Source organism: Nitratidesulfovibrio sp. (assembly GCF_040373385.1).
Classification (GTDB): domain Bacteria; phylum Desulfobacterota; class Desulfovibrionia; order Desulfovibrionales; family Desulfovibrionaceae; genus Cupidesulfovibrio.
Window position 1 is genome coordinate 231,295 of sequence record NZ_JBDXXH010000004.1, and the last position, 230,686, is coordinate 461,980.

Sequence of the window (230,686 nt, forward strand, 5' to 3'; positions counted from 1 at the left end):
CTGCGAGAATACATGGCAACCGGAAAACCCGTGGTCACGACGCCCATGACGGAAGTGCTGCGTTTTCGCGACGTCATTCATGTGGCGTCCACGGTGGGCGGATTCGTGGAGGCCATAGCGGCGGAACTGGCCGCGCCCACTCCGCCCGATGCCCGTTGGGCCGTGCTGGCCGGGGAGACATGGGAGGACAAGGCGCAGGCGTTGTCGGGCTGGATGGAAGCGACGCTTGCCGAACGCCTGGCGGCGCGCAGGGAGGTGGCATGAGACGTCCGCGCGTATGCATGCTGCTGGCCACGGACATCATCGGCGGGCCAGGGAATCTGTTGGTGCAGTTTCTGCGTTGCGGCGGGCTTGAGCGGTGTGAGCCGCTGGTGGTCGGCTACGACTACGGTACGCCGGGCGAGACGGAATTTTCCAGGGCCGTCAGGGCCACGGGCGCGCGCATGGTCACCCTGCGCCAGCGCTGGATGCTCGACCCAGCGCTGGTGCCCCAGGCGTTGCGCGTGGTGCGGCACGAACGGTGCGAAGTGCTGGAGTCGCACGGGTACAAAAGCCACGCGGTGTGCGCCTGCCTGCATCTGGTGACCGGCCTGCCGTGGGTGGCCTTCGTGCATGGATGGACGGCGGAAAACATGAAGATACGCGCCTATCGGGCGCTGGAACACGCCGTGCTGCCGCTGGCCACGCGCGTCGTGGCCGTGTCGGAAGCGCTGGGGCGCAGCCTTCTGCCGCTGGCGCGGCGGCGCATGCGGGTCATCCCCAATGCCGTGGACGCCATGGGAACGGGCGGGGGCGATGCGTCCCGCGACGTGCGCGTCGAATACGGCATCTCCCCTGATGCGGTGGTGGTGGGGGTCGTTGGGCGGCTCAGCCCCGAAAAGGGGCAGGTGCATCTGCTGCGGGCCCTGGCCGTCGCCAGGAAGCGGGATTCGCGTTTGCACGCGCTGCTACTGGGCGACGGGCAGGACGGCCCAATGCTGAAGGACGAGGCTGCTCGGTTGGGGCTTGACGGGGCGGTCACCTTTACCGGGCACGTGAGCGGCACGGGGGATTTCTACCGGGCCATGGACATAGTGGCCATGCCGTCGCTTTGCGAAGGCATGCCCGTGGCCGCCCTGGAAGGCATGCTGCACGGGCTGCCCCTTGTGGCCAGTAATGTGGGGGGCGTGCCCGAAGTGGTGGTGGACGGGGAGACAGGCATTCTGGTGCCTGCGGCGGACGAGGGGCGGCTGGCCCAGGGGCTGCTGGAGCTTGCCCGCGATCCGGTGGCCAGGTCGCGCATGGGTGACGCGGGGAGCAGCCGGGTGGCCCGCCATTTCGGTCCGGAACGGCGCGGTGAGGAAATCGTGGGAATGTATCTGGAACTGCTTGGCAACTCAGAACAGGGGGATTCCGGTCATGCGCAGCTGGGCTGAATTCAAGGTGGCCATACGTCGGCGCGAAACACCGTTCCATGCATTCCTGTACGACATTGCCAAGGCGCTGTTTGGTATTTCAATGCCAGTCGTGCCGATGGTGCACTCGTTTCTGTACAACGAATGGTGCACAAGAACTTCTGTGTGGCACAACTTTTGGCGTGTCGTGTATTATGAACCAATTTTCAAGTCGCAATGTCGCAAGGTGGGGCATGGTTTCAGAATGTGGTACGCCGGAAACGGAACAACGCGCATTTTGGGAAACCTCAACATCTACATCGGAAACAACGTGGCGATATTCGACAGGGTCGGCCTTGTGGGGCTACGGCTGTTCGACAATCCGGAGCTGCACATCGGCGACAACAGCTACATAGGACCCGACGTGCGCTTCATGGTGGCCAAAAGCATCGTTGTGGGACGCTATTCGATACTTGGTTGCCAGATGATCATGGACAACTCCGGTCACCCCGTGGCGGACGCGTGCGGCCGCCTGGTGCACGGGGGCGGACACCCTTCGCGCGCAAGCGTGCGTCCGGTGCGCATAGGCGACCTGTGCCTGCTCGGCGCCGGTGTCTACGTCTACCCCGGTGCCGACGTGGGGGACGGGGTGGTCGCCAAGGTTGGCACCCACATCACGGGAACGATTCCGCCGTTCTGCCTTCTGGAGGGCAACCCCTGCCGCATCGTCGGCAAACTGCCCATTGCGGACGAACTGGCGGAGGAGTTCGGCGAGGAACGCGTGGCCGCCTGGCGCGCCGCGCAGGCAGAAGTGGTGCTGGATTCGTGAACACGGCACGGTCGTCCACCGCGACGACCCGCCTCCGGGAGCCATGATGAAAGATTCGCCCCGAACAATGATGAGAACGGCGGTGCACGCCCTGGCGCTGTTGCTGGCGCTTGCGCCCTATCTGCTGCACCGGCTGGAGTCGCTCTTCCTTGGGCGTCAGCGGTCGTTCATGGGCATGTCGCAGTTGTTGTCGCTGCTGCCCGGCGTCTACGGTTCGGTGCTGCGGGCCGGGTTCTACCGCCTGGCCCTGCGTGGTTGCCCGCAGGAATGCGTCATCGAGTTCATGACCACCTTCGTCACTCCCGAAGCCGCCGTGGGGCGCAACGTGTACATCGGCTCGCACTGCAACCTCGGGTGGGTGGAGATAGGCGACGACTGCCTGATCGGTTCGTACGTTCTCGTCACCAGCGGCAGGAACCAGCATTTCTTCGATGATATCCGCACGCCCATCAGGTTGCAGGGCGGGGCGCCCGCCCTTGTGCGCATTGGCCGCGATTGCTGGATAGGCAACGGCGTCATCGTCATGGCCGAAATTGGCGAGGGGTGCGTGGTGGCGGCGGGCAGCGTGGTGACGGAACCCCTCGCGCCGTACAGCATCGCGGTGGGCGTGCCCGCGCGTGTCATACGCCAGCGCGGTGACGGGGTGTCTGCGGGCGGTTGCGGCGTGGAACCGCAGCCCAGCGAGGGGGGCGGCGATGCAAAGGGGAATGGCCGATGACAGTACCCGATGCGCCGCGCGGCACGATGCCCCACGTCATGCAACTGCTTTTCCGGTTGGCCCCCGGTGGTGCGGAACGGCTGGCCCTGACCACGCTGGACAAGGCACGCGGCAGGGTGCGCGGTTCGGTCTGCGGGCTGTTCGGAAGCACGGGACCGCTTGTGCCCGAAATCGAGCAGATGGGCCTGCCGTGGTTCGGCCTTGACGTGATCGGGCATTCCAGGCTTCGGGGCATATGGACGCTGGCCGCGTTGCTGCGGCGGGAAAAGGTTGATGTGGTGCACGCCCAGGCCGCCTACCTGCTGCAATGGGCCGTTCCGGCGGCGTGGTTGTCCGGGGCGCGCGTCGTGTACACCGAGCATTCGCGCCACCAATTGGAGTCGCAACCCCGTGTGCGGCGTCTGCTGCGTATGGTCGGCCCGTGGTTGAGCGACATCTCGTGCGTGACCGAGGACATGCGCCGGTTTCTGAAAAACGAGGTGGGCATGGCGGTGCCTCGCATCCGGGTCATCCGCAATGGCGTGGATGTGGCGCGGTATGCTCCGGCGGAACCAGGCAACGCCGTGGCCGCATGGCCGGCGGGGTGGGGCACTCGTTCGTTCGTGTTCGGCAACGTGGCGCGGTTTTGCGAGGCGAAGGATCACCCGTCGCTGCTGCGAGCCTTCGACGCCGTGAGCCGCGTCCACCCGTACGTTCGTCTGCTGCTGGTGGGCGACGGGGAGTGCCGTCCCGAGGTGGAGGCCCTGCACGCGGACCTTGGCCTTGGCGATGCCGTGCATTTCGCGGGAACCCGGCAGGACATACCGGAACACCTGCGCGCCATGGGCGTGTTCGTGCTGTCGTCGCGCGTCGAGGGCATGCCGGTGGCGGTGCTGGAGGCCATGGCCTGTGGCGTGCCCGTGGTGACCACCGACGTGGGCGGCTTGGGAGAGCTTGTGCGCGATGGCGAAACCGCCCGCGTTGTGCCCCCCCGTGATCCCGAGGCCCTTGCCGGGGCCATGCGCTGGATGCTGGAAAACCCGCGCGAGCGCGAGGCCATGCGCCTGCGCGCTCTGGACATGGTGCGCAGCCAATGTGGCCACGACACCATGCTGCGCGGCTATCTCGACCTGTACGGCGTGAAAGAGGCCCGCGCATGATCGGATACGCCCGCATGTTGTTGCACCGCGTTCGCGGTAACCAGCGCGATGCACGGATGCGCGAGCATCTGGCGTTGCAGTGGCTGCCCATGGACGAGTTGCGGCAGCGCCAGTTCTGGCGGCTGGCCGCGCTGGTGCGGCATGCCTATGTGACGGTGCCCCGATACCGCGCGTTGCTGGACGATATGGGCATGCGGCCCGAAGACATCCGCAGTTTCGCCGACTTCGCGACGCTGCCGGAACTGCCGCGCGACATCGTGCTCACGCGGCCTTCCGACCTTGCGGCCACGGCGTTATCCGGCGGGCCGCCCATTGGAAGCGAATGCCTTTCCGCAGGGGGGAACGCCATGCGGTTTTGCCAGGATACTTCCGCGCGTGAGGAAATGTACGCCAACTGGTCGTTATGCCTTTCTTTTGCAGGGTGGCGCACCTCGGACATGGTGGTGCGGCTGCACCCCTCGCCGTCTCCTGGCCGGGGTAAGACGCCCCATGGCGTGCGGCAGTGGCTTTCCGGCTGCATGACGGTGGATGCGGGCAGTTACGGCAAGGATGAGATTGCCGGATGGCTGCGCGGCATCCGCCGGTACGGCAGGGTCTACGTGCATGGCGGGGTTTCCGTGCTGGTCGACATGGCAGAGCACGCCCTGGCCACAGGTGCGCGCATGCCCGATGTGCGCGGAATCATCGCCACGGGCGGGCGGTTGCATGAAGGGCAGCGCGCACTCATTACGCAGGCGTTCGGCTGCCGTGTGCAGCAACTGTATGGCACCGACGAGGTGCCGTGCATCGCCGTCGAGTGCGAATTCGGCAACATGCACATGCTGACGCATTCCACATACGTGGAGTTCGTGCCCGATCAGTCCGACCGGCCCGACCGATCCGACTGGCCCGATGTGCCCGATCGGCCCGACCAGGCCGGTGCGCCAGGGGTGACGGATGCGCCCGGCGTGTCGCCGCGCCTGCTGGTGACCGATCTCGACAACAGGGCCATGCCGCTGCTGCGGTATGACACGGGCGATCATGCCATTGCCGTCGATGGCGCCTGCCCCTGCGGCAGGGGCTTTCCGCTCATGCGTCTGGATACCGGGGATACGTGGTTCGTCAAGGCGGACGGGCGGCGTCTTTCCCGCGCGGGGATGGAACGGCGGCTTGCCAGGCTGAAGGGGGTCCGGGCGCTGCGGCTTGTCCAGACGGTTACCGGGCGTGTCGACATGTACGTGGTGCGCGGTGTCGGCTTCGACGCCGATGCTGACGCCCGGCTGCGCGCATCGTGCCGTTATGTCGAAGGTAATATCGTACCCGGCCTGGCCGTTGTACTGCATTACGTGGATGCCCCGCGCGAAGGCCAACTGCCCGGAAATGCGGGTGGCGGTGCCGACTGCGCCGTGCCTGGCGGAGCATCCTGATGGCGCGGCTGTCGCCGTGGCCGCTTGTGGCCCTAGGGGAGTTCCCGAACGGCTCTGGCCCACCCCAACCCGGAGAGAAACGCAGGACCCCCCTATGACGTCCGATACGACATTCGATGCCGCATTGCGGCGAAATCTCCTGCACTGGGTGCCGTTGGCCGCGCTTTTCATCGTCGTCTATCACAGCATCCTGTCGCGCATGGTGGGGGACTGGATGTTCGACCCCAACTATTCGCATGGTTTCTTCGTGCCGTGCATCTCGGCGTGGTTCGTCATGCAGCGCCTGCCCGAACTGCGCGCGGCCCAGATGCGCCCTTCCTGGTGGGGGCTGGTGCCGTTGCTGTTGGGGTTTGCAATGCTGCTGTTCGGGGCCGCCACGACGGAGTTGTTCAGTATGCGCGCTTCGCTGGTGCCCATGCTCATCGGTACGGTGCAGCTGTTATACGGCTGGCGGGTGCTACGCATCCTGCTGCTGCCGCTGCTGTTCCTGCTGTTCATGGTGCCCCTGCCCTACACGGTGTACGACGCCCTCGCCCTGCCGCTCAAGGCGCTTGTTTCGGCATCTGCCACCGGCGGCATGAAGCTGCTCGGGCTGCCGGTGCTGCGCGAAGGCAATGTTATCATCTTTCCGAACATCACCCTGGAGGTGGTCGATGCATGCAGCGGCCTGCGTTCGCTGGTCACCCTTCTGGCCCTCGGCACCGCGTTCGCCTTCCTGTTCCTGCCGCCGGGCTGGCGGAGGGGCGCGCTCATGGTCGGCACAATACCCATTGCCGTTGCCGCCAATACCTTGCGGGTATTCATGACGGGCGTGCTGGCGCGCTATGCCGGGCCTGCGGCGGCCGAAGGGTTCTTTCACGAATTCGCCGGGCTTGCCGTGTTTGCCACGGCCATGGCCCTCACGGCGTGCCTCGGCTGGGCGTTGCGCGCTACTGGCGACGCGGCGGCGACGAAAGGAGGCCCCCATGACGGCTAAGGTGCTGGTCGTTCTTCTGGTCCTGGGGCTGGCGGGCCTGTTCGTGCATACCCGGAGGGAAATGACCGTCCCCCCCGCGCGGGCGTTGCAGGACTTTCCGGTGTTGCTGCACGAGTGGCGCAGCGTGGGTCAGGTCTCGTTCGACCAGGCCACGCTTTCGGTGTTGCGTCCCTCGGACTACCTGATGCGCCAGTACGACAACGAACAGGGGCGAAGGGTGGGGTTGTATGTGGGCTATCACGGCGGAGGGCCGGGGGTGGGGCCCATACACTCGCCGCGCAACTGCCTGCCGGGCGCGGGGTGGCACCTGCTGCGCTCTAACCCCATGACGGTGGAGACGCCCGCAGGACCGGTGCACCTCGTGCGCGCCGCCTACGCCAAGGGCGATGAAGGAACGATCTACTACTACTGGTATCAGGTGCGCGGCCGGACGATGACGGGCGACATGGAGTTGAAGCTCGCCGAATTGCGCAATTCGTTCCTCGACCGGCGCAAGGACGCGGCGTTCGTGCGCGTGGACGTGCCGCTGCGGCAGGAGCAGGGCGCGGACGAGGCGGTGGCGGCGTTCATCCGCCGTGTCTACCCGATGTTGCTGACATACCTTCCGTCCTGATGGAGCTGTCATGATCGTCGTCATTCTTGCGTTCGCCTGTGTGGCGCTGGCCCTCGTGCTGGCGGCGCGCGCCGTGCTCATTCCCGGGCTGCGCGCTTCGCTGGGCGTGGTGCCCGCATTGCTGGTGACGGCGGGGCTCGTGGGAACTGACGGGTATCTTGCCGTGGCGCCCTCCTTCAACGCCGGTGTCCTGGATGGCGTGGTGGTGCTCCAGGCCGCGCTGTGCCCGGCGTGGATAGCGTTCAGCCTGTGCTACGGGCGCGAAGGCACGTGGCGCACGTGGTCGCTGCTCAACAGGGTACTCTGCGTGCTGTCGTTCTCGCCGTTGGTCATGGCCGTGGTCCTGCGGTCGTCCGAACTGTTCTATCTTGCCGATTTCAACGCGGAACGGGTGCTGTACCTGGAGCCGCGCGCGTTCTTCTTCTACCTGCAGGTCGTGCTGTGCATGCTGCTGGCCGCAGGTAATCTGGAGACGACGCTGCGCAGCAGTCGCCATAGCGAACGCTGGCGCATCAAGCTTGCGCTGGTGGGCGCGGGGGTGGTGCTGGTGTCCTTTGCCTTGCAATACGGGCAGGGCCTCATGTTTCGAGTGCACGACCTCGGATACCTGGGGTTGCGCAACTGCGGCATCACCGCCGGGCTTCTGCTGCTGCTGTTCGCCGAAACGCGGCGCGGCAGCGGCAAGGTATCCATCGCGCGGCGGCTGGCCTTTCGTTCCGTGGCAGTGGTCTTCGCCGGCGTATACCTTGTCGGGCTTGGCGTGGCCCGGGAGGGCGTGCGCCTGTTCGGCGCGGACTTCGACAAGCAGTTGGGGATGGGGCTTGTTTTCGCGGCGGGGCTCGCGGCGCTGCTGGTCCTGCTTTCCGAACGGCTGCGCCGACGGGCCAGCATCTGGCTGCACCGCACCTTCTACAACGAGAAATACGACTACCGCACTCAATGGATCGAGTTTACCGACCGCCTTTCCCGCGCGCGCGACACCCGGGAGTTTATCGATGTCATGTTGGTAGGGTTATGCGAGGTGTTCGGCTTCGTTGGGGCGGCCTTCCTGCCAGCGGACCACGAACGCGACGGCTGCGTGCAGACGGGGGTGTTTTACGAAATGAACGCCGTTGCCGAGCCGCCGTCCGGCGATGCCTTTGCGGCGTTGTTGGCACGCGACGGCGTGCCCCTGTTGGTGGCCCGGCTTGCGGGCGAGCTTCCGTCCGGAACGGTGCGCTACCTTGCCGATGCGGGGGCCACGCTGGTGTTGCCGGTGCGCGCGGGTGAAGAGGTGGAGGGGCTTGTGCTGCTCAGTTCGCCCATTGACGCCAGCGAGGAACACGATGTCGAGGACTTCGAACTGATGGAGGCCATGGGCCGTCAGATAGGGTTGTGCATACGCAGCTTCCGCCTTGGCGACGAGCTTGCCGTGGCCCGGGAGATGGAGGCGCTCGGGCGGTTTGCCGCGCTGGTCATGCATGACCTCAAGAATCAGGTCTACGCGCTGTCGCTGCTGGTGGAAAACTCGCGCGAATTCATGGGCGAGCCGGACTTTCAGCGCGACATGATGGAGACGCTGGCCAACAGCGTGGCCAACATGCGCATGCTGATCACGCAACTGACCCATTTGCCGGGCCGCGAAGGGCTGCAACTGGCGGAGGTGGACCTGATGGCCCTTGCCCGTCGCGCCTGCGGGCAGGTGCCCGGCGCAAAGCTGCGCTTCACCGGCGAAGGGGCCACCGTGCAGGCCGATGCGGAACAGATAGGCAAGGTGTTCATCAACCTGTGCCTGAACGCCGTGGAGGCGAACGGCGCCGGTCCCATCGTCGTCCATGTCGGCAACGATGGCGCGCCGTACTTCCGGGTACAGGACGAGGCAGGCGGCATCGATCCCAACCTGCTGCGCAACGGGTTGTTCAAGCCGTTCCGCAGCACCAAGAAGCGCGGCATGGGCATAGGCCTCTACCATTGCCGCAAGATCGTTGACGCGCACGGGGGCAGGATACGCGTCGAGTCCCGTGCGGGCCAGGGAACGACGTTTACCGTGGCCTTCGGCACATCGGAGCCGGGGCGCGCAGGCCACCAGAGTGTATGCGGCGGTCCATCGCCGGGGCAAGGGTAGCATCATGCCAGGATTGCTCATCGTTGAAGACAACGAGGACGTGCGGCGGCAGCTTGGATGGGGGCTGTCGAAGGAGCCGTTCGACGTTTTTCTTGCCGCCACGGTGGACGAGGCGCTTGCGGTACAGCGGGAGCACCGACCCGAGGTGGTCACGCTGGACCTCGGGCTGCCGCCGGAGCCGGAAGGGGTCACCGAGGGCTTCCGCTGCCTGGATGCATTGCTGGAGCAGGACCCGCTGGCCCAGATCATCGTGGTGACTGGCCACCACGACGTGCAGAACGCCCTGCGCGCGGTGCAGGCCGGTGCGTACGATTTCAGCCGCAAACCGGTGAACCTTGCGGAACTGAAGGTCATCATCAGGCGGGCGTTCTTTTTGCGCGGTCTGCGCGGCGTGCAGCGCGAAGCGCCAACGGGTGATGGGCAGTGCTGCGGCATCGTGGCCCGGTGCCGGGCCATGCGCGCGGTGTTCACCACCATCGAAAAGGTGGCCGCGTCCGATGCTCCCGTGCTCATCACCGGAGAATCGGGCACCGGCAAGGAACTGGTGGCCCGTGCCATCCATAACCTGAGCCGTCGCAACAAGATGTCCCTGGTTGTGGTGAACTGTGGCGCCATTCCCGACAATCTGCTGGAGGCCGAGTTCTTCGGCTACGAGAAGGGGGCCTTCACCGGGGCGACGCAACGCGTGCAAGGCAAGGTCGAGTACGCGGACAAGGGCACGCTGTTTCTCGACGAGATCGGCGAACTGCCCATCAACCTTCAGGTGAAGACGCTGCGGTTCCTGCAGGAGATGGTCATCCAGCGGGTGGGCGGGCGCAGCGACATACCCGTCAATGCCCGCATCGTGGCCGCCACCAGCCGGGACATCGCCGAAGGCATCCGGACCGGATCCTTCCGGGAGGACCTGTACTACCGCATCGGGGTGGTCACCATTGCCCTCCCCGCGCTGCGCCAGCGCGAAGACGACGTGCTGCTGCTGGCCGAACATTTTCTGGCCCGCTTCGCAAGCGAGCAGGGCGCACGTTACGTGGGCTTTGCTCCGGCGGCAGAAGCGGCCATGCGGCGCTACCCGTGGCCCGGCAATGTCCGCGAACTTGAGAACAAGGTCCGCCGGGCCGTGATCTTCAGCACCGGAAAACGCATCATGCCCGTGGACCTCGGACTTGACGCTACCGCGTCGGCAGACCCTCCTCCCCGCCGTTACGACGGCACGCTGAAAGAGGCGCGCAACGCCCTGGAGCGCGAAATGGTGCTTGCGGCGCTTGGCAAGCATGCGGGCAACATCGTGCAGGCGTCGTTGTCCATTGGCGTAAGCCGCCCGACCTTCTACGACTTGCTCAAGAAACACGGCATCGAAACATGAGGGGCCACGGAAGTGGCAGGGGAGGCATCATGATTGCGTGCCGCCACAGCGTGTTCAGGGGCAAAAGGCCAGCACACCGGGAACGGGTGCGCGAATACACCGGACCGCGCCTTGCGCCGATGATCGCCACTGCGAACCCTGCGGAGCCGGCGACAGCGTGGTTTGATGAGGGGGCACCCGGCATGCCCGGCTCCTGGTTGCCGGGAGTGCCGCCCCGGCACTCTCGTGCGGGATGGGGGAGCGTACCCCGTTCGACCGAATGCGGAATGCCCGGCGCCGGAGCGTGTTCCGACAGCCACTCGGCGGATTTGGCCCCCGCTCCTTCCACTGGAGAAATACATGCCGCACCCTGAAGGTATCCATGCCTCGCTCTGTTGGCGTGCACCACCCACGTATCAGCGGTTAACCTTTGGTTTTATACAACCTATTGGCCCTTCGGGCCTGGCAGGCCGGGCCATGCGCGTCGCGCGTGGAGCGGCAGCAGCCCTGGCCCTGCTCGCAGCGTTGCTCGTCCCTCTCGCGCAGCCCGAGGGGGCCGCGCTGGCGGCGGAAGGGGCCGTGCGCCAGCCGGGCGGGGCATGCCCGGGGACGCAACGCTTGTTCGAGCCGGGTGGGCTTGGGGGCGCGGGCGGCATGTATTGCCCCACCATTTCTCCCCACGATCCGCAACTGCTGTTTGTAGCCTCCGACATGGGCGGCGTGTTCCGTTCGGAAAATGGCGGCAAGACATGGACGATGATCCATTTCAGGGAAGGGCTGCAATTCATCCAGTTGGCTCCACCGCCCGTGTTCTTTCCGGACGGCATGGCATGGGTGACGGCCCGCAACCGCGTCACCGTCAGCCGCGACAGGGGATGCACCTGGCGTACCCGGCCCGCCGGTCCGTGGAAGGACAAGCCCATCCGGCACATCACCGCGTTGCCCGGCCAGCCCGACGTTTTGCTTGTGGCCACTGTCGACGGGGTGTGGCGGGCGGAAGGGACGGCGGGGACGGGCGAGGCCTGGCAACAGGTACTGCACGGCAAGACGGTGGAACTGCTGGCCCTTGGCGATGTCGTACGCACCTTCAGCGAAAAGGACGGGTTTGTCGTCAGTACGGACAGGGGCAGGACGTGGGTTCCGACCCCCGCGCTGCTCGGCGGCGCGCGCATGGACGGAGGCAAGGCAACAAGCATGACGGGCGGCATGGACGAAGGCGAACTTGTGCTGCTGGCCGCCATGCAGGGCGTTGGCATCATTCGCTCCGTCGATGCCGGGGCCACGTGGGCGCGGGCAACGCCGTCCTACCAGGGAGAGAACCTGCTGGTGATGGCCCCTGGGCAGACCCGCACGGCTTATGCGGCCCAGACCGGCACCGTGGAGCACAGGCAGGTGCTGCGCAGCACCGACGGGGGCCGCACATGGCAACGCACGTTTCGCATGGCCATGCCGTGGGACAGGGTTCCCATCGGCATGAACGTCGAACGGTCCTGGGTGCAGACGCAACTGGGGTGGGGGTACTACATCACCGCAAAGGGGCTGGGAGTGAACCCGGCGGGCGATGGCTTCCTGCTGGTGGCAACGCAGGGCGACCTGTACGCCAGCCGTGACGGGGGCGATTCATGGTCGCAGATCATGACCCGTGAACTGCCGCCAGCGGCGGGTGAAAAGGGACCACGGCTGCGCAGCATCGGCCTGGAGATAACCAGCACGTGGAACTACGTGTTCGACGTACACGACCCGGAACGGCACTACATCGCCTACACCGATATCGGCTTTGCCCGGTCCACGGACAGGGGCGAGACCTGGCAGTGGGGGGCCAAGGGGGCGCCATGGACCAACACCTTCTACGACGTGGCCCCCGACCCGGTCGTGCCCGGCAGGATGTACGCGGCAGCCAGCATGCGGCACGACATACCGCACTACACAGAACTGACCCCCACCGAAATGGGCTACTCCATCCACGCCAACGGCGGCGTGGTGATGACAGACGACCACGCCGCCACGTGGAAGGTGCCCTATGCATTGCGCGCGCCGGGGGCGCTGCCCAACCAGACCTGCACCACCGTGGCCCTGGACGAGCGTTCGCCCGTGGATGCCCGGGTGCTGTACGCGGGCCTTTTCGGCGAGGGCGATGACGACAAGGCGGGCGTGTACAAGTCGATGGACGGCGGGCGCACGTGGGAGCGCAAGTCCAAGGGGCTGGGGGCGCCCGGCAACCTCCACGTCTACCGGGTGCGGCTGCACCCCCGCACGAGGCATCTGTACTGCCTCATCACGGGCTTGCGCGGCCCCACCAAACCGACATTCTTCAACATACCTGGCGGGCTGTGGCGTTCGACCAACGGCGGGGAGAGCTGGCAGAACCTTACCCTTGGCTCGAACCTTGCGTGGTGGAGCACCAATTTCTCCTTCGATCCGTCCGACGACCGCGTCATCTACGTCAGCGCAGCCACGGCACCCGGTCACTGGCAGGAAGGCGGCGTGTACAAGACCACCGACGGGGGGGGCGCCTGGCGGCACATCCTGACGGACAACGACCTCCGCACTCTGGCTGGCGGCGACAACTTCGACAACACGATGGTCGTGGTGGTGCACCCGGACGACCCCAGGCTGGTGTACGTGGGCACGACCCTGCACGGCCTGATCTACAGCCGTGACGGCGGCGCCACCTGGAAGCATTACGCGGAGTTCCCCTTCGCAAGCGTGCTGAACGTCGTTTTCGATCCTGCATCGCGCAACCACATGATCGTGACCACCTTTGGCGGCGGAATATGGTCCGGTCCCCACCTTCCGCCGGACCGGTAACGGTGTGGGCGGGCAAACGACCAGAGCCGGGAGGGCGAACATGGGCAGGGTCCTGGTAACGTCGGCAAGAACGCGCGTTGCCTACAATATATGCAAAAGCCTTGCGCGGCGGGGCATAGATGTCGTTGCGGCAGACTCGGTGCCCCACGCGATGGCGTTCCACTCGCGCCATGTGACGCGCGCGGTGCGCTACACGTCACCCTTTCGCGACGAACAGCGGTTTCTGGACGACATGGAAACCATCATCAAGCGCGAACGCATCGACGTGCTGGTGCCGGTGCTGGAGGAAACCTACATGATCGCGCGCAACCGCCAACGGCTGGGGCAACGGGTGGGGCTGCTGCTGGCCGACTACTCCGCCATGCTCGCCTTGCACGACAAGGGCTTGTTGCGGCAACTGGCGGCGTCGTGCGGCGTGGCCATGCCCGCCACCCGTGATCTGGCGGACATTGCGCGGGACGAGGCCCTGGCCGAAGGACTTGCCTACCCGGTGGTCGTCAAGCCCATGCAGGGGGGGGGCGGCTGGGCCGTGGAGGAGGCGACGACGCCGCAGCGCCTTTGCGAAATCGCGCGGGAACGGACGGCTGCGGGATGCAACAGCCTTGTGCAGCAGAAGGTATGCGGAGACACCGTATGCGTGGCCATGCTGTACGACGGCGGGACGTTGCTTGCCTCGGACGCGTACCGGACGCTGGAGACATATCCGTGGCCCTACGGCCAGGCCACCCTGCGCGAGTCGACCCGGTGTCTGGAGGCGGAGCAGGGTCTGCAACGGCTGCTTGACGCCGTGGGCTGGACGGGCGTGTGCGAGGCGGACTTCATTGTCGATGCTGCAACTGGCCGGGCATACCTTATCGACGTGAACCCTCGGTTCTGGGGTTCGCTTGTGCAAAGCATGACGCGGGGAATAGATTTTCCGTACTATTACTATAAGTTGGCTGTGAAGGAGCGGGATTTTTCACCTGCCGCGGGAAAGGACGGGGTGGTGACGCGCTGGCTTGGAGGCGACGTGCTGCGCTTCGGTGCGTGCCTGAAGGGGGCACCGCGCAAGCTGGACTTTCTGCTAGATGCGATGCGTCGCCACCGCAGCGCCGCGGCACATGACGATTTCGAGCTGTCCGACCCGTTGCCGTTGCTGGCGTGGTGCGGGGGCAATCTGTTGCGCAGGTTCAGCCCGTTCGCCCGTGACGCGGACCGGTACGACGCCTTGCGCGGCGTGTGGGAATAAACGCGTGCCGCGAATCCCCGTCATGGGCGGGGGCGCCGGGCAAAGCGCGGGGCAAGGGGACGGAGGCCGACATGACACGATCCGATCCGGGCCGCAACGTAACGGTGCAGGCCATGAAGCTGCTGTTTCTGCTAGTCATCTGTTACGGGCATATCCACCAGGGCGGCGCGGACGGCGGGAGCACCCCCGGGCCGACAGCGGACCCGCTGATGCAGCTGTGGTGGGTACCCGGCGATGTGGGCCTTTTCTTTTTCGCGGCCACATCGGCCTACTTCACGTCGGTCCGCTACGCCGATCCGCAACGCATGGGCGGCTACTGGTCACGCAAGGTTCCGCGCGTTTTCGGGTTGTTCCTGTTCCTGAACCTTGTCCTGGGTGCGTTCTTTATCGTCACGGGACGGCCCGGCGTGTTCACATGGCACACGCTGGTCAATCTGGCGGGCTTGAACGGCTTCCTCAACTGGTTCGGCATCCGCAACGAAAGTCCGTTCGGCGCCGGGCAGTGGTTCTTTACGCTGCTGTTGTTGTTCTACGCCGCATACCCCCTCATGTCGCGGCGCGTGACAACGCCGCGCACGGGTCACCTGTTGCTTGCGGGAAGTATCGCCGTTGCGGCGGTCATGCAATACGTCTCTCCCTATGGGTATTCGTTGTGGTCTACGGCGGTGGGCTTCGTGGCGGGGTTCTGGCATGCCCGCTTCGTCGGAAAGGGCATGCGCGGCGGCCTTGCCGTGCTGGCGGCAGCATGCGTGTTTGCAGCCGCATACAGGGCCCTTGGGCATGCACCGGTGGCCGCCTACGCCATCATCGGCATGCTCGGCTACGCCCTTGCTGCACTCAGCCTGCACGCCACTCGTCCGCCGCAGTTGGGCTGGCTGGTGCTGGCGGTGGGCGACATACTGCTGCCGCTCTATATCATCCACAGTTATTTCCGGTTGCCGTTCACGGCGTTGCCGTATCTGGATTCGCTGCTGGTGCTGCTCATGAACGTGGCGCTGGCGAAGCTGTTCATGACGGTCTACGCGCGTCTGGTGGCCGCATGCCATCGCGTGCTTGCGAACGCGGTCAACGCAGCTGTGCACCGCGCCGCAGGAACAGGTGGCTAGATGGAACGGAACAGCGAAAATGGCCCGCAGGCCAACGGTCACCCGGCCAGGCTCCCCGATGCCATCCTGCCGCTTCGCCCTCGCATCGCATCCATCGACATCCTGCGCGGCCTTGTCATGGTGCTGATGACGCTGGATCATGTGCGCGGAAGTTTCACCATGCATGCCAATCTGTTGTGGGGGGAAGGTTCGCCTCTGCCCGGCAACCCGACGGACCTCGCGTCCGATACGACGCCCCTGCTGTTTCTGATGCGCTGGATAACCCACCTGTGCGCGCCGGTCTTCATTTTTCTGGCGGGCGTCAGCGTGTGCATGTGGCGTGACCGCAGGGGGAGCACGCACGATGTTACTCGACATGTCGCCCTGCGGGGGATGATGCTGATCGGCATCAATACGGTGCTCAACGGAAGGCATTTGCTTTCCGGGAGCGGGCATGTGGTCCTGGATGTACTGTGGCCCATCGGCGTATCCATGATGTTGCTGTCCGTGGCGGTGCACCTGTCTGGCCCGGTGCTGTGGGCGATCGGCGTTGCCATCGTGGCCGGACACAACGCGCTGGACGGGGTGACCCTGCCCGGCGGCGCGGTTGATGTGGCGTGGCGGTTGGCATTCGCAAGCTCGACGATCGAACTGCCGGGGATTGGCACAATATACGCGCTGTATCCGGTGCTGCCGTGGTTCGGGGTGATGCTGCTCGGCTACCTGTCAGGCGGGATGTTTCGCCGGGAATCCCGCAGCCGATGCCAGGCGTTGTACGCCGCAGGCGGCGGTTGCCTGGTGCTGTTCGTTCTGCTGCGCGGCTTTGGCGGGTATGGCGACCCGCATCCGTGGGCGCAGTACGACCTGGCGTGGCGGACGGCAGCATCCTTCGTGAATGTGACCAAGTATCCGCCATCGTTTCAATTTCTTTTGCTGACGCTGGGTGTCATGTCCCTTGCGCTGGCGGGCATGGAGCAGTGGGGAGTGCGTTCCATCGCACTGCGCACACTGGGCGGAACCCCGTTGGCCTACTATGTGGGGCATCTTGTGGTGGTGCGCGCACTGGCGGCGTTCCTGGGCAACGCAACCGGGGGCGGCTGGCTTGCGGGGGTGCGGGACGTGGCGTTCACGGTGCCCGGCGTGCTGGCATGCACGGTGTTGATCGGCTTTGCGCTGTACCCGCTGTGCACCATGTGGGCATGGCTGAAGAAGGAGGTGCGTTGCCTGCACGGGGGGTGCCTTGCGGACCTGATGGCTCGCCTCGCCCCGCCGCGAAAGGAGCGGAAATGAGTACCGTACTTGTTCTTTCGGCGGATACGATGCTTGCGCGTGTCATAGCAAAAAACCTGCATGGGCACGGATACGGCGTGTTGGCTGCGGATTGCGTCCAAAATCAGATATGCTCCTATTCAAAATACGTGAGCAAAACGTTCGTTCACGCCGACCACAAAACGGACGAGCAAGCATTCATCGACGACGTGATGCGGATATGCATTGATAACGGCGTGGATATCCTGATGCCCGTGCTGGGCGAAGCCGCGCCGATATCCCGCAGCCGGGGTGAACTGGAACGGCACGTGTCCATGCTGGTGGGCGATGCCGAGGCGTTGCAGGTGTTTTCGAACAAATACCATACGTACGAACTTGCGCGAGGTGCGGGACTGAAGGTGCCGGAATACTGGGCCGTGGAGCGGCTGGCAGCGGAAACGTCGCTGGCCGACGAGGTGACATATCCGAGTCTTGCCAAGCCCGTGTGGGGGTGGGGCGGGTATGGCATGACCGAATTCACGAACGCTACTGCGTTGCGCACGTTCATCGCGGGCATGGAGCCGCGCCAGAGGGCCGACTATTTCGTCCAGCGCAGGATGTCGGGCGATGTGGTCTGCGTCGCCATGATTTGTGCGGGCGGAAAGGCGCACGCGTGGGATTCGTACCGCATTGTCGCCACGTACCCCAGCCGATACGGACAGTCGACAGTCCGCGAGACTGTATGTAGCGATGCGGCAGTGGACGCACTGAAGGCATTGCTCGCGTATGTGGAGTGGACAGGCGTGTGCCAGGCGGACTTTATTGTGGAGCCTGATACGGGGGATGCATATCTCATAGACGTCAATGCGCGGTACTGGAATTCTCTGGTGCAGAGCACGGCCCGAGGAATTGATTTTCCGTATTATTATTGCCTGCTGTCGCAGGGAAGGATGAATTTTACGGTGCTTCCACGCAGCTACTCCGTCACAACGGCGTGGCTCAGCCGTGCTGTGCGGGGGAGCTTGCCATTGGTGATGCGCCGTACGGCAATGGGTATGCTTTCCGGCGAACGCGAGCAGGCCATTGTGGAATGCGATGATTGGGACATCCACGATCCGCTGCCGTTTTTCGCATGGCCGATACGCAGCGTTTGCAGGAAGGTGATGCAAGCTCTTCCAGAGTCCATGCGTCGCTACACACGTTCTTTGTAGGCGAGGTGCACATGTCGTTCTTGGAAACCGTTGGCAATGCGCTGGTCGGGCTGTCGTGCAGGCGGCAGCGGCGGCAGGCGATGCCGGACGTGGCCTTGTGGGACGTCCAGGTGGACGGACGTGGTGAATTGGCCGTTGATGGCGTTTCCTGCGCGCAACTGGCCAGGGAATACGGCACGCCGCTTCTGGTGGTGCATGCCGGAGCATTGCGGCGCCGTGTGGCGGAGGTGAAGGGGGTGATGGACGAACTGTTCGGCGATGCCATGGTGGCCTACTCGTACAAGACCAACTGCATCCCCGGCATTCTCGGCATCATGCACGAAGCGGGCGTGGGGGCGGAGGCCATTTCCGGCTACGAGTACTGGGTGGCCGAGAGCCTTGGAGTGCCGGGTGGCCTGATCGTCTACAACGGGGTGGACAAGTCGCGGGGCAGCATCGCCCGTGCCATCGCCCGCGGGTCGCTGATCAACATCGACAGCCGCGATGAGGTCGATGTCATCCTTGCCGAGGCGCGGACGCAAGGGCGGCGGGCGCGGGTCGGGCTGCGGCTTGGCCTGAACGCCAGCGCGCAGTTCGGCCTGCCGCCGGACGGGGACGAGGTGCACGACATCGTCGCGCGCATCCTTGCGGACGCCGACCATGCGGACCTGTGCGGCTTGCACTTCAACATCACCAGCAATGCACGGCATAGCGGCTACCATGTGCGGTGCCTGACGCGGGCGCTGGAATTCATGCGCGAGTTGGTTCGACGGCACGGCGTTGCCGTGCGGTATCTGGATATCGGCGGCGGGTATGGCGTCGAGACCAGCAAGAACATGTCGGCCATGGAATACGGGCTGTACAGGCTGTTCGGCGTGCAGCCGGGCCGCGCGCACCTGGAGCCGTGCCAAGGCTTTCGCCAGTACATGACGGACATCGCTGTCACGTTATCGCGATTCTGCTCCGCCAACGACCTGCCCGTGCCGACACTGATCATCGAGCCGGGGCGCCTGTTGACCAGCAAGGCGGAACTGCTGCTTGCCACGGTCAAGGCCGTGAAGGAGCGGCCCGGCGGCATGCCGTTCGCCATTACCGATGCAGGCAGGCTGTCGCAGGCCTTCCCGTGTGATTTCGAATTTCACGAAACGTTTCTTGCCAGCGACATGCGTCGTCCTGCCGCCCGCGCCTATACCGTGACGGGCCGGGTCTGCACGCGGTCGGATTGGCTGTTCAGGGCCAGGGTTCTGCCGGAACTCGCCGCAGGAGACGTTCTGGCGGTGATGGATGCGGGGGCGTACTTTTCGTCGTATGCCATGAATTTCGCCTTTCCCCGCGCGGCAATAGTGGCCGTTGACGGCGGACGCGTCTCCGTGTTGCGCCGTCGGGAAAGCTTCCGCCATCTTGTGGCCATGGATGAAACGCTGCTGTTGGATGTTCCGGAACCGCCGCAATAAGGACGATGTATGCATATAGAGACATGTGGCCCGGACAGGTTTGTTGCATGGGATGCTTTCCTGGATGCGCACCAGCGCACCCCGCTTTTTCATTCCAGGCAGTGGCTGGAGTTGCTGGCACGGCACCATTCGGCAGCGCTTGAGCTGGGAATGTTCATTGACGATGCAGGGGACGTTGCCGGGCTTTTTCCCGTCTTTCATCGCAACTATGTTCTGATCAGGGTCTTTTCATCGCCGTATGTCGTGACGGATACGCCCTATCTTGGGCCGTTGATGCGAGACGATGTGCTGACCAGTGACGCATGGAACGCCATGGTGGCGTATGTGAAGACGCTCGGCATGGATTTCTTGCGGATGTTCACCACCGTCGATACCCGCCTTTCTGGCGTCACGGGGCGGCATGTGGGCATTGCCCGCAAGACGACGCATGTTCTGGACCTGACGCAAGGGCTGGATGCCGTGTGGAAGGGCATGGAGGGGCGCTGCCGCACGGCGGTGCGCAAGGCCGAAAAAGAAGGCGTCCGCGTGACGGAGGCCACGGGGCAAGGGTTCATTGATGCGTATGTGGACATGCTCGAGGCCGTGTACGCGCGCCAGGGCTTGGCATCGCCCAATTCACGGGCGTTTTACAGTGACATGTGGCGGACCTTCGGCGGCGGGCGCGTTGTGGGGCTTGCGGCCAGCCACGAGGGGCGCGACATTGCTGGCGCGTTGCTTGTCATGGACAAGCGTGATGCGTATTACATAAGTGGTGCGTCGCGTGAGGATGGATGCAATGTTTCGCCAAACAATATCCTGCAATGGGAGGCGATACGAATTGCTGCGAGGCAAGGAATAGAGCGGTATGATTTTGTGGGCTCTGATATACCGCGCCTTGCAAGGTTCAAGAAAAGTTTTGGCGGCGAGCTTATGGAGTACGGGTGCATCGAGATGGCGCCATCGTTACTGGCGCGCGTGCTGCGCAGCGTTTACCCGCGCCTGAAGCGCAGCGTCGGGCGGGTGTAGCAACCGGAGGCAATTGGCAGAAGGGCGTGGGGGCACAAGACACGCGGCATATCAAGGCGATTCGGCATCCCGTTCCTTCTGGATGCGTCAGCCGACGGAATACTGAACAGGCGGCAACGTTCGCGCAGGGGCATTCACGGGGGAGAGGCGCAAGGTTTCCCTGCCGTGGAAAACGCCGTCCTCTTGCAACGCGCCGGGGCTTCCGGACAGAATGGCCAATGCATGCCGGAACCGGTGGGGTACGGTGGCCGGGGGCGCTTAGTCCCTGGTCGAGTGGGGCGTGTCGTCCGGTGCCTTGGTGAACAAGAATGGGGGGGCGGAAGAACCCGCCCCCTGAGGAGTGAACCACGCGAAAGGAAATAACACGCAGTTCGGACTGATTGAACTGTTACCATGCCAGTGCAGAATGCCGTCTGTGCGGTGCCGCACGTGTACAGGAATAATAGTGAAGCAGATGTGCGTTCACGCAAAAAAGCAACGGGAAATTACACAGGCAAATACAACGAGGGGTATTTGCTGGTGTGGTCATTGCCTGCCGGTTGGCCTTCCCCGCGCGCACTACCCTGAACGACCAAGCCGACCACACCCGTCTCTGAGCATTCCCGATCCCGGCTCCTTCCGCCCGCCGCCTTGGCGATTCTGCTGTCCGCTTCTGCGCCTTGGCCTACCCCACGCTACAGATGACGCATCACAGTTGTGGAGTGGATCACAGCCTGCCCGCACACCTGAGTATCTGTCCACATTTCGGTGGCGCGTGGTCGGCACGGCGGTTGCGCGACACGGCTACGGATATCCCCCGTGTACCGGTGCGCGATTCTTGCCGGTTGGGCTGCGGCATGCGGTGGGGACGCACCGGGCGCATGGTCAGGCATTCTGGCTGATGGTCTTGCGGAAACGCGCCAAGGCGGCGAAGAAGAGCACGCCGCCAATGCCCAGCAGAATGAGCAATTCCGGCCACACAACGTCAAGTCCGGCACCTCGGTAGAGTATGGCCTGGCCAGCGGCGACGAAATGTGTGGTGGGGGCGGCAAGCATCACGTCCCGTACAAGCTCGGGCATGCTCTCGCGCGGGGTTGACCCGCCGGAAAGCATCTGTAGTGGCAGCAGCACCAGCACGAGCAGCATGCCGAACTGGGGCATGCTGCGCGCCAGGGTAGCCATGAAGATGCCCATGGACGTGGTTGCGAACAGGTGCACCGCCGCAACCAGCAGAAACAAGGCGACGGACCCCTGGATGGGTACGTTGAGCGCGCCTTGCACCACGAACACCAGTGCCACCAGGGCTCCAGACAGTACCACCAGCCCCATGGACCAGACCTTGCCCAGCATGATTTCGGCTGGCGTAACCGGCATGACCAGCAAATGTTCGATGGTGCCGTGCTCGCGCTCGCGGATGAGCGCCGCGCCGGTCAGGATGATGGACAGCATGGTCACGTTGTTGATGATCTCCATGAGCGACCCGAACCAGGATTTTTCAAGGTTGGGGTTGAAGCGCATGTGCAGCACCAGATCAACGGGCTGGTTCGGGCTGCTGCGGTACCGCCGTACGAAATCGTTCACCTCGCCGGAGACGATCTGTTGGATGTAGCCGCTGCCGGTAAAGGCCTGGGTCATGAGCGTAGCATCCACGTTGAGTTGGGCCACGGGGGTGCGCCCGGCCAGCACATCGCGCTGGAAGTTCGGGGGTATGTCGAGCACGAAGGTGTACTCGCCGTTGTCCATGCCCTTGTCACCCTCGGCCAAGGAGATCATTTGGGGCGTTTTGAAGCGCGGAGGATACAAGCTCGACACGATGCGCGCCGAGAGCGGCGAACCGTCTTCGTCCACAATGGCGATGGGGGCGTTGTGCAGGCTTTCGGGCATGGCCGTGGCGGCAACATAGATCGACACGGTGAAGACATAGACGATGAGCATCAGCATCATCGGGTCGCGTACCAGGCTCCACAGCTCTTTCACGCCCAGGCGGTAGATGTTGGCGAAAGAGAACCGCATGTTCAGGTCTCCTGCTTTTTGAGCAGCATGACGGCCGCCCCCATGATGACCGGCATGGCGGCCAGGAGCGGCCAGAACGTGGCAGCCAGGCCGGAGAATCCCAGCGCCTTGTTGAACACCCCCCGGCTGATGGTCAGGAAATACGTGGCCGGGTAGATGCGCCCGATGAACGCACCCAAGCCTTCCAGCGAGGTGACGGGGTTCAGCAGGCCGGAAAACTGCACGCAGGGTATCAGCGTGCCGATGATGGTCACGAAGATCGCCGCGATCTGGCTTTTGGTGAAGGTGGAGACCAGAAGGCCGAAGCCGGTGGAGCAGATGACGAAGGCCAGGGCCGCCGAAAAGAGCGTGAAGAAGCTGCCCTTGACCGGCACCCCGAACACCGAGACCGCAAGCAGCGCCATCAGCAGGAAGTTGAGCATCCCAAGACCGATGTAGGGTAACTGCTTGCCAAGCAGGAACTCTGCGCGCGTCACCGGGGTGACGTACAGGTTGAGTATCGAGCCCAACTCCTTCTCGCGCACCACCGAAAGGGCCGTCAGCATGGCCGGAATCATCATCAGGAGCATGGGGATCACCGCAGGCACCATGGCGGGCAGGCTTTTCACGTTCGGGTTGTAGCGGTAGCGGACTTCAACCCCGCTGGCAGCGCCCGGCGTCCGGCCAAGCCGGTGCATGGACATGTCCGCCAGCCACATCTGGTGCATGGCCTGCACGTATCCGGTCACGGTCTCCGCGCGCGTGGGCATGGCACCGTCGACCCACGCGCCGAGTTGTACGGTCTTGCCATGCGCTATGTCGCGCCCGAAACCGTGCGGTATCTCGATGGCCAGTGCCAGTTCGCCGCTGCGCATGCGCTGGTCGAGTTCGGCGTGCTTCAGGATGGCCCGCTTCTCGATGAAATAGCGCGACCCGGAAAGGTTCAGCGCGTAGTTTCGGCTCAGGCCGCTCTGGTCGCCGTCAAGAACTGCGTACGGAAGGTTCTCCACGTCCAGGTTGATGCCATAGCCCATGATGAACATCAGGAACGCCGTGCCCAAAAGCGCCAGCGTGGCCCGCAACGGGTCGCGCGTCAGTTCCAGCATCTCGCGCAGGGTGTAGCTCCAGGCGCGGCCATAGTCGAAACGGCGGCGGACAGGGGGCGGCGAGGCGTGAGGCCCGGTTGTCGGACCATTTGTGGGCGAAGCCTCTGCCGCAGCACCTGCCGCTGCCGCTGCCGGAACCTCTGCCGCAGGGGCGGGCGCGGGGCTTTCCGCTTCGGTGGCTGCGGTGGCTTCCTCCAGGTAGGCGATAAACGCCTCTTCAAGAGTCGCCGTGCCGCGCGTTTTCATCAGGGCTGCGGGAGAGTCCGTGACCAGAACCTTTCCCGCGTGCATTAGCGAGATACGGTCGCAGCGCTCGGCCTCGTTCATGAAATGGGTGGAGATGAAGACCGTTACCTGGTCCTTGCGCGCCAGGTCGATCATCAGTTGCCAGAACACGTCGCGCGCGATGGGGTCCACACCCGATGTGGGCTCGTCGAGGATGAGCATTTCCGGCTTGTGGACCATGGCCACGGCCAAAGACAGGCGCTGGCGGATGCCAAGGGGCATGCTTTCCGGCAGGGTACCCAGCATGTCGCCGAGGCCGAAGCGCCCGGCCATTTCGTCTACCCGCGCGTGGATGTCCGCCTCCGGCACCTGGAAGAGCCGCGCGTGCAGCACCAGGTTCTGGTGCACCGTGAGTTCACCATAGAGCGAGAACGCCTGCGACATGTATCCCACCCGGCGGCGGGTGGCGATGTTTCTGCTGTCCACCTTCTGGCCGAAGAGCCAGGCTTCGCCTTCGCTCGCGGGCAAGAGTCCGGTAAGCAGCTTCATGGTGGTCGATTTGCCGCAGCCGTTGGAACCGAGGAAGCCGAATATCTCGCCCCGCCGGATGCGAAAATCCACATGGTCCACGGCCACGAAGTCGCCGAAGCGCATGGTCAGGCCCTTGGCCTCGATGGCGCTTTCGTCGTTTTCGGCTGCCACCAGCGGCGGCACGACCACCGCCTTGTGTCCGCGTCGTTCCTCCTCGGGCAGCAGCGCGATGAATGCCGCTTCCAGCGTGTCGGTCCCGGTGCGCTCGTGCAGTTCCGCCGGTGAACCCGTGGCCAGCAGCTTGCCTGCGTCCATGGCCACCAGCCAGTCGAAACGGTCGGCCTCTTCCATGTAGGCCGTGGCCACAAGCACGCTCATGCCGTTACGTTCGATGCGGATGTGCTCTATGAGATCCCAGAACTGCCGACGGGAAAGCGGGTCCACGCCCGTGGTGGGTTCATCAAGGATGAGCAGTTCCGGGTCGTGGATGAGCGCACAGCACAGGCCGAGCTTTTGCTTCATGCCGCCGGAAAGCATCCCGGCCGGGCGGGCCAGGAAGGGCCTCAGGGCGGTGCTGGAGGTCAACGCGTCGATGCGGCGGCGGCGTTCGGCGGCATTGTGGCCAAAGAGCCGCCCGAAGAATTGCAGGTTTTCCTCCACGGAGAGCGTGGCGTAGAGGTTCCGCCCCAGGCCCTGCGGCATGTAGGCGATGCGCGGGCACACGCTGGCGCGGTGGCGGGTGCTAGTCATGTCGCCGCCAAGCACCTCCACGCTGCCCTTTTGCACCGCGCGCGCACCGGCCAAAAGCGACAGCAGGCTCGATTTGCCCACGCCGTCGGGTCCGATGAAGCCCACCATGCACCCACCGGGAATGTCCAGGTCGATGCCGTCCAGCGCCTGGGTCTTGCCGAAGCGCAAGCCCACGCCGGACAGGTGCGCCACAAGTTGGGGCCTGGCGGCGTCCCCGGTCATTGGGGAACCTTGACCGCCAGTTCCGGCGGCCACTGGGCCTGCTCGTCGAGCTTGAGCCAGGCCACGCCCGGCAGCCCGGTCTTGATGAGTTTGGGGTGCTTCTGCAGCAGGGCGGGGTCTATCTGCGCCTTGATGCGGAACATCATCTTCTGGCGTTCGCTGGCGGTCTCCACCGTCTTGGGCGTGAACTGGGCCGTGGCGGCCACGAAGGATACCGTGGCCGGGATGACATGGTCGGGCGCGGCGTCCAGCACCAGGCGCACCTCGCCGCCCAGGGCGATCTTTCCGGTGTCCGCCTCGGGCAGAAAGAAAGTCATGTAGACATCGTTCAGGTCCATGAGGTTGAGAACCTTGCCGCCGCCTGCCAGCACCTCTCCGGGCTGGGCCACGCGATACTGCACGCGCCCGTTGCGCGGGGACACGAGCAGGCTGTCGGTGATGTCCGCATCGACGCGGGCGATGCTGGCCTGGGCCGCGGTGACTGCCGAGCGTGCGCCCACCACCTGTGCGGCTGCGGCGGCGATGTTGGCCTGGGCCGCGTTGACCTGGGCCATGGCCGCGCCGACGGCGGCCTGGGCGCTGCGCATGCGCGCGCGGTCGTCGTCGCGCTCCTGAACCGAGGATGCCCCCTCCTGGGATAGTGCCTCGGAACGCGTGGAACGCAGTTGGGCAACGTCCCGTTCGCTTTCGCGCTGGGCCACCAGCGCCTGGGCGGCAACCTTGTCGCTCTTGCGCACGGTCACCAGCGCCTCGGCGGCAACCACGGCAGTGAGCGCCTGCTGGTGTTTGGCGCTGGCCTCGTCGCGCTGGGCATCCAGTACCTGCACCTGCATCTTGGCCAAGGGTTGGCCTGCGCGCACAAAGTCGCCCTCGTCCACCATGATGGCATCGACGCGGCCCGCCAACTTGGTTGCCACGTCCACCTCCGTGGCTTCGATGCGCCCATTGCCGTTGGCAAAACCAGGGCCGGGGCCGGTCTTGTGCAGCATGGCCCAGGCAATGAGCGCGGCGGCCACGGCGGCAAGCACAACCCCGACGAGGATCAATTTCTTGAGGGGGATTGCCCTTGCAGAGGCAAGCAGCTTTTCAGGGGAGAATGTCATTGCTTCCGCCTCTCTCTTTTGGAGAGGATTGATATGCTGTGTCGGGGACCATGGCAGAGACGTCGGTATCGCTTCCCAGCGCCGCGTAGAGGTTCACGCGGCTGGAAAGCAGCGCCCGACGCGCCTGCACCACCTGCTGCTGCACGGTCAGCAGGTCGCGCTGGGCATCCAGCACTTCCAGGAAGGCTGCCGCGCCGTTGTCGTAGCGCAGCTTGGCCAGGCGCGCTCGCTCGGCCTGCACCCCCACCGTGGCGTGCAGTATCTGCACCTGTTCGCCCAGCCACTTGCGGCCTGCAAGGGCGTCGGCAACATCGCGAAACGCGCTCTGGATGGCCTTTTCATACTGGGCCACCGCCGTGTTGCGGCGGGCCCAGCTCAGGTCAAGATTGCTGCGGTTGCGCCAGCCATCGAAAAGCGGCAGCGTGATGCTTGGGGCAAAACTCCAGGCTGCACTGCCGTTTTTGAACAACCCGTCGAGTTCGGCACTTGCCGTGCCGTAGGAACCAATGAGGGTGATGCGCGGAAAGAACGCCGCGCGGGCGGCGCCGATATTGGCGTTGGCCGCCTTCAGTTGATGCTCCGCAGCCACGATGTCCGGTCGTTCAAGCAGCAGACCGGACGGCAGGCCCGCGTGCAATTCGCCCAGCACGCCCGCATCGTCGAAATACCCGGGCACGGGGACGAGGCTTGTCGGCGCACCGACCAGAAGCGTGAGGGCGTTTGCCTGCACGGCCCGAGCCTGCTCCAGTTCTGCGCTAAGGGCCTTGGCCTGTAGCCAAAGCGCCTCCACCTGGGTCATGTCCAGGCGCGATGTGGACCCGACTTCAACGCGCCGTCGGAATATGCGCAGGGATTCCGAGCGACTGGCACTGGTTTTCCGCGCAAGGGCAAGGCGTTCATCAAGCTCGCGCAGGGCCAGGTACCTGTTGGCCACTTGCGTGATCATGCTCAAGGCCACGGCGTGCCGGGTGGAATTTGCGGCGAGATAGTTCTCCAGTGCCGCGTCCTTGAGGCTGCGCACGCGACCCCAGAAATCAAGCTCCCAGGCGGTCAGCCCCAGTCCGACCTGGAATTTGTCCGAGATCATGGGCTTTCCCGTGGCGCTCAGGTCCGCTGGCACACGCGTGCGGCTGCCCTCGGCCACTGCGCTGATGCCGGGAAACTGCTCCGCGCGCTGGATGCCATAGGTGGCGCGTGTTTCCTCCACGCGAGATACGGCGATGCGCAAATCGCGGTTGTTCTCCAATGCCTGGGCGATGAGGGCTTGCAGGCGCGGGTCGACGAAGTAGTGCCGCCAGCCTTGCGCGGCAAGGGGCTGGCCCAGGCTCGGGGGCACGGCGTCCGGATAGGTCGCCGCCACTGGCATGGGCCGTCGCTCGTCAGAAGGCGCCATGGACATGCAGCCCCCCAGGGCAAAGAGCGCCATGACGGTTAAAGCCCCGAGTGCAAGGTTGACCCGGGGCTGCTGGCGTTGTGCCGAGGGGGCGCCAGGGCGCAGGCTCATGGCGTGAGCGCGCCGTCCGCGCGAACCTGCGTGCCTGCCTCGCCTCGCAGCATGGCCTCGATCTGGTCCAGCGAGCCGATGACCGCGCGCTGCCCGGTGGCCTTGACGAAGGCACAGGCCGCCGCGACCTTTGGCCCCATGGAGCCTGCGGCGAAGCTGACGTTGCGGAAGGCGTCGGGCGAGGCGCTGTGCACGGGGCGCTGCGTGGGCAGGCCGAAATCCATGTATACTGCGGACACGTCCGTGGCGATGACAAGGCATTCCGCGTTCAGATCGCGGGCCAGAAGAGCGCTGCAGGAGTCCTTGTCGATGACGGCTTCCACTCCGTGCAGACTGTGGCCATCGGCCCCCACCGCAACGGGGATGCCACCGCCCCCAGCCGCGATGACGAGCGCCTCGTGGGCCAGAAGCCATTCCATGGGCTGAAGGCCGAACACGCTCTGCGGGGTTGGAGACGGCACCACACGGCGGAAGCCCTTTCCATCCGCCGCCATGGTCCAGCCTTCCTCTTGCGCGATGCGCTTGGCCTCGGCCCCGGTATAGACCGGGCCGATGGGCTTGCTTGGCGCGGCAAAGGCCGGGTCGTCCAGATGGACCAGAACGCGGGTCATCAGCGTGACGACCACCCTGAGGGGCAGGAGGTTGTTCAACTCCTGCTCCAGCAAATAGCCGATCATGCCGTCTGTCTGCGCCCCAAGCACATCAAGGGGATATGCCTCCACGGCGGCATACGCGGCGGATTGCAAGGCAAGCAGACCCACCTGCGGCCCGTTGCCGTGCGTAAGCACCAGTTCGTTGCCGTCGGCCACAAGGGCAAGCTGGGCCGCAGCCCGTTGAATGTTGGCGAACTGGTTCGGAGCGCTCAGGGCCTCGCCCCGCCGCAAGAGTGCATTGCCCCCCAAGGCGACAACGATTCGCATGATGATTTCCTGGGTTCGTGCATGGTGGTGTTCAGCGCAAAAGCCGATCACAGGGGCAGGCCGGAGTGCGGGTCAGCCCAGGGTCGCCACCAGGACCGCCTTGATGGTGTGCATGCGGTTTTCGGCCTGGGTGAAAACGATGGACGCCTCGGACTCGAAGACCTCATCCGTCACCTCAAGCTCGCTCGGGCCGAAGCTTTCGTGCACCATGCGGCCTACTTCGGTTTCGAGGTTATGGTACGCAGGCAGGCAGTGCATGAACTTGGTGCGCGCATTGCCCGTTGCCTGCATCAGCTGTGCATTCACCTGATATGGAAGCAACTCGTCGATGCGTTGTTTCCAAACGTCCTGGGGTTCGCCCATGGATACCCATACGTCGGTGTAGAGAAAATCCGCGTCCTTCACCGCGCTCATGGGGTTGGGCTCGATGCTGATGCGTGCGCCGGTGCGCAGGGCCAGCACCTGCATCCTGTCCAGAAGTTCCTTTGGCGGTTGCAGCGCCTTGGGCGAGCAGATGCGCACATCCATGCCCATTTGCACCCCGCCGACCAGCAGCGAACAGCCCATGTTGAAGCGGGCGTCGCCCAGGTAGCAGAACGAGAGCTTGTGCAACGGCATTTCGCCAAACTCCTCCATGGTGAGCAGATCGGCCAGAACCTGGGTCGGGTGCGCTTCGTCCGTAAGTCCGTTCCATACAGGCACATGCGAGGAACGTGCGATTTCCTCGACCACGCTTTGGTGAAACCCCCGGTATTCGATGCCATCGAACATACGCCCCAGCACCCGCGCCGTGTCCTTCAGCGATTCCTTCTTTCCCAACTGCGACCCCGCCGAGTCGAGGTAGGTTACATGCCCACCCTGGTCGTGCACTGCCACTTCAAAGGCGCAGCGCGTGCGGGTGGAAGGCTTTTCAAACACCAGGGCGATGTTCTTTCCCTTGAGCCTTGGCTGCTCATTTCCAACGTACTTGGTGCGTTTCAGTTCGGCGGCCAAGTCTATCAGGAAGCGGACGTCGCGCGGTTCAAAACTTTCAAGGTCAAGCAGGCCGCGGTTTCTGAGGTTGAAGCTCATGGGGTGCTCCTTGTGTGTACAGGGCAGGGCGGGGGGGCTCAGACGGGGTCGCGCAGGACGGGGCAGGACATGCAGTGGCTGCCGCCACGGCCACGGCCCAGTTCGCTGCTGGGAAAGGTGATGACCTCCACTCCGGCCTTGCGCAACTGGGTGTTGGTGTACACATTGCGGTCGTAAGCCAGCACCACGCCGGGCGAAAGCGCCAGGACGTTGTTGCCGTCGTCCCATTGCTCGCGCTCGGCCTCGTAGCTGTCGCCGCCGGTCTGCACCACGCGCAGGTGCTTTTCGCCCACGGCCTTGGCCATGACATCCAGGAAGGGCTGCTTCTCCAGCCGTACGTCAAGGGTGGCTTCTGTCTTGCCAGGGCGCAGGCTGTACGTCCGGATGCCGTCGACAACCTCCGGAAACACCGTGACGATATCCGTCGAGCAAAAGGTGAAGACGGTATCAAGGTGCATGGCCCCGCGTGATTTGGGCAACTGGGCGGCGATGACCCTGCTGGCGGCCCCCTGGGCAAAGAGCTTTCGGGCCAGTTGACTTACAGCCTGGGGCGAGGTGCGTTCTCCCATGCCGACCAGAAGCAGATCCTTGCCGAGGGGCATCACATCGCCGCCTTCAAGGGAGGCCAATCCGTGGCCGTGGCGTTGGTCCGGATCGCCCCACCACTCGGTTACGACGCCCCTGAACGTCGGGTGAAAGCGGTAGACTGCGGCCATGAGCAGCGTTTCATGCTGCCTTGCGGGCCAGAACATGGCCCCCAGCGCAACGCCGCCCGATATCCAGGCGCTGGAATCCCGCGTGAACAGCATGTTCGGCAGCGGCGGCAGCAGAAACTCGCCGGGGCCAAGGCACTGTGCCGAGAGGCCCATGATCTCGAAGGGCACCTCGGCGCGCAGCAGGCCGCCTATCAGAAATTCGGCCAAGCGCTCCGGGGGCAGGGTCTCAAGCCAGGGGCGCAACTGTTGCTCTGCCTCGGGCTCAATGAAGTCCACCCCAAGCTTGCGCTCCAGCAACCAGGCGCGGCCTTTGGGTTGCGCGACGACATCCGCCAGCAGGTCGTGCAGTTCCAGTACCTCGACGCCGCGTTCGATCAGTTTGTTGGTGAAAACATGGTGGTCGTCCCTGGCCTGGGAGACCCAAAGTACGTCATCAAACAGAAGGGCGTTGCAGTTGGCCGGGGTGAGCCGGGACTGCGCCAAACCGGGACGGCAGACCAGAACCTTGCGTAGCGCGCCGACTTCGGAATATGCGCCGATATCCATGGGGGGCTCCTTGTGGGACGAAGGGACGGGAACGGGGCGGGGCTGCTAGAGGTCCAGCCTGCCGGTGCTCAGCAGGAAAATTGCAAGAACCGCCAACGCCACCAGCACGATGAAAAGCGCCAGTTCAAAGCCTTGGAATACTCGCGCGCCCTGTTCCCGCTTGGCCAGACCGTAAATCAGTGCTCCTGGTGCATAGAGCAGCGAGCTCAGGAACAGGTACCTTGGTCCGGCGGCGTAAAGCAGCCAGCCGCAGTAGAGCGTGGCGAACAGGGTGACGGGCAGATCAAGGGCGCGCAGCGTGTCTGGAGTTCCCTGCCTGCGCCACGCCAGAATCAGTCCGTAAACTGCGCTGAACAGGTATGGCAGCAGAATCATGGCCGTGGAGAGGGAGATCAGCGCGAGGTAGGATGCCTTCGAGAACAGCGTGACCAAGAGGAATATCTGCACCATGCTGCTGGTGAGCCACATGGCGTTGCCCGGAACGTGCCGCGTGTTCAGCCTGGCCAGGGCCTTGGGCATCACGCCATCGCACGCGGGGGTGAACAGGGACTCGGCCGCCAGAAGCGTCCACGCCAGAAACCCGCCCCCCACAGAGACGATCAGGCCCGCATAAATAAGCACTGCCCCCCACCAGCCCACGGCCTTTTCAAGCACACCGGCCATGGAAGGGTTCTTGAGCCCTGCCAGTTCCGGTTGATTGAGCACGCCAAGCGACAATAGCGATACCGCCATGAGCAGCAGCAGGGTGATCACGAAACCGATGATGGTGGCCCGGCCCACATCCTCGCGCCGTTTCGCGCGGGCCGAATACACGCTCGCCCCCTCCACACCGATGAAGACCCACACGGTGACGAGCATGGTGCTTTTTACTTGGTCGAGCACGGTTCCCAGGCTGGTATCACCCCAGAAATTCAGGGTAACCGTACCCATGTTGAAGGCCAGGGCCACGAAGACGATGAACAGCAGCAGCGGCACAAGCTTTGCCGCAGTGACAACGGCATTGAGCACCATGGCGCCCTTGATGCCCTTGAGCACCAGCATGTGCACTACCCACAGCACAACGCTGGCGGCCATGACCGAGGTGGCGGTGTTTCCCTCTCCGAAGGATGGGAAGAAATAGCCAACTGCCGAAAACGCCGCGACAAGATAGCCCACATTGCCGACCCAGGCGCTGACCCAGTATCCCCAGGCAGAGTTGAAGCCCACATACTCGCCCGCCGAGGCCCGGGCATAGGCGTATACGCCGTTGTCCAGGTGGGGCATGCGCAGGGCGATCATCTGGTAGACCAGGGCCAGGGCCAGCATGCCCATGCCGGTAATGCCCCAGCCAATGAGAATGGCCCCCGCCCCGGCCCCCGCAGCCATGTTCTGGGGCAGGCCGAAAATACCGCTGCCGATGAGCGCCCCGACGACAAGGGCGACGAGAAGCCTCAAGCCGATTTTGGCTGGAGCCTGTTCGGACGTGACGACAGGTTGGGAAGCCTGCGGGGCGGTGGTTGTCTCCATGTTCACGGGGGGGCTCCGTTGGATTTTCAGTTGCAGGTAATGACGCAGAGCCTGAACAGGGCGCGAAACCCGTTTCATTCGTAGCGCGTGCAGCTTGTCCTCGGGAGCTCCAACGGTTGCGTGCCTGTTTGCAATGCTGGCTAGGCAAGACAATTCTTCAGCATGCATGAGACTACGTGCTGTGTGTGAAAAACGTCTGTGCGATAGTGCACGTAGAATGACTCAGCGATGTATTCATGCCGTTGCGACATGGAGCTATGCGCGCCAGCGCACCGACCCGCAGAGCAAGTTCCTTGATCATCATGGCCACGGTCGTTTTCATTTTCGGCAAGAAGGGGGGCGCCGCGCCGTGTCTCCGCACCGGGATGCGGCAAGCACAGTCCCCTTGGCCCCCATGCAAAGGATTGCGATGGTGCTTCAACTCTCTGCAATGATCATCCCCGCCTCGCGCTCCGGGCATATGCACTTTGCCCTGGCTGCGTCTGCCCCGCCGCTGTGGCAGGGCAAATGCCGTCGACATGCACTGGCCGGAATCGCCACACCGGAACGGTTCGTGCGGACGCTGCCGCTGGCAAACGCCCCACCCGGCACAGCGGGGGGGGGCATATGAATTTCGCCTACCTAGGCCATCTGCCCCACGCCGACCCCTTGTACGGGTATCTGCAGCACGAGGTACTGCCCCAACTCGGCCTGCATTCCCACGCCCCGGAAATCCGCGTCTTCCAGTCCGCCTGCTCGCGCAACGTCTACCTGTACGAGGAAAAGCACGGCGGCGTTCGGGTCATCGGCAAGTTCTACCCTGCGCATCACGACCCCTTCGGCCAGGCCCTGGATACAGGGCGTATCGAATTCAACAATCTGGATTTCTTGCGATCCATCGGTTTTGCGCACGCGCCCCACTATGTTGTGCGCCCCTTGGGGTTCAACGCGCGGCTGGGCGGCTTGCTGATGATGGAGTACCTCGACGGGGATGTTCTGGGGTCGGTCATCAACGACGCCATCTTCCTGGGGCGGCGCGGCAGGCTTTTTCGCAAGCTCACCGCCCTGGCCTGGTTTCTGGCCACCCTGCATGGCCGCACGGCCAGGGATTGGCCCGTGACCTTCTCCGACCCCTGCGACTACATGGGGCGGCTCATCACCTCCCTTTCCGTCACGCGGGGCCTGGGTCCCCAACTGGCCGGGGAGCTATATGCCCTGCGTGAGGCTTGGCGCACGGAGAGCATCATGTGGGAAGACCGCGCGGTGTTGGTGCACGGCGACGTGACCCCTTCCAACTTCCTGTTCGGTCGGGGCAAAAGCGTCATGGCCATCGACCTGGAGCGCATGCAATGGGCCGACCGGGTGTTCGATCTGGGCAGGCTTTGCGGCGAGTTGAAGCATTTCTTCTGTCAGGGCCTGGGCGACCCGGCAGCAGCGGAGCCCTTCATCGGGCACTTCCTGTGGGAGTACTGCTGTCATCAGCCCGAACGAGAACGCGCCTTTGCGGCCATCACCCGGCGCGTGCCCTTTTATCTTGGCATCACCCTGCTGCGCATCGCCCGCAATTCCTGGATTGCCCCGGACTACCGCTGGCGCCTTGTCCAAGAGGCCAAACAGGCTCTGGGGGCTTTACCATGAACATAAAGGCCATCATTTTCGATCTCAACGGCACCCTTATCAACATCCACACGGATGAAAGCTGCGAAGATATCTACCGTGGTATCAGCCACTTTTTGACGTACCAGGGCATACACATCCACCGCTGGGATCTGCGCGACGAATACTACGATCTCATGGCAGCCCAGCGCCGCTCCAGTGCAGAGGATTTTCCCGAGTTCGACGTCGTGGCCCTGTGGCGAGAGTTCTTGCAGCGCAGACCCGGAGCCTGTCGGGCCTTGCCGCAAGAGAAACTGGACGTTCTGCCCCTGGTGCTGGCAGAGATGTATCGGGGCATCTCCCGTTTCCGCCTGCGGCTTTACCCAGGGGTCAGAACCATCCTCGATGACCTTGCTGGGCGCTACAAGCTGGCCGCCCTGTCGGATGCGCAAAGCGCCTGGGCCGTGCCGGAAATGCGCGCCCTGGACATAGAGCACTATTTCAACCCCATCATCGTTTCCGGGGATTACGGATTCCGCAAGCCGGACCGGCGGATATTCCTGGCGGCCCTGGACGGCCTGGGGCTGGAGCCCTGCGATGCGCTGTTCGTCGGCAACGATATGTTCCGTGACGTTTACGGGGCCAAGCAGATAGATATGAAGACGATATACTTTTCTTCGAACCAGGGTAGAAAGAGGTCAAAAAGAGCCGAGCCGGACTATATTGTCTACAAATTTGAAGAAATTCCAAGGGCAATTGAATTTATTAAGAACCGTGAGTAGAAAAATTCCACTGCGCAACAAGGGTGGAGAACGTATGAATCGTGAGAGTTACAGACAAAGAAAGCCATGTGAAAGACGTATCTCGGCATCAGTGGGTGGCCGGTGTGCCCTTGCGGCGGTGCTTGGCACCTGTCCAATGGCCGCTTCAAATTCCGGCCGTGCAGTGCGGAGATTTGCGGGAACTGCCCGGGAACGCAACACTTGTCCATACCGCAGATGCCGACATGCGCGAGAAGCGCCTTCGCACCCAGAAAGCAGAAACCCGCAGATTCAAATCTGCGGGTTTCTGCTTTCTGGGTGATGGCTGGTGCGGTACGTAGTGATTTCGGTGTTTGTTCTGTGCAATGCTGCCCGGCCAAGGGGAAAGCGTTTCTAGCCGTCCTTCTCCATTTCCTCCATCAACCGCGCCATGGCCAGCTCCCGGCCCATGTCCTGCAACAGCCCATCGACATGTTCGAAACTGAAGTGCGAGCCAAGGTACAGGTGCATGTACCCGGCGGGCACGCGCAGCGCGGGGCCATGGCCTCGGCCAGTTCGCGGGCGCGCTGCTGGGCACGTCCGCTCCAGGGCCAGTCGGAATCGGCCAGAAAGCCGATGGCGCGCTCGGCCCGCACGTGCTCGGCCCGCATGGTCAGGCCGGTCAGCCCGATGTCCAGGTAGTGGTTGACTACGGCCAGCGGTTTCACCCCTTCGGCCAGGCTCACGTCGTCCAGCCCGTGCATGGCGGCGGTGGCAAGGATGATCTCTTCGTCCGCCCCGCGCGCGGTCAGTTCGCGCAGCACCCATGAGTGGTGGTCTTCATTGCGGGCAATGAACGTGACCAGCCCCCGAGAATTGTACCACTCATTGTGTTAGTCTGTGATGCCTGCTTGAGTCCAGATGTGGTCCCCAGAGGGAGCACCCTGCCCCGAGGGGCAGGGTGGCGACCAGCGCTGGCGGACGTTGCCCCAGCGAGCTATGCGGCCTGAACGTGTATATTCCTGCCGCCACATTTCAAGAACCACCTGTGCCTCCCGGAGCGTATAGAACAGCTCCCCGTTCAGCTTCTCATCCCGCATTTTGCCGTTGAAGCTCTCGCAGTAGCCGTTCTCCCAGGGAGAACCAGGCTCAATGAACAACGTCTTCACGCCGACCTTGCCGAGCCAGTCCCGCACGGCGTGGGCAGCGAACTCGGAGCCGTTATCTGACCGGATGAAATCCGGCGTGCCCTTTTCAACGAACAACCGTGCCAAGCAGTGCAACACATCGTCGGAGCGGAGCTGCCTGGAAACCTCAAGCGCCAGGCACTCCCGAGTGAACTCGTCGATGACCACGAGGATGCGAAACGCCCGGCCTTCGTGCGTTCGGTCCATGACGAAGTCATACGACCAGACATGGTTGGGCCAGCAAGGCCGTAGCCGGACGCATGAACCATCGTTGAGCCAGAGCCTGCTGCGCTTCGGCTGCTTTTGCGGAACCTTCAGCCCTTCCTGACGCCAGATGCGCTCAATGCGTTTGCGGTTTACCAGCCAACCTTCCCGCTCAAGCAAAGCCTGGATGCGGCGATACCCGTACCGGCCATACTCGCTGGCGAAATGGATGATGGCCGCCTTCAGCGGTTCTTCATCACTGGCTATGCTGGGGCGGTATCGCTGGGGCGCCCGAGGTTGCTCCAGCAAGCGGCACACTCGCCGCTCCGGCACATGAAGAACCGTACGCACATGAGCCACACATTTCCGGCGCCGGGAAGGGCTCAGAAGTTTCCCCTTGCCGCCTCCTGCAAGATGAGCTTGTCCAAGGTCAACTCCGCCACGGCGTTCTTCAGCCTGGCGTTTTCACGCTCCAGCGTCTTCAGCTTCTTGGCCTGGTCAACCTTCAGCCCGCCGTACTCATTGCGCCAGCGGTAGAACGTCTGTTCATAGACACCCAGCGCCCGACACGTCTCGGCAACCGTCTTGCCCTTGGCCAGCGAAACCTCTGCTTCACGCAGCTTGGCGATTATCTGCTCCGGTGCTTGCCCCTTCCTGCCCATTGCCTTCCCTCCGTTGACCAGAGACTAACAAAATCCCTGGCTCAGGTTTAGGGGGGCAGGTCATCCACTAAGCTCCACATGTGCTCGCTCCCCATTCCCTCACATTTAAGGGGGTATAGCCCTTGGTCCTCGCCTTATCTAAATAACTAGCCCATTCCACGCATCTCTCGATATCTTGTTCATAGCAGGCATCATGACGGTCCAGGTGGATGAAGTCAGGGTGTCTGTTGCCGTCTCTGCTTCGGTCACATCTTTGGAGGAGTCCTGGGTAGTCGATCCCAAGAGCGCGCTGCCAGAGTTGTTCAGCCTTCTCCATGTGGTTCCAACTGTGGCATGTGAGGTTGCCATTTAGGAGGAGCATCACGTGGTAATGTTGGTGTTTTTCTCTGGATTGTTCACGTACCCAGACGTACTGGTAGGCTATCCTCATGCGGGATAAATAGCGCGTAAAGCTGTTGAAAAAGCGCTGAATGTCGTCATTTCCACGGGATGAATAGAAGTTCCTCGGATATCGTAAGTCAAAGCGGATGAAGAGCACTCTGCTGAATCGATTCGTCATGTATCCAATGCGGTCAATGATGGCATCGAGGATATCGATTCACATGGCTTGTCGTCATATGCTTGAACTCGGTAGTATCTGTATGTGTTTTCTGTAATAAATATGGCGTACTACTTTGATTGCTATTTGATTAATGGAGGGTGTTATTTGTTGCACAAAAGAATACTACACTTGTGATGTCGGCTCTTGCTATGGATAGCTGATGATGTGCTGGTGCGCAATTTGTGTGTTAGCGTTAGTATGTAGATTGTGTTTTTATGTTGTTTTTGTGTATTTAGTAATGTTGGTATTAAATAAGATAGATATTAAATAGGATATATAATATAGTTTTATCATGTGTAATGGTTGGGAGTTGGCTGAAATATATTGTGCTTATAATTGGTATAGAATGTGTATCGGCGTGCTTTTATATCTTTGGTTTTTTGTCAGACTTGTTTTTACATACTATGTGTGGAGAGATGGTATTCGCCTGACACTGTTGCCATGCTAGGTGTGCCCCCCCGCCGGGCTGTCGATAACTATTTTTGGCTTGCCGACTTGTCCGGTATTTAAAGGGCGTTCCTTGACTTCGGACTAAGCTCTAGCTAAGTCTAAATGGACAGGGAGTATCGTATGGAGGTGGCTATGAATATCGTCCCCATGCACCAAGCCAAGAGCTCTCTGTCGCAGTTGGTAAAACGTGCGGCAGGTGGTGAAACCATTTTCATCGGCAGCTATGGTCGAGCAGAGGCCGTCCTTAAGTCGGCCGCAAGTGCTAAGCCGAAAAAGCGTCTTGGTCTTCTGAAGGGCAAACTGAAGGTTCCCGACGATTTCGACGCTCCTCTGCCGCCGGAACTTCTTGCGGCGTTTGAAGGGAGCGAGGAATGAGACTGCTGCTGGACACCAACGCGCTTCTCTGGGCGCTGACCGATTCCCCGCGCATTGCGCCTGTTCGGGAACTGCTGCTTGCTGATGAGAACGAGGTCTTTGTCAGTTCCGTGTCTTGGTGGGAGATCGCCAGCAAGACACGCATCGGCAAACTTGATGCCGAGTTGTCCGTGCTTCGTGCTGCAGCGCGGGAGAGCGGCTTCCTTGAGCTTCCCCTTCTTGGTGCGCATGCAGAGATGCTCGCGACCCTTCCGAAGCACCACAACGACCCCTTTGACCATATGCTGGTCTCCCAGGCTATGGCCGAACCCATGCGGCTGATTACCGGCGCCACGGTGCTCTCCAGTTACACGCCGCTGGTGCTCCAAATTTGAAGGCGTTAAGGGGGACGTGCCTCTCGCTGAGCGTACGGGGGGCATTCACTTGCCCCTGTCTTGCCTGTGGGGAGCCGGACAAGCAATTGGGGGGGCAAAGGATCGGAGGTGTGTAGTCCGCAGGTGATGCCATGTTGCCACGTTTGACCGACGAGTTGACGGTGTCGAGGCTTGCAGGCAGGCTTGACGAGTCGTGGGTTCTGTTGGTTGTGTCTGTAATTTCAGTGTGTTAGACGTCTTGGCAGGGCTTGGCGTTATGAGTTTGAGTGCTTCTTCTGTTTTTTTAATAAAAACAATGTGTTGGGTGTTTTTGGGTGTGTCTAGCTAGAGCCTTCCCCTTTAGGGGAAGGCTCTAGCAATTGGCAGGTAGATGCGCGGGCAAGTCGAGGAGGGGGGCTATTTGCTGAGTCTGCCCTGCAGGCTCATCGCTGCGGCCCTGACCGTGTCGGGGCTGAGGTGCGAGTAGCGCTTGGTCATCTCAAGCGTGGTATGCCCCATGAGCTCGGCGACGGTATACAGCGGTGTGCCGTCTTGCACGAGCCAACTGGCGAACGTGTGGCGCAAGGTATGGAAGACCACGCGCTGCCTGGTGTCGCTGATCCCTTCGTTGAGGCCGAGTTGCTCGACGACGCGCTCGAAGGTGTCGGATACCCAGTTGCGCTTGACTCCGTTCTGGGCCGGGAAGACGTACTCTGTGCCGTTCGGGCCCTGGGAGCGCTCCGTGAGCATCGCCCGGACCTCGTCGGTCATGTACGCATGCCTGCTGTGCTTGTTCTTGGGGTCGCGGATGTAGATGGTCCCTGCCATGAAGTTTAGGTCCGTCCAGGTGAGCGCATGGATTTTGCCTGCCCTGAGGCCGCAGAAGAGGGAGAGTAGGGCGCTGTCGTGGGTGTCCTGCGATCTTTTCTTGAGCTCCGCGAGTAGGGTGCTTGCTTCGGATTCCGTCAGGAAGCGCATCCGCCTGTTGTCCTTGCGAGGTTTCTTGATGCGCGTGCAGGGGCACTCTCCGCTCACGATTTCATGATTCCGGGCATGCCCCAGACTTGGGAGATAATGGCCAGCAGGTGGCGGATGGTGGCCGCACTTCGCCCAGCGGTCATGGCGTTGCTGGCAACCTGCTCAATGAGTGGTGGGGTAAGGGCGCTGAGTGGGGAATTGCCGAGCACCGGCTTGATCCACTTGGCGTAGTACCCGGATTCCGTCCTCATCGTCTGTGGCGTCTTGTGCAGGGTAGAGGAGGGCAGGTAGTGCCTCTCCCAGAATTCGTCCAAGGTTGTGGCCGCATGGGCTGCACGGCGCTCTTCAACAGCGGCCTGTTCGCGGGCCTCGTGCATCATCTCGCGCATTTCGGCGAGAGACTGCGGGCGTCGCCCCAGCCTGATATTCTCAGTGATCCTGGCGCGCAGCTGAGATGCCTTCTGGCTGGTCATGCCTTCGGATGCCCACCCGGCACCTTCTTCCTTCGGTTTGCCATCGGATTTGTACCGGATGAAGAAATAGCGATCAGGCTTCGAGCCGTGTTTGCGGGTCTGACTTTCGCGGTAACGAACGCCGCGGTAGCTGGTGGAGGTCGTCGTGGTCATGGGTGTCTCGCGGGGATGGGCATGTTTCACGAAGAGGGAGCCAGCCCCGCTATAGCCCCACCCTCTGCGGGGTGACAACGCGAAATCTCGGGAAGCTTCAGGGAGGTTTTGAGCTAGATATTTCTCTTCAATATTCTGTTTTTATAGTTTAAATGTGATTGCTTGGGGTGGATCGGGAAAGGTGAGGAATATCGTGGACTAATAAACTCATAACCCGAAGGTCGTCGGTTCAAATCCGGCCCCCGCAACCAGAAAGACAAGCCTTTATGGAACATTTCCATAAAGGCTTTTTCTTTTTTCTACCCCATTCCTACCTCGGAAATTTTACGTGGCTCTGTGTGAGTCGTCGCCATAGTTGAGAAATTTCGCCACGTGAGTTGAGAATGCTGGTTTCTCAAGTTGGGTGACAGGCATTATGGTTGCCGCGCGCGGGCGCGTGGGTGGGGCTTGGACAGGGCTGTTTGTCCCGTTTTTATTGATATATTCAGAGCGTAGGGAAGTGGGACATCAGAGGTACCCGATGTATACCGGGCAGTTGGAGCATTCGCCGGGCTTGCACCAACTTGACCTGACCCGCGTTCTGGAACGAAAGAGTGAATTCCGTTCTGGTGGAAGTGCAAACGAACCATCAATAGGGTACCCTGACCAAGCGTTCCCCTATGGGGTGCAACCAAAACATCACCAGGCCACACTGCAGGCTTTCTTTATTTTACGCAGGAACTCGAATGGATACAAAATAAGGCAGCATGATGGTGTTCCCGTGGGATGTCTTTTTCCGGTATCAGGCGGCAGGTGGTGCCGAGAGAAAATGCAGTTCGAGGTCAGCCGCCGATAGCCGAACCCTCATAACCGGCGCGGGGAAGCCCCGGAGCACGCTGCCTGATTGAATGTGAATACCAGGCGCGATTGCCCAACACTCAAGATTTTGTAACATTGCACGCAACAATGCCCCACCAAACACGCACCTTTGCCTTGGGCGACATCCATGGCCGCCGTGACCGGCTGGAGGCCCTGCTGCGCCGCCTGCCGCTGGACCGCGAGCGGGATACCGTGGTGTTTCTGGGTGACTACGTGAACCGGGGGCCGGACAGCAAAGGGGTCATCGACCTGTTGCTGGAGTTGCAACGCACCTGTCCGGGCGCGGTGTTTCTGCGCGGCAACCACGAGCAGACCCTGCTGGACTACGCGGATACGGGCGATGCGGACCTGTTGCCTTTGTTGCGCTTTCTGGGGGTGGAAGCCACCCTGCGCAGCTACGGTGCCGATGCGCCGCACCGTCTGGCCGGGCTGGCCTGCCTGCCGCCGCAGCACGCGGCCTTCCTGCGCGGGCTGGCTTTTGTGCACGAAACGCCCACCCACGTCTTCGTGCATGCCGATCCGGGGCTGGCCGACGACCCGCGCAGCGAACCCCAGCGGCTGGACAGCCGACGCCTGGTGCGGCGAGACATGGCCCCGCACCACCATATTGGTGGCCGCACCGTGGTCTTCGGGCACAGTTCGTTCGCCACGCCGCTGGTGGCTCCGGGCCGCATAGGCATCGATACCGGCGCGGGCGGCGGGCATATGCTCACCGCGCTGGAACTGCCCACCCTGCGTTTTCACCACGCCTGATGGCGGGGCACGTCCCCGCCGCGCGACCATTATTCAGCGTTTGGATGCACGTGCGCGGCAAGGGGCGCATCCCGCAGGTCACCCGATCTTGTTTTCCGCCGTGCCCCCGGCATGGCGTACGGCGGTGGTCATGTCCTTGTCCGGCCCTGCGGGGGCTGCATTGACGTCCAGCCGGTCTGGCCCGTCCCGCAACGCCCGCGCGTCCTTGGTGTCGTACCTGCCGGACAGGAAAGCCCGCGCAAACAGCGCCGGTGCGTCGTCATCGGCCATGGCCGCGTCCAGCAGGCGGGTGTAGCCCAGCAACCGCCCCAGCAGCACCAGCCGTTGCCGCATCACTCCGGCGGGTTCACCGGCCAGCGTGGCCGTGAGCAGGTCGTCCACCGCCGCCGTGAAGAACCCGGCCCCGGTCAGCACCTCGCGCATGAAGGCAATACGCCGCGCCCGCCGCGCACCACCGGTGCCGCCGCCCTTGAACCGGAAGTGGATGTGGTTTTCGCGCGGGTTGTCGGTACACAGCGCGTCCAGCATGGCGAAGTGGTATTCCACCCGCGCGTTGAGGTTGCAGTAGTCGCGCGAGACCAGCGCGTAGTTGAACTCCCCCACGGGCCGCTCGCCGCGCCCGTCCAGCAGCGCGCGCGACAGCAGACCGGCGGGCACGCCCCCGTCGGGCTGCCCCCAGGCCAGCCCCGGCGTGGTCAGCCCCTCGCACAGCGCCGCGAACGGCGCGGAGGCCACGTCTTCCGGAATGGTCGGCAGCGCCGTGCCCCTCGTGGTGCGCCGTGCCCCTCCGTTGGCCGCGCCGTTCCGGAAACCGCCGCCTACGTCGATGGCCAGCACGTGGAAGGGCACGCCCAGTTCCACGCGTCGCAACAGGGTTCCCGCCGTCTCCATCACTTCGTCCCCGGCCCGGAACATGGCCAGCACGGCCTTTTCGTGGACATAACGCACGATGTCGTGCAGCGAACGGCATTCGCGCTCATTGAACGTGGGGCCGTAGGCGTCGGTAAGATTCAGCGGCACGATCAACGCGCGCAGTTCCCGTTCGCCGGGCGTCTCCCTGTCCTGCGGGGTGCGCCTGCGTGCGGCCTCGCGCCGGGTGGCGGCCAGCACGCCGTCCCACAGGGCGTCGGGCACTTCCAGCACGGCGCCGCGCCCGGCATCCACCAGCACGCCCGCGCCTTCGGGCAGATTCATGGCCCCGGCCACCCCCACCAGCATGGGGATGGACCGCTCGCGGGCCACGCACGAAAGATGGTCCGCCGGGTTCCCGGCCTCCACCAGGATGGCCGCGTAGCCGTCCAGATGGGTGGCCGCGTCGGGGATGCTGTGCGGCAGCACCAGCACGGCGGGGGTATCATTGTATGGTAAGGCGTCGCTGCCGGTATGGTCTCCCCCGCCAGCGCCGCCGGTTCCCTCGTGCCCTGCCGCCGCGTTGCCGTTTGGCGGCGCGAATTCACGGGGTCTGTGCGCCAGGTGTACCCGCCCGACGGCCCTGCCCGGCGAGGCGCACGCACCGCGCAGCAGCGGCGCGCCGTCCATGCCGTCCTGATGGGCGGCGGAAGGAGGCCGGACCCCGGCCATGCGCAGGGGACGGGCCTGCAACAGATGCACTGCTCCGGTGATTTCATGCACGGCCCATTCGATGTCCTGCGGGCCGCCCTCCACCCCTTCCACCATGCGGGCCAGCCGTACCAGCGTGGCCAGTTCCGGTGGCGACAGTGTGGGGGCCTCGGCGTCTTCGGGGGGCACGGGAAGCCGGACTAGCGTGCCGTCCGGGGCCAGCGTTTCGCGCAGGGTCTTGCGGGCGATGCGGGTTTCCACGTCGCCCGCGCGTACCGCCGCCGGATCGCGCGCGGGCAGGTAGACGTCCGCCGGGGCGGCGCCGTCCACGGCCAGCGTGCCCAGGCCTGGCACGGCCACCACCAGCATGCGTTCGTCGTCGGCCTGATAGCTGCCCGGCGCACGGGCCGGATCGCGCGTGAACAGCACCCCGGCGGTGCGGGCGGGCACCATGGACTGGCACAGCACGGCCATGTCCGCCTCGCCGCGCGGCAGGCCCATGTGCCGCCGGTAGGCCAGGGCGCGCTGGCCGAAGGCGCTGGCCGCCACCTCGCGCAGGGCGTCCAGAAGCGCCTGTGGCGTGCTGATGCCCAGCACCGTGGCGTACTGCCCGGCAAAGGAATGTTCCGCCCTGTCCTCCGCCGTGCCGCTGCTGCGCGCGGCCAGCAGCAGGGGGCCGTGTTCCGGCGGCAGGCCCGCCGCCAGATCGGCCCATGCGCGGCGTACCGCATGCTCTACCTCGGCGGGCATGGGGGCGGCCAGGATGGCTTCGCGGATGCGGGCGGTGGTCACTGCAAGGCTGCCGGGATCGGCTTCGGCCACGTCCAGCAGGCGGCGCAGTTGGGCATCCAGCCCCGGTGCGGCCAGCAGGCGGGACACTGCCGTGGCGGTGACCACGAATCCCGGCGGCACCGGCAGTCCGTAGCCGCGCAACTGCGCCAGCGTGGCGGCCTTGGTGCCCGCCAGACCGGCCTGCTCCGGGGGCAGGCCGTCCAGCGAAAGGCACAGGATATCCCGCTCCGGCGTGGGGTCCGTGTCCGCGCCCAGTTGTTCCACCCGCCCCGCTATGCGCCCGTACGCGCCGAACAGGCCGGGATGCGCTCCGTCGGACAGCAGGTCCAGCCCGTCCACCAGTTCGCCGGTCAGCGAGACCAGTTCCTCCACCAGTTCGCGCCGGGCAGTGCCGGATGTGCCGTCGAAACCGGCCAGACATTCCAGCGCCCGCCCATTGTTTTCCAGCAGGATGCGGAAGGCGTGGTAGCGGGCCTTCAGCGTGTCCAGCGCCGCCGCCTGCCGCGCGGCCCTGCGTACGCGCCAGCGTTCCAGAAGGTTGTGCAGCATGGTCAGCCCCGCGTGTGCCGTTGCGCGTTTTCGCGCAGCAGGCGGAAGTTCGTAGCCGCGCGCACCATGTCGGCGTCGTCGTTCAGGGTGGTATCCACCTGCCGGGTAAAGGCCGTCAGCATGCCCAGCGCGGCCACGGCGTCGCGCAGGGCGGCATGTTCCATGGCGCGCAGCCTGCCGGTGACCATGTCGCCGCGCATGCGGGTGGCAAAGCCAAGCTCTTCCAGCACGTTGCCCACAAGGTGGGCGCGGCGCACCCGTCGGGCCGGATCGGCCATGCCCCCCGCAAAACGGAAATAGGCGTGGTTGCGGTTGGGGTTGTCGCTCAGCAGCACGTCCAGCACCGTGAAATGGTAGCCGAGGCGCAAGGTGAGGTTAAGGTAGTCGCGCCCGGCGATGGCCAGGTTGGCCCCGGTGGCGGCCCACTCCGCATCCGGTCCGGCCCCGTTCGCGGCAGTGCCGGATGCGCCGCCCATGCCGGACAGGATGTCGCCCGCCCGCAGCCGGGCAGGGCGATGGGACCACGCGCCCTCGGCGCGCAGCCCGTCCAGAAAGGCCAGCAGGGGTGCGCTGCGCACGGCGGTCAGGTCCAGCCATGCATCGCCCCCATGCATCGAGCCTGCGCCATCCGGCCTGCCGGGGGGGCCGGCCACTCCGTCACCTACGTCCAGCAGGCGCAGGTCCAGCGGCAGGTCCAGCCGTACCCTATGCACGCGCGGCGCGGCCAGTTCCGGGCGGGTGTCGCGCAGGTTGATCAGTGCCTCCACGGACATTTCGTGGCAGAAGTGCAGGATGTCGTGGTAGGTGCGGCAGCCCGCCGGAGAAAAGTCGGGCGCGTCGGGGTCCACCAGATCCAGCGGGGCCACCAGTCGCAGCAGGCGGCGCAGGGTTCGGTATTCCGGTGCGGCGGGGTGCAGGTCTTCATCCGCGTCCGTGGTGTGCAGCAGCCCTTCCACCGCGCCCCGGTAGAGCACCGTGCCGCCTGCATCCAGGGTGACGATATCGCCGGGCCTGGCCGCATCGCACACGCCGGGCATGCCGAATACGGCGGGCACGCGCAGTTCGCGCGCCACGGTGGCCAGATGCCCGGCAGTGGTGCCGAATTCGGTGACCAGCCCGGCCAGCCTGCCCAGCAGGGGGGCCAGATTTGGCGAGGCGGCGCGCGCCACGCCGATGCCGCCCAGAGGGCAGTCTTCCGGTCTGGTGGCTTCCGTCAGGCGCACCACGCCGCCTGCGGCCACGCCCATCTGCACGGTCTGCCCGCCGTTGCGCAGTACATGCATGGGGGGGGCGTCGTCCGCGTTGTCTTCCGAATCGGCTGGTTCCTCTGGCTGGTCCTGTGGGTCTGTCGCAAGTCGCACCGTGGATGGCCGCACCCCCAGCAGCACGCAGCGCCCCTCCGGGTCCATGCCCCAGCGTAGTTCCACTGGTTGCCCGGCCAGACGTTCCGCCGCCATGGCCAGACCGGCCAGCCCCTGCAGGAAGGGCGGTTCCAGCAGGGCGGACCCGCGCAGCAGGCCGCGCAATGATGCGGAGGGGGCCAGCGGCTCGCTGCCGTCGGGCAGGGGGGCGTTGGCGGCGCGTTGGGGGATTTCGCAGCACAGCAGATCGAAGGGATGCACCCGCGACAGGGCGTAGCGGTCTGTGGACACGCGGGGGGCGTGCTCCGCTCCGTCTCCGGAGGCGAAACGGGCCTCCACCAGCACGGCATGGCGCACCGGGCCCATGGGGGCGTGGCTGTGCAGCCAGCCGGAGACGGGCAGGGGGAATTCGGGCAGGATCAGGGCCACCGTGGCGTGGCCAGTGCCTGCATCGCCCGTCACCTCATCGTTCGTCACCGCTTCGCGCACCGTATCCCGCAGCATATGGGGCAGCATGTCGGGGGCCACCCCGGTGCGTTCCGTTTCGGGGCTTGTCGGACGACCTGTTTCGTCCACCGCGTTGACCCGCAGGGTGAAGGATGCTGCGCCGCCCGCCATGCGCACGGCCCGCTCGTGCAGTTCCCGCCCCGCAGCATCGGCGGTGGGACCGCCATCGCCAAGCACCGCGCATCCAACCGTGCCCACTACCAGCGCATCCGCGATGCGCGCCCCGTGGTGGCGGGCCAGCCGGGCCAGGCATGCCGCCTCGAATCCTGCCGTCGGTTCCTGCTCCCAATCCACGTCGCGCACGTCCGCGAGCATGTCGGCCACGTTCCGCGTCGTCTCCCCCGCACCCGACTGCGCAACCGCAACCCCGCCGTCCATGCCGCCCGCCAGCACACCGCCCAGCGCACCGCGCAGTTCCTCGTACCGGTCGTACAACGCCACGTACCCGTTTCCGGTCAGCGCGTTGAGGTTGTAGACCACGTGGTGCACCAGCCGGGACAGTTCGTGTACGGATGATTCCAGAAAGGCGCGGTCGAAAATGTAGGCCCCGCCGAGGGCCTGGTCCATTTCTGCCATGCGCTCCAGCGCCTGCGTGTTGCAGGCCAGGATGCGCCGGAAGTTCTGGAACAGCGCCCGGATGCGCCAGCGGGTATCTGCCGGGGGCTGCGCGCGCCCGCGCGCGGAAAACGGCCACCACATGTGCGCCCCCTACATGCCGTTGGCTTTTTCGGCTCCGCTGTCCGTTTCGGCCCCGCCGTCCGCGTCGTGCCGCTCCCCCGCCTCGCGCAGTTCCGCCTCGATGCGTCGCACGCAGTCCAGAATGTCGCCCAGCTTGAACGGCTTGGCCACGAAATCGAACGCGCCCTTGCGGAACGATTCCTTGGCCGTGTCCAGCGTGGCGAACCCGGTAATGACCACGATGCGCGCCTGCGGCTGGATCTGATGGGTACGCTCCACCACCTGCAAGCCGTCGGCCCCTTCCATCTTCAGGTCCGTGACCACCACGTCGAACGGAGCGTCCGCAATGCGTTGCAACGCGGTTGCGCTGTCGGTGCAGGTTTCCACCTCGTACCCCGCCTTCTGGAAGGCGGGTTTGAGCCGCTTGCAGACGATGGGTTCGTCATCAAGTACCAGAATGCGCAGTCGTGACGGCATGTCCGCCCCCTGTTCGTTTGGTCGGGTCGTCGTGGTGTGTCGCGACGACGTTGGAAATGGCTTCCATGAAGGCCCGCACATGGTCCGCCACCTGCTCGTCGCTGTGCATGCGGGCATCAAGCTGACGGGCATAGCCCACCAGTCCGCCCAGCATGCGCATGCGCAGGAGCATGCGCGGCTCAGACAGCTTCTTGATACGGCCTACCACGAGGTCGCCGTGGACCTCCACGCGAAAGTCGAAGCGTTCCAGCACCTCGGCCACGAAGCGCGCCCGGCGCGAGCGCCGCACCAGTTCCGTGACCCCGCCAAGGAACCGGAAGTAGATGTAGTTGTCATTGATGCTGTCGCCTATGTAGGCGTCGATGATGTTGAAATGGTAGCCCAGCCGCATGTTCACGTTCATGTACTCGCGCAGCACCACGGCCAGGTTGCGGCCCACCTCGCGCGGGCCGGCCTGCGAGGCGCTGAAGGTGCGCGTGAAGCTGGACATGAAGCTGCCAAGGTCCACCGGCACCGGGGCCGTGTCCCACATGCCCGATTCCGTCAGTCCGTCCAGAAAGGCGCGCAGGGGTACCGAGCAGACCTGCCCGGTGACCATGGCGCCTGTTTCCGGCAGGCATTCGGTGCCGCCGCCCGCGTCGATGACGGTAAGCCCCAGCGGCGGGCCGTCCAGCAGGCGGCGGGCCGGGGCATGGTGCAGCGCCTCGTGCCGCTGGCTGAGGTCCACCAGCGTTTCCACGGCCTTTTCGTGGATGTACCGGGTGATGTCGTGGTAGGTGCGGCAGGCCCTTGGCTTGAAGTCGTCGGAATGCGGGTCCATCAGGTTCAGCGGTGAAATGCGCTTCAGCAGGCGCCGCAGCAGCCGGTATTCGTACGATTCCTCGAACACGTCGGTCTCGGTGCGCTCAAAGCGGTCCAGTTCCGCAATCCGCCCCCGGTAGACCACGTTCTGGGTGGCGTCGAGGGTGATTTCCTCGCCGTCGCGCAAGAGTTCCGTGGCCACTTCCGTGTTCACCACGGCGGGCACGCGCTGTTCGCGGGCGATGGTGGACATGTGCCCGGTGGGCGAACCCACGTCGGTGATGATGCCCTGCGCCCGCCGCATGACCCGCGCATAGCGCGGCGAGGTGTACTTGGAGACCAGGATGCCGCCGTCGGGAAAGGCGTCCAGATCCGTGGCGTGGTCCACCAGCACCACCCGGCCCACGGCCACCCCGCGCTGGGCCACCATGCCCCGGCCGGACAGGATGACCTCTGCCCGGCTGGTGGCGTCCTGCACCGGCACGCACAGGCCCGCTTCCGACGTGGTGCACAGCGGGCGCGATTGCAGCACATGCAGGGCGCCCTCGGCGTCGAAGGTCCATTCCACGTCCTGCGGACGCTTGTGATACCGTTCCAGCGACATGCCCGTGCGCGCCAGCTGTTCCAGTTGGGCGTCGGTCAGGCAGGGGGCATCGCGCAGGGCGGCGGGCACGTCTTCCCAGAGCATGTCGCCCTTGGGCGCGGGCACCATGCGCCGCGCCTTGTGGGCGATTTCGCGGGTGATGATGCGGTAGGGCGGGGTGCGTTCCAACAGAAAGGTGTCGGTGGCCGTCTCGCCGCCCACAACGGCGGCCCCGCCGCCCCACGCGGCGCTGACGACCATGGCTTCGCAGTTGTCGCCCGCGTGCAGGGTGCAGGTGTACAGCACGCCGCTTACCTGGCTGTCCGCCATCAACTGGCAGCCCACGGCCATGGCCACTTCGCTTTCGTGAAAGCCCCTGTCCAGCCGGTAGCGCCATGCTTCCACGGAATAGACGCTGGCGATGACGTTCTTGTACGCCTCCACCACCCGGTCGGGCGGCACGTTCAGTTCCGTGGCGTACTGCCCGGCAAAGCTGGCGTCGCCGTCCTCGCCCCAGGCGCTGCTGCGCAGGGCCAGGCGCAGGGGCTGCTTGCGGCGCATGCCCAGCACGTCCACCATGGCGTTGATCTGGGCCACCAGCCCCCAGGGCAGCGGGGCATCGTGGATGCCGCGCTGCATGAGGTCGGAAAGTTCGCGCAGCCCCCTGTCGGTGCCGTCCCAGTCCTGCATGCCGCGCTGGGCCTGCGCCAGCAGGCCGTTGCGGGTCATGAAGGCGAAGAAGGCGGCGGTGGTGATGGCAAAGCCGTCGGGCGTGCGCAGGTGCAGGCGGTTGGACAGGTCGCCCAGCTGGGCCAGCTTGCCGCCCACTTCGTCCTCGGCATCCGGGCCGATGTCGCGGAACGGCAGCACCAGGCGCCCCCCCTCGAAGTGGTGGCGCCCGGCGATTTCCTCCTGCAACTGGTGCTGGATGCGCTCGAAGGCCAGAAAGAGTTCCACGTTCTTGCGCTGGCTCAGCACGCTCATGTCCGAGATGAGCTTGAAGACATGGTCGTCCAGTCGTTCGCAGGCGTCCACGATGTACTGGCGGTCGAACACGTATTCGCCGCCCAGCTTGTCGCCCATGTCGGCCATCAGTTCGAGGATGCGGTTGTTGCGTTCGAGGATGCTCTTGAACTTCTTGAAGAGCAGCGCGAACGGCAGCCCCCGCGAACCGCGCCAGCGGGCGAGAAGGTCGGCCATGTGCGAGAGGATTCCCACGGCTGCTCCGGATTCGGGGGGCGGCGGACCGCCCCCCGGTAGTGGCGGGGTGCCCCTTTAATGGGCACCCTTGCTCTGAAACACCAACCCCACGGCCAACCCGGCCAGGATGGCCACCAGCGTGGCCAGCACGCCGTACAGCAACCCCCGGTCGAAGGCCATGTGCGCGAGCCACGCGGGCGCGCCCACCAGTTCGGCCCGCACCGGTACGGAGGTGGAACCCACCACCTGCCCGTCGCGCAGGGCGAATACCTCTACCGTGTACGTGCCGGGCGACATGCGCGAGGGGATGGCCAGTTCGGCAGAGAAGGCCCCGTCGTCGGTGACGGTGATGCCGCCTACGCCTTCGCGGTACAGGCCGTCCTGCTGCTTCAGGCGTACCAGTTCTGCGGGCACGTCCAGCGCGTCGGCGTTTTCGGCTGTCGCGCCCCCTTCCTGCTTCACCCCGGCGCGCACGGCGTCAAGGCCAAGGCCGGTGCCGCCGATCTCCGCCAGCGGGCGCGACGAGGCCACCAGGTACACCGTAGGCACGTCGTGCAGGTACACGGTGCCCATGTTCATCCACAACAGGCCGAAGGCCTTGCCTTTCTGGCGCAGGGCCAGGTCGCCGGAAGCCCCGGTGAACCGGGCCACGATGGCGCTGCCCTTCGGCGCTTCGCCCGAGAAATGCAGGGTGGTGCCGGTGTACGCGGTGCCGATGACGATGTCGCCGGGCTTCACGGCCAGGGCCACGCCGCCGTCATCGGCACGGGCCGTGGCGGCCAGCAGGGTCAGACACAGGAGCAGGCCGGTAATGATGTGCAGCGGATGGGTACGGCGCATGGCTAGTGCCCCCCCGCGTAGGCCAACAGCACATCGGGGCGCGCCAGCAGGTCGAAGAGCATCTTGCCCATGACGGCGAGCACCAGCGTGGCCAGCAGGATCTTCAGCTGGTCGCCCTGCAGCTTCTTGCCGATGCGCGTGCCCACCTGCGCACCCACGGATGAGCCGATGAGCAGCAAGAGGGCCAGGATGAAGTCCACGGTGTGGTTTTCGATGGACTGCATGATGGTCACGTTGACGCAGGTGAACAGGATCTGGAACAGGCTGGTGCCCACCACCACGTGCATGGGCATGCGCAGCAGGTAGACCATCACCGGCACCATGATGAACCCGCCGCCCACGCCCATGATGGCGGCCAGCACGCCCACCAGCGCGCCCAGCCCCAACGGCATGAGCAGCGAAAGACGCACCCCGGAACGGGGGAAATCCGTCTGCCACGGCATGCTGCGGATGCAGCGCTCGTACATCGATTCACCGGCGGGCGCGGGCCTGGACGCAGCCTCGGCGCGCGGGGCGCGCAGCGATTGCAGGCTTTCGAAGAACATGTAGCCGCCCACCAGCCCCAGCATGAGCACGTAGGTGACGTTGATCAGGAAGTCGGCGTTGCCCATGGCGCGCAGCAACTTGATGATGCGCACGCCCACGCTGCCGCCGGCCACGCCGCCCACCAGCAGCAACAGTCCCATTTTGAAATCGACGTTGCCCAGGCGGAAATGGGCCAGCGTGCCCGAGGTGGAGGCCCCCACGATCTGGTTGGAGTCGGATGCGGCGGCAACCGTGGGCGGAATGCCCAGCATGATCAGCAGGGGGGTCATCAGAAAGCCCCCCCCCACGCCGAAGATACCCGAAAGCAGCCCCACGGCCCCGCCAAGGCCGAGGATGGCAGCGATATTCACGCTGTTTCCGGCAATTGGCAGGTACATATGCAGCGGTATGTTCATACGTCAGCCTCGTTGTGGTGCATCAGCGCACGTTATGCACGTTTGGGATTCACGATCTCGACCCGGCACGAAATCCGGTGGCGCAGCGCCTGCAACGCGGATACGGCATGGCCGGTGGCAGCATGATCGACGGGAGCCGCTTCATGAATGAGCAGCGTTATTCCATGGGTGTTCACGAATGAAACTACGGCGTCCTCGTATCCTCCTTCGGCGATGAAATATTCCACGGGAACTCCTTCGGCCTTGGCCGCGCCCACCAGCAATTCCAGGCGCTGGCGCACGGCGCCGCCGGAAGCCCCGGCCCGCGTGCCGTTCACGAACAGCACGTACAGCCGGGCCCGGATGCGCCGGGCCAGCGAACAGCCATGGGCCAGCGCCTCCCAGTGGGCGCAGCGTTCGTCGATGCCAACAAGAATGCGTTCCATGCGCGACCTCGTGCGGCGGACTAAGCAACCGCGATGCCATGCGGGGGCATATCTTTTTTGACGTGTTGTTCCGGTGTGTTGCAGAAAAAAATGGCGGAGAGGGGGTGGCCGGGCTATTCCATTTTGAACAGCCTGCGCGTAAACATCGTGAAAAATGTTTCAATATGGGAACCGGGCAGGTGTCGGCGCTCGCGGCGGGCGGGTACCCACCAGCGCCCGGCGACGGTAACTGACCAGGAATACAGCATGAACAGCCAGCAAGATTCCGCCGGGAACGATCGGTCATCTTCCATGGGCGCGCCGGGTGCACCGCCAACGTCCCCTGCCGCATCCGAGCGGGCGGAGGTCTTCAGCGTCTTCGGCTGTCCCCGGCAGTTCTTCCGTTCCATCAAGGGCAAGATCTTCATCTTGTTCGCCGTGACGTTCCTCTCCATCGGCGCGCTGGCCGCGCTGAACTACTGGAGCCTGTCCACGGTGAGCCAGCGCCTGCTGCTGGGCGAAAGCTACGACGACCTCCTGAACAACATCCTGGAGGTGCGCCGCTACGAAAAGAACTACCTGTTCTACCGCGACGCGGGCAGCCTGACCGAAAGCCTGGCCTATCTGGAGCGCATCGACACCCTGACCGCGGAACTGGCCGATGACATGGCAATGGTGGCGGGGCAGGTGGAGTTAGTGCGCTTTCGCGACCTGCTGGGTCGGTACGGCCATTCGGTGCGCACCCTGGTGCAGGGCGGCACGGCCAATCAGGAAGAGTTGCGCACCCTCGGCAAGTCGCTCATCGACATGGCCGACACCCTGCGCAAACAGAAACGCGAGCGCGCGCACAAGGCGCTGGAGCGCACGCTGGTGCTGCCGCTGGCCTTTCTGGCGGTGTTCCTGCTGCTGATGGTGCTGGTCATCAAGCTCATCTCCACCGGCCTGCTGCGCCCGCTGGGCATGGTGGCGGCCACCACGGGCCGGGTGGGGCGCGGCGACTTCAGCCCCATCGCCACCGGGGCGGAACAGTTGAGCGAGATCGCCAGCTTCATCCACGCCTTCAACCGCATGGCTCACGAACTGGCCGTGAATCAGGAGCACCTGTTGCAGGCCCGCAAGATGGCGGCGCTGGGCACCTTCACGGCGGGCATTGCCCACGAACTGAACAACCCCATCAACAACGTGCTGCTGAGTGCCGAAGGGCTGCGCGAGGACTATGGCGAGGCCATTGACGCCGACGGGCAGGAGATGATCGACGACATCATGCAGCAGGCGGAACGGGCATCCGACATCGTGCGCAACCTGCTGGACTTTTCGCGCACCGAGCATCCCACCTTCGCGGCGTTGCGCCCGGCGGACATCATCGGGTCCACGGTCAACCTGCTGAAGAATCAGGTGATGTTGTCCGGCATCAGTCTTTCCGTGCATGTGCCCGCCGACCTGCCCATGGTGCGCGGCGATCTGCGCAGCCTGCAGCAGGTGTTCATGAACCTGCTGCTCAACGGCATCCAGGCCACGCCGCGCGGTGGCAGCGTGGCCGTTGTGGCCATGGGCGTACCGCCGGGCCATGTGGCCTTTGAGGTGCGCGATTCCGGCCCCGGCATACCGGAGGCCATTCGCGAACATATCTTCGAGCCGTTCTTTTCGACCAAGGAAGTGGGCAAGGGCACAGGACTCGGCCTTGCCGTAACCTACGCCCTGGTGCACCGGCACGAGGGCCGCATAGAGGTGCACGGCGGCGAAGGCCGGGGCGCCACGTTCACGGTGTTGCTGCCCGTGGCCCGGCCCGCCGGTGGCGCGGGGGATGCAGGCATGACGGATGATGCCGCGTTCGAAGAGGGGGATATCTGATGCTGTTGTTGCGCGTCGCCATCGTTGACGACGAACCCGTGGTCTGCAAACGCCTCAGCCACGCCCTGTTCAAGGAAGGCTACGAGGTTGAGGCGTTCATGAGCGCCCGCTCGTTTCTGGAAGCCATGATCGACCGGCCCTTCGATGTCGTGTTCTCGGACATGCGCCTGCCAGACATGGACGGGCTGGAGCTGCTGCCCAAGATCAAGGCCCTGCGGCCAGAGACCGAGGTGGTCATCGTCACCGGGTACGGCAGCATCCAGACCGCCATAGAGGCCATGCGCGAGGGGGCCTTTCACTATGTGACCAAGCCGGTGAACTTCACCGAGATACGGGCCATTGCCAAGCGGGCGCAGGAAAAGATCGGCATGCGCATGGAAAACGCCCGCCTGCGCGAGGCGCTGCTGGGCAGTTCCGGCCTGTCGTCCATCGTGGGCAACAGCCCGGCCATTCAGGACCTGTTCGCACTTGTCCGCAAGGTGGCCCCGGTGGACTGCAACGTGCTGATCCAGGGCGAAAGCGGCACCGGCAAGGCGCTGGTGGCCCTGGCCCTGCACCATCTTTCCCCGCGCAAAAACCAGCCGTTCGTCACCTTCAACTGCGGCGGCTTTACCGAGGAACTCATCAGCAGCGAGTTGTTCGGGTACGAGAAGGGGGCCTTCACCGGGGCCAGCGCCAGCAAGGTGGGCCTGCTGGAAGCGGCCAGCGGGGGCACGGTGTTTCTGGACGAAGTGGGCGAAATGCCCCTGTCCATGCAGGTGCGCCTGCTGCACGTGCTGCAGGAGCGGCGCATCCTGCGGGTGGGCGGGACAAAGCCGGTGGACCTGGACATCCGGGTCATTGCCGCCACCAACCGCGACCTGAAGGCGGAAGTGGAAAAGGGCACCTTCCGCGAGGACCTGTTCTTCCGGCTCAACGTGGTCAGCACCACCCTGCCGCGCCTTGCTGACCGACGGGAGGACATCCCCCTGCTGGTGCGCCACTTCATCGACAAGTACGCCCTGGCCTTCCGCAAGTCGGTGCAGGGCATCGACGAGCAGGCCCTGGGCGCGCTGACGGGCTACAGCTTTCCCGGCAACGTGCGCGAGCTGGAAAATATCATCGAGCGCGCCGTGGCCCTTACCGACGGCCAGACCATCGGCCTGCTGGACCTGCCGGAGGATATCCGCAATCTGGAGTTCGACACGCTGGAGGGCGACGGCCTGCCTACCCTGGCCGAGGTGGAACGCCGCTACGTGATCAGGATTCTGGAAAAGACCGGCTACAACAAGCGCCTTGCCGCGCAGGTGCTGGGCGTGCCGCGCACCACCCTGTGGCGCAAGTTGAAGGAGTACGGAGTGGAATAGGCGTGGAATGGGTGAAGTAGTCCCGACGTAATCTGCTCCTGCTTCGTTCAAGGGGGCAGTGTCAGACCAAGTAGAGAGCGCTTCAAGAATTTGCCAGCCGTAACCTGAAAAATTGAGCAAGATGTCATATCAAGTCTGAACTACTACATATAACCCGAAGGTCGTCGGTTCAAATCCGGCCCCCGCAACCAGAATATCGAAACCCACAGGTTTGCGCCTGTGGGTTTTTGCGTTTGCGGGTCGGGTTCAAGCAAGAACGCCAACTCCTATCGCTCCTTCTCAACTCTTTCCAGCAGCCGCGCCATGGCCAGTTCCCTGCCCATGTCCTGCAATAGCCCATCGACGTGTTCGAAGCTGAAGCGCGAGCCAAGGTACAGGTGCATGTACCCGGCGGGCACGCCACAGTGCGGGGCCATGGCCTCGGCCAGTTCGCGGGTGCGCTGCTGGGCGCGTCCGCTCCAGGGCCAGTCGGAATCGGCCATGAAGCCGATGGCGTGTTCGGCCCGCACGTCCTCGGGCCGCATGGTCAGGCCGGTCAGGCCGATGCCCAGATAGTGGTTGACCACGGCCAGCGGTTTCACCCCTTCGGCCAGGCTCACGTCGTCCAGCCCGTGCATGGCGGCGGTGGCAAGGATGATATCTTCGTCCGCCCCGCGCGCGGTCAGTTCGCGCAGCACCCATGAGTGATGGTCTTCGTTGCGGGCGATGAACGGGTCTTCGGACTTGTGCAGGGCGTAGTCCGCATCGAAGGCGTACACGAAGCGCTTCAGGCAGTCGTGCAGCAGGATGGCGGCGTACAGCAGGCCCCGGTCCAGCGGCAGGCCGCGCGCTTCGTGCGCGTCGCCAAGGGCGCGGGCGTTGCGCAGGTCTTGCAACACGTGCACGGCCAGCCCGCCGATGTGCCCATGGTGCGCGCCCGATCCGGGCGATGCGGCAAAGCTCCACGCCTCGTAGCGTGGGTGGGCATACGGCGTCAGCGGCTCGTCCAGATCCATGAATTCTTCCACCAGCCCGCGCCATACCGGGTTGGTCACGGCGGGCACGAATTCGCGGCGGATGGCGGCCAGGGCGGGTTCGCCCTGAAAGCGGGCCAGCGTGGACAGTTCGTGCGGCGGAATGATGTCGAGTTGCGGCATGGCTGTTTCCTGATGGCGGCTCCCTGCCGGATGCTTTCTGTGCCGCCGTGTATGCATTCTCTGGCGGTTTCTGTCCCGCCCGTCGTTCCGGGCACATGCCCTGCTCCGGAGGGCATACCCCGCTCCGGGCGCTCGCCGTCGGCTCGGCATCACTCGGCACCACGGGGCGAAGCATGCGGCACCCGGCCCATCCCCGTTCAGCCCTCACCCGTCCGCCACCGTTCCGTCCGGCTCAGCTCGCGCGCTGGCATTGCGGCCACCGTCAGCCAACTCTCGCGCGGTCCCGTGCTGCTACTTGATGCCCGCCCGCATGAACGACTGCACGAACTGCCGCTGGAACAGCAGAAAGCCGATCAGCAGCGGGCCGGAGGTCATCAGCGTGGCCGCCGTGATGATCGACCAGTCCACCCCCTGCTCGGTGGACGAAAACACCTGCAACCCCACGGTGAGCGGACGCGAATTGGTGGTGTTGGTGACGATGAGCGGCCACAAAAAGTTGTTCCAGTGGTAGCTGATGGAAACCAGCGCGTAGGCCAGGTACACCGGCTTGCCCAGCGGCACGTAGACCTTCCAGAGAATTTGCAGGGTGCTGGCGCCTTCCACGGCGGCGGCCTCGTCCAGTTCCTTCGGTATGCTCTTGAAGGTCTGGCGCAGCAGAAAGATGCCGAAGGCAGAGGCCATGTACGGCAGGCCGATGGCCAGCGTGGAATCCAGCACGCCGATGGCCGCCATGGTGCGGTAGTTTTCCACCACCAGCACGTCGGGCATGATCATCAGTTGCATCAGCACCAGCGCGAACACCATGCCCTTGCCGGGAAAGTCGTACTTGGCAAAGGCATAGGCCGCCAGCGTGCACAGCACCAGTTGCCCGGCCAGCACCATGGTCACCAGCAGCACGGTGTTGACCAGGTAGCGGGCAAAGGGGGCCGCGTCCCACGCCGCGCGGAAGTTGTCCAGCGTCAGCGGCGCGGCGAGCGTGAACCGGGTGGAAAATTCCGAGGGGTGAAAGGCCGTCCACACGGCGTACAGCAGCGGCAGCGCCCACAGCACGGCCAGGGTCCACGCGGCGGCGGTATCCAGCACGCGGGCCAGGCCCCGGCTGTCGTAGATGTTGGTCTGGCTCATCTGTAGTGCACCCTGCGTTCGAGAAAGCCGAACTGGCCGATGGAGGCCAGCGCCAGAAAGCCCAGCAGCACCATGGTCAGCGCCGCGCCGTAGCCGGTATCCCAGTATTTGAAGCTGACTTCGTAGATGTAGTAGAGCAGCAGCGAACTGGCGTTGTTGGGGCCGCCCTGGGTGAGCACGAACAGGTGGTCCACCATGCGGAAGGCGTTGATGGTGGCGTTCACCAGCACGAACAGGGTGGTGGGCATCAGCAGCGGTATGACCACCCGGCGATAGTAGTACAGGCGCGATGCCCCTTCCAGCATGGCCGCCTCGGCCAGCGAAGGCGGTATCTGCTGCAACGCCGCCAGATAGAAAATCATGAAGAAACCCGCGTCCTTCCACACCGCCACGGCGATGACGCACGGCAGCGCCGTGGATTCGCTGCCCAGCCAGTTTACCCCGGAAAGGCCCAGTGCCCCGCGTATCTGCTCCAGCAGGCCGTATTCCGGCGTGTAGAAGAACAGCCAGATGTTTGCCACCGCGATCATGGGCAGCACCGTGGGCACGAAGTAGCACAGCCGCAGCACCGACTGCCCGGCCAGCCCCGCGTTGACCAGAAAGGCCATGGTCATGGCCAGCCCGATGGACAGCGGAATGGTGCCGCTGGCGAACAGCAGGTTGTTCACCAGTGCCTTGCGGAACACCTCGTCCTCCAGCAGGTACTGGTAGTGTTCCAGCCCCACGAACTGCGCGGGCGCGCCGCCCCTGCCATCCAGAAAGAAGCTGTGGATGAAGGTGTTCACCGCCGGATAGTGGGTGAACGCGGCGATGAACGCCAGGGCGGGCAACAGCAGGAGCCAGGCGTGGATGATGCGCATGCTGGCAGGGTTGCGGAAGGCTGGAAGCACGGGTGGACCTCCGGATGGACAGTGACGCCAGATGGACAGTGACGCCGGACAGGTAATAAACGGCGGACAGGCAGTGAAGACGTGGCGGCCAACGGCAAAGTCTCGTGCCGCCGCTGCGCTACGCGTTTTTCCCCGCCGGGGCGGAGCACACGGCTCCGCCCCGGCGGGGGCATTCATTCGTCAATCGGCATGCAGCCGTTCAATCGCTCGGCCAGCAGCCAGCCAGCGAGCGCGCGGGCTTACTTGCCGTAACGGCGCAGGATGCGTTCCGCTTCCTTCTGGGCGTCCTTCAGCGCGTCGGCGGGCTTCTTGGAGCCGGTCACGGCGGCCTGGATGGCGTCGTCCAGCGCCTTGGTAACGCGCTGGTTGTCGTGGGTGGACAGCTCCGGCACGGCGTGGGCCAACTGGTCGCGGGCCACGGCCGCCACGGGGAACTTGGCCACGTAGTCCTTCATGGCCGGGGTTTCCCAGGCGTCGGGGCGCACGGCCACGTAGCCGGTGTCGATGCCCCACTGGGCGGCGCGGTCCGCGCTGGTCATCCACTGCACGAAGGTGACGGCAGCCTTGCGCTCGGCGGGGGTGGCCTTCTTGAAGATGTAGAAGTTGCCGCCGCCCGTGGGCGAGCCGGGGCGGGCGCTGGCGGGCAGCATGCCCACGCCGAAGGGGAAGGGCGCGTTGGTGCGCACGTTGGTCAGGTTGCCGGTGGTGGTCCACATGATGGCAGACTTGCGCTCGAAGAAGTCACGCGGGGTGGTGGCCCAGTCGATGGTACCCTTGGGCGACACCTCGTGCTTGTAGGCCAGGTCCACCAGGAATTGCAGGGCCTCGATGGCCTTGGGCGCGTCGAAGTAGGTCTTGGTGCCTTCGGCATTCATCAGTTCCACGCCGTTCTGGATGGCCAGGGCCTGGAACATCCAGTAGGCGTACCCGGTGGAGGGAATGGCCACGCCCCACTGGGTGACCTTGCCGGAGGCATCGCGCACGGTCAGCTTCTTGCCCATTTCCACCAGTTCGTTCCAGGTGGCGGGGCCTTTTTCGGGGTCCAGCCCGGCGGCCTTGAAGGCTTCCTTGTTCCAGTACATCACGATGGTCGAGCGCTGGAAGGGAATGCCCCAGGTCTTGCCGCCGGTCTGGCTGTTGCGCATGAAGCCGGGAAAGTACGTCTTGGTGAAGCCCATTTCCTCCGGCTTCAGGATATCGTCGTAGGCCACCACCGCGTCTTCGTCGATGAGGGTGTACATGTCGGTGGACAGCAGCACCGCCACGTGCGGCGGCTCGCCCCCGCGCAGGGCGGTAAGGGCCTTGGTGAGGGTTTCGCGGTAGATGCCCGCGTACACCGGGGTGACCTGGATGTCCGGGTGTTCCTTCATGAACTGCTCGGTCATGCCTTCCACGATCTTGGTGATGGGGCCGCCGACGGATACCGGGAAGTAGAAGGTAAGATTCACCTTTTCCGCCAGTGCGCTGCCCGCGAGCAGGGTCAGCGACAGCAGGGCCGCCGCCGCCAGGGTGCACGCGTTCCTGAAACCGGTCATTGTGATGCCTCCTGCGATGTTGCGTTGGGATGTAGGGCGTAAGCCGCCGGAATCACCAATACGGGGCGAATGTGTCCGTCGTGTCGCGGGCCTGTGTCAGCGGCAGGTGCCGCGTCGCTCGCCGGTTTGTGCGTCAAAGATGTGGATGTGCTCGTCCGGGCAGTGCAGGTAGATCTCTGCCCCCACGGCGATGGTCGGCACGCCGTCCACCACAACGGAAAGTTCCTCGCCCCCCACGCGGCAGCCCAGCACCGAACTGGACCCCAGATATTCCACGCTTTCCACCACGGCGCGCCACCCGTCGGGCACGATGCGCACATGCTCCGGGCGGATGCCCAGCACGTAGTCCGCGCTGTCCACCACGCTCACCGTGCCGGACCGGCTGCCCGCCACGCACACGCTGCCGCGCGCATCGTCCAGCCGGACCAGGTTCATGGGCGGGGTGCCGATGAAGTTGCCCGCAAAGGTGGTGGCCGGGCGGGAATACAATTCGGACGGCGTGGCGTTCTGCACGATGCGTCCACCCTGCATCAGGATGATCCGGTCGGCCATGCTCATGGCCTCGGTCTGGTCGTGGGTGACGTAGACCATGGTCATGCCCAGGGTCTGCTGCAACGCGCGGATTTCGCGGCGCATTTCGTGGCGCAGCTTGGCGTCCAGGTTGGAGAGCGGCTCGTCCATCAGGCACACGGCGGCCTCGGCCACCAGGGCGCGCCCCAGGGCCACGCGCTGCTGTTGCCCGCCGGAAAGTTCGCCGGGCTTGCGGTGCAGCAGGCCACCCAGCCCCAGGATGTCCACGGCGCGGGTCAGGCGTTTTTCGCGCTCGGCCTCGGGCACCTTGCGCACGATGAGCCCGAACAGGATGTTCTCGCGCACCGTCAGGTGCGGGAACAGCGCGTAGGACTGGAAGACCATGGCCAGTTGGCGCTGGGCCGGGGGCAGGTTGGTCACGTCGCGCTCGCCGATCATGATGCGGCCAGAGGTCACGGATTCCAGCCCCGCGACAAGCCGCAGGGTGGTGGACTTGCCGCAGCCCGAAGGCCCCAGCAGCACCAGCATGGTGCCCTGTTCCACCTCGAAGGACACGTCGTCCACGGCGCGGACGTCGCCCCAGTGCCTGCTGACGTTCAGAAGTTGAATGGCGGACAATGCGACCCCCTGTCGCTTGGGGTTGGGTAGGGCATGGTGCGGACCGGCACGGCGGCTGCCGGAAATGTGCTGGCCGGTACATGCAGCCGCATGGCTGCCGGAAAAACGGCACTGTTATGGACAGGATATGGTGCACACATTTGCAGTTTTGCGTCAATATTCCGAAATTGTATGATTAATCAGTCATGCAGCTCGATTTGGTGACAAGGGACGGGCAGGGTGGGGGCTACCGGGCCCCGTCGCCGCTGCCCGGTAGCCGCTGTGCATTTCGGGCTGCCCAGGCCGCAGGAGGCGGTCTCTTCCGCCGTGCGGCGGAACGCACCGTCACCGCTACGGGCATGGCAGCACCACGGGGGCGCCATCCAGCAGCCGGATGCGCGCGAAGTCGGCCAGCAGTCCGGGTGCAAGGGCGCCCCGGTCGGCAAGCCCCAGCAGGGTCGCGGCGTTGGTGGCGGCAAGTTCGGCGCAACGGGGCAGTGGCACGCCGTGCGCGCGGTGCAGCAGGAACACGGCCTCGGCCATGCTGGCCGGTGCATAGTCGGAGGCCAGGATGTCCAGGCAGCCCGCGCGCAGCACGTCCAGTGCGGCAATGTTGCCCGAATGCGAACCGCCCAGCACGATGTTGGGCGCACCCATGACCGTGGCCATGCCGTGCCGTTTGGCTTCGCGCGCGGCCTCCAGCGTGGTGGGAAATTCGCAGATGGCGATGCCTTCCGCCGCAGCCTCGCGCACGTGATCGGCGGTGGTGTCGTCGTGCGAGGCCAGGGGGATGCCCCGTTCCCGGCAGGCGGCAATGATGGCCGCACGGTGCGGCGCGGCATGGCGTTGCTGGTTTTCACGCAGCCGCGCGAGCACCCCGGCGAATTCCCCGTCGTCCCAGCCCTCTCCCTGATACTGGCGGCGATAGGCCGACAGGTCGCGGTACTGGCGCTGGCCCGGTGTATGGTCCATGAGCGAGACCAGCCGCACCTCGGGCAGGTCGATGCAGGACCGCAAGAGGTCGAGGACCTTTGGGTCCGCCGTTTCGCAGCGCACGTGCAGCAGATGGCGCACGGCCAGCATGCCGGTGCGCGTGCCGTGCACCACCGAGGCGACAGCGTCGCCGAACAGCCTGCGGCGGGCCTCTTCGCGGGGGAAGGCTTCCGCGCATACGGAATCGAAGGCGGTGGTGATGCCTGCTGCCGACAGCAGGGCGTCCGTGCCCATGGCGGCGGGCAGCGGGGCGGGCCAGAGTACTCCGGGCCGGGGCAGGAACTGGCGCTCGATGGCGTCGGTGTGAATGTCCACGAAGCCGGGCAGCAGGTAGTCGCCGCCAAGGTCCACGGCGTGGGCGTGCGGGCAGGGCAGGGCTCCCATGTCCAGGATGCGCCTGTCGTGCCGTGGGCGCGGCACGAGCGGCGCCAGGGTGTCGGACCCTTCCGGCGGGTGCGCTGCGTCGTCCGGGCAGCGGCGTTCTTCAACGGCCAGCCAGCCGTGCACCACGGCATGGGGCGTCACCATGCGGCAATTGGTCAGTACGAGGTGCATCCATGCTCCAGAGGGGGGCTTTGGCGCGTAATCGCCGCGTCGTCCGTCACGTTGCCAAGCATACGTTACGCATTCGTAACGGAACGATGACCTTCGTCCGCTATCCGTAGCACATGAGGCATGCGGATATGGCGGACATGGCAGCTAGGGCAGCTAGGGCAGCCAGGGCGAGCGGAACGGCGCGCCTGGCCACGGCGGGCGTACCCGCTGCCCAGCGGGACGCGGGCAGCCACGCGCCCCGGAATCCCCAGCTTGTCCCGCCGTCCACTCCCCCAGTCGTTTCCCCCCCGGTTTCCCCCGCCTTTCCCCTTTCCGACGACGGTGCCCGGCAAACCCTGTGGAGCCGGGTGCACGACGTGCTGCGCCGCGAGATAGAGGCCAAATGCTGGGCACCCGGCTGCCGCCTGCCCACGGAAAAGGATCTTTGCGTGCGCTTCGCCGTCAACCGGCACACCGTGCGCCGCGCCCTGCGCGGCCTGGAGGAGGCCGGGCTGATCCGGCGTCGCCAGGGGCTCGGTACCTTTGTGCGAGAACGCGTGCTGGAATATCAGGTGGCGCGGCGTACCCGCTTCAGCGCCAACATGGACCTGAATCTGGCCCGCTCGCGCAGCCACTACCTGTATGGCGACGAGTTGCCCGCGGGAGAACTGGTGGCCCTGCGGCTGGGCGTGCCTGCGGGCAGCCGCGTGGTCTACCTGGAAACGTGGGGCGAGGCGGAGGGGAAGCCCCTGTACATCTCGTCGCAATACCTGCCGTATCCGCGTTTCGAGGGGGTGGCACGGGTCTTTGAACGAACCGGCTCGCTCACCGCGTCGTACCGTACCTTCGGGGTGAACGATTTCTTCCGCCGCGAATCGCGCATCACCACCCGCCTGCCGGAACCGGAGGAGGCCCGCGTGCTGGGCCTGGAGGACCGCCACCCCCTGCTGGTGGTGGAGTACGTCAACGTGGACGCCGATGGCCGGGCCATCGAATACGGCATTACCCGCTTCTGCGGCGACAGGCTGCAACTGCTGGTGCCCGGCGCGTAGCCGCCGCGCAGCGGCCTGTCCTTCCGTTTCGTCCCTGTTCACGTGTTCACGTGTTCACGTGCGGCGGGCTCCGTCACCGGCGTCACCCGACGTCACGCAATCTTCACCGCCGTTGCGGACAACCCGGCCCGGTTGTCCGTTGGAGCAGGCAGCGGCGGAACGTATTCCATGCCCATGCCGGAACTCCTCCGTGCCCCGCCCGCCATCCGGGGCGGTCCGGGGCGGTCCGGGGCGGAGCCGCCCCGTGCGGAGTCCCGGCGCATCGCGTCACGTGCCGCACGTACCGCACCCGCAGGCGGGGCGTGCGCCGGAGTCCATCGTAACGACAGCAGACCAGGAGTACGCCATGAAGCGCATTGTTTCCCCCGTCCCGTCTGTCCCGTCCCGCAGATTCGCCCGCCTAGTGCTGGGCGCGCTGGCCGCCCTGTGCGCGGCCATCCTGCCCGGCCTGCCGCGTGCCGCCAGCGCGGCCGAGGAAATCGTGGTCTACACCGCGCTGGAGGACGACCAGATTCCCCGCTACATCGCCTCGTTCAACGAACGTCATCCCGACATCAAGGTGAAGTTCGTGCGCGATTCCACGGGCATCGTCACCGCCAAGCTGCTGGCCGAAAAGGACAAGCCCGTGGCCGACGTGGTCTGGGGCCTGGCCGCCACCAGCCTTCTGCTGCTCGAACAGCAGGGCCTGCTGGAACCGTACGCCCCCAAGGGCCTGGAGCGCATCGGAGCGCCCTACCGCGATGCCGACGCCGTGCCTAACTGGGTGGGCATCGACGCCTGGATGACCGGCTTCTGCGTGAACACCGTGGAGGCGCAGGCCAAGAAGCTGCCCATGCCCACGTCGTTCGCCGACCTCGTGAAGCCTGCCTACAAGGGCATGCTGGTCATGCCCAACCCCGCCTCTTCGGGCACCGGCTTTCTCACCGTGTCGGCCATCCTGCAGATCATGGGCGAGGAAAAGGGCTGGCAGTACCTGGACAAGCTGCACGAGAACATGGCCGTGTACACCCACTCCGGCTCCAAGCCCTGCAAGATGGCGGGCTCGGGCGAATTCCCGGTGGGCATCTCGTTCGGCTACCGGGGCATCATCCAGAAGCAGAAGGGCGAACCGGTGGAAACCGTGTTCCCCGCCGAAGGTTCCGGCTGGGACGTGGAAGCCAACGGCCTGGTCAAGAAGGCCGCCATCAAGCCCGCCGCCCGCGTGTTCCTTGACTGGGCCATTTCCGAGACGGTGATGAAGGAATACGGCAAGTCCTTCGCCATCACCGCCGCGCCCACCGGCGAACCCGTTCCCGCCGGCTTCCCGGCCAACCCCAAGGCCCAGTTGGCCAAGAACGACCTGGGCTGGGCCGCCAAGAATCGCGACCGCATTCTTGCCGAGTGGACCCGGCGCTACGACGGCAAGTCCGAACCCAAGAAATAGGCGCGCTCAGGCGGCACGTGACCGCCAGGTGGCCGGGACCCCATGGCCCGGCCCGCCTGGCGGTCCGCACGGCGGCGGTGCCGCGTGGGCGCGGGCCTTCGGTCCGCATGCCCTGGTCCGCAGGAAATCCCGGCGTACCGGGAAAGGGAGAACGGCATGAACGAACTGCCCGCGAGCGGGAGCGGAAGGACGCACCACGGCGAGGGAACGCAGGTTCCCCCCGGCGTGGCGCGCAGTGGGGCACAGGCCGAAACGGCCGGGTTGTGCGTCGAGTCCATCGGCAAGTCCTACGGGCGTACGCGGGTGCTGCACGATGTCAGTTTCAGCGCGGCGCGCGGCGAATTCCTGAGCGTGCTCGGCCCCAGCGGCTGCGGCAAGACCACCGCCCTGCGGGTCATTGCCGGGCTCGAGCGGCAGGACGCGGGCCGGGTGCGCATCGGCTCTGCCGACGTGTCCGGGCTGCCCGTGTCGCGCCGGGGCGTGGGCATCGTGTTCCAGTCGTACGCCCTGTTCCCCAATCTGACGGCTGCGGCCAACGTGGGCTACGGGCTCCAGAACGGCTCCGGCATGCGGCAGCGCGAGGTGAACCGCCGGGTGGAGGAACTGCTGGACCTGGTGGGGTTGCGCGGCTCTGGCGGCAAGTACCCGGCCCAGCTTTCCGGCGGGCAGCAGCAGCGCGTGGCCCTGGCGCGGGCCATGGCTCCCTCGCCGCGCATACTGCTGCTGGACGAGCCGCTTTCCGCCCTGGATGCCCAGGTGCGCGTGCGTCTGCGGGGTGAAATCCGCGCGTTGCAGCAGCGGCTGCGGGTAACCACGGTGATGGTCACCCACGACCAGGAAGAGGCCCTGACCATGGGGGACCGCATTCTGGTCATGGACCGGGGGTGCCTGGTGCAGCAGGGGACTCCCGACGAGATATACCATGCGCCCGCCACCCCGTTCGTGGCCGGGTTCATCGGATCCATGAATTTCCTGCCGGGCGCCGTGCCGGTGGATGCCGATACCTGGCGGCTCGGCGGGGTGGCTCTGGCAGTCAGCGGCGGCGGTAGCCCCGCGTCGTCCGGTGCCGTCTCGGTTCTGGCCATTCGTCCGGAAAACGTGTTGCTGGGCGTGGAGCAGGCGGGTGACGAGGGAGCCGCCCCCAACAACCTGCGGGCCCGCGTGCGCTCGCTGGAGTTTCGCGGGGCGTTCTTTCGCGTTGGGCTGGCCTTGTTCACCAGCCCGGTGACCACGCTGGACATGGAGGCCGACGTGCCTGCCGAACGGGTCCGCAGCATGGGCCTTGCGCCGGAGGATACGGTGTCGGTGCGCCTGCCTGCGGAATGCCTGCGCGTGTACCCGGAGCAGGATGTCCATGCGCGCAACTGATCGCGCCGCCAGGGCACCCGCCACACCGCGTGTGTACGTGGCGGCGGGACGCACGAGGGCATTGTTCCGGGGTATGGATACGGAACGGATGCTGCGTGCCGCGCTGGTCTGCGGGGTCTGCCTGTGGCTGGTCTGCGCCGTGCTGCTGCCGGTGGCCAACCTGCTGGGCAAAAGCCTGCTGGATCAGGACGGGGCCTTCGTGGGGCTGGCCAACTTCCGGGCGTACTTCGGCACGCCGTCCCTGTCGCGTTCGCTGTGGAATTCCGTGCGCGTGGCGCTGGTGACCACCGTGGTCTCCGTGACGCTGGGTTTCGGCTATGCCTACGGCCTTGCGCGTACCCGCATGCCGGGCAAGGCCTTCTTCCGGGGGGTGGCCATGCTGCCCCTGTTCGCCCCAACGCTGCTGTACGGCATTTCGCTGATCTACCTGTTCGGGCGCAAAGGGTTGGTCACCACGGGGTTCCTGGGCTTCTTCAAGGCGCACTTCGGCGTGGACGTCGGCTTCGATATCGGCGTTTACGGAGAAGTGGGCATCATCCTGGCCGAAATCGTCTACACCTTTCCGCAGGTCTTCCTCATCCTGTCCACGGCCCTGCGCATGACCGACGCCCGCCTGTTCGAGGCGTCCGATGCGCTGGGGGCGTCGCACCTGCGCACCTTCTTCACCGTGACCCTGCCGGGGGTGAAGTACGGCCTCGTCAGCGCGTTCTTCGTGTGCTTCATCCTGTGCTTCACCGATTTCGGCGCGCCCAAGGTGGTGGGCGGCAACTTCCCCGTGCTGGCCACCGACATCTACAAGCAGGTCATCGGCCAGCAGAACTTCGTCATGGGGGCCACGGTGGCGGTGGTATTGCTGCTGCCCACCCTGGTGGCCTTCATGGCCGACAGGCTGGCCCAGCGGCGCCAGGTATCCATGATCCAGGCCCGCTCGGTGCCGTTCGACCCGCCGCCGAACCGGCGGGCCGAAAGGCTGGCCCTGGCCGGGTGCGGCCTGGTGGCGCTGCTGGTGCTGACGTTCTTCGCGGTGTCGCTGCTGGCGTCGCTGGTGTCGGTATGGCCGTACGACCTTTCCGTGTCGCTGCGCCATTACCGCTTCGAGTTCACCGGGGGGGGCGGCTACACGGCGCTGTGGAATTCGGTGCGCATGAGCCTGTGGGCGGCCCTTGCGGGTACGGCGGCATCATTCTTCAGTGCCTACCTTGTGGAAAAGAGCCGGGGATTGTCCGGCCCGCGGCAGGGGGCCTACTTCCTGTCCATGGTGCCGCTGGCGCTTCCGGGCATGGTCATCGGCCTCGCCTACATCTTCTTCTTCAACGCGCCGGGGTGGGAGGCGGGCGGGCTGCGCCTGCCCAATCCGTTCGGCTGGCTGTACGGCACCATGGCCATCCTGGTGCTGTCCAACGTGGTGCATTTCTACACGGTAAGCTTTCTTACGGCCACCACGGCCCTCAAGCAGCTGGACCGGGAGTTCGAGACGGTTTCCGAATCGCTGGGGGTGCCCTTCTGGCGCACCTTCCGCAAGGTCACGCTGCCGGTGTGCCTGCCTGCCGTGCTGGAGATCGCGCTGTATTTCTTCGTCAATTCCATGGCCACGGTATCCGCCGTGATCTTTCTCTACTCGTCGGACATTCCGCTGGCCTCGGTGGCCATGGCCAACATGGACGATGCGGGCGACACGGCCCCGGCGGCGGCCATGAGCATGCTGGTGGTGCTGGTCAACGTCGGGGCGCGGCTGGCGTTCGAACTGGCCCGGCGGCTGACCCGGGGCAGCCGGGCCTGGGTTCGGCGCTGAGATGGCGCTGTACCGGCGCTAAACCGGCGCCGATCCGGACCCCGCCCGGACCCTGCTCGGAACCTGATGGGGCCGGAACCTTCGGTCCTTCGCGCAACCTTCAACCGTTTGGAGTGCACATGGACGTCTTTATCCGCAGGAATCGCTACAGGGGCCCCGTGCGTGCCGTCGTGCTGGATTGGGCCGGTACCGCCGTGGACCATGGGTGCATCGGCCCCACCGCCGTGTTCGTTGACGTGTTCGCCAGATACGGCGTGGGCGTGAGCCTTGCCGAAGCCCGCGCGTTCATGGGCCTGATGAAAAAGGACCATATCCGGGGCATGCTGGGCCTGCCCGGCGTGGCCGCCGGGTGGCGCGCCGCGCACGGTCGCGAAGCCGGGGAAGGCGATGTGGACGCCCTGTATGCCGAGACCGAGCCCATGATGGTGGATGTCGTGGCCCGCCACGCCGAACCGGTGCCCGGCCTGCTGGACACCGTGGCCGCCCTGCGCGCCGACGGCATCAAGGTGGGATCGTCCACCGGCTACACCGGCCCCATGGTGGAGGTGCTGACCAGGGAGGCCGCGCGGCGCGGCTACCGCCCGGATGCGGTGTTCTGCTCCACCGACGTGCCCGGCGGCCGTCCCTGGCCGTGGATGTGCTACCGCAACGCCGAGGCGCTCGGCGTGCATCCCATGGAAGCCATGGTCAAGATCGGCGACACCATGTCCGACATCCAGGAAGGGCTGAACGCGGGCATGTGGACCATCGGCCTGACCCGCACCGGTAACGAACTGGGCATGACCGAGGCCGAGGTGGCCGCGCTGGCCCCGGCGGACCTGGCCGGACGGCTGGCCGTCATCGAGGCGCGCTTTCTTGCCGAAGGGGCGCACTACGTGGCGCCTTCCATTGCCGAGTGCCCGGCCATCATCGCCGACATCAACCGCCGCCTGGCCGAGGGCGAGCTGCCGGTACCCGCATGAGCATGCCGCGCCCGTTCTCGCCCGGAGCCAGCCTTGACGATGCGTCGCGGGGCGAAGGCGACGTCAACGTTTCGCACCGGCGCACGGCGTGGCAGGCACGCCATCTGGACCCGCAGACCATGCGCTGGCTGCGTTGCGACGAGGCGGCCTTCCTGCGCCAGTCGCTATCCACACCGTGCCTCAATGTGCTGGCCGGCGCCCGTGGCAGCCACATCACGGACCTGGCCGGGCGCGAGTTTCTCGACTTCCACGGCAACTCCGTGCATCAGGCCGGGTTCGCCCATCCGCGCATCGTACAGGCCATCAAGGACCAACTGGACGTGCTGTCGTTCTGCCCGCGCCGCTATACCTGCCGTCCGGCGGTGTTGCTGGCAGAGAAACTGGCCTCGCTAGCCCCGGAGCCGCTGGGCAAGGTGCTGCTGGCACCGGGGGGCACCACGGCCGTGGGCATGGCCCTGAAGCTTGCCCGCCTGGCCACGGGCCGCCACAAGACCGTTTCCATGTGGGATTCGTTCCACGGGGCGGGGCTGGACACCGTGTCGGTGGGGGGCGAGGCGCTGTTCCGCTCCGGCATCGGACCGTTGCTGCCCGGCACGGAGCACGTGCCTCCGGCGGACCCGGAGCACTGCGTGTTCGACGATACCGGCGACTGCGCCCGCTGCGGCCTGAAATGCGCCCGCTACCTGGCCTACGTGCTGGAAAAGGAGGGCGACGTGGCCGCCGTGGTGGCCGAACCCGTACGTGCCACGGCGGTGAATCCGCCGCCCGAGGGCTACTGGAAGGCCGTGCGCGAAGCCTGCGACCGGCACGGCGTGCTGCTGATCCTGGACGAGACCGCCGTGGGCATGGCCCGGACCGGACGGTTCTTTGCCTTCGAGCGCTACGGCATCGTGCCGGACATGGTCACCCTGGGCAAGGGGCTGGGCGGTGGCATCATTCCGCTGGCCGCGCTGATCGCCCGGCGGGACCTGGACGTTTGTTCGCACGTGGCGCTGGGCCACTACACCCACGAGAAGAACCCCGTGGGCTGCGCGGCTGGGCTTGCCACCATCGCCGTCATCGAAGAGGAACGGCTGACCGAGCGGGCCGAGACCATGGGGGCCTACGCCCTGGGTCGGCTTGAAGCCATCTGCGCCCGCTGGCCGTTCCTTTCGCGCCCGCGCGGGGTGGGGCTGGCCCTGGCCGTTTCGGCGGACTGTCCCGACCGGGCGGAGGCCATCCTGTATGGTTGCCTTTCGCGCGGGCTGTCGTTCAAGACCTCGCACGGCAACATCCTGACCCTTACCCCGCCCCTGAACATAGACAAGGCCGACCTGGACCGGGCGCTGGACATGCTGGACGCCGCCGCAGGCGAGGCCGCATAGGAGAACGGCATGGACTGCTCCGGCCTTCCCGGCAACCCGTACCTTTTGCTGACCCCCGGCCCCCTGTCCACCACGCCCACGGTGAAGGCCACCATGCTGCGCGACTGGTGCACCTGGGATGACGACTACAACGCCATCGTGCAGGACATCCGCCGCAGGCTCGTGCTGCTGGCGGGCGGCGGCACGGGTGAAGGGCCGGAACTCACGGCCACCCTGATGCAGGGCAGCGGCACCTTCAGCGTCGAGGCGGTGATCGGTTCCGCCCTGCCGCGCGGCGGACGGCTGCTGGCCGTGAACAACGGGGCCTACGGGGCGCGTATCGGGACCATTGCCCGGTGCCTCGGCATCGACTGCACCATGCTGGACCTGCCGGAAACCGTCCCCGCCGATCCGGCGCGGGTGGATGCCCTGCTGGCGGATGATCCGTCCATCACCCATGTGGCCGTTGTGCACTGCGAAACCACCACCGGCATGCTCAACCCGATACGCGAGGTGGGCGAGGCTGTGCGGCGCCACGGGCGGCGGTACATCGTGGACGCCATGTCCAGCTTCGGCGGGGTGCCCTTGCGCATGGCCGACCTGGGGGCGGACTACCTGATCTCCAGCGCCAACAAGTGCATCCAGGGTGTGCCGGGATTCGGCTTCGTGGTGGGCACGCGCACGGCCATGCTGGACTGCGCGGGCAACGCCCGTTCGCTCAGCCTCGACCTGTACGGCCAGTGGGCGGAAATGGAGGAACAGGGCGGCAAGTGGCGGTTCACGTCGCCCACGCACGTGGTGCGGGCCTTTGCCCGCGCACTGGACGAACTGGATGCCGAGGGCGGCGTGACGGCACGCCACGCCCGCTACCGCGAGAACCAGCGTATTCTGGCGGAGGGCATGACCGGTCTCGGTTTCCGCCTGCTGCTGGACCCGGCCGTGCAGTCGCCGGTGATCACCAGCTTCCTGTACCCGGAACACCCGGACTTTGCCTTCCGCCGCCTTTACGATGCACTGAAGGCGCGCGGCTTCGTCATTTATCCCGGCAAGGTATCCGGCGCGGAAACCTTTCGCATCGGAAACATCGGCGACGTGCACCCGGCAGACATGCACCGCCTTGTCGGCGAGCTGCGCGAGAGCATGTACTGGAAATGACCGGGATGGAGGATGCGGGCCGGTCGCCGGATGGGCTTTGCGAAGGGAGATGGCGGCCACTTTCGCCCGGCTGCCCCCGCCCATGGCGGGGGCAGCCGTACGGAAGGCGGGCCAAAGGCAAGGGGCGGGCGCGGGACTGCCCGCCGGGGGCGTGAAGACTGCGGCGCGCGGCCGGGACGGGCTATCCGGCGCTCCACGGCTGGGGCACCAGCGGCAGGTATCCGGCCTGCCGGGCGTGCAGTTCCAGCGGCAACATGGCCAGCGCCGAAAGGTCCGGATCGGGCAGGTTGATGAATTCCGTGGCATCCTGGCACAGGATGTACCGCTTGCAGGCATCACAGGTCTCGGCCCGTTCGAAGGGGCGCTCGCGCGAGGCCAGCAGGCCCAGCTTCTCCGGCTCCTCGTTGCCGCAACCGGGGCAGGACACCCGCTTGTAGCGCCATTCTGTGGCGCAGGTGGCGCAGTGTAGAAAACGCACGCCACCGTGCCCGGTAATGAATTCGTTGTCGTCCCGTTCACGTTGCAGGCGCGAAAAGTTGGGCGCTCCTCCGCATGTCGGGCACACCGGTCGCGCCCAGGGCATGGCGCGCAGGACGGGCACCAGGTCGCGGGCCTGGCGTTCGATGAACGGACGCACGGCCTCGCCCGCCACGAAGGCCAGCACTTCGGCGGATATACCGGAGGGCGGGGCCAAAGGGTGTCCGCCGTCAATGGCCGCCAGTGCCGCGATGTCGATGCCGCCCGTGTCGAGCACCCGGCGCAAGATCGCCAGTTCCGGCGCAAGGGCGGGGAACGCCCCTTCCATTACCGGCAACACCAGCTCAAGGGCGGCGGGCAGATGCTCCGTCACATCCTGAAAGCCGACACCCGACAGCAGGGGAATGCCCTTGATCGACGCCTCGGGCACTGGGGACGGCAACGGCCCTGTCCAGCCGGGGGCGGCATCGCGCAGCGTGGCGCGGGCTTCCAGCAGCGGGACGAAGGCGTCCAGCAGGGGGCGCAGGGGGGGCACCTCGCGCATCAGACGCGCGGCGTCTTGATGCAGGCGGGTGGAGGCGTCCTGCGTCGGGCCGATGGCGGACGTTGCGTCGGGGATGGTGTTCCCTTCGGGTACGGTCGGGGCGGCTGTCGGCACAACGGGCGTATCGGGCGTGGCGGCATGCATGCGTGGCTCCCTTGCGAAGGCGGTGCGAATGGCCCCGTGCGGCAGCCCGCAGTGGGCCGCCGCACGGGGGATGTCATGGTCAGCTGTTGGCGGTGTCGACCAGCCCCCGCAACGGGGCGGCCAGCCGGGCCACGAACTGCTTGCGGGTCATCTGGCGGGGGGCGGCATCGGCCACGGCGTGGGAGTGGTACTTCTTGGGGTCGTCAGCCACCAGGAAGATCACGGAGACGTCCTTCACGTTCAGCAGTTGCGCCGCCGGGAAGGTCTTCTTCACCGCGGCCAGCCGTTCATCGGCCAGTTGCAGCATGGCCGAGCGCTCGCCGAAGTTCATGGCCCCCATGGCGCAGCTTTTCACGCACATGGGCAGCATGTTGGCGCGCACCCGGTCGATGCACATGTCGCACTTGACGATGCGCCCGCTGGCCGGGTCCTTGCGGGGGATGTCGTACGGACAGGCCCCCCGGATGTCCTCGAAGTTTTCCTTGGCCGTCAGTTCGGTGTAGATGACCGCCCCGGTATCCGCGTCCTGGATGATGGCTTCGGGGTTGGAGGCCACCAGCATGCACGGCGCATCCACGCAGTGCCTGCACTGGTCGGGGAAGAAGTACCACTGCACGGCGCCGTTCACCATGTGCTCGCTGAAGCGCACCAGCTTGAAGTTGTACGGGTTCAGGTCCGGCGGGTTCTGGTGGGTGCCGGTCTGTTTGGTGGGCACCGGGGGCAGGTTCTTCCATTCCTTGCAGGCCACCTGGCAACCCCGGCAGGCCGTGCACCGCGTGGTATCGATCAGAAACGCCTTGGGCATTTCGGTTCTCCTTGGCTTTGCGCCGCCAACCACCGGTCGCGGCGGGGCGATGCCCCCGCCGCATCCCGGTCGGAACGGCTACAGTTCGGTGACCTTGGTGGCCTTGCGCAGGTTGACGAGGCTGGCCTTGAACTCGGGGATGGTGGTGTTGGGGTCGCCCACCGATGGCGTAAGGCGGTTCACCGAATCCCCGCACTTGGGCTTGGTCCAGCCGAAGCAGAACGGCATGCCCACGAGGTGCACGGTCTTGCCTTCCACCTTGAAGGGCCGGATGCGGATGGTGACCATGGCCACCGCCTGCACCACCCCGCGAATGCTTTCCACGTCCACCACGTCGCCGTTCTTGATGCCCTTTTCCTTGGCCAGTTCGTGGCTCATCTCGATGTACTGCTGCGGTTCCGCCTCCAGCAGGGGCGGGGCGTTGCGCGTTTCCGAGCCGGAGCACCAGTGCTCGGTCAGGCTGTAGGTGGTCAGCACGATGGGGTACTTGGGGTCGCCGTTGGCGGCCAGCCTGTCCATGTCGCTGGTGGCCACCTTCATGCAGGGGTTGCTCATCTGCTTGGAGAAGGGGTTGACCTTCAGCGGGGTTTCGGCGGGTTCGTAGTGTTCGGGGAAGGGTCCGTCCTCGCGTCCCGGCCCGTACAGCTGCGAGCGGCCCTCGGTGGTCATGATGAAGGGGTAGGTGCCCTTTTCCATGGCCATGGGCGGCGCGGCGCCGTCGGGCACGTCGCCCACCCACTTGCCGTCCTGCCATTCGATGACCACGCGGTCGGGGTTGTACGGCTTGCCCTGCGGGTCCACGGACGCGCGGTTGTACAGTACCCGTCGGTTCATGGGCCAGGCCCAGGCAAAGCCGGGGAACATGCCGATCTTGGCCTGCATGGGGGTCTGGGTCAGGTCGCGTCGTTTGGCCAGGTTGCCTTCGTCGGTATAGCCGCCGCAGTACACCCAGCACAGGCTGACGGTGGAACCGTCGTCGCGCAGGTTGGCGAAGCCGGGCACCTGCTGGCCTTTCTTGTATTCCTTGTCGCCGATCTTCACGTCGCGGGTGAACCAGCCGTTGCACTTGCGGGCCACGGCGTCGGCATCGAAGGTATCGGGGTAGTCCATCTTCAGCAGGGCCTCGGGCAGCGCCCCGCCTTCCTTGGCGTACAGGGCGCGCACCCGGCTCATGATGGCCGTGCACATTTCGCCCATGTTGCGGCTTTGCCCGTAGGGTTCCACGGCCTTGTAGTGCCACATGTGCCAGCGGCCGCTGTTGGAGATGGTGCCTTCCTTCTCGGCCCGGTAGGCCGAGGGCAGCAGGAACATCTCGGTCTTCACTTTTTTCGGGTCCACGCCGGGTCTGCGCCAGTTGTCCGTGGTCTCGTTGTGGAACACCTCGGCCATGACCAGCCAGTCCAGATTGTCCAGCGCTTTCCGTACCTTGTGGGTGTTGGGGAAGCTTTGGGCCGGGTTGTGCCCGAAGATGAACCCGCCCTTGATGGACCCCTTGTACATGCGGTCGAAGATGAACAGGTGCGAGCAGTCCATGCCGGGGTCCAGCTTGGGCAGCAACTGGTAGCCGAACTCGTTTTCCGGCGTGGCGTTGTCGCCATACCAGCCCTTCAGCAGGCTGACCACGTACTTGGGCCGGTTGCCCCACCAGTTGACGCTTTTGGGGTCCTTGCTGACCGGGGTGCTGGCCTTCAGGTATTCGGCAAGCGTGGGATAGTTGGCCGTGAACATGGAATGATAGCCGGGCAGGTACCCGTAGAGCAGGGCGTGGTCCGTGGTGCCCTGCACGTTGGGTTCGCCGCGCAGGGCGTTGATGCCGCCCCCGGCGATGCCGATGTTGCCCAGCAGCAGTTGCACCATGGCCGAAAGGCGGATGTTCTGCACGCCCACGGTGTGCTGCGTCCAGCCCAGCGCGTAGATGACGGTGCCCGCCTTGTCCGGGCGGCCCGTGGCGGTGAAGGCTTCATACACCCGCTTGATGTCCGCCTGCGAGACGCCCGTCACCGACGATACGCGCTCCATGGTATAGCGGTCGTAGTGTTTTTTCAGCAGGTTCAGCACGCAGCGGGGGTGGGCCAGGCTGGGGTCGCGCCTGGGCAGTCCCGTTTCGTCCTTCTCGAAGGCCCAGGCTGTCTTGTCGTACTTGCGGGCCTTGGGGTCGAAGCCGGAGAACAGGCCGTCGGTGAAGGCGTATTTTTCGCCCACGATGAACGCGGCGTTGGTGTACTCCATCATGTACTCTTCGAAGTACTTCTTGTTTTCGAGGATGTACTTCACCATGCCGCCCAGGAAGGCGATGTCCGTGCCCGAACGGATCGGCACATGGAAGTCGCTGCGGGCCGAGGTGCGCGAGAACTTGGGGTCCACGTGCATGACCACGGCGCCCTTTTCCTTGGCCTTGATCACCCACTTGAAGGTCATGGGGTGATGCTCGGCGCAGTTGCTGCCCATGATCAGCACGGCGTCGGCGTTCTGGATGTCGTTGTAGTGGTTGGTCATGGCGCCGCGCCCGAACGATTCGGCCAGCGCGGGAACCGTGGAGCTGTGGCAGACCCGGGCCTGATGGTCGAAGTGGACGATGCCGAGGGCACGGATCATCTGGTGCAGCACGGCGGCTTCCTCGTTGGAAACCTGGGACGAGCCGAGGTGAAAGACCGATTCCAGCCGGTTCACCACCTGCCCGGCATCATTGTTGAGCCGAAAATCCTTGTCGCGCTGGTCCTTCATCTTGCGGGTGATGCGGTCGAGCATCCAGTCCCAGTCCTTTTCTTCCCACTTGTCGCCGCCAGGGGCGCGGTACAGGGGTTTGGACAGGCGGTTCTCGTTCACATGCAGCGAACGCAGGGCCGCGCCCTTGGCGCACAGGCCGCCGCCGCTGACCGGGTAGTCCGGGTCGCCTTCAACGTTGACGATCTTGCCGTCCTTGACGTGGACCAGCGTGTTGCACCCGCAGGAACAGAAGGGACAGATGGAGATGTACTCCTTGGCCCCCTCGATCTTCAGCCCGGCGGCGTGGGCCGAGATAGGCCCAAGGTCGATCCCGAACCGCCCCAGTGCGAGCCCTGCGGCTCCGGCGCTGGTCAGTTTCAGGAATCCTCTGCGTGACAGTCCCATGGCAGCCTCCTTGTTGTGGATGCGCGCCCGATGCGATCAATGCGACCTGTGTGATCGATGCGCGCGATGCGCCCCCGTGGGACATGCCGCCCGGCAAGGTGTTGCGCCGGACAGGAGCGCCGCGCGGCGGCGCGTCAAGTGCGCTGTCCGTATCGTATGCGGCGTGCCGTTGCGTGCGCGTCGGGCAATCCCGTTTGGGGGTGGTGGGACCATTGGTATGCCGCACAATGTGTTGCCGTCAATATTTTTATATAAAATTTTCAGCTAGTTATATGTATTTTTTGCAATACATATCCGCAGGGATGGTCTTTTGGAATGGCACGTGTCAAAGGCTATTGATGCAAAAAATGACACGACCCGGAATGGTCCGGGTCGTGTGGCGCCGGTAGCGGCGTCATGTTGCAGGGTTCCCGTACCGGAAACCGGAAAACGGTTCAGGACGCAAGCTTGGGTGGTGGCAGGGTGCAGGCCAGGCAGGGCGCGAACCCTTCGCCAAGCCCGATGAAGGGTGACACAGGCCAGGGGAACAGACCGTCGGCTCGTTCCAGGGCGTAGCGTTCCACCTCTTCGAACCACTGGCGGAACGAGGCGCGCAGGGCCTCGCCGTGCGGGGTCAGGCGGCACCCGTCGCGCTTGTGCCCAGCGGCTTCAACCAGTGAAACGCCAAGCGCGCGTTCCGTCGCACGCAGCTTGCACCACGCGGCCCGGTACGACATGCCCATGGCCTGTGCCGCCTTGCGGAGCGAGCCGTGCCGTTCGATCATGTCCAGCAGGTGCACCCGGCCAAGGCCGAAGACCATGGATTCACTGTTTTCCAGCCACAGGTGCAGCCGGACCGTGGCATGTCGCGACATGGCGTAACCTCCTTCACCCGCGCGGGGGCGGGTCGTTGCGCCCGGGCTTGCCGTCCGGACGGCGGTGAGCAGGAAAACCGGGGCAGGGTGATACTGCAACCCTACGGTGGCGCGGGACAGGCTTCAAACGGTGGGCGGGGGGCAACGCAACGGTCTGGCAGAATGGAGCGGCAGGCTCGCGGCAAAAGGGCGGCACATGGCCCGGAGGCCGTAGCGCCTTGCGGTGCGGGCCTGATGCGGATGGGGGATGGGGGTGGGTGTGATGCACGCCCCTGCTCCGGAATCGGAATGGCCCATTTCATCACGAATAGTGACAAAGACGTGGCAACCGGCGCATAGACAAGGCCGATACGGCTACCGGAGCGATTTCACGCCATGGACGCCCTGCTGCGGGGCAGGAAGGAAGCAAGTGGACATACTTGCCTTCAATGACATGGTTTCTTCAGAAACCAGAGCGCGCCGCTACATTTTGGGATTCTGCTGGAAAAACCATCAGAGGTTCTGCCCCAAATGCCGCGAGCGCAAACTGTATCCCGTGGACGGGGGTGACAGGCGCCGCTGCGCCCGGTGCGGCTACACCTTTCACGACTTCAGCCGCAGGTTCCTGAACGGCTGCGCGTTCGACACGCGCCGTTGGCTGTGGTTCCTGAAGCTGTTCGAGCTGGGCGTGGCCCCGGCGGACATGGCCGCGCAGCTTGGCGTGACCTACGCCACGGTGCTGAAGGCGCAGGACATTGCCCGCAGGGCGGTGCTGGCGCAGGCGCTGGACGCCCCCGCGCTGTACCGTGCCGGGATATGGCCCGGCCCCGGCGTGCCCCGGCCACAGGGGAATACGCCGGATTCTCCGGTGTTCGGCATCATCGACCTGAACGGCATGGTGGTGTGCGACGTGCTGCCCGAGGTGACGCCCACTACCCTGCTGTCGTTCAAGTTCAACTTCGGCCTGCGCACGGCGGCGCTGGGGCGCGTGGTGTATACCGCGCCGTACCGGCAGTATCGCGCGCTGGTCTGTTGCGGGGAATCGCTGTGGCCCAGCCGCCTGGTGCGGCATGACGACAGGAAGCTTGCCGCCGACGCCTCCGGGTTCTGGGGTTTTGCCCGGCAGCGGCTGGCGCGGCTGCGCGGCGTGACCCCGGCCCAGTTTCCGCTGCACCTGAAGGAACTGGAACTGCGCTACAATCGTCGGGAACATGAGCTGTTCGAACCGTTGGTGCGGGCCGTGTGCGGTTTCGTGCCCGATGGCTGACGCCCGGCTGCGCATGTGCCCATCGGTGATGGGCCGTCGCTCCGTTTGCCCGCCACGGGCAGCCCGCGTTACGGTTTTTCGGTCATCGGCTGTCCGCCCACCCAGGTGCCCCGCACGGGGATGTCCGCGACGGAAGCCGCGTCCGCCGGGGCATTCCGTGCATCCAGCGGATCACGCCCCAGCACCACCAGGTCGGCCAGCATGCCGGGCAGCAGGCGACCCTTGTCCGCCTCTTCGAAGGCGGAGAATGCCGCCTCGGTGGTGAACATGCGCAGGGCCTCGGCCATGGTGGCCGACTGCTCGGGAAAGGGGTGGTTCGCGGCGGCGGCCATGCCGCGCAGCGGGGCGTAGTTGGTCACCGGGCTGTCGGAACCGCCGCACACCCGGATGCCCGCGTCCAGTATGGCCCGGTAGGGGTGCAGGCGGCGCACCCGGTGCGGCCCGAACAGCCGGGTGCAGTGGTCCAGCCTGTGCCCGGCGATGAACGATTCCACGAAGGCGGGCTGCATGGAGGCCACCACCCCGGCGGCGGCCATGCGGTCGATCTGGTCCCACGTGGGCAGTTCGAAATGCTCGATGCGGTGGCGGCAGTCCATGCGGGGCTCCAGCCGCTGGGCGCGCTCTATGGCCCGCAACACCTGGTCGATGGCCCGCTCCGATTCGCAGTGCACGGCCACCTGCAACCCGCGCGCATGGGCGGACAGCACGAAGTCGTCCATTTCCTGCTGGGTGTACAACAGGGTGCCGTCGTTGTCCGGCTCGTCGCTGTAGGGCTCGAACAGGGCGGCGGTGCGCGCGTCCAGTTCGCCGTCGGCGCAGATGCACCCGCCCACGCGCGGCAGGCCCAGTTGCTCCACCTCGGCAAGGTCCATGCTCTGGTTCCAGCACACCACGCGCAACGGCAGGCGTGCCGCGTTGTCCAGCAGCACGGGTGAACCGCCGGGGGTCAGTTCCCCGCCTTCCATGGAATGCACGGTGGTGATGCCCACCCGCAAGGCCGCCCTGGCGGCCACCAGGGCGGCGGCGTCCAGATGGGCGCGGTCCATGGTGCGCAGCATGGCCGGAAAAACCCAGGTGAGAATGCCGGGGTCGCGCACCACGCCGGTGAAGGGCGCGGTACCCCGTCCGCCCTCGGTGTCCGCGCCGGGCAGCCCGCGCGGCACGGCCAGTTGTTGCAACGCCAGCGAATTCATGACGCAACGGTGGCAGGTGGCGTGCATCAGCAGCACGGCCCGGCCCGGCGCGGCGGCGTCCAGTTCCTGCCGCGTGGGCATGCGCCGCTCGGCAAGCTCCAGCTCTTCCAGCCGAAAGCCGCGTATGAAGCCGCCAGCGGGCACGGAGCGCGTGGCGTCGGACACCATGTCCAGCACGTCGCCCAGGGTTTCCGCCCGGGAAAGGTCCATGCCCAGGTCCATGATGCCGGTAAGCAGCAGGTGCGAGTGGCAGTCGATGAAGCCGGGCAGCACCGTGGCCCCGCCCATGTCGGTGCGCACAAAACCCCGGTCGGCGAAGGGGGCCAGTTCCGCCGCGCGGCCCACGGCCACGATGCGGCCCGCCTCCACGGCCATGGCGTCGGGCAGGGCCTGGCCATGGTGGGCGGCGGGGGCCATGGGGTCGCGGAAGCGCGCGTTGACCAGCAGGCGCGGGCCGCCGTGCGCAACGCCGTTGTCCGGCGGGCGTGCATCGGCCATCGTCATTCCCCACCGCCGCAGCCGCAGCCGCAATGGGCGCCGCAGCCGTCGCCGTCCTCGTCGTCTTCGCCGGGCAGGCCGTCCAGTCCGTCAAAGGTCAGCAGGGGGTGGTACAGGTCTGGTCTGCGGTCGCGGAACAGCCCCCACCCGGCGCGCTGCACGCGGATGGCCTCGAAGTCGAAGGCCGCCGTCAGCACGCATTCCTCGCCACGGCCCGCCTGCTGCACGATCTCGCCCTGCGGCCCGGCGATGAACGACGAGCCGTAGAAGGTCATGGAAAAGCCCTTGCCGAACTCCTCGCCCACCCGGTTGGACGCCACCAGCGGCATCATGTTGGCGGCGGCGTGGCCCTGCATGGTGCGGGTCCAGTGGCCGGACGAATCGCACGCCGGGTCGGCGGGTTCGGAGCCGATGGCCGTGGGGTAGAGCAGCACGTCCGCTCCCAGCAGGGCCATGGACCGCGCGCATTCCGGAAACCACTGGTCCCAGCACACCCCCACGCCCACGGTGCCGTAGCGGGTGCGCCACACGCGAAAACCGGTGTCGCCGGGGCTGAAGTAGAACTTCTCCTCGTAGCCGGGCCCTTGCGGGATGTGCGATTTGCGGTACAGCCCCATCACCCTGCCGTCGGCGTCGATCATGGCCAGCGAGTTGTAGTAGGCCTGGTTGGAACGCTCGAAGAAGCTGACGGGGATGACCACGCCCAGTTCGGCGGCCAGGGCCGACATGCGGCGTACGGCCGGGCTTTCGTCCAGGGTGCGGGCCAGGGCGAAGTGCTCTGGCAGTTCGTCCTTGCAGAAATACGGGCCGGAGAACAGCTCTTGCGGCAGCACAATGTGCGCGCCCATGGCGGCGGCCTCGCGCACCAGTTCGCAGACGCGGTCGATGTTGCGGGATTCGTTGTCGGTGCAGGCCATCTGGGTGGCGGCGACGATGATTTCGGCCATGCGGTCCTCCGGCGGTGTCTGGCGCAAGCTGTGGTGCTGGCTGTGGTGCTGGCTGTGGTGCTGGCCGCAGTGCGGCCATGATATAGCACGGTGTGACCGTGGTGTGCCACGATGTGGTGGTCGTATCACGGCGGCGGGGCCGAATCCGTTCGCTACGGAACGGAGAGTGGATTCGCCGGGCGCGACGGCCCGAACCTAGACCCGTGCCCCATCGGCTTCAAATGAAAATTTTGGAGGGTAGACCGGAAACAGGCTGAAAAAGGGGGGAAAGGATGCTGCATCTTGCCGGAATGAAAGCGGGTGTTGCCATTTACAATTTTCGTAAACCGGATCGCTGATTTGGGGTGGGCGGGCTGCGCGGCGTTGCCCGGCTGGCGGCGGGTGCGCTAGAAGCGGGATGCAGGGGGCGTGCGTGCCGGTCTCCTTCCGGGGCCGTCCGCATGATGAAACGCGCCGGAGCCCGCCGCGCGCAGCATTGCCGTGGCAGGTTTTCCCCTCGCCGGATTCGCAACCCTCACGCCAGCATTCCTCACGCCAGCATTCCCTGGGCCAGCCTTTCCCGGAGCAACCTTCCCCGGAGCAATCATGACCAGACCATCCCGTCCCCATGCCAGGGGGGCCGCCAACCAGAAATCCGGCCTTGCCGGAACCCCGGACCACCCGGACCACCCGGACGCCCCGGACTCCTCGGACGCTGTGGATTCCTCGGACCTGACCAGAGCCGACCGCGTTGTGCCCAGCGGCGACCTGTCCGCCTGCCGGGAAGAAGTGCGCCGCCTGCGCGCGGCCTTCGATTCGGCCAGTGACGGCATCTGGATCACGGCGGGCGACGGCACCGTGCTGGACGTGAACAAGACCTCGCTGGTGCTCAACCGCATCCGCGCGGAAGAAGTGCTGGGGCTGGACGTGCGGGCCATCGTGGGGTTGGGCATCGTGGATCGTTCGGCCACCATGGAAGTGCTCCAGCACCGGCGGCAGGTTGGCTTCGTGCAGCAGGCGGGCCGCACCGGGCGCCATCTGTTCGTTACCGGCGTGCCCGTGTTCGGCGATACCGGCGAAATCGAAATGGTGGTGGTGCACGAACGCGACGTGACCGACCTGCGCAACATGCGCGACACCATGGAGGAAACCCGCCGCGCCTTCCGCAAGGCAGAAGAGGAACTGACCGAACTCAAGCTGCTGGAACTGGCCGACCGGGACATCGTGGCGGAAAGCAAGCAGATGCGCCAACTGCTGGCCACCTGCCTGAAGCTGGCCCGGCTGGACGCGCCCGAGGTGCTGGTCCTTGGCGAATCGGGCACGGGAAAGGGGCTGCTGGCCAAGTTTCTGCATCGCCACGGCCCCCGCGCCGCAGGGCCGTTCATCCAGGTGAATTGCGCCGCATTGCCGCCCTCGCTGTTCGAGGCGGAGCTGTTCGGTTACGAGCGTGGCGCCTTCAGCGGTGCGCAAGAGGGGCGGGCCGGGCTGCTGGAACTGGCGCGCGGCGGCACCTTCTTTCTGGATGAAGTGGGCGACATGCCCCAGGAAGTGCAGGCCAAATTGCTGAAATGCCTGGATGAGCGCGAATACTATCCCCTGGGCGGGCGCGAGCCGCGCGCCGTGGACTGCGCCATCGTCACCGCCACCAACCGCGACCTGGAACGGGACGCCGCCGGGCGGCGCTTTCGGCAGGACCTGTACTACCGCCTGTCCACCTACGTTGTGCGCATCCCCCCGTTGCGCGAACGACCGGAAGACATGTTGGCCCTGGCCCAGCGCGAACTGGACCGCCTGAACGGCGAATTCCGCGCCACCAAGCGGCTGACCCCCGTTTCCATGAGCCTGCTGCAATCGCACCCCTTTCCGGGCAACGTGCGCGAACTGTCCAACCTGCTCAAGAAGGCGGTGATCATCGCGGAAGGGGACCAGTTGGATGCCGCGCTGGCAGAATCGTTGGGCACGCGCCCCGCGTTCATTGGTGGCGAAACCGGGCTGGAAGAGGAGCTGGCGGCGGTGGAGCGGGAAATCCTGCTGCGGGCTGCGGCACGCTGCCGTACCACGCGGCAGATGGCCGAATATCTGGGGGTCAGCCAGCCCACCGTGGTGCGCAAGATGGCCCGCCATGGCGTGCACCTGCCGGAACACGGCAAAGGCAGGCCGGGCGTGCGCGTGTCGCACCAATGACGATTTTGTATAAAATACGAAAAGTATAACATTCTATTATTATTAGGTATTTATTATACGCCGTATGCGGAGAGAAGCAATTCGGTCAGGTATGGTGCGCTGTGATCCAACGTGAAATGTATTGGAAACATTTTTGTCATTTTCAGAAAAGTGACAGTTTATCACTGAAATAAAACGATATTTGTGTTCATTGTTGCTGTGGTCACCACTCCTTTTCGCGTGAGTATGAGGCAAAGCATCGTGTCATGACCCTTTGATTACGTTTTTGTATTTTTGCTTTTTTGATTCAAAATCAAATCAAATGAATACATTATAATATCATGTTGTTACGCTATGTCGTAATTCAATATTGAATCAAGTGTGTTTTTCGATTATTGCGCCTGTGCTGTAACTTCTCAAAATACTGCATGATTCTTCAGTTGGTCCGCCGCTTGCTCTCTCAAGGCCATTCCCCCTGCACTGGCTGGGGGCAACCTTGCGAAACAGGCGGCAACCATCCATGTCCTCTTCCTCCTCTCTTCTGGAACGCCGTCGCACCGCTGTCCCGCGTGGGGTCGGGAACCTCTGCGACTGTTTCGCCGCATCCGCGTCGGGTGCGGTCATCCGCGACGTTGACGGTCGCGAATACATCGATTTTGTCGGCGGCATCGGCGTCAACAACGTGGGGCACTGCCATCCGGACGTGGTGGCCGCCGTGCGCGACCAGGCCGGAAAGCTGCTGCATTCCTGCTTCCACATCGCCATGTACGAGCCGTACGTGGCCCTTGCCGAGCGGCTGGCCGCGCTGACCCCCGGCGACTTCCCCAAGAAGACCCTGTTCCTGAACAGCGGCGCCGAGGCCGTGGAAAACGCCGTCAAGATCGCCCGGCGCGCCACCGGGCGGCAGGGCGTCATCGCCTTTGAAACGGGGTTCCATGGCCGCACCCTGCTGGCCATGAGCCTGACCAGCAAGGTCAACAACTACAAGCGCGGCTTCGGTCCCTTCGCCCCGGAAGTGTACCGCATGCCTTACGCCTACTGCTATCGCTGCCCCATGGGCCGCACCCATCCCGACTGCGGTCTGGCCTGCGCCGACCACCTGGAAAGCTTTTTCATCGACCACGTTTCCCCCGACCAGGTGGCCTGCCTGATCGTGGAACCGCTGACCGGCGAGGGCGGCTTCATCGTGCCGCCGCCCGGCTATTTCAAGCGGCTCATGGAAATCTGCCACAAGCACGGCATCGTGTTCATTGCCGACGAAATCCAGACCGGCGTGGGCCGCACCGGCACCATGTTCGCCATGGAGCAGCACGGCGTGGCTGCGGACATTACCCTGGTGGCCAAAAGTCTTGGCGGCGGCATGCCCCTTTCCGCCGTGGTGGGTCGCGCCGAACTGATGGACGCCCCCGATCCCGGCGGCCTTGGCGGTACCTACGGCGGCAACCCGGTGTCCTGCGCTGCCGGGCTGGCCGTGCTGGACGTGTTCGAAAAGGAGCGGCTGCTGGAAACGGGCCGCGCCCTGGGCGAATCGTTGCGGGCCACCTTTGCCACGTGGGCGGACGAGATGGACTGCATCGGCGACATTCGCGGCATGGGGCCCATGCTGGCGCTGGAACTGGTCCGCGACCGCGCCACGCGCGAGCCCGCCGGGGCCGAGGCCAAGGCCATCGTGGCGCGCTGCACGGAAAAGGGGTTGCTCCTCCTGTCCTGCGGGCACCACGGCAACGTGCTGCGCATGCTGATGCCCCTGGTCATCGGGCAGGACGAACTGACGCGCGGCCTGGCCATTCTGCACGATACCATGTCCGAGGTTTTCGGCGGCAAGGGGTAGGGCGGGGGGGGCCATACCAGTCGGCAGACCCTGTCCGCTTGGCCCGCAGCCTCGGTTCGGTCGGATACGAGAAGAAGGCGGCTTGGAAACGGTCCCCGCAGCCCACGCAGCAAGCCCCGCACGCAAGGAGCACGCATGAGTCTTGAGGCATACGCCATCTACAAGAATTACGGCGAGGTGGAGGCCCTGCACAACGTGGACCTGGTCACCGAGCGCGGCGAATTCTTTACCCTGCTGGGGCCTTCCGGCTGCGGCAAGACCACCCTGCTGCGGATAATCGCCGGGCTGGAACTGCCCGACTCCGGCACGGTGATGCTGACCGGCGACAACGTGACCACGCTGCCCGCCAACGAGCGCAACGTGAACACGGTGTTCCAGAGCTACGCGCTGTTCCCGCACCTGACCCTGTTCGAGAACGTGGCCTTCGGCCTGCGCTCGCGCCGCATGACCGGCGCGGTGGTGACCGACAAGGTCATGGCCGCCCTTGCCATGGTGCACATGGAAGACAAGAAGGACCGCCTGCCCAGCCAGCTTTCCGGCGGCCAGAAGCAGCGCGTGGCCCTGGCCCGCGCCCTGGTCAACGAGCCGGAGGTGCTGTTGCTGGACGAACCCATGTCCGCACTGGACGCCAAGCTGCGCCACGCCGTGCAGGCGGAACTGCGCCAGTTGCAGCAGAAGCTGGGCAAGACCTTCATCCTCGTCACCCACGACCAGGAAGAGGCGCTGACCGTGTCCGACCGCATCGCCGTCATGCGCCAGGGCAGGGTGGTGCAGTGCGCCCCCGCGCGCGAACTGTACGAGCGCCCGGTGAATCGCTACGTGGCCGACTTTCTGGGCAAGGCCAACATCATCGCCGGGCGGCGCGCCGAGGGCGGCGTGGAGACGGAACTGGGCCTGCTGCGGCTGGATACCCCACCCGCGTGGGAACAGGGCGAACTGGCCATCCGGCCGGAAAACATCGTGTTCCACCCCGAGCGCCCCGCCGTGAACGGCCTGCGCGCACGCGTGACCGAGGCGTTTTACCGGGGCGACAGGATGGAGGTGTGGCTCGAACCCGGCAACCTGCGCATGAGCGCCGCACCGCGCAGGGGCATCGCCAAGGGGGACGAGATCTGGATCGAACTCTTGCCCGGCGCGCTGGTACCCCTGCATGAGTAGCCAACACCATCTCGTCTGGAACGGCGAACTCACCACCCGCCTGCGGCTGATCCGGCGCGGCATGTACCTGGCGGCACCGGGCATGCTGTGGATACTGCTCTTTCTCGCGCTGCCCAGCCTGCTGCTGATCGTGATCAGCATGACCACGCGTGGCGACTACGGGCAGATCGAATGGGTGTTTTCGCTCGACAACTTCACCCGGCTTCTGGGCTTCAGCAGCTACGGCTGGTCGGCCGACTACCTGTGGATTCTCTTCCGCAGCGTGTGGGTGGCGTTCTGGACCACGCTGGTCTGCGTGCTGCTGGCCTACCCGTTGTGTTTCCACATCGCCAACCGCGCGCCGGAAAAACGCTATTTCTGGCTGACGCTCATCATCATCCCGTTCTGGACCAACCTGGTCATCCGGGCCTACGCGTGGCTGCTGGTGCTGGCCCCGCAACTGCCCTTCGCCAAATTCGCCGCCGTGCTCGGCATCATTCCGGACGGGTCGCCCCTCTATCCCAGCGCGCTCGCCGTGTACCTCGGCATGGTGGCCACCTTCCTGCCTTTCGTGGCCATGCCGCTGTACGCCAACGTCGAAAAGCTGGACTGGGCGCTGGTGGAGGCCGCCAAGGACCTGTACGCCGGGCGCGCGCGCATCTTCTGGCACGCCATCTGGCCGCAGACGGTGCCCGGCCTTTCCGTGGGCATCACCCTTACCTTCATACCCGCCATGGGCATGTTCGTGGTGCCCGACCTGCTGGGCGGGGCCAAGTACATGCTGGTGGGCAACCTTATCCAGCAGCAGTTCGGCACCAGCCGCGACTGGCCCTTCGGCGCGGCGGTTAGCCTTGCGCTGATGGTGCTGACCCTGGTGGGCCTGCACGTGCAGCGCAAGCACAGCGGGGAAGGGGGCGTGCCATGAGGCGCTTTCACTGGATCGTCCCCTTTACCGCCGTGGGCTCGCTGGTGTTCCTGTACGTGCCGCTGCTGGCCGTGGCCGTGTTCTCGGTGAACGCCTCGCGCTTCGGGCTGACCTGGCAGGGCTTTACCCTGAAGTGGTACCAGCGCCTGTTCGCCAACGAGCAGATCCTGGAGGCCGCGTGGAACACCCTGTTCCTGGCCGGGGTGTCCACCGTCATCGCCACGGTGCTGGGCACGGTGCTGGCCATCGGGCTGAAGCGCTACCCCTGGTCGCGCCGGGTGTACACCCTGCTGGACATCAACCTGCACCTGCCGGTGGTGACGCCGGAAATCGTCTTCGCCGCCGCGCTGGCCGTGGCCTTCGGCCTGTTGCGCATGGTCTTTTCGGTGTTCGAACCGGGCATGCTGAACATGATCATCGGCCACGTGACCTTCCAGGTGTCCTTCGTGGCGCTGGTGGTGGGTGCCCGGCTGGCCTCCATATCCACCGACATCGAGGAAGCCGCGCGCGACCTGTACGCCGACAACGCCTACATCATGCGCCACGTCATGCTGCCATTGCTGAAGCCCGGCATCGTGGGCGGGGCCATGCTGGCCTTCACCCTTTCGCTGGACGACTTCGTTATCAGCTTCTTCACCGCCGGTCCCACCTCGGTCACCCTGCCGCTGTATATCTACGCCACCGTGCGGCGCGGCGTGACCCCGGACATCCACGCGCTGTCAACGCTGGCGCTCTGCGTCACCGTCATCCTGGTCATGATCTCGGAACGGGTAACCCGCAAAACCAACAAGGAGTGATCCATGCGCAAGATTCTCTTCATGGCGCTGGCGATGGTCCTGCTCGCCGCAAACATGGCTATGGCCGCGGACAAGGAACTCCGCCTGTTTATCTGGTCCGAGTACATGCCGGAGGACTTCGTCCCCAACTTCGAAAAGGAAACCGGCATCAAGGTGCGCGTGGACTACTACGAGTCCATGGAAGAGATGATCGCCAAGCTTCAGGCGGGCGGCGTTTCGCAGTACGACATCGTGGTGCCCTCCGACTACCTGCTGCCCACCATGGTCAACCTGGGCCTGCTGGCAAAGATCGACCACGCCAAGGTGCCCAACCTCAAGAACCTGGACGAGCTGTTCGTGAACCCCAAGTACGACGCGGGCAACACCCACAGCGTGGCCTACCAGTGGGGCACCCTGGGCATGATGTACAAGAAGGGCAAGGTGCCCGGCGACCCGCCCTCGTGGGCCGTGATGTTCGACGAGAAGAAACAGGCCGGGCCCTTCGTGCTCATCGATTCGGTGCGTGAAATGCTGGGCAGCGCGCTTGTCTACATGGGCAAGGACGTGAACACCACCGATCCGGCGGACCTGAAGGCCCTGGCCGACATGATGCTGAAGGTGAAGAAGAGCAAATACTTCCAGGGCTTCGAAGTGGGCACCGGTGCCCGCAGCAAGGTGGTGGCCGGTACCGCCGTGGCCGCCATCGTCTACAACGGCGACGGCCTGCGCGCGGTGGCCGAAGACCCCACCTCCGGTTTCGCCAACCCCGCAGAAGGCGCGGTGATGTGGGTGGACAACCTGTGCATTCCCGCCAAGGCCCCCCACCCCGAAGCGGCCCACAAGTTCATCAACTACGTGCTCGACGCCAAGAACGGCGCGCACCTGTCCAACTGGACGCAGTACCCCACGCCCAACAAGGCCGCCAAGGAATTCATCACCCCCGAAGACTTGGCGAACCCGGCCATCTACCCGACCAAGGACTACATCGGCAAGCTGCAGCTGCTGCGCGACCTGGGCAAGGAAAACCGGCTGTATGACGAGTTGTGGACCATGATCAAGACCCGGTAGGCAGCACGCTCCGTCCTTTCGTTCTCCGGCGTCGTCAGATTTCGTCTTTCACTCCGGTCACGCACGCCAGAAGTGCGCTCGCTTCGTGAACGTCTCATCTCCCTCGCCGGAGAACGAAAATCCTGTCGCGTGCCGCACGGCAAGCGCGGGCAAGAGCAACACGCGGCCCCATCGCCACGCTGGCGATGGCGCGCGACAGACCGCATCAGCACAGACTTCGATTTTCCGGGGGCGCGTTCCTCCGGCTCCGCGGCGGACCCCGAAAGGGGGGTGCAGGGGGCACAGGCCCCCTGCCCGCCGGAGGCGTGAGACCACAGGCAACCCCGCCCCCATCACCGCAACACAGGAAGGCCGTATGAGCCGCGACATCGCTCTCGCAAAGCAGGAAGCAACCCGCATTCTGGACATCGTCCGCCGCCCGGCGGACGCCATCACCCGTGAGGAGCGCGAACGCATCACCCGCGACACTGCGGAAAATTTCGCCAACCACATCAACAAGGGCTTCTTGCAGTACCGCAAGTCCGTCACCGAATCGGGCGGCTTCGCGGTTACCGAATGGGTTGGCAGCGGGTCGATCATGCGCGACGCGCTGGACCGCGAATACATCGACATGCTGGGCGGCTTTGGCCTGTACAGCCACGGCATGCGCCATCCGCGCATCGTCGAGGCGGTAAAGGCCCAGCTCGACCGGTCGCCCCAGTACAGCCAGGAAATGCTGGACCCCCTGCGGGCGCAACTGGCCAAGGTGCTTGCCGCGCTGACCCCCGGCGACATCCAGTACGGGTTCTTTGCCAACAGCGGCACGGAAGCCATCGAGGGCGCGCTGAAGCTGGCCAAGTTCTACACCGGCAAGTCGGGCTTCGTGTCCATGCTCAAGGGCTTTCACGGCAAGACGTTGGGGGCGCTTTCGGTAATGGGCAAGTCGGTGTTCCGCGAACCCCTGCTGCCCCTGCTGGGCGGCGTGCAGTTTGCCCCGTTCGGCGATGCCGACGCGGTGGAACGCATTCTTGCCTCGGCCCAGGCCGTGGGCGCGGGCATTGCCGCCGTCATCGCCGAACCCATCCAGGGCGAGGCGGGGGCCGTGGTGCCCCCCGACGACTTCTGGCCCCGCCTGCGTGAAATCTGCACCAAGTACGGCGTGCTGCTGATCGCCGATGAAGTGCAGACCGGCTTCGGGCGCACCGGCACCGTGTTCGGCGTGGACCACTGGGACGTTGCGCCGGACATCATGTGCTTCGGCAAGGCCCTGGGCGGCGGCGTGGTGCCCATGTCCGCGTTCATGTCCACGCCGGAAATCTGGAAGGTCATGGAACCCAACCCGTTCATGCACACCACCACCACAGGCGGCAACCCGCTGGCCTGCGCGTCGGCCCTTGCGGGCATAGAGGTGATGCTGGACGAGGACCTGCCCGGACAGGCCAAGGCCAAGGGCGAGTACATGCTGGAGCGCCTGCACGACCTTCAGGAACGCTACCCCGGCATCTTCCGCGAGATTCGCGGCAAGGGCCTGCTCATCGGCATGGACTTCCTGGATGGCGAGACGGGCTACAAGGTGGCCGCCGGGCTGTTTGCCCGCAACGTGCTGACGGCGGGTACCCTGACCAACTCGGAATGCATCCGCATCGAACCCGCGCTGAACACACCCATGGAACTGCTCGACGAAGTGCTCAACCGGCTGGAGGATGTTCTCCGCCACATCCGTGCCTAACTGATGGCAACTCGGCCTTTTGCCCGCTGGCATCGTCAAACGTCATCAGCCGTTCCGGTCAAATACCATAAGAGTATGTTCCCTCCACGGCAGACTCGTTTTCCTTGCCAGCGAACAAAAATCCGAATTGCGGCTGAGACGTTAGTGCTGCACGCCGCCAAAGGAGGCCAGCAATGAACATGAAGCTCTGGATCGACGGCGCGTGGACCGAAGGCGCCGCAGGGCGCACCCTGCCCGTGGAAAACCCCGCCACCCGCGAAACCGTGGGTACCGTCATTGCCGCCACAGCGGCGGACGTGGACAAGGCCGTGGCCGCCGCCAAGGCTGCCTTCTACGACGGACGCTGGTCGCGCCTGTCGCCCGGCGCGCGCTCCAAGGCGCTGTGGAAGCTGGCGGACCTGCTGGAGGCCAACATGGAGGTCTTCGCCCGCGTGGAGTCGGAAGACACCGGCAAGCCGTACGAGTTCCTCAGCCTGGGGGGCGACCTGCCGTTCTGCGTGGACAACCTGCGGTTCTTTTCCGCCGCAGTGCGCGACACGCACGGCCACCATGCCGGTGAATACATGCCCGGCTACACCTCCATCTACCGGCGCGAGCCGGTGGGGGTGGTGGGCCAGATCGCCCCGTGGAACTACCCGCTGCTGATGGCGGTGTGGAAGCTTGGGCCGGCCCTTGCCGCCGGGTGCACGGCGGTGCTGAAGCCCGCCACCATCACCCCCCGCACCGCGCTGATGCTGGCGGAACTGACCGCGCAGGCTGGCATTCCCGACGGGGTGGTCAACGTGATCACCGGCAACGTGGGCGAGATGCTGGTCAAGCACCCCGACATCCGCATGGTCAGCCTGACCGGGGCCACGGAAACGGGCCGCTCGGTCATGCGCACGGCTGCGGACACCCTGAAGCGCGTGCACCTGGAGCTGGGCGGCAAGGCCCCGCTGGTGGTGTTCAACGATGCCGACGTGGAACTGGTGGCCGCCAAGGCCTCGCTGGCCGCGTTCTGCAACACCGGGCAGGACTGCACGGCGGCCACCCGCGTCTACGTGCAGCGCGACAAACTGGCGCAGGTTACCGACGCGCTGGTGGCGGCCATGCAGGGCGTGGTGGTGGGCGACCCCTTCGACGGGGCCACCCAGATGGGGCCGCTGGTGTCCGCCGGGCATCTGGCGTCCGTCGGCGGCTTCGTGGACCGCGCCCGCGCCGCAGGGGCCAGGGTGCTGTGCGGCGGCAAGCTCGCCACGGGGGTTGGAGCCGGGTACTACTACGAGCCCACGGTCATCATGGACGCGGACCAGAAGTCGGAGATCGTGCAGGAGGAAGTGTTCGGCCCGGTGCTGACCGTGCTGCCCTTCGATACCGAGGACGACGCCGTGCGCCTGGCCAACGACGTGGTCTACGGCCTTGCCTCGTCGGTGTTCACCAGCGACGTGGGCCGCGCCATGCGCGTTTCCGCCGCGCTGGAATTCGGCACCGTGTGGATCAACGACCACCTGCCGCTTACCTCGGAAACGCCCCACGGCGGCTTCAAGCAGTCCGGCTTCGGCAAGGACCTGTCCAGCGAGGCGGTGGGCGACTACCAGATCACCAAGCACGTCATGATCAACCAGGGGTAGCCCATGTTCATGACACAGGAGGATACCGACGTGAGGCGCACCGCACTCACGCCGCCAAGATTCGCGCCGGTGCGGTTGCCGGTGCGCGCCCCCGCCTGCGACGGGCTGCACATGCCCGCCGAATGGGAGCCGCACGCGGGCTGCTGGATGGCCTGGCCGTGCCCCGGCCCGCTGTGGCTGGACGCCCTGGAACCGGCGCGGGCATCGTATGCCGCCGTGGCGCGGGCCATTGCCCGGTTCGAGCCGGTGACCATGCTGGCCCGTCCGGAAGACGCCCAGGTCGCCGCCGCCCTGTGCGGCGCCACCGTGACCGTGCTGCCCGCGCCCATCGAGGATGCCTGGATGCGCGATTTCGGCCCCACCTTCCTGGTGGACGGCGCGGGCGGCGTGGCGGGTGTGCACTGGCTGTTCAACGCCTGGGGACACACCTACGACGAACCCACCCACGACGACGGCGTGGCCCAGCTCATCCTGTCGCGCCTCGGCATGCGGCGCTACGCGGCCCCGTTCATCCTCGAGGGCGGGTCCATCCACGTGGACGGGCAGGGCACCCTGATCACCACCGAACAGTGCCTGCTGGACCCGCGCCGCAACGCGGGCATGACCAAGGCCGATTTCGAGGAACTGTTCACCGCGTACCTCGGCGTGCGCAAGGTGGTCTGGCTGGGCGAGGGGCTGGAGGGCGACGATACGCACGGACACGTGGACATCGTGGCCAGCTTTGCCCGGCCCGGGGTGGTGCTGCTGCACCGCTGCGACGACCCGGAAGACCACAACCACGCGGTCTACCAGGACAACCTGCGACGGCTGGAACTGACCACCGACGCCTGCGGCAGGCCGTTCGAGATCATCACCATCGACCAGCCCGCCCGCGTGGACCACGGCGACAGGCGGATGGACCTTTCGTACATCAACTTCTACGTGGCCAACGGGGGCATCGTCATGTCCGCCTTCGGCGAGCCGGGCGACAAGCCGGACCCGCTGAATTCGCTGAGTTCGCAGGACAGGGCCGCCTTCGAAACCCTGCGCCGGGTCTTTCCGGGGCGAGAGGTGGTGCAGGTGCATTCGCTGGACATCTTCCGGGGTGGGGGCGGCATCCACTGCATCACCCAGCAGCAGCCCACGGGCAGGCCGTTGCCGCCGTTCTGATTCCCACCGACGATATCGCGCTGTCTTCCCTTCCGACAGTGGGCGGCCCGTGGCACATGCTGCGGGCCGCCGTGCGTTGGTGGGCGGGAGGTGGCGCGAAGGGGGAGTAGAGTGGAGAGGATGCCAGTCGCGCCTTTTGCGGAACTGGCGGACAGGATGGGGAGAGGATGTCAGTCGCGCTTCTTGCGGGACAGGCGGACAGGCTGCGGAGAGGATGCCAGTCGCGCCTTTTGCAGAACTGGCGGACAGGCTGCGTAGGGTGCGTCAGTCGCGCTTCTTGCGAAACAGGCGCAGGGGATTGGGGATGCGGCTGCGGGGGGAAGGTGTTGTCGCGCCGTCCGGCGTGCGGGCGGAGTCGCCCGCGCGGGTGGCATGGGCGTGCGGCGGTGTGCCGGTGCACGGCGGGGCGGATTCGTCTTTCCCGGCGTTGTTCCGGGGGGCCTCGTCGCGGAAAGGCATGGCCTTGGCCACGGAGGTGGCCATGTCCCCGGCCCGGTGGACCACGTCGCCCACCCCGTGCGCCGTGGCCCGTGCCCCTTTGCGTACCGCATCGGCGGTGCGGCGGGCGGTGCCCTCCAGACCCGCCCGGATGCCCGATGCCACGCCGCCCATGGCCGCCTTGACCACGGCACGTCCCAGCCCGGCGGTCATCCGCCCGAGCAGGGCTGCCGATTCGCGGTAGGGGTTCTGGCGTGCCGGACAGCCGGGCAGTACCGGGGACAGCATGTTGCGGGTGACGATGCCCACCCGCAGGGCCAGCAGGGCATTGGCGGAACCGTCCACCAGCGCGGCGGCCAGCAGGGTGCCCATGTGCGAGGCACCCGGCATCGAGGCCAGCGGCGATGCCGTGAGCAACGGACCGAGCAGGGCGTGGACGTGCTCCTCAAGCCCTGCCTCTTCCAGCGCGCCCGCCGCCAGCGCGGTGCCCGCCACGTTGATGTACAGGCGCACCATGTCGCGCGGGTGGGGCCGCTGGTCGTAGATGGACGAGACGCGCCATACCAGGCGCGCCAGCAGCACCAGCACGATGAGGGTGTCCAGCCTGCCGTTGCGGGCCACGGCGGTGGACAGGAAGATGCGCGAGGCGGTGCGCTTGGTTTCGCGCAGGGCGGCGGCGTCCAGCGCGCGCAGCAGGGCGGCGGCTTCGGCCACTTCCGCCGTTACCGGGGGCGTGCCCTGGGCACGGCTGGTGCCCGCCGTCGCAGGGACAGGCCCGGTCGCCATGTGGGCAACGCCGCCTTCGCGCAGGTGCGGGTTGGCCCGCAGGCGTGCGGTAAGGCGACGCAGGTAGTCGCGCAGTGCTTCCGGCGTGGGGTTCTGCGGCTGGACCAGCGGGCGGGGGCGCAGGAACCAGGTACCCCCCAGCCAGCACAGTGCGCCGAGGTAGGCGGCCATGCCGCCCCAGAAGACGATTTGCCCCAGCAGCGGGTGAATGCGCGTGGCCATGTCGGACAGGGTCAGCACCTGCCCGCCGATGAATACGAACAGGCTGGCGCACAGAACTGCCGCGAACAGGAATAGGGCACGGGGGACGAACTGGTGCATGGGGCTCCTTGCCGCGAGGTGCCGGGGGATGGGCAGGCGTGAACCGGTGATGTTCGGGCCATAACCCGGCGATGTTCGGGCCATGCTCGGACCAAGATCGGGTCATGATCGGACTGTGATCCGGCCACGATTGGCCACGATTTGATGTCTGGCCTTTCCTATCAGGTGCGACAGCATGGGGGCATCGTCAAGCCCGGCATGGGGCACGGCGTGGGACTGGCCCGTGTGCGGGCATGGCTGGCCTGGCGGGCATGACTGGCATGACGGGTGCGGGTGGGGTGGAAGGGCGCAGTGAGCGGAAGGGCGTTGGCGTGCCCGGAGGACTATTTGACGTCGCGGACCTTGTCCTCGAACTGGCGGACCGGCCACGGCAGCACCGTGGCGGCGCTTTCCACGGCGCAACGCTCCACGGTGGCAAACCACGCGCGAAAGCGGTCCATGGCTTCGCGCCCGGCCGGGGTCAGCCGGTACCCTTCGCGGTTGCTGCCCGCCTTTTCCACCAGGCGCAGGCCAAGGGCGGTTTCGGTTTGCTTCAGCTTGCCCCACGCGGCACGGTACGACATGCCCAGCGCTTCCGCCGCCTTCTTCAGCGAGCCGTGTTCATAGATGGCCAGCAGCAGCATGGCCCGGCCCATGCCGAAGACCATTTCGCCGTCCTCTTCCAGCCACAGGTGCAGGCGGACGGTGGGACGGGGGGCAGGGGTGGGGGCGGGGCGAAGGGGAGTGGTGGTCATGCGCGTGTTCCGTGTAGGTGGTGAAACCGTCGCCAGTGCGGACAGGCCAGCGTGCGCGGACAGGCCAGCGTGCGCGGACAGGCCAGCGTGTGCGGACAGGGCTGGTCACGGCCTGTCCTGTTTGCGTGACTGACAGGCTATGTGCTGGTCCAAGCATACCTGCTCACAATGACATAATCACGGGCTGATGAAAACCGGCACTCGGCCGGTCCGGTTTGTCTGGCCCCGGGTTGCCCTGGCGGTGATGGCCATGCAGGCCGACCAGCCGGGGCCCGCCCCGCCCAAAGCCACGGAGAGCGCCGACCGGATGGCCGGTCGGCGCTGGTGGGCAGTGTTGGCCGTTCAACATGGGCCGTACAGTACGGGCCGTGCTGGCAGGTCCGCCGCGAAGGCTACTTCGTCTTTGCGGCGGCGTCCTTCTTGGCCTGCGCGCTCATGTGGCAGGGACGGCAGCCCGAGAATTCGGGATGGTCCTTGGCCATCTGCTTGTGGCAACCGTAGCAGGAACGGTCGGTGTCCTTGGCGTGGTACGCCACGAACATGCTCATGGTGTCGCGCTCGCGGGGGCCGGGCGTGGCATGGCAGTCATTGTTGGTGCACGAAGCGAAGGGCTTCGCGGGGTCGGGCGTGTCGTGGTGACACTGCTCGCACGCCACGTCCTTGTGGGTGGTGTGGTTGAACTTCACGTGCATCCGCTTGGAGGTGCCGTGCTTCAGTTCAATGGCCTTCTTCGGGGCCTTGGCGGCATCCCCGGCGTCGGCCGCCAGGGCCGTACCGGCCACGAGCAGGGTCAGTGCAAACAGGGAGATGACCAGGTATTTCATCAAGGTGCTCCTGTTCAATACATATTCCAGAAGGAAGGTCTGAGGGGGCGCAACTTCTTGCGCGCCGCGACCATGTCCAGATGCATCATGCCCAGCGCCAGGGCGTCCAGATTGGGGGCGGCCTCGCGTTCCCGCAGGTCCACGGTGGGACAATAGGTGTTGCACTTGGTGCACCAGTCCAGCCGTTCGCCTCGGGCGGCTTCGGCTTCCCGCAGCATTTCCATGGTGCCGCTGGCCTCCTTTCCGCACGAGGGGCAGGCCCCCCGCAGGAACTTCCAGGCGGCGCCGCACAGGGAGCAATGCAGGTGCTTCTTGCCACCGCCGCCAGCCAGGTAGGCGTTCTTTTCGTCCAGCATGGGCTTGTCCAGCCAGGCGATGGTAGGAAAGGCGCCGCACACCGGGCAGTAGCCCTGTTGCCATGCCCCGTCCGTGTCCCAGGGGGCTTCCCCGTCTTCGGGCAGGGCATCGGCAACCATGGCGTGCAGCACCGGGGACAGCACGAAGCCGGTGACAAACGCAAGCACGTCCGGTTCCACGCCGCCATCAGCGGCTATGGATTCGATGGACCTGCCCGCCACCACGGCCTCGGCCAGGGCGTCGCGGGTATCCCCGTTTTCCACCGGGCGCAGGAAGAACGCCCGCAGCGATTCCGCGTGCGGAGCCACCGTCTCTATGGTGGTCAGAAGCGGCAGCAGTTCTTCCGCCGCTCGGCGCATGGGCGCGGCGATGCCGGTCAGGGCAACGCCCGCCAGCAGGGATACCCCCTGCTGGGCGCGGTCCCACTGTTGTTCCGGCAGGCGCAGGCCCGCCTCGCGCACGGTCTCCGCCAGTGTTCCGGCCAGCGCGTCGCCGGCGGAAAGCAGGGGTTCGAAGACCCGCAGCACGGGTTCAAGGACAGGACGACGGGCAGTGACATCAGCCAGCGTATCCGCGACACTTTGGCGTTTGGCGGCCATGAATGCTCCACGAGAACCGGAGGCCGGGGCCTCCATCAGAGGGTGAACGCGGGGCACGGGGCGCCCGCAGGCCAGCTACATGAAACCGGCGTACTCGTAGTAATGCTCTTTTTCTTCCGCCAGCAGGTAGATGACGCTCACGTCCTCCATGTCCACCAGATGGGCCTTGGGGAAGCGCTCCTTGGCGATCGCAAGGCGCTTCTGCGCCACGACCAGTATTTCCTCGCGCTCGCCAAAGACCATGGTGCCGGTGGGACAGGTCTTCACGCAGATGGGTTGCATGCCCGCGGACACGCGGTCGAAGCACATGTCGCACTTGGTGATGCGCTTGGTCTTGGGGTCGATGCGGGGGATGTTGTACGGACAGGCCTCGGCCACGGCCTTGGCGTCTGCCGGGCTGAGCTTGGCCGACTTTTCGGTGGCCAGCACGGCGCCGGTCTTCTTGTCCTTGATCATGGCGCCGGGCACGGCCATGTCGGCCACGTCCACGCACACCGGGGTCACGCAGTGGCGGCACTGGTCGGGGAAGAAGTTCCAGACCACAACGCCTTCCTTGGTCATCCGTTCGTTGAAGCGGACGATCTTGAGGTTGTTGGGGTTGAGGTCCGGGGGGTTCTGGTGTGAACCGCGCTGCTTGGTCTCGTTGGCGGGCAGATCGTGCCATTCCTTGCACGCGATCTGGCAGCCGCGACATGCCGTGCATCGGGTTGTATCTACTAAAAATGCCTTGGGCATCGTAGTGCTCCTTGGAGGGGGGCGCGCCCCGCGGCGGGGCGCGCCCTGTTCCGGTTAGGCTATTTCGGTCAGCTTGTCGGCCTTGCGCAAGTTGACGAGACAGGCCTTGCTTTCGGGAATGGTGGTGTTCGGGTCGTACGCGCCAACGGTAAGGCGGTTGGTGGAATCACCGCACTTGGGCGTGGTCCAGCCGTAGGCGAAAGGCATGCCCACGAGGTGTACCGTCTTGCCCATGATGGTGAAGGGCCGGATGCGCACGGTGACCATGGCAATGGCCTCCACGCGCCCGCGCGCACTTTCCACGATCACGCCGTCGCCGTTGTTGATGCCCTTTTCCTTGGCCAGCTCGTGGCTCATCTCTATGTAGAGCTGAGGCTCGGTTTCCAGCAGGTTGGGCACGTTGCGCGTTTCGCCGCCGCCGCACCAGTGTTCCGTCAGGCTGTAGGTGGTGAGCACGTACGGGTAGTTGGGGTCGGCCGCCTTGGCGAACTGGTCCATGTCCGAGGTGTGGAACTTGTAGACCGGGCTGGACAGCTGCTTGGAGAACGGATGGCTGTCCAGCGGGGTTTCCGCAGGTTCGTAGTGCTCGGGGAAGGGACCGTCCACGCGGCCCGTGCCGTAGAACTGGGCCAGGCCGTCCTTGGTCATGATGAAGGGCAGCTTGCCCTTTTCCTTGTCGGCCATGGGCGGCCACGGGCCGTCGGGCACGTCGCCGATCCACTTGGCGCCGTCCCATTCGATGACGGCCTTCTGGGGGTTGAACGGCTTGCCGTTCAGGTCCACCGAGGCGCGGTTGTACAGCACGCGGCGGTTCACCGGCCAGCACCACGACCAGTTGGGGAACAGGCCGATGTTGGCCTGCATGGGCGTCTGGCTGGCGTCACGCTTCTTGGACTTGTTGCCGGCTTCCTCGGTGTAGCTGCCCGCGTAGACCCAGTTGAGCGAAGAGGTGGAACCGTCGTCCTTCAGCTGGGCGAAGGCGGGCACCAGTTGGCCACGCTTGTACTCCTTGTCGCCCACCTTGGTGTCGGCCCAGAAGAAGCCGTTGATGCGGCGGGTCCACTCTTCCGGATCGAACTTTTCAGTCCAGTGCATCTTCAGCAGGGGTTCGGGCAGGACTCCGCCTTCCTTCCTGTACAGGTCGCGGATCTTGTTGATCAGCGGCACGAAGATGTCGGCGAAGTTGCGGGCCTGTCCGCCCGGCTCCACCGCCTTGTCGAACCACTGCAACCAGCGGCCGCTGTTGCTGATGGTGCCCGCCTTTTCGATGCGGTGGGCCGACGGCAGCAGGAACACCTCGGTCTTCTTGGTCTTGGGATCAACGCCGGGGCGCTTCCAGTTGTCCGTGGTTTCCGAGTTGTGCAGTTCGGAGCAGACCAGCCAGTCCAGCTTGTCCAGCGCCGCGCGCATCTTGTTGGTGTTGGAGAAGCTGTTCATGGGGTTGACCCCGAAGATGAACCCGCCCTTGATCTTGCCATGGTACATCTTGTCCATGACGTACATGTACGAGCAGTCCTCGCCGGGTTCGAGCTTCGGCATGTATTCGTAGCAGAAGTCGTTTTCCGGGGTGGCTGCGTCGCCGTACCAGCCCTTCAGCAGGCTGGCCACGTACTTGGGACGGTTGCTCCACCAGTTGGCGCTGTTCTTCACCGTGGTGACCGGGGTGTTGGCCTTGTTGTAATCGGCCAGGGTCTGCCAGGTGGAAACGGGCAGGTTGTGGTAGCCCGGCAGCGAGCTGTACAGCAGGCCGTGGTCGGTGGAACCCTGCACGTTGGGTTCGCCGCGCAGGGCGTTGATGCCGCCGCCCGCGATGCCGATGTTGCCCAGCAGCAGCTGGATGAGTGACGAGGCGCGGATATTCTGCACGCCCACGGTGTGCTGGGTCCAGCCCAGGGCGTACATGATGGTGCCCGCCTTGTCCGGCTTGCCAGTGGCGCAGAAGGCGTCATACACGCGCAGCAGGTTTTCCTCGGACACGCCGGTGACGTCGGAGACGGTCTTCAGCGTGTAGCGCGAGTAGTGCTTCTTCATCAGGTTGAAGACGCACCGTTCGTTCTTCAGGGTTTCGTCGATGACCGGGCCGCCGTCGGGACCCTTTTCAAAGGCCCACTTGGACTGGTCGTACTTGCGGGTCTTGGGGTCGTACCCGCTGAAGAGGCCGTCGTTGAACTCGTAGTCCTTGCCGACGACAAAGGCGAAGTTGGTGTAGTTGAAGACGTATTCCTTGAAAAAGAGTTCCTTTTCAAGGATGTAGTTGATCATGCCGCCCAGGAAGGGGATGTCCGTGCCCGAACGCAGGGGCACGTGGAAATCGCACCGGGCGGACGTGCGCGAGAACTTGGGGTCCACGTGCATGAGCACGGCCCCGTTGTCCTTGGCCCGCATGACCCACTTGAAGGCGACAGGATGGTGTTCTGCGGCATTGCTGCCGATAATAAGCACTGCATCGCTATTCTTGATATCGATCCAGTGGTTCGTCATAGCCCCGCGACCGAACGACTCTGCCAGAGCCGCAACAGTGGGACTGTGTCAGACCCGGGCCTGGTGGTCCATTTGGACCATACCCAGGCTTCGTATGGCTTGATGGATGACGGCGCATTCCTCGTTGGAGGCGTGCGAGGTACCCATCATGAAGAGCGAATCAAGACGGTTGACCGTCTGGCCCTTTTCGTTCTTGAGAACCATGTCCTTGTCGCGGGCGTCCTTAACGCGGCGCGCGATCTGGTTCAGGGTCCAGTCCCAGTCCTTCTCCACCCACTTGTCACTGTGCGGAGCGCGGTACATCGGCTTCGTCAGGCGGTGCGGGTTGGTGTACATGGAGAACAGGGCCGCGCCCTTGGCGCACAGGGCCCCTTCGTTCACCGGAAAGTCGGGGTCGCCTTCGGTCGAAACGAGCTTGCCGTTGCGCACGTAGGCGATGATCTGACAACAGACGGAACAGAAGGGGCAGACACTGCCCACTTCCTTCGCGCCTTCGATCTTGAGTTTGCTGGCATACGCCTGCGCTTCTGCAAGATCGAACCCAAGCTGGCCGAGCGAGAGACCGACAGCGCTCACGCCCACGAGCTTGAGAAAACTCCGCCGCGTAGTTTTCATCTTCCACTCCTTGTTAAAGCCCCTCACAGAACCGGAAAGGTCTGTGGACCTTTTGCTGTACCCGCGAAAGCCTGCGCGCGGTCGTGCGCGCTCCCGTGAAGAAAGACGGGGAAACGACACGATGCCGCCGGGCGTGCGCGGGAATGGGCACCCTCACGGCTCCGCAGGCTGGAGAGAGCGGTCGCGCGGGCCGACAGGTGCCGCGCGACCGGTACGACCCTTGGCCTGCCGGAGAAGATGGCCTGGTGCCACCTTCGCATCGTATCTTTTGGGGGCATCCTAACAGGGTTTATGGCGAAAACAAGAAAATATTAATAGAAAACAGTTGGTTAAATGCAGCATATGCGCAGGCTTTGTCACTGTGTGAAGCGTGAGAGCTGTGCGTTATGGTTATTTACGGGTATTTTGAGTTTGTTATGAGGTTTTGCATGGCACCCGCCTGAAGCGTTGAAAATGCAGGTGGTTGCGTGATCAATCCGGAAAAGGGAGCCATCACGTGCACATGTGCCCCGGCCTGGTGGCCCGGACCGGATATCCGTGAACCCATACATGCACGAGCGCCCCGGCGGGCATGGCGGACGGTGCCGTCATGCCGCTCGGGACGCTGGTCAGGTGGTGTTGTTCCGTGTGGTTGCTGCGTGCCGATGGAGCCGCCGCGCGTTTTCCGGTCACGCGCGGAGGCTGGTCGCGGTTGTGAGCTCGGTCGGTTGTGGCGTCAGGCCGGGGTTTTCGCCGTGGCGGGCCTTGCGGGCCGGGCTGGCCGCGTGGTGTCGTCCACGCCGCCCGGCATGAAGCCCTTTTCCTGCAACAGCATGTCCAGGTGGGCCATGCCCAGCGGCAGCACCGAGGGCACGTCGCTGCCGCGGTGGCGCAGGTCCGCCGCCAGGATGTACCGGCGGCAGGACGCGCAGGCCTCGGCGCGTTCGTCCTCGAAGCCCTGCACGTAGCGCAGGGTGATGTTGTCCGGCTTGTCCACCCCGCAGAAGGGGCAGGCGGTGCGCTGATGGCGCCAGGTATGGTCGCACAGCGCGCAGACCAGCCAGCGCTGGCCGCCTTCACCACGCAGCACGCCCAGCTTGGGAGCCGTGCCGCACACCGGGCAGTGGCCGTGGGTCCAGCCGTCGGCATGCGGGGCAAGGTTTTGGGCCACGGCGCGCTGTACCCTGCGCGCGGCTGCCGTGGCCAGTTGCATGGCCACGAAGCCCACGGCATCGGGCGAAAGTCCGGCCCGGCGCGCCCATTCCTGGGCGGCGGCGATGCGCCCGGTCAGCGCCCACGCCGCCAGTTGGCGCGGCAGGGGGAGCTGATCCCGAGGGGGGAGGGTCGGGGTAGCCGTCGTGTCCGGCATTGCGCCCGGCGCTCCTTCCATTGTCAGGGCCAGCCGGGCCAGTTCGCGCACGTCATTGGCCACGGCGGGCAGCCCGGCGGCGATGGCCGGGGCCAGCACGGTCAGGGCATGGGTCAGGAAGGCGTCGTCCAGGGCGGGGCCGTCGGGCAGTTCATCGGCGGGCAGCAGGGCGCGGCCCTGCGCGAAAAGATCGGGTTCCACCCGCACCGGGGGCACGGGCACGGCTCCGTCGGGATCGGGCATTTCAGCCAGTTCCGCTTGGGCCACGCTGAGCGCGCGGAACGCGGCGATGAGCGGGGCGTGTTCGGGATGGCGGGCCAGCAGGCGGTCGAGGGTTTCCGAGGTGGTGCTGGAGAGAGTGGGGGAGGCGTCGGGCATGGGTATGTCCTTGCTATGCTGGCGGTGGGGGCTGTCCGTTCCGGGGAACGTCCGACCGCGTGATTTCGGCGTCATGACGCATATGGCGCCATAGGGCGGCAGGTAGGCCGCATCGGGCGCGGCGTCCAGTCCGGACCTTGTGCTGCGGTGTCGGAGCGTGGCGGCAGAGCCGGGGCTTGCCGTGCCATCACCGGTTGACCGTGACCGCGCCATTGGCGCGCGGCCACGGCCTTGCCGCATGGGGGCAGGCGGGATGCGTTTCCGCCTGCCCCCGTTTCCGCGGGGGTTACACGCCCGCAGCGTACTTGTGGTACTTCAGCGGGTCGTCCGTCACGATGAAGATGACGCGCACGTCGTCGGCGTTCAGCGCCTGGGCCTTGGGCCACGTCTTCTTCAGGATGTCCACGCGCCGTTTGGCCTCCGCCAGCATGGCGTCACGCTCGCCAAAGACCATGGCCCCAGTGGGGCACGACAGCACGCAGGCGGGGGTAAGCCCGCTGGTGATGCGGTCGAAGCACATGGTGCACTTGCGCATCACCTTGGTGTCCGGGTCCTGCCGGGGGATGTTGTAGGGGCACACGCTCAGCGACATCTCGAAGTCGCTCTTGCTGGTGCCTTCGGTGTACACCACCGCGCCGGTGGCATCATCATGGATCATCTCGTCGCCCTGCGCGCCCGCCAGACACGGCGGGTTCATGCAGTGGCGGCACATGTCCGAGAAGAAGTGCCAGTATGTCTTGCCGTCCTTGGTTCTGCCGTCCTCGAAGCGTACCACCTTGAAGGTCTGGTGGCTGAAGTCCGGCGGGTTCTGGTAGGTGCCGGTCTGCTTGGTCTTGGTGCCGGGCAGGCCGTTCCATTGCTTGCAGGCCACCTGGCAACCCCGGCAACCGGTGCAGCGGGAAACGTCGACGAGTATGGACTTTCCATCAGCCATGACTCACCCCCTATACCTTGACCACGTTGACCATGAACGCCTTGTACTCAGGCGTCATGGCGTTGGCGTCGCCCACCGTGGGAGTGAGCAGGTTGGCACTGTCGCCGTTGCCTTCGGGGAAGCGCCATCCGTAGTTGTACGGCATGCCCACCTGATGCAGCGTCTTGCCGTTGACCAGGAAGGGGCGGAAGCGCGGCGTGACCATGGCCACGCACTCCAGCTTGCCGCGTGCGGATTCCACGCGCACCTTGTCGCCGTTCTTGATGCCCTTTTCCTTGGCCAGTTCCTCGCTCATCTCCACGTATGCCTGGGGCATGGCCTCGGTAAGCCACGTCTGCCAGCGGGTGAAGGCACCGGTGCACCAGTGCTCGGTGGACGAATAGGTGGTCATGACGATGGGGAAGCGCGCGTCGGCGCTGGCCACCATGTCCTTGTCGCTGTTGTACAGCAGGATGGCGGGGTTGTTCTGTTGCGTTGACATCAGGTTCTTGGCCAGTGGGCTTTCCAGCGGCTCGTAGTGTTCCGGGAAGGGGCCGTCGCCAAGGCCCGGCCCGAACAGGGAACTGACCCCGTCGGGCTTCATGATGAACGGCAGCTTGCCGCCTTCCGCCGCCAGCGGCGGCGGGGCGCCATCGGGCACGTCGCCCACCCACTTGCCGTCCTTCCATTCCAGCACGGCGCGCTTGGGGTTGTAGGGCTTGCCGCTGGGGTCGCACGAAGCGCGGTTGTACAGCACCCGGCGGTTCACCGGCCAGGCGAACGACCATTCCGGGTACAGGCCGAGGCCCGTGGGGTCTGCCTTGCCGCGCCGCTGCATCAGGTTCTTGCCGTCCTGGGCAAAGCTGCCCGCGCAGATCCAGTTGCCCGACGAGGTGGAGCCATCGGCCTGCAACAGGGCAAAGGAGGGCACGCAGTCGCCCTTCTTGTACTGCTTGCCGCCGATTTCTACGTCGGCCAGGAAGTAGCCGTTGATCAGCTTGGCCACCTTCTCCGCGTCGTAGCCGCCCTTTTCGGCCAGACCGTCGGAGGTCATGTTCAGGATGGGATCGGGGAAGGTGCCGCCTTCCTTCTGGTACAGTTCCTTCAGCTTGTTCTGGATGCGGATGATGGCTTCACCCGCGTAGATGCAGTCGCCGGGGGCCTTGGTGGCCTCGTAGCGCCACTGAATCCAGCGGCCACTGTTGGTCTGGCTGCCGGCCTTCTCGACGGAGGCGGAGGCGGGCAGCAGGAAGACCTCGGTCTTGACCTTGGCGGGGTCCATGCCCGGCCCCTTCCAGAACGAGGCCGTCTCGTTGTCGAAGATGTTCAGGTGCACCATCCAGTCCAGCTTGGCGAAGGCGGCGCGCACCTTGTTCGAGTTGGGGATGCTGCACGCGGGGTTCTGGCCGAACACGGTCATGCCCCTGATCTTGCCGGCGTACATCACGTCGAACAGGGTCATGACCGAGTAGTCCTTGCCGTCCTCTGCCTTGGGCACCCAGGCGTAGCCGAATTCGTTGTCCTTGGTGGCGGCATCGCCGTACCACGACTTCAGCAGGCTGACCGCGTACTTGCCGTAGTTGGACTGCCAGTTGACGGATTTGGCTTCCGTGGTCGCGGGGGTGATCTTCTTGATGTACGATTCCAGCGTCTGCTGCGAGGCGCGCGGGGCCGAAAGGTAGCCCGGCAGGTAGTGGTACAGCAGCGCGTGGTCGGTGGACCCCTGCACGTTGGGTTCGCCGCGCAGCGCGTTGACGCCGCCGCCGCACACCCCGATGTTGCCCAGCAATAGCTGGACGATGGCCAGGGCGCGGATGTTCTGCACGCCCACGGTGTGGTGGGTCTGCCCCAGGGCGTACATGACGGTGCCCGCACGGTCCTTGGTGCCGGTGGACGAGAACATCTCGTACACGGTCTTCAGGTCCTTTTCGGGCGTGCCGGTGATGGAAGAGACCTTCTTCAGGTCGTAGCGGGCGTAGTGCGCCTTCAGCAGCTGGTAGACGCAGCGGGGGTTCTTCAGCGTCTCGTCGCGCAGGATGATGCCGCCCGCATCCTTCTGGTAGGTCCAGGTGGACTTGTCGTAGCCACGCTTGTCCGCGTCGTACCCGCTGAACAGCCCGTCCTTGAAGCCGAACTTGCCGTCCACCAGGAACGGGGCATTGGTGTAGTTGACCACGTAGTCGTGGAATATCTTGTTGTTGTCGATGATGTACTTGATCATCCCGCCCAGGAAGGCGATGTCCGTGCCCGAGCGCAGGGGGGCGTAGAAATCGGCCTTGGACGAGGTCCGCGTGAAGCGCGGGTCAACGTGGATCAGCTTGGCGCCCCTTTCCTTGGCGCGCATCACCCACTTGAAGGAGATGGGGTGGTTTTCGGCAGCGTTGCTGCCCTGAATGAGAATGCAATCACTGTGCTGGATGTCGATCCAGTGATTGGTCATCGCGCCGCGTCCGAACGACTCTGCCAGAGCCGGTACGGTGGGGCCGTGTCAGACCCGGGCCTGGTGATCGATGTACACCAGGCCGAGAGACCGCGCCCAGGCGGTGATGCTCCAGCATTCCTCGTTGTCCAGGTTGGAACTGCCCATGTGGGCCAGCGTTTCCACCCGGTTGACCACCTGGCCCGCCGCGTTCTTGGTGATGAAGGACTTGTCGCGCTCTTCCTTCATCAGCCGGGCTATGCGGTCGATGGCCCAGTCCCAGTTCTTTTCTTCCCACTTGTCCGAGTTGGGGGCGCGGTACAACACCTTGGTCAGGCGGTGTTCGTTGGCCTCGGTGGTCTGGAAGATGCCCGCACCCTTGGCGCACAGCGAACCTTCGCTCACCGGGTGCTCGGGGTCGCCCTCGATGTTGATGATCTTGCCGGTCTTCTCGTCGGTGGCGCAGATCAGGCCGCACCCCACGGAACAGTAACAGCAGACCGACATGGTCTGCCTGGCCGTCTTCAGGCGGTCGATCTTCTTGATCTCGTCCGCCCACGCCTCGATGGGCACGAGATCGACGCCCAGCCCGCACAGGGCGACACCCGCCCCAAGCACGCAGGACATCTTCAGGAATTGGCGTCTTCGCATTCCGGCAACCTCCTTGGATCAAGCTGCGCGGTCCGGCCCCGTCGCGCCGGTTCGCACCCCTGGCGGGGGCTGGCTGCGGCGGACCATGCGCCGTGTCCGCATGGTGAGTTTGGGGCAAGCGTAGCAGGTCTGTGCAGGGAGGTAATGATAAGTTCAATGAATTCAGCGGTTATGCGTAGCATATGCGCGTACTTTGGCACATGTTTCATGAGCATTATGTTTGTTTTAGTTATATTTGGTTATTTTTACGGCAAAAATCATCAAAATTGGTGTTGTTTGGTCATTTCATGCCAAAGCAAGAGGTATTCCGACCCTGAACTGACGATCCCTATGCGGGTAAACGAGCGCTCACGGCATGTGAATGTGCACATACTCCGGTCTGTTATTCGCGGATTGAATAACCAGTCATCGCAACATATCGTCATGCTTGAATTAACACGCGTTGTTCGTTGACCGTGACCTGCCAGGGCTGATACATATGCACACTAGGAGTGCCTGCATACCCAGTCCGGCCATGCCCTTCTCTTTGCGTCCGAGAGGGCTCCACACACGACTGCGGCAACGCCGGAATGCTGCCTGTCCCTTCATGGGAGCAGAAGCACATGCAAGGTCACGAGCACGGTCTTTCCATCGTCCCGGTCCACGAGGCCGTGGGCATGATGTTGTGTCACGACATGACGCGCATCGTCCCCGGCGTCGAAAAGGGGCCGGGGTTCCGCAAGGGGCACATCATCGCCCCGGCGGACATCCCCCTCCTTCTGCAAATGGGGAAGGAGCACGTCTACGCCCTGCGCCTTGGCGCGGGCCAACTGCATGAAGACGATGCCGCCATGCGTCTGGCGCGCGCCGTCGGTGGTGCAGGCGTGGCCCCGGAAGCCAAATGCGAGGGGCGGGTCAACCTTGTCGCCGAACACGACGGGCTGTTGCACGTCGATGTTCCCGCCCTTGGCCGACTGAATGGCCTGGGCGAACTTGCCGTGTCCACGCTGCACGGCCTGTGCGCGGTGCGTACGGGCCAGATGGTGGCGGGCATGCGCGTCATCCCTCTCATTGTCCACGAACAACTGCTGCACCAGGCCGAACGCGCCCTTGACGGTGCGCCGGTGGTTTCCGTGCTGCCCTTCCGCCGTGCCCGCGTTGGCATGGTGACCACAGGCAGCGAGGTGTTCCACGGTCGCATCAAGGACAAGTTCGGCCCCGTGGTGCGCCGCAAGTTCGCGGAACTCGGCAGCGAAGTGGTGCGTCAGGTGTTGGTGGCCGACGACCATGACGCCACGGCCCGGGCCATCCGCGAACTGGTGGGCGAAGGGGCGGACATGGTCGTCGTTACCGGCGGCATGTCCGTGGATCCCGACGACCAGACCCCGGCGGGCATCAGGGCCGCTGGGGCGCGCGTCGTCGCGTACGGAGCCCCGGTGCTGCCGGGCTCCATGTTCATGTTGGCGTATCTCGGCGAGGTGCCCGTCATGGGCCTTCCCGGGTGTGTCATGTATCACCGTGCGTCGATCTTCGACCTCGTGGCGCCCCGGCTGCTGGCCGGGCTTGCCGTCACGCGGGAGGACATCACCGCGCTCGGTCATGGCGGCCTGTGCCTCGGCTGCCAGGAATGCCGGTATCCCGCCTGCCCCTTCGGCAAGGGCGCGTAGCCCCGCCTTACAGGCAGGACGGGAGGGGCGGCGACCAGCCGCCCATGCAGGGAAGGGCGAACCATTCGCCCGCGACGGAAAGGGCGGCATGCCCGCCCGCGCAACATGCAACGGACAGCTCCACGGAGGCCAGGCTCATGATCAACAAGCATTTCATCGTCAACGGCATACCCCGCAACCTTGTCGTCGATCCGGAAGCGACGCTGGCGGACGTGCTGCGCGGCCAACTGCTGCTCACCGGCGTCAAGGTGGGCTGCGGCGAAGGCCAGTGCGGCGCGTGCAGCGTCATCCTTGACGGCAAGGTGGTGCGCTCGTGCGCGTACAAGATGCGCCGCCTGCCCGACGGGGCATCGGTGACCACCATCGAGGGCGTGGGCAGCCCCGACTGCCTGCACCCGCTGCAACTGGCGTGGACGGCCCACGGCGGCGCGCAGTGCGGCTTCTGCACGCCGGGCTTCATCGTTTCGGCCAGGCAGTTGCTGGAAGAAAACAAGAGCCCCAGCCGCGACGACGTGCGCGACTGGTTCCAGAAGCACCGCAACGTCTGCCGCTGCACTGGCTACAAGCCTCTGGTCGATGCGGTCATGGACGCCGCCAAGGTGCTGCGCGGCGAGATGAGCGCCGACGAACTCTGCTTCAAGATTCCCGCCGATGGCCGCATCTGGGGATCGAAGTACCCCCGCCCCTCCGCCATTGCCAAGGTAACGGGCACCTGCGACTACGGTGCGGACCTGGGTCTGAAGATGCCCTCCGATGCCCTGCACCTTGCGTTGGTGCAGGCGGACGTGTCGCACGCCAAAATCCTGTCCATCGACACCGCCGAAGCGCAGAAGATGCCCGGCGTGCACAGCGTGCTCACCCACAAGGACGTCAAGGGCAAGAACCGCATCACCGGCCTGATCACCTTCCCGTCCAACAAGGGCGACGGCTGGGACCGGCCCATCCTGTGCGACGAGAAGGTGTTCCAGTACGGTGACGCACTGGCCATCGTCTGCGCCGACAGCGAAAAGCACGCCCGCGCCGCCGCCGAGAAGGTGAAGGTGCAGCTGGAAGAACTGCCCGCCTACATGAGCGCCCCGGCGGCCATGGCCGAAGACGCCATGGAAATCCACCCCGGCACGCCCAACGTGTACTTCATCCAGAACATCGCCAAGGGCGCGGATACCAAGCCCATCTTCGACGGGGCCGACGTGGTGGTGGAAGGCGACTACTACGTGAGTCGCCAGCCGCACCTGCCCATCGAGCCGGACGTGGGCTTTGCCTACACCGACGGCGAAGGGCGCCTCGTCATCCATTCCAAGTCCATCGGCCTGCACCTGCATCTGTACATGATCGCCCCCGGCCTTGGCATCGAGCCGGAGAAGATCGTCATGGTGCAGAACCCCACGGGCGGTACCTTCGGCTACAAGTTCAGCCCCACCATGGAAGCCCTGGTGGGTGTGGCGGCCATGGCCACGGGCCGCCCGGTGCACCTGCGCTACAACTATCGCCAGCAGCAGAACTACACGGGCAAGCGCTCGCCGTTCTTCGTCAACGCGCGTTATGCCGCCGACAAGACCGGCAAGATCAAGGCCATGGAAACCGACTGGACCGTGGACCATGGCCCGTACTCCGAGTTCGGCGACCTTTTGACCCTGCGCGGTGCGCAGTTCGGGGGCGCGGGCTACGGCATCGCCAACATCCGGGGCCAGGGCCGCACGGTGTGCACCAACCACGCCTGGGGGGCCGCCTTCCGCGGCTACGGCGCGCCGGAAATCGAGTTCCCGACCGAAGTGCTGATGGACGAACTGGCCGAAAAGATGGGCATGGACCCGCTGGAGCTGCGCTACATCAACGTGTACCGCAAGGGCGACACCAACCCCACCGGGCAGGACCCGGAAGTGTACAGCCTGCCGGAAATGATCGACATCCTGCGGCCCAAGTACAAGGCGGCACAGGAGGCAGCCAAGGCCGGTTCCACGGCGGCGGTCAAGAAGGGCGTGGGCGTTGCCGTGGGCGTGTACGGCTGCGGCCTTGACGGGCCGGACACCTCGGAAGCCGATGCCGAACTGAACCCCGACGGCACCGTGACCATCTACAACTGCTGGGAAGACCACGGCCAGGGTGCGGACATGGGCAGCCTGGGCACCGCCCACGAGGCGCTGCGTCCGCTGGGCATCGCCCCGCAGAACATCCGCCTGGTGCTCAACGACACCAGCAAGGCGCCCAACAGCGGCCCGGCGGGCGGCAGCCGGTCGCAGTACGTCACCGGCAACGCCGTGCGTGTGGCCTGCGAAAACCTTGTGGAAGCCATGCGCAAGCCCGGCGGTTTCCGCACCTACCAGGAGATGGTGGACGAAAAGATCGCCACCAAGCATCGCGGTGCGTGGACGGCGGCGGGCACCCACTGCGATGAAAACGCGCAAGGCAAGCCCTTCACCTCCTACATGTACGGCGTGTTCATGGCCGAAGTGGCCGTGGAACTGGCCACCGGCAAGACAACGGTGGACAAGCTGACCCTGGTGGCCGACATCGGCAAGGTCTGCAACAAGCTGGTCACCGACGGCCAGTTGTACGGCGGCCTGGCCCAGGGCGTGGGCCTGGCCCTGTCCGAAGACTACGAGGACCTCAAGAAGCACGCCACCATGGCGGGTGCGGGCGTTCCGTACATCAAGGACATTCCCGACAACATCGAACTGATCTACGTGGAAACCCCGCGCGGCGACGGTCCGTTCGGCGCGTCGGGCGTGGGCGAACTGCCGCTCAGCGCACCGCACGCGTCCATCATCAACGGCATCTACCATGCCTGCGGCGTGCGCATTCGCCACTTGCCCGCCCTGCCGGAAAAGGTGCTGGCGGGTCTGAAGGGCGCGTAGTACCAAGAAACACGGCCCCGGGGTGGACGCGCTCCGCCCCGGGGCATCATTTTTCGGGGCGTGGGGTTGTGTCGCACGCTCCGCCGCCTGGCCTGCAAGGGGAGGCACGGTATGGACCAGACCCCGCTGCGCGACTGGGAGTCGCGCTGCATACAGGAAGAACCGCCTCGCTGTCAGGCGGCGTGCCCGCTGCACGTGGATGCACGTGCCTTTCTGGGCCATGTGGCGCAAGGCCGCTGGCGCGAGGCGCGCGGCATGCTGGAACGCACCATGCCCCTGCCCGGCGTGCTGGCCCGGCTGTGCGAGGCCCCGTGCGAGGCGGCCTGCCTGCGCGAAGCGGCGGGCGGAACCATTGCCGTGGGCGCGCTGGAGCGGGCCTGCGCCGCGCTGTCCGCCCCGGCGGCGGACCCGCGCCCCCTGCCGGGGCGGGGGCTGCGCGCCGCCGTGCTGGGGGGCGGGCTGGCCGCGCTGACCGTGGCCTGGGACCTTGCGAAAAAGGGCCATGCGGTAACCCTGGCCGGGTGGCTGGAAGACGGTGGAGAGCATGGGGGCGAGGGCGATGCCCGAATGGCCGCTGCTGGCCGCCTTGCAGCCATCCCGCCGGATGTGTTGCCGCCGGATGTCCTGCGCAAGGAACTGGATCGGTTGGCCGGGCTCAAGGTGCGCTTTGCATCGCCGGTCGCCCCCACGGCGGCGGTGCTGGAAGAGATGCGTGCCGCGCACGGGGCGGTGTTCGTGACGTGGAGTCCGGCGGCGGCCCGCGCGCTGCATCTGCCGGACCGCAGCCAGTGCGATGCGCTGACCCTGGCCCACCCCGACCTGCCCGGCGTGTTCTGCGGCGGCTGGCCTGCGGAAGGCCCGACAGGTTCCGCACGTTGCATCGACGAGGCCGCCGATGGACGACATGCCGCCACATCCATGGACCGCCACCTGACCGGCGTTTCGCTGGAGGCAGGCCGCGAACGGCAGGGACCGTTCGAAACGCGATTGTTCACCAGCCTGGATGGCGTGCAGCCTGAGGCGCCCGTGGCGCTGCCCGCGCTGCCGCCCGCAGGGCAGGGGGGAGGCGATCCCGCCTCCGACATTGCAGACGCGCCGTATCGCGCCGAGGCCGCCCGCTGCCTGCAATGCCAGTGTCTGGAATGCGTGAAGGTGTGTCCGTACCTGGAAAAATACGGCGAATATCCCAAAAAGCACGCCCGGCGCATCTACAACAACCTGTCCATCGTCAAGGGCGTGCATCAGGCCAACCGGTTCATCAATTCGTGCAGTCTGTGCGGGCTGTGCGGCACGGTGTGCCCCACCGGGTTCGACATGGCCCCGTTGTGCCACGAGGCGCGGCGTACCATGGTGCATGACGGCAAGATGCCGCCCTCCACCCACGAATTTGCGCTGGACGACATGGCCTTCAGCAACGGGCCGCATGCCGCGCTGCTGCGCGCCCCGGCGGGGGCAGAATCCTGCGCGTGGCTGTTCCTGCCCAGCTGCCAGCTTGCGGCGTCTGCGCCGGACAGGGTGGCGCAGGCGTGGACCATTCTGGCCGACCGTCTGCCCGGCGGCACGGGCATTGCCTTGCGCTGTTGCGGCGCGCCCGCGCTGTGGGCCGGGCGCGACGATCTGGCCGCTGCCGCCGCCGAGGAACTGCGCAATGGGTGGGAAATCATGGGCCGTCCCACGCTGGTGGTGGGGTGTCCGTCCTGCGCCACCACCTTGCGCACGCTGCTGCCCGATTTGCCCCAGACCCCGCTGTGGTCCGTGCTGGCGGACTACGGGACCGGCGGACACGAACCGACCGTTCCGGCGGCGCTGACCCTGCACGACCCCTGCGCCGCGCGCGAGGACGAACCCCTGCGCGCCACGGTGCGCGGCCTGCTGGCCGCGCGCGGGGTGACGGTGCATGAGCCGGAGCTGACCGGGCCGCACACCGAATGTTGCGGCTACGGCGGCCTGATGGCCGAGGCAGACCCCGACCTTGCCCGCGCCGTCATCCAGCGCAGGGCCGATGCCTCGGACCTGCCCTTCGTCACCTACTGCGCCATGTGCCGCGACCGGCTGGCCGAGGCGGGCAGCCCCGCCAGCCACCTGCTGGACCTGCTGCTGCCCCCGCTGCCCGTCGGCAACCCCGACCCGGCAGCGCCCGGCCCGCACATCACCGCCCGACAGGAAAACCGCGCCCGACTGCGCGACCGCCTGCTGCGCGAGGTGTACGGCGAAGCTCCGCCCGATGCTGCGCCGGAGGTGCCCCTGCGCATCACGCCGGACATGCGGGTGGTGATGGAGCGGCGGCGTATTCTTGATGATGACCTGCGCGGCGTGATCGCTGAAGCCGAGCGTGCCGGGCGCTATTTCATCGACGCCGATACCGGCATGCGTCTGGCCTGTTTGCGTCGGGTGCGGGTTACCCACTGGGCGGGCTACGAACCCGTGCAGGCAGGGGAATCCGGCGATGCAGGTACGCCCGCCTACGCCATCCGGCAGGCATACGCCCATCGCATGGTGTTGCCGCAGGGGCCGCCTGCCGGGGGCTGGAAGGAATCGCCCCACGAACCGGCCTACCTGCCCGCATCGGGCAACTGGGTTTGCGCCTGCGGCGGTGCGCCGCGTCCGCTTTCGGTGGAGCTGACCTACCTTGGCAGCACCTTCAACGTGCGCCTGCTGACCTGCCCGGACTGCGGGCAGGTGCTGGTGGACGAGGCTCTGGCGCTGGGCAAGATGCTGGAAGTGGAACAACTGCTGGAGGACAAGTGACCGTGCCGTCCGGCTTCGACGCTGCTGTCTCCACGCTGGAGGCTACCGTTGCGCCTGTGGGGGGTGAAACCCCTGTTGGAGAAGGCGTCACGGTCGCCAGTCCGCAGGGGCCGTGGGAGCATTCGGCGCTGCGCAGCCCGTGGGAGCATCCGGCGCTGCGCGCGGTGGCCGGGGCCGCATTGCGCCCCGGCGGTGTGGCTCTGACCTGGCGGGCGCTGGAACTGGCGCGGCAACTGACCAACCTGCCCCACAACGCGCGCGTGGTGGACCTGGGCTGCGGACCCGGTGAAACCGTGGCCCTGTTGCGTGAAGGCGGCATGGCGGCGGTGGGGCTGGATCTTTCCGCCAGCCTGCTGGATGAGGCGTGGGCGCGGAATGGGCGTATGCCTCTGATTCAGGCCGATGCCGGGGCCGGTGCGGAATCCGCCCCCGGCCTGCCATTGCGCACCGCCAGCCTTGATGGCGTGTTCTGCGAGTGCGTGCTTTCGGTGCTGCCGGGGCGGCAGGGCGTGCTGGCGGAAGTTGCGCGGGTGCTGCGTCCCGGCGGGGTGCTGGTCTGGACCGACCTGTATGTGCGTCCGGGCCGTGCGGCTGATGTGTGGCGTGGCCCGGACGGCAGCCCGAACGGCTCTATGGACGGCTATGCTGACGACGGAAAATCCCGGTATTCCGGCTCGCAGCCCCATGTCCTGTCCTGCCGGGCCGGGGCCGTGCCGCGCGCAGACATGGAAACCATGCTGCGCCGTGCCGGGTTCACGGTGCTGGCGTTCGAGGATCACAGCCGCCTGCTGGCGGAACTGGCGGGCAGGCTGCTGTTTGCCGGGGCCGAACTGGCGGAACTGTTCGGGTGCGGGGGCGGTGGAAGCGGGCGGCCCGGCTACGCGCTGCTGCTGGCCCGGCGTGACGATGCTGCACCACGGGGGGATGCGCCATGAGCGACGATGCGTTCGGACGGGTACTGGGCCTTGGGGCCTCCGGATACTGCTGCACCCAGATCATGGTCCAACTGCTGCTGGACGTGCAGGGGCGCGAAGCTCCTGACGCCATGCGCGCCGCTGGCGGGTTGTGCCGGGGCTTCGGCCTTGCGGAGGGTACCTGCGGCATCCTGCTGGGCGGCTGCATGGCCATGGGGCTGTGCGCGGCCAAGGGGCACGATGGCGAGGAACCCCACGAGGCGCTGGAGGCCATGACCACGGAATTTGCCGAATGGTTCCGCGAGCGCACCGCTGCCAGCGGGGGCATTTCGTGCGGGGCCATTCTTGGGGATGCCGGGGATGGCGGGCGTCCGGATTTCGGCAAGTGCCACGGCCTGCTGCTGGAAGCGCACGGCAAGATGTTCGAGGTGCTGGCGGCCTACGGCGTGGACCCCACGCTGCCGCGCGAGGGCTAGGTGGCATGGCCGGGCGTGGCAATTTTTCCGTGGATTGCGGCTGTTCCGCACCGGGACAGACCGGGGACGAGGCGCAGGCAACGGCGCAGGGCCGCGTACTGGCCCGCACCGCCAGCGTGTGCCCGGTGTGTCTTGGCCCGGTCCCGGCAGAGCGGGTGGCCGTGGGCGATACGGTGCTGCTGGTCAAGCGCTGCCCCGAGCACGGCGAATTTTCCGCGCCGGTGTGGCGGGGCGAGCCTGCCTTCACTGGCTGGGTGCGCCCCAAGATTCCCACTGCCCGGCGCGGACCCGGTACGGAACGCGTTCTGGGCTGCCCGCGTGACTGCGGGCTGTGCCCGGACCACGGCCAGCACACCTGCACCCTGCTCATCGAGGTGACCCAGCGCTGCAACCTGCGCTGCCCTGTGTGCTTTGCGTCTGCGGGACAGATGGGCGGACAGATGGGCGGACAGGTGGGCGGACAAGCGGGGGGGGCAGAGAGACTGGAGAGACTGGAGAGACTGGGGGGACTGGGCGGAGAGCCTGACGGCGGACCGGGTGCCGGGCGGTGCGAGGGGGATGCCCGCGCAGCCCGCCGCGAGGACGATCCCACCCTTGGCGAACTGGTGGCCCGGCTGGCCGTGCTGCGCCCGCGCGCGGGCGATGCCAACATCCAGCTTTCCGGCGGCGAACCCACCCTGCGCGACGATCTGCCGCAACTCGTCACTGCCGTGCGTGGCCTAGGCTATCCCTTCGTGCAACTGAACACCAACGGCCTGCGCCTCGCGCGCGAGGCGGGCTATGCCGCACGCCTGGCCGCAGCGGGGCTGGATTCGGTGTTCCTGCAATTCGATGGCCCGGACGATGCGGCCACCGTCCGGCTGCGCGGTCTGCCCCTGCACGCGGACAAGGTGCGCGCGGTGGAAGCCTGCGCGGCGGCGGGGCTGGGCGTGGTGCTGGTGTGCACCGTGGCGCGCGGGGTCAACGACCATTGCCTGGGCGACATCGTGCGCTTCGGTCTGGCGCGGGTGCCCGTGGTGCGCGGGGCGCACTTCCAGCCGGTGAGCTTCTTTGGCCGGTACGAGGGCTTTGGTGCGCCCGATTGTGTTGATGACGGCCCCCCCGACGGAGAGGACGACGGCGCGGCAGGCACGGCAGGGGACAGCGCGCGCGAGGCGGCCCGCATCACCCTGCCGGAGGTCATGCGCGCGGTGCGCGACCAGACCGGCGGATTGATTCCACTGGCCCACCTGCATCCGCCGGGGTGCGAGCATGCCCAGTGTTCCTTCAGCGGTACGTTCATGGCTCACGAGGACGGCAGGCTGGAACCGGCGGGCGGGTCCTGCTGCGGGACGGGCGGTAATGGCGGGGCAACGGGCGGCATGCCTCCGGCGCCCATCCCCGCCGCGTTGGGCGCGGAGCGGGCGCGGGCCTTCGTGCGCCGCCAGTGGAGGGCGCCCGAACCGACGACTGGCCCGGACGGTACGGGCGGGGGCACGCCTGCCATGCCGCGCGATGATTTCGAGCGTTTCCTGGCGCGGGCCGGGCGGCGGTTCACCGTGTCCGGCATGGCCTTTCAGGATGCCTGGACCCTGGACACCGAACGGCTGCGCGGTTGCTGCATCCACGTGGCCGCGCCTGATGGGCGCATGGTGCCGTTCTGCGCGTGGAACCTCACCTCGGCGGGGGGCACGCCGCTGCACCGCAACGGCCCGCCGACCGGGACGGGATGTGCGGGTGGTGGCGAAGGTGTGGAAGGTGCTGGCGTGGCGAGTGGCGGGCCGGTCGGTTCCAACGAAGGGGAGGGCGCATGACCCGGAATCTCGCGTCCTCCGCATTGCCGGAAGATGGCGTGGTCGCGCCGTGCCCCACGTGTGCCGTGTCCACGAAACATGGGGAGCATGGGGAGCATGGGGGACATGGGGAGCATGGGGCGCCCGTAGACGCTTCGCTCTCCGCACCCACCGGGCAGGGTGGCGCCCGTTCGCCGCTGGACCCGTGGCTGGCCGCGCGGCTGTTCATTCCGCCCGCAGACCTCTCTCCGGCAACGGTGCGCGCCCGGCAGGGCGGCCTGCTGCGCGAGGCGGTGCGCCGCGCCCTTGAGGCGCCGTTCTACCGTGCCCGGCTGGCGGGGCGGCCTTTGCCGTGCACGCTGGATGATCTCGCGGGGTTGCCCTTCACCACGCCCGACGATCTGCGCGAGGGGGGCGATGCCCTGCTGCGCGTGGCCGACGACGCCGTGGCCCGCATCGTCACCCTGCCGACATCGGGAAGCACGGGGACACCCAAGCGGCTGCGCTTCAGCGATGCCGACATCGAGCGCACCGTGGATTTCTTTGCCGTGGGCATGACCACCCTGTGCCGCCCCGGCGACGTGGTGGCCATCTTCATGCCCGGCCAGCGGCCCGACAGCGTGGGCGATCTGCTGGACCGGGGCCTGCGCCGCGCGGGCATGCAGCCTGTGCTGCTGCCCCCGGCGGCCAGCGGCGCGGAACATGCGGCCCGATTGATGGAAACCGGGGCGCAGGTCTTTGTGGCCACGCCCACCCAGGCCCCTGCCATTGCCGACGCGGTGCTGACGGGGCAGGCCCCGGCAGCGCGCCCGCGCGCCTGCCTGCTGAGCGCGGAAGCCACCCCGCCCGAAACGGCGGACAGGGTGCGCGCGGCCTTGGGCTGCGAGGTGTTCGACCATTGGGGCATGACCGAAACCGGCTACGGCGGCGGCGTGGAATGTGCCGTCCATCACGGCTTTCACCTGCGCGAGGCGGACATCCATGTGGAAATCGTCCACCCGCTCACCGGCGCGCCCTTGCCGGACGGCCAGACCGGCGAGGTGGTGGTGACCACCCTTGCCGCAGAGGCCATGGTGCTGCTGCGCTATCGCACGGGCGATGCGGCGGCCCTGCTGCCCCCCCCGTGCCGTTGCGGCAGCCCGCTACGGCGGCTGGGGCCGGTGCGGGGGCGCATCCGCCGTTACGGAAACCATTGGGACATCATCACCCTTGCCAAGGGGATTCGACCATGACGCAATTCTTCGGACTACTGGCCGACGCGCTGGAGCGCGACGGCGTCGCCGTGCTGGCCACCATCGTCACGGCGGAAGGTTCCGCCCCGCGCATGGCCGGTGCGCGCCTGTTCGTGCACGGCGACGGCCATGCCTTCGAGGGCACCGTGGGCGGGGGCATCCTGGAGGCCCGCGTTCTGGATGCCTGCCGCACGGCCCTGAACGACGGGCTGGCCCGGATGCTCACCTTCGACCTGTCCGCCGACGAGGCCGCCGGATCGGACATGATCTGCGGCGGTCGGGTGCGACTGTACGTGGAGCCGTTGCGCGCCGCATCCTGCCCGCATCTGGCCCCGTTGCTGCGCCAGTCGGACCGCCTGGCCACGCAGGGGCGACGCTGCGTGCTGGTCAACGTGCTGCGGCCCGACGCCGCGCCTGACTGCCGCCGCCTGCTGCTGGCGGGCGAGGGGCAGGGGGCGGAGACAAGCGGCGACCTGGCGCTGGAACCGGCGGCGCTGGATGCACTGCGCGGGGCCGTGGTCACGGCCAGCGGCCCGCTGTGCGTGGAGGCGGGCGGCATGTCCCTGCTGGCCGATCCGGTGGCCTCGCCGGGGCGGGTGGTCATTGCCGGGGCCGGACATGTGGGACGGCAGGTGGGACTGATGGCCTCGCTGGCCGGGTTCCGGGTCACCGTGCTGGACGACCGGCCCGATTTCGCCAAAGCTGATCGGTTGCCCGGCGCGGACGAGGTGCGTTGCGTCACGCCCGGTGGCGACTGGCTGGCGGATCTCGGCATGCACGAGGACTGCTACGTGGTCATCGTCACGCGTGGGCATCGCAACGATGGTGAGGTGCTGGCCAGCGCCCTGCGCACCCCGGCCCGCTACGTGGGCATGATCGGCAGCCGCCGCAAGCGCGATGCCGTGTACCGCAGGCTGGAAGAGGCGGGCACCCCGCGCGCGGCCATCGAGCGGGTGCATTCGCCCATCGGGCTGGACATTGGCGCGGAAACGCCCGAGGAAATAGCCGTGAGCATCGTGGCGGAACTGGTGCAGGCGCGGGCCGCCAGCAGGGTGCGCCCCGCCATTCCACCCATGCAGGCCTGATTGTGCCAGAGCGCGTCTGATCGTTGTCGGGCGCGGAGCGCGGAAGTTCATTTGAAGCGCCGATGGATCGACGGTTTCGATAGCAAGCAAATGTCCAATCGAAAGGAATGAATTCATGGGGAGAAAGCGGCCATGACGGGCGTTGCTTCCGACGTGACGGACTCCTCGCCCTGTCCGGTTTCGCCGTTTTCGCCAGTTCTGCCAGTTCCTGTCGTCGGCGTGGTGCTGGCGGCGGGCGCATCGTCGCGCATGGCGCCGGACTTCAAGCCGCTGCTGGATCTGCACGGCGCATCGGTGCTGGCGCGTTGCGTGGCGCTGTTCCGGCAGGCGGGCGTGGCGGATGTGCTGGTGGTCACCGGGCATCGCGCGGACGAGGTGGCGACGGAAGCCGAGCGGCTTGGCGTGGTCACGGTACACAACCCGGCATGGCGCGAAGGGGGGATGTTCTCCTCGGTACGCGCGGGGCTGGAGACCGTGGCCCGGCGCGGCGCAGAAACCGGCGGATCTGGAAGCATCGACGGGATTGATGACACCGGGGGGGCTGGCAGAACAGGCGCCCTGCTGCTGCCGGTGGATGCCGCACTGGTGCGCCCGGTGACCGTTCGCCTGCTGCTGGAACGCGCTGCCGCGCATCCTTACCGGGTGCTGCTGCCGGTGTTCGACGGGCAGTGGGGGCATCCGCCGTTGCTGCATGCATCGGTATTGCCGATCATTCTGGCCGACAGCGGCGATGGCGGGCTGCGCGGCGCACTGCATCGGCTGGGGCCGCAGGCGCTGGCAGAGGTCGGCGTGCCAGACCGTTTCATCCTGCGCGACATGGACACGCCGGACGACTACCGCGCGGCCTGCGCCGACTGGCCCACCCGCGCCGTGCCCACCCCGCAGGAGGCGCGCGCGTTGCTGGCGGTGCGGGGCATTCCGCCGGGCGGCATCGCCCATGCCGAAGGGGTTGCCGCCGTGGCCGTGCGCCTGGCCGATGCCCTGAATGCCGCGCGCGACATGCCTGGGCCGGATGCCGTTTCGGGCGGACAATCCGGCCCGGGCGCGCGTCTGGACCGCGATCTGGACAGCACGCTGACCGAGGCCGCCGCCCTGCTGCACGACATCGCCAAGGGCCAGCCCCGTCACGAGGCCGCCGGGGGCGCACTGTTGCGCGAACTGGGGTTTTCCGGCGTGGCGGACATCGTCACCGCACACAGGGATACCGCGCTTGCCGACGACCAGCCCTTGACCGAGCAGGAAGTGGTTTACTTCGCGGACAAACTGGTGCGCTGTCATACCGTGGTGGACGTGGAACGCCGCTTTGGCGAGAAACTGGCCCAATGGCGCCACGACCCGGAAGCCGCCGCCGCCATTGAAGGGCGCATGCGCCGGGCGCTGGCCCTGCGCGCGCGCATCCAGCGCGAGGCCGGGCGGACACTGGCGGACATCCTGCACCCGCTGGCCGTGGGGCAGCCAGCATGGGAACCGGACGCTGGCGGAGTCCGTCTGGCCGGTGAAACCTGCCGGGCGGGGCAGACCATTTCGTGCACCGCCAACGCTCCCGACCACGCGCACGTATCCACGGCGCACGTATCCACGGCGCACGTATCCCCGTCGCACGGCCCGGCATGTGAACCGCCAGAGGGCGGGGAGCGCGCATGACCGCGCCGACAGGCATCCCATCCACCATCCCCCCCACCATCCCGGCGAACACCCCGCCGGACATCCTGCTGTTCCGCCATGCGGCCACGGATATGCGAGATGGCCCGCGCCGGTACATTGGCCGCACCGAAGTCCCCCTGTCCCACGAGGGCCGGGCGCAGGCGGCGGCATGGCGGACGCGGCTGGCCGCACTGGACGTGGTGGGGGCGTACGCCTCGCCGCTGGAACGGTCGCGGGAGACGGCCCGGCTCATGCTGGGGCAGGGCGATTCACCGGATTCGGCCAATGCTCCGGGTGCATCCGACGCTTCGGCCACATCCGGCGCCTCGGGTACAGCCGCCATCCCGGTCACCATTCTGGACGATCTGGCAGAGATGGATCTGGGGGAGTGGGAGGGGCTGGTGCAAATGCAGGTGCGGGAAACCCGGCCCGACGCCTATGCGCGGCGCGGGCGCGAGCCCTGGACCTTTCGTCCGCCAAGGGGGGAATGCTGCGCGGACGTGGCAGCGCGCGCCCTGCGGGCGCTGGACGCCATGTGGCGGGACCGGGCCGGAGAGGGCGCATGCGCAAGGGCGCGAGGCCTCACCGCCGGGCAGCAATCCCTGTCGGGCAGTTGTGGTGGGCACGGCCCCTTCATCATGGCCGTGAGCCACGCCGGGCTGATCCGGTCCCTGTTGTGCGCGCTGGGCCACATGGGCCGCGAACAACTGTTCACCCTGCCGGTGCGCCATCTGCATTGCGTGCGCCTGCGTCGAACTGCCCCCGATGGGGGCAGTTTGATGGGGGGGCCGGGGGGGAGTACAGGGCCGACAGGGCCGACAGGGCCGGTGGTGGGGACAGGGGCGCCATGGAAGGTCGTGTCGTCGGACTGGCAGCCGTAGGCACCACGCGTACGCGTATCGCCACGGCATGGCACGTGACATGACCCCCCGCAGGGATTCGGACCATGCGGGGGTGGCGCGGCAGGCTGGGGAGAATTGCGGCGGGCCGGGCACCCACGGTCGGGCTGCGCTCCGGCGGGCGTGCCGTCTTGCTATTCCATGTCTTCCACGGACAGGATTTCCCAACGCGAATTGTCCGCCGCCACACGGAAGGTGGCCACGGCGCGGGCACCGCACGAGCGGCAGATGAGCACCCGGCGGTGCTCGCCGTTCTTCTGGCCGGCCCACGAGGTGTCCGGGGGGCCGAAGTGGCAGCGTGTGCAGCGAAACATGGGAGCGACGTTTATCTTGTGCAGCGTGAGATTGTCTGCTTCAAAGCTGGGCATGTGCAAACCTGTGCTCTTCGTTGGTCGTGTCGTCCGGGCGGCGCATGGTTCAGCGCCCGTATCTGAAGGGTAGGGCGACGCCGTACGAACCGGCACGCCGCACACATGCTGAACCGGAGTGTCATGTGTGCTATCGCCTTTCGATGTTCGGGTCAAGTATCAGAGAAATATTCACCTGCAACTTCGCCGTGCAGTGGCGCCTCATTTTTTGTGGCGGACCATGTAACAATACGTATCAAAGCCTGCGGAACAGTAACGGATGAATGTCACGTGCGATGGGAAAGGACGAAAACGGCAAGTGGTGAAACGCACGCCCACGTGACGCAGGCTATGCGTTTGCGCGCGGGGCACGTTCTGGTATGGTGCCGGTGCCCGCCGCAGCACACCGTATGGCCGTTGCGCCGGGGCTGCCCTCTGTTCATGAACCGTGACGCCTGCGAGTCCACATGCCATCTACTTCCTCCGTTCCATCGCCCGCTTCAGCCCCGTCTTCGGTGTCCGGCAGCGCCGCACCGGGTGGAACCGCACAGCCCGACCTCGGCAGGCTGTCCATCGACAAGACCGGCTGGCAGTCGCCCCGGCGGTCACCCCGGCGGCGCTGGGTGTGGCTGCTTGCCGTCGTGGTGCTGGTTGGCGCGGCCATGGGCGCGCGGTTGCTGTTTCCGGCAGAGCGAGAGGTGCGCCTTGCCGTGGTGGCCAGGGTGTATCCCACCCAGTCCATGACCACGCTGGTTTCCAGTGGCTATGTTACCGCGCAGCGCAAGGCGTCGGTGGCATCCAAGATCACCTCGCGGCTGGAATGGCTGGGGGTGGAGGAAGGCAGCCGGGTAACCGCCGGGCAGGTGCTGGCCCGGCTGGAGAGCGACGACGCCAGGGCCGCCCTGGATCGCGTGCGGGCCAACGAGCGCGCCGCGCGGGCCGACATCGACCGCGCCGTCGCGGAACTGACGGATGCCCAGCGCAACCATGTCCGCATGCGCAAGCTGCTGGCGGAAAACGTGATTTCCCGGTCGGACCTGGAAACCGCAGAAACCCGCGCCCTCACGGCGGATGCCGCCGCCCGTGCCGCCCGTGACGGATTGGCCGCCGCCAGCGCGGCCCGGCGCGAGGCCGAGACGCAGCTGGAATACACCTACATCCGCGCGCCGTTCGATGCCGTGGTGCTGACCAAGAACGCGGACGTCGGCGACATCATCACCCCGCTGGGCGCGGCGGCCAACGCCAAGGCCAGTGTGGTGACCATCGCCGACATGGGCTCGCTGCTGGTGGAAACGGACGTCAGCGAATCCAGCGTGGGCCGGGTGACGCCCGGCGCGCCCTGCGAAATCGCCCTGGACGCCCTGCCGGACGAACGCTTTACCGGTCGGGTGCACATCATCGTGCCCACGGCCGATCGCAGCAAGGCATCGGTCATGGTCAAGGTGGCCTTCGACGTGCTGGATCCGCGCGTGCTGCCGGAAATGAGTGCCCGCGTTGCCTTTCTGAGCCGTGTGCCTTCCGAAGAGGAACGCCGCCCCCGCCCGGTGGTGCCCGCTACCGCCGTGCGCGGCGAAGGCAATGCCAGCGCCGTGTTCGTGGTGCGGGATGGTCGGGCGGTGCGCACCCCGGTGCGCACCGGCATGGCCCTTGGTGATACGGTGGAATTGCTGGATGGCCCCGTGCCTGGGGCAGCCGTGGGAGAACGGGTGGTGGCCGACCCACCCGCCGACCTGGCCGACGGCGAGCGCGTGCGGATGCAGCCATGAGCCGCGCGCAAGATACCGCCGCTCCTCCTCATCCTTCCGAACAGCACGGCACGGCAGGCGGGTCTGGCACGCCCGATATGCCCGGCACGCCCGATATGCCCGGTATGCCCAGTACGGCGGTCGGGCCGGGCGTGGATGCCGCCTCCCCGCACACGGCCAGCCCCCCCATCCGGCTTGCCGGGGTGTCCAAGGCCTACCGGCGCGGCGCGCAGGTGGTGCCGGTGCTGACCAGCGTGAACATGACCGTGGCCCCAGGCGAGTTCCTGGCGCTCATGGGGCCGTCCGGCTCCGGCAAATCCACGCTGCTCAACCTCATTGCAGGCATCGACCGGGTGGACGCCGGGTCCGTCTTCGTGGGCGATACGGACATCACCACCCTGGACGACGCGGACCTGGCCCGTTGGCGCAGCCGCAGCGTGGGATTCATCTTCCAGTTCTACAACCTCATCCCGGTGCTGAACGCGCTGGAAAACGTGGAACTGCCGCTGCTGCTCACGCCCCTGTCCGGGCGCGAACGGCGGGAGCGGGCACGCACCGCGCTGTCCATGGTGGGCCTGTCCGACCGCATGGACCACTACCCCGGCCAGCTTTCCGGCGGGCAGCAGCAGCGCACGGCCATTGCCCGCGCCCTGGTGGCCGACCCGGACATCCTGGTGGCCGACGAACCCACCGGCGACCTCGATCGCGTGTCCGCCGGGGAAATCCTGAACCTCATGGGCGGGCTTAACCGCACCATGGGCAAGACCATCATCATGGTCACCCACGACCCGCGCGCGGCGGAACGGGCGGGCCGCCTGCTGCTGCTGGAAAAGGGCGAGCTGGCCGATGCTGACGCTTAAATTCGTGCTGCGCAACCTGGCCCGGCATCCGTTGCGCAATACGCTGACGGTGCTGGGCATCGCCGTTTCCATCATGGCCTTCGGCCTGCTACGCACCACGGTGGAGGCCTGGTACGCCGGGGTTTCCGCCTCTGCCGCCAACCGGCTGGTCACCCGCAACGCCATCTCGCTGGTGTTTCCGCTGCCCATCGCCTACGCGGGCAAGATACGCGCCGTGGAAGGGGTTACGCACCTTTCGTGGGGCAACTGGTTCGGCGCGTACTACGTGGATGAAAAGAACTTTTTCGCCAACTTCACCGTGGACATGCGCAGCTACCTGGACCTGTACCCGGAATTCGTCATTGCCGACGACCAGAAGGCCGCCCTGCTGCGCGACCGCAAGGGCATGGCCGTGGGGCAACGGCTGGCCCGGCGCTTCGGCTGGAAGCTGGGCGACACCGTGCCGCTGAAGGGCACCATCTACCCCGGTGACTGGAGCGTGGTGGTGCGGGCCATCTACACCGGGCGCTTTCCCAATACCGACGAGACGCAGGCCTTCTTTCACTGGGAGTATCTGAACGAGCGGATGAAGGTGGAGCGCCCCACCCGCGCCGACCACGTGGGCTTCTACATGATCGGGGTGGACCGGGCCGAGAACGCGGCCCGCGTGGCGGGCGACATCGACGCGCGGTTCCGCAATTCGCTGGCCGAAACCCTGACCGAGACGGAACAGGCCTTCCAGATGGGGTTCATCTCCATGAGCGAGGCCATCATCGTGGCCATCCGGCTGGTGTCGGGCATCGTCATCGTGATCATCATGGCGGTGGCGGCCAACACCATGGCCATGTCCGCGCGCGAACGCATGGGCGAATTCGCCACCCTGAAGGCGCTTGGCTTCGGCGGCGGGTACGTGGCCCTGCTGGTAACGGGAGAGGCGCTGGCCCTGTCGCTGCTTGGCGGCCTGGTCGGGTGCGCGCTCTCCGTGCCGGTCACGCGGGTCATCGCCCATGTGCTGGGCGACTACTTTCCGGTGTTCCTGCTGTCCGGCGAGACGCTGGTCCTGCAAGGCGCGGCGGCGACCGTGGTGGGGCTGGTGGCGGCTGCGGTGCCCGCGTTGCGGGCGCGGCAGGTGCGTATAGCCGACGTGCTGGGAAGGTAGGAGGCTTCTAAATGGTCCTTTCGCTCGTTGGCTACGTCAAACTACACCTGCCATGTCAGTCGAATACAGCAAGAGTACGCGTTGCGGTCCTCATCCGTAATGCTCGAAGACTCACATAACGGCTGAGGCACTCCTTCATGGCAGGCTTGTTTTCCTTGCCAACGAACGAAAATCCTCATTTAGAAACACCCCTGCGTAGGTAGGTAAAAGGAAAAGGCATGGCCTCGCTTCTTTCCTACAGCTTCCGCAACATGCTGGCGCGCCGCCTGACCACGACCCTTACCGTGGGAGGCATGGCGCTGGTGGTGTTCGTGTTCGCGGCCATGCTCATGCTGTCTGAAGGATTGCGCACCACCCTGGTGCTTACCGGATCGCCCGACAATGTTGTGCTGCTGCGGCAGGGGGCCAAGGCCGAAATGGAAAGCGCGGTGGACCGCGACCAGGCTCCGCTGGTGGAAAGCCTGCCCCAGGTGGCCCGCGCCGCCGACGGCGGGCCGCTGGCCGCGCGCGAACTGGTGGTGCTGATAACCCTGAACAAGCGCGGCACCACCAAGCCGTCCAACGTGGTCATCCGGGGCATCGGCCCCCATTCGCTGGAACTGCGTCCGCAGGTCCGACTGAAGGAAGGGCGCATGCCGCGCTTCGGCACGTCCGAGATCATTGCCGGGGAAAGCATTGCCCGGCGGTTCAGCGGCACAGGCATTGGCGAAAGCCTGCGCTTCGGCCTGCGCGACTGGACCGTGGTGGGCATTTTCGAGGCCGGGGCCACCGGCTTCAGCTCCGAGGTGTGGGGCGACGTGGACCAGTTGATGGCCGCCTTCCGCCGCTCGTCCTATTCGGTGGTGGTGGCGCGCCTGAAAGAGCGCGGCGGGTCCGAGGGCGCGGGGGGGCTGGACGGCCTGCGCGCGGGCCTTGCGGCGGACCCGCGCCTGCAACTGGAAGGCAAGCGCGAGACCCGCTTCTACGAGGAACAGTCCGAGATGATGGCCAAGTTCCTTGGTGTGCTGGGCACCATGCTGCCCGCCATCTTTTCGCTGGGGGCCACCATTGGCGCCATGATCACCATGCATGCCGCCGTGGCCAACCGGGTACGCGAGATAGGCACCCTGCGGGCCATCGGGTTTCAGCGGCGGGACATCTTGCTGGCGTTTCTGCTGGAATCGCTGCTGCTGGGCGGCAGCGGCGGGGCCATCGGCCTGCTGCTGGCGTCCACCCTGCAATGGGTGACCATTTCCACCATGAACTTCCAGACCTTTTCGGAACTGGCGTTCAGCTTTACCCTTAGCCCGCGCATTGCCGTAGGGGCGCTGCTGTTCGGCATGGGCATGGGCTGCCTGGGGGGCATCCTGCCTGCCATCAAGGCTTCGCGGCTGGTTATCGTAGACGCGCTGCGCGCGGCCTGATCTGGTAATCGCGCTGCGCGCGGCCTGATCTGGTAATCGCGCTATGCGCGGCCCGGAGTGCCTTCGCCGTGCGACATCGCACCCTGTTTTGGTAGGAGTTATGTTCCCCTGAAAGGCATGGTGTCGGTATTTCAGCGTGTTGTCACTGCGTGGAAAGACTCCGCAGTGTGCTGCGGAAAACGGCAGATTCTGCAGGAAGGCACGGTGTGCGAAAGCGCCGGAATCTGGGATTCCGGCGCTCCTGTTTTTTATTGCACTGTAATTAAACGTGATATTTTTTGGTGAAAATTTCGATAGTCCCGTTGACAATATCACACCAGCTAGGTAGGAAATAACCCATACCAGCACGGTAGGAATTAGCGAAGCACGCGGACTGCCACCCGCGCCTCCGTGCCGGTGACTGAAGGTCGAAACTGGATTACGCCGGGTATACGCGGAACCATGCCCCCGCGCACCCCGGTTACCGGAACAAGGCGACGAGGTTTCCCAAGTTGGCCCGGCGGTGCTGCCGCCGCGGTCCCCGCAGCCGGATGGCGCTGGCGGCGGGGCCGCCACGATGGCACCGGGGCAGGATTTCCCAACCTTTCAGTACACAGGGGCAAGCCAATGCAAGTTCAGGAGATGTTCGCGATGGCTGAGGCGGGCGACGCAAGCGCCCAGTTCAATCTTGGCATGTTGTACTACGAAGGCAACGGCGTTGCACAGGACTTCGGCAAGGCCGCCCAGTGGTTGGGCCGTGCCGCCAAGGCGGAGCATCACGAGGCCCTCAACTTCTACGGCGTGCTGCACGCCACCGGCAAGGGTGTTGCGCAGGACTTCGGCAAGGCGCTGGAACTGTTCCGCAAGGCCGACAAGTGCGGCTACAACTGCGAACCGGTCCACGACGACCTGCCCACCGACTTCCGCGACAAGCAGTATGGCATGGAACTGGTGGCCGCCAAGCGCGACTTTGTCCGCAAGGCGCGGCTGCTGGCAGCCGAGGCCCGCTGCAACGTGGGGCTTGCCTATCACGGCGAGGCCACCGATGCCACCTCGCGCAAGATCGCGCGCGAACTGTTCCTGAGCGCGGCCACCCTGGGCAACGGCAAGGCCATGCATCTGCTCGGCACCATGTGTCGTGACGGTGCGGGCGTGCCCGCCAGCGAGGTGCGCGCGTACATGTGGTTCGACCTGGCCGTGACCTCTGGCTTCGGCAGGGCCGGGGAAGCCCGGCGCGAACTCGTCGACAGGATGGCGGCCAAGGACGTGACACGGGCCGAAAAGCTCGCGGCGCGCTGGCTGCGTTGTTTCCCGCTGCCGGAGGGTGCGGCCCAGTAGACCGGCGGCAGGCGGTGCGGCGGCGGGACGGCAAACCCTGGGTTGCCGCTCCGCCGGGCTAAGGCCGCGCGCGGCGGTTTCCACCTCCTTGCGCCGCAACAGTGGCCGATGCATGCGACACGCGGGGCCCCCTGCCGAAAGGCAGGGGGCCCCGCACCTTTTGGGTCACGCTCACGGGCAGGGCCTGTGCGGGCGTGCAAATCCTACATGTACGGTATGAATTTGACTGAAATGGTCCGAATTGCGCAGGTGAGCCGGGATCGAAATGCAGCGGAACGATCGATTCGGTGGGGATGGCGAGCCGGAGGAAGTTGGCTCACCTGCGCAGGTCGGGCAGTCGAGGCCAGTCGGGCCAAGTCAGGGCTGACAGGGTCAGTCAGGGCCGAAGGGCCGAGAGAGGCGGACAAGGCGGTTGGGCAGTGGGACGCCACAAGGCCACGGTGTGCGCGTCGGGGTCTGGTCCGTCGCGTCGTTTCGCCTCCTTGCGGCTTGCTACGCCTGGGCGGGAACGGCCCTGCGGATGGTGTCCAGCAGGGCAGCGGGCACCACCGGCTTCTGATGGGTGGGCACGCGGCGGGCAAGGCGCGCCGGGCGTGGTCCCACGCCGCTTACCACCACCACGGGGGTTTCGCGCAGGGCGGGGCTGCGGCGCAGCCGGGCGTAGAACACCGTGCCGCCGGGGCTGGGCAGGTCCATTTCAAGGGTGATCACGTCGGGGCGGAAGCTGGCGGCGGCCTCAAGCGCCTCGGGCGTGGAGGCGGCGGTGCGCACGGCGTGTCCTTCCGCCGTCAGCAGACCGGCAAGGCGTTCGCGCTCTGTCGGGTCGTTGTCGACGACGAGTACGCGACGGAGGGTGGCACTCATGTTGGTCGCGGACATTGATAACTCCTTCACAAGATGGGTGTAAAAAGGACCCGCCGTACCCAGGGGGGCAACGGCGGGTCCGTTCAATGTCGCTAGTCGTTCTTGGCCGGGGCGTGCGAAGCGCAGCCGCAGGCGCAGCAGCCGTCGCCCTTCAGCGCGCCAAGGCCCTTCAGCACTTCCATGGCAACGCCAAGGCCTTCCTTGGCTTCCTTGGAACCGAGGGCGCCGACCATGCCGAACATGCCCACGGGCTTGGCCTGCGACAGGTCCAGCTTGGCCAGCATGTCCACCGCGCGGGCCAGGAAGACCTGCACGTTGGGATCGGCCAGCTTTTGCAGCAGCACGGTCATGAAGGCGAGCGCATCGCCCATCTTCTCGATGCCTTCGGGGGTGTTGGCGTCCAGCACCTTGCCGCCCGCGCCCTTCAGGGCCGACAGCTTGGCGAACACGCCGTCCTGCTCCCACTTGCCAAGCCCTTCGATGATGTGGGGCCAGGTGGGGGCCACCGCCGGGTGCATGGTGCGCCACAGGTCGATGAGGTTTTCCAGCTGGTCGAGGCAGTAGTTGAGGTTGGGGACGCTACGCAGGCCACGGCGCAGCAGCTCGAAGATGTCGTCGAGATGCACGCGGCCGTGCACGTCCTGCAGTTCTTCCACCATCAGGCGGAAGGCGTGGTTGCCGATGGGCGTCACTTCCTCGATGAAGTACTTGGTGCCCATCGCGCGCTCGTGCAGGAAGGCGATCCGCTCTTCCATGGCCTCGAGGCGCTGGAGAATGAGTTCTTCGTTGGTCATTGGTGCCTCCGGCTTACTTCTTCCGCATCAGGGAAGTGTCCTTGCCGTGCAGGTACATGTTCGGCTCGAACGGCAACTCGTGACCCTTCAGCATCAGGCTGTAGTACACCCACTTGAACATCAGCTTGCCCCAGTAGTTGATGTGGCTTTCGCCCAGCAGCGCGCAGGGCCCCACACCGGGGAAGGGGAACATGCCGGGCAGCGGTTCCACGTCGTAGCTGAAGTCGATGAGCGAGGCCTTTTCGTAGCCGGTCACGATGAAGCAGGTGGAGTGACCGTCGAAGTGGTGGTAGTGCTCGCTGCCGTCGATGTCGGACATCAGGTTTTCGGCGATGATGTCGGCCTCGTAGTGGGCCACGGAACCGGCCTTGGAGGTCGGCACGTTGGTGGTGTCGCCGATGACGTACATGTTGGGGTACTTCTTGGACTTCAGGGTGCCCTTGTCGGTATCCATGAAGCCCATGGGGTCGGCGATGTCCGAATCGATCAGGAACTGCTGGCCCATGTTCGGGGGAATGGTGACGAGCAGGTCGTAGTTGACCTCGTCGCCGGTGACGGAGGCGATGGTCTTGTTGCCCGCGTCAACGCTGTCCACCACGAAGTTGGGCGTGACCTTGATGTTCTTCTGCACGCACAGTTCGCCCAGGATCTTGGCGGCCACGGGCTTGGTGAAGGCGCCGGTCAGCGGGGTGACCAGTTCGATCTCAATGTTGTCGCGCACGCCCATCTTGGTGAAGTACCAGTCGGCCAGGTAGATGAACTCCAGCGGCGCGACCGGGCACTTGATGGGGGTTTCGCAGATGTGGTGGACGAGGCGGCCCTTCTTGAAGTTCTTCAGCTTGGGCAGCAGGGCGGCGGCGCCGTCGGGGGTGTAGAAGTCGTGGATGTTGCCGCGCCAGTCGTCCAGCAGGCCTTCCACTTCGTCGGGGGCGATGCGGCAACCGGTGGCGATGACCACCCAGTCGTAGCTGTACTTGCCGCCTTCACAGGTGACCACCTTCGCTTCCGGATCCACGTTGGTGATGGTATCCTGCACGAAATTGACGCCACGGGGGATGAAATCCTTCTTGGGCTTCTCGCACCCCTTGGGGGTGTCGATGCCGAAGGGTATGAACAGCCAGCCGGGCTGGTAATGGTGCGTAAGGTCGCGGTCGATGACCGTGATCTCCCATTCGCGCTCGCTGAGCTTTTTCCTCATTTTGGTGGCGAGCATGGTGCCGCCGGCACCTGCCCCAAGAATGAGCAGCTTCTTCATGCCAGGTTACTCCTTCACTTATTGGCTTTGGTGAGAGCAGATTCGGGTATTGGAGCCCCGCAGGGCACGGGGCGTTCTGCCGTATCGCGGCGTGTTCAGCGGCTTGTTGCCGTTCAGCTTGGGCTGGGGGGCGGGGCGTGCGTCCGTGTCCCCGTCGGTGGTCATGTGGGCGCAGTCGTCGGGGCGCTCGGCGCCGTGCATGATGTCGGTAAGGGTGAACTGGTCCAGGGTTTCTTCCAGGGCCTTGGCGGCGCTGGTCCAGGCGGCCTTGCAGCGGCAGGGGGTGTCGTCGCAGTCGGCGCCCACGCAGCAGTTGGGGGGCTGCACGCCGCCCTCCACCACCCGCAGCACGTCGCCCAGGGTCACGTCGTCGGGGTTCATGGTCAGCACATGGCCGCCAGCGGCGCCGCGCACGCTGCGAACCATGCCCGCCGTGCGCAGCTGGCGGATGATCTTTTCGATGAACTTGACGGAAATGCCTGTGTGTTCGGCCAGTTCCGAGGCGGAAAGAGGCCCGTCCTGCGGGCAGTGCAGGGCAAGGTTGACCAGCAGCCGGGATGCGTAATGCACCGTGGAGGAAATTCTCATGCCGTTCTCCAGTGCCTGTGCGGGGGGGCGAGGGCGGCGCGCCGGGGCGCGGTGGGGCTGTTGACCGGGAGATTCCGGGGTGGTCCGTATGTATATTGGAGCAATTTTGTTTTCGTTAATCCGAATTCTTTTGAATCAGATTAATTTCGTATGAATTAAACCCATCCGAATTTGAGTGTCAAGCACCCCCCGGAAAAAGGGGGATTTTTCAACATCCTGAATTCGTGGTTTTATTTCGGGGTTGTGAAAAATATTGCTTGTTTTTGCTGCGTTGCCATGCACGGCGTGTGTCTGGTGTCACGTCGGTTGTGCCCGCACCGGGGGCACGGGATACCGCAAATGATGGCAGGGAAGCAGGGCGGCAGGGGGGCGTGCAGGCCGAAGCAGGCGTCTGGCTGCGTGGAAGCGGCGCTGAGAGGGATAACGCAAAAGTGGTGTAGTGCTTCCTTTTTGGTGAGTGCTTTTTCAGCTCTCGTGCGAGAGTGTTGCTTTATTGTGCGCAAACCGATTGTTTTTATTTACCCATTTGCGCTTCTGGCTTGGTTAATGAGCACTAACATCCTGACGTTTTTGCCGATTTTCGCGGACGTAGTGAAAGCGAATTTTTTTAATTCCTATTGACAAAGGAGGATATTTTCTGTAATAGTTTTCCCATACTTATGTAATAGCTCACTCTTTTTTCGTCGTGCCGTGTGGTGCGGCGTCGAGTGACGGGCGCGGGATCCAACACAATGAAGCTTGCAGCAAAGACACGATACGCGGCACGCATCCTTCTTGCTTTGGCCATGCACGGTGAAGACTCCCCCATGACCACCACGGCGCTGTCCCAGCACACCGGCGTGACCGTCCAGTTCATCGAACAGATCCTCAAGACCCTGAAGCGCGGCGGGTTGACGCGCAGTTCTCGCGGGGCCTCCGGCGGGCACATGCTGGCCCGCACCCCCGAAGAGATCACCCTGGGCGAGATCGTGCGTTTGATGGAAGGGGGCATCCAGCTTACCGTTTGCTGTTCCGGCGATGCCAATGCCTGCGCCCGACGGGCCTCGTGCCTGACCAGGTCGGCTTGGGTGCGCGCGTCGCAGGCGCTGGAGCGTTCGCTGGAAGAGACCACCCTGGCCACCCTCATGGAGGGCGATCAACCGCTGGCCCCCCATGACGAGGCGGTCTGTCGCACGGCGGACGACGAGGCATCTCCGCCAAGGCGTACCGCCGTCCGCCGACCGGCCCGTCCGGTCAGCCCCGCCGAACTGTACTGATGCCTGCGCGGGGATCGGCCGCATGGTCGGACCCGGCGCGGTCGATTCGATGGCGGGCGAGCCAGCCGGGGCTGCCGTCGTGGCAGGTTTCGCCAAGCCATTTCTTCTCTGCCCGTCACGGGCCAGACGCGCTTTGGCCGGTGTTCGTTTCTGATCGCGTGCCTGTTCTTTCTTCCGTTGTTTTCCTGCCTGTCGTTACAGCCCTGCCGCAGGGCGCGCAGCGTTTCGCCGCCGGTACCCCCGGCGGTTTCCTTTTTCAGGGTGACCGGGGCTTCCCGCATCCGTTCGGCCAGCGCCTCTTGTCCGCACCTGTTCCGGCTGCCTATCCCGGCGTGCTTTTTGCAAGATTTTGAGGGGCCAGGAATGCGCGCGGGCACAAACTGCCGGGGCCAGGCCTGTGGCCGGGTATTGCGCGTGATGGCGATTGTCTGAAACTACAGGGTATTGCATACGCACTTCGAGAGGGTTCATGCGGTTTGCCGCCCCCCACGAAATGCGCTACGGGAAAGGCCCGGTGCGCCGTTGCGCATGCCGGTTCAATTTTTCGACAGGGCAAGGGGTTTCCGGATGCTCAAGAATTGCAGTCTGTTCATGAAGCTCAGCCTGGGGTTCGGCTCGCTGCTGCTTATCGTGGCGACGGTGGTTGCCTTCTCGTGGCAGCAGCAACAGCATTTGTTGCGCCAGTCGGAGGTTACGGGCAACACGCAGGCGTTGGTGGCAGGCATGGAACATTCACGGGTGGAAATCCTGTACTACCTGCTGAGCCGGAGCCGGGAGCACGTGCGTGCCTTTGAGGCGCAGCACGGCAGGGATGCCGAGGGCATTGCCGCGTTGCGTGAACGCCTGGCGGCAGACGGTGTGCGCGGGGGCGGCCTGGACGTGCTGGGACCCATGCATGCCGACTACCGGCGCAAGTTCCTGGAGCTGGACGGCGTGCTCACCCATCGCGAGCAGACCATCAAGAACGCCGTGCAGGCAGCCAATGCCCTGCAGGAAGGGGTGGAACGGCTGCACACGGCACGCCTGAACGCCATCGTGCAAACCAACCCTTCGCTGGCCCCCCGGCGCGACGAGTTGCAAACCCTGGTCACGCTGGAGACGGAATTTCTTCAATCGCGCGTGGACGTGCTGTATTATCTGTGGCGGGGCGATATCGATGCCCTGTCCCGCGCCCGCATGCGTCTGGACAGGGCCATCTCTGCCGCGGCCGGACTTTCCGCCAGCGAGGGCCCCGGCGAAAACTGGAAGCTGGCCTCTGCGGTACTGGCCAGCGCGCGGGGGTACCACGAGCAGGTGGAGCAGCTGGTCAAGGATGAAGCCGAACGCGAGGCCCGCCTTTCGGGCATGGCCAGCGTGGCCGAGGGCGTGCGCAACACCGTGGTGGCGGTGAAGGACGCCCAGCAGGACCGCATGGAGGCTGCGGTGCGCCGCTCTTCCGCGATCTCGCTGGGGGTTGCCGGCGGCGCGCTGGTGCTGGGGCTGATGTTCGCCATCCTCATCGGCAAGTCGGTGCGCGGCGGCATTGCCCGCGCGGCAGCCGTGGCAGAGGCCGTGGCCCAGGGCGAGACATCGCTGGAGGTCGAGGTAGAAGGCACCGACGAAATAGGCAGGCTGCTGCAAGCCATGCACGAGATGCTCCAGGCCGAACGCCGCGTGGTGGAAACCGCCCGCGAACTGGCACGGGGCAACGTGGATATCGAAGTGGTCATGCGCGGCCCGCGCGACGAACTGATGCGTGCCTTGGGAGACATGGTGTCCGTGGAGCGGTCCATCTCGCGCAGTGCGTCCACCCTGGCCACCGGCGATTTGCGCGTGTCGCTGGAGCCGCGCGGCGACAGCGACCGGCTGTTGAGCTCGCTGGGTGACATGGTGCACCGGCTGTCCGATGTCGTGCGCGACGTGCAGGTGGGCGCCGAGAATGTGGCCGCAGGCAGCGAGGAACTGAGCGCCACGGCCGAGGCCCTTTCGCAGGGGGCAACGGAGCAGGCTGCCTCGGTAGAGCAGTGCTCCGCCTCCATGGAAGAGATGGTGGCGCGCATCGCCCAGAACGCCGAGAACGCCCGAACCACGGAATCCATCGCGGTGCGCGCGGCGGACGACGCCCGCGACTCGGGAACGGCGGTGGCCGCCACGCTGAAGGCCATGCGCGAGATTGCCAGCAAGATCTCGATCATCGAGGAAATTGCCCGGCAGACGGACCTGCTGGCCCTGAACGCCGCCATCGAGGCGGCCCGCGCGGGCGAGCAGGGGCGCGGCTTTGCCGTGGTGGCGTCCGAAGTGCGCAAGCTGGCCGAACGCAGCCAGGCCGCTGCGGCGGAAATCAACCGGCTGTCAGGGGCCAGCCTGGAAGTTTCGGAACGTGCGGGTGAACTGCTGGGCAAGCTGGTGCCGGACATAGAGCGCACGTCCGAACTGGTGCAGGAGATCGCCGCCGCCAGCATCGAGCAGCGCGAGGGCGCAAGCCAGGTCAACGAGGCCCTGCACATGCTCGACCAGGTCATCCAGCAGAACGCGGCGGCTTCGGAAGAGGTGGCCTCCACGTCCGAAGAACTGTCGGCCCAGGCGGCCCACCTGCAACGCACGGTGGCGTTCTTCCGCCTGGGGGCGGACATGTCTCCCAAGGTCCAGCGGGTGCCGGGGCCGCAGCCTTCGGCCATGCCGCCCCTGAAGGACGGCGACCCGCGCAAGGTGCGCATCAACCTCACGGACGATGCGGACGACACGGATGATCAGGATTTCGAGCGCTTCTAGCGCGCCAGCGCAACACATGCATCCGCCGGGACGGCTTCGCAAGCCGCCCCGCAACCGGAACCACGACGTGCAGCAGGGCAGGAACGGATACGCACCGCAGGACGATGCGGGCGGCAGGAACGCGGCGGACATGCCGCAGACCGGTGCCGCTTTGCGTGACGTGTCGCGTGCGCCTCTTCCGGGGCCTGGTCCCATGGCGCCCGTGCGCAGGCTGCTGGCCCTTACCCTGGGTGACGAGCGCTTCGCCCTGGACGTCGGCGTGGTGCGCGAGGTGCTGGACTTCGGCGATCTGACGCGCATTCCCCGCATGCCTGCCCACGTGCGTGGTGTGGTGAACCTGCGCGGGGCTGCCGTGCCGGTAGTGGATTTGCGCACCCGCCTCGGCATGGGCAGCGTGGAGCGCACCGTGCATTCGCGCATCGTCATCGTGGAGGCGCCCACGCCCCCCGATGCTGGCGGCGGCATCACCCTGGTGGGCGCGCTGGCCGACGCCGTGCGCGAGGTCATCGAAATCGACGCCGTCGCCGTGGAACCCCCGCCGCGCATGGGAACCCCCGTGCCCGCCGACGTGCTGGCCGGAATATTCCGCCACGGGGGGCGGCACGTGCTGCTGCTGGACGCCGACCGCCTGTTCGACGACGAGGAACCGGCGGGCGCCCCGGCTGCGATTGCGGCGCAACCCCCGTCCCAGCCCCTGCCCCGGCCCCTGCCCCAGCCCCTGCCCCGGACCCCGTCTCTTTCCCCTGCCGATGGGCAGTCACAGGCGCGCTCTGTCCCTGCCGATGCCGCGCCGGGCACCCCCGTCCGCTTCGGGGGAGGTGGCGCATGAACCCCGGCGGCACCGCGCGGCGCGTGTTCACCGAGGAAGCGCGCGACCTGCTCATCGACCTCGAGGAAGCGCTGCTGGAACTGGAATCGCACCCCGGCGATGCCGCGCTGATGGCACGGGTGTTCCGCGCGTTGCACACCCTGAAGGGCACTGGCGCCATGTTCGGTTTCGACGCCGTGGCCCGCTTCACCCACGTGGTGGAAGACCTGTTCGACAGCGTGCGCAAGGCCGGGGTTCCGGCTACGTCAGAATTGCTGGCCCTTGGCCTGGACGCCAAGGATCATTTGCAGGAACTGCTGGACCGGGGCGCATCGGCCCTTGCGCCACCGCAGGCCCCGCCGCCGGGCATGGCGGAAGATTCCGCCGATGCGGACCGCGTTGCCGCGCGCGAGCGTGAACTGCTGGACCGCATCGGCGGGCTGGCGGCGCGTTGGGCCGTTCCCCTCACCGGTGGTGCGCTGGCTGACGATGCCGCCGTGCTGGCGGACACGTCGTCCAACGCGTCGCCGCACGTTTACCCCACGGCGGCCCCGAGGATCATCCTTGCGCCGTCCGGACACACGGCCCCGGAATCGTCCTCGGTTTCCGACGACTCTCCCCGCGAACCCCGGGTGTACTGGCTGCGCTATATCCCGTCGCCCGGCGCGCTGCGCCGGGGGCTGGACCCTTCCCGGTTGCTGGATGGCTTGCACGGGCTTGGCCCCCTGCATGTCTGGCCCCACTGCGAAGCCGTGCCCGGACTGGACGGGCTGGACGCGGAAGCGGTGCACCTGCGCTGGGACGCCGTGCTGGTCACGGAACACCCGGTGGCCATGGTCCGCGAGCCGTTCGCCGCGCTGATGGACGAAGCCGGACTGGACGTGGAGGCGTTGGGCGAGGAGCGTCTGCTGCCCTCGCCGGAACTCTTGTGCCGCATCGCGGCACAGGGGCGTGTTGCCGATGCGGCCGGGCTGCTGGCTGCCGCCGGGGCGGGCGACGAGGCCCTGCGGGCGGTGCGCGGGCAGGGCGCCCCAGTTGGAATCAATGGAATCAATGGAATCAGTGAACTCGGTGGGGCCGTTCCGTCGGTATCCGTGGGCATGTCTGCCGTCGTGTCCGCGCCCTGGCCCGTGCCGGAATGTGCGCCCCCGGTCGGTGACGACGCCGCCCCGGCGGGCATCCCGCGCCCCGGCGGCGACGAAGGTGCCACCACCAGCCTGCGCGTGGACAGCGCCAAGGTGGACCGCCTGCTGGACAACGTGGGCGAACTGGTCATCCTGCAGGCGCGCCTTTCACGCATCGCCACCGACCATGACGACCCGCGTCTGCGCGAACTGGCCGAAGGCCTGGAACGGCTGACCGAATCCCTGCGCGACAGCACCATGTCGGTGCGCATGGTGCCGCTGGACGCCACCTTCCACGCCTTCCGGCGGCTGGTGCGCGACCTGGCGGCCCGGCTGGGCAAGGACGTGCGCTTCGTGGCCGAGGGGGGCGAGACGGAGTTGGACAAGACCGTCATCGACCACCTGCGCGACCCGCTGCTGCATCTGGTGCGCAACGCCATGGACCACGGCGTGGAACATGCCGACGTGCGCCTGGCGGCAGGCAAGCCCGCCGAGGCGGTATTGCGCCTGTCCGCCGTCCATGCGGGGGGCGAGGTGCTGGTCACCGTGTCCGATGACGGCGCGGGCATAGACCTGGACAAACTGCGCGCCGTGGGCGTGGCGCGCGGGCTGCTGGCACCGGACGCCGACCCCGGCGAGGCGGAACTGCTGCAACTGCTGTTTCTGCCCGGCTTCAGCACGGCCAGCGGCGTTTCCGACCTTTCCGGGCGCGGGGTGGGGCTGGACGTGGTCAGCACGGCACTGGGGTCACTGCGCGGCAGCGTGGACGTGGTCACCCGGCGGGGCGAGGGCACGGCCTGGCGGCTGCGCATTCCCCTTACCCTGGCCATCATCGACGGCCTGCGGGTGCGCGTGGGTGACGAAACGTTCATCCTGCCGTTGACCCAGGTGCAGGCGTGCCTGGAGCGCTTCGTGGACGGCGAGGCCGCCACGCTGGGCCTCATCGAATACCGCGAGCGGCTGGTACCCTGCCTCAGCCTGCGCCGCTTTCTGGACGTGCCGGGCGCGCAGCCCGCCTACGAACGGGTCATCATCGCCAACGTGGACGGCCAGCCGGTGGGCTTTGCCGTGGACGGCGTGGCCGGACTGGAACAGGCGGTCATCAAGCGCCTGGGCGGGCCTTGCCGCCGCGCCGCCTGGATTGCCGGGTCCAGCGTGGACGCAGAGGGCGGCATATCGCTGATTCTCGACGCCGCCCAACTGGTGCGCGTGGCGCAGGGCATGCAGGAACGCTGATCAGCGCTTTCGCCCTCGGGTCCTGCCTGCCGTGCATTGTCGCCCCGCCCTGACCGGCGGGGCTTTTTCGTCCCCTGCTTCTCCCCTTGCCGTTTCCGCTGGCCCGTCACCGGGTACGCCCGGCGCGTCCGCCGCCGTTTGGCGGTGGTCGCCCCCACCGGGGATGCGCGGCGGCATTTCGTGCATCAGTTCCAGCCACGCCGCCGCCGCCGGGGACAGGCTGTGCCCCTTGCGCCAGGCGAGCACCGCGCGCCAACGCAGTTCGTCGTCGTTCAGCAGGGCCTGGTGAATGCCGTGCGGCATCGGTTCCGTCAGCATCAGGCGCGGTACCAGCGCCACGCCAAGCCCGGCGGATACCAGGCTGATGATGAAGGGTATCTGGCCGCTGCACAGGGTTTCGTCCAGGCACACTCCCTGTTTCAGGCAACGCTCGCGGATGCGCGCGTTGAGCGCGAAGCCCTGCTCGAACTGGATGAACGCGCTGCCATCCAGGTCGCGCAGACGCAAGGTTGCGCAGCCCTGCATGGGGTGACCCTGCGGCAGCAGGGCCATGAGCGGCTCGTCGCACAGGGGCGACACCTCGAACTGGTCGGAGACGGGCAACAGGGCCAGGGCCATTTCCAGTTCGCCGCGCAGCACGTCCTCTTCAAGCGCGTAGCAGCCCTTTTCGCGCAGTTCTATGCGCACGCCCGGATAGCGGCGGCGGTATTCGGCGAACTGCCGGGCGAACAGCAGGGTGCTGCCCACCGGCGGTACGCCGAAGCGCAGCGTGCCCCGGCGCACGTTGCGCAGGTCGTCCATCTCTGCGTCCAGCGCTTCCTTTTCGGCCAGCATGGCCAGTGCGCGGCGGTAGGCCACCTCGCCCGCCGCCGTCAGGGTCACCCCCGCAGGGGTTCGCTGCAGCAGGATGGCCCCGCAGTCCTCCTCCAGCCCGCGCACGGCCTTGCTGACCGTGGACTGTGTGGCGCACACGGCCTGCGCCGCGGCGGAAAATCCTCCCGCCCGAACCACCTCGACAAAGCAGCGCAATACCCTGAGGTGCATGACCATTCCATTTCCGACTGGGGTTCATGAAGACAATTCATTTCACAACTGCCAGACCCCTTGGCTAACAGCAGAAGCTGCAAGGTTCAAGCGGCCACGGTGCCGTTTCCGCCGCCGCATCGCGCGGCGGGAATGTGGCCGGACCAGGCACGATACGGCTGGGCGCGTTGCACGCAGGGTGCGCGCGTTCATGCCATGCACATCAAACCACAGGGGGCATTCATGAACTGGGTGCAGCAGTACGATCCGTTTTCCAACATCGCCGCCTCGGCCTGCGTGGCCATGCTGCCGCTGGCGATACTCTTCTACATGCTGGCCGTCCGACGGGCCAAGGGCCACACGGCCGCCGCGCTGGGGCTGGTTGGTGCGCTGTGCGCCGCCGTGGGCGTGTGGGGCATGCCCGTGGGCCTTGCCGTCAACGCCACGCTGTACGGCATGGCCATGGGGCTGTTCCCGATCATCTGGATCGTGCTGACGGCCGTGTGGCTGTACAACATGACCGTGGAATCGGGCGAGTTCGAGATCATCAAGGGCTCGCTGGCCCGGCTCACCGACGACCGGCGGTTGCAGGCCCTGTTCATCGCCTTTGCCTTCGGGGCGTTTCTGGAAGGTACGGCGGGCTTCGGCACGCCGGTGGCCATCACGGCGGCCATGCTCATGGGGCTTGGCTTCAGCCCGGTGTACGCCGGGGGTATCTGCCTGGTGGCCAACACCGCGCCAGTGGCCTTCGGGGCGCTGGGTATCCCGGTCATCGTGGCCAGCCAGGTCAGCGGCCTGGATGTTGCCCTGCTCAGCCAGTACGTGGGGCGGCAACTGCCGGTGTTCGCGCTGGTGGTGCCGCTGTGGATGACCGTGGTCATGTGCGGTTTCCGCCGGTCCATGGAGGTGCTGCCCGCCATCGTGGTGGCCAGCGTGTGCTTCAGCGGCACGCAGTTCCTGTTCGCCGAACTGCACGGTCCCACGCTGCCCGACGTCATGGCGGCCATCGTGACCATCATCGGCCTGCTGGTGCTGCTGCGCTTCTGGAAGCCCGCCAGCACCTGGCACTTTGCCGACGAACAGCCCGCCAGCGCGGCGGCCAGCGCCCACCACACCACCGGCGAGATCCTGCGGGCCTGGGCGCCGTATGCCATCCTGGCGGTGTTCGTGTTCTTCTGGGGGCTGGACGGCGTGAAGGCCGGACTGAACAAGGTGTTCATCCAGGCCATCGAATGGCCGGGGCTGCACGGCGCCATCGCCAAGACCGCGCCCATCGTGGCCAAGGATGCACCCTATGCGGCCAAGTACACCTTCAACCTGCTGTCGGCCGGGGGCACCGCCATCCTGCTGGCGGGGCTGCTTTCCGTGCCTGTCATGTCCCGGTCCGGCACCGGCTACGACATGAAGCGGGCCATCGGCTGCTTCTGGCGTACCTGCTACCAGCTGCGCTTCCCGGTGCTGACCATCATGCTCATCCTCGGGCTTGCCCAGCTGATGAACTATTCGGGCATGAGCTCGACCCTCGGCATCGCCTTCACCCACACCGGCGCGCTGTTCCCGTTCTTCGCACCCATCATGGGGTGGCTGGGCGTGTTCCTGACCGGCTCCAACACCTCGTCCAACGCGCTCTTCGGCAGCATGCAGCAGGCCACGGCCCGCGCCGTGGGCGTGGACCCGTACCTGACCGTGGCCGCCAACGCCACCGGGGGCGTGACCGGCAAGATGATCTCGCCGCAGTCCATCTCGGTGGCCACGGCCTCCACCCATACCGTGGGCCAGGAAGGGGCGCTGTTCCGCTTCGCGCTTGGGCACAGCATTGCCATGACCCTGGTGATCTGCGTGCTGGTGACCTTGCAGGCCTACGTAATCGGCTGGATGCTGCCCTAATTCGGCAAACGGCCCCCGAGCGATTGGAAGGGGCATTTCTAAACACGCAACCGTCCGTCATGCCTGGCCCGCCCGGCATGACGGGCGGCGCCACATTCGTCCGAAAGCACGGAGCCGTGCGCTCCTCCTGTGGGCTCCGTGCCCGCGTGCACCCGCCGGACGGACAAGCCCCCCCGCGTTGCACCGTGGGGGGGCCGTCGTGTGTGGGCCGTCGCATGTGGGCGGGACTGCCGCGTGAACTCAGTGCAGGGCGCGCATCTGGCACACCCCGCATTCCAGCACGTAGGCGTTGCCGGGGATGGCCTTGGCCAGATGCTTCACGTGGGCGGCGCGCTCGCCGATTTCGTGCAGGTTGCTGCGCTCGTGGCAGTCCAGCACCGCCAGCGAGACGGAAACGAACGGAAAGCGCCGCTCCATGCCGTCGCGCCCGCGCGCCGTGATCCAGCCGCGCGCGATGTCCTCTCCGCAGTAGCAGCCGCGCACCAGCCGCCCGAAGCAGCGCGTGGCCGCCCGGCACACCCGTTCGGCATGGCGGGGCGAGGTGATGCACACGAAGTCGTCACCGCCGATGTGCGCCACGTAGTCGCCCTTGGCCCCGTGCCGCTGCACCGCCCATGACAGCACCTTGGCCAGCAGCAGGATGATCCTGTCGCCGTTCTTGAAGCCGTAGGTGTCGTTGTAGCTCTTGAAGTTGTCCAGGTCCGCGTACAGCAGCGAAAAGGGCTGCCCCCCGGCCAGGCGCGTTTCCAGTTCCTTTTCCAGCGAGACGTTGCCCGGCAGCCCGGTGAGGGGATTGATGCCCTTGGCCAGTTCCACCTGCACCTGGGCCAGCTTGTGCAGCAGCCGCTGCACGGAGACGGTGCCCGTCAGCACCCCGGCACGGGTAATCATGATGTCGTCGTAGGCCTGCAACCGGCTGCGCGACATGGCCAGGCGGGCGGCGTCCTCCACGGGGGTGGTTTCCTCCATCACCAGCGGCTTGGTGTCCATGACGGCGGAAACAGGCCGCTTGAAGTACAGCGCCACGCCATATTGCGCCGAAAGCTGCCGGTTGAGGTGATAGTCCATGATCAGCCCCAGCGGCTTGCCGCGCTCGTCCGTCACGGCGATGCTGGTCAACGGATCGGAGGTTTCGAAAAGCTTGCGGACCTCGCCCGCCAGCGTGGTGGGCGGCACGGTGTGCGCCTGCTCCGCCAGTTCGCCCACGGGCATGGAACAGGCCAGGCTGCCCACGCTGGGCAGCTGCGCCGTGGGGCGCAGTTCGCCGATGTCCACGTGGGTTTCCTGCTTGGGGTAGTCGGGGCGGCCCAGGTAGTAGCCCTGGCCGTAGTGCGCGCCGATGGCCATCAGCGTGGCCGCTTCCTCGCGGGTTTCGATGCCTTCCGCGATGACCCGCGAGCCGATTTTTTCGGCAAAGCTGACCAGGGTTTCCATCAGCGCGCGGCGCACCGGGTCGCGGTTGATGTTGCGGATGAGCGACATGTCGATCTTGATGAAGTCGGGCTTCAGTTCGGCAATGGTGGCAAGGCCGGAATAGCCGGTGCCCGCATCGTCGATGGCCACCTTGAACCCCTGCCCCCGGTAGTGCGACAGCGTCTTGTAGAACACCCCGAAATCGCGGATGGAATGCCGTTCGGTGATCTCGAAGACGATGTTCTCCGGCGCAAGCCCCATGGCCCGCACCGCCTCCAGCGTGCTGCCGGGGGTGAAGCCTGGGTCGGTGAGGGTGCGCGGGTGGATGTTCAGGAACAGCTTCTGGTCCGGGGCCAGGGTGCCCGCGCAGGCAATGGCCCGCTCGCGGCAGATGCGTTCCAGCGCGAAGAGCATGCCCAGTTCCTCCGCGATGTCGAACAGCATCATGGGCGAGTGGAAGGGCGTGTCCACCGGGCCGCGGCTCAGGGCCTCCCAGGCCATGATGCGCCCTGTGGGAAAGCGCACGATGGGCTGGTACAGGGTGCGGATGGCGTTGTCCTGCAACACGGCCTTGAAGTCGCGCGCAAGGCGCAGGTCGGACAGGTCCAGTTCCTTGCGGGCCATGGTGCGCGCCTCGCGCACGGCCTGAAAGAATTCCTGGCGCGGCTCCGCGTCGGGTCGGCGGCGGTAGGTGGCGCAGCCCACGCCTATGTTCACCTCGCGCCCGGTCCAGCGCAGCACGGAATCCTTCAGGTGGTGCTGCAATTTCAGCTTCATGGTGAAGGCGGCATCAGCCAGGCGCTGCGGGCGGGTGGCCGGTTCCGGCCAGAACACCAGGAATTCTCCGGACTCCAGCGGCAGCAGATGATGCGCCGACGCGGGCTGGCCGCTCAGGCCGGGCACCGCCGCCCACAATCCTTCCACCAGCAGCGATTCGATGCCTGCGGTGATCTCCTCTCCGTACAGGTCGCGCACCAGCACGTGGTCCACCATGCGCACCAGCAGCATGTGCAGCGCCTCGTGCCGGGCCACCATGTCGCGCACCGAGGCTTCGGTGGCGTGGCCGGAATGCGCGTGGCCCGCGGCATCGGGGACGGTCGGGAAGGCCGCCGGGGCGCCGGGGGCGGCGTCGGGGACTTCGATAAGCGTGAAGACCGGCGACGTGTGCGTGGCATGCAGGCCGTCCGGTGCCAGACCGTCCGGGTGCGGTGCATGGCCAGGATCGTCGCGCCTGCGGCCAAGCATTTCCAGAAACGGCTCCAGCCAGGTATGTTGCATGTATCCCCCCGGATACGTTGTCGGACACGTTGTCCGGCACGGCGCCGGATACGTGCCGGACATGGTGCGTAATGGTCGATGCGTTGCGCCGTGCCCGGGTTCCGGACCCGGGGACGGTGCGTGAGGACCATGCGGCACGTGGCTGCATGGCGGCGTGGAACGCGCGACCTGGCACAGCTTGACGCGGGCTGGTGAGTGTGTCGCCCGCTGGCCGTGCGCCCCTGGAGGCGCGGTGACGGTTGCGTGACACCGCGCGGCGCCGGGTTAGTCTCTGTGCGGATAGTTAGCATGAATGCGCCCGTGACGGCGGTGACGGATGTGTGACGATTTGCAGAAGCCCCGGCGCGGGCCTGGCATTGCCGTATGGGTACTGCCGCAGGAGTACTGCCGTGCGGGCCGTGGCGGTGCAGGAACAGGCAAAGAAGGAAGCCACAGGGGCGTGGAGGAGGGCAGGGCGTACCGGCGGGAAGTTCGGCCGGGCGTCGGGCTTTGGTCGGACCAGTCAGGGCCGGTCAGACATGACCGGACACGGAACAGCCCCGGATATGGAGGGAGTGCGGCAGAATCAGGCCAGGGGCAGGCGCACCACGAACACCGCGCCGCCTTCCGGCGCTTCCTCTATGGTGATGGAGCCCTTGTGGTTGGTGACCACGATGAAGTAGGCCACGGAAAGGCCAAGTCCGGTGCCCGCGCCCGCCTCGCGCGTGGTGAAGAACGGCTCGAAGGCGCGGCGGCGCAGTTCCGGGGACATGCCGGGGCCGTTGTCGCCTACCTCGATGCGTACGTGCGCCGCCTCGGCGGCGGTGGTCAGGGTCAGTACCGGCGGCGGCCCGTCGTCGCGCAGCGCCAGCGCCTGGGCCGCGTTCTTGAACAGGTTCAGGAACACCTGCTCCATCTCGCTGGCGGAACAGCGTACCGGCGGCAACTGCGGGTCGTAGCGGCGCACCACGGCAATGCGCTTGAAGTCGTAGTTGCGGGCCAGGCTGTAGTCGGTGACGGCCAGTTCAAGGGTGCGTTCCAGCAGTTCGTTGATCTGCACCGGCACGCGGGAAGGGTCGCTGCGGCGGCTGAAGGTGAGCATGTTGGCCACGATGCGCGCCGCGCGTTCGCCGGATTCGCGGATGCCGTCCAGCAGCCCGCCGATGCGGCGTGCCTCGGCATAGGCGGCGATGCGGCCAAAGTCCACGCCTTGTCCTTCCGCCGCCGCGCGGTTGGCGGGCAGTTCGTCCAGCAGGCGGCGGCGCAGGTTCTGCACCCCTTGGAGTATCCCTCCCAGGGGGTTGTTGATCTCGTGAGCCATGCCCGCCGCAAGGCTCCCCACCGAAGCCATCTTTTCGGCCTGCACCATCAGGTCTTCCATGGCGGCACGCTCGCTCACGTCATCCAGGCGCAGGATGCCCCACATCTCTTCGCCGGTCTCCAGCGGAATGGCGGTAACGTCTTCCACCCGGCGGGACACACCGGTCAGGGCGCCCGGCTGAACGCCCGTAGGCAGCTCGGCCGGGGTGGCCACCCGTTCCGGCGGCGTGGCCATGCCCCCGCGCCGTGCCGCGTGCAGCCTGGGCAGGTGGCGGATCAGTTCCGGGGCGATTTCCGCCAGCGGGCGGCCATGGGCGGACGGTGCCGCGACGCCGAAGCGTCGCTCCGCAGCCGGGTTCCACAGCACCACCCTGTCGGCGGCGTCGGCCACCACGATGGCCGAGGGCATGGCGTCCAGCACCCCCTTCAGGTGGCGCTGGGCGCGGGACAAGGCGCGATTGGCGCGCGAAAGGTCGGCCAGCAGGGCCTGCCGCTCGCGTTCGGACTCCATGAGCACCGTCAGGTCGTGCAGGATGAAGGCCACGGCATCGGGCGTGCCCGGCGCGCCGGCCACGGGGTACAGGCGCAGGGCCATCCAGCGGGTGGTGCCGTCTGGCGTGGCGCCGGGCGGAAATTCCAGCGGTTCGGTGACGATGGGCTCGCCCGCCAGGGCGGCCTGGGCCAGCCCGTGCAGCCGGGCGTGCAGCACGTAGCGGTCCTGGTCCAGGGTGTACACGGCGGGGTTGCCCGTGGCCTCCGCAAGGCCGTGCAGGGCCAGCCACTCGGCATTGGCCTCGCGCAGGGTGCCGTCCGGGTGCAGCAGGGCCATGGCGAAGGGGGCCTGGGTAAGCACCGCGCGGAACTGTTGCTCGCGCGCGTGCAGGGCCTGTTCGGCCTCCTTCAGGTCGGTGATGTCGGTCAGCATCACCAGCACCGCCGGTCGGCCGTCCCATTCCAGCAGCACCCCGGTGCCGAACACCCAGCGTTCGCCCTCGGGCACGCAGATGCGCACCGGGGGATAGGTGCCCAGCGGCTCGCCGCTCAGGCGGCGTATGTACCTGTCCCGGGCCACGGGCCGGTCGGCGGGGTGCAGGTAGTCGGTAAACGGGGTTCCCACCAGTTCCTGCACGGGGCGGCGCAGAATCTCGCCGATGCGCGGGTTGACGAAGCGCAGCAGCCCGTCCTGGATGACCGCGATGCCTTCCTGCGCGGTGTGGAAGATGGTTCGGTACTTCAGTTCCGCCGCAGCCAGCCGCTGCTCGGTGGCCTTGCGTTCCTCCACCTCGCGCTCCAGTTCCGCGCCGCGCCGGGCAAGGGCGCCCAGCGCGGTGACGAAGGTAAGCCCCAGCAGCACGAACACGGACACGCCCAGGACCGCCGTGGCCAGGATGTAGCGGCGTTCTCCCGCGTGCACGTCGCCAAGGTACGAGCCGGTGCCGATGTAGCAGGCCAGTTCGGGGATGGGCAGCACGAACGACAGTTTTTCTTCCGGCGCGCTGCCGCTGGGCGGTGTGTAGCGGTACGAGAAGTAGCCGCCGTCGGGGTTCGCCTGCGCGGTCCTGATGAGTTCGACGATGATGGCCACGCCGTCCGCGTCGCGCAGGCCAAGGCCGCTGCGGCCCTCCATCTGCGGTTCGTAGGGCTGGACCAGCACGGTGCCATCGTAGCCGCTCATGAAAATGTAGTTGGGACCACGGGTATCGTTGAAGATCATGGTGCGCACCCGCTCGCGGACCAGCACCAGGGCATGGTCGCGGCCATAGGCACCGGCGGCAAGTTCGTCCAGCACCGGCTGCACCTGGTTGCGAGCCAGCAGCACCATTTCGCGCAGGTGGCTGCGGCGGTATGTTTCCGCCGTTTCCCAGAAGGTATGCACCGCATGCAGCAGGAACAGGGTGAACACCCCGCACGCCAGTATCAGCAGCAGCCACAGCCGTCGCACGGGCGGGCTGCGCAGCAGCGAGGAAAGGGCGTGGGGGGGAATGGCGTTCATTGGTTGCCTGGAGTTTGCCCGAAGGCTGTCCATGGGTGTCTGCCGTGCGGCGGAATGGGCACCAGTCTAGCACCGCGCATCGCAGGGTGCCGTGATAAAGCCTGCCGCAGCGCGTTGCTGCCGGTGGCGCGTGCCGGGGGCGGCAGGCGGCGGAACGTGGCGCTTTTCTTTCCGCGCCGCTGCTGGTAGTGCTGTGCCGCACCGGCCCTGCGGTTGTGCCGCAGGGGTGATGCAAACCCTATCGATACCTGAAATACGACTCGAAGGAAACGGTAACGGTGCTCCTGCGTTCAGTGGTGAGCGCTATACCCGTACCTCGGTGACCATGCAACCGCGCCGGATACCTGGCGGAGAACGGATGGCCCTGCCCAAGACATGGCTGGTGGTGCGCCTGAGCGCGCTGGGCGACGTGGTGCTGACCACGGGGGTGCTGCTGTGGCTGCACCGCACCCGTGGCTGGCGCTTCGTGGTGCTGACGCGGCCACAGTGGGCTCCGGTATTCCGCAACCATCCCGCCGTTGACCGGGTGGCCTCGATGGACCCGCGCGATTTGCGCCCCGCCGCGTTGCCCGGCCTGGTGCGGAGCCTTGCGGCCACGCTGCCCGGCGCGGGCCTGCTGGACCTGCACGGCACCTTGCGCTCGCGACTGCTGGGGGCGCTGTGGCCCGGTACGGTGCGTCGCTACCCCAAGTTTTCGCTGGAACGGCGTCTGTTCCTGCGGTCCGGCGGACGGCTGTTCCGCGAGCGGTTGCGGGCCAGTAACGTGACGCAGCGCTACACCTTGGCGATACAGGAAGCGCCACCGCCGCGTTCCGCGCTGCTGCCGCGCATCCTGCTGGACGACGCGGAGCGCGAGCGGGGCCTGGCCCTGTTGCGCGAAGCTGGGCTGTTGCCTGCGGGAACGCCGATTGGGACGCCGGACGGCGCGTCAGGTGGAGCATCGGGCGGCGTATCGGGAGGTGCCTCCGCGCCGCTCCGCCCGCTGGTGGCCCTGCATCCCTATTCCACGCATCCGGACAAGGCCTGGCTGCCCGATGCCTGGCGCGATCTGGCCGGGCATCTTTCCGCAGCCGGGTATGCGTGGTTTGTGGTGGGGCGATCCGGCGGAAAGGGAAATGCTGTTGCTGAAGCTGGGGACGACGAGGCCACGCCGCTTTCCGGATTTGTGGAGCAGACCCGCTTGGCTGGCGGGCTGGCTGCGGACTTTACCGACCGCACGGACCTGCGCGAAACCTGCGCGCTGCTGGCCGCCGCCGACGTGCTGGTGACCGGTGATTCCGGCCCCATGCACCTTGCCGCCGGGGTGGACACCCCGGTGGTGGCGCTGTTCGGCCCCACCACCCGCGAATGGGGCTTCTATCCGGAAGGCCCGCGCGACGTGGTGCTGGAAACCGGGGATGCCTGTCGCCCCTGTTCGCTGCACGGCAGCAGGCGTTGCGCCCATTCCGGGCGCTGCATGACGGGCATCGCGCCCGATGCGGTGTTCGCGGCGGTGCGGCGGGTGACGGGGGAAGAGATGGCCGGAAAGGGCGCGGAAACCGAGACCCACTGAGATGAACCCCGTGGCGGTCCTGTCGGTGATTCCTGACGGGGGCGGCGAGCGGGAATGGCGACGGCCCCTTGGTAGCGCCGGGCGTGGGGCGGTGATCGGGACGGCGCGCAAGGTCCGCAGATGGGGCAGGGCGGACCGTCGGCATGTGGCGGATGGATAGTTGGCGGGATGGCGTGCGGCGCTGCCCGCCTTTTTTCGTCAGCGCGTCACCGCGTCAGCAGGGCAGCGGTTTCCTTCCTTCCGTCAGCGTACCAGGCGGGACAGCAGTTCCCGCGCCTCGGTCAGCGAAGGATCGGCCTGCCACGCGCGGTTGGCGTATTCGTACGCCTTGTCGCGCTTGCGCCATTCCATGTACAGCTTGGCCAGGTTCAGCATGGTGCGCGGGTGCGAACCGAACTGGCGCAACGCGCGCAGGTACACGATTTCCGCCTTGGGGTATTCGCGCAGTTCCAGGTAGGCGGCCACCGCGCCGGAGTAAGCCGGGGCCTCTCCGGCAAAGCGTTCCAGCGCCGATTCGAACAGTTCCGCCGCTTCGTAGAACAGCCGGGCCCGCAGGAAGCGCTGCCCGATGTCGGTAAGCACCCCCGGTTCGTGCCCCCACTCGTCGGCCACACGGCGCAACAAGGCCCGCCCGCGCGGCAGGTCGCCCGCGTCCAACCGGGACTGGCCGTTGCCGGTCAGTTCCATCTTGCGCATCAGCACCTTCTGGGCCTGTTCGGCCGCACGGGCGCGTTCGTCCTCCAGCATGGCGTGCCGGATGGATTCCAGGCGCTCGGCCAGGGGCAGTTCGTCGCCGGGCGCGTAAGCCACGTACGGGCCGGAAAGCACCTTGCGCTTTTCGAAGAACTTTTGAATGACGTGATTTCTATTGAGATCGTTGACGAATTCATGGATGTGCACTTCCGTTTCAAAGCGCGCCTGCCCGATGAGCAGGGTGCCTTCGTACGCGTGCAAGGCCTTTTCCATGGCCTCCAGGGCGCGTGTCAGGTAGCCGCGCGCCAGATAGGCGCGGGACCGCGCGATGTTGTCGCGCACGGCCTTGGGGGCGGTCATTCGCATGGGGTGTCCTTGTCGGAACAGTGAGGGCAGAAACAGTGCGATCCGGAGCCGTGCGGCGCGGGCGTGGCAAGGGTATCCGGGGCGGCGTGTGCCCAGCAGCGGCGCACTTCGTCAACGTGGGCGCGCAGCAGGGTGTCCACGTCGTCGGGCACCAGCAGGCGGATGTCCGCACCGCGCAGCCATTTGCCGCGCAGCAGTGATGCGCTGATGTCCAGCCGGGGCAGGGGCAGGAAGGTCAGGGTGGTATCGCCGTAGGGGCCGCCGGGCAACAGGTGGCGTTCCATGCCCGGCGTGTCTGCCTGATGCGGCGAATGGGGCGAATGGGGCGGATGGGCCTGACCCGGAGGACAGGCCGGCAACGCGGCGGCGTCGGGCCAGTGCGTGGCCAGGGCCGCGCGAAAGGCTTCCGGCCCGCTGCCCGCGCGGGGCACCACCACGAAGTCGGCGATGCGCGGCAACTCCACTCCCCGGTGCCAGTGGGGCAGCATCTCGAAATCCTCACCGCCCAGGATGAAGAACGGCGCGGCGCTTGGTTCGGCGGCGCGGTAGGCGTGCAGGGTGTCCCAGGTGTACGAGGGGCCGGTGCGTCCGGCTTCCAGCGCGTTCACGGCCAGTGCGGCAAAGGGCCGCACGGCGGCGCGCAGCAGGGACAGGCGCAGGCCGAAGGGCAAGAGGTCGTGTCCGTCCTTGTGGGGGGGCACGGCGCACGGCACAAGGTCGATACGGTCTGGCCGCAGCGCCTCGGCCACTTCGATGGCCAGACGCAGATGCCCCGCATGCACCGGGTTGAAGCTGCCGCCAAGTATGCCGATGCGCCGCATGAACCTTTCGCCGTCCCCTTGGTTTCCTCTGGTCCCGTGATGCATCCGTGGCGGACCGTGCAGCAGGCACGTACGGTCCACGGGGCGTTACCGGCGCGGCGGACCCCGTCGGGGCGCCGCGCTGGTCAGGTTTTCCGCTATTCCCGCTGTTCCCGCTACTCCCGTATCTGGCCCGCGCCGAACACCACGAACTTGGTGGTGGTCAGTTCCTGCACGCCCATGGGGCCGTAGGAATGCAGCTTGGACGTGCTGATGCCGATCTCGGCGCCAAGGCCAAGCTGCCCGCCGTCGTTGAAGCGGGTGGAGGCGTTCACCGCCACCATGGATGCGTCGGCCTCGCGCAGGAAGCGCATGGCCCGGGCGTGGTCGCGGGTGCAGATGATTTCGGTGTGGTTGGACCCGTGCGCGGCGATGTGGGCCAGCGCCTCGTCCATGTCGTCCACCACGCGCACGGCCAGGATCAGGTCGTGGAATTCCATGCCGTAGTCATCCGGCGTGGCGGCGGAGGCTGCATCGCCCAGCAGCGGCAGCGAGGCCGGGCACGCGCGAAAGGTCACCCCGGCAGGGGCCAGCCGGGCGGCCACGGCGGGCAGCAGGGCGGCGGCTTCGTCCCTGTGCACCAGCAGGCATTCCAGCGCGTTGCACACGCCGGGGCGCTGCACCTTGCCGTTGAAGACGATCTCCACGGCCTGTTGCAGGTCCGCGCCCGCGTCCACGTAGGCGTGGCACACGCCCTTGTAGTGCTTCAGCACGGGCATGGTGGCCTGCTGCACCACGGCGCGGATCAGCGTTTCGCCCCCGCGCGGAATGATCACGTCGATGTACTGTTCCAGCGCGCACAGGGCGCCCACGGCGGCCCGGTCGGTGCGCGAGACCACCTGTACCGCGTCGCCGGGCAGGCCCGAGGCGGCCATGGCCTCTGCGATGAGCCCGGCAAGGGCCAGGTTGGAGTGGATGGCCTCCGACCCGCCGCGCAGGATCACCGCGTTGCCCGCCTTCAGGCACAGGATGGCGGAATCGATGGTCACGTTGGGGCGCGATTCGTAGATGATGGCGATGACGCCGAGGGGGATGCGCATGCGCCCCACCAGCAGGCCGTTGGGCCGCTGCCACTGGGTTTCCACCGCGCCCACCGGGTCGGGCAGGCCCGCCACGTGGCGGCAGGCGGCGGCCATTTCGGCCATGATGCGCGGGGTAAGGCGCAGGCGGTCCATGCGCGGGGCGTCCATGCCCGCCGCCTCGGCGGCGGCAAGGTCGCGCGCGTTGGCGGCAAGGATGTCGGCCTCGCGCGATTCCAGCAGCCCGGCCAGTCGCAGCAGGGCGTCGATCTTGGTGGCGGGGGGCGCGGCGGCAAGTTTGCGGGCGGCTGCCTTGGCGCGCTTGCCCATGGATTCGACCAATTGGACGATGTCGCCCGTGGCGATGTCCTGTGTCGTGCCGGGGGCGGAAGAAATGTTCTGCGTGCTCATGGCGGCTCCGGCGCTCTGGCGTTCCGTGTGGTGGCGGAACGGCGTGTGAAGGTTGCGAAACATTGCTATAGCCGCAGCCCCCCGGCAACGCAACAGTATGCCCCTCCTCCCGCAGACGTAAGGCGGCTCGGTGGGATCGGGAGGGATGGCACGGGGCAGCCCCGACGGTCGGGCGCGGTACCCGGCGCATCGCGCAAGGCGGCTTGCATGATTCCGACGCGCCGTGCCACGGGCGGACGCGCAATGGCCATACGGGTGCGCGTTGGGCAGGTCAGGCGCCCGTCCGGCCAGTCCAGCCCGCCCGGCCCGTTCGGCCAGTCCTGCCAATCCGGCCCGTCTGATTTGACCAGCCCGCCCGGCCCGTCTGATTCGTCCTGTTATCCGTCCTGTCCCGCGGGCCTGCAAAAGTGCCTTGTCAAAACCCGCAAGCCCATACGGGCCGCGAGAAACCGGCCTCCGCCCGGAATCCTTTTGACATTTCTGTAATGGGAACGTAGAAGTATCGGGCTTTACGATTTCCAGCCATAAAGCGGCCCCGCGCCGCATTCCAAGGAGCAATTCGCATGTCGGAGAACACAATCCGCAAAGGCCTGCCGCGCGCCCAGCAGCAACCCGAAATTCCCCAGCCGCTGCAAGGCGAGGTGTCTGGCGAGGCCGCGCCGCTGCTGCGCTTCGTGCTGGACAACGCCCGTACCATCGCCGCCGGGCTCGGCGTGCTGGTGCTGGCCGCTGGCGCTGGCGCGGGCTACCGCTGGTGGGACGCCGAAAAGACGCGCGAGGCGCAGACCGAGTTGGGCATGCTCACCGTGGCCAAGACCGGCGCGGATCGCGTGCAGGCCCTGGAGGCGTTCCTGGCCAAGGCGCCGTCGGGCGTGCGCAACGCCGTGCTGCTGGACCTTGCCGCAGCCGCCATGGAACTGAAGGACTACGACAAGGCCGCCTCGGCCTGGGAACGTCTGGCCGCCGCCGAAGGCGCCACCGGCGTGGTGGCCCGCATCGGCCGTGCGCAGGCCCTGTCGCAGGCGGGCAAGGACGCCGAGGCCCTGGCCGTGCTGGAAGGGCTGGAAAATTCGGTGAGCGAGATTTCGCGCAATGCCGTGCGCGGCCAGTTGGCCGTCGTGGCGGAGCGTGCGGGCAAGCTGGACCGTGCCGTGGCTGCTTATGAACAGCTGATGGCCTCCGAGTCCGCTGGCAACAAGGACTATTTCAAGAGCCGCGCCGCAACGCTGAAGGCCCGCATGCAGAAGGGGGGCGCGTAAGCCCATGAGCGAACCCACTGCGACTCCGGGCACCCGCCCGGTGAACCCCCTGCTGGCCGACGAACCGGGCGCACGGCGCCTGCTGCTGGGCAACGAGGCCATCGTGCGCGGCGCGCTGGAGGCGGGCGTCAACCTGGTGGCCTGCTACCCCGGCACCCCGTCGTCCGAAGTGCCCGACACCTTCCGCCGCATTGGCGGCGGTGGCCGCTACCGCCTGGAATATTCGGTGAACGAGAAGGTGGCCATGGAAGTGGGGGCGGGTGCCGCCCTGGCCGGGGCCATGACCCTGGTGACCATGAAGCACGTGGGCGTCAACGTGGCCGCCGACCCGCTGCTGACCATGACCTATACGGGCCTGCCCGGCGGCCTGGTGCTGCTTTCCGCCGACGACCCCGGCTGCCACGCCAGTCAGAACGAGCAGGACAACCGCACTTACGCTCGTTTCGCGGGCATGCCGTGCTTCGAGCCCGCCACCGCGCAGGAAGCCAAGGACATGACGCGCGACGCGCTGTTGCTGGCGCGCGAGCTTGAACAGCCCGTGCTGTTGCGCACCACCACCCGCGTCAACCACCTGCGCGGCGCCGTGGAATTCGGCCCGCTGGGTCAGCCCGCGCCCATCGTGCCCTTCGAGCGTAATCCCCGGCGTTTCGTGCCCGTGCCCGCCGTGGCCCGTGTGCGTCACGCCGAACTGGTCAAGCACCTGGGCATGGCGCGGGAGAAGGCCGAGCATTCCCCGTGGAACACCGTGCGCGGCGAAGGGTGCTTCGGCGTCATCGCCAGCGGCATCAGCCGCGCCTACCTGTCCGACGCCCTGCACGAGACGGGCTGGACCGACCGGGTGAAGGTGCTGGACCTGGGCATGACCTGGCCCCTGCCGGAAGATCTGCTGACCGACTTCCTGTCCCAGTGCGATGCCGTGCTGGTGCTGGAAGAACTGGAACCCCTGCTGGAAAACGACGTGCGCGCGCTGGTGCAGCGCAACAACCTGCCCGTTGCCGTCAGCGGCAAGGGCGGCGCGCTGACCATCTACGGCGAATATTCCACCCAGACCGTCACTCAGGCCCTGGCTGACCTGCTGGGCGAAACCGCCCGGCTGCCGATTGCCTGCGACCCGGAAACGGCCCTGCCCGTGCGCCCGCCCAACCTGTGCCCCGGCTGTTCGCACCGCGCGCTGTACTATGCCGTGCGCAAGGTGTTCGGCGACGATGCCGTCTACTCCAGCGACATCGGCTGCTACACGCTGGGGCTGCTGCCGCCCTTGCGCATGGCCGACTTCCTGTTCTGCATGGGCTCGTCGGTGTCTGCGGGGTCCGGCTTCGCCACCGCGTCGGGCAAGCCCACGCTGGCCTTCATCGGCGATTCCACCTTCTTCCATTCCGGCATCACCGGGCTGGTCAACGCGGTGTTCAACAAGCACGACCTGATCGTGGTGGTGCTGGACAACGGCACCACGGCCATGACCGGTCACCAGCCCAACCCCGGCGTGATCCAGGATGTGCTGGGCAACGCCTGCGTGCACCTGGACATCGAGGCCGTGGTGCGCGGCTGCGGCGTGGCCGACGTGGCCAGGGTGCGGCCCTTCAACGTCAAGTCCACCATGAAGGCCCTGACGGAAATGAAGGAACGCTCCGGCGTGCGCGTGATCATCGCCGAGGAACCGTGCGTGCTCTACGCCCGGCGCACCCTGAAGAAGCCGCGCAATCAGGTGGCCTACGTCGCCGAGCAGGGGCCATCCGTGGCCGACTGTCTGGAACACCTGGCCTGCCCCGCCTTCTTCCGCGACGACACCGGCATTCACGTGGACGAGAACCTTTGCGGCGGCTGCATGGTCTGTCTACAGGTTGCGGATACCATCAAGGCCCGCAAGAGGAGCGACGCATGAGCACCCCCGCACGCATCCGCATCTATCTTACCGGCGTGGGCGGGCAGGGCACCCTGACCGCCACCACGTTGCTGGCCCGCACCGCCCTGGACCAGGGGCTGGAAGTTACCTCCGGCGAAATCCACGGCATGGCCCAGCGCGGCGGGGTGGTGGAATCCACCATCCTGCTCGGCGGCTGGATGAGCCCCAAGATCGGCCATGGCGAGGCGGACCTGATCCTTGGCTTCGAACCGCTGGAAACCCTGCGCGGCATGACCCACCTGGCCGCCGGGGGCAGCGTGTTGTCCAACACCGAGCCGCTGCCGCCGGTGGGCGTTTCCACCGGGCGCGAAGCCTACCCCGAGATGGAGCGCATCCGCGCCAAGGTGGAAGGCTGCGCCGCGAAATCGTGGTTTCTGCCGTGCCGCACCCTGGGCCTTCAGGCCGGGTCGGTGCAGGCGGGCAACAGCGTGCTGCTGGGCGCGGCCTGCGCCAGCGGGCTTCTGCCCTTTGGCCCGGACGCGCTGGAAGCCGCCATCCGCACCCATCTTGCCCCCAAACTCATGGACATGAACCTGAGGGCGGTCGAACTGGGCGTTCGGGCCGTAGCCTCCGCGAGCTGACCGCATGACCACCATCACCGACGACAAGCGCCTTCAGCCCTATCTCGGCACGCTCCAGAAGATCGTGTCCGACATGGGGCCGCAGCGACCGTTTCAGTCCACCCTGAAGTCGCTGCTCCGCACGCTGGCTGAAAACCATGACTTCCAGCGGCCGCACATCGTCATCTTCGACCCGGAAACCCGCACCCTCAAGCTCAGCCTGTCGCAGACGCCCGCCAAGGCGGACCACGTGGAATACGAGCCGGGCGTGGGCGTGACGGGGCAGGTGTTTTCCACGGGCCAGCCGGTCATCGTGCCGCGCATCAAGGACCACCCGGCGTTCCTGAACAAGGCCTTTGGCCGTTCGGACGAGGAGCAGGAAACCCTGGCCTTCATCTGCGTGCCGGTTCTCGGCCCCGCCGACGAACCCCGGCAGGGCCGCGAGGTCATCGGCACCCTCAGCGTGGACACCCCCTCGGTGCCCATGCCGCAGCTGGAATCGCACTGCCGGTTCCTGGAGGTGGTGGCGGGCATGATCGCCAACCACGCCTCGTACCTGCAGGAGGAAATGGCCCGCCAGAAGCACCTGATGACCCAGGGCCTCATCGTGGGCGACAGCAACGACATCGGGTTCACCCCGTCCAACGTGGTTGCCGCGTCCAAAGCCATGAGACTGGTGCTGAACCAGGCGGCGCAGGTTGGCCCCAGCCGCGCCACGGCGCTGCTGCGCGGCGAATCGGGCACCGGCAAGGAACTGCTGGCGGAAGCCATCCACCAGGCCAGCCCCCGGCGCGAGATGCCGCTGATCAAGCTGAACTGCGCGGCGCTGCCCTCCGAACTGGTGGAAAGCGAGCTGTTCGGCTACCAGAAGGGCGCCTTCACCGGGGCGGTGCACACCAAGAAGGGCCTGTTCGAACTGGCCAACAAGGGCACCCTGTTCCTGGACGAAGTGGGCGAACTGTCGCCCAACGCCCAGGCCAAGGTGCTGCGCGCCATCCAGGAGCAGGAAATCCAGCGCCTGGGCAGCGAACAGACCATCACCGTGGACGTGCGCCTGATCTGCGCCACCCACCAGCCGCTGGAGGAGCTTGTCGAGCGGGGGCTGTTCCGCGAGGACCTGTACTACCGCATCAACGTGTTCCCCATCTTCATTCCTCCGCTGCGCGAGCGGCGCGAGGACATCCTGCCGCTGGCGGAACACTTCCTGCGCATCTACTCCGAGGAGTATTCGCGCAGCATCAAGCGCATCTCCACCCCGGCCATCGACCTGCTGACGCAGTACCACTGGCCCGGCAACATCCGCGAACTGAAGAACTGCATCGAACGCGCGGTGCTGGTGTGCGATGAACAGGTCATCCGCACCTACCACCTGCCGCCTTCGTTGCAGACGGCGGAATCCACCGCCACGGACACCAACCTCTCGTTCTGCGAGGCGGTGGCCAAGTTCGAGCAGGAACTGCTGGTGGACGCGCTGAAGAAGGCGCGCGGCAACATGCTGCAGGCCGCGCGCGACCTGCGCGTGAGCTACCGCATCGTCAACTACAAGGTGAAGAAGTACGGCATAGACGCCAAGAAGTTTGCCGTGGCCAAGGCACGCGGCATGAAATAGGCGACGCCGCCCGGCTAACGCACGCATTGATGCGACCGGCTTCCGGCAACGGGGGCCGGTCGTTTGCTTTTTGCGCTCGGGGTGGGGGGGGGGCGCCTGCCATAGCCCCGCGACGAGGCGGCGCGGCAGGACGGGACTGGGCGCGGGTGGGCGCGGGTGGGCAAGGAAGCGCGAACCATGGGAACAGCGATGAATATTCGTGAAATGCAACGCTGTATCGAGGACAATCTGGCAACCCGGCTTGCCGGGCAGGTGGCTCTGGTGAACGGCGGAGATATGATCTACCGCCCAGGTGTTGCGGTACCGGACCGGGGGAACGGGCCGGGCATGCCGATGCCGCCGGAGGTCACCCAGCCTGAGCAGCCAGCCTTGCTGGAACGACCGGACGTGCACGCCGTGTACGCCGGGGTGGCATCGGATACCTTCAACAAGGCCTTCGGATATCGGGGCGGCGTGCCGCTGGCGGATACGGTGGCGGCGGTGCGGTCGTTCTTTGACCAGCATGGCGCACCGTACACGTGGTGGCTGGGACCGCTCTCCGGTGCGGGCGACGGGGCGGAACAGGGAGCCAACATTCCCGCCGCGCTGGCCACGCACGGCTTTGCCGTGGGCGAAGTGGAAACCGGCATGTATCTTCCGTTGGTGAATGCGGAACTGGAAGAGCCAGCGCCAACGCCGGGGCTGGATATCCGTGTTGTCCGTGATGCTGCGGGCGTGGCCGATTTTGCCTCGGTGCTGGCCGCCAACTGGAATCCGCCGGACGGCGAGGTGCTGCGCTTCCACCGCCGCGCCGCCCCGGCCCTGTGCAGCCCCGGATTCGCCGCAACGTTGCTGGTGGCGTACCAGGACGGGCAACTGGCAGGGGCGGCGGAAGTGTACCGCACCGCGTCGGGGCACCCTACGGCAGGGGACACCGCGTCGCTCGACGTGGCCGGCGTGTACAACGTGTGCACGCTGGAAGCCTTCCGGCGCAGGGGGCTGGGCACCGCCGTCACCCGTGCCGCATTGGGGCACGCCGGGCAGGCGGGTTGCCGCCACGCGGTGTTGCAGGCCTCGGGCGAGGGGTACCGCGTGTATGCCCGGCTGGGCTTTCGCGACGTGGGGCGCTTCGTGGAGTGCGTGCCCGTGGATTGAGCAACGCGCCAAGCCGTGATGCGCGACGAGTGGACTCGCCGCGCCGGACAACTGAACGACAAAAACGGGCGGGATCGCGCATGTTGCGCTATCCCGCCCGTTGCACTCCGCTGGCGTCAGCCGGTGCTGTCCGGCCTACCGGAGATGTTGAACCGTCCGGCAGCCTGACCGACCTGACAGATCGAAACGGCTTACGCCGTGGGGTCTTCGTCCAGCCAGCCCTGCAAGGCCTCGATGATCTTGCGGGCCTGGTCGGCGCTGGAGATGTTGAACTTGGACTGGGCGCGGTATTCGCCGTTCGTCTTCTTGTAGCGCTTCACCACATATTTGTCCGCGCCGTAGTCTTCGGTCTTGGGGTCCCACTGCTGGTAGCGGAACAGGATGGTGGTCCATGCGCCCTTGGAGAGCACGGACTTGTCCAGTTCCTTGACCACAAGCTGGCCGTCTTCCTCGTAATTCACCGTCAATTCTTCAATGGTCGTGCTCATGGTCTGGTCCGTCTGCGCCCGGCGAAGGGCGGAAATGCGTTGTTAATATCTGGGTAGAAAAACTTCGGATCAATTTTTTCGTGATTCGGGCGCTGTGACCGCGCACAGCGCCCGCGAGGGACACGAATTTCGTTCTCCGGCAAGGAAGGCGAGTTCGCCGCGATGGGAGCGTACTCTTTGGTACGTGACCGGAGCGGCGAACGATGCCTGACACCGACAGGGGGCAAAAGGACGGGCGCGCCCCCTAGACTATGATGTCGTCCTCGGCATGCGCCCCATTCTCCTCTGCCGCTGCCCAGATGCCGCCCGCATCGCCGAAGTGGCGCTGGGCCTGCTTCAGCCCCAGGGCAAAGGCCTTGGCGTTCACCTCGCGGATCTTGGCGGGCAGGTTGGCTTCCATGCTCTTGCGCATCACCCTCGGGTCGGCGAAGGGCAAGAGGTGCGTCACCGCGCCCATGACCATGGTGTTGATGGTCATGGGGTTGCCTATCTGCTCCTTGGCCATCTGGGTGAACGGCAGGCCCAGGTACACGTTGGTGGGTGCGTGCTTGACCAGGGTGGTATCCACCAGCAGGATACCGGTCTTTTTCAGCAGCCGGTAGTAGCTGTTGCACGCCTCGGGGCTCAGCGCAACCAGCAGGTCCAGGCTTTCGGTCTTGGGGTAGCTGATGGGGCGCGAACTGACAACCACGTCGGCGCGGCTGGAGCCGCCGCGCGCCTCGGGGCCGTAACTCTGGGTCTGGGTGACGTAGTAGCCGTGGCTCAGCGCCAGCGCAGAGCCCAGCAGGCGGCCCAGGGTAATCAGCCCCTGCCCGCCCAGGCCCGAAAGGCGGATTTCGAAACGGTCTATGGGTTGCGGCGCCTTCATCGGTTCTGCCCCATGAGTTTGCGTTGCAGCTCGAAGTAGCGTTCCTCAAGCCCTGGCTCTTCCACGTCGCGGAACACCCCGATGGGGACGCGTCCGTCGTCCGGCTTTTGCGTGGGGTCTTTCAGGGTCTCCACCTTCACGGTGTTGGACTTCAGCCACTTGTACATGTCCACGGCGTTGCGGAACTTGTTCTTGCGCCCGTACTGGGTGGGGCAGGGGCTGTACACCTCCACCACCGAAAAGCCGGGATGCATGATGGCCGAGCTGATCAGCCTGTCCATCTGGATGGCGTGGAACGAGGTGCCGCGCGCCACGTAGCTTGCGCCCGCAGCCATGCACATTTCCGCGATGTCGAAGGACTTTTCCAGCGATCCGAAGGGCGTGGTCATGGAAATGTCGCCCTGCGGCGTGGCGGACGAACACTGCCCGCCGGTCATGCCGTAGATCTGGTTGTTCAGGATCAACGCGGTGACGCCGATGTTGCGCCGCGCGGCGTGGATGAGGTGGTTGCCGCCGATGGACATGGCGTCGCCGTCGCCCATGACGCAGATGACCTTCAGCTTGGGGTTGGCCATCTTGATGCCGGTGGCGAAGGTAAGCGCCCGGCCATGGGTGGTGTGTACGGTATTGAAGTCCACGTACACGGCCATGCGGCCCGAACAGCCGATGCCCGCCACCAGCACCACGTCGTCCTTGGGCAGGCCCAGCGCGTGCACGCTGCGGATCAGCGATCCCAGCACGATGCCGTGGCCGCAGCCCGCGCAGAACACGTGGGGGAACTTCTTGTTATGGCGCAGGTAGTCGTGGATGAGTTGGGTAACGTCCGCCATGGCCCACCTACAGTATGGCTTTCAGGATTTCGGAGGGCGTGATGATCTGCCCGTCCACCCGGTTGATGGTGCGCACCTTGGTGCGGCCATTGTTGACGCGCTTCACCTCGCGCGACATCTGCCCCATGTTCATTTCGGGCACGACGACGGTGTGGCAGCGGTGGGTCAGTTTTTCCACCGCCGGACGGGGGAAGGGGAACAGCGTCTTCAGGGTCAGCAGCCCGGCCTTGGCCCCGCGTTCGCGGGCCTGCTCCACGGCCAGATAGGCGGAACGCGCCACGCTGCCGTAAGCCACCACGGCCACGTCCGCGTCATCCAGCATGTATTCGTCGGCCATCTGGATGTCGCCGTAATACTGGTCGATCTTGCGGAACAGGCGCAGCATGGCGTCCTTCACCTCGTCCGGGCGCTGGGTGGGATAGCCCATGACGTCGTGGGTCAGCCCGGTGACGTGGGTGCGGTAGCCGGACCCGATGGGGGCCATGGCGGGCACGCCGCGCGCCGTGTCGGCATAGGGCTTGAACCATTCCGGTGGCACCGTGGGCGTGACGCGGGAAAGGATTTCCACCTCGTCCGGGTCGGGCACGGTGATCTTTTCGCGGGTGTGGGCCGTCACCTCGTCCAGCAGCAGGATGACCGGGGTGCGGTATTTTTCGGCAAAGTTGAAGGCCGTCACTGTCATTTCCAGGCATTCCTGCACGTTGGATGCGGACAGCACGATGATGGGGTGGTCGCCGTGGGTACCCCAGCGAGCCATCTGCACGTCGGCCTGGGCAGGGCTTGTGGGCAGACCGGTACTGGGGCCGCCGCGCATGACGTTGACCACCACCAGCGGCGCCTCGACCATGCAGGCGTAGCCGATGTGCTCCTGCATCAGGGCAAAGCCCGGGCCGGAGGTGGCCGTCATGGCCTTGCGCCCCGCCAGCGACGCGCCGATGGTGGCGCCCATGCTGGCGATTTCGTCTTCCATCTGGATGAACACGCCGTCCTCGATCAGGGGCAGGCGGTTGGCCATGACCTCCATGATCTCTGTGGACGGGGTGATGGGGTAGCCCGCGTAGAACGAGCACCCGGCCAGCAGTGCGCCTTCGGCCACCGCCTCGTTGCCGAGCGCGAACAGTTCGCGTCTCTTGCGTTTCTTGCGTTGCACCGCCATGGCGTCACTCTTCGGGGTTGGGGTTCGGTTCGGCCGTGCGCACCGGGGGCGAGGCGCGACCGTGTTCGTTCTCGGGGTCGCTCCATTCGCTGCGCGGGTCCGGCTGGCCTGCACCGTTGCGGGTGCGCGGCTTGATGGCGATGGCGAAGTCCGGACAGTGCAACTCGCAGAACCCGCAATTGATGCACTCGTCCTCGTTGGCCACCTCGGCCTTGCCGAAGGCGTTCAGCACAAGCACCTTGGCGGGGCAGAACGCCACGCACAGGCCGCAGCCCTTGCACCAGTCGGGGTATACGCAGACGCGGGTCTGACCTTTTTGCTTCTTTGACATAGCCGCACCAATGGTGGCGTTGGGTGCAACGGAGCAGGGCGTCCGTTCCGTGGTGGCCGGGCCGCTTGGGCCGGGATGATGCGAGCGGTGAGAGTGCCGCCCCTGCGCGCGTTTGGGCCATCAATAAACGCAACTACAGGTCACGGCAAGAAAAATTCGGCATGTTGCACGGTTGTGCAAACAATGGAAGCATGCCGGGCGCATGGTGCGGGGCCGTGTGTTTCATGCGTGATGCAGCGGCGGCGCGGTATGCAGCCCGAGTCGGCCCGCCACAGCCTGCCGTGAACGAGCGGGAAAGGGGCACGGCACGGGCGGCGCAATGGACGCAAAATGCAATGCGGCGACGGCAGGACGGCGCGGGCGTGGTTCCCGCAGGAACGACGGATCGGAGGAGGGGCGGAAAATGAAACGGCGGCACCCGAAGGAGCCGCCGATACGTACGTCATGTCAGTTGATGAAAACCGCAGGATGCGCCTTGCCAATGCGCCGTCAGATGGACCAGCTTGCAATCAGCCCCCGGATCACTTCCGGCGGCACGCCGCGTTGCGATGCGGTCATGATCTTGGTGGGGTATTGCTCCGCCACCTGCAATGAACGCATGTACAGGGCGATGATTTCGTCCGTCACCTGAAGGCGCATGCCGGAGCGTACCTGCTGGCCCAGCACCATTTCCAGTATTCTGCGCCCGGAAAAGGTGGAGATGTCGGAATAGATGTACGCCATGGCGCACCCCCTTTGGCACGATAGCCGTGACGTCACGACCTCGTCCCCCGCTATCGTCCGGAATGCGGATGGGGACGGCGTCATGTCCGCCGGTTCGGGGCTGCCTGTCCGTGGCTGCCGGAATGCGGGTGGAAGCGGGCAGGCGTGCCGCCTTGGCTTCCATGGGCAAAAGATAGCTGCAAGCCTGGCGTCTGACAAGGGCGCAGCCGCAAAAAGCCGCGTCAGCGTGTGATTATCCGGGCGTGATTAACCGGGCGGATTGTCCGAGCGTGCTTAACCCGCAGCCGGGGCATCATCCGATGGCGCATCACCCAGCAAGGCCACGGCGCAGGCGCCGGGGCCGCTGTGGCACCCCAGCACCGGCGATGCGGGCACCACGTACAGCGGGGCCACGCCAAAGCGGGCTTCCAGTTCGGCGGCGTAGCGGGCGGCGGTGTCCGGCGCGCCCACGTGGGCCACGGCAAAGCGCGGGTTGGCAAGCTTGGCAGCCGCCCGCTCCAGCAGGGCGAACAGTTTTTCCCCGGCGCGGCGCGGGCCGATGCCCTTGGCCGCCACCTCCACCTTGCCGCCCTTGCGCGGGTCGAAGCACAGCACCGGCTTGATGTGCAGCAGCTTGGCCACCATGCCGGTGCCCCGGCTCATGCGGCCGCCGCGTACGGCAAAGTCCAGGGTGTCCATGGCGACGTACACGTGCAGGTTGTCCGCGTCGCGCGCGGCAAGGCGGGCCACCTCTGCCGCATCCATGCCGGCCTGCGCGCGGCGGGCCGCCTCCAGCACCACAAGGCCAAGGCCCACGGTCAGGGTACGGCAGTCCACGGCGGCGATGTGCGGCGAAACCATGCGCGCCACGGTGGCGGCGGACTGGTGGGTGCCGCTGTACATGGCCGTCACGTGCAGCGAGGCCACCTGGGCATGGGTGCGCAGCACCTCTTCGTACACGGTGCGGAAATCGGCGGGGGCGGGCTGCGAGGTGCGCGCGGAACGGGACGCGGGCAGGCGGCGGTTGAACTCGTCCGCCGAAATGCTCACCTTGTCCACGAATTCCTCGTCGTCCAGGAACAGGCGCAGGGGCACGGTGCGGATGGCGTACCGGTCCAGCAGTTCGCGCGGCAGGTCGCAGGTGGAGTCGGTGACCACGGCGGTGCCGGTGGGTGCGGGCGCGGCCTGGGGCTGCCCGTCAGCAGTGGCGGCAGCGGCGGCCACGGCGGCCAGCAGGTCGCGATGCTGGCGCAGCATGTCTTCTGCCTTGTGGTGCGACACCTCGCCGTATTCGGCGGCAATGGCGAACACCGTGTCCGGCGCGTCGGTGTGCACGTGGACACGGGTCACGGCCCCGGCACCCGCCACCACGATGGAATCGCCCAGTTCCTCCAGCCGGACGCGCAGTTCCTCGCGGTCGATGGGGCTGGCCGCCTCGTTGCGGATAAGGCATTCGGTGCAGTAGCCGTAGGTCAGTTCCTCCACGGCCACCCGTTCCTGGGCCTCGCCAAGGGTGGCGCTGTCGGCGTCGTCCCCGTCCGCTCCGTCGTGCGCATCTGCGGCGCCGGTAGTATCCGTCTGTCCGTCTGTCTGGCGCCGCCGGTTGATGGTGCCGCGTTCGGTGAATTCGGCAATGCCTTCCAACAGGTACACGAAGCCAAGGCCCCCCGCGTCCACCACGTCGGCAGCCTTGAGCGCGGCCAGCTTTTCCCGTGTCTCCTGCACCGACTGGCGGGCACGGTCCAGCGAATCGTGCAGCAGGTGGTGAAAGTCCTTGTATGAATGGCAGTTGTCGCGCAGGTGGTCGGCCCAGTCGCGAATGACCGTGAGGATGGTGCCTTCCTTGGGGTGGGCGATGGCCTCCACGGCGCGGCGCGCGGCCAGCGATGCGGCCTCGGCGAAGTCGCGGGGGCTGACGCGTGACAGGTCCTTCACCCCTTCGGAAAACCCGGCCAGAAACTGGGCCAGGATGACCCCGGAATTGCCCCGCGCGCCCATCAGCGCGGATTCGGCCACGATGGAACTCATGCGGCCAATGGAACTTTCCGGCGTGGCCGAGGTGGAGGCCACGATGGACTTCATGGTGCCCGCCATGTTGCTGCCCGTGTCGCCGTCCGGCACGGGAAACACGTTGATGGCGTTGAGATGGCCATGCTTTTCGATCAGACGGCGCGCGGCGGCGCGCACCACCCGGCGGAAGCGGATGCCGTCAAGGTAGCTGATGCGCGAGGGCTGGGCCTGGCCTTCGGGGGCGGCTTCAGCCTTGGTATTGGCCTGGGCCTGAGCCTGGGGCGGGGTATGGGACGGAGTCTGCCTTTCCTGCAAGTGGGGTGGCTCCTGACGGGGCAAGATACATGTATGGATACGGCAAGGCCGGGCGTGGCGGAACCGCGCCGCAAGGGCAGGGCGCCTGCATTCGGGCATCTGCCATACGGCATGCCCGCCCCAGCGGCGCGTTAGCTATAATGGAGTTGCCGTGCCACTGCAACATTGTTGTAACAATCTGTAATAGAAAGGAAACATGGTATTTGCCCGTGTCCGTGGCGGGCTGGGGAGGGCCGGAACCCGCCCCCCGGCGTTGACGCGATGGGTCTCTCATGCGACATGCTGCCGGGAACGCGTGCCGCTTGGCGTCCTTTCCGGCCTGTCCCGTACCGTTCCGGCTTGCCCCCCCCAGCCCCGGTCCGGCTATTCGGTCTGACCGGGGGGGCGAGGGGGGGGAAACCCGGCGGCGATCGGCTTCTTCCATCAACGCACCGCGTCTACATGCCCCATGGGAACGTTCATGAATCTCGACCAGAAGCGCTGCATCATCTTCGACCTGGACGGCACGGTGTACCTGGGCGACCGGCCCATTCCCGGCACCGTGGACTTCATTCGCCGCAACCTCGGGGTGCGCGACATCCAGTTCCTGACCAACAACACTTCCAGGAACCTGGCGGACTATACGGCCAAGCTTGCGGGCATGGGCATCCACATCGGGCTCGAGCGCATGCTTTCGCCGCTGCTGCCGCTGGTGGACCACCTGCGCGAGCAGGACATCACCCGCGTCTATCCGGTGGGCAACGCCAACTTCACCGCCTTCCTGCGCGAGCGCATGCCCGACATCACGTTCACCGCCGGGGACGACTGCCAGGCCGTGCTGCTGGGCTATGACACGGAACTTACCTACCGGAAGCTCACGGAATCGTGCCTGCTGCTGCAACGGCCCGAGGTCGCCTTTCTGGCAACCCATGCCGACAAGGTCTGCCCTTCGCCCCGGGGGCCGCTGCCCGACGCGGGCAGCTTCATCGCCCTGTACGAGGCGGCCACCGGGCGCATGCCGGACATCGTGTTCGGCAAGCCCAACACCATTCTGCTGCGTTCACTGCTTTCGCGCTACCAGCCGCACGAAATGGTCATGGTGGGCGACCGCATCTATACCGACAAACTGCTGGCGGAAAACGCCGGTATGGACTTCATACTCGTGCTCAGCGGCGAGACCCGGCGTGAGGACCTTGCCGGGCTTGCACGCCAGCCCGCCCTTGTAGTGGAAGACCTTGGCGGTTGCTGAACCGGCGGCGTATCCGCCGCCCGACCGGACGTGGTGATGCCGGGCGTAACGGTAACGTCGCTTGCCCGGTTTGGCCTGCTTCGGCAATATGTTGTTATGCGGCACGGCACCCTGTGTCCGGTGGATGTCCGTCGGGCAAAAAATGCTTTGAGAATCAGGTTGCCTGGATTACAATATGACGATTTTGCGGCGTTTCGGTGACAAGAGTGAGACGCCGCATGGGCCGATCATTCCAACGTCAACGCCAATCGAGGAGAAGGCAATGACCAAGAAGTGGATGCAGTTGCTGCTCGCTCCGGTCGTACTGGCCGCGGGCCTGTGCGTTATGTCCTCCGGTATCGCCAAGGCTGCCGACGACTGCACGAACCGTGGCTCGCTGGACGCCATGTTCTGCGACGACAACAAGGATCTGGTGGCCGACTCCCCCAAGGAAAAGGGGAAGTGGAAGGACCCGAGCACGCTGGTGTTCACCTACACCCCGGTTGAAGACCCCGCCGTCTACAAGGACGCCTTTGCCGACTTCCAGGCCTTCCTGGAAAAGCGCACCGGCAAGAAGGTGGTCTACTACACCGTGCAGTCCAACGCCGCCGAAGTGGAAGCCATGCGTTCCGGCCGTCTGCACATCGCCGGTTTTTCCACCGGCCCCACCTGCTATGCGGTCAACCTGGCGGGCTACGTGCCCATCGCCGTCAAGGGCGATGCCGAAGGCTTCCAGGGCTACCGCCTGCTGATGATCGTGCGCAAGGACAGCCCCATCCAGACCATGGCCGACTTGAAGGGCAAGAAGGTGGCGCACACCTCCGCCTCGTCCAACTCGGGCAACCTGGCCCCGCGCGCCATTTTCCCCAAGCTGGGCATAACCCCCGAAAAGGACTACACCGTGGTCTATTCGGGCAAGCATGACCAGTCCATCCTGGGCGTGGGCTACGGCGACTACGACGCCGCCCCCGTTGCCGGTGACGTGTACAAGCGCATGGCCCAGGCCGGGCGCATCAATGAAGCCGACTACCGCATCATCTGGCAGAGCGACGTGTTTCCCACCTCTTCGTTCGGGTATGCCCATGACCTGAACCCCGACCTGGTGAAGAAGATCATCGCTGCCTTCAACGAATATCGCTTCACCCCCGAAATGCAGAAGACCTTCGGCGGGGCCGACCGGTTCTTCCCCGTGACCTACCAGAAGGACTGGGCGGTCATCCGCGAGATCGCGGAAGCCAACGGCGAAACCTTCAACCAGACCGGTCTGCAAAAGATCGCCGAGAAGGAAGCCGCCGAGGCCGCCAAGAAGAAGCAGGAAGCCGAAGCCAAGAAGCAGTAGCCTACGTGCGGCGGGTATCGGCATGTCCGGTGCCCGCCGCTTTTGCTGCGGTACGGCAACCCCGTGCCAGGCTTTCGAAACCGCGTGCCTTATCCGCCGCGCCGGTGACCCTTGCGGGGCTTCCGGTGCGGGATACGGACCCGGCACGCCGTCCGCAGGACGCGCCACGCCCGCAGGCCGGATGCCATCGGGCGTCGTGGTGCGTCCTTCACCAGCAGCTCCGGGAATCAGCAAGTGCACAAGGCAACAGAGTCCGCTTCCACCCCCCGTCGCCCCGCGTGCAGCGCGGGCGACAAGTCGCTCGTCGTCGAGAACCTGCGCAAGGAATACACGCGCGGCAAGCCCGTGCTCAAGAACATCAACCTGACCGTGGCCGGGCAGTGCACCACCGCCATCATCGGCCCGTCCGGCACCGGCAAGAGCACGCTGCTGCGCTGCATCAACCGGCTCATCGAACCCACCTCCGGGCGCATCCTTGTAAGCGGGCAGGACATCTGCACCTTGCGCGGGTCCGACCTGCGCGCGGCGCGTCGGCGCATCGGCATGGTGTTTCAGGAATACAACCTGGTGGAACGCCTGTCGGTGATGGAAAACGTGCTCTGCGGGCGACTGGGCTACATTTCGCCGTGGCGTGCCTGGCTGCGCAAGTTTCCGCAAGAGGACATCGAGCGCGCCTACGACCTGCTGGACATGGTGGGGCTGACCGAATTCGCCCGCGCCCGCGCCGACGAACTTTCCGGCGGCCAGCGCCAGCGCGTGGGCATTGCCCGCGCGGTGATGCAGCAGCCGCACATCCTGCTGGCGGACGAGCCCACCTCTTCGCTGGACCCCAAGACCTCGGTCGAGATCATGGAACTGCTGCGCGAAGTGGCCGCCGTCAACGACATCCCCGTGCTGGTGAACATCCACGACGTGACCCTGGGCCGCCGCTTTGCCGACAGGGTGGTGGGCATGTCCAAGGGCGACGTGGTCTTCGACGGCGTGCCCGGCGACCTGACCGACGCCCACCTCAAGCTCATCTACGGTGGCGAGGACTGGCTGGCATGAGCGCTGCAACCGTCGCCCGTCCCGCGCCCTTCGCGGTCAACTGGTGGGCCCGCTTCGGCTACCTGCTGGCCGTGCTCTACTGCCTGTACGCCCTGTCCATCCTGGACATTTCCTGGGACCGCCTGCTGGCGGGGCTGGACAACGGCGCCCGTTTTCTGGGGGCCATGTTTCCGCCGGAATTCAAGCGCTGGAAGCTGCTGATCGACAACCTGATGGAGTCGTTGCAGATCGCGCTCATCGCATCGCTTTTCGGCGTGTTGGTTTCGTTGCCGGTGGGCCTGTGTGCCTCGCGCAACCTGATGCCCGACTGGCTGACCTGGCCCGCGCGCGGCTTCATTGCCGTGTGCCGTTCGTTCCACCCGGTGATCTTCGCCATCCTGTTCGTGAAGGCGGTGGGCTTCGGCCCGCTGGCGGGCATCCTGACGTTGATCTTTGCGTCCATCGGCTTCGTGGCCAAGCTGTTCGCGGAAGCCATCGAGGAAATCTCGCTGAAGCCGGTGGAAGCCGCGCGGGCCGCTGGCGCACCGTTTCTTTCGGTGCTGGCCTTCGCCGTGCTGCCGCAGGTGCTGAACCGGTTCATCGGCTTTTCCACCTACCAGGTAGACTCGAACCTGCGTAACTCCACCATGATCGGCATCGTGGGCGCGGGCGGCATTGGCGGTACCCTGGCCGCCGCCTTCCAGCGGTTCGACTACAGCTTCGTGTGCGCCATCCTGCTGTCCATCATCGCACTGATCATGGTGTCCGAATACGTGGCGGTGCGGGTGAAGGGGGTGTTCCAATGAGCGCGGCGCGCATCTGGCAACGCTTCACCCCGGCGGAGCGCATGGCGCGCTTCGTGGTTTTTCTCACGGCGGGCATCCTGCTGGCATGGTCGTTCCGCACGGTGGAGATCATTCCCGAATTCCTCATGGACGCCCCGGAACAGGTGGCCGACCTGTTCGCCCGCATGTGGCCCGTGGACTACGCCTACTACGAGCGCGGCGTGCACGCCGTGCTCATCGAAACGCTGCACATCGCCACCGTGGGCACCATCATGACCCTGGGCATTGCCATACCCGTGGGCATCATGGCGGCCAGCAACGTGTGCCGCGTGCCCGCGCTGAACTGGCTGGCCACGTTCATCCTGGTCTCGTCGCGCTCGGTCAACACGCTGGTCTGGGCCCTGCTGTTCGTGGCGGTGTTCGGTCCCGGCACGCTGGCGGGCACGGTGACCATCGCCGTGCGGTCCATCGGCTTCGTGGGCAAGCTGTTCGGCGAGGCGCTGGAAGAATCCGCCCCCGGCCCCATCGAGGCCTTGCGCGCCTCTGGTGCGCCGTGGATCAGCGTGTTCCTGAAAGGCTACTGGCCGCAGGTTTCCCCGGCGTTCTGGGGCATTGCCCTGTTCCGCTGGGACATCAACGTGCGCGAATCCTCGGTCATCGGGCTGGTGGGCGCGGGCGGCATCGGCATGGCTCTCGACGAGGCGCTCAACCTGTTCCATTGGAACCGTGTAGCGCTTATACTGGTATGCATCTTCGCGGTGGTGATCATCGCGGAGGTGTTCGTCACCCATATTCGCAAGCGCATCATCTAGCGTAGAGCGATGTTCACGGGGCGGCGAAAGCCGCCCCTTTCAGTTACGGCTAGCCGATTGCCCCGCCAGAGCGGGGCGGGAGGAACCCATGGAACGACTGAAGGGAAAGCGCGTCCTCATGTTCGTGGACGACGTGTATGAAGACCTGGAGCTGTGGTACCCCAAGCTGCGCCTGATCGAAGAGGGCGCCGAGGTGGTGGTGGCCGGACCGGAGAAGGGCCGCACCTACGCGGGCAAGAACGGCTACCCCTGCAAGGCCGATGCGGCCATTGCCGACATGGATGACGCCAGCTTCGACCTGCTGGTCATCAGCGGGGGCTTTGCCCCGGACAAGCTGCGGCGCGACCCCAAGGTGCTGGAACTCACCCGCCGCATGCACGAGGCGGGCAAGGTGGTGGCCCACATCTGCCATGCCGGGTGGATTCCCATTTCGGCGGGCATCATGCACGGCTTCCGCTGCACCTCTACCCCCGGCATCAAGGACGACCTGATCAACGCCGGGGCCATCTGGGAAAACGCCGAGGTGGTGGTGGACCGCAACCAGGTCAGCAGCCGCAAGCCCGACGACCTGCCCGCGTTCTGCAAGGCCATCATCGAACTGGCGGCCGGGTAGCCCTGCCGGATGGCCTGACTCGGACCGTTCGGTCGAAAAGCCGCTTCGAGCCATGTCCGTGTCAATGTGACGTAAAAGGGGAGGGACCAGTTGGTCCCTCCCCTCCATCTTTCGTGCGGGCAGCGTGCCGCGCAGTGCAAGGCTACCTGATGGTCACCAGTTCGTAGTTCCCGCTGCCAAGGCCCAGGGCCTCGGCATGTTCGATCTGGCTCCGCCAGTTGGTGCTGGGGTGGACAACATGGAAATGGTCATGCCGTCCGGTATGCCCTGTATGACCTGCGTGACCTGAGTGACCTGAGTGACTGGCACAGTCGCAGGCAGCTTCGCCCTTGCCTTCCAGCTGGTTGCCGATCCTGTCGCCTAGCACCGTGCCGGGTATGACCGGCGCGGCGTTGACCGCGTCGATGCAGGCCTTGTCCAGCGCCACGGGGTCGAAGCTGGCGAAGATGCCGATGTCCGGAATGATGGCGGCGTCGTTTTCGCCGTGGCAGTCACAGTTCGGCGAGACGTGGTTGACCACGCTGATGTGGAAGTTGGGGCGTCCGTCCAGTACGGCTTTCGCGTATTCCACCATCCGGATGTTCACGTCGTCGCTGCTGCCTTGCCACGGCGTGTCGATCGCGTCGAAGTTGCAGGTGGCTATGCAGCGCCCGCAGCCCACGCACAGCTCGTGGTTGATGGATGCCTTCTTCTCTTCGTTGAAGGTAATGGCGTCCTGGTTGCAGTACCTTGCGCAGGTACGGCACCCCACGCACTTGTCGTGGGCAACGCGCGGCTTGCCGTTGTTGTGCATGATCATCTTGCCCGCCCGGCTGCCGCTGCCCATGCCGATGTTCTTGATGGCCCCGCCGAAGCCGGTCAGCTCATGCCCCTTGAAGTGGTTCAGCGAGATGAAGATGTCGGCGTCCATGATGGCCCGGCCTATCTTGGCGGTTTTCAGGTGCACGCCGCCTTCGATGGGCACCTCCACCTCGTCCGCGCCCTTCAATCCATCAGCGATGATCACGTGGCACCCTGTGGAAAGCGGGGTGAACCCGTTTTCGTAGGCGGCGTCCATATGCAGCAGGGCGTTGTTGCGGCGGCCCACGTACAGCGTGTTGGCATCGGTGAGAAAGGGCATGCCGCCCAGCTTCTTCACCCTGTCCGCAACGGTCTTGGCGAAATTGGGGCGCAGGAACGCAAGGTTGCCCGGCTCGCCGAAATGAATCTTGATGGCCACGAAGGCGTTCTGGAAGTTGATCCGCTCCACGCCCGCCGCCAGCATGAGCTTGTCCATCTTGTCCAGCAGGCTGGTGCCGATCCTGCACCGCATGTCGGTGAAGTAGACCTTTGACGGTGCCAAGCCTGACCCCTTGGGGGCGCCCGCTTTCGCGCTACCCTTCGCGGCCTTGCTTGCCCGCGCGGGCCGTTCATTCTTTCCGGATGCCGGGGATGCCTGCGCCTTCCTGGGTTTTGCCGTATCGCTCATCGTCATGTGCCTCCATGATTGGCAAGGTATGCCGCAGCGGTCATGCCGCTGCCGTCTGGTCGCAGCCGTCTGGTCGCAGCCGATTGGCCGTACTTGTCGCGCGGGATGTTTCCTGTCCGACTGGCCCTGGTCCTGCCGGGGCAGGAGCGGTTCACCCGTGTTTCCTACCGCAGGGTGGCGGACTGCGAAAGATACGATTCCATCTTTCTTTTGCACATTCCTCGCATTCGCGCCTGTACGCGGGGCGGACTGCTGCTGCCCGGCCCGGCATGTTCGCGGGAAAGGGAGGCGGGCAGAAAAGCACCAGGGCCTTGCGGATGTTGTCCGCAAGGCCCTGGTGCGTTCTGTCGGAACCAGCAGGGTGCGATAGCGGATCAGCGCAGCCGCCACGCCGCCAGCGCGAGCATCAGGCAACTGACGGCGGCCCCGCCCGCGAACACGGCGGGCAGGTCGCCCCCGGCGTAGAGCAGGCCGAACACCAGCGGGGCCACGGTCTGCCCCAGGCGCAGCAGGGTGCCGTTGACGGCCATGATGGCCGCGCGCTGCTGGGTGGGGGCCAGCGAGGTCATCATGGTGGACAGGTTGGGCAGGTTCAGGCCCTGGGCCATGCCGAAGCACAGCACCGGCCCCAGCAGCCACCACAGGCCGGGCATCAGCGGCAGCAACAGCATGGCGGCGGCGTAGAAGACATGGCTGAGCATGATCAGCCGCCGGGCGGGGAAGTGTTCCGACAGCCGCCCCAACTGCGAGGCGATCATGGCCGTGCCCAGCGAGGACACGGCGAAGATGGCGCCGATGCGCGAGGGCGCGGCGTGGAAGCGGGTATCCGCCAGCACCGGGAAAAAGGTGACCAGGGGGCCGTACAACTGCACGAAGGTAAGCAGGGAAAGCCCGAACAGCACCAGCGCGCGGGGTGACAGCGCAATGCGCAGGGTGGAGCGGAAATATTCGCCCAGCGTTTGCATGGCCCGCGTGGGGGGCAGGCGCAGGCGCGCGGCGGCCAGCATCAGTGGCAGCACGGCCAGAGGCAACAGGAAGGGCACGTTCCAGCCAAACTCTGCCAGCAGGCCGCCCACGGCGGGAAAGACGGCCGTGCCCAGGCTGAGCACCCCGGCGTTGTAGCCCATGGCCCGCACCCGGTCGTTGCCCTCGTACAGGTCGCCGATGAGGGTGGTGTACAGCACGCCCAGCGGGGCTGCGCCAAACCCCTGCACGAAACGGCAGGCCAGCAGGGTGGAAAGATCACGCGCGAAGAAGCAGGCCGTGCCCCCCAGAATGAACAGGGCCATGGCGGGCAGCAGCACGCGTTTGCGGCCCAGCCGGTCGGCCAGTACGCCTGCGATGGGGGCCAGCACGATGCCCGGCAGGGTGAAGGCCGTCAGCACAAGGCCCACCGAGGCCAGCGGAATGCCCAGTTGGCGCGCCATCAGCGGCAGCGCGGGCATGACGCTGGAAACGCCCATGATCACCGTAAGGGTGATGCCGAAGATGGTGTGCAGGTTCCTGTCGCGCAGCAGCGGGTGCATCGGGCTTCCGTGAGGGGGCGAATGTTCGGCGGGTTTTACGCCCCTCCGCGTGGCATGGCAAGGCACGAAGCCGTGCCCGCGCGAGGCGTCGACGAAATGCATCCTGCCGCCATTGTTGCATCGGCGCCGGTTACCGGATAGGAATATTCAGGGGCCTGCGCCGCGTGCCCGGCAGCGTTCGTCTGTCGGCGGGCACACGCGGGCCGTTCGGGGGGCAACGCAGCCAGCATATGCAAGGGGACAAGGTGATGCAGCCGGTGGATCCGGATGGTTTGAGGGTGCGCTGCCCCTACTGTCACAGAGTTTTCATGATGCGCAAGAAGCTGCCTTCTTCGGAGGCGGCCCGGATTCGGGTAAAGTGCCCGAACTGCGGCGAGGACATTCTGCTGCCCGGCGACATGCTGGCGCGAGCCTGCAAGGGCGACGAGAAGAAGTAGCCCGCCTTGTCGCGCGGCTCATGGGCGTGCGGTCATGCCATGCGCCTGCCATGTGTCTGCGAGGTGTCCGCAAGGTGTCCGCGAGGTGTCTGAGGTCCGCCCGTGCCGAAGGGCACTCGCCTTCCTGCCGCCGTGGCGCGGCATATGTCCGGGAATAACGCGCGGCCCTTTCGCGCAAGGCCGATATCCCGCCCCGGTGGCCACGGGCTGCCCGGCACAAAGCCCCGGCATCGTCAGATGCCGGGGCTTTGTTCGTTGGCCGGTGCCGGACAGCGCGACCTAGCGTTTGCGCTTCTGCTTGAAGGCGTCCTTGGCAAGGCGTCCCAGTTCGGCCAGGCGGCGATCCACCTTGTCGTACAGGGTGCCGGGGGTGAACGTGGAATCGGCGCGCATGCGACCGGCGGGCATGCCGGTAAGCAGTTCCAGGGCTTCGGTGATGTGCGCCACCGGCCAGATGGAAAAGCGCCCCTCGTTCACGGCGGCCACCACCTCCTGCTTCAGCATCAGGTGGGCAATGTTGTCCTTGGGCAGGATCACGCCCTGTTCCCCGGTCAGCCCGTGGCGGCTGCACACCTCGAAGAACCCTTCCACCTTGCGGGTCACCCCGCCCACGGCCATGATCTGGCCGGACTGGCTGACCGCGCCGGTAAAGGCCAGAGAAAGCCGGATGGGCACGTCCGCGATGGCCGAAAGCAGCGCCGCCAGTTCCGCGCCGGATGCGGAATCGCCCTCGATGCCCGCGTAGCTCTGCTCGAAGCACAGGCTGCCGGTCATCACCAGGGGCTTTGTCCGCGCGAACTGGCTGAGCAGGTAGCTTTTCAGGATCATCATGGCCTTGGTGTGGATGGGCCCGCCAAGCTCTGCCTCCCGCTCAAGGTCGATGATGCCGCCGTGCCCCACGCCCACGGTGCAGGATATCTGGTGCGGCAGGCCGAACTCGAAGTCGCCGTACCAGGTCACCGACAGGCCGTTCACCCGGCCCACTTCGCTGCCGCTGGTACGTACCTTGATCAGTTCGCGGTCGTATTCGTCCATGTAGTGCTGTTCGACCAGGTTGGCGCGGTAGGTGCGCGCCACCATGGCGTCGTGCAGGGTGGTGCGGTCCACCAGCGCGCTGCCCTTCATGGAGGCCAGGGCCGAGGCCTCGATCATCAGTTCGCGCAGCACCGGAAACTTCAGCGACAGCTTGCGCTGGTCCTCTATGATGCGCGAGCCGTAGTCCACCAGCCCCGCCATGGCATCGCGGTCGAAGGGCAAAAGTTTCGCCTCGTCGATGATCCGCGCTATGCGCGCAAGGTACACCTTCACCCCGTCGGCGTTGCGTTCGGCGGCTTCGGTCAGATGCGCCTTGATCTTGAACAGCTTTGGGAAGCGGTCGTCGTTGACCAGCAGCGTCTCGTACATTTCCTCGGTGCCCACCAGCACCACCTTCAGATTCAGGCGCAGCGGTTCCGGCTCTATGCCCTTGGTTTTTGTGGATTCCTGCCCGTCACCCGCGTCCTCTATGCGGGCCAGGCCCGAGCGCAGGGCCCGCAGCAGCCCTTCCCAGGCGCTGGGGTAGGACAGGATGTCCTCCATGTGCAGCACAAGGAAGCCGCCGTTGGCCTTTTGCAGCGAACCGGCCTTGACCAGGGTGAAGTCGGTCACCAGCGCGCCCATTTCCGATTCGCGTTCGATGCACCCCAGCAGGTTGGACGGGGTGGGGTGGTCGTCCACCACGATGGGCGCGCCGTGGGTTTCGCCGTTGTCCACGAACACGTTGATGTCGTAGCGGAAGGACGTGTCTTCCGGCGGCGGGCCAAGGTCGGGCTGTTGCTGCGGCAGGTGGGTGGGAATGTCGCGCTGCACGAAGCCTTCGATGTTGTCCAGGATGTCCTCGCGCATGTCGGCGAAGTAGCGCTTCAGTTCGTCGCACGGACAGGTCTTGGCGAACTTGTCCGCCAGCGGCGTCAGGAACTGGTCCAGCACCTCGCGCACCACTTCCTTTTCCAGGGTGCGTTCGTCTTCCACGAAGTCCTGCTCGGCGCGGGTCAGCTTGCGCATCAGGCCGGTCATGGCTTGCAGCAGGCGGTCGCCCTTCAGCTTCAGGCTCTTGCGCAGCGTGGCGTCGAGCTTTTCGTACTCGTCCTCGCTAAGGCGCTTGCCCTCCACGATGGGGTACAGGGTCAGGCTGCCGGAATCGTCCATGTCCAGATTGAAGCCTTCGCCCACGGCCACGGTGTCCATTTCCTTGAACAGTTTGCTGCGCTGGGTCTGGAACTTGTCCAGCAGCAGGGTGCGCTTGCGCACGAAGGCGTCGTGCTCGAAGCGGCTGGGCGCTTCCTTGCGGGCCTTGGACAGGGCCTGGGTGAGCGCGGTGCGCAGCTTGCGCCCCTGCCCGGCGGGCAGCGCGATAAGGCGCGGCCTGTCCGGGTCCTCGAAATTGTAGACGTGGACGAGGTCGGGCGGGGTGTCCATCTTGCGGGCGCGCGGCGCAAGGTATTCGCGCAGCATGTAGGTGCGGCCAAGATTGGCCTCGCCCGAAAGGTAGACGTTGTAGCCACCATCGCGAATGTGCAGGGCCAGTTCCAGCGCCTGCAACACGCGGGGCTGGGGGGTGCGGCGCATGCCGTTGCGCGGCGGACGCGGAATGGCGTCGCTGGTCTCCCACTGGATGCGGGAGGGGTCGAGCGTGGCGCGAAGACGGGTGGCGGGCAGCGGGGAAACCTTGGTCATGATGCTCCTGCGCGGCGGACAGAGTGGGAAAGGCCGGGCTGGTGGCCCGGCAGGGTTGCTCGACCCCGGCGGATATCCAGGTGCCGAACCGGCGCGAAGGGCCGGGTTTCTTAGCCTAGCGTGTTGCCCCGCGCTTGTCACGTCCCACAGGGTGGTGCGCTTGGGCAAGCGATGCAGGCAGGGTGTGGAACGAAGCATGCGCGGGGCTGAAGGGGTGGCAAGGAAAGCGGGGAGCGGATCGCAAGGCGGCAGGCGCGTGGCGGCCCGTCGTCCGGAGTGGCGCGGGGTTTGTCAGCCGGGGCGGGAACGGCTATCATCCGCGCCATGACCGCAGCCCAGCCCACGCAGCAGCACGCCGGGGACGAACCCAACGGCACCATGCCGCGCCCGGCGGGGCATGGCGGGCCGGAGCCGGGGGGGCAGGGACACGAGGTGGACGTGCTGCTTTCCGTGGTGGTGCCGGTGCTGCACGAGGCGCAGCGCATGGCGGACCTGGCCAGGCATGTGCGCGCGCTGGCCGGTGAATTGCCACGGGGTGCGGTGGAACTGGTGGTGGCCGACGGCGCGCCGGAAGGCGACACGCTGGCTGCGTTGAAGATGGCGATGGGCAGGGACGCCTGGCGGGCCGCAACGGGTCTGGGCGCATGTGGTTTGGCCGCCGAAGAATTTTCCGGAACGGGGCTTCTCGTGTGCGCCGTGGCCGCCCCGCGTGGCCGCGCCCGGCAGATGAACGCCGGTGCCGCCGTGGCCCGCGGGCAGGTGCTGCTGTTCCTGCATGCGGATACGCGCCTGCCGGACGGGGCCTTTCCCGCCGTATTGCGGGCGTTGGGCGTGTCGCCGTACGCTGCCGGGGGCGAGGGTGTGAACGCTGCCGCGCCTGTATCGGCCGCATGCGGCGGACATGGCGCGATTGCGACCGGCAGTGCCGGGCCGTGCGTCCCCGGCGCCGGGGCGTTTTCTTTGGCCATCGACGCGCCGGGGGCGTGGTTCCGGCTGGTGGAGGCGCTGGCCAACCTGCGCAACCGGCTTACCCGTACCCCGTACGGCGACCAGGCCCAGTTCTTTCGAGCCGGGTTATTCCGGGCCATGGGCGGCTACCCCGATCAGCCGCTGATGGAAGACGTGGAAATCATGCGCCGCCTGCGCCGCCAGCATCGCCAGCTTGGCCCAGACCAGTCGCTGGCCCTGCTGGACCTGCGGGCCGTCACTTCGGCCCGGCGCTGGCGCGACGAGGGGGCCGTGCGCTGCACCCTGCGCAACGTCTGTCTGCGGCTGCTGTACGCGCTGGGGGTTCCGGCGCAGATACTGGCGCGTTGGTACCGCGCCCGCAAAGGAGCATCATGAGCGACACCTGCGTACTCTTCTTCGTCAAGTATCCCGAGCCGGGCGCGGTGAAGACGCGCCTTGCGTCCGTCATGGGCGCGGAAGCCGTCGCCGCCATGTACCGCCATTTCGTGCAGGACATGCTGGCCGAACTGGTGCAGGTAAAGGCCGACCTGCGCATCTGTTGCGACACGGGCACCGTGCCCCCCGACGTTCAGGACGTACAGGACGTTCAGGGCGTACCGGGGGCGCCGGGTACACAGGGCGCGCTGTCCGCCTGCAAGGCCTGGCTGGGGCCGCAGCATGTCTATCAACCCCAGCAGGGCGACGACCTGGGCGCGCGCATGTGCACGGCCCTTGCCGATGCCTACGCCGCCGGATACGAGCGCGTGGTGGTGCTGGGCAGCGACATTCCGGATTTTCCGCACGAACTGGCGCAGAAGGCCCTGGACGACCTGGACCTGCATGACGCGGTCATCGGCCCCGCTTTCGACGGTGGCTATTATCTGATAGGCTTCCGGCGCGACAGGTTTCTGCCCGGCGTGTTCGAGGGCGTGGAGTGGAGCGGCGGGTCGGTATACGCGGCCACCATGGAGCGGCTGGAGGCCGCCCGGCTGGACGTGGTGCGCCTGCCGGAGTGGAACGACGTGGACACCATGTGGGATCTCAACGTGCTGTATCGCACCAACCGCAACAGCTCGTTTCGCAAATCGTCGTCCTACGCCGCCATGCGCGAGCATGATGCGCTGATTCGCCAATATGACATGGAACTGCCCGTGTGGGCACGGGAAACGGAATCCGGCAAATGACCCCTGTTTCACTCCTGATGCGCGCAGCCCAGTGCGGTGGCCTGCTGGCCCTGCTGCTGTGCGTCCCCCTGTGCGTTCCCCGCTGCGCGCTGGCCGCCGAGGCTGCGCCCTTTCCTGACCCGATTCCCGCCGCATCGGACGAAGTGCCGGAAACAGGCGCCGCCGACGAGCCGGAAGAACCCAAAAAGGCCAAGGCGTTCAGTACGCTGGTCATCTATTTCGAGAACGACCTGTTCGGCGGTACCGACCAGTACTACACCAACGCGGTGCAGGCCCGGTTCGTCTCGCCCGACCTCAAGACCCTGTCCGACGACGAAATGCTGCCCGACGTGCTGGACGAACTCATCGAAAGCCTGCCGTTTTCGGGTGACCCTGATGCCCAGTACAACGTCAGCGTGGCCTTCGGGCAGGCCATCTACACGCCGTCCGATACCCAGGCCCGGCAGTACCTGGCCGGTGACCGACCTTACGCGGGCTTCCTGTACGGGGCCATCGGCCTGCATGCCAAGAAGGGCGAGCGCATGGACACCCTGCAATTCACCGGCGGCATCGTGGGGCCTTCGGCGCGGGGAGAGACGGCCCAGAACGAAGTGCACGAGATGCGCGACATTCCCACGGCCAAGGGCTGGGACAACCAGTTGCATGACGAACCGGGCCTGATGCTGACCTGGCAACGCAACTGGCGGCTGAACCCTTCGTCCATCGGACGCGGCTTCGGCTGGGACGTGCTGCCCCGCGTGGGTGCCACGGCGGGCAACGTGCTGACCCAGGCCAACATGGGGGGGGAAGTGCGCATCGGCTGGAACCTGCCGGGCGACTTCGAGACTTCGCTGATCCGCCCCGGGGGGGGCATAGAGGCACCCAGCGACGATGCGGACCCGCGCGTGCGCGACAGCTGGGGCTGGTACCTGTTCGTGGGTGCCGACGGGCGGGCCGTGGCCCACAACATCTTTCTGGACGGCAATACCTTTCGCGACAGCCACGACGTGGAAAAGAAGTACTTCGTGGCCGACCTGTCCGGGGGGCTGGCGGTAATCATCGAAGGGGTGCGCATCACCTACACCCACGCCTACCGCACCGAGGAATTCGTGGGCCAGGACCGGGGGCAGCACTTCGGCTCGCTGACCGTGGGAGTTTCGTTCTAGCGACGATGGCAGCATTGAAGCCACGCCGTGGCCTGGCGTGCAAGGGGGGCGTTCCGCAGGGGACGTCCTTTTTTTGTGGAAATTTTCCGCGCCGATTTCGTGTACAAGGCAGGAGTGGGACGGCATGTTGCGCGCGTGGTGTGCTATGCTGTTTGATTGGTGCTCTTTTTTTCTGTATTGCATCGTGCGATATGCAGTATTTTTAGTGTTACATGTAATAAAATACGTTTAAATATGGAAGTAAGCACTTATGTACACTTGATAAACATTTGTTTACTGCATCACATTTGTTTACATGGACGCTTTGCACATGTAGTCATGGTGCGCATTCAGATATTGCAAGTGTTTGTCATCGTCATTGTCGTGTGTTTCGCGTTCAAAGTTCTCCCTGCCGGAGTTTCCTTCCTCTCGCTCCTCTCGGCATATGGCCGGGTGCGCACCGGGCTGCCGTTTTTGTCATGCCATGATTTATAACAGTGATTGCCCGCCTTGGACTGGCTACAATATTATAGACAAAAAAGTAGGCGAGATGGGCAGGTTACTCGGAAGACTCGTCAGAGAGGCACGCCTTGAGCGAACCGATGGCGGCAAGGTGCTGTCCATCCGCCAGTTGGCCGATCGGTTGGGGGTGCATCATTCCTACCTCAGCCGCATAGAGCGGGGCGACGATGTCTGCCTGAAGCCGGAGCGATTGATGGTGCTTGCCGACCTGCTGGGAGTGGACAGGTACTTCATGCTCGCGGTGGCGGGTGTCGTGCCCGACAAACTGCGCGAAGCCATCTACGAGCACCGCGAGGTGTTTACATTGTTCCTTCGTTGCGTGCTGTGTGATGAACCGGACGAGTCGGATGATGAAAGCGCCATGTTCGCGGATGCCGTTTGCAAGGCACCCCACTGGCGCATTTCCTACACGGATGAGGCGGAACTGCTGCGCAGCCTTGTGGGTGCCATGTCGCGCGAAGGGTGGATCGTCTCGCGGCTGGCCCAGGACCGCATGGCGACACAGCTGTCCACATGCGACCTGGGCTTCTGTGACATCGACCTGCGGCGCGGCGTTGTCACCACCGCCGGGGTGCGCAGCCTGCGGGTGTATCTGGAGCAACACGGGGCGGAAGGCGGCGTTGCCCGTGTCTACCGTTCACGGCGTGTCGCGACAGGCAAGTTGGGCTCCATGATCACGATGCTGCACCGCATGCGCCATGCCCTGGGGGCGTGGGTGCGGGTGGTGGACGGCTTCGGCATGGTGGTGTTCGACAGCCAGGGGCAAAAGCCGCTGCGGCAGGATATTCGGGATGATGCCGGGGACGGCATTCGGGCAGGCGTACCGGTGGGCGTACCGGATCGCACCCCGCCGCGCATCACTTTCGGGCGTCTGGCCAAGCGGCTGCAGGGTACGCACGAAAGCCGACTGCGCCACGAGCGCACCCTCGGCAAGCTGACGATGTCGGCTCATGTCTTTTTTCCGTGGGATGAGATGGAGGCGTTTTCGTACATCATCGTGTTGTCGCATTGATGTTCATACCTGTCCTGGTGCGGTTCCAATCCAATCTGAACCGGAGCGAATCAGGAGCGGATCGGGAGCGAAAGCGGGCTTTCCGTACTTTCATCACAATCAGCAAGCCGGGGGTTTCATGAACAATTTCAATGTCGGTGTCAGGCTGATAGCAGGGTTCATTTTTGTTTCGCTGCTCACGTTGATCACCGCCGGTTCCGGGTATCTGGCCATCGAAAATGCCAGCGAAAGCCTGCGCCGTTCCAACGAGGAAATGCTGCCCGCCGTGGCCCATACCGGCAGCGTCGAGCTGGCCATGCGCGGCATCGTGGTGGCCCAGCGCACCCTGATGATGGAACGCCTGTCCAGAGCCGACCGCGACCGCCAGCGGGAGGACATCCGCCTTGCGCGCGAGGTCATCGCCAAGTCGCGGAGCGAGATGGACAAGCTGCGCCATTCGCCCGCCGTTCAGGAAAAATGGTCTGCCTTCGTCGCCACGCTGGACGCCGTGCGCATCACCAACGATGAAATCATGGCCGCCATCCAGGAGTGGGAGCGGGACAGCGCCAGTGACGACAAGCAGGCCAAGGCAGCTGATCTTGTCACCGGCAAGGGCGTGCAGGCCAACGCCCGACTGGCCGAGGCCGCGGCGGCCGTGCAGGAGGCCGTGCGGGCAGAGGCGCGTGCCGCGCGGGTCCAAAGCGCTGCGGAAGCGCACACGGCGCACAACACCGCCATCACTCTGGCCGTGGGGGCGCCGTTGTTGTCGCTGCTGCTCGGCTTCTTCATTTCGCGGTCCATCACCCGTCCGCTGGGCGGGGCCGTGTCGTTCGCGCAGTTGGTGGCGGGTGGAAACCTGAACGCGGACCTTGCCGTGCACGGGCGTGACGAGATCGGCAGGTTGGCCGACGCCCTGCGGGTGATGGTGGACACCCTGAAGGCCAAGATCGCTGAGGCTGAAGACAAGAGCGAGCAGGCAGCCCGCAAGGAGCAGGAGGCCATGGCCGCCATGCGTGAAGCGGATGAAGCCCGCAAGCAGGCAGAAAACGCCAAGCGCGAGGGCATGTTGCAGGCTGCCGCGCGGGTGGAGGGCTCGGTGGAGGTGGTCTCGTCCGCGTCCGAGGAGCTTTCCGCCCAGATCGAGCAGGCCGACCGGGGCGCCAAGGAACAGGCCAAGCGCGTTTCCGAGACGGCCACGGCCATGGAGGAAATGAACGCCAGCGTGCTGGAGGTGGCCCGCAACGCCGGGAACACCGCCGAGGTTTCCGATTCGGCCCGCGCCAAGGCCGCCCACGGTGCCGCGCTGGTGGAACGGGTGGTGGGCACCATCGACGGTGTGCGGCGGCAGTCGCTGGACCTCAAGGCCGACATGGAAGACCTGGGCCGCCAGGCGGAGTCCATCGGGGCGATCATGAACGTGATCAGCGACATTGCCGACCAGACCAACCTGCTGGCGCTGAACGCGGCCATCGAGGCGGCCCGCGCCGGTGACGCCGGGCGCGGCTTTGCCGTGGTGGCCGACGAGGTGCGCAAGCTGGCGGAAAAGACCATGCAGGCCACCGTGCAGGTGGGCGATGCCATCCGGGGGGTGCAGCAGGGCACCCGCAAGAACATGGAGAACGTGGACCGCTCGGTACAGGGCATCGAGGAATCCACCCAACTGGTGCGCCAGTCGGGCGAGGCGCTGGGCGAGATCGTGCGGCTGGTGGAAACGGCCAGCGATCAGGTGCGCTCCATCGCCACGGCATCGGAGCAGCAGTCCTCCGCCAGCGAGGAAATCAACCACGCGGTGGAGCAGGTCAGCACCATTTCCGCCGAAACGGCGCAGGCCATGCGGGAATCGGCGCGGGCCGTGTCCGCCCTGGCGGAGCAGGCCCAGGTGTTGAAGCGCCTGGTGGAAGAGATGAAGGCGGGCTAGGGGCAGTTTCTAAATTGTCCTTTCGCCCGTTGGCGTCCGACCCGAAGGGCGCGGAGCGTGCCCGTTAAGCGAGCTTGCGAGCTTTACGGGCATCGTGCGCAACGCGGTCAAACTTCGTCTGCCATGGCTTTGCTGTCCTTATCCGTAAGACTCGCGCTGCGCGCTTGCCTAACGGCTAAGGCTCGGTCAAATACGATAAGAGCGCGTTGCGGTCCTCATCCGTAAGGTTCGCTTCGCTCACCTAACGGCTGAGGCATATTCCCTCATGGCAGGCTCGTTTTCCTCGCCAACGAATGAAAATCCTCATTTAGAAACAGCCCTTAGTCGGCTAGGTCCACGGCATCCGGCAGTTGAACGAAAACGGGCCGCCCTTCCGTGCAGGAAGGGCGGCCCGTTGTATCGCAATCGAAAGCAGGACCGTACCGGCTGCATGGGCCGGGTGCCGGGACTGAACGGGCTAGTTTGTCGCCGCTCCGCTGCCGTATACCTCGGCCAGTATTTCGCCTGCACCGTCGGCCACCAGTCGGGCGGCAAGATCCAGGCCGACCGTGCGGGCCTGCGCGCCATCCGGGGCGCTGGTGCCGTTCAGGGTGCGGCGGATCACCCGCGCGCCGGCAAGGTCGGCCACAAGTCCTTCCAGTGCGAAGGTGGCATCGCCCGTCATCACGGCGTGCCCGGCGATGGGCACCTGGCAGCCGCCCTGCAACCCGGCCAGAAAGCCGCGTTCGGCCTCCACGCGGATGCGGGTGGGGGTGTGCTCCATGAAGGCCAGCAGATCGCGCAGGTCGGCCCGGTCCCCCCGGAATTCGATGCCCAGCGCGCCCTGTCCCACGGCGGGCAGGAAGGCGGGCGGCCCCAGCACTTCGCTCTTGGGCGCGGAAAGGCCCAGGCGCTTCATGCCTGCGGTGGCCATGATAATGGCGTCGAACTGGCCCTCGGAAAGCTTGCGCAGGCGGGTGTCCACGTTGCCGCGCAGGGAGACCACGTTCAGGTCCGGGCGCAGGGCCAGCAACTGCGACTGGCGGCGCAGGCTGCTGGTGCCCACGGTGGCTCCGTGGGGCAGGGCGGCCAGCGAATCGTGGTGCACGGACAGGAAGGAGTCGGACGGTTCCTCGCGTTCGGGAATGATGCCCAGCACCAGCCCTTCCGGCAGTTCCATGGGCACGTCCTTCATGCTGTGCACGGCCAGGTCGGCCCGGCCATCCAGCAGCGCCTCCTCGATTTCCTTCACGAACAGGCCCTTGCCGCCCACCTTGGCCAGCGGCACGTCGAGGATGATGTCCCCCCGAGTCTTCAGGACCAGCAGTTCCACAGAAACGCCGGGGTGTCGGCCTTCGATGCAGGACTTGACGTGTTCGGCCTGCCACAGGGCCAGCTTGCTGCCACGGGTGGCGATGACGAGTTTGTTCATGTAGTTGCGCGCGGTGTGAGGATGATGTTGAGACTTGCAGCTGGTTCCGGATTAGGATTTTCGTTTGCTGGCAAGGAAAGCAAGCCCGCCATGAGGGAGTATGCCTCAGCCGTTAGGTGAGCGAAGCGAACCTTACGGATGAGGACCGCAAGGCGCTCTTATCGTATTTGACCGAGATGGCAGGCGAAGTTTGACGCAGCCAGCGGACGAAAGGACAATCCGGAGGCATCGCTAGCCGCAGGTGGAGCAGTTCCCGCCCGAACACCCGGAGCAGCCGCCACGGCTGGACTTGGGGAAGGTCACGGTCTGCCCCACGCGCGAGGGCGCGGGCATCTTGAAGCAGGCGCAGGACAGCTGCTTCTCGGTACGGGCAGAGCCGCAGGCCGGGCAGGGGGGCAGGTCGTCGCCGAAGACGAGTTCCTCGAATTTCTTGCCGCAGGCGGTGCATTCGTATTCGTAGATGGGCATGATGCGTTTTCCTCCAAAGGCGGTGCGAAAGGCTGCCCCGGCGTTGCCCCCCTGTCTCGCATGGCGTGTTGCCGGGCGAGCGGGGCGTGCGGCGCGGGGCGGAACATGATCGGCGGGCGTGCTCGGTGCCGGAAAGGGCGCCTATTGCGGCGCGGTGCCTTCCAGGTACGGTTGCAGGGCCAGCACGTTTTCGAACAGGAAATGGTCGGTCAACTGGCACAGCAGGTGGCCCACGGTGATGTGGATTTCCTGCACCAGCGGGGTGCGCCGGTCGGATACGTCCAGCAGGTAGTCGCACAGCGCGGCCATTTCGCCGCCGCCGCGACCGGTCATGCCCACGGTGGTCACGCCCTTCTCGCGCGCGGCCTTCAGCGCCAGCACCACGTTGGGGCTGTTGCCGGACGTGGAAATGCCCACCAGCATGTCTCCGGGTTGGCCCAGCGCCTGCACCTGTTTCTGGAACACCTGTTCGAAGCCGTAGTCGTTGCCTATGGCGGTAAGTATCGAGCTGTCGGTGGTCAAGGCCAGGGCGGGCAGGGGGGGGCGCTCCATCATGAAGCGGTTGACGAATTCGGCGGCCAGGTGCTGGGCGTCGGCGGCGCTGCCGCCGTTGCCGCAGAACATGATCTTGCGGCCCCGGGCAAGGGTGAGGGCCATCTGAAGGGCCAACTCCACCACGCGCTCGGCGTTCTGCTGGAAATAGCGTTCGCGAAGCTTCGCGCCTTCGGTGGCGTGTTCGAGCACGATCTGGCGGGCGGTGTCTGTCATGGAGCGGTTGATACCTCTGCGGCGGCCGTGCGGCCAGCCCGTGGATGTTGCGGAACCACTCGGCAGTATACCAAATGGCCGGGCGTGACAACCGTGTGGCGCGGCCAGTGCGGCGACTGTGCGGGCGCCCAGCGTGTGCGCCATGTCGCAATGTGGCCCGCCAGTCCTGCCGGGGCCGTGGTACCTGGCCTGTCTGGTCTGTCTGGCTTGTATGGGTTGTCTGGCCGGGTTGGCTGCCCTGCCTGCACGTTTGCCCGGCCTGTACCGTGGCGGGCCGTGCGCAATGCGCCAGGCTCGTCCCTGCCGCCCGGCCGGGGCGCGCCCCCTTCCGGCGACCCTTCGCGCGGTTATTTCTTGAAGGCGCGGGCGGATTCCACTAGGAACACTCCATGCACACCGCGCTTCGTTCCATTCTCATCGTCACCAAGTCGGGCCACCGCGAGGCGGAGGCCCTTGGCGAGCGCATGCGCGCCTGGCTGGTCGCGCGCGGCCTTTCGGCGCGCGTGGTGGAGAACACGGGCGATGCCGTGTCGCTGGCCGTGGCCGGGCAGGAATGCAGCCTGGCCCTGGTGCTGGGCGGCGACGGCACCATCCTTGGCGTGGCCCGGCGGTTGCTGGGCTCCGGGGTGCCGCTCCTGGGCGTGAACCTGGGCAAGGTGGGCTTTCTGGCGGAAGTGGCGGCCACCCGCTGGGAAGCCAGCCTGGAACGGCTGCTGTCCGGCGGCGTGACCGTGCAGGAGCGGCTGGCGCTATCCTTTCACGTGGAGCGGGACGGGGCCACGGTGCATTCCGGCGGCGCGGTGAACGATGTGGTCATCAATCGCGGCATTCTGGCGCGGGTCATCAATCTGGACCTGCGCGTGGGGTCCGAACGGCTGGGCGAACTGCGCGCCGACGGGCTGATCGTCTCCACCCCCACCGGGGCCACGGGGTATTCCGTGTCCGCGCGGGGGCCGCTGGTGCATCCGCAACTGCACGTGTACACCGTGACGCCCATCTGCCCGTTTCTGAACAACCTGCTGCCACTGGTGCTGCCCGGCGAGGCCCGCCTGTCGGTAACGGTGCGCGAGCGCACCACCGATGTCTACCTGACCCAGGACGGGCAGGAAGGCTACGCCCTGCACGCGGGCGACGTGGTGCACGTGGAACGCGCGCCCGGCGGCATGCTGTTCGCCACCATCGAGGAACTTTCGTACTACCGCAAGCTGAAGGCCAAGGGGTTCATCAAGGACCAGGCCTGAGGACTATTCCAAATCGTCCTTCGCCCGCCCGCAACGTCTCCGCGACGGCCCTTTGCCGGGGGGCCGCCCCGCCGTGCCACCCGGCCCCGCCGATACGAGGTCGCCATGCGAAAGCTGCCCGAGTTCGACGCCGTAAGGGACATCCGCCTGCGCAAGGACCCCTATTTCGACGCGTGGATCTACAACTTCATGACCGAGAACAATCTCGAACACCTCATGAATCCCACGCTCATCGCCACGCCGGAGCAGTTGCGCTTCATGGTGGCCCTGGCGGACGACCAGATCTACGTGCCCTGCTCGGACGAAACCTTTCGCCTCATGTGCGCTGCCGAAACACCGCGCGAGTTGCAGAAGCAGTACAACCGCGCGTGGCGCATCATCATGCGCCTGGTGCGCAGCGCCACGCACATCGAAAAGCAGGTCAAGCGGCGCATTCTGCAATACTGCCGCCATCGCTTCCGCCTGCACATCAGCCAGCACACCACCATTCCTTCGCGGGTGGTCAAGCGCCTGACCAGCATCGTGCTTACCCAGTCCGGGCAGGAAGACCCGTGGCGTAACCGCAAGCAGGCCGCCAACCGCAAGGCGCGCACCCTGTTGCAGGACCCGGCGTTGCAGCGCCTGCTGCGCCGCCCCCCCGCCACGCTGAACCCGCAGCGCGACATCGTGGACATGCGCTGGGAACTGGACCTTACCGAACTGGTGCGGCTGCTGCACGTGGCCATGCATGGTCGCCAGTGGGTACAATGCCCCCCTTCGCCGCTGGAGGTGGAACAGGCCCTGGAATCCGTGGGTGAAGCCTCGCCCCAGTTGCGTCTGCTGTTCGGCCCGGAGACGGAGCCGCGCAAGAAGATCCTGTACCTGTGCGACGGCGACGGCGGCGTGGTGTTCGACCTCGCCATCGTCCGGGTGCTGCTGCGCATGGGGCACCAGGTGGTGCTGGCGCTGAAGGAAGGCTTCTTCTTTTACGCCCCCATGATCTGGGACGTGGAGACCGACCCCACGCTGAAGGAGGAAATGGAATCCGCCTTCGTGCTGCACGACGACCGCGTGTCCAAGAACGACCTGTTGCGCCACCTGCGCGAGCACCGCTTCGTGGTCATCTCGGACGGCATGCGCGAGCGGCTGAACCTGTACCGGGCCAGCGTCACCTTTGCCCGGGCGTGGAAGGAATGCGACCTGATCATGGCCAAGGGCTGGCGGGCGGATAACATCTTCCTGCGCACCAGCCACCAGTTCACCCGCGACATCGTGTGCTTCTGGGGCGAGGACGACGGCCAGTGCAGCATCGTCTGCAAGCCCCGCGCGACAGGGGTGCGCAAGTTCACCGAAAAGGACCTGTCCGGCAAGGCCGCAGAGATCATCGAGGCCATGCGCGCGGCGCGCCAGCAGGGCAAGGCGGTGATGTTCTACAGTTGCATCATCGGCTCCATACCCGGCCAGACAAAGACCGCCATCGGCGTGGTGGACGCCTTTGTCCGGCACCTGCGCGAGAAGCTGGACACCACCTTCATCGTCAACCCGGCCGAGCACTTCGAGGAAGGCATGGATGGCGACGACCTGATGTTCATGTGGGAGCGGGTGCAGCGCAGCGGCCTTATCGACATCTGGCGTTTCCAGACCGTTGAGGATATAGAGACGAGCTTCGCGTTGCAGGATCGCAAGGTGCCCTCGGTGTGGTCGGGCAAGGATTCGACCTACTCCACCGGCTGCACCAAGGAAATGCAGATCGCCCTCGACATGCAGAAGAAGCACCGCGAACTCCAGATCATCGGCCCGTCGCCGGACAACTTCTTCCGCCGCCGCGAATACGGCGTGGGCAAGTACTTCGACGTGGGCATCAGCGGATAACCCAGCCTCAAGGAAACACGATGCAGACCTTCCATGCCGTGGCAACGCTGCTTACGGAATGTTTCGATGCCCAGCACCGCGCCACCGCCGAGTGGCACGTGGCCGAGCCCCCGGCACACGAGCCCGCCCCCGTTGTGACGGACGCGGCGGAGACCGTGGCCGACGCCGCGTTGCTGCACCGGCTGGTGCTGGCCCAGCACCTGATGAACTTCCGCCTGTGGCACGTGGAAGACACCGCCCGCCGCATCGACGTGGGCACGGATGTCATCGCGGAGTGCAAGCGCACCATCGACGGCCTGAACCAGCGCCGCAACGACTACATGGAAAAGGTGGACGCCTGTCTGGTGGCGCTGCTGCGCCCGCTGCTGCCCGCGTCCACCCCCGGCCAGCGCCCGCGCCACAATACCGAGTCGCTGGGCATGGCCGTGGACCGGCTGTCCATCCTCAGCCTGAAGGTCTTCCACATGGAAGAGCAGGCCGAACGGGCTGACGCCGCGCCCGACCACCGCGAACGCTGCGCCGCCAAGCTGGCCGTGCTGCGCGAGCAGCGCGCCGACCTGGCCCAGGCCGTGCTGGACCTGACCGCGGAGTTCCTGGATGGCCGCAAGCAGCCCAAGGCCTACTACCAGTTCAAGATGTACAATGATCCCAGCCTCAACCCCGAGCTGTACAAGCACGTGAAGGGGTAGGAATTGTGCGAGCGGGGGGGGGCTGCCCACCGTACCCCCAAGCACTGCTGTCGCCATCCGTAATACTCGCGCTCTGCGTTCGTATAACGGCTGCCGCTCCCCCCAAACTTTTTAGTAGGGGCATACCCCACAAAAAGGGGTCAAGGGGGCGCGGCCCCCTTGCGGGGGGCGGGGCGGAGCCCCGCATTGCCTTCGCATTCAAGCCGTCAGGAGATTCGTCATGGCCTTGTATGAAGCCGTCATCGGGCTGGAAGTGCACGCCCAGTTGCGCACGCGGTCCAAGCTGTTCTGTTCCTGCTCCACCGCGTTCGGGTCCGCCCCCAACGCCAACGTGTGCGAGGTGTGCTCCGGCATGCCCGGCGTACTGCCGGTGCCCAACGCCCGCGCCGTGGAATACGCCGCGCGTATGGGCATGGCCGTGGATTGCACGGTGAACCCCGTCTCGGTGTTCGCGCGCAAGAACTATTTCTACCCGGACCTGCCCAAGGGCTACCAGATTTCGCAGTTCGAAACGCCCATCTGCGAGCACGGGCACCTGGACATCACGGTGAACGGCCAGACGCGCCGCATCGGCATCACGCGCATCCACATGGAGGACGACGCGGGCAAGAACATCCACTCGGCGGGCGACAACGCCAGCTACGTGGACCTGAACCGCTCGGGCGTGCCGCTCATCGAGATCGTCAGCGAGCCGGACATGCGCAGCGCCGAGGAGGCCGTGGCCTACCTGAAGGCCCTGCACGCCATCGTGGTGTATCTGGGCATCTGCGACGGCAACATGGAGGAAGGCAGCTTCCGCTGTGACGCCAACGTGTCCATCCGGCCCAGGGGGCAACGGGAATTCGGCACCCGCGCGGAACTGAAGAACCTGAACTCGTTCCGCAACGTGCAGCGGGCCATCGAGTACGAAATCGCCCGCCAGCAGGACGTGCTGGAGGACGGCGACGCCGTGGTGCAGGAAACCCGCCTGTACGACGCGGTGAAGAACGTCACCGTGTCCATGCGCGGCAAGGAAGAAGCCCACGACTACCGCTACTTCCCCGACCCGGACCTGATGCCCGTGCGCATCGCGCAGGAAGACCTGGCCCGCTGGCGCGCCGACCTGCCGGAACTGCCGCAGGCCCGCAGGGCCCGGCTTATGGAGCAGCATGGCCTGTCCGAACAGGACGCCGACGTGCTGACCGCAGACAAGGCCCTGGCCGACTTCTTCGAGGCGGCCACGGCGGCCTGCGGCCAGCCCAAGAAGGTGGCCAACCTGATGCAGGGCGCGCTGCTGCGCGAACTGAACCAGCGCGCGGTGGCCGTGGACGCCATCGCCATGCGGCCGGAAGCGCTGGGTGAGCTGGTGCGCATCGTCGAAGCCGGGTTGATCAGCGCCAAGATCGCCAACGACATCTTTGGCGAACTGGTGGAAACCGGCGCCATGCCAGAGGCCTTCGTGAAGGAGCGCGGGCTGGTGCAGATTTCCGATACCTCGGCCATCGAGACCGCCGTGGACGAGGCCATTGCCGAGAACCCCGCCGAGGTGGAAGCCTACAAGGGCGGCAAGACCAAGCTGATCAGCTTCTTCATGGGGCAGATCATGCGCAAGACCAAGGGCAAGGCCAACCCGGCCCTGGTCACGGAGTTGCTGCAGAAAAAGCTGGGGTAGCCTGTGGTGCGTGCCGGGCATGGCCCGCTCGAAGACGGAACGCAGACCCTGAATGCAACGCGGGGGCGGAAGAACCGATACGGTTCCTCCGCCCCCGCTTCATTTGTCGCAGGCTGGGGGGCAGGCTGAAGGCAGGCGAATGGGCGGGCAGACAGGTGACTGGGGGGGGCGGCGTAAAGGCAGGAGAAGCCGCTAGGCCTGTGCAGTCAGAGCCGCCAACCCGGCTTCGTGCGCGGCGTCAGTGAAGGCGTCCATTTCCGGGCCGTGGTCGTACCCGGCAAGGTGCCCAAGGCCGTGGGCCAGCAGGCGCAGGGCGTGTTCCACCGGTTCCTGCCCGTACAGCAGGCATTCGCGTTGCCAGGTGTCCAGCGACAGCACCAGCCAGCCGAGGTGGCAGGCGGGGGCGTCTGGCTCTCCGTCGTCGCCCGGACCTGCATCCGGCCACGCATCCGGTCCCGCATCCAGACCGTCCGCCGACCCTTCGCACGTGAAGTCTTCCGGCGCGCCGTAGCCGTCCTGGGCGGGAAAAGACAGGATATTGGTGGGGCCGGTGCAGCCAAGGTGTGCGGCATTCAGGCGGGCGATTTCCTCGTCGCCCACAAGGTCCAGTTCCACGGTGCATCCGGCAAGGCCGGTGGCCTGTTGCATGGCCGTGAACACGGCGCGCAGTTCGCCGGGGGCCAGCGGCAGCAGAAAGCCCATGCCGGGCGCGCGGCGCAGCACCAGCATGGCTAGTCGGGCTTGCCGGACTTGATTGGGGGGGCAGGTGCCGCCGACGCAGCGGATACCGCCGGGGCCGGGCCATCCGCCAGCGTATCCTCCGGTTCCGGCGCACGCAGCAAGGCACCAGCGTCCTGCGCCGGGGCATCGCCATTGCCGCCGTCCAGCGTGCCGTAGCAGCACGGCATGGGCGGTTGCGGTTCGTCGCAGGCGGGGCAGGCCGGAGTGTCCATGACATCAGGACAGGACGGGGGGCAAGGCGGCGGGCAAGGCGGGCAGGGCGCGTCGGTATTCTTGCCGTTCTTTTCCGAAAGCTTGCCGCTCTTGTCCCCGTTTTTCTCCGGGCACTTTTCCGCGCCCCTCTCGCCGCATTTGGGCGCGTCACGGTCCGGGCTGCGATCCGGCTGGCCGGGCTTGGCCGCGTCGGGGTAGCCGATGCGCTGGTGGAACAGCCCGGTGAGGATGCGGTGGAAGTTTTCGCCCAGCTTGTGCAGGTCCTTGAAGGTCAGTTCCGATTCGTCAAGCTGCCCTTCGGCAAAGATGCCCTTGACGATGGTATCGATGTGCCCCTTGATGCGCGCCGGGGTGGGCTCCACCAGCGTACGGCTGGACGCCTCCACCGCGTCGGCCAGCATGACGATGGCCGCCTCGCGCGTCTGGGGGCGCGGGCCGGGGTACTGGTAATCTTGCTCGCGCGGGTTCTCGCCCTGGTTCACGGCCTTCTGGTAGAAGTAGCGGATCACCCGCGTGCCGTGGTGCTGGCCGATGATGTCCACGATTTCCTGGCCCAGGCGGTGTTGCTGGGCCAGTTCCGCGCCCTTCTTGACGTGGGAGGTGAGAATCAGCGCGCTCATGGACGGGGCCAGCTTGTCGTGCTTGTTGCGCCCGCCGAACTGGTTCTCGATGAAGTATTCCGGGCGGCTCAGCTTGCCGATGTCGTGGTACAGCGCGGCCACCTTGCACAGCAGGCTGTTGGCGCCGATGGCCTTGGCCCCGGCCTCCACCATGTTCGAGACGATGAGCGAGTGATGGTAGGTGCCGGGTACGGCCACCATCAGGTCCTGCAACAGCGGCTGTTCCAGGTTCATCAGCTCCATCAGCCGGAAGCGCGTGGTGTAGCCCAGGCACAGTTCAATGATGGGTGACAGCGCAAACAGCAGCAGCAGCGAGAGCATGGCGTTCACGGCCACGGCCAGCACCCCCCACGCCAGCGCTGCCGGGTCCACGTACCCCCCAAGGGCCGTGGCCCCCAGCCACACCAGAAGCTGTCCCGCGCACAGCGGCAGGGTGCTCCACACCACGTCCTGACGGGTCTGGGCGCGGGTGACCAGCCAGGTGTTCCACATGGCGCCCAGGAAATAGAACATGAACAGGGGCAGCCCCCCGCCCGCCAGCACGGTGCAGAAGAAGGCCAGCAGAAGGCCGGTGACGCAGTAGCGCCGGGCAGAGAAGATCAGCGCGGCAAGGCCCGCCGCCCCGGCCACGGGAAAGGCGAAGGACAGCACCTCCGGCGTCAGCGATGCGCCCTGTTCCAGCACCCGTTGGCCCAACAGTGTCAGCCCCTTGGACATCAGCGCGAACACCAGCAGCAGCAGCGCCACGAAGAACAGGTCCTTCTGGCGCACGGCGGAACCCATGCGGCCGCTGGGCGAAAACAGCATGCCCGCGCCCAGCAGCAGCGAGGTCAGCAACACCCCGACCACCGTGGCCAGGTGCACCTTTTCGCCCTTGCGCGCCCACAGGGCCTGCAATTTCAGCTGGTGCTCGCGGCTTACCCGCTCGCCCTGGCGCACCACCACCTCGCCCTTCTGGATGCGGTAGAACACCGGTTCCACGGCGGCGGTCATTTCCGCCACGCGGGCGTCGGTGGCCTCCCGGTTCAGGGTCAGGGTGGGGGAAAGCAGCGGGGACAGCAGCAGCACGGCGGTGCGGCGCACGGCCAGCGAGGCCTTGGTCTCGTTCTTCAGGTTCTGGCTCAGTTCGGAAACCACGGAACGCAGGTCGTGCAGGTTCTGCAAGTCGGTGCGCAGGGTTTCGCTGCCGGTGGCAAGGTCGCGCAGCAGCACGCCGCCCTTGAACTGGAGCACGATGCGCGTATCGGCAGAAACGCCCTCGGCCAGGCGCGATTCCACCCACGGTAGGGCGCGGGTGGTCACAAGGGTCTGCAATTCTTCGCTGGCAAGTATTGCCAGGGTGCGTTCGGTGATTTCCGTGCCCAGCGCCTCGGCCAGTTGCCAGCGCAACTGTTCCTGTTCCGCCGGGTCGGCGTGGTTCACGGCCAGGAAGATTTCGTGCACCCGCTGGCGCAGGGTGGTCACGGGCTCGCGGCTCAGGTCGAACACGGCGGGCTGCAACTGGGCCACCTGGTCGCGCCGGGCGCGGGTGCCCTGCTGGTCTTCCACCAGCAGGTCGCGGTCGGCGGTCACCTCTTGCGAGGCGATTTCACCGGCCACGTACAGGCGGACGGAGGGCGAAAGATTGGCGCCCGCCAGCACGGCAAGGGCGATCATGGTCAGGCAGAAGAAGAACAGCCCCGGCCCGGCCTGGTGGCGGGCCAGCCAGCGGAAGGGCGCGGCCACCGATGCGGCGCTGAGGGCCCTGTGTCTAGCGTGATTCTGCGGTTTCGTGGCGTTCATAGGCCTGCACGATCCTGCCCACCAGGGGGTGGCGGATCACGTCGTCTTCGTGAAAGCGGATGGAGCGGATTCCCTTGACGCCTTCCAGCACGCGCAGGGCGTGCACCAGGCCGGAGCGCGACAGCGCGTCGGCCTTGCCCGATGCGGGCAGGTCTATCTGGGTGATGTCGCCGGTGATCACCGCGCGCGAGCCGAAGCCCAGGCGGGTAAGGAACATCTTCATCTGTTCCTGGGTGGTGTTCTGGGCCTCGTCCAGGATGATGAACGCGTCGTTCAGGGTGCGGCCGCGCATGAAGGCCAGCGGCGCTATCTCTATGATGCCCGTTTCCAGCATGTCGGCCACCTTCTGGAAGTCCTGCATGTCGTGCAGGGCATCGTACAGCGGGCGCAGGTAGGGGTTCACCTTCTCCACCAGGTCGCCGGGCAGGAACCCCAGCTTTTCTCCCGCCTCCACGGCGGGCCGGGTAAGGATGATGCGCTTCACCTTCTTGGACAGCAGCATGGAAAGGCCAACGGCCACGGCAAGGTAGGTCTTGCCCGTGCCCGCCGGACCCACGGCGAAGACCATGTCGTTTTCGCGCAGGGCGGCCACGTAGTCGCGCTGGCTGAGGGTCTTGGGGGTGATGGTCTTGCGCGGCGAAACCACGAACACCGCATCGCGAAAGATGCGCCGCAGGTCCGCCGAGGGGTCGCGGTCGAGCATGCCGTAGGCATAGGCCATGTCGCGCGGGTACACGGGGTGCCCCGACTTCAGCAGGCCGTACAGCTGCGCCAGCAGGTTCAACACCGTTTCGCGCACGCGGGGGTCTTCCGCGTCCACGGTGACGGTGTTTCCGCGCGTGTCCAGGCGTGCGCCCGACTTTTCCGCGATCAGGGAAAGGTTGGCGTTGCGCGCGCCGAACAGCTGGTTGGCCAGTGCGGCGTCGTCGAATTCCAGCGTGGCGGCGGTGGTGGCTTGCGACATGAGTCTCGTGGGTTGTGGTGGCGAAGCGCGTCGCGGCGGCACGCGAACGCGGCGAGGACCGGTTCGGCTGCCGGGCGCGTGCGGCGCGCGGCATGGGGAATGGCAGTGGTTCCGGCCGGGCGAGGTTGATCTGGCCCGGCGTGCGGAAGCGCGGCAGGTAGCCCGAATGACCCATGGGGCATGATCGGACCATGACCGGAGCATGACAGGAGTATGACCGGGTCACAAAAGGATGGGGGCGCTCCGCGCGGATGTCCGTTACCGCCCCGATAGCCCGTTTCCGCCGTGGCGTCCAATGGTTTCGGCCCGGACCGGCTCGGCCCGGACCGGCCCGGCTCGGCCCGGACCGGCCCGGCTCGGCCCGGACCGGACCGGCCCGGCGGCGTGCAGGGCGCATGCGCGCGCGAGCTGATGGCGGGTACGCGCAGCGGCGGGGGCGTGGAGGTGGACGCGGCAAGGGGAGTGAGTCCGCGCTGGCATGGGCGATGCATTAAGCAATGTAAAGGCGGAACCCGGCAAAATCGTCCGCCCGGAGGCAGCATGTCCATTTCGTCCATCTACGGCAGCTACGGCACGTACGGCATCGACCTTTCCACATACACCGACGGCAGTTCCACGTCGTCCTCTTCGTCGGCCAGTTCATCGTCGTCGTCTTCCTCGTCGGGCAACACGGTGACCGGCCTCTCGCTGGACTACCTGTCCCAGCTTTCCAGCGTGCTCAAGGAAATTTCGCCCAACGCCACCGGCAAGCTGACCTTCAGCATGGTTGAAGAGTACCGCAAGCAGATGGAAGAGGAATTTTCCGCCAAGGTGCGCGAAGACCTGACCAAGCTGGGCGTGGACAAGGACGTGGAGTTCCGGGTGGTCACCGATGAAAAGACCGGCGGCGTCACGGTGATTACCGACAGCGAGGACAAGGCCAAGATCGAGAAGTATTTCAAGGATAATCCGGACATGGTCGAGCAGTTCCAGAAGATCCAGACCCTGTCCAACCTCGAGAAGGCCCGCAAGGCGGAAGGGTATTCCCCGCAGGACATCAAGACCCGCCTGCAAATGGAAGCCATGAGCGCCTGGTGGAGCGAGGACGGCGCCTCGTCGCAGATCATGGACTACACCGCCGACCAGGCCACCTTCCTTACCGGGTTGCGCGCCCGCGTGTAGAGGCGGCGGCGTGCGGTTGCCGCACCCCGTATCCGGGCCGCCGGGGTGTGCTGCTGCCGGGGGTTGTCATTGCCGGGCGATTGCGGCATGACGTGCCCGTGAACGCACCCGACCCTGCCACCATTTCCGCCGTCCGCCACGCCGTGCCGGGCGATGCATCGCCGTCGATGTCTTTCATGACACCGGGCGGCGCGCCGTTGCGCACCATTCAGGTGGTCAACGTGCGCTGGTTCAACGCCACGGCGTGGTACGGCATGATGCTGGCCCGCCTGCTGCGCGAGGCCGGGCACGAAACCCTGGTGCTGGGCCTTGCGGGCACCGAATCGTTCGAGCGCGCCCGCGCCTGGGGGCTGGACCCCATCCCCCTGCCGCTGAATGCCGCCAATCCCTTCACCCTGGCCGGGCTGTACGGCACGCTGCACCGCATGGTGCGCGATTTTCGCCCCCACGTGGTCAACTGCCACCGGGGCGAATCGTTCGTGCTGTGGGGCCTTTTGAAGGCGCTGCACGCGCGCGGGCCGCATCGCTTCGGGCTGGTGCGCACGCGCGGCGACCAGCGCCTGCCCAAGGGCAACCGGCCCAACCTGTTCCTGCACACCCGCGTGGCCGACGCGGTCATCGCAACCAACACGGTGATGGCCGAGCATTTCGTCAATGAAATGGGCGTGCCCGCCGACCGGGTGCACACCATTCTCGGCGGGGTGGACGAGTCCGTGTTCCGCTTCGACGCGGCGGGCCGCGCCCGCGTGCGCGCCGAATACGGCTGGGCGGACGACGACTTCGTGGTGGGGCTGCTGGGCCGGTTCGACACGGTGAAGGGCCAGCGCGAGCTGATCGAGACCGCGGCGGGCCTGCGTGAGGGCCGCTGGGATGGTACGCCGCGTCCGCGCCTGCGGCTGATGCTGGCGGGGTTCGATTCGGCCACGCCAGAGGCCACGGTACGCGGCTGGCTGCGCGAGGCGGCAATGGAAGATGTTTCCGTGATCACCGGCAAACGCCCGGACGTGGCCGCGTGCATTTCGGCCATGGACCTTGGCGTGGTGGCCTCGCTGTGGTCCGAGACCATCGCCCGCGCCGCGCTGGAGATCATGGCCTGCAACAGGCCGCTGGTATCCACCACCGTGGGTGTCATGCCAGACCTGCTGCCCCAGGGCGCGCTGGTGCCCCCCGGCGACGTGGCCGCCATGGCCGCTGCCATCGCCCACGCCATGGACAGCCCGCCGTGGCTGGAAATACTGCGCGATGCCTGCGGGCTGCGCATCGAAGCCCTGCACCGGGCGGATTTTCTGAACCGGACCCTTGGGGTCTATCGGGACGTGTATCGCGGCGTGTGGCAGGGGAGCTACTGTCCCGACGTTCCGCCGGAAGTCCCGCCGGATGGCGAGCTTGGCCCGAATGGCCCGGACGTCCCTTCCGCCTCCGATGTAACGGACGCCCCGGATGATACCGGCGGCACGGGCAGGGCCTGAGCCCCCGCATGTTTTGACCACCCGCGCATTTTTTCATCCCGACGGCGCGTGCGCGCCGCCGCACCACGCACACCGGACGGGGCCGCGCCAATCGGCCCCTCACGCAAGAGCCAGAGCAGGAGACACACCAGTGAGCCTCAAGAGTTTCGCCAGCGACAACACCTCGGGCGTGCACCCGCGCATTCTCGCCGCCATGGGGCGCGCCAACGCCGGGCACGCCCACCCCTACGGGCAGGACCCGTACACCGAGCAGGCGAAAGAGGTGTTCGCCCGGCACTTCGGGCCGGACATCGACATGTATTTCGTGTTCCTGGGCACGGCGGCCAACGTGCTGGGGCTGCGCGCCGTGACCCGGCCGTGGCATTCGGTGGTCTGCGCGGACGTGGCCCACATCAACGTGGACGAATGCGGCGCGCCGGAATCGGTGACCGGGTCGAAGTTGCAGGTCATCCCCTCGCACGACGGGCGCATCCGGGTCATGGACGTGGTGCCGCTGCTGCACATGATCGGCAACTTCCACCACAGCCAGCCGCGCGTCATTTCCATCACCCAGTCCACGGAACTGGGCACCGTGTATTCCCCGGCGCAAATTCGCGCCCTGGCGGACTTTGCCCACGCCAACGGCATGCTGCTGCACATGGACGGCGCACGGCTGGCCAATGCCGCCGCTGCGCTGGACGTGAGCCTTGCGGCGCTGACCCGCGACGCGGGCGTGGACGTGCTGTCCTTTGGGGGCACCAAGAACGGCATGATGTTCGGCGAGGCGGTGATCTTTTTCAATCCGGAACTGTCGCGCGAATTCAACTTCATCCGCAAGCAGGGCATGCAGCTCATTTCCAAGATGCGCTTCATCGCCGCGCAGTTCATTGAAATGCTGCACGACGGCCTGTGGCTGGAAAACGCCCGCAACGCCAACACCATGGCCCGGCTGATGGCCGACAGCCTGCGCGGACTGCCGCACGTCACCATTACCCGGCCCGTGGAGGCCAACGCGGTGTTCGCGCGCCTGTCGCCCGAGCACATCGCCAAATTGCAGCAGGATTTCTACTTCTATGAATGGGACCCGGTGCTGCACGAGGTGCGCTGGATGACCAGCTTCGACACCACCGAGGAAGACGTGCGGGAATTCACCGACGCCGTGAAGGCGCTGGGGTAGGTAAGACGCCTTTCGACACGATTTCGGCGTCAGGATGATGAAAGAGTGGGCGTATGCAACGGCATACGCCCACTCATGCATTTGTACGGAAAGCTTGTTCGATACAACGTTAGTCGTAACAATCATCGCCCGCATGCAGCAGCTTGGGGCGAAATTCCGGCCACGCTTCGTTGCAGCGATAAGCGGGCAGTCGCCATGCCGCAGCCAGGCCGGATATCAGGGGGCATCAGAACTCGTACATCAGCGACAGATTGCCCCCCACGCCCTCGCGCACGCCGGTATAGCCCTGTGCGCCCAGATCAAGCGAAAAGCCGCTGTCCGGCAGGGGCTTCCATATGATGCCCGCTTCGCCCACGCCCGTGCCGCCCTTCAGGGTTGGCGCGGGTGCGTCAACTCCGGCCACCACGCTGTGCGCCGTGCCGTCGAATTCGTATTCCCATGCCGCGCCGGTGTATGGCGTGATGCACTTGTTCAGCGCGTAGCCAAAGCGCGCCCCAAGGCGTGTGCGGTACGAATCAATGTCGTCGAATGTTACCGGGTCGCCCAGTATGCGCACGTCCGCCCCCGTGGTGTGCGTCCAGAAGTACTTGCCGTACAGGTCAAGCCAGGCCTGCTCGCTGATGTTCCATATGTACCCGAGTCCCGCATGCGCGCCGTAGTAGGCGACGTTGATGTCGTATTCGGCCTCTCCCAACATGGGGTTCAGGTCGTCGCTCCTGTAGTCGGAACTGAGCCTGCCCGCGCGCACCGTTGCCTCGGCGTACAGCCCGCGCGCCATGCCTTCGGTGGCTTCCACCCGGCCCAGCAGGCCGCCGCCAGCGGAACGGCTGTCGCCCCGGGCCGTGATGCTGTCGCCCGCCGCCGTTTCGTTGTGGCTGTCGTAGGCGCCGACGCTTGTTTCGAAGAACGCCCCCACAAGCAGGTCCGCGCCGCTCACGGGCAGGCGCTTGGCCAGACCGGTCATGAGGGCGAAGCTCTGCATGTCCACATGAGAGCCGGTCGCATAGCGAGAGGTTGTGCCCGACGTGGCGCCGAAGCCAGCCCAGCCTGCCTGCGCCATGTTGTCCGCGCCAAGGACGGCAGCCGCGCGCGCGTTGCCCATGCCGGGCCCGGCCGCAAGATCCGCGCCTTGCGTCACAAGGGCGATGCTGGCCGCCTTGCCTTCGGACGGGGATTTGCGCACGCCTTCGTCGGTCTGCCCGGCGCTGGTCACCCGGGCCACCAGACTGTTGGAGGTTGTTTCCAGGCTGAAGGTGTAAAGGCTGGAAATGCCCGCCATGCCCGTGACGTTGTTGGTCATGCCCGCATCGGCGGTGAGGCTGGGAGCTTGGATAAGGGTAACGGTGTCATTGACGGCCAGCGGGGTTCCGCTGCCCATGATGCCCACCCCCACGGTGGTGGGGGCGGTGGAAGGGCCGCTGGAGGGCGTGCTGATATTCACGCCTTGGGTAACAGTAAGCACCGTGTCGCCAGCCCGGACCGTCTCTGGCAGATAGAACCGGAAGTGCTGGAAATTTTCGATGGAAGCTGCCTGAAGGTTCAGGGTGTGGATTTCCAGCGTGTTGCCGGTGCGGTCGTCCGAACCGGCTGCGGAGTGCCCGCCGATAAGGTTGGCAAGGCTCAGGTCGGGGCTGTCGAAGATGCGCAGGGTGTTGTCGGTAGCGTCGTGATCCCTGGAATATCCACCAAAGACGTCGGTGTGTATCGTGCCGCCAGTAATGGTTACAATGTTTTGGTAGGCGTATTCGGTTTGGGTGTATCCGCCGTATATTCCTTCGCCTGCATGTGTGCCGCCAGTTATTGTCACCAGGTTGTCCAAGGCATGGCCGCCCACGCTGAAGCCGCCGATTACGGGGCCGGAAACGCCTGAGTCGATAGTGACGTCCCCTCCCGTGGCATAATGATAATCGTAACTAACGGAGCCGATGTAACCGGGATTCGTGAAGTCCGCGACGGGGCCGGTTACACTGCCGCCCGAGTTGGCGGCTCGCAATGGTGCGGCCAGTGCAAGCGACGCCAGAAAGAGTAGCGCCGCCGCGGCACGCGCGGCATGGCTGCGCGTGCACTGCCGAGATTCTTTTGCCTGTGGGTTCCACAGGCGCAAGGACAAGAGCATGCCCCCCCCTGATGTACTGTTGTGACGTGGTGTTTCCCCAGACGGTCTGCGGGCGCAAGTATGCCCGGTGCCGCGGGTGCTGGCATCGGGCATTGATTGCGGCTCAGCCTTTCGGGTGTTATCTGGGCTGGTTCTATGTTAATGGAATGTAATGAGAATGTAAACGTGTCATGCCCCGTGTCGGCAAAAAATCGAGGCGTTGACACGGAGACGGCGCGGCACTCCGGGAGGGGGGCACCTGAACGGCATGCAGGGGATTTGCCACCGCACTGTTTAAGCAGGTCTTGCAATCGGACCTGCAATATGTTCGGTGACCGGGCTTGAAATCGGGACGGGGATCGGTGTTGCGGTGGGTCCGGTGTGAGGCGGGCGGCAAGCTGCTGCGTCATTGTCTGCGGGGGCCGTGTCGCAGCGCTCCGCGCCTGACCTTGCTGTGCCTACAACCGCATCTTCGCGTACAGCCCGGCCAGCCAGGGGCGAGAGTACAGGAAAAGGCGCAGCAGCAGCCACGAGCCGGGCTTGTCCTTGGCCTTGAAGCGGTGCACGTGGGCGGCACAGCCGGGCGGGTTGGGTCCCATGGTGGTGGCGAAGAACACGGAAAAACCCTGGGTCCGCGCGATGTCGCGGGCCTCGTCGCAATAGGCGCCCCACGGCCAGCACAGCGAGCGCACGGGGTGCCCCAGTTCGTCGGCCAGGGTGGCGGCGCAGGCGGTCAGTTCGCGGGTCATGCGGGCGGTGCGGTCGGCGTCGGATTCCGGCTGGCCAAGGCCGGACGGCGTGGCGGCAAAGGTTTCAACCAACGCTTCAAGTTCGTGTACCTTGCCGGAATCCTGGAAAAAGGCGTAGGCCCCGGCCTTGTCCTGCGGAACCAGCGCGCGGATGGCGTCCACCAGTTGCGGGTCTGGCACGAAGGCACGGCGCAGCAGGGCGGGGCGCTGGGGAAAGGCGGGCAGCCCCCACGGCACGGCAAAGTCCACCCGGTCGAAGGTGCGCGAGCGATGGCCGGGCGCGTGAAAACCCGTGTATTCCGGCTTGGCGAACACGGCGTGGTGCCAGTGGGAATGGGCGGCCACGGCCATGGTGCCGTCGGCCTCCATCAGCCGGGCCTCGTCCCAGTTGCAGAACAGGTCCTTGCGTTCGTCAAAGCCCAGTTGGTGTCGCACGTAGGGGGCATCCACGCGGGGCAGCCCGTCTTCGCGGATGCGTCCCGCGCGCACGTCGTCAAGCGTGGGCCGGGGCGCGCCCTGTTCCAGCTTGCCCGCCACGGCAAAGATGACACCCTTGTGCCCGTATTTCTTCAGGATGGGCCAGGCGTAGACATAGTTGTCCAGAAACCCGTCGTCAAAGGTGATCAGCGCGCTGCGCGGCGGCAGCGGGGCTTCGCCCAGCAGGTAGTCCTCTGCTTCGGCCAGGCCGATGCCGGTCCACCCGGCGCGGCGCATGGCCCGGCAGTGGGCCTCGAAGGTGTCCGGGTGGACGGCGATGGAATTCTTTCTGCGGCTGACGTAGTGGTACATCAGCACGGGCAGGCTCTTCAGGCCAGCGGATGCGGCGGGGCGGGATGCGGACATGCGGTGACGGTGGCTGGGCCGGTTTGGGGGTATGCAGGGGCGGGGGCGTGGAGACACGGTCCCGTTCGGCGTCTGTAGCGCAACGGCCCGTGATCGTCGAGGGGCACGGCAGCCGTGCCGGGGCCATGCGCGGGCGGCATGACGGGTGCCCCGGCGGGACGTCTGGTCGCCAGTCGGGGGCGCATCCGGCAGGACATACGGCAGGACATCCGGCAGGGCATACGGCAGGACATCCGGCAGGGCATCCGGCAGGGCATCCGGCAGGACATCCGGCAGACAACAGGCGCATTGTCTGTCGGTCTTTTGACGCAAGGCGCTTGACACCGGGGCGCGTCGGATTATCCTACAATGGCAGCAGGTTTGCAGCCACCTGGACAATAAAGGAGAGCTATACGAGATGGCAGTCGAATACAAGGACTATTACAAATTGCTGGGCGTGGAGCGTTTCGCCCCGCGCGACGACATCTCGAAGGCCTACAAGAAGCTTGCCCGCAAGTATCACCCGGACCTGAACCCCGGCGACAAGAACGCGGAAGAGCGCTTCAAGGAAATCAACGAAGCCTACGAGGTGCTCAAGGACGACGAGAAGCGTCGGCTCTACGATCAGCTCGGCCCCAACTGGCAGCATGGACAGCAGTTTCAGGGTGCGCCCGGCTTCGAGAACATGCGCTTCGACTTTGGCGGCGGGCGCGGCTTTGAAGGCGGCGGATTCAGCGACTTCTTCGAGACGCTGTTCGGCGGCGGCGGGGCGCGGGCGCGCGGGCCGGGAGGTCAGGGCGGCTTTGGGCCGGACCCGTTCGGCAATTTTTCCGCGCGGCAGCGGCGCGGCCGCGACGTGGAGGCAGAATTCTCGCTGGCGCTGGAAGAAGCCTACCGGGGCGGGCGCAAGGCCGTGACCCTGCGCGAGGCGGGCGGCAGCACCAAGACGCTGGAAGTGAACATTCCCTCCGGCGTGCGCGAAGGGGGGCGCATCCGCCTTGCCGGTCAGGGCGACCCCGGCATGGGCGGCGGCCCGGCGGGCGACCTGTACCTGAAGGTGCGCATGGCTCCCCACCCGCAGTTTACCCTGGATGGCGACAACGTGATCTACGACCTGCAACTGGCCCCGTGGGAAGCGGCGTTGGGCGCCACGGTGCGCGTGCCCACGCTGGACGGCGAGGTGGACGTTACCGTGGCCCCCGGCGCATGCAGCGGGCGCAAGCTGCGGCTGCGCGGCAAGGGGCTGGGCACGGGCGCGGCACGCGGCGACCAGTACGTGCGCATCGGCATCCGCACGCCGGGCGAGGCCACCCCGCGCGAACGGGAACTGTGGGAAGAACTGGCCCGGACCTCGGCGTTCCGGGCGCGCGACTAGCGGACAGGAAGACCGGAATTGATGCGGAACCCCGCCGACACGACTTGCATCCGGAGGTGACACCACATGTACCCCGATGACGGCAACGAACCTGGATATGACCGGGGGCACGGCCTTGCGCAGGGCGGTGAACTGCCCACCCGCTCGGAATTCATCGCCTGGGCGGAATTCCTTCAGGTGTCCGGCGTGCACCCCAGCCGCCTGGGCGAACTGATCGAACTGGGCTGGCTGGAGCCGCGCCGCACGGCGGGCGAAGGCTACCTGTTCCGCCGGGTGGACGTGTACCGCACCCGCAAGCTGGAACGCATCTGCGCCGACTTCGAACTGAACAGCCTTGGCGGCTCCATCGTGGTGGACCTGCTGGACCGCATCGACCGGCTGGAACGCAGGGTGCGCGAACTGGAAGCGCAACGATAGCGTCATGACCAGATAGCGTCATGACCAGATGAGTGCGCGGCCCGGCAGCGGAGCATCCGCACCGGGCAGCAACAGATTTTCCGCCACGGGCGCGCCGCCCCCGGAAACTTCCGGGGGCGCAGGCAGCCCACCGCATTCTTGGCCCGGCCCCGCCGGGCAAGGGGGAAAGGACGCCATGGACATCAACAAGTTTACCGAAAAATCGCAGCAGGCCATCGCAGAGGCCCAGTCTACCGCCGTGCGCCTTGGGCACCAGCAGGTGGACGTGGAGCACGCCGCGCTTGCCCTGGTCCGTCAGGAACAGGGGCTGGTGCCGCGCCTGCTGGAACGGGCGGGCTACAAGCCCGATGCCTTTGCCGCCGCCCTCGAGGCGGCATTGCAGAAGCGCCCGGCGGTCAGCGGCCCCGGAGCGGGCCAGGGGCAGATCTACGTCACCCAGCGCCTGAACCAGGCCCTGGTGCGCGCGCAGGACTTTGCCAAGCGGCTCAAGGACGAATACGTCAGCGTCGAGCACCTCATCTGCGCCTTTCTGGAAGAACCCGCCTCCACCGACATGGGCCGGGTTGCCCGCGAGTTCGGCCTGACGCAGGACAAGCTGCTGGCCGTGCTGGAAGACGTGCGCGGCGCGCAGCGCGTCACCTCGCAGAACCCGGAGGACACCTACGAGGCGCTCCAGAAGTACGGGCGCGACCTGGTGGAAGAAGCCCGCAAGGGCAAGCTGGACCCGGTCATCGGGCGCGATGCGGAGATCCGCCGCGTGGTGCGCATCCTGTCGCGGCGTACCAAGAACAACCCCGTGCTCATCGGCGAGGCGGGCGTGGGCAAGACGGCCATCGTCGAGGGCCTCGCCCACCGCATCCTGAAGGGCGACGTGCCGGAGGGCCTGAAGAACCGCAGCCTGTTCGCGCTGGACATGGGCGCGCTTATCGCCGGGGCCAAGTACCGGGGCGAGTTCGAGGAACGGTTGAAGGCCGTGCTGAAGGAAGTGGAAAAGGCCGAGGGCCGCATCCTGATGTTCATCGACGAACTGCACACCATCGTGGGCGCGGGCAAGTCCGACGGGGCCATGGATGCTGGCAACCTGCTGAAACCCATGCTGGCGCGCGGCGAGTTGCACTGCATCGGCGCCACCACCCTGGACGAGTACCGCAAGTACATCGAGAAGGACCCGGCGCTGGAACGCCGCTTTCAGCCGGTGGTGGTGGACGAACCCACGGTGGAGGACACCATATCCATCCTGCGCGGCCTGCGTGAACGATTCGAGGTGCACCACGGGGTGCGCATCAGCGATTCGGCCATCGTCGAGGCGGTGACCCTGTCGCACCGCTACATCACCGACCGCCAGTTGCCGGACAAGGCCATCGACCTCATCGACGAGGCCGCCGCGCTGATCCGCACCGAAATAGACTCGCTGCCCGCCGAACTGGACGAGGTGAACCGCAAGGTCATGCAACTCGAGATCGAGCGCGAAGCCCTGCGCCGCGAGAGCGACGCCGCCTCGCGCGAGCGGCTGGAAAAGCTGGAGAACGAACTGGCCGACCTGCGCGCCCGCCAGGCCACCCTGCTGGCCCAGTGGGAACGTGAAAAGGGCTCCATCGACGCCGTGCGCACCATCAAGGAAGATATCGAGCGCACCCGCCTGGCCATCGACGAGGCGGAACGCAACTACGACCTCAACCGTGCTGCGGAACTGAAGTATTCCAAGCTGCTGGAGCTTGAGCGCAAGCTGGCCGCCGCCGAGCATGGCGACGACGAGAACCGCCTGCTGAAGGAAGAGGTGCGCCCCGACGACGTGGCCGAAATCGTGGCCCGCTGGACGGGCATTCCGGTCACCCGGCTGCTGGAGTCGGAGCGCGAGAAGCTGCTGCGCCTGGGCGATGTGCTGCACGAGCGCGTGGTGGGGCAGGACGAGGCCGTGCAGGCCGTCGCCGAAGCCGTGCTGCGCGCCCGGGCCGGGCTGTCCGACCCTGGGCGGCCCATCGGGTCGTTCATCTTCCTTGGCCCCACGGGCGTGGGCAAGACCGAGCTGTGCAAGACGCTGGCGGAATCGCTGTTCGACAGCGAGGACAACATCGTGCGCATCGACATGAGCGAGTACATGGAGAAGCACGCGGTGGCCCGGCTCATCGGGGCGCCCCCCGGCTACGTGGGTTACGACGAGGGCGGGCAACTGACCGAGGCGGTGCGCCGCAAGCCGTACAGCGTGGTACTGTTCGACGAGATAGAAAAGGCCCACGCCGACGTGTTCAACGTGCTGCTGCAAATCCTGGACGACGGGCGGCTTACCGACAGCCATGGCCGCACGGTGGACTTCAAGAACACCATCATCATCATGACCTCCAACATCGGGTCGTCGCACCTGCTGGACGGCATTACCGAAGGCGGGGAATTCCGCCCCGGCGTGCGCGACAGGGTGATGGACGAGATGCGTCGTCACTTCCGCCCCGAGTTCCTGAACCGGGTGGACGAGATCGTCATGTTTCGCCCGCTGCTGCCCGAGCAGATCGGACGCATCGTGGAACTGTTGCTGGGCAGGCTGCGGGGGCGGCTGGCCGAGCGCAAGATCACCCTGGAACTTACCGATGCGGCGCGCGACTTCATCGCCGAATCGGCCTACGACCCGGTGTACGGTGCGCGGCCCCTGCGGCGCTACCTGCAAACCAACGTGGAAACCCCGCTGGCCCGCCGCCTGATCTCGGGCGACCTGAAGGACGGGCAGCATGTGGCCATCGGGGTTAGGCTGGACAAGCTGACGTTTGAGTAAGGAGTATGCCACACTTGGGCCTTTCGCCCTTCGGCTGCGTCAGATTCGCCTTTTGCTCCGGTCACGTACGAGAAAAGTACGCTCCCTTCACAAAAGGCGAATCTTCCTTGCCGAAGAACGAAAATCCTCAAGTGTGGTCATCCTCCTGAAGAAAAGAGAACAGTGGGTGTAAGGCCTCGTCGCCCGTCATGCTACGGCATCTAGCGTGGCCACAAGGATGATGGCTGCAAGGTGTTTGCGGCATGTAACCTGAGGCCGCCCCGCCGCCCATTGGTATGCCATGCCGATTGCCCTGCGGTGGTGCTTCTGGTAATGGCACCGGCACGGGCGGTTCGCCCATCCAACTTTCACATTCCCGGAGCAAAGCATGCGTTGGTTGCTGCTGGCCGCGCTTACGGCCCTTTTCGCGTTCGCAGGTCACGGAACCGCCATGGCGGCTTCGGCACAGAGGGGACACACGGTGATCAAGCTGGAAACGAGCATGGGCGACATCGTCATCGAACTGGATGACGAAAAGGCCCCCAAGACCGCCGCCAACTTTCGCGAATACGTCGCGGCGGGCCACTACGATGGCACCATCTTCCACCGCGTCATCGACGGTTTCATGATCCAGGGTGGCGGCTACGACGAGAAGATGCACGAAAAGCCCACCCGCGAACCTGTCGAGAACGAGGCCAACAACGGCCTGCGCAACGAAAAGTACACCCTGGCCATGGCCCGCACCATGGCCCCGCATTCCGCCACCGCCCAGTTCTTCATCAACGTGAAGGACAACGCCTTCCTCGACCACCGCGCGCCCACCATGCAAGGGTGGGGCTACGCCGTGTTCGGCAAGGTGATCGAAGGCACCGACGTGGTGGACAAGATCAAGGCGGTGCGTACCGCCACCGTGGGTTCGTTCGAGAACGTTCCCACCACCCCCGTGGTCATCAAGAAGGCCACCGTGCTGCCCAAGTAGCCTGCAAGGCTTGCGGCACCACGGGCGGAAACGCACCGGCAGCGCCCCGCACCCCTTTACGGGTGGCGGGGCGCTTTCACGTGGCGGGGCTGCCCATAGGCGGGCGGCCCCAAGGGTGGTATGGTGCAACCGTGCGTGTCCGATATGATGGGCATGCCGGGCATGGTGGACATGCCGGGCATGATGGGCATGCCGGGCATGGTGGACATGCCGGGCGTCATTGGCGTCATCAGCGTCATTAGTAGCATGGGCAACACGGGCAGCACGGGCAGCACCGGCGGCACGGGCCGCCAGGTACGGCACCCACATCACGACATTCCGGCAGCAAGGACAGCATCTCCCATGGAATACCGCATCGAGCGCGACAGTCTTGGTGAGCGCAAGGTACCCGTCCACGCCTACTACGGCGTGCAGACCCTGCGGGCGCTGGAGAATTTCGACGTTACCGGGCTGACCATCGGCCGCCACCCGCTCTTCGTGCAGGCGCTGGCATCGGTGAAGAAGGCCGCCGCCCTGGCCAACATGGAACTGGGCCTGCTGGACGCTGATGTGGGCCGGGCCATCGTGCAGGCCTGCCGCGAGGTGCGCGAGGGCCGCTTTGACGAGCAGTTCGTGGTGGACATCATCCAGGGCGGTGCGGGCACCTCGGTGAACATGAACGCCAACGAGGTCATCGCCAATCGCGCACTGGAGCTGATGGGCCGGGCGCGCGGCGAATACGGCGTGGTCAGTCCGCTGAACCACGTCAACCTCTCGCAGTCCACCAACGACGTGTATCCCACGGCCTTGCGCATCGCACTGGTGTGGTATGCGCGCGACCTGGGCACCTCGCTGCGCGAACTGCGCGACGCCTTCCACGCCAAGGGCGAGGCCTTCGCCGACGTCATCAAGATGGCCCGCACCCAGTTGCAGGACGCCGTGCCCATCACCCTGGGCGCTGAATTCGCGGCCTACGGGGTGACCGTGGGCGAGGATACCGAGCGCCTGATCGAGGTGGCCCGCCTGCTGTGCGAGGTGAACATCGGCGCCACGGCAGTGGGCACGGGCATCAACACCGTGCCCGGCTACGCGGCCCTGGTCTGCGACCGATTGGCGGACATCACCGGGCTGGCGCTTTCGCTGTCGCCCAATCTGGTGGAGGCCACCAGCGACGCCGGGGCCTACGTTACCCTTTCGGGGCTGCTCAAGCGCGTGGCGGTGAAGCTTTCCAAGATCTGCAACGACCTGCGCCTGCTCTCGTCCGGGCCGTTCACGGGCCTTGGCGAAATATCCCTGCCCGCCGTGCAGCCGGGGTCCAGCATCATGCCCGGCAAGGTCAACCCGGTGATTCCGGAACTGGTCAACCAGGTCTGCCAGCAGGTCATCGGCAACGATCTTACCGTGACCCTGGCGGCAGAGGCAGGGCAACTGGAACTGAACGTATTTGGCCCCATCATGGCCTGCAACCTGTTCCAGTCGCTGGAAATCCTGACGCGTGCGGCGCGTATCCTTCGGGTGCGCTGCGTGGAGGGCATCACCGCCAACCGTGAGCGTTGCCTGGAACTGCTGCACGGCTCGCTGGGCATGGTCACGGCGCTGGCCCCGGTCATCGGCTACGAGGCGGCGGCCAGCGTGGTCAAGGACGCCCGCGCCACCGGCCGCACCCCGCGTGACCTGCTGGTTGAACGCGGCCTGATGCGGCCCGAGGAATACGACGACCTGATGGACCCGGCCAAGATGCTGGGTCCGCGCGACGTGCGCGGGCACCGCAACGGCACTGTGCGGCGAGAAACGCCGGAGAAGGGCACGGCGGTGCAAGGCACCGGGCCGGATGAGGGGGGGGCATGCCCCGTATGCTGAGCTTTGCCCGCCTGGCGGACCTTGCGCACCCCATCGGCAGCGGCATGCCGCGTTGGCCCGGCGACCCGCCGGTAACCTTTCTGGACGTGGCCAGCCGCGAAGAGGACGGCTACGACCTGCGCGCCTTCGCCATGGGCGAGCACAGCGGCACCCATGTCAACGCGCCGCTGTCCTTCCTGCCCGGCGGGGCGGACGTACGCGCGGCGGCACCGTGGCCGCTGCTGCTGCCGCTGGCCGTGCTGGACCTGTGCGGCAAGGCGGCGGTGGACCCCGGCGCGTGCTGCACCCCGGACGACATACTGGCCTGGGAATCTGCCCATGGCCGCGTTCCGCGTGGTTGCCTGTTCGTGTGCAACACCGGCTGGCATCGCCTGTGGTCCGACCCGGACCGGTTCATGGGCGTGCAGTGGGGCGCGCTGCGCGCCGGGCCGGGCGCCGCGCCGCCCATGCAGTTTCCCTCGTTCACGCCCGATGGGGTGCGCCTGCTGGTGCACGAGCGCGGCGCGGGGGGAATCGGCATCGATACGCACGGCGTGGATGCCCCGGACGACGGGGAGTTCCTGTGCAATCGCGCGGCCCTGGCCGCAGGGGCCGTGGTGGTGGAGTGCCTGGCCGCGCTTGACGGGCTGCCCGCCACCGGGGCGCATGTGCTGCTGGCCCCGCTGGGGCTGTGCGGCGGCACTGGTGCGCCAGTGGCCGTTACGGCGTTTGTGCCGTAAGTCGGGCGGGCACCGCCTGTTGTCTGCGACATGACGAAGGGGGAGGAACCTCATGGTTCCTCCCCCTGTATGTTTGCGGTGCCTGCGAAGCGGCGAGATGGTGCAGTGCCCCTGCGTTCTCTAGGGGCTGTCTCCCAATTAGGATTTTCGTTCGTTGGCAAGGAAAACTAGCCTGCCATGAGGGAGTATACTCTTCTCGTATTCGACCGACATGGCAGGCGAAGTTTGACCGCGTTGCGCACGATGCCCGTAGGGCTCGCAAGCTCGCCCAACGGGCACGCTTCGCGCCCTTCGGGTCGGTCAGCCAACGGGCGAAAAGACAATTTGGAGACAGCCCCTAGCTGCGCATGTCGCCAATGACCCGCTTGAGGTCCGATGCCAGCCGCGAGACGTCTTCCACCGCCTGCGACGAATGGCGCATGGCTTCCGCCGTTTCTGCGGCGATACGGGTTATCTCGTCGGTGGAGCGGTTGATTTCCTCGCTGGCGGCGGACTGCTGTTCCGACGCCGTGGCGATGGACCGCACCTGGTCGGCGGTGCTTTCCACAAGGCCCACTATCTCGCGCAGCACATCTCCCGAGCGGCGGGCCATGCCCGTGCCTTCCTCGATGGCGGCGGTGGCCTTTTCGGTGTTGTCGATGTTCTTGCGCGCGCTTTCCTGAATGCCCCGGATGGCGCTGCCCACCTCGTTGGTGGCGGTCATGGTCTTTTCGGCCAGCTTGCGCACTTCATCGGCCACCACGGCAAAGCCGCGCCCGGCGTCACCGGCTCGCGCAGCCTCGATGGCGGCGTTCAGGGCCAGCAGGTTGGTCTGGTCGGCGATGTCGGCGATGACGTTCAAGACCTGGCCGATGCCCTGGGCCTGGGTGCCCAGTTCGGCCATGTCGGCCTTGAGGTGCGATGCCAGGTCGTGGGCATGCTGGATGGTGCGCACCGAGCCGTCCACCACCTCGGCCCCATCCTGGGCGCGGGTCTTGGCCTTTTCGGCCATTTCGGCGGCGCCGCCTGCATTGCGGGCCACCTCGAGCACGCTGGCGTTCATCTGTTCCATGGCGGTGGCCGCCTCGGCGGTACGTTCGCGCTGGATGTCCGAGCCGCGTGCGGACTGTTCGATTTGCGCCGAAAGCTGTTCCGATGCGGCGGCCAGTTGCGAGGCAACCTCGTCCGCCTCTGCCGAGGCGCGGGCGATGCGTTCGTTCTGCTGGGCGATGATGGCGGCCTGGCGCTTCATCTCGGTGGTGTCGATGTACAGGCAGAAGCCGCCGATGATGTTGCCGTCCAGGTCTTGCAGGTAGGTGACGTTGGCCAGCACGTCCACCTTGCCGCCCTTGTGGCCGGTGATGATCACCTCCAGGTTCTTGATGCTGGTCTTCTCGTTCATGGCGCGGCCTACGGCGGTCTTGCGGCCGGGTTCGTTGTAGAACACCTCGGCCAGGGTGCGGCCATACTGCGCCTTGGGATCGGTGTCGATTTCCAGCATGTCCATGCAGGCCTTGTTGGTGAACACCGTGCGTTCCTCGCGGTCCACGATCAGCACGGGCACCACCATGGCCTCCAGCACACTCTGCGAGAAGCCCAGCTTTTCCTTCAGGTCGGCCACCATGGTCCGGATGGAGGTGGCCAGTTCATCCAGTTCGAAGCGGTAGGTGCCGTCCATGACGGCGCGCAGGTCGCCCTGGGCCACCTGCCCGGCGAACAGGCGAATGCGGTTCATGGGACCGAGAATGAGACGCCGGGTGAGCAGCACGATGGAGCCGGTAAGGGCCACGATGGCCACCAACCCGGTCACCGCCAGCAGCATGCGCTGCTGGCGCGCTACTGCGGCCAGGTCATCCTCGTACGCGGAAGAACATATTTTCCAGCCCGTTATGGGCATGGTGCGGCTGACAAGAATTTTCGTCTTGCCCTCCCACGGGTATTCTATCTGCGTCGTCTGCTGCGCCAGGACTGCGCGGGTGAAGTCGTACTTGCTCGCATCGGTCAGCAACAGGGCCTTGCTGGGGTGCGAGAGGAACCGACCGCTGCCGTCAAGCAAGAAGGGGTAGCCGTGCTCGCCGAACTTCACGCTTTCCACGAAACGGGCACTGAAGCTGCTCCAGTTGAGAGTGAGCGCGATACCACCGCCCGACTGACCCATGACATTGAGCACTGGGGCCGCCATGGTGAACAGCACATCCCCCTTGGACCCCTTGAACGGCGTAGTGCCAATGAATTCCTTGCCTGCGGCGGTGGCGGCGAGCACGTCTGGCATGTCCAGCGGCTTGCCGGAAATGTCCTGCCCGTCCTCGGTATACCCGTAGAGCACCTTGCCTGCGGCGTCGAACGCGTAGATGGCTGCATAGTGCGGGTTGCCCTTCAGGGTCTGCTGCAACTGGTCCTTCATGACCAGGCTCGCGCTGCCGTACAGCACCCCGCTGGCCAGCGCCTTCTGCTGGGTCAGCCCGCGCACGGCGGTGAGGTTGCTGGTGACGAAATCTTCCGCCACCTTTTCGATCTGCTGCCCCACCTGGGCCATGTTGGCGGTTTCGCTCCGCAGGGTGCCGTCATAGGCGGTTTTGGACGCAATGAACACGAACGCGCACATGAAGAAGACGACCAGCCCGCCGGTAAGGACGGTGATCTGCGTGGAGATGCTCTTGAAACGCATGGGGTACTCCCGGAAACGATGTATCTCTTGCGGGACTTATCGACACATTCCGGCGGTTGTTTAGGTGCGCCGGGCATGCGGGCATACGCTGAAGGGTGGGGCGCGCCTGTGGTCCGGCGCCCGCCCCCATAGGGGGCCATGCCACAGGCTAGCCGGAAGCGTGGCGGCTGCCAAGCGGTTTTGCGTCGGTCACGGGGCGTGCGTTGGGCGTGATTCGGATGCTCGGTATGGTCGTGCGCAGTGGCGAATGACGTTTGGCGTACTGTGACAGGTAGTTGCGGCGTACTCGTGCGCGGAGCGTGCCGGGGCGTCGGTCTTGGGCGGAGGGCAGGGAAAAACCTGATGGAGGGAAGGGGCGCTGCGTTCAGGCCAGGCCGAAAACACGAACGGGGGGCGCCGTGCGGCGCCCCCCGTGGCAAGACCTGATGCTTCATGTGCGGGACTGTTGCCGGTCCCCTCACCCTGCGGCTAGACGATGCCCGCCGCCGACAGGATGTCGCGCAGGCGCGACTGGTTGGCGGGCTGCAACGGCACCATGGGCAGACGCAGCTCCAGCTCGATCTTGCCCATCATGGACAGGGCCGTCTTGACCGGGATGGGATTTGTTTCCAGGAACATGGCGCGGTTGATGGACGCGATCTCGTAATGCACCCGGCGCGCGGTGGCCAGGTCGCCCGCGAAGAAGGCGCGGCACAGCTCGGACATCTTGGCGGGCACCACGTTGGAACTCACCGAGATGACCCCGCAGCCGCCCACGGCCAGCAGGGGCAGCACCGTGAAGTCGTCGCCCGACAGCACCTGGAAGTCGGCGCCGCAGTATTCGATGATTTCCGAAACCTGGATCAGGTTGCCGGTGGCTTCCTTGACCCCGATGACTTCGGGAATGTCGCGCTTCATGCGGGCCAGGGTTTCCGGGCACAGGTTGATGCCGGTACGGCTGGGCACGTTGTACACGATGAAGGGCATGGGCACTTCGGCGGCAATGGCCTTGAAGTGCTGGTACAACCCTTCCTGGGTGGGCTTGTTGTAGTACGGGGTGATCAGCAGCGCGCCGTCGGCCCCGGCCTGCTTGGCGTAGCGGGTAAGCTCCACCGCCTCGCGGGTGTTGTTGGAACCGGCGCCTGCCAGCACGGGCACGCGGCCCCTGACCTGCTCGACGCAGATGCGGATGACGTCCTTGTGTTCCTGATGGGTGAGCGTTGCCGATTCGCCGGTGGTGCCGCAGGGGACAAGGCCGTTGATGCCCTGTTCTATCTGCCATTCGACCAGCGCGCGATAGCGTTCCTCGTCCACCTCGCCGTTGCGGAACGGCGTGACGAGAGCGGTGAAAGCGCCTTGAAACTGCATGTTGCCTCCTTTGGGCCGGGTACCTGCTGCCCCGGCCTTCGACACGCCGTGCCCGTGGGCCGCCGCTCCTGCCGGTACCGCACGGCCTGAAACGCGCGGCAGCGGCAAGGGGGCCCGGTGGGCCGGGTGCATTACGCCAGGGCCAGCCCCAGCCCTTCCAGGAACATCTCGCCGGAGAAGACGCGCACGGCCTTGCCGGAAAGGAACACCGAGCCGCCTTCAATGGATATGCCAAGGATCTCGCCGCCGGAGCTCCTGACATTCACCGTGGATTCCGTAAGCCCCAGCGCATGCGCGATGTACGCGCCCGCCGCCGCCCCCGTGCCGCAGGCGTAGGTTTCGTCCTCCACGCCGCGTTCGAAGGTGCGCAGATGGATGTTCCTGCGGTCGATGACCTGCGCGAAGTTGGCGTTGGTGCCCGCTGGCGCGAAGTGCGCGTGGCGGCGCAGCGCGGCGCCTAGGGTACGTACGTCCACGGCGGAGGCGTCGCGTTTGAATACCACGGCATGGGGCACGCCGGTGTTCACGAAGTGCACCATGTCGCGGCCTTCGCCAAGGTCCAGTTCTATGCCCAGGGCCAGGTCGCGCGGCGGGGTCAGCTCCACCTTGGCCATGCCGCCGGCCACGTCGGCCTCGGCGCGGATGAGCCCGGCATCGGTGCCGAAGACATGCTTCGGACCGGCAAAACCCAGTTCCACGGCCAGCAGCGCGGCGCAGCGCGAAGCGTTGCCGCACATTTCGGCGCGCGAGCCATCGGCGTTGTAGAAGTGCCAGATGTAGTCGCCTTCGCGGCCTTTCGGCGTCTCGTCCAGAAAGACGAGGCCGTCGGCGCCCACGCCGAAGGCGCGGCGGCACACGGAGCGGGCCCAGTCGGGCATGGCCACGACGGGCAGGCCCAGTGCCCGGTTGTCGATGAATACGAAGTCGTTGCCGCACCCATGCAGCTTGTGGATGGGTACGGTGCGTGCCTTGCCGCTCATGCTGCGTGCTCCTTGTGTTGGCCGGGACCGCGGCGGGCGCGCGTTGCGCTGCCTACCACGCGGCGGGAACCGTGCCGACGACCGCCTCGACGGCTGGATCCGGCTCCACGGCGTCCTTCAGGGGAACCTGCCGGACGGAAATATCAATGCCCACGATCCAGTGCCGGGGCTGGGAGAGGCCCTGAATCCGCTGGGGCCAGGCCAGCACGTCCACCACGTTGACGCTTCGCCCCTGCATGTCTGGCCGGGACCATAGCAGCGAAGGTGCCGCGCCGTCCACGACCCCGTCGAAGCCGGTGCCGATGCCCCCGCCGAGCAGGATGTGGAAGGCCTGTCCAAGCTCCGCCAGGTAGCGCCGCTCGCCCAGTCCGCCCCACCCGGCCACGCCGACGACCAGGTCAGCCCGTGTCCGCGCGGCAAGCCCTGCCTGCACCGCCTGCGCGGCCATGGCAGGGGTGGGGTCTTCCCACGGTTTTGCCAGCGCGGGCAGGAAGACCACGGCCACGGTGCGTTCGTCACCGTCTTGCCCGGCCACGGAGTGCAGGCGGGTGACGGGCTGGTCGCCCGCCTCGCGGAAACCCGTTGGCGTGCCGCCCGCATGATCGCGGAACCAGGCGGCGGCAGCGGCGGAAAGGTAGCCGTCGTCCACGCGCAGCAGGTCGTAGGCCTTGCGCGTCATGGAAGCCAGGCGGCCTGTCGCGTCCTCTCCGGCATCCGGGGCAAATTCGTCGGGACCGGCCAAAACCAGGGTCGGAATGCCGTCCTGTCCCCGCCACTGTCTGAACATGCCTGCCCGCCGGGCAAGCCCACCAGAGGTGCCGCCCCCTCAGGAGGGGCAGGGGTGCAGCGTCCCCTTGGTGCTGGCGTTATACAGGATGCGCAGCACCGGCCTGCCGGACGCATCGCCGAAACCGCCCTGTGCCGCCGAGGTGCCGGGGTCGTCCTGTCCATTCGGCCCGTCCTGCCCATGGGGGGCCACCAGGGCATAGTCCGCCAGTCCGCTCGGGGCGGCAGGCGATGCCGCTTGCGCGGGCATGGGCACGCGGGGCTCACCGGCAGAGGCAAAGGGCAGGCCCGTGGGCAGGCCATCACGCGCCATGGCTGGCGCCGTGGGGGTATGCCCGTCTGTCTGGGCACCTGCCGGGGCAGAGGATGCGGTATCCTGTGCGGAAGCTGGCCGGGCAGTATCCGCCGGGGTTCCACCAACATTGCCTGACAGTGCGGACTGGCCGGACTGGCCGGACTGGCCGGATTGACCGGATTGGCCGGTCATGCCTGACGCGGCGCATGCGGCCAGCAGGGCGCACAGCGCCATGCCCAGCAGGAAACGGCACAGACACGCCGCCATCCCGTTCGGACGCGGCAGGGTGAAGCGGAAAGGGAGGGGCGGATGCGGGCGAAGCGTCGGGGCGGCGGCACGGAGAGCCCGTGCCGCCGTGCCGTCAGGCGATGGCTGCGAGGGCATCGCCTAATCGTTGAGGAATTCTTTCAGTTCCTTCCCGGCGCGGAAGAAGGGCAGGCGTTTGGGCTGGACGACGACCATGTCGCCGGTCTTAGGGTTGCGACCGGAGTAGCCGCCGTAGTCCTTGACCTTGAAGCTGCCGAAACCGCGAATTTCCACGCGGTCACCATCGGTCAGCGCTTCCTTCATGTTGTCCACGAAGGTGTTCACGACCATGGCGGCTTCCTCGATGGGGATGTTCGTCTCTTCGGACAGCGTCTTGATGAGTTCGCTCTTGTTCATGGAATCCTCCGTGGTGCGGCGGTGCGGTGGGGGCGGCTCGTTTCGCCCCGGATGACGTGGCCGACGTGGCCGGTAACTTCGATACGTGGCGTGGTGCCTGCCGCCGGATGCGCTGAAGTCTTGTCACGACAGCCCTTCCACAGGGGGAGGGTAGGGTTTCGTGGCAATTCCAAAGACAATGGACGCACTATGGCCGAAGATGGTCAAGGTTTCAAGGGGTTAATATGCCTCTTCCGAAAGTGCGCGCAACGGGGGCCTGTCGGCCAGTTCCGGCAGCAGTGCGGCGCGCATGCGTTGCAGCTTTACCGCGATGGAAAAAAGGTCTTGCGCGGCGGGGGATTGCGGCGCAACGCGCATCAGCGGCTTCTGCTTGCGCACCGCGTCCGGCACGGCCTTGTCCAGGCGCACGCCGCCCAGGAATTGTGGCTCGATGTCCAGGAACTTGCGGCAGGCTGCGGCCAGGCGTTCGAAGGTCTGCGTCTCTTCCTTGCGCGATTCCGCCTGGTTGACGATGACGAAGAAGTCGCGCACCCCGTGCTGGGTGGAAAGCACCTTCATCAGCGCATAGCTGTCGGTGAGCGAGGTGGGTTCCGGCGTCACGATGACGATGCGCAACTGGGTCATGGCAGCGAAGGCCAGCACCGTGGGGTTGATACCCGCGCCAAGGTCCAGGAACAGGAAGTCGTAGCGCGAGAACAGCGGCTCCAGCTTGCGCACCAGCAGGGCGCGCATGTCGCCGTCCATCTCCACCAGTTCGGGCACGCCCGATGCGGCGGGCAGGAAGTCGAAACCGCCCTGCTCGATGGGCACGGCGATGTCGCGCGGGGCGGCGTCGCTGTCCAGAAGGTCCTGCATGTTCCTGTCCGGGGCAATGCCCAGCAGTACGTCCAGGTTGGCCAGTCCGAGGTCGCAGTCCATGAGCAGCAGGGGATGCCCGCCGCGGTACAGGCAATAGCCGAGGTTGAGGGCGATGTTGGTCTTGCCCACGCCCCCCTTGCCGCTGAGTATGGAAACACTGAGTGTGGTGTTCTGCGTCATGTTTCGTCCGTGCATCAGGCCCGGTGGGCCGTGGGGCGATGGTTGGCGCCGACGTCCGTGGCGGCCCGGCGGCGCGGGGCATCAGCCCCGGCTAGTCGTCATTTCCCGAAAAAAGAAACTGCTTCTCGTCAGACTGCACCATGGTCGAGCGGTCGTAGTCGGGCACGCCCGGCAGCCGGTGCACCCGCACGCGGGCCTTGCCGGCGGCCTTGGCCTCGTACAGGGCCTTGTCCGCCCGGTCCAGCAGTTCTTCGGCCCGGCACACCGTGGCGCCCTTGCACCCGGCGATGCCCGCCGAAAAACTGATCCGGAAGGTTTCGTCACGGCATTCGAAGGATTCGTCGCGCAGGTCCTGCAACAGCCGCTCAAGCAGGGCCTGGGCACGCAGGGGCGAGGCGCCCGGCAGCAGCAGGACGAATTCCTCGCCGCCGATGCGGGCCGCGACGTCGTAGGCGCGGGTGGCGTCGCGCAGCAGTTCGGCCATGCGGCGCAGCACAAGGTCGCCGCAGGCGTGGCCCCAGGTGTCGTTGACCCGCTTGAAGTCGTCCAGGTCCAGCATGGCCAGGCAGAGTTCCGTGCCGCCCCGGTGCACCCGTTGCAGTTCCAGTTCCACCTGGCGCAGGAAGGCCCGGCGGTTCATCAGGCCGGTGAGGGGGTCGTGGTCGCGCTGGTGGGCCAGGTCCTCCACGGCCTTTTGCAGTTCGCGCAGGTTGAAGTTGGTGCTTTTGTCCAGTTCGATGGCAAACCACTGGCGCAGGCCGTGTTCATCAGCCAGGGTCCGCCAGCGGTGCCGGGTCATGCCCGGAAACAGGCGGGCCACAGCCAGCAGGGGGCCGCTGGCAGGGTCCTCGCCGTCAGGATTCATATTGTCCGGGCCGGAACTGGCCGGGGGCACACTGTCCGGGTTCGAACCAGCGGACGCAGCGCGCGCGGCCTCTTCGGCCAGCGCACGGCGCAGGGCGTCCAGTTCGCCCAGCAGTTGGGCGTAATTGCCGGGGGCGTCCGCGCTGGCGGGCTTGTCAGCCCTGTCGGGACGACCAGTGTCGGCGGCGTCAGTTGGTTTTCTGGCCATGGAGGTACAGCAGATAGTCCCGCAGGAGCTGATCGATGCGGCCGTCCAGCACGGCCTCGACGTCGCCAATTTCCGTATTGGTGCGGTGGTCCTTCACAAGGCGGTACGGTTGCAGCGTGTAGGTGCGGATCTGGCTGCCGAAGCCGATGGCGTCCTTGCCCGCGTACTGGGCCTTTTTCTCTTCTTCCAGCTTGCGCAGTTCCAGTTCGTACAGGCGGGCCCGCAGGATCTGCATGGCCGTGTCGCGGTTGCTGTGCTGCGACTTTTCGTTCTGGCACTGGGCGGTAATGCCCGTGGGCAGGTGGGTGATGCGCACGGCGGAACTGGTGGTGTTCACGCTCTGGCCGCCGGGACCGCTGGAACGGAAGATGTCGATGCGCAGGTCCGTTTCCTTCATGTCCACGGTGATTTCCTGGCCCACGTCGGGAATCACGTCCACCGAGGCGAACGAGGTGTGCCGACGGCCGGATGAATCGAACGGCGAAATGCGGATAAGCCGATGGATGCCCTTTTCGCCCTTGAGCAGGCCGTAGGCGTTGGCCCCGGCCATGCGCAGGGTGACGCTTTTCACGCCCGCCTCGTCGCCCGCCAAGTAGTCCAGGTATTCCGCCTTCATGTCATGGGTGTCTGCCCAGCGCAGGTACATGCGCACCAGCATCTCGGCCCAGTCCTGGGCTTCGGTGCCGCCCGCGCCGGGGTGGATTTCCACGATGGCGGGCAAGCGGTCTTCCTTGCCGGAGAGGAGCATGTTCATCTCCGTCTCCTGCAACAGGGTTTCCAGCGCGGCCACCTGGTCGGCCAGCGATTCCAGGGCCTCCTGCCCCGGTTCGCCCGCCGCCTCTTCCTCCTCGGCCAAGGTCAGCCATTCGGTGACGTCGCGGCGGCAGGTTTCCAGCCGCTCAAGGCGTGTTATCTCGCCTTCAAGCTGGCTTTTTTCCTGCAAGACCGGGGTGAGTCGTTCGGGGTTGTTCCAGGCGTCGGGGCTGGAAAGCTGGCGCTCGATTTCGTCGAGGCGGTTGCGGTTGCCCGCAAGGTCAAAGACGCCCCCAGAGCGAGGCGTACTGGTCGATGAGGGCGGCGCTGCGCGCGCGCAGTTCGGCAAGCTGAAGCATGTGGATGGTGTGTCTGTTTGCGGGGTTGTGCGTGGGGCGTGTTCTAGGGGCGGCGGCGTGCTGGCCACAGCAACGCAAGGAAGGCCAGCACGAGGGCCACGGGCCATACCAGATGGTGTATCCGGTGGAACACGGTGGCTTCCGTGCGGGCCGTGGCCATGCCGCTGATAACTTCTGCCCGGAACAGGCCGCCGCGTTCGGCGATGCGCCCGTGCGGGTCGATGAGGGCGGAAATGCCGGTATTGGTGCCGCGCAGTACGTAGCGGCCCTGTTCCACGGCTCGCAGCACCGACAGTTGCAGGTGCTGTTCCGGGGCCGAAGTGGTGCCGAACCACGCGTCGTTGCTGATGTTCACCAGAACGTTGGCGCCGTCGGCAACGCGTTGCTGCGCCAGTTCCGGAAAAATGGTTTCATAGCAAATGAGCATGCCCAGCGCAAGGTTGCCAAGCCGTAGCGGGGCCACGTACGCGCCAGGTGTGAAATCGCCCACGCCCTGCATCAGGGTTTCCAGAAAGGGCATGTCCAGGCCGGGGGGGGCGTATTCGCCGAAGGGAACAAGGTGTTCCTTGTCGTAGTGCCCGGCGTCGCCGCCGTTTTCGTCCACCAGCATGGCCCGGTTGTACAGCAGAAAGCCCCGCTTTACCGGCGCGTTGACATAGCCGGGCGTGCCCACCAGCACCGGGGTGCGGTTGGCGGCGGCAAAGGCGCGGATGGCCGGGCCGAATTCCTTGTGCTCCTGAAAGTAGAAAGGCATGGCCGTTTCTGGCCACACGATCAGGGCGGGGTGCCCGGCGCTGACGGCATCCTTGCTCAGGGCAAGGTAGCGGTCCACGGTGGAGCGCTGGAAGGCCGCCTCCCATTTCTGGTCCTGGTCGATGTTGCCCTGCACCAGCGCCACCCGGAACGATTCGCCATCCTTGGGCAGGCCGCGCGACAGGATGTAGGCGCCATGCCCCACCAGCCCGAAGGCCACCAGCGATGCCCCCAGCGCGCAAGCCAGGGTCTGGGCCAGGGACGCGGGGGACACGGAGCGCCGCACGCCGGGGCAGCGGGGACCGCATTCCGGGGCGATGGCGCCCATGGTCCAGCATACCACGGCCACCAGCAGGCCGGACAGGCCATAGGCACCCACCAGCGAAACGCCCTGGATGGCTACCGGCCACGGAACGAAGGCGGCGGACAGGGTAAGCCACGGAAAGCCGGTCAGGAACACCCCGCGCAGCACTTCCAGCAGCAGCCACACGCAGCCCAGGAACAATCCGCGTCGGAACGGGCCCAGCCGGTCGCGCGTCAGGTGCACGGCAAGGCAGAACAGCCCACCGTACAGGCCCACGTAGGCGCCGATGGCCACGGCGCAGGGCACGGCCAGCACCCATGGCAACTGGCCATATTCATGCACGGGCAGGGCCAGCCAGTACAGGCAGGCCGAGGCGCCGACGATGCCGGTAAGCCAGCCCAGGCGAAAGGCGGGCCACCGGCCCGGTGCGCCAAGGCCCAGCAGCAGCAGGGCGAGGGGATAGGCAAGGGCGAGCAGCGGCAGTTGGGCCAGAGGGTTGGGAAAGCCCAGCCACAACCCAAGGGCGCCGAGAAGGATGCAGAGTGCGTTGCGCATGCGAGGAGGTGAAACCCCCGCTGGGGGAAAAGTCAAGTGCTGCAAGGTTACGGATGCGTTGCAGGAAACCGCGCGGGGAGCGGCCTGCGCACGGATTTTTAGACCGGGAACGGTGATGCGGGGACGTGGGGCAGGGCAACGGCACACGCATCGGCCAGCATGCGGGGGCATGCTGGCGTGGGGTGCATGGTGCGCGGAACTGGCCTGATTGGCCGAATTCTCCGGAGTGGCCGAATTGTCCATGGGCGTGCCGCGTGCCCGCATGCAGCGGCAGGGGCCGTGCGGTGCGCATCACCCATCAGACCCTCGGCCCCGCGCAGAGGGCAGGCTGCCCGCCCGTCAGGCTGCGTCCAGCGGCCCCACGCGCACGGTACGGATCTGCTTGGCGTCGGCCTCGGCCACCTCGAAGCGGCGTCCGGCAAGGTCGAACGTCTCGCCCGCCTGGGGCACGTGGCCCGCCAGCATGCTGAGATAGCCGCCGATGGTGTCCACCTCGTCCGAGTCCAGGCTGATGCCCAGCTCTTCCAGGTCTTCCAGCAGGGCGCGCCCGGAAAGCTGGTAGTTTTCACCGTCCAGGACCACGATGTCCTCGTCGCGCGGGGCGTCGTGTTCGTCCTCGATGTCGCCCACGATGAGTTCCAGCACGTCCTCGATGGTCACGAGGCCGGACGTGCCGCCGTACTCGTCGAGCACGATGGCCATGTGGTTCTTGCGACCGCGAAATTCCTGGAGAAGTTCGTAGACGTTCTTGGTCTCCGGCACGAAGTACGGCTCGCGCATCAGCTCGGCCACCGGTGTTGCGCACCCGGTGGGATCGACGAAGCAGCGCAGCAGGTCCTTGGCGTAGACCACGCCCACGATGTTGTCGCGGTTGTCGCGGTAGATGGGGATGCGGGAATGACCAGAGGCGACGATGCGCTCGATGACCTCTCCGAGGGAGTTGTCCACTTCCACGCAGTCGATGTCCGTGCGGGGGGTCATGATGTCCTGGACCTGCGTGTCGTCGAGGCTCAGGATGTTCAACAGCATCGAGCCTTCGTCGGCGTCCAGTTCGCCGTCTTCGCGGGCTTCGATGATGGCCTGCTCCACCGAGTCGCCGGTGCGGTTCTGGAACAGCCGCGTGATGCGCGACCAGATGGGACTGCCCGATTCTCCGTCCAAGGGGGGCTCCTGTGTTGTGGTGACGTCGCCGTGGGGCGGGGCGGTATTCGCCACCGGCGGCTGGCGGGGGTGCCGTCGCGCGCGGGTACCCCCGGCTGGCCGGGGCCTGTCTGGCCGTGCATCTCGGGCCGGTCCGGGACCGGATGCGCGGGGCATGCGGGAGTCAGGCCGGGGTTGCCAGCGGGTACGGGCGCTTGCGGCTCGCGCTCACACTACATCGCTCCCGCTTTCCCTGTAAAGCTCAAGGTGGCGGCGGATCACCCAGTTGCCGAGGGGTTCCACCTCGCCCTCGTCGGACAGGGGTTTCCAGTCGGCCATGTGGGGGGCGTTGTCGCGGGGCTGGCCCCAGGCCAGTACCTGAAGGCCCAGTTCCACGTCGCGCGTTTCAAAGGCCACGAAGCGGTTCTGGATGCGGCAGTGCAGCCAGAAGCCCAGGCTGCGGTCGTGCTGGGGGTCGTATAGTTCCAGCAGGGCGACGAGGCGCCCGCCGATGTCCAGGTTCATGCCCCGCGCCGTGGCGGAACGGGACGTGGCGCGGGGCACCAGCAGGCGCAGCCCGCCGCCGGAAAGGTTCAGCAGGGCCACGGGCAAGGCGCGGCTGATGTCCGGAAAGAGCGGCGCGAAGCTGTCGTCATGCGGCAGCGACCCGCCGCAGGTATCGGCGGGGGCATGGGCGCTTCGTCCGGGCATGGGCGCTTCGTCCGGGGCGGTTCCTGTATCGTGCGGGGTGGGCGCATCGATCGGGCAGGGCGCGCCGTGCGCGGTGAAGCTATTCAGGCTGGTGGCGTCGGGCAGGGCCAGCAGGGGCATGCCCAGGCGGCGACCGTCGGCAGGGGCCGGGGTATCCCCGCCCATGGGCCACACGGCCAGGCCCAGCACCAGGTGGCGCGGCACGTCCAGCCGCAGGAAGGCGCGCTTCTGCCGTCGTTCCAGCTTTTCCGGCAGGGCCAGGTCCACCAGCCATACCGCGTCGGCGGCGTGCGGGCCGCGGGGGGCGTTGCGGTCGGCGGAGGGCGCGTGGTGCGCGCCGGTGATCTTTGAGGTGAACTGATAGTACACCTGCATGCGCTTCTGCTGGGTGCGGAAGTAGCAGTCCACCTCGCGTCCCTTCCACGATTCCGGCACGGTGCGCAGCAGCGAGCATTCCAGGGTCAGGGCGGAACGGGTGACGGACACGGCCGTGCAGTAGGTGGAACGGCGCCCCGTGGGACCGTGGAACTGCATCTCGAAGCGGCCCCGTTGCAGGATGGCGGCGTCGAACAACTCGCGGATCACGTGCGGGTCGTTGACCCAGCCTTCGGGGGTGTAGCGCTGGCGGCGCTGGCGCAGTCCGCCCACCAGCAGCCCGGCGGCCAGCAGGGCGGCCACGGCGGCCACGATGAGCACGAATTCGCGTACCAGGGTGAAATCAGTCTGATGCTCGCCGAAGTGGCGGGATATTTCCGCCAGAAAGCTGGCCGCCCTGGGGGGGGGCAGGAAAAGGGCGTCGACAGCGGCGCGGGCATGGGCGACGAAGGCAAGGAGATCGGCGAGGGCGGTGGAATCGGTGAGGCCGGAGACGCTGAGGTTCCACGGGAACGGTGCGGCGCTGCTCATGATGGTGCCCCGGACAGTTGAGGTACGCCGAAGATCGGGCGGCAGGCTGGGTGCAGCCGGACGGACGCTCTCTGGACGGTAGCCGCAAACGCCACCTGTCGCAACAGGCGGGACGTTAGAGCTTGAAGGTAGCCGTGGGGGGGACGGGAGCGAGAAGGCCTTCGTGACGGACTGCGCGGGGGGAATCTGTTGAACTGGCTGAACTGGCAGAACTGGCTGAACTGGCAGAACTGGCAGAACGGGCTGGCCTGGTCGAATGGGTCGAATTGACCAAACTGGCGGAATTGGGGAAAGGGGGGCGCTGGCGGGACTGGTTGAGTTGGGGGAACCGGTTTACCCGACCGAACCTGCCTGTTTCCGCTCCAGCTTGCGCAGATGAATTTCAATGCAGGTCAGCGCAGCCGGGGTCACCCCGGAAATACGCGCGGCCTGTCCCATGGTGCGCGGCTGGACGCGGGTCAGCTTTTCCACGATCTCGCGGGTAAGCCCGGCCACAGCCGCGTAGTCCAGGCCTTCCGGCAGGGGCTGGGATTCCTGCCGGGCGGCGCGCTCCACCAGTTCTTCCTGCCGGGCAAGATAGCCGGAGTAGCGGATGATGGTTTCCGCCTCTTCGCGCACTTCCGGCGCGTGGTCCGTGGCTTCCGGCCAGAAGGCGCGCAGCCGCTCCAGCGACATGGTGGGGCGGCGCAGCAACTCGGCCAGCGACACCGCACGGGTGGGTACCGCCTCGCCAAGGTCGGCGAAGATGGCGCGGGTGGCGGCGTCGGGCGTCACCCTGTGCTGCTCCAGCCGGGTCATCAGGTCGGCCAGTGCGTCGTGCCGGGTGCGGAACACGGCCCAGTGCCCGTCGTCCACAAGGCCGAGGTCGCGGCCAAGCGGGGTCAGCCGGGCGTCGGCGTTGTTCTCGCGCAGCAGCAGGCGGTGCTCCGCGCGCGAGGTGAACATGCGGTAGGGTTCGCGCGTGCCCTTGGTGACCAGGTCGTCCACCAGCACGGCCATGTACGCCGCATCGCGCCCCGGCAGGAACGGGGGCAGCCCGCGCAGCGCGCACGAGGCGTTCAGCGCTGCCCACAGGCCCTGCGCCGCCGCCTCTTCGTAGCCGGAGGTGCCGTTGATCTGCCCAGCCAGGTACAGGCCCGGCAGCGTCTTGGCTTCCAGCGTGGGGTGCAGTTGGATGGGATCGGCGTAGTCGTATTCTATGGCGTAGCCGGGGCGCACGATCTGGGCGTTTTCCAGCCCCGGAATGGTGGCGATCATGGCCTTCTGCACGTCCAGCGGCAGGCTGGTGGGAATGCCGTTGGGGTAGCATTCCGGGCTGGACAGCCCTTCCGGCTCGACGAATATCTGATGCCGCTCCCGGTCGGGGAAGCGGGCCACCTTGTCCTCTATGGACGGGCAGTAGCGCGCCCCGGTGCCGGTGATGACACCCGTGAACATGGGCGAACGGTCGAACCCCGCGCGGATGGCGGCGTGGGTACGTTCGTTGGTCCAGGTCATGTAACAGGGCACCTGCGGCAGGCGCACGCCGGGGCCGCGAAAGCTGAACGGGCGCGGCGGCGTATCGCCGGGCTGTTCTTCCATGACCGAAAAATCGATGCTGGCCCGCAACAGGCGCGGGGTGGTGCCGGTTTTCAGGCGGCCCAGTTCAAGCCCATGGGCGCGTAGCGAGGCGGAAAGCCCGACAGCCGGGGCATCGCCAAGGCGGCCACCGGGAAAGTTGGTGAGGCCCACGTGGATCAGCCCGCACAGGAAGGTGCCGGTGGTCAGCAGCACCGTGCGGGCGCAAAATTCCTGCCCGAGGCCGGTGCGCACCCCGGTGGCGCGGCCATTTGCGGCCAGGATGGCTTCCGCCGTGTCCTGCCAGACCCACAGATTGTCCTGCGCGAAGACGTCGCGCCGCACCGCGTGCAGGTAGGCATCGCGGTCGATCTGGGCGCGGGTGGCCCGTACGGCGGGCCCCTTGCTGACGTTCAGGGTGCGGA

The 230,686-nt window shown here is 66.2% G+C and carries 171 protein-coding genes and 4 pseudogenes (2 of these 175 running past the window's edge); 92 read left to right on the plus strand and 83 right to left on the minus strand.

Annotation, left to right across the window (positions count from 1 at the left end; genetic code table 11):
• The 17 genes from ABWO17_RS09300 to ABWO17_RS09380 all read left to right on the plus strand — a co-directional run.
• Window positions 1-264 carry the 3' end of a glycosyltransferase gene (locus ABWO17_RS09300; protein ID WP_353117840.1) on the plus strand. 921 nt of this gene lie to the left of the window's left edge, so 264 of the gene's 1,185 nt are visible here — the last part of the coding sequence; the start codon falls outside the window, past its left edge; its stop codon occupies window positions 262-264.
• Window positions 261-1,415: a glycosyltransferase family 4 protein gene (locus ABWO17_RS09305; protein WP_353117842.1), complete on the plus strand. Its 1,155-nt coding sequence runs from the start codon at window positions 261-263 to the stop codon at window positions 1,413-1,415. The genes ABWO17_RS09300 and ABWO17_RS09305 overlap by 4 nt, the downstream gene beginning before the upstream one ends.
• Window positions 1,399-2,202 carry an acyltransferase gene (locus ABWO17_RS09310; RefSeq protein ID WP_353117844.1) on the plus strand — a complete coding sequence of 268 codons (804 nt, stop codon included), beginning with the start codon at window positions 1,399-1,401 and terminating at the stop codon, window positions 2,200-2,202. Before ABWO17_RS09305 ends, ABWO17_RS09310 begins: the two co-directional genes overlap by 17 nt.
• A 46-nt stretch (window positions 2,203-2,248) precedes the next feature.
• Window positions 2,249-2,920: an acyltransferase gene (locus ABWO17_RS09315; protein WP_353117846.1), complete on the plus strand. Its 672-nt coding sequence runs from the start codon at window positions 2,249-2,251 to the stop codon at window positions 2,918-2,920.
• 38 nt (window positions 2,921-2,958) lie between these two features.
• Entirely contained in the window at window positions 2,959-4,059 is a 1,101-nt protein-coding gene (locus tag ABWO17_RS09320; protein WP_353117848.1) for a glycosyltransferase, read from the plus strand.
• Entirely contained in the window at window positions 4,056-5,465 is a 1,410-nt protein-coding gene (locus tag ABWO17_RS09325) for a phenylacetate--CoA ligase family protein (RefSeq protein WP_353117850.1), read from the plus strand. The genes ABWO17_RS09320 and ABWO17_RS09325 overlap by 4 nt, the downstream gene beginning before the upstream one ends.
• Window positions 5,466-5,559: 94 nt before the next feature.
• A complete protein-coding gene (gene xrtA / locus ABWO17_RS09330; protein WP_353117852.1) occupies window positions 5,560-6,441 on the plus strand; it encodes an exosortase A in 882 nt (293 codons plus the stop codon).
• Window positions 6,431-7,054, plus strand: coding sequence for an exosortase C-terminal domain/associated protein EpsI (locus ABWO17_RS09335; protein WP_353117854.1), 624 nt, complete (start codon window positions 6,431-6,433; stop codon window positions 7,052-7,054). Before xrtA ends, ABWO17_RS09335 begins: the two co-directional genes overlap by 11 nt.
• Before the next feature lie 10 nt (window positions 7,055-7,064).
• The gene (gene prsK, locus ABWO17_RS09340) at window positions 7,065-9,158 is read left to right on the plus strand and encodes an XrtA/PEP-CTERM system histidine kinase PrsK (RefSeq protein WP_353117856.1); all 2,094 of its coding nucleotides are present in this window, start codon (window positions 7,065-7,067) and stop codon (window positions 9,156-9,158) included.
• 4 nt (window positions 9,159-9,162) lie between these two features.
• Window positions 9,163-10,521: a PEP-CTERM-box response regulator transcription factor gene (gene prsR, locus ABWO17_RS09345; protein WP_353117857.1), complete on the plus strand. Its 1,359-nt coding sequence runs from the start codon at window positions 9,163-9,165 to the stop codon at window positions 10,519-10,521.
• A gap of 456 nt (window positions 10,522-10,977) precedes the next feature.
• A complete protein-coding gene (locus ABWO17_RS09350) occupies window positions 10,978-13,308 on the plus strand; it encodes a WD40/YVTN/BNR-like repeat-containing protein (protein ID WP_353117859.1) in 2,331 nt (776 codons plus the stop codon).
• A 151-nt stretch (window positions 13,309-13,459) separates the two neighbouring features.
• Window positions 13,460-14,536: a carboxylate--amine ligase gene (locus tag ABWO17_RS09355; protein ID WP_353117860.1), complete on the plus strand. Its 1,077-nt coding sequence runs from the start codon at window positions 13,460-13,462 to the stop codon at window positions 14,534-14,536.
• A 71-nt stretch (window positions 14,537-14,607) separates the two neighbouring features.
• The gene (locus ABWO17_RS09360; protein ID WP_353117862.1) at window positions 14,608-15,642 is read left to right on the plus strand and encodes an acyltransferase family protein; all 1,035 of its coding nucleotides are present in this window, start codon (window positions 14,608-14,610) and stop codon (window positions 15,640-15,642) included.
• Complete coding sequence (locus tag ABWO17_RS09365) at window positions 15,643-16,911, plus strand: acetyltransferase domain-containing protein (RefSeq protein WP_353117863.1); 1,269 nt, start codon at window positions 15,643-15,645, stop codon at window positions 16,909-16,911.
• Window positions 16,908-18,080, plus strand: a complete 1,173-nt coding sequence (locus ABWO17_RS09370) for an ATP-grasp domain-containing protein (protein ID WP_353117865.1) — start codon at window positions 16,908-16,910, stop codon at window positions 18,078-18,080. Before ABWO17_RS09365 ends, ABWO17_RS09370 begins: the two co-directional genes overlap by 4 nt.
• An 11-nt stretch (window positions 18,081-18,091) precedes the next feature.
• Window positions 18,092-19,513, plus strand: coding sequence for a type III PLP-dependent enzyme domain-containing protein (locus tag ABWO17_RS09375; protein WP_353117867.1), 1,422 nt, complete (start codon window positions 18,092-18,094; stop codon window positions 19,511-19,513).
• Between the two features lie 9 nt (window positions 19,514-19,522).
• Complete coding sequence (locus ABWO17_RS09380; RefSeq protein ID WP_353117869.1) at window positions 19,523-20,518, plus strand: lipid II:glycine glycyltransferase FemX; 996 nt, start codon at window positions 19,523-19,525, stop codon at window positions 20,516-20,518.
• A gap of 864 nt (window positions 20,519-21,382) precedes the next feature.
• On the opposite strand, the gene ABWO17_RS09385 is transcribed toward ABWO17_RS09380, so the two are convergent.
• The 8 genes from ABWO17_RS09385 to arcD form a co-directional block, all read right to left on the minus strand.
• Window positions 21,383-22,510: an ABC transporter permease gene (locus tag ABWO17_RS09385; RefSeq protein WP_353117871.1), complete on the minus strand. Its 1,128-nt coding sequence runs from the start codon at window positions 22,508-22,510 to the stop codon at window positions 21,383-21,385.
• Between the two features lie 2 nt (window positions 22,511-22,512).
• The gene (gene rbbA, locus ABWO17_RS09390; RefSeq protein WP_353117873.1) at window positions 22,513-25,323 is read right to left on the minus strand and encodes a ribosome-associated ATPase/putative transporter RbbA; all 2,811 of its coding nucleotides are present in this window, start codon (window positions 25,321-25,323) and stop codon (window positions 22,513-22,515) included.
• Window positions 25,320-26,426 (minus strand): HlyD family secretion protein, encoded by a 1,107-nt coding sequence (locus ABWO17_RS09395; protein WP_353117875.1) that lies wholly within the window; start codon window positions 26,424-26,426, stop codon window positions 25,320-25,322. Before ABWO17_RS09395 ends, rbbA begins: the two co-directional genes overlap by 4 nt.
• Window positions 26,410-27,852, minus strand: coding sequence for an efflux transporter outer membrane subunit (locus tag ABWO17_RS09400; protein ID WP_353117877.1), 1,443 nt, complete (start codon window positions 27,850-27,852; stop codon window positions 26,410-26,412). The genes ABWO17_RS09395 and ABWO17_RS09400 overlap by 17 nt, the downstream gene beginning before the upstream one ends.
• Window positions 27,853-27,926: 74 nt before the next feature.
• Complete coding sequence (gene arcC / locus ABWO17_RS09405; RefSeq protein ID WP_353117879.1) at window positions 27,927-28,850, minus strand: carbamate kinase; 924 nt, start codon at window positions 28,848-28,850, stop codon at window positions 27,927-27,929.
• A 72-nt stretch (window positions 28,851-28,922) separates the two neighbouring features.
• On the minus strand, window positions 28,923-29,921 hold the full coding sequence (gene argF / locus ABWO17_RS09410) for an ornithine carbamoyltransferase (RefSeq protein ID WP_353117881.1): 999 nt from the start codon (window positions 29,919-29,921) through the stop codon (window positions 28,923-28,925).
• 38 nt (window positions 29,922-29,959) lie between these two features.
• Window positions 29,960-31,183, minus strand: coding sequence for an arginine deiminase (locus ABWO17_RS09415; protein ID WP_353117883.1), 1,224 nt, complete (start codon window positions 31,181-31,183; stop codon window positions 29,960-29,962).
• Between the two features lie 45 nt (window positions 31,184-31,228).
• Entirely contained in the window at window positions 31,229-32,689 is a 1,461-nt protein-coding gene (gene arcD / locus ABWO17_RS09420) for an arginine-ornithine antiporter (RefSeq protein ID WP_353117885.1), read from the minus strand.
• A 606-nt stretch (window positions 32,690-33,295) separates the two neighbouring features.
• On the opposite strand from arcD, the gene ABWO17_RS09425 reads away from it, so the two are divergent.
• Together ABWO17_RS09425 and ABWO17_RS09430 are read left to right on the plus strand one after the other, a co-directional pair.
• Window positions 33,296-34,306, plus strand: coding sequence for a phosphotransferase (locus ABWO17_RS09425; protein ID WP_353117887.1), 1,011 nt, complete (start codon window positions 33,296-33,298; stop codon window positions 34,304-34,306).
• Window positions 34,303-35,046, plus strand: a complete 744-nt coding sequence (locus ABWO17_RS09430; protein WP_353117889.1) for an HAD family hydrolase — start codon at window positions 34,303-34,305, stop codon at window positions 35,044-35,046. Before ABWO17_RS09425 ends, ABWO17_RS09430 begins: the two co-directional genes overlap by 4 nt.
• Window positions 35,047-35,444: 398 nt before the next feature.
• Here ABWO17_RS09430 and ABWO17_RS09435 read toward each other — a convergent pair whose 3' ends face one another.
• From ABWO17_RS09435 to ABWO17_RS09445, 3 genes and pseudogenes are all read right to left on the minus strand, one after another.
• Window positions 35,445-35,828 carry a hypothetical protein gene (locus ABWO17_RS09435; RefSeq protein ID WP_353117891.1) on the minus strand — a complete coding sequence of 128 codons (384 nt, stop codon included), beginning with the start codon at window positions 35,826-35,828 and terminating at the stop codon, window positions 35,445-35,447.
• 61 nt (window positions 35,829-35,889) lie between these two features.
• Window positions 35,890-37,057 (minus strand): annotated as a pseudogene (locus ABWO17_RS09440) (IS3 family transposase).
• A gap of 67 nt (window positions 37,058-37,124) precedes the next feature.
• Window positions 37,125-37,616 carry a YagK/YfjJ domain-containing protein gene (locus tag ABWO17_RS09445; RefSeq protein WP_353117893.1) on the minus strand — a complete coding sequence of 164 codons (492 nt, stop codon included), beginning with the start codon at window positions 37,614-37,616 and terminating at the stop codon, window positions 37,125-37,127.
• 624 nt (window positions 37,617-38,240) lie between these two features.
• Here ABWO17_RS09445 and ABWO17_RS09450 point away from each other — a divergent pair.
• Together ABWO17_RS09450 and ABWO17_RS09455 are read left to right on the plus strand one after the other, a co-directional pair.
• Complete coding sequence (locus ABWO17_RS09450) at window positions 38,241-38,483, plus strand: type II toxin-antitoxin system Phd/YefM family antitoxin (protein WP_035069587.1); 243 nt, start codon at window positions 38,241-38,243, stop codon at window positions 38,481-38,483.
• Window positions 38,480-38,857, plus strand: a complete 378-nt coding sequence (locus ABWO17_RS09455; RefSeq protein ID WP_333505250.1) for a type II toxin-antitoxin system VapC family toxin — start codon at window positions 38,480-38,482, stop codon at window positions 38,855-38,857. The genes ABWO17_RS09450 and ABWO17_RS09455 overlap by 4 nt, the downstream gene beginning before the upstream one ends.
• A 396-nt stretch (window positions 38,858-39,253) precedes the next feature.
• On the opposite strand, the gene ABWO17_RS09460 is transcribed toward ABWO17_RS09455, so the two are convergent.
• The gene (locus tag ABWO17_RS09460; protein ID WP_353117896.1) at window positions 39,254-39,814 is read right to left on the minus strand and encodes a tyrosine-type recombinase/integrase; all 561 of its coding nucleotides are present in this window, start codon (window positions 39,812-39,814) and stop codon (window positions 39,254-39,256) included.
• Window positions 39,815-39,867: 53 nt separating this feature from the next.
• Window positions 39,868-40,440 carry a tyrosine-type recombinase/integrase gene (locus tag ABWO17_RS09465; protein ID WP_353117898.1) on the minus strand — a complete coding sequence of 191 codons (573 nt, stop codon included), beginning with the start codon at window positions 40,438-40,440 and terminating at the stop codon, window positions 39,868-39,870.
• Window positions 40,441-41,385: 945 nt separating this feature from the next.
• On the opposite strand from ABWO17_RS09465, the gene ABWO17_RS09470 reads away from it, so the two are divergent.
• Window positions 41,386-42,051, plus strand: a complete 666-nt coding sequence (locus ABWO17_RS09470; protein WP_353117900.1) for a metallophosphoesterase — start codon at window positions 41,386-41,388, stop codon at window positions 42,049-42,051.
• A 78-nt stretch (window positions 42,052-42,129) separates the two neighbouring features.
• Here the strand turns inward: ABWO17_RS09470 and ABWO17_RS09475 are convergent, their stop codons facing one another.
• The 7 genes from ABWO17_RS09475 to ABWO17_RS09505 are packed head-to-tail and all read right to left on the minus strand — an operon-like array spanning window position 42,130 to window position 52,765.
• Window positions 42,130-44,952, minus strand: a complete 2,823-nt coding sequence (locus tag ABWO17_RS09475; RefSeq protein WP_353117901.1) for a PEP/pyruvate-binding domain-containing protein — start codon at window positions 44,950-44,952, stop codon at window positions 42,130-42,132.
• 2 nt (window positions 44,953-44,954) lie between these two features.
• Entirely contained in the window at window positions 44,955-47,519 is a 2,565-nt protein-coding gene (locus ABWO17_RS09480) for a PEP-utilizing enzyme (RefSeq protein ID WP_353117903.1), read from the minus strand.
• Window positions 47,520-47,528: 9 nt separating this feature from the next.
• Entirely contained in the window at window positions 47,529-47,975 is a 447-nt protein-coding gene (locus tag ABWO17_RS09485; protein ID WP_353117905.1) for a response regulator, read from the minus strand.
• Complete coding sequence (locus ABWO17_RS09490) at window positions 47,944-50,577, minus strand: PEP/pyruvate-binding domain-containing protein (protein WP_353117907.1); 2,634 nt, start codon at window positions 50,575-50,577, stop codon at window positions 47,944-47,946. Before ABWO17_RS09490 ends, ABWO17_RS09485 begins: the two co-directional genes overlap by 32 nt.
• Before the next feature lie 57 nt (window positions 50,578-50,634).
• Window positions 50,635-51,399 carry a TIGR02186 family protein gene (locus ABWO17_RS09495; protein ID WP_353117909.1) on the minus strand — a complete coding sequence of 255 codons (765 nt, stop codon included), beginning with the start codon at window positions 51,397-51,399 and terminating at the stop codon, window positions 50,635-50,637.
• Window positions 51,400-51,401: 2 nt separating this feature from the next.
• Window positions 51,402-52,340 (minus strand): sulfite exporter TauE/SafE family protein, encoded by a 939-nt coding sequence (locus tag ABWO17_RS09500; protein WP_353117911.1) that lies wholly within the window; start codon window positions 52,338-52,340, stop codon window positions 51,402-51,404.
• 32 nt (window positions 52,341-52,372) lie between these two features.
• Window positions 52,373-52,765 (minus strand): universal stress protein, encoded by a 393-nt coding sequence (locus ABWO17_RS09505; protein WP_353117913.1) that lies wholly within the window; start codon window positions 52,763-52,765, stop codon window positions 52,373-52,375.
• A gap of 246 nt (window positions 52,766-53,011) precedes the next feature.
• Between ABWO17_RS09505 and ABWO17_RS09510 the strand changes: the two genes are divergently transcribed.
• Both ABWO17_RS09510 and ABWO17_RS09515 read left to right on the plus strand, forming a co-directional pair.
• The gene (locus ABWO17_RS09510; protein ID WP_353117915.1) at window positions 53,012-54,595 is read left to right on the plus strand and encodes an ATP-binding protein; all 1,584 of its coding nucleotides are present in this window, start codon (window positions 53,012-53,014) and stop codon (window positions 54,593-54,595) included.
• Complete coding sequence (locus ABWO17_RS09515) at window positions 54,595-55,941, plus strand: sigma-54-dependent transcriptional regulator (protein ID WP_353117917.1); 1,347 nt, start codon at window positions 54,595-54,597, stop codon at window positions 55,939-55,941. The genes ABWO17_RS09510 and ABWO17_RS09515 overlap by 1 nt, the downstream gene beginning before the upstream one ends.
• A gap of 266 nt (window positions 55,942-56,207) precedes the next feature.
• On the opposite strand, the gene ABWO17_RS09520 is transcribed toward ABWO17_RS09515, so the two are convergent.
• From ABWO17_RS09520 to ABWO17_RS09545, 6 genes are all read right to left on the minus strand, one after another.
• Window positions 56,208-57,077: a hypothetical protein gene (locus ABWO17_RS09520; RefSeq protein WP_353117919.1), complete on the minus strand. Its 870-nt coding sequence runs from the start codon at window positions 57,075-57,077 to the stop codon at window positions 56,208-56,210.
• A gap of 291 nt (window positions 57,078-57,368) precedes the next feature.
• Window positions 57,369-58,202, minus strand: a complete 834-nt coding sequence (locus ABWO17_RS09525; protein WP_353117921.1) for a carbohydrate ABC transporter permease — start codon at window positions 58,200-58,202, stop codon at window positions 57,369-57,371.
• Window positions 58,199-59,062 carry a carbohydrate ABC transporter permease gene (locus tag ABWO17_RS09530; protein WP_353118222.1) on the minus strand — a complete coding sequence of 288 codons (864 nt, stop codon included), beginning with the start codon at window positions 59,060-59,062 and terminating at the stop codon, window positions 58,199-58,201. Before ABWO17_RS09530 ends, ABWO17_RS09525 begins: the two co-directional genes overlap by 4 nt.
• 269 nt (window positions 59,063-59,331) lie before the next feature.
• Entirely contained in the window at window positions 59,332-60,627 is a 1,296-nt protein-coding gene (locus ABWO17_RS09535) for an ABC transporter substrate-binding protein (RefSeq protein ID WP_353117923.1), read from the minus strand.
• 96 nt (window positions 60,628-60,723) lie between these two features.
• The gene (locus ABWO17_RS09540) at window positions 60,724-61,776 is read right to left on the minus strand and encodes an ABC transporter ATP-binding protein (protein ID WP_353117925.1); all 1,053 of its coding nucleotides are present in this window, start codon (window positions 61,774-61,776) and stop codon (window positions 60,724-60,726) included.
• Window positions 61,777-62,106: 330 nt separating this feature from the next.
• Window positions 62,107-63,303, minus strand: coding sequence for an alpha-D-ribose 1-methylphosphonate 5-triphosphate diphosphatase (locus ABWO17_RS09545; RefSeq protein WP_353117927.1), 1,197 nt, complete (start codon window positions 63,301-63,303; stop codon window positions 62,107-62,109).
• Window positions 63,304-63,440: 137 nt separating this feature from the next.
• On the opposite strand from ABWO17_RS09545, the gene phnF reads away from it, so the two are divergent.
• The 7 genes from phnF (at window position 63,441) to phnW (ending at window position 72,377) form a co-directional block, all read left to right on the plus strand.
• A complete protein-coding gene (gene phnF / locus ABWO17_RS09550) occupies window positions 63,441-64,334 on the plus strand; it encodes a phosphonate metabolism transcriptional regulator PhnF (protein WP_353117929.1) in 894 nt (297 codons plus the stop codon).
• Window positions 64,335-64,680: 346 nt separating this feature from the next.
• The gene (locus ABWO17_RS09555) at window positions 64,681-65,757 is read left to right on the plus strand and encodes a putative 2-aminoethylphosphonate ABC transporter substrate-binding protein (protein WP_353117931.1); all 1,077 of its coding nucleotides are present in this window, start codon (window positions 64,681-64,683) and stop codon (window positions 65,755-65,757) included.
• 156 nt (window positions 65,758-65,913) lie between these two features.
• Complete coding sequence (locus ABWO17_RS09560; protein ID WP_353117933.1) at window positions 65,914-67,125, plus strand: ABC transporter ATP-binding protein; 1,212 nt, start codon at window positions 65,914-65,916, stop codon at window positions 67,123-67,125.
• Entirely contained in the window at window positions 67,112-68,917 is a 1,806-nt protein-coding gene (locus ABWO17_RS09565; RefSeq protein ID WP_353117935.1) for a putative 2-aminoethylphosphonate ABC transporter permease subunit, read from the plus strand. Before ABWO17_RS09560 ends, ABWO17_RS09565 begins: the two co-directional genes overlap by 14 nt.
• Window positions 68,918-69,036: 119 nt before the next feature.
• On the plus strand, window positions 69,037-69,879 hold the full coding sequence (phnX, locus tag ABWO17_RS09570; protein WP_353117937.1) for a phosphonoacetaldehyde hydrolase: 843 nt from the start codon (window positions 69,037-69,039) through the stop codon (window positions 69,877-69,879).
• Window positions 69,876-71,243, plus strand: a complete 1,368-nt coding sequence (gene pbfA, locus ABWO17_RS09575; protein ID WP_353117939.1) for a (R)-1-hydroxy-2-aminoethylphosphonate ammonia-lyase — start codon at window positions 69,876-69,878, stop codon at window positions 71,241-71,243. Before phnX ends, pbfA begins: the two co-directional genes overlap by 4 nt.
• 9 nt (window positions 71,244-71,252) lie before the next feature.
• A complete protein-coding gene (gene phnW / locus ABWO17_RS09580) occupies window positions 71,253-72,377 on the plus strand; it encodes a 2-aminoethylphosphonate--pyruvate transaminase (RefSeq protein ID WP_353117941.1) in 1,125 nt (374 codons plus the stop codon).
• A gap of 181 nt (window positions 72,378-72,558) precedes the next feature.
• Here the strand turns inward: phnW and ABWO17_RS09585 are convergent, their stop codons facing one another.
• The 4 genes from ABWO17_RS09585 to ABWO17_RS09600 all read right to left on the minus strand — a co-directional run bounded on the left by ABWO17_RS09585 (window position 72,559) and on the right by ABWO17_RS09600 (window position 78,312).
• On the minus strand, window positions 72,559-73,542 hold the full coding sequence (locus tag ABWO17_RS09585) for a formate dehydrogenase accessory protein FdhE (protein ID WP_353117943.1): 984 nt from the start codon (window positions 73,540-73,542) through the stop codon (window positions 72,559-72,561).
• Window positions 73,543-73,621: 79 nt separating this feature from the next.
• The gene (locus tag ABWO17_RS09590) at window positions 73,622-74,347 is read right to left on the minus strand and encodes a 4Fe-4S dicluster domain-containing protein (protein WP_353117945.1); all 726 of its coding nucleotides are present in this window, start codon (window positions 74,345-74,347) and stop codon (window positions 73,622-73,624) included.
• Window positions 74,348-74,425: 78 nt separating this feature from the next.
• Window positions 74,426-77,458, minus strand: coding sequence for a formate dehydrogenase-N subunit alpha (fdnG, locus tag ABWO17_RS09595; protein ID WP_353117947.1), 3,033 nt, complete (start codon window positions 77,456-77,458; stop codon window positions 74,426-74,428).
• A 434-nt stretch (window positions 77,459-77,892) separates the two neighbouring features.
• A complete protein-coding gene (locus ABWO17_RS09600) occupies window positions 77,893-78,312 on the minus strand; it encodes a winged helix-turn-helix domain-containing protein (RefSeq protein ID WP_353117949.1) in 420 nt (139 codons plus the stop codon).
• A 433-nt stretch (window positions 78,313-78,745) separates the two neighbouring features.
• Between ABWO17_RS09600 and ABWO17_RS09605 the strand changes: the two genes are divergently transcribed.
• The gene (locus ABWO17_RS09605) at window positions 78,746-79,558 is read left to right on the plus strand and encodes a transposase (protein WP_353118224.1); all 813 of its coding nucleotides are present in this window, start codon (window positions 78,746-78,748) and stop codon (window positions 79,556-79,558) included.
• Window positions 79,559-79,626: 68 nt separating this feature from the next.
• Here ABWO17_RS09605 and ABWO17_RS09610 read toward each other — a convergent pair whose 3' ends face one another.
• Together ABWO17_RS09610 and aguB are read right to left on the minus strand one after the other, a co-directional pair.
• Window positions 79,627-81,249: an amidohydrolase gene (locus tag ABWO17_RS09610; protein ID WP_353117951.1), complete on the minus strand. Its 1,623-nt coding sequence runs from the start codon at window positions 81,247-81,249 to the stop codon at window positions 79,627-79,629.
• Window positions 81,250-81,251: 2 nt separating this feature from the next.
• The gene (gene aguB, locus ABWO17_RS09615; RefSeq protein ID WP_353117953.1) at window positions 81,252-82,196 is read right to left on the minus strand and encodes an N-carbamoylputrescine amidase; all 945 of its coding nucleotides are present in this window, start codon (window positions 82,194-82,196) and stop codon (window positions 81,252-81,254) included.
• A gap of 585 nt (window positions 82,197-82,781) precedes the next feature.
• Between aguB and ABWO17_RS09620 the strand changes: the two genes are divergently transcribed.
• The 9 genes from ABWO17_RS09620 to ABWO17_RS09660 all read left to right on the plus strand — a co-directional run bounded on the left by ABWO17_RS09620 (window position 82,782) and on the right by ABWO17_RS09660 (window position 94,542).
• Window positions 82,782-84,359 carry a sigma-54 interaction domain-containing protein gene (locus ABWO17_RS09620; protein WP_353117955.1) on the plus strand — a complete coding sequence of 526 codons (1,578 nt, stop codon included), beginning with the start codon at window positions 82,782-82,784 and terminating at the stop codon, window positions 84,357-84,359.
• A gap of 499 nt (window positions 84,360-84,858) precedes the next feature.
• Entirely contained in the window at window positions 84,859-86,169 is a 1,311-nt protein-coding gene (gabT, locus tag ABWO17_RS09625; RefSeq protein ID WP_353117957.1) for a 4-aminobutyrate--2-oxoglutarate transaminase, read from the plus strand.
• 135 nt (window positions 86,170-86,304) lie between these two features.
• Entirely contained in the window at window positions 86,305-87,327 is a 1,023-nt protein-coding gene (locus tag ABWO17_RS09630) for an ABC transporter ATP-binding protein (protein WP_353117959.1), read from the plus strand.
• Window positions 87,320-88,231 (plus strand): ABC transporter permease, encoded by a 912-nt coding sequence (locus ABWO17_RS09635; RefSeq protein ID WP_353117961.1) that lies wholly within the window; start codon window positions 87,320-87,322, stop codon window positions 88,229-88,231. The genes ABWO17_RS09630 and ABWO17_RS09635 overlap by 8 nt, the downstream gene beginning before the upstream one ends.
• The gene (locus tag ABWO17_RS09640; RefSeq protein ID WP_353117963.1) at window positions 88,228-89,028 is read left to right on the plus strand and encodes an ABC transporter permease; all 801 of its coding nucleotides are present in this window, start codon (window positions 88,228-88,230) and stop codon (window positions 89,026-89,028) included. The genes ABWO17_RS09635 and ABWO17_RS09640 overlap by 4 nt, the downstream gene beginning before the upstream one ends.
• 3 nt (window positions 89,029-89,031) lie before the next feature.
• Window positions 89,032-90,075, plus strand: a complete 1,044-nt coding sequence (locus tag ABWO17_RS09645) for a polyamine ABC transporter substrate-binding protein (protein WP_353117965.1) — start codon at window positions 89,032-89,034, stop codon at window positions 90,073-90,075.
• Window positions 90,076-90,430: 355 nt separating this feature from the next.
• On the plus strand, window positions 90,431-91,783 hold the full coding sequence (locus tag ABWO17_RS09650; protein WP_353117967.1) for a putrescine aminotransferase: 1,353 nt from the start codon (window positions 90,431-90,433) through the stop codon (window positions 91,781-91,783).
• A gap of 173 nt (window positions 91,784-91,956) precedes the next feature.
• The gene (locus ABWO17_RS09655; RefSeq protein ID WP_353117969.1) at window positions 91,957-93,393 is read left to right on the plus strand and encodes an aminobutyraldehyde dehydrogenase; all 1,437 of its coding nucleotides are present in this window, start codon (window positions 91,957-91,959) and stop codon (window positions 93,391-93,393) included.
• A 3-nt stretch (window positions 93,394-93,396) separates the two neighbouring features.
• The gene (locus tag ABWO17_RS09660; protein ID WP_353117971.1) at window positions 93,397-94,542 is read left to right on the plus strand and encodes an agmatine deiminase family protein; all 1,146 of its coding nucleotides are present in this window, start codon (window positions 93,397-93,399) and stop codon (window positions 94,540-94,542) included.
• Between the two features lie 264 nt (window positions 94,543-94,806).
• On the opposite strand, the gene ABWO17_RS09665 is transcribed toward ABWO17_RS09660, so the two are convergent.
• The 9 genes from ABWO17_RS09665 to fdnG (ABWO17_RS09705) all read right to left on the minus strand — a co-directional run bounded on the left by ABWO17_RS09665 (window position 94,807) and on the right by fdnG (ABWO17_RS09705) (window position 108,141).
• Window positions 94,807-96,087 (minus strand): DUF697 domain-containing protein, encoded by a 1,281-nt coding sequence (locus ABWO17_RS09665; RefSeq protein ID WP_353117973.1) that lies wholly within the window; start codon window positions 96,085-96,087, stop codon window positions 94,807-94,809.
• A gap of 323 nt (window positions 96,088-96,410) precedes the next feature.
• Window positions 96,411-96,821: a winged helix-turn-helix domain-containing protein gene (locus tag ABWO17_RS09670; protein ID WP_353117975.1), complete on the minus strand. Its 411-nt coding sequence runs from the start codon at window positions 96,819-96,821 to the stop codon at window positions 96,411-96,413.
• Between the two features lie 392 nt (window positions 96,822-97,213).
• Window positions 97,214-97,645 carry a formate dehydrogenase subunit gamma cytochrome c-553 gene (locus ABWO17_RS09675; RefSeq protein WP_353117977.1) on the minus strand — a complete coding sequence of 144 codons (432 nt, stop codon included), beginning with the start codon at window positions 97,643-97,645 and terminating at the stop codon, window positions 97,214-97,216.
• A gap of 14 nt (window positions 97,646-97,659) precedes the next feature.
• Entirely contained in the window at window positions 97,660-98,601 is a 942-nt protein-coding gene (locus tag ABWO17_RS09680; protein WP_353117979.1) for a formate dehydrogenase accessory protein FdhE, read from the minus strand.
• A gap of 75 nt (window positions 98,602-98,676) precedes the next feature.
• Window positions 98,677-99,336, minus strand: a complete 660-nt coding sequence (locus ABWO17_RS09685) for a 4Fe-4S dicluster domain-containing protein (RefSeq protein ID WP_353117981.1) — start codon at window positions 99,334-99,336, stop codon at window positions 98,677-98,679.
• 54 nt (window positions 99,337-99,390) lie between these two features.
• Window positions 99,391-102,432, minus strand: coding sequence for a formate dehydrogenase-N subunit alpha (fdnG, locus tag ABWO17_RS09690; RefSeq protein ID WP_353117983.1), 3,042 nt, complete (start codon window positions 102,430-102,432; stop codon window positions 99,391-99,393).
• Between the two features lie 715 nt (window positions 102,433-103,147).
• Window positions 103,148-104,158 (minus strand): formate dehydrogenase accessory protein FdhE, encoded by a 1,011-nt coding sequence (locus ABWO17_RS09695; protein WP_353117985.1) that lies wholly within the window; start codon window positions 104,156-104,158, stop codon window positions 103,148-103,150.
• 286 nt (window positions 104,159-104,444) lie between these two features.
• Window positions 104,445-105,092 carry a 4Fe-4S dicluster domain-containing protein gene (locus ABWO17_RS09700; protein WP_353117987.1) on the minus strand — a complete coding sequence of 216 codons (648 nt, stop codon included), beginning with the start codon at window positions 105,090-105,092 and terminating at the stop codon, window positions 104,445-104,447.
• A gap of 10 nt (window positions 105,093-105,102) precedes the next feature.
• Window positions 105,103-108,141, minus strand: a complete 3,039-nt coding sequence (gene fdnG / locus ABWO17_RS09705; protein ID WP_353117989.1) for a formate dehydrogenase-N subunit alpha — start codon at window positions 108,139-108,141, stop codon at window positions 105,103-105,105.
• Window positions 108,142-108,743: 602 nt separating this feature from the next.
• Here fdnG (ABWO17_RS09705) and ABWO17_RS09710 point away from each other — a divergent pair.
• From ABWO17_RS09710 to ABWO17_RS09755, 10 genes and pseudogenes are all read left to right on the plus strand, one after another.
• Window positions 108,744-109,787, plus strand: a complete 1,044-nt coding sequence (locus tag ABWO17_RS09710) for a molybdopterin-binding protein (protein WP_353117991.1) — start codon at window positions 108,744-108,746, stop codon at window positions 109,785-109,787.
• 137 nt (window positions 109,788-109,924) lie between these two features.
• The gene (locus ABWO17_RS09715) at window positions 109,925-112,642 is read left to right on the plus strand and encodes a molybdopterin-dependent aldehyde oxidoreductase (protein ID WP_353117993.1); all 2,718 of its coding nucleotides are present in this window, start codon (window positions 109,925-109,927) and stop codon (window positions 112,640-112,642) included.
• Window positions 112,643-112,753: 111 nt separating this feature from the next.
• Window positions 112,754-115,390: a pyridine nucleotide-disulfide oxidoreductase/dicluster-binding protein gene (locus ABWO17_RS09720; protein ID WP_353117995.1), complete on the plus strand. Its 2,637-nt coding sequence runs from the start codon at window positions 112,754-112,756 to the stop codon at window positions 115,388-115,390.
• Window positions 115,387-116,325: a DVU_1556 family methyltransferase gene (gene trsM / locus ABWO17_RS09725; protein ID WP_353117997.1), complete on the plus strand. Its 939-nt coding sequence runs from the start codon at window positions 115,387-115,389 to the stop codon at window positions 116,323-116,325. The genes ABWO17_RS09720 and trsM overlap by 4 nt, the downstream gene beginning before the upstream one ends.
• Window positions 116,322-116,780: a DVU_1555 family C-GCAxxG-C-C protein gene (locus ABWO17_RS09730; RefSeq protein WP_353117999.1), complete on the plus strand. Its 459-nt coding sequence runs from the start codon at window positions 116,322-116,324 to the stop codon at window positions 116,778-116,780. The genes trsM and ABWO17_RS09730 overlap by 4 nt, the downstream gene beginning before the upstream one ends.
• A 5-nt stretch (window positions 116,781-116,785) precedes the next feature.
• A pseudogene (locus ABWO17_RS09735) lies at window positions 116,786-118,465 on the plus strand (radical SAM protein); the annotation flags it as partial.
• A gap of 104 nt (window positions 118,466-118,569) precedes the next feature.
• Entirely contained in the window at window positions 118,570-119,784 is a 1,215-nt protein-coding gene (locus ABWO17_RS09740) for a DVU_1553 family AMP-dependent CoA ligase (RefSeq protein WP_353118003.1), read from the plus strand.
• Window positions 119,781-120,869, plus strand: coding sequence for an XdhC family aldehyde oxidoreductase maturation factor (locus ABWO17_RS09745; protein WP_353118005.1), 1,089 nt, complete (start codon window positions 119,781-119,783; stop codon window positions 120,867-120,869). Before ABWO17_RS09740 ends, ABWO17_RS09745 begins: the two co-directional genes overlap by 4 nt.
• A 132-nt stretch (window positions 120,870-121,001) precedes the next feature.
• Window positions 121,002-122,513, plus strand: coding sequence for a DVU_1551 family NTP transferase (locus tag ABWO17_RS09750; protein WP_353118007.1), 1,512 nt, complete (start codon window positions 121,002-121,004; stop codon window positions 122,511-122,513).
• Window positions 122,510-123,394 carry a histidine phosphatase family protein gene (locus tag ABWO17_RS09755; protein WP_353118009.1) on the plus strand — a complete coding sequence of 295 codons (885 nt, stop codon included), beginning with the start codon at window positions 122,510-122,512 and terminating at the stop codon, window positions 123,392-123,394. The genes ABWO17_RS09750 and ABWO17_RS09755 overlap by 4 nt, the downstream gene beginning before the upstream one ends.
• 152 nt (window positions 123,395-123,546) lie before the next feature.
• Here the strand turns inward: ABWO17_RS09755 and ABWO17_RS09760 are convergent, their stop codons facing one another.
• Window positions 123,547-123,780, minus strand: a complete 234-nt coding sequence (locus ABWO17_RS09760) for a hypothetical protein (RefSeq protein WP_353118011.1) — start codon at window positions 123,778-123,780, stop codon at window positions 123,547-123,549.
• Between the two features lie 446 nt (window positions 123,781-124,226).
• On the opposite strand from ABWO17_RS09760, the gene ABWO17_RS09765 reads away from it, so the two are divergent.
• The 5 genes from ABWO17_RS09765 to ABWO17_RS09785 all read left to right on the plus strand — a co-directional run bounded on the left by ABWO17_RS09765 (window position 124,227) and on the right by ABWO17_RS09785 (window position 130,222).
• Complete coding sequence (locus tag ABWO17_RS09765) at window positions 124,227-125,525, plus strand: efflux RND transporter periplasmic adaptor subunit (RefSeq protein WP_353118013.1); 1,299 nt, start codon at window positions 124,227-124,229, stop codon at window positions 125,523-125,525.
• The gene (locus ABWO17_RS09770; protein ID WP_502914901.1) at window positions 125,522-126,364 is read left to right on the plus strand and encodes an ABC transporter ATP-binding protein; all 843 of its coding nucleotides are present in this window, start codon (window positions 125,522-125,524) and stop codon (window positions 126,362-126,364) included. Before ABWO17_RS09765 ends, ABWO17_RS09770 begins: the two co-directional genes overlap by 4 nt.
• The gene (locus ABWO17_RS09775; RefSeq protein WP_353118014.1) at window positions 126,351-127,502 is read left to right on the plus strand and encodes an ABC transporter permease; all 1,152 of its coding nucleotides are present in this window, start codon (window positions 126,351-126,353) and stop codon (window positions 127,500-127,502) included. The genes ABWO17_RS09770 and ABWO17_RS09775 overlap by 14 nt, the downstream gene beginning before the upstream one ends.
• A 218-nt stretch (window positions 127,503-127,720) precedes the next feature.
• Window positions 127,721-128,905, plus strand: a complete 1,185-nt coding sequence (locus ABWO17_RS09780; RefSeq protein WP_353118016.1) for an ABC transporter permease — start codon at window positions 127,721-127,723, stop codon at window positions 128,903-128,905.
• Window positions 128,906-129,535: 630 nt separating this feature from the next.
• Window positions 129,536-130,222 (plus strand): tetratricopeptide repeat protein, encoded by a 687-nt coding sequence (locus tag ABWO17_RS09785; protein WP_353118018.1) that lies wholly within the window; start codon window positions 129,536-129,538, stop codon window positions 130,220-130,222.
• 492 nt (window positions 130,223-130,714) lie between these two features.
• Here the strand turns inward: ABWO17_RS09785 and ABWO17_RS09790 are convergent, their stop codons facing one another.
• From ABWO17_RS09790 to ABWO17_RS09805, 4 genes are all read right to left on the minus strand, one after another.
• Entirely contained in the window at window positions 130,715-131,101 is a 387-nt protein-coding gene (locus ABWO17_RS09790; RefSeq protein ID WP_353118020.1) for a response regulator, read from the minus strand.
• Window positions 131,102-131,178: 77 nt separating this feature from the next.
• Complete coding sequence (locus ABWO17_RS09795; protein WP_353118022.1) at window positions 131,179-131,880, minus strand: helical membrane plugin domain-containing protein; 702 nt, start codon at window positions 131,878-131,880, stop codon at window positions 131,179-131,181.
• Window positions 131,881-131,893: 13 nt separating this feature from the next.
• Entirely contained in the window at window positions 131,894-133,135 is a 1,242-nt protein-coding gene (sqr, locus tag ABWO17_RS09800) for a type III sulfide quinone reductase, selenoprotein subtype (RefSeq protein WP_353118024.1), read from the minus strand.
• An 18-nt stretch (window positions 133,136-133,153) separates the two neighbouring features.
• The gene (locus tag ABWO17_RS09805) at window positions 133,154-133,723 is read right to left on the minus strand and encodes an RrF2 family transcriptional regulator (RefSeq protein ID WP_353118026.1); all 570 of its coding nucleotides are present in this window, start codon (window positions 133,721-133,723) and stop codon (window positions 133,154-133,156) included.
• A 731-nt stretch (window positions 133,724-134,454) separates the two neighbouring features.
• Here ABWO17_RS09805 and ABWO17_RS09810 point away from each other — a divergent pair.
• The 4 genes from ABWO17_RS09810 (at window position 134,455) to ABWO17_RS09825 (ending at window position 140,898) form a co-directional block, all read left to right on the plus strand.
• Window positions 134,455-134,979: an RrF2 family transcriptional regulator gene (locus ABWO17_RS09810; protein WP_353118028.1), complete on the plus strand. Its 525-nt coding sequence runs from the start codon at window positions 134,455-134,457 to the stop codon at window positions 134,977-134,979.
• Window positions 134,980-135,546: 567 nt separating this feature from the next.
• Window positions 135,547-137,730 carry a methyl-accepting chemotaxis protein gene (locus ABWO17_RS09815; RefSeq protein WP_353118030.1) on the plus strand — a complete coding sequence of 728 codons (2,184 nt, stop codon included), beginning with the start codon at window positions 135,547-135,549 and terminating at the stop codon, window positions 137,728-137,730.
• A gap of 193 nt (window positions 137,731-137,923) precedes the next feature.
• Complete coding sequence (locus ABWO17_RS09820; RefSeq protein ID WP_353118032.1) at window positions 137,924-138,559, plus strand: chemotaxis protein CheW; 636 nt, start codon at window positions 137,924-137,926, stop codon at window positions 138,557-138,559.
• Window positions 138,556-140,898 carry a chemotaxis protein CheA gene (locus ABWO17_RS09825; RefSeq protein WP_353118033.1) on the plus strand — a complete coding sequence of 781 codons (2,343 nt, stop codon included), beginning with the start codon at window positions 138,556-138,558 and terminating at the stop codon, window positions 140,896-140,898. Before ABWO17_RS09820 ends, ABWO17_RS09825 begins: the two co-directional genes overlap by 4 nt.
• Here the strand turns inward: ABWO17_RS09825 and ABWO17_RS09830 are convergent, their stop codons facing one another.
• Window positions 140,899-141,948 (minus strand): LysR family transcriptional regulator, encoded by a 1,050-nt coding sequence (locus tag ABWO17_RS09830; protein WP_353118034.1) that lies wholly within the window; start codon window positions 141,946-141,948, stop codon window positions 140,899-140,901.
• Between the two features lie 216 nt (window positions 141,949-142,164).
• On the opposite strand from ABWO17_RS09830, the gene ABWO17_RS09835 reads away from it, so the two are divergent.
• Window positions 142,165-143,808 carry an L-lactate permease gene (locus ABWO17_RS09835; RefSeq protein WP_353118035.1) on the plus strand — a complete coding sequence of 548 codons (1,644 nt, stop codon included), beginning with the start codon at window positions 142,165-142,167 and terminating at the stop codon, window positions 143,806-143,808.
• A 240-nt stretch (window positions 143,809-144,048) separates the two neighbouring features.
• Here ABWO17_RS09835 and ABWO17_RS09840 read toward each other — a convergent pair whose 3' ends face one another.
• Together ABWO17_RS09840 and ABWO17_RS09845 are read right to left on the minus strand one after the other, a co-directional pair.
• The gene (locus ABWO17_RS09840; RefSeq protein WP_353118037.1) at window positions 144,049-146,499 is read right to left on the minus strand and encodes a GGDEF domain-containing protein; all 2,451 of its coding nucleotides are present in this window, start codon (window positions 146,497-146,499) and stop codon (window positions 144,049-144,051) included.
• Window positions 146,500-147,064: 565 nt separating this feature from the next.
• Window positions 147,065-149,791 (minus strand): PAS domain S-box protein, encoded by a 2,727-nt coding sequence (locus ABWO17_RS09845; RefSeq protein ID WP_353118039.1) that lies wholly within the window; start codon window positions 149,789-149,791, stop codon window positions 147,065-147,067.
• Window positions 149,792-150,149: 358 nt separating this feature from the next.
• Here ABWO17_RS09845 and ABWO17_RS09850 point away from each other — a divergent pair, with 358 nt between their 5' ends.
• Window positions 150,150-151,343 carry a glycosyltransferase family 9 protein gene (locus ABWO17_RS09850; protein ID WP_353118041.1) on the plus strand — a complete coding sequence of 398 codons (1,194 nt, stop codon included), beginning with the start codon at window positions 150,150-150,152 and terminating at the stop codon, window positions 151,341-151,343.
• Window positions 151,344-151,586: 243 nt separating this feature from the next.
• Here ABWO17_RS09850 and ABWO17_RS09855 read toward each other — a convergent pair whose 3' ends face one another.
• From ABWO17_RS09855 to ABWO17_RS09865, 3 genes are all read right to left on the minus strand, one after another.
• Window positions 151,587-152,402: a tetratricopeptide repeat protein gene (locus tag ABWO17_RS09855; protein WP_353118043.1), complete on the minus strand. Its 816-nt coding sequence runs from the start codon at window positions 152,400-152,402 to the stop codon at window positions 151,587-151,589.
• Window positions 152,393-153,223 (minus strand): nicotinate (nicotinamide) nucleotide adenylyltransferase, encoded by an 831-nt coding sequence (gene nadD, locus ABWO17_RS09860; protein ID WP_353118045.1) that lies wholly within the window; start codon window positions 153,221-153,223, stop codon window positions 152,393-152,395. The genes ABWO17_RS09855 and nadD overlap by 10 nt, the downstream gene beginning before the upstream one ends.
• A 155-nt stretch (window positions 153,224-153,378) precedes the next feature.
• A complete protein-coding gene (locus tag ABWO17_RS09865) occupies window positions 153,379-154,692 on the minus strand; it encodes a glutamate-5-semialdehyde dehydrogenase (RefSeq protein WP_353118046.1) in 1,314 nt (437 codons plus the stop codon).
• Window positions 154,693-155,255: 563 nt separating this feature from the next.
• Between ABWO17_RS09865 and ABWO17_RS09870 the strand changes: the two genes are divergently transcribed.
• The 5 genes from ABWO17_RS09870 to ABWO17_RS09890 all read left to right on the plus strand — a co-directional run bounded on the left by ABWO17_RS09870 (window position 155,256) and on the right by ABWO17_RS09890 (window position 161,157).
• Window positions 155,256-155,951: a tetratricopeptide repeat protein gene (locus ABWO17_RS09870; RefSeq protein ID WP_353118048.1), complete on the plus strand. Its 696-nt coding sequence runs from the start codon at window positions 155,256-155,258 to the stop codon at window positions 155,949-155,951.
• 4 nt (window positions 155,952-155,955) lie between these two features.
• Complete coding sequence (gene iorA, locus ABWO17_RS09875) at window positions 155,956-157,833, plus strand: indolepyruvate ferredoxin oxidoreductase subunit alpha (RefSeq protein ID WP_353118050.1); 1,878 nt, start codon at window positions 155,956-155,958, stop codon at window positions 157,831-157,833.
• Window positions 157,830-158,435, plus strand: a complete 606-nt coding sequence (locus ABWO17_RS09880) for an indolepyruvate oxidoreductase subunit beta (RefSeq protein ID WP_012611758.1) — start codon at window positions 157,830-157,832, stop codon at window positions 158,433-158,435. Before iorA ends, ABWO17_RS09880 begins: the two co-directional genes overlap by 4 nt.
• A gap of 4 nt (window positions 158,436-158,439) precedes the next feature.
• On the plus strand, window positions 158,440-160,023 hold the full coding sequence (locus ABWO17_RS09885) for a sigma-54-dependent Fis family transcriptional regulator (RefSeq protein WP_353118053.1): 1,584 nt from the start codon (window positions 158,440-158,442) through the stop codon (window positions 160,021-160,023).
• A 189-nt stretch (window positions 160,024-160,212) separates the two neighbouring features.
• Window positions 160,213-161,157 carry a GNAT family N-acetyltransferase gene (locus tag ABWO17_RS09890; protein ID WP_353118055.1) on the plus strand — a complete coding sequence of 315 codons (945 nt, stop codon included), beginning with the start codon at window positions 160,213-160,215 and terminating at the stop codon, window positions 161,155-161,157.
• 191 nt (window positions 161,158-161,348) lie between these two features.
• Here ABWO17_RS09890 and ABWO17_RS09895 read toward each other — a convergent pair whose 3' ends face one another.
• From ABWO17_RS09895 to ABWO17_RS09925, 7 genes are all read right to left on the minus strand, one after another.
• Complete coding sequence (locus tag ABWO17_RS09895; RefSeq protein ID WP_196608095.1) at window positions 161,349-161,645, minus strand: hypothetical protein; 297 nt, start codon at window positions 161,643-161,645, stop codon at window positions 161,349-161,351.
• A gap of 244 nt (window positions 161,646-161,889) precedes the next feature.
• On the minus strand, window positions 161,890-162,513 hold the full coding sequence (locus ABWO17_RS09900) for a 2-oxoacid:acceptor oxidoreductase family protein (RefSeq protein ID WP_353118057.1): 624 nt from the start codon (window positions 162,511-162,513) through the stop codon (window positions 161,890-161,892).
• Complete coding sequence (locus ABWO17_RS09905; protein ID WP_353118059.1) at window positions 162,510-163,343, minus strand: 2-oxoacid:ferredoxin oxidoreductase subunit beta; 834 nt, start codon at window positions 163,341-163,343, stop codon at window positions 162,510-162,512. Before ABWO17_RS09905 ends, ABWO17_RS09900 begins: the two co-directional genes overlap by 4 nt.
• 7 nt (window positions 163,344-163,350) lie before the next feature.
• Window positions 163,351-164,499, minus strand: a complete 1,149-nt coding sequence (locus ABWO17_RS09910; protein WP_353118061.1) for a 2-oxoacid:acceptor oxidoreductase subunit alpha — start codon at window positions 164,497-164,499, stop codon at window positions 163,351-163,353.
• A gap of 4 nt (window positions 164,500-164,503) precedes the next feature.
• A complete protein-coding gene (locus ABWO17_RS09915) occupies window positions 164,504-164,830 on the minus strand; it encodes a 4Fe-4S dicluster domain-containing protein (protein ID WP_353118063.1) in 327 nt (108 codons plus the stop codon).
• Window positions 164,831-165,319: 489 nt separating this feature from the next.
• The gene (locus tag ABWO17_RS09920) at window positions 165,320-165,553 is read right to left on the minus strand and encodes a hypothetical protein (RefSeq protein WP_353118064.1); all 234 of its coding nucleotides are present in this window, start codon (window positions 165,551-165,553) and stop codon (window positions 165,320-165,322) included.
• A gap of 273 nt (window positions 165,554-165,826) precedes the next feature.
• Window positions 165,827-167,857 carry a DAK2 domain-containing protein gene (locus ABWO17_RS09925; RefSeq protein ID WP_502914902.1) on the minus strand — a complete coding sequence of 677 codons (2,031 nt, stop codon included), beginning with the start codon at window positions 167,855-167,857 and terminating at the stop codon, window positions 165,827-165,829.
• Between the two features lie 460 nt (window positions 167,858-168,317).
• Between ABWO17_RS09925 and ABWO17_RS09930 the strand changes: the two genes are divergently transcribed.
• The 6 genes from ABWO17_RS09930 (at window position 168,318) to ABWO17_RS09955 (ending at window position 173,639) form a co-directional block, all read left to right on the plus strand.
• Window positions 168,318-169,085 carry an HAD-IIA family hydrolase gene (locus ABWO17_RS09930; RefSeq protein WP_353118066.1) on the plus strand — a complete coding sequence of 256 codons (768 nt, stop codon included), beginning with the start codon at window positions 168,318-168,320 and terminating at the stop codon, window positions 169,083-169,085.
• 262 nt (window positions 169,086-169,347) lie between these two features.
• Window positions 169,348-170,403 carry a phosphate/phosphite/phosphonate ABC transporter substrate-binding protein gene (gene phnD / locus ABWO17_RS09935; protein WP_353118068.1) on the plus strand — a complete coding sequence of 352 codons (1,056 nt, stop codon included), beginning with the start codon at window positions 169,348-169,350 and terminating at the stop codon, window positions 170,401-170,403.
• 234 nt (window positions 170,404-170,637) lie between these two features.
• Window positions 170,638-171,450 (plus strand): phosphonate ABC transporter ATP-binding protein, encoded by an 813-nt coding sequence (phnC, locus tag ABWO17_RS09940; RefSeq protein WP_353118070.1) that lies wholly within the window; start codon window positions 170,638-170,640, stop codon window positions 171,448-171,450.
• Window positions 171,447-172,235, plus strand: a complete 789-nt coding sequence (gene phnE / locus ABWO17_RS09945) for a phosphonate ABC transporter, permease protein PhnE (RefSeq protein ID WP_353118072.1) — start codon at window positions 171,447-171,449, stop codon at window positions 172,233-172,235. Before phnC ends, phnE (ABWO17_RS09945) begins: the two co-directional genes overlap by 4 nt.
• The gene (phnE, locus tag ABWO17_RS09950) at window positions 172,232-173,026 is read left to right on the plus strand and encodes a phosphonate ABC transporter, permease protein PhnE (RefSeq protein ID WP_353118074.1); all 795 of its coding nucleotides are present in this window, start codon (window positions 172,232-172,234) and stop codon (window positions 173,024-173,026) included. Before phnE (ABWO17_RS09945) ends, phnE (ABWO17_RS09950) begins: the two co-directional genes overlap by 4 nt.
• An 88-nt stretch (window positions 173,027-173,114) precedes the next feature.
• The gene (locus ABWO17_RS09955; RefSeq protein ID WP_353118076.1) at window positions 173,115-173,639 is read left to right on the plus strand and encodes a type 1 glutamine amidotransferase domain-containing protein; all 525 of its coding nucleotides are present in this window, start codon (window positions 173,115-173,117) and stop codon (window positions 173,637-173,639) included.
• Between the two features lie 142 nt (window positions 173,640-173,781).
• Here the strand turns inward: ABWO17_RS09955 and ABWO17_RS09960 are convergent, their stop codons facing one another.
• Both ABWO17_RS09960 and ABWO17_RS09965 read right to left on the minus strand, forming a co-directional pair.
• On the minus strand, window positions 173,782-174,981 hold the full coding sequence (locus tag ABWO17_RS09960) for a DUF362 domain-containing protein (RefSeq protein WP_353118078.1): 1,200 nt from the start codon (window positions 174,979-174,981) through the stop codon (window positions 173,782-173,784).
• Between the two features lie 500 nt (window positions 174,982-175,481).
• A complete protein-coding gene (locus ABWO17_RS09965) occupies window positions 175,482-176,633 on the minus strand; it encodes an MFS transporter (RefSeq protein ID WP_353118080.1) in 1,152 nt (383 codons plus the stop codon).
• Between the two features lie 308 nt (window positions 176,634-176,941).
• On the opposite strand from ABWO17_RS09965, the gene ABWO17_RS09970 reads away from it, so the two are divergent.
• Window positions 176,942-177,070: a hypothetical protein gene (locus tag ABWO17_RS09970; RefSeq protein ID WP_353118082.1), complete on the plus strand. Its 129-nt coding sequence runs from the start codon at window positions 176,942-176,944 to the stop codon at window positions 177,068-177,070.
• A 279-nt stretch (window positions 177,071-177,349) separates the two neighbouring features.
• On the opposite strand, the gene ABWO17_RS09975 is transcribed toward ABWO17_RS09970, so the two are convergent.
• Window positions 177,350-179,785 (minus strand): Lon protease family protein, encoded by a 2,436-nt coding sequence (locus tag ABWO17_RS09975; RefSeq protein ID WP_353118084.1) that lies wholly within the window; start codon window positions 179,783-179,785, stop codon window positions 177,350-177,352.
• Between the two features lie 324 nt (window positions 179,786-180,109).
• On the opposite strand from ABWO17_RS09975, the gene ABWO17_RS09980 reads away from it, so the two are divergent.
• The 5 genes from ABWO17_RS09980 to ABWO17_RS10000 all read left to right on the plus strand — a co-directional run bounded on the left by ABWO17_RS09980 (window position 180,110) and on the right by ABWO17_RS10000 (window position 186,472).
• On the plus strand, window positions 180,110-181,129 hold the full coding sequence (locus tag ABWO17_RS09980) for a TIGR04283 family arsenosugar biosynthesis glycosyltransferase (protein ID WP_353118086.1): 1,020 nt from the start codon (window positions 180,110-180,112) through the stop codon (window positions 181,127-181,129).
• Complete coding sequence (locus ABWO17_RS09985) at window positions 181,126-181,917, plus strand: TIGR04282 family arsenosugar biosynthesis glycosyltransferase (protein ID WP_353118088.1); 792 nt, start codon at window positions 181,126-181,128, stop codon at window positions 181,915-181,917. Before ABWO17_RS09980 ends, ABWO17_RS09985 begins: the two co-directional genes overlap by 4 nt.
• A complete protein-coding gene (locus ABWO17_RS09990) occupies window positions 181,914-183,062 on the plus strand; it encodes a lipid A deacylase LpxR family protein (protein ID WP_353118090.1) in 1,149 nt (382 codons plus the stop codon). Before ABWO17_RS09985 ends, ABWO17_RS09990 begins: the two co-directional genes overlap by 4 nt.
• A gap of 529 nt (window positions 183,063-183,591) precedes the next feature.
• A complete protein-coding gene (locus tag ABWO17_RS09995) occupies window positions 183,592-184,575 on the plus strand; it encodes a helix-turn-helix domain-containing protein (RefSeq protein ID WP_353118091.1) in 984 nt (327 codons plus the stop codon).
• A 118-nt stretch (window positions 184,576-184,693) separates the two neighbouring features.
• On the plus strand, window positions 184,694-186,472 hold the full coding sequence (locus ABWO17_RS10000; protein ID WP_353118093.1) for a methyl-accepting chemotaxis protein: 1,779 nt from the start codon (window positions 184,694-184,696) through the stop codon (window positions 186,470-186,472).
• Window positions 186,473-186,929: 457 nt separating this feature from the next.
• Here ABWO17_RS10000 and hemC read toward each other — a convergent pair whose 3' ends face one another.
• The 3 genes from hemC to ABWO17_RS10015 form a co-directional block, all read right to left on the minus strand.
• Window positions 186,930-187,883 (minus strand): hydroxymethylbilane synthase, encoded by a 954-nt coding sequence (hemC, locus tag ABWO17_RS10005; RefSeq protein WP_353118095.1) that lies wholly within the window; start codon window positions 187,881-187,883, stop codon window positions 186,930-186,932.
• Window positions 187,884-188,114: 231 nt separating this feature from the next.
• Window positions 188,115-188,351: an FmdB family zinc ribbon protein gene (locus tag ABWO17_RS10010; protein WP_353118097.1), complete on the minus strand. Its 237-nt coding sequence runs from the start codon at window positions 188,349-188,351 to the stop codon at window positions 188,115-188,117.
• A gap of 141 nt (window positions 188,352-188,492) precedes the next feature.
• Window positions 188,493-189,119: a D-sedoheptulose 7-phosphate isomerase gene (locus tag ABWO17_RS10015; protein WP_353118099.1), complete on the minus strand. Its 627-nt coding sequence runs from the start codon at window positions 189,117-189,119 to the stop codon at window positions 188,493-188,495.
• Window positions 189,120-189,508: 389 nt separating this feature from the next.
• Between ABWO17_RS10015 and ABWO17_RS10020 the strand changes: the two genes are divergently transcribed.
• The 4 genes from ABWO17_RS10020 (at window position 189,509) to gatB (ending at window position 194,551) form a co-directional block, all read left to right on the plus strand.
• On the plus strand, window positions 189,509-190,360 hold the full coding sequence (locus ABWO17_RS10020; RefSeq protein ID WP_353118101.1) for an NAD(+)/NADH kinase: 852 nt from the start codon (window positions 189,509-189,511) through the stop codon (window positions 190,358-190,360).
• Between the two features lie 105 nt (window positions 190,361-190,465).
• On the plus strand, window positions 190,466-192,211 hold the full coding sequence (locus ABWO17_RS10025) for an ARMT1-like domain-containing protein (RefSeq protein ID WP_353118103.1): 1,746 nt from the start codon (window positions 190,466-190,468) through the stop codon (window positions 192,209-192,211).
• A 20-nt stretch (window positions 192,212-192,231) separates the two neighbouring features.
• A complete protein-coding gene (locus ABWO17_RS10030; RefSeq protein ID WP_353118105.1) occupies window positions 192,232-192,900 on the plus strand; it encodes a DUF4254 domain-containing protein in 669 nt (222 codons plus the stop codon).
• Between the two features lie 220 nt (window positions 192,901-193,120).
• Complete coding sequence (gene gatB / locus ABWO17_RS10035; protein ID WP_353118107.1) at window positions 193,121-194,551, plus strand: Asp-tRNA(Asn)/Glu-tRNA(Gln) amidotransferase subunit GatB; 1,431 nt, start codon at window positions 193,121-193,123, stop codon at window positions 194,549-194,551.
• A gap of 192 nt (window positions 194,552-194,743) precedes the next feature.
• Here gatB and ybeY read toward each other — a convergent pair whose 3' ends face one another.
• Genes ybeY through ABWO17_RS10050 form a run of 3 tightly spaced genes read right to left on the minus strand, consistent with a single transcriptional unit; the run spans window position 194,744 to window position 198,871 of the window.
• Entirely contained in the window at window positions 194,744-195,280 is a 537-nt protein-coding gene (gene ybeY, locus ABWO17_RS10040; protein ID WP_353118109.1) for an rRNA maturation RNase YbeY, read from the minus strand.
• Between the two features lie 2 nt (window positions 195,281-195,282).
• Window positions 195,283-197,907, minus strand: a complete 2,625-nt coding sequence (locus tag ABWO17_RS10045; RefSeq protein ID WP_353118111.1) for an HD family phosphohydrolase — start codon at window positions 197,905-197,907, stop codon at window positions 195,283-195,285.
• A complete protein-coding gene (locus tag ABWO17_RS10050) occupies window positions 197,876-198,871 on the minus strand; it encodes a PhoH family protein (protein ID WP_353118113.1) in 996 nt (331 codons plus the stop codon). The genes ABWO17_RS10045 and ABWO17_RS10050 overlap by 32 nt, the downstream gene beginning before the upstream one ends.
• Before the next feature lie 540 nt (window positions 198,872-199,411).
• Between ABWO17_RS10050 and ABWO17_RS10055 the strand changes: the two genes are divergently transcribed.
• The 3 genes from ABWO17_RS10055 (at window position 199,412) to ABWO17_RS10065 (ending at window position 202,657) form a co-directional block, all read left to right on the plus strand.
• The gene (locus ABWO17_RS10055) at window positions 199,412-200,032 is read left to right on the plus strand and encodes a hypothetical protein (protein ID WP_353118114.1); all 621 of its coding nucleotides are present in this window, start codon (window positions 199,412-199,414) and stop codon (window positions 200,030-200,032) included.
• A gap of 197 nt (window positions 200,033-200,229) precedes the next feature.
• On the plus strand, window positions 200,230-201,501 hold the full coding sequence (locus ABWO17_RS10060; protein WP_353118230.1) for a glycosyltransferase: 1,272 nt from the start codon (window positions 200,230-200,232) through the stop codon (window positions 201,499-201,501).
• Between the two features lie 130 nt (window positions 201,502-201,631).
• Entirely contained in the window at window positions 201,632-202,657 is a 1,026-nt protein-coding gene (locus ABWO17_RS10065; protein ID WP_353118116.1) for a threonine aldolase family protein, read from the plus strand.
• 226 nt (window positions 202,658-202,883) lie between these two features.
• Here ABWO17_RS10065 and ABWO17_RS10070 read toward each other — a convergent pair whose 3' ends face one another.
• Together ABWO17_RS10070 and ABWO17_RS10075 are read right to left on the minus strand one after the other, a co-directional pair.
• Window positions 202,884-204,464: an autotransporter outer membrane beta-barrel domain-containing protein gene (locus ABWO17_RS10070; RefSeq protein WP_353118118.1), complete on the minus strand. Its 1,581-nt coding sequence runs from the start codon at window positions 204,462-204,464 to the stop codon at window positions 202,884-202,886.
• Window positions 204,465-205,210: 746 nt separating this feature from the next.
• Window positions 205,211-206,344, minus strand: coding sequence for a polysaccharide deacetylase family protein (locus ABWO17_RS10075; RefSeq protein ID WP_353118119.1), 1,134 nt, complete (start codon window positions 206,342-206,344; stop codon window positions 205,211-205,213).
• A gap of 397 nt (window positions 206,345-206,741) precedes the next feature.
• On the opposite strand from ABWO17_RS10075, the gene ABWO17_RS10080 reads away from it, so the two are divergent.
• The 6 genes from ABWO17_RS10080 to ABWO17_RS10105 all read left to right on the plus strand — a co-directional run bounded on the left by ABWO17_RS10080 (window position 206,742) and on the right by ABWO17_RS10105 (window position 214,395).
• Window positions 206,742-207,698 carry a DnaJ C-terminal domain-containing protein gene (locus ABWO17_RS10080; protein ID WP_353118121.1) on the plus strand — a complete coding sequence of 319 codons (957 nt, stop codon included), beginning with the start codon at window positions 206,742-206,744 and terminating at the stop codon, window positions 207,696-207,698.
• Window positions 207,699-207,764: 66 nt separating this feature from the next.
• Window positions 207,765-208,115: a chaperone modulator CbpM gene (locus tag ABWO17_RS10085; RefSeq protein ID WP_353118123.1), complete on the plus strand. Its 351-nt coding sequence runs from the start codon at window positions 207,765-207,767 to the stop codon at window positions 208,113-208,115.
• Window positions 208,116-208,290: 175 nt separating this feature from the next.
• Window positions 208,291-210,879, plus strand: a complete 2,589-nt coding sequence (gene clpB / locus ABWO17_RS10090) for an ATP-dependent chaperone ClpB (RefSeq protein ID WP_353118125.1) — start codon at window positions 208,291-208,293, stop codon at window positions 210,877-210,879.
• 367 nt (window positions 210,880-211,246) lie between these two features.
• Window positions 211,247-211,837, plus strand: a complete 591-nt coding sequence (locus ABWO17_RS10095) for a peptidylprolyl isomerase (RefSeq protein WP_502914903.1) — start codon at window positions 211,247-211,249, stop codon at window positions 211,835-211,837.
• Window positions 211,838-212,179: 342 nt separating this feature from the next.
• Window positions 212,180-213,676 carry an aspartate ammonia-lyase gene (locus ABWO17_RS10100; RefSeq protein WP_353118234.1) on the plus strand — a complete coding sequence of 499 codons (1,497 nt, stop codon included), beginning with the start codon at window positions 212,180-212,182 and terminating at the stop codon, window positions 213,674-213,676.
• Window positions 213,661-214,395 (plus strand): cyclase family protein, encoded by a 735-nt coding sequence (locus ABWO17_RS10105; RefSeq protein WP_353118127.1) that lies wholly within the window; start codon window positions 213,661-213,663, stop codon window positions 214,393-214,395. The genes ABWO17_RS10100 and ABWO17_RS10105 overlap by 16 nt, the downstream gene beginning before the upstream one ends.
• 337 nt (window positions 214,396-214,732) lie before the next feature.
• On the opposite strand, the gene ABWO17_RS10110 is transcribed toward ABWO17_RS10105, so the two are convergent.
• The 13 genes and pseudogenes from ABWO17_RS10110 to mnmG form a co-directional block, all read right to left on the minus strand.
• On the minus strand, window positions 214,733-217,042 hold the full coding sequence (locus ABWO17_RS10110; protein ID WP_353118129.1) for a methyl-accepting chemotaxis protein: 2,310 nt from the start codon (window positions 217,040-217,042) through the stop codon (window positions 214,733-214,735).
• A 468-nt stretch (window positions 217,043-217,510) separates the two neighbouring features.
• Window positions 217,511-218,389 (minus strand): 4-hydroxy-tetrahydrodipicolinate synthase, encoded by an 879-nt coding sequence (dapA, locus tag ABWO17_RS10115; RefSeq protein ID WP_353118131.1) that lies wholly within the window; start codon window positions 218,387-218,389, stop codon window positions 217,511-217,513.
• A 131-nt stretch (window positions 218,390-218,520) separates the two neighbouring features.
• Window positions 218,521-219,369, minus strand: a complete 849-nt coding sequence (gene dapF / locus ABWO17_RS10120) for a diaminopimelate epimerase (protein WP_353118133.1) — start codon at window positions 219,367-219,369, stop codon at window positions 218,521-218,523.
• Between the two features lie 52 nt (window positions 219,370-219,421).
• A pseudogene (locus ABWO17_RS10125) lies at window positions 219,422-220,183 on the minus strand (UshA-like (seleno)protein family 2); the annotation flags it as partial.
• 12 nt (window positions 220,184-220,195) lie between these two features.
• A complete protein-coding gene (locus tag ABWO17_RS10130) occupies window positions 220,196-220,717 on the minus strand; it encodes a hypothetical protein (protein ID WP_353118136.1) in 522 nt (173 codons plus the stop codon).
• A gap of 120 nt (window positions 220,718-220,837) precedes the next feature.
• Window positions 220,838-221,122: pseudogene (locus ABWO17_RS10135) on the minus strand (HU family DNA-binding protein); the annotation flags it as partial.
• Between the two features lie 210 nt (window positions 221,123-221,332).
• Complete coding sequence (locus ABWO17_RS10140; RefSeq protein ID WP_353118138.1) at window positions 221,333-222,151, minus strand: MinD/ParA family protein; 819 nt, start codon at window positions 222,149-222,151, stop codon at window positions 221,333-221,335.
• Between the two features lie 91 nt (window positions 222,152-222,242).
• Window positions 222,243-223,223, minus strand: coding sequence for a GGDEF domain-containing protein (locus ABWO17_RS10145; RefSeq protein ID WP_353118140.1), 981 nt, complete (start codon window positions 223,221-223,223; stop codon window positions 222,243-222,245).
• Window positions 223,204-224,335 (minus strand): peptide chain release factor 2 gene (gene prfB / locus ABWO17_RS10150; RefSeq protein WP_353118142.1). Its coding sequence is split into 2 segments (ribosomal slippage): window positions 223,204-224,259 and window positions 224,261-224,335, totalling 1,131 coding nucleotides; the frame shifts between segments, so codons are not numbered across the junction. Before prfB ends, ABWO17_RS10145 begins: the two co-directional genes overlap by 20 nt.
• A 43-nt stretch (window positions 224,336-224,378) precedes the next feature.
• Window positions 224,379-225,947 (minus strand): apolipoprotein N-acyltransferase, encoded by a 1,569-nt coding sequence (gene lnt / locus ABWO17_RS10155; protein WP_353118143.1) that lies wholly within the window; start codon window positions 225,945-225,947, stop codon window positions 224,379-224,381.
• Window positions 225,948-226,286: 339 nt separating this feature from the next.
• A complete protein-coding gene (locus ABWO17_RS10160) occupies window positions 226,287-227,108 on the minus strand; it encodes a hemolysin family protein (RefSeq protein ID WP_353118145.1) in 822 nt (273 codons plus the stop codon).
• 207 nt (window positions 227,109-227,315) lie between these two features.
• Window positions 227,316-228,704 carry a hypothetical protein gene (locus tag ABWO17_RS10165; RefSeq protein WP_353118147.1) on the minus strand — a complete coding sequence of 463 codons (1,389 nt, stop codon included), beginning with the start codon at window positions 228,702-228,704 and terminating at the stop codon, window positions 227,316-227,318.
• A gap of 333 nt (window positions 228,705-229,037) precedes the next feature.
• Window positions 229,038-230,686, minus strand: partial view of a tRNA uridine-5-carboxymethylaminomethyl(34) synthesis enzyme MnmG gene (gene mnmG / locus ABWO17_RS10170; RefSeq protein ID WP_353118236.1) — the 3' portion only. It continues 253 nt past the right edge of the window; the window shows 1,649 of its 1,902 coding nt (coding positions 254-1,902); its start codon lies beyond the right edge, outside the window; its stop codon occupies window positions 229,038-229,040.

Excerpts from the sequence above, each read along its gene's own strand:
- ABWO17_RS09305 (WP_353117842.1), top strand. The coding sequence starts at position 261 with ATGAGACGTCCGCGCGTATGCATGCTGCTGGCCACGGACATCATCGGC.
- ABWO17_RS09310 (WP_353117844.1), top strand. The coding sequence starts at position 1,399 with ATGCGCAGCTGGGCTGAATTCAAGGTGGCCATACGTCGGCGCGAAACA.
- ABWO17_RS09315 (WP_353117846.1), top strand. The coding sequence starts at position 2,249 with ATGAAAGATTCGCCCCGAACAATGATGAGAACGGCGGTGCACGCCCTG.
- ABWO17_RS09320 (WP_353117848.1), top strand. The coding sequence starts at position 2,959 with ATGCAACTGCTTTTCCGGTTGGCCCCCGGTGGTGCGGAACGGCTGGCC.
- ABWO17_RS09325 (WP_353117850.1), top strand. The coding sequence starts at position 4,056 with ATGATCGGATACGCCCGCATGTTGTTGCACCGCGTTCGCGGTAACCAG.
- xrtA (WP_353117852.1), top strand. The coding sequence starts at position 5,560 with ATGACGTCCGATACGACATTCGATGCCGCATTGCGGCGAAATCTCCTG.
- ABWO17_RS09335 (WP_353117854.1), top strand. The coding sequence starts at position 6,431 with ATGACGGCTAAGGTGCTGGTCGTTCTTCTGGTCCTGGGGCTGGCGGGC.
- prsK (WP_353117856.1), top strand. The coding sequence starts at position 7,065 with ATGATCGTCGTCATTCTTGCGTTCGCCTGTGTGGCGCTGGCCCTCGTG.
- prsR (WP_353117857.1), top strand. The coding sequence starts at position 9,163 with ATGCCAGGATTGCTCATCGTTGAAGACAACGAGGACGTGCGGCGGCAG.
- ABWO17_RS09350 (WP_353117859.1), top strand. The coding sequence starts at position 10,978 with ATGCGCGTCGCGCGTGGAGCGGCAGCAGCCCTGGCCCTGCTCGCAGCG.
- ABWO17_RS09355 (WP_353117860.1), top strand. The coding sequence starts at position 13,460 with ATGGCGTTCCACTCGCGCCATGTGACGCGCGCGGTGCGCTACACGTCA.
- ABWO17_RS09360 (WP_353117862.1), top strand. The coding sequence starts at position 14,608 with ATGACACGATCCGATCCGGGCCGCAACGTAACGGTGCAGGCCATGAAG.
- ABWO17_RS09365 (WP_353117863.1), top strand. The coding sequence starts at position 15,643 with ATGGAACGGAACAGCGAAAATGGCCCGCAGGCCAACGGTCACCCGGCC.
- ABWO17_RS09370 (WP_353117865.1), top strand. The coding sequence starts at position 16,908 with ATGAGTACCGTACTTGTTCTTTCGGCGGATACGATGCTTGCGCGTGTC.
- ABWO17_RS09375 (WP_353117867.1), top strand. The coding sequence starts at position 18,092 with ATGTCGTTCTTGGAAACCGTTGGCAATGCGCTGGTCGGGCTGTCGTGC.
- ABWO17_RS09380 (WP_353117869.1), top strand. The coding sequence starts at position 19,523 with ATGCATATAGAGACATGTGGCCCGGACAGGTTTGTTGCATGGGATGCT.
- ABWO17_RS09385 (WP_353117871.1), bottom strand. The coding sequence starts at position 22,510 with ATGCGGTTCTCTTTCGCCAACATCTACCGCCTGGGCGTGAAAGAGCTG.
- rbbA (WP_353117873.1), bottom strand. The coding sequence starts at position 25,323 with ATGACCGGGGACGCCGCCAGGCCCCAACTTGTGGCGCACCTGTCCGGC.
- ABWO17_RS09395 (WP_353117875.1), bottom strand. The coding sequence starts at position 26,426 with ATGACATTCTCCCCTGAAAAGCTGCTTGCCTCTGCAAGGGCAATCCCC.
- ABWO17_RS09400 (WP_353117877.1), bottom strand. The coding sequence starts at position 27,852 with ATGGCGCTCTTTGCCCTGGGGGGCTGCATGTCCATGGCGCCTTCTGAC.
- arcC (WP_353117879.1), bottom strand. The coding sequence starts at position 28,850 with ATGCGAATCGTTGTCGCCTTGGGGGGCAATGCACTCTTGCGGCGGGGC.
- argF (WP_353117881.1), bottom strand. The coding sequence starts at position 29,921 with ATGAGCTTCAACCTCAGAAACCGCGGCCTGCTTGACCTTGAAAGTTTT.
- ABWO17_RS09415 (WP_353117883.1), bottom strand. The coding sequence starts at position 31,183 with ATGGATATCGGCGCATATTCCGAAGTCGGCGCGCTACGCAAGGTTCTG.
- arcD (WP_353117885.1), bottom strand. The coding sequence starts at position 32,689 with ATGGAGACAACCACCGCCCCGCAGGCTTCCCAACCTGTCGTCACGTCC.
- ABWO17_RS09425 (WP_353117887.1), top strand. The coding sequence starts at position 33,296 with ATGAATTTCGCCTACCTAGGCCATCTGCCCCACGCCGACCCCTTGTAC.
- ABWO17_RS09430 (WP_353117889.1), top strand. The coding sequence starts at position 34,303 with ATGAACATAAAGGCCATCATTTTCGATCTCAACGGCACCCTTATCAAC.
- ABWO17_RS09445 (WP_353117893.1), bottom strand. The coding sequence starts at position 37,616 with ATGACGAATCGATTCAGCAGAGTGCTCTTCATCCGCTTTGACTTACGA.
- ABWO17_RS09450 (WP_035069587.1), top strand. The coding sequence starts at position 38,241 with ATGAATATCGTCCCCATGCACCAAGCCAAGAGCTCTCTGTCGCAGTTG.
- ABWO17_RS09455 (WP_333505250.1), top strand. The coding sequence starts at position 38,480 with ATGAGACTGCTGCTGGACACCAACGCGCTTCTCTGGGCGCTGACCGAT.
- ABWO17_RS09460 (WP_353117896.1), bottom strand. The coding sequence starts at position 39,814 with ATGCGCTTCCTGACGGAATCCGAAGCAAGCACCCTACTCGCGGAGCTC.
- ABWO17_RS09465 (WP_353117898.1), bottom strand. The coding sequence starts at position 40,440 with ATGACCACGACGACCTCCACCAGCTACCGCGGCGTTCGTTACCGCGAA.
- ABWO17_RS09470 (WP_353117900.1), top strand. The coding sequence starts at position 41,386 with ATGCCCCACCAAACACGCACCTTTGCCTTGGGCGACATCCATGGCCGC.
- ABWO17_RS09475 (WP_353117901.1), bottom strand. The coding sequence starts at position 44,952 with ATGCTGCACAACCTTCTGGAACGCTGGCGCGTACGCAGGGCCGCGCGG.
- ABWO17_RS09480 (WP_353117903.1), bottom strand. The coding sequence starts at position 47,519 with ATGTGGTGGCCGTTTTCCGCGCGCGGGCGCGCGCAGCCCCCGGCAGAT.
- ABWO17_RS09485 (WP_353117905.1), bottom strand. The coding sequence starts at position 47,975 with ATGCCGTCACGACTGCGCATTCTGGTACTTGATGACGAACCCATCGTC.
- ABWO17_RS09495 (WP_353117909.1), bottom strand. The coding sequence starts at position 51,399 with ATGCGCCGTACCCATCCGCTGCACATCATTACCGGCCTGCTCCTGTGT.
- ABWO17_RS09500 (WP_353117911.1), bottom strand. The coding sequence starts at position 52,340 with ATGAACATACCGCTGCATATGTACCTGCCAATTGCCGGAAACAGCGTG.
- ABWO17_RS09505 (WP_353117913.1), bottom strand. The coding sequence starts at position 52,765 with ATGGAACGCATTCTTGTTGGCATCGACGAACGCTGCGCCCACTGGGAG.
- ABWO17_RS09510 (WP_353117915.1), top strand. The coding sequence starts at position 53,012 with ATGAACAGCCAGCAAGATTCCGCCGGGAACGATCGGTCATCTTCCATG.
- ABWO17_RS09515 (WP_353117917.1), top strand. The coding sequence starts at position 54,595 with ATGCTGTTGTTGCGCGTCGCCATCGTTGACGACGAACCCGTGGTCTGC.
- ABWO17_RS09520 (WP_353117919.1), bottom strand. The coding sequence starts at position 57,077 with ATGCCGCAACTCGACATCATTCCGCCGCACGAACTGTCCACGCTGGCC.
- ABWO17_RS09525 (WP_353117921.1), bottom strand. The coding sequence starts at position 58,202 with ATGAGCCAGACCAACATCTACGACAGCCGGGGCCTGGCCCGCGTGCTG.
- ABWO17_RS09530 (WP_353118222.1), bottom strand. The coding sequence starts at position 59,062 with ATGCGCATCATCCACGCCTGGCTCCTGCTGTTGCCCGCCCTGGCGTTC.
- ABWO17_RS09535 (WP_353117923.1), bottom strand. The coding sequence starts at position 60,627 with ATGACCGGTTTCAGGAACGCGTGCACCCTGGCGGCGGCGGCCCTGCTG.
- ABWO17_RS09545 (WP_353117927.1), bottom strand. The coding sequence starts at position 63,303 with ATGCACCTCGTACTGACCAATTGCCGCATGGTGACGCCCCATGCCGTG.
- phnF (WP_353117929.1), top strand. The coding sequence starts at position 63,441 with ATGGCAGCTAGGGCAGCTAGGGCAGCCAGGGCGAGCGGAACGGCGCGC.
- ABWO17_RS09555 (WP_353117931.1), top strand. The coding sequence starts at position 64,681 with ATGAAGCGCATTGTTTCCCCCGTCCCGTCTGTCCCGTCCCGCAGATTC.
- ABWO17_RS09560 (WP_353117933.1), top strand. The coding sequence starts at position 65,914 with ATGAACGAACTGCCCGCGAGCGGGAGCGGAAGGACGCACCACGGCGAG.
- ABWO17_RS09565 (WP_353117935.1), top strand. The coding sequence starts at position 67,112 with ATGCGCGCAACTGATCGCGCCGCCAGGGCACCCGCCACACCGCGTGTG.
- phnX (WP_353117937.1), top strand. The coding sequence starts at position 69,037 with ATGGACGTCTTTATCCGCAGGAATCGCTACAGGGGCCCCGTGCGTGCC.
- pbfA (WP_353117939.1), top strand. The coding sequence starts at position 69,876 with ATGAGCATGCCGCGCCCGTTCTCGCCCGGAGCCAGCCTTGACGATGCG.
- phnW (WP_353117941.1), top strand. The coding sequence starts at position 71,253 with ATGGACTGCTCCGGCCTTCCCGGCAACCCGTACCTTTTGCTGACCCCC.
- ABWO17_RS09585 (WP_353117943.1), bottom strand. The coding sequence starts at position 73,542 with ATGCATGCCGCCACGCCCGATACGCCCGTTGTGCCGACAGCCGCCCCG.
- ABWO17_RS09590 (WP_353117945.1), bottom strand. The coding sequence starts at position 74,347 with ATGCCCAAGGCGTTTCTGATCGATACCACGCGGTGCACGGCCTGCCGG.
- fdnG (WP_353117947.1), bottom strand. The coding sequence starts at position 77,458 with ATGGGACTGTCACGCAGAGGATTCCTGAAACTGACCAGCGCCGGAGCC.
- ABWO17_RS09600 (WP_353117949.1), bottom strand. The coding sequence starts at position 78,312 with ATGTCGCGACATGCCACGGTCCGGCTGCACCTGTGGCTGGAAAACAGT.
- ABWO17_RS09605 (WP_353118224.1), top strand. The coding sequence starts at position 78,746 with ATGGTTTCTTCAGAAACCAGAGCGCGCCGCTACATTTTGGGATTCTGC.
- ABWO17_RS09610 (WP_353117951.1), bottom strand. The coding sequence starts at position 81,249 with ATGGCCGATGCACGCCCGCCGGACAACGGCGTTGCGCACGGCGGCCCG.
- aguB (WP_353117953.1), bottom strand. The coding sequence starts at position 82,196 with ATGGCCGAAATCATCGTCGCCGCCACCCAGATGGCCTGCACCGACAAC.
- ABWO17_RS09620 (WP_353117955.1), top strand. The coding sequence starts at position 82,782 with ATGACCAGACCATCCCGTCCCCATGCCAGGGGGGCCGCCAACCAGAAA.
- gabT (WP_353117957.1), top strand. The coding sequence starts at position 84,859 with ATGTCCTCTTCCTCCTCTCTTCTGGAACGCCGTCGCACCGCTGTCCCG.
- ABWO17_RS09630 (WP_353117959.1), top strand. The coding sequence starts at position 86,305 with ATGAGTCTTGAGGCATACGCCATCTACAAGAATTACGGCGAGGTGGAG.
- ABWO17_RS09635 (WP_353117961.1), top strand. The coding sequence starts at position 87,320 with ATGAGTAGCCAACACCATCTCGTCTGGAACGGCGAACTCACCACCCGC.
- ABWO17_RS09640 (WP_353117963.1), top strand. The coding sequence starts at position 88,228 with ATGAGGCGCTTTCACTGGATCGTCCCCTTTACCGCCGTGGGCTCGCTG.
- ABWO17_RS09645 (WP_353117965.1), top strand. The coding sequence starts at position 89,032 with ATGCGCAAGATTCTCTTCATGGCGCTGGCGATGGTCCTGCTCGCCGCA.
- ABWO17_RS09650 (WP_353117967.1), top strand. The coding sequence starts at position 90,431 with ATGAGCCGCGACATCGCTCTCGCAAAGCAGGAAGCAACCCGCATTCTG.
- ABWO17_RS09655 (WP_353117969.1), top strand. The coding sequence starts at position 91,957 with ATGAACATGAAGCTCTGGATCGACGGCGCGTGGACCGAAGGCGCCGCA.
- ABWO17_RS09660 (WP_353117971.1), top strand. The coding sequence starts at position 93,397 with ATGTTCATGACACAGGAGGATACCGACGTGAGGCGCACCGCACTCACG.
- ABWO17_RS09665 (WP_353117973.1), bottom strand. The coding sequence starts at position 96,087 with ATGCACCAGTTCGTCCCCCGTGCCCTATTCCTGTTCGCGGCAGTTCTG.
- ABWO17_RS09670 (WP_353117975.1), bottom strand. The coding sequence starts at position 96,821 with ATGACCACCACTCCCCTTCGCCCCGCCCCCACCCCTGCCCCCCGTCCC.
- ABWO17_RS09675 (WP_353117977.1), bottom strand. The coding sequence starts at position 97,645 with ATGAAATACCTGGTCATCTCCCTGTTTGCACTGACCCTGCTCGTGGCC.
- ABWO17_RS09680 (WP_353117979.1), bottom strand. The coding sequence starts at position 98,601 with ATGGCCGCCAAACGCCAAAGTGTCGCGGATACGCTGGCTGATGTCACT.
- ABWO17_RS09685 (WP_353117981.1), bottom strand. The coding sequence starts at position 99,336 with ATGCCCAAGGCATTTTTAGTAGATACAACCCGATGCACGGCATGTCGC.
- ABWO17_RS09695 (WP_353117985.1), bottom strand. The coding sequence starts at position 104,158 with ATGCCCGACGCCTCCCCCACTCTCTCCAGCACCACCTCGGAAACCCTC.
- ABWO17_RS09700 (WP_353117987.1), bottom strand. The coding sequence starts at position 105,092 with ATGGCTGATGGAAAGTCCATACTCGTCGACGTTTCCCGCTGCACCGGT.
- ABWO17_RS09710 (WP_353117991.1), top strand. The coding sequence starts at position 108,744 with ATGCAAGGTCACGAGCACGGTCTTTCCATCGTCCCGGTCCACGAGGCC.
- ABWO17_RS09715 (WP_353117993.1), top strand. The coding sequence starts at position 109,925 with ATGATCAACAAGCATTTCATCGTCAACGGCATACCCCGCAACCTTGTC.
- ABWO17_RS09720 (WP_353117995.1), top strand. The coding sequence starts at position 112,754 with ATGGACCAGACCCCGCTGCGCGACTGGGAGTCGCGCTGCATACAGGAA.
- ABWO17_RS09730 (WP_353117999.1), top strand. The coding sequence starts at position 116,322 with ATGAGCGACGATGCGTTCGGACGGGTACTGGGCCTTGGGGCCTCCGGA.
- ABWO17_RS09740 (WP_353118003.1), top strand. The coding sequence starts at position 118,570 with ATGACCCGGAATCTCGCGTCCTCCGCATTGCCGGAAGATGGCGTGGTC.
- ABWO17_RS09745 (WP_353118005.1), top strand. The coding sequence starts at position 119,781 with ATGACGCAATTCTTCGGACTACTGGCCGACGCGCTGGAGCGCGACGGC.
- ABWO17_RS09750 (WP_353118007.1), top strand. The coding sequence starts at position 121,002 with ATGACGGGCGTTGCTTCCGACGTGACGGACTCCTCGCCCTGTCCGGTT.
- ABWO17_RS09755 (WP_353118009.1), top strand. The coding sequence starts at position 122,510 with ATGACCGCGCCGACAGGCATCCCATCCACCATCCCCCCCACCATCCCG.
- ABWO17_RS09760 (WP_353118011.1), bottom strand. The coding sequence starts at position 123,780 with ATGCCCAGCTTTGAAGCAGACAATCTCACGCTGCACAAGATAAACGTC.
- ABWO17_RS09765 (WP_353118013.1), top strand. The coding sequence starts at position 124,227 with ATGCCATCTACTTCCTCCGTTCCATCGCCCGCTTCAGCCCCGTCTTCG.
- ABWO17_RS09770 (WP_502914901.1), top strand. The coding sequence starts at position 125,522 with ATGAGCCGCGCGCAAGATACCGCCGCTCCTCCTCATCCTTCCGAACAG.
- ABWO17_RS09775 (WP_353118014.1), top strand. The coding sequence starts at position 126,351 with ATGCTGACGCTTAAATTCGTGCTGCGCAACCTGGCCCGGCATCCGTTG.
- ABWO17_RS09780 (WP_353118016.1), top strand. The coding sequence starts at position 127,721 with ATGGCCTCGCTTCTTTCCTACAGCTTCCGCAACATGCTGGCGCGCCGC.
- ABWO17_RS09785 (WP_353118018.1), top strand. The coding sequence starts at position 129,536 with ATGGCTGAGGCGGGCGACGCAAGCGCCCAGTTCAATCTTGGCATGTTG.
- ABWO17_RS09790 (WP_353118020.1), bottom strand. The coding sequence starts at position 131,101 with ATGTCCGCGACCAACATGAGTGCCACCCTCCGTCGCGTACTCGTCGTC.
- ABWO17_RS09795 (WP_353118022.1), bottom strand. The coding sequence starts at position 131,880 with ATGACCAACGAAGAACTCATTCTCCAGCGCCTCGAGGCCATGGAAGAG.
- sqr (WP_353118024.1), bottom strand. The coding sequence starts at position 133,135 with ATGAAGAAGCTGCTCATTCTTGGGGCAGGTGCCGGCGGCACCATGCTC.
- ABWO17_RS09805 (WP_353118026.1), bottom strand. The coding sequence starts at position 133,723 with ATGAGAATTTCCTCCACGGTGCATTACGCATCCCGGCTGCTGGTCAAC.
- ABWO17_RS09810 (WP_353118028.1), top strand. The coding sequence starts at position 134,455 with ATGAAGCTTGCAGCAAAGACACGATACGCGGCACGCATCCTTCTTGCT.
- ABWO17_RS09815 (WP_353118030.1), top strand. The coding sequence starts at position 135,547 with ATGCTCAAGAATTGCAGTCTGTTCATGAAGCTCAGCCTGGGGTTCGGC.
- ABWO17_RS09820 (WP_353118032.1), top strand. The coding sequence starts at position 137,924 with ATGGCGCCCGTGCGCAGGCTGCTGGCCCTTACCCTGGGTGACGAGCGC.
- ABWO17_RS09825 (WP_353118033.1), top strand. The coding sequence starts at position 138,556 with ATGAACCCCGGCGGCACCGCGCGGCGCGTGTTCACCGAGGAAGCGCGC.
- ABWO17_RS09830 (WP_353118034.1), bottom strand. The coding sequence starts at position 141,948 with ATGGTCATGCACCTCAGGGTATTGCGCTGCTTTGTCGAGGTGGTTCGG.
- ABWO17_RS09835 (WP_353118035.1), top strand. The coding sequence starts at position 142,165 with ATGAACTGGGTGCAGCAGTACGATCCGTTTTCCAACATCGCCGCCTCG.
- ABWO17_RS09840 (WP_353118037.1), bottom strand. The coding sequence starts at position 146,499 with ATGCAACATACCTGGCTGGAGCCGTTTCTGGAAATGCTTGGCCGCAGG.
- ABWO17_RS09845 (WP_353118039.1), bottom strand. The coding sequence starts at position 149,791 with ATGAACGCCATTCCCCCCCACGCCCTTTCCTCGCTGCTGCGCAGCCCG.
- ABWO17_RS09850 (WP_353118041.1), top strand. The coding sequence starts at position 150,150 with ATGGCCCTGCCCAAGACATGGCTGGTGGTGCGCCTGAGCGCGCTGGGC.
- ABWO17_RS09855 (WP_353118043.1), bottom strand. The coding sequence starts at position 152,402 with ATGCGAATGACCGCCCCCAAGGCCGTGCGCGACAACATCGCGCGGTCC.
- nadD (WP_353118045.1), bottom strand. The coding sequence starts at position 153,223 with ATGCGGCGCATCGGCATACTTGGCGGCAGCTTCAACCCGGTGCATGCG.
- ABWO17_RS09865 (WP_353118046.1), bottom strand. The coding sequence starts at position 154,692 with ATGAGCACGCAGAACATTTCTTCCGCCCCCGGCACGACACAGGACATC.
- ABWO17_RS09870 (WP_353118048.1), top strand. The coding sequence starts at position 155,256 with ATGTCGGAGAACACAATCCGCAAAGGCCTGCCGCGCGCCCAGCAGCAA.
- iorA (WP_353118050.1), top strand. The coding sequence starts at position 155,956 with ATGAGCGAACCCACTGCGACTCCGGGCACCCGCCCGGTGAACCCCCTG.
- ABWO17_RS09880 (WP_012611758.1), top strand. The coding sequence starts at position 157,830 with ATGAGCACCCCCGCACGCATCCGCATCTATCTTACCGGCGTGGGCGGG.
- ABWO17_RS09885 (WP_353118053.1), top strand. The coding sequence starts at position 158,440 with ATGACCACCATCACCGACGACAAGCGCCTTCAGCCCTATCTCGGCACG.
- ABWO17_RS09890 (WP_353118055.1), top strand. The coding sequence starts at position 160,213 with ATGAATATTCGTGAAATGCAACGCTGTATCGAGGACAATCTGGCAACC.
- ABWO17_RS09895 (WP_196608095.1), bottom strand. The coding sequence starts at position 161,645 with ATGAGCACGACCATTGAAGAATTGACGGTGAATTACGAGGAAGACGGC.
- ABWO17_RS09900 (WP_353118057.1), bottom strand. The coding sequence starts at position 162,513 with ATGAAGGCGCCGCAACCCATAGACCGTTTCGAAATCCGCCTTTCGGGC.
- ABWO17_RS09905 (WP_353118059.1), bottom strand. The coding sequence starts at position 163,343 with ATGGCGGACGTTACCCAACTCATCCACGACTACCTGCGCCATAACAAG.
- ABWO17_RS09910 (WP_353118061.1), bottom strand. The coding sequence starts at position 164,499 with ATGGCGGTGCAACGCAAGAAACGCAAGAGACGCGAACTGTTCGCGCTC.
- ABWO17_RS09915 (WP_353118063.1), bottom strand. The coding sequence starts at position 164,830 with ATGTCAAAGAAGCAAAAAGGTCAGACCCGCGTCTGCGTATACCCCGAC.
- ABWO17_RS09920 (WP_353118064.1), bottom strand. The coding sequence starts at position 165,553 with ATGGCGTACATCTATTCCGACATCTCCACCTTTTCCGGGCGCAGAATA.
- ABWO17_RS09930 (WP_353118066.1), top strand. The coding sequence starts at position 168,318 with ATGAATCTCGACCAGAAGCGCTGCATCATCTTCGACCTGGACGGCACG.
- phnD (WP_353118068.1), top strand. The coding sequence starts at position 169,348 with ATGACCAAGAAGTGGATGCAGTTGCTGCTCGCTCCGGTCGTACTGGCC.
- phnE (WP_353118072.1), top strand. The coding sequence starts at position 171,447 with ATGAGCGCTGCAACCGTCGCCCGTCCCGCGCCCTTCGCGGTCAACTGG.
- phnE (WP_353118074.1), top strand. The coding sequence starts at position 172,232 with ATGAGCGCGGCGCGCATCTGGCAACGCTTCACCCCGGCGGAGCGCATG.
- ABWO17_RS09955 (WP_353118076.1), top strand. The coding sequence starts at position 173,115 with ATGGAACGACTGAAGGGAAAGCGCGTCCTCATGTTCGTGGACGACGTG.
- ABWO17_RS09965 (WP_353118080.1), bottom strand. The coding sequence starts at position 176,633 with ATGCACCCGCTGCTGCGCGACAGGAACCTGCACACCATCTTCGGCATC.
- ABWO17_RS09970 (WP_353118082.1), top strand. The coding sequence starts at position 176,942 with ATGATGCGCAAGAAGCTGCCTTCTTCGGAGGCGGCCCGGATTCGGGTA.
- ABWO17_RS09975 (WP_353118084.1), bottom strand. The coding sequence starts at position 179,785 with ATGACCAAGGTTTCCCCGCTGCCCGCCACCCGTCTTCGCGCCACGCTC.
- ABWO17_RS09980 (WP_353118086.1), top strand. The coding sequence starts at position 180,110 with ATGACCGCAGCCCAGCCCACGCAGCAGCACGCCGGGGACGAACCCAAC.
- ABWO17_RS09985 (WP_353118088.1), top strand. The coding sequence starts at position 181,126 with ATGAGCGACACCTGCGTACTCTTCTTCGTCAAGTATCCCGAGCCGGGC.
- ABWO17_RS09990 (WP_353118090.1), top strand. The coding sequence starts at position 181,914 with ATGACCCCTGTTTCACTCCTGATGCGCGCAGCCCAGTGCGGTGGCCTG.
- ABWO17_RS09995 (WP_353118091.1), top strand. The coding sequence starts at position 183,592 with ATGGGCAGGTTACTCGGAAGACTCGTCAGAGAGGCACGCCTTGAGCGA.
- ABWO17_RS10000 (WP_353118093.1), top strand. The coding sequence starts at position 184,694 with ATGAACAATTTCAATGTCGGTGTCAGGCTGATAGCAGGGTTCATTTTT.
- hemC (WP_353118095.1), bottom strand. The coding sequence starts at position 187,883 with ATGAACAAACTCGTCATCGCCACCCGTGGCAGCAAGCTGGCCCTGTGG.
- ABWO17_RS10010 (WP_353118097.1), bottom strand. The coding sequence starts at position 188,351 with ATGCCCATCTACGAATACGAATGCACCGCCTGCGGCAAGAAATTCGAG.
- ABWO17_RS10015 (WP_353118099.1), bottom strand. The coding sequence starts at position 189,119 with ATGACAGACACCGCCCGCCAGATCGTGCTCGAACACGCCACCGAAGGC.
- ABWO17_RS10020 (WP_353118101.1), top strand. The coding sequence starts at position 189,509 with ATGCACACCGCGCTTCGTTCCATTCTCATCGTCACCAAGTCGGGCCAC.
- ABWO17_RS10025 (WP_353118103.1), top strand. The coding sequence starts at position 190,466 with ATGCGAAAGCTGCCCGAGTTCGACGCCGTAAGGGACATCCGCCTGCGC.
- ABWO17_RS10030 (WP_353118105.1), top strand. The coding sequence starts at position 192,232 with ATGCAGACCTTCCATGCCGTGGCAACGCTGCTTACGGAATGTTTCGAT.
- gatB (WP_353118107.1), top strand. The coding sequence starts at position 193,121 with ATGGCCTTGTATGAAGCCGTCATCGGGCTGGAAGTGCACGCCCAGTTG.
- ybeY (WP_353118109.1), bottom strand. The coding sequence starts at position 195,280 with ATGCTGGTGCTGCGCCGCGCGCCCGGCATGGGCTTTCTGCTGCCGCTG.
- ABWO17_RS10045 (WP_353118111.1), bottom strand. The coding sequence starts at position 197,907 with ATGAACGCCACGAAACCGCAGAATCACGCTAGACACAGGGCCCTCAGC.
- ABWO17_RS10050 (WP_353118113.1), bottom strand. The coding sequence starts at position 198,871 with ATGTCGCAAGCCACCACCGCCGCCACGCTGGAATTCGACGACGCCGCA.
- ABWO17_RS10055 (WP_353118114.1), top strand. The coding sequence starts at position 199,412 with ATGTCCATTTCGTCCATCTACGGCAGCTACGGCACGTACGGCATCGAC.
- ABWO17_RS10075 (WP_353118119.1), bottom strand. The coding sequence starts at position 206,344 with ATGTCCGCATCCCGCCCCGCCGCATCCGCTGGCCTGAAGAGCCTGCCC.
- ABWO17_RS10080 (WP_353118121.1), top strand. The coding sequence starts at position 206,742 with ATGGCAGTCGAATACAAGGACTATTACAAATTGCTGGGCGTGGAGCGT.
- ABWO17_RS10085 (WP_353118123.1), top strand. The coding sequence starts at position 207,765 with ATGTACCCCGATGACGGCAACGAACCTGGATATGACCGGGGGCACGGC.
- clpB (WP_353118125.1), top strand. The coding sequence starts at position 208,291 with ATGGACATCAACAAGTTTACCGAAAAATCGCAGCAGGCCATCGCAGAG.
- ABWO17_RS10095 (WP_502914903.1), top strand. The coding sequence starts at position 211,247 with ATGCGTTGGTTGCTGCTGGCCGCGCTTACGGCCCTTTTCGCGTTCGCA.
- ABWO17_RS10100 (WP_353118234.1), top strand. The coding sequence starts at position 212,180 with ATGGAATACCGCATCGAGCGCGACAGTCTTGGTGAGCGCAAGGTACCC.
- ABWO17_RS10105 (WP_353118127.1), top strand. The coding sequence starts at position 213,661 with ATGCCCCGTATGCTGAGCTTTGCCCGCCTGGCGGACCTTGCGCACCCC.
- ABWO17_RS10110 (WP_353118129.1), bottom strand. The coding sequence starts at position 217,042 with ATGCGTTTCAAGAGCATCTCCACGCAGATCACCGTCCTTACCGGCGGG.
- dapA (WP_353118131.1), bottom strand. The coding sequence starts at position 218,389 with ATGCAGTTTCAAGGCGCTTTCACCGCTCTCGTCACGCCGTTCCGCAAC.
- dapF (WP_353118133.1), bottom strand. The coding sequence starts at position 219,369 with ATGAGCGGCAAGGCACGCACCGTACCCATCCACAAGCTGCATGGGTGC.
- ABWO17_RS10130 (WP_353118136.1), bottom strand. The coding sequence starts at position 220,717 with ATGGCGGCGTGTCTGTGCCGTTTCCTGCTGGGCATGGCGCTGTGCGCC.
- ABWO17_RS10140 (WP_353118138.1), bottom strand. The coding sequence starts at position 222,151 with ATGACGCAGAACACCACACTCAGTGTTTCCATACTCAGCGGCAAGGGG.
- ABWO17_RS10145 (WP_353118140.1), bottom strand. The coding sequence starts at position 223,223 with ATGGCCAGAAAACCAACTGACGCCGCCGACACTGGTCGTCCCGACAGG.
- lnt (WP_353118143.1), bottom strand. The coding sequence starts at position 225,947 with ATGCGCAACGCACTCTGCATCCTTCTCGGCGCCCTTGGGTTGTGGCTG.
- ABWO17_RS10165 (WP_353118147.1), bottom strand. The coding sequence starts at position 228,704 with ATGAGCAGCGCCGCACCGTTCCCGTGGAACCTCAGCGTCTCCGGCCTC.